We start from the raw sequence: 230,686 nt of genomic DNA, 5'->3' as shown, positions 1-230,686 counted from the left end.
GACGGAGAGTCGGGCGAGAGCCTGCTCGGTTGTGACGTCGGGCGAGCGATGCCGATGCACGACTTCACTGATGACCGCCAACAGGGGAACTTCCCACAAAATCACTTCACGCCACGGTCCGGTGATGCGGATATCCAGCTTGCCAGCGTTATTCTTGATAGAAACCTGCTGGGGATTGAAACGAAAGCCTCGCAGCCAGTGCAGGTAATCCGGCTTAAAGAACGGCAGAGAAGAAAGATAGGCAAACTCGTCATCACTTAATGACAAGAAGCGCATCAGATCGACCTGATGGGCTATTTCGTCGGCGTAAACGCCTAATAACTCATCACCGCGGCAGCGAAATTCAGCTGCAACGTCAACATCATAATAGTGATGATACACCGCCTGTTGCATGTGCAGCTTGTAGGCGTCGGTATCCAGCAATGCGTGTAGAATCGGGGAAGTGTGCAAAGTCATAATGCGTTACAGCATCCTCGTAAGATGCCTATCCACCATCGGGACAATCAGCAATGTCCGGCCAGTATACCTTGATTATCCGTTTATTACATTACGACAACATAGCGAGACGTGCGGGCACGAACCACGGTACGATGATTATCCTCATTATTTTGTCGTGGTAACATTAAGATAACAGGCTTAGACTTGATCTTTGATGCTTATGACGAGGTGGAAACTTTATATGAATCAACAGCCGCAAATAAAATATCGCCATGACTACCGTACGCCGGATTATACCATTACCGACATTGCACTGGATTTCGATCTCCATGCCGAGAAAACGCGCGTAAAAGCCGTGAGTCAGGTGGTGTTGCAGGGGGACGCTGGCGCGCCGTTGAAGCTGGATGGCGAAGGGCTGGTTCTGATCGGGCTGAGCGTTGATGGGCAGCCGTGGACGCATTATCAGCAGCAGGACGATGGCCTGATTCTGGCGCAATTACCTGCGCGTTTTACGCTCAGCATCGAAACGGAAATCAATCCCGCCGCTAACAGCGCGCTGGAAGGGCTATATCAATCCGGTGAAGCCCTGTGTACGCAGTGCGAGGCCGAAGGTTTCCGTCATATTACCTACTATCTCGACCGGCCGGATGTGCTGGCAAAATTCACTACGCGCATTACGGCGGATAAAGCACGCTATCCTTATTTACTCTCTAACGGCAACCGCATGGCGCAAGGGGAGCTGGAAGGCGGCCGCCACTGGATTGAGTGGCAGGATCCGTTCCCGAAACCAGCTTACCTGTTCGCACTGGTTGCTGGCGATTTTGATGTCCTTCAGGATCGTTTCACGACACGTTCTGGCCGTGATGTTGCGCTGGAGTTGTATGTTGACCGTGGCAACCTCGATCGCGCTGGCTGGGCGATGACCTCGTTACAAAATGCGATGAAGTGGGACGAAGAGCGTTTCGGTCTGGAATACGATCTCGACATTTATATGATCGTCGCCGTTGATTTCTTCAACATGGGGGCGATGGAGAATAAAGGGCTGAACGTATTCAACTCTAAATACGTGCTGGCCAAGGCAGAAACCGCGACGGATAAAGATTATCTGAACATTGAAGCGGTGATCGGCCATGAATATTTCCATAACTGGACGGGTAACCGCGTGACTTGCCGCGACTGGTTCCAGCTTAGCCTGAAAGAAGGGTTGACGGTGTTCCGCGATCAGGAATTCAGCTCTGACCTGGGGTCGCGCCCGGTGAACCGTATCGATAACGTACGTGTGATGCGCGGTGCGCAGTTCGCCGAAGATGCCAGCCCGATGTCCCATCCGATTCGTCCCGATCAGGTGATCGAGATGAATAACTTCTATACGCTGACGGTCTATGAAAAGGGATCGGAAGTGATCCGCATGATGCACACCTTATTAGGTGAAGAAGGCTTCCAGGCCGGCATTCGTCTGTATTTTGAACGTCACGATGGCAGCGCGGCGACCTGTGATGATTTCGTGCAGGCGATGGAAGACGCCTCCGGTGTCGATCTTACCCAGTTCCGTCGTTGGTATAGCCAGTCTGGCACGCCGGTGCTGACCGTGCGTGATGATTACGATCCGCAGACACAACAATATCTGCTGAGCGTGAGCCAGACGACGCCAGTCGGTGCCGACAAACAACCCAAACTGCCACTGCACATTCCGCTGGATATCGAACTGTACGATCCGCAAGGGCAGGTGATTCCGTTACAGAAAGACGGCCAACTGCTGGCGTCGGTACTCAATGTGACCGAATCCGAACAGACGTTCATTTTCGATCAGGTACCTTGCCGCCCAATTCCTTCTTTATTACGTGAATTTTCTGCGCCAGTAAAACTGAACTATGCCTGGAGCGATGAACAACTGACGTTCCTGATGCGTCATGCGAGCAATGCGTTCTCTCGTTGGGATGCGGCACAGAGCTTGTTGGCCAACTATATCCGCCTGAACGTTTCACGCTTTCAGCAGAAACAGCCGCTTTCCGTGCCGATGCATTTTGTCGATGCTTTCCGTGGCGTGTTGCTGGACGACAAACTGGATCCGATGCTGGCTTCTCAGATTCTGACATTGCCGAGCGAAAACGAGATTGCTGAGCTGTTTGATATCATCGATCCGACGGCGATCGCTGCCGTACGCGACAGCATGACGCATACGATGGCGAAAGAGATGGCGGATGAGTGGCTGGCGGTATACCACGCGAATCAGGCGCCACAGTATCGCATCGAACATGCGGATATGGGTAAACGCGCGCTGCGCAACGTCTGCCTGCATTATCTGGCATTCAGCGATGACGCGCTGGCAGATAAACTGGTACAGGCGCAGTTTCGTCAGGCGGATAACATGACCGATTCGCTGGCGGCGCTGTCGGCGGCGGTTGAGGCACAGTTGCCGGTGCGTGATGAATTGCTGACGCAGTTTGATAACCGCTGGCATCAGGATGGTTTGGTCATGGATAAATGGTTTGTGCTGCAAGCCACCAGCCCGGCAGCCGATGTGCTGACCCGCGTGCGTGAACTGTTGCAACACCGTTCATTCAGCCTGAATAACCCTAACCGCCTGCGTTCGTTGGTGGGGGCGTTTGCGGCCGCTAATCCGTCGGCTTTCCATGCCGAAGACGGTAGCGGCTATCGCTTCCTGACGGAGATTCTGAGCGATCTGAACACCCGCAATCCGCAGGTCGCGGCTCGCGTGATCGAACCGTTGATCCGCCTGAAACGTTATGATGCCAAACGTCAGGCGCAAATGCGTCAGGCGCTGGAGCAACTGAAGACGCTGGAAAACCTGTCTGGCGATCTGTTCGAGAAGATCAGCAAGGCACTGCAAGACTAATCCTGCCACGCGATTAGCCCAGCCACACGCGGTATCCTGCCGCGTGTGGCATTCTCTCTTATGCCATTTCTCACTTCCGCAAACGTTTTACTTTCCGCAAAGATGGAATTACCATCACCGCCCGTGAATTCATAATCTTAGATTGTGACGATTATTTTCTGCGGAATGATAACGGTGGTTGGGGATAGAAGAGTAAAGCGTCCGCGCCAGGGATGGCGCGGCTCGAGCTTACAGGGATGTACTTGCAGCGTCTTTACGATCTATCCCTTACCACAGCGTGACGTAACGTTATTATCAAGCGCTAATCCACGATTGCTTACTTTCAGCGTAGGCAAGATACCTTTGCGATAGGGATCTCAGGAGACAATATGTTCTATCCCGTTATCAAAAAAGCCCTGTTTCAGCTCGATCCAGAGCGTGCGCATGAGCTGACCTTCCAACAATTACGTCGTATTACCAACACGCCTTTTGAATTTCTCGTCCGTCAATCTGTTCCAACTAAACCAGTTACCTGCATGGGGTTATCTTTTAAAAACCCACTCGGTCTGGCGGCGGGATTAGATAAAGACGGCGAATGTATTGATGCATTAGGCGCAATGGGGTTTGGTTTTATTGAAGTGGGGACGGTCACGCCGCGTCCACAATCCGGTAATGATAAACCGAGATTATTCCGCGTAGTAGAAGCGGAAGGGTTGATCAACCGGATGGGTTTCAATAATAAAGGCGTAGATTATCTGGTTGAGAATGTAAAGCAAACACGCTTTGGCGGTGTATTAGGGATCAACATTGGCAAGAATAAAGATACGCCGGTTGAGCAAGGTAAAGACGATTATTTGATCTGCATGGATAAGGTTTATGCCCACGCTGGCTATATCGCGATCAATATTTCGTCACCCAATACGCCGGGGTTACGCAGCCTGCAATATGGTGAAGCACTGGACGATCTTTTGCTGGCAATAAAGAACAAGCAGGCAGAATTAAAAGAGAAACATCAGAAGTATGTCCCTGTAGCGGTAAAGATCGCGCCGGATCTTTCTGAGGAAGAATTGATCCAAATTGCCGATAGTCTGGTTCGTCATAACATCGATGGTGTGATTGCCACGAATACCACGCTCGATAGAAAACTGATTCAGGGATTAAACCACTGCGGGCAGACAGGCGGATTAAGTGGACGTCCATTGCAGACCAGCAGCACGGAAATTATCCGTCGTTTGTCACAGGAATTAGCGGGACGTCTACCGATTATTGGCGTTGGCGGAATTGATTCTTTGGTCGCCGCACGTGAAAAAATGGCGGCTGGCGCATCGCTGGTGCAGATATATTCGGGCTTTATTTTCCACGGCCCTCGTCTGATTAAAGATATCGTTACACATATTTAATCTGAAATTCCTTTCATTTTTAGCTGGGGGTTTATTTATCCCCCCAGCTAGTCTATATTTTATCCGTTTGCGTAAATAATCTATCAACCGATGTCTGATTTTCTTACCGCGACGTTTATGTCGATGAACACTTAATGAAGTGTAAGAAAACACAATCAGCCATTTCTGATATTTCTACTGTAAAGACGAAGGGTAAATAATATGAAGTTAAAACCTGACGATAACTGGCGCTGGTATTTTGATACCGAACACGATCGCCTGATGTTGGATCTGGCTAACGGCATGTTATTCCGTTCTCGTTTTCCCTCTAAAATGTTAACGCCGGATGCTTTCAATGAATGTGCCTTCTGCGTTGACGACGCCGCGTTATTTTTTACCTATAACGACAAATGTCAGAAAGCGGCGCTGCACCGCGACCTTCAAGGCGAATTAGTTTTGAACGCGCTGGTGGCGACCCGATTCCTCAAGCCGTTAATGCCGAAAAGCTGGCATTTCATCCAACAGCCGGCTGCTGTGCCCCATTCGCCGCAGGCGGGGGATATTGTGCAGGTACAGCTCACTGAGACCCATGAAACGGCCTGTTTCCTGGTGGCGGAAGCAGGAGATAAAGCCTGTCTCTGTTTGCTGGCGCAAGAGCAGTTGTCATTAAATGGGAAGACGATGGGGTTGGGTGATGCCATAAAAATCATGCACGACAGATTAATGCCTGCCGCTGTGCAGAATAGCGCTGAGTGGGAAACCACATTGGGTGAAGGCACGTCGGCATTTGAGTATGCCAAGGTCGTCTAAACCCCGTCATATCCCCGTCATACTTCAAGCTGCATGTGCGTTGGCTGCGCTCACTCACCCGAATCACTTACCTGAGTAAGCTCATCGGGATTCCTTCCCTTGCCGCCTTCCTGCAACTCGAATTATTTAGGGTATAGGTTTGTCATACTTCAAGCTGCATGTACGCTATTTTTTCTTTGGCTATTGCAAATGAACGTCACTCTGAGGAATACAGCTACAGCTAAGAATCTCGCCGTTTTCCCTGATGGCACTTTGCTTCAGTGCGGAAACTTCTCCGCTGACCAGCGTCAATTTACAGCAACCGCATAGTCCTGCCCGACAAGAATAGGGGATTCGAATACCCTGTTGTTCCAACTGTTCCAGTAAAATCTGCTGATTGTTCCCTTGTAACGATTTTCCCTGATAGTGGATGGTGACGGCCTGTTCGCTTTTTTCGGGAACGACAAGGCTTTCGACTACCTGGCCGGAGCCATAAGGACGCGGGGGTTTGGTCGCTAAGACTTCCAATGTGTCGCCCACACGAATGATGCCCGTATTTCTGGCGACCAGATTTTGCCCAAAATCAACGTCGCCGTTCTCGGCAGTACGAAACGATTGCAGTGTTGCCAGCGGTTCTCCTGAAGGGTGCTTACGGCCACGTTCGATGCTGACGGTGGTGAAAATACAGCGGCTACAGGGTTTGACGACGTCAAAAATAACCTCGCCAATACGAATGGTCTTCCAGCTATCTTCGGCAAAGACGTCTGCGCCTGTCACCACCAGATTGGGGCGAAATTGCTCGATTTTAATGCCGGCGGGGCAACGCTGGCGTAACGCCTGAAATGAGGCGTCATTGATTAACAGAAACGGATAGCCGTCAGCAAATGCCAAAGGCACTTCTGGATAATGCTTAACCCGTCGCGACGGTTCATTGCCCACCCAGCGCAGCTGGACGGCGCGCTGAAAATAGTGGCTTAACCAGACATTGATGGAATCAGGAGCGACGAGTGCCGTAAAGTGCGTTCCCCACACCTCTGTCGGCTGCGGTGCTGCGGTGAAGTCGGCAAAACGTATGGTGGCGGTTTGGCCATCCGGCGCGGCAATAAACAGCCCGTCCGGCAGCAGCGCCGGTGTAAACAACACCATTTGTGGATACTGGCGAGCGGTAATAAAGGTTCCATCAAGTTCGGTAATCATGAAGGCACGATCGTTCGCCAACCCGCTGACAGACGCCATCGCGTGGGACAGTTGTAGCCCTCGCATTGATTTTACCGGATGAATATAAAGCCGCGTTACGCCAATCACTGACCTGTTCCTCGCCAAAGTAAAACGGCAACTTTATGACAAGCGTCTCGGATTAGCTATAATGCGCCTCAATTTCTTTTTCTATACCCGTCATACTTCAAGCTGCTTGTGCGTTGACCGCCCTTACTCACCCCAGTCACTTACTTATGTAAGCTCCTGGGGATTCATGCGGTTGTCGCCTTCACGCAACGTGAATTATTTAGGGTATAGTTCGTTTTTACATATTTTGGTGATAGTGACGACATGAATGCTTTGTTTGCCAGCACGGCGCGGGGACTGGAAGAGTTATTAAAAAGCGAACTCGAATCATTGGGTGCGCAGTCCTGTACAGTGGTGCAGGGTGGTGTCCATTTTGAGGGTGATAACCGCCTGATGTACCAGAGCCTGCTGTGGAGCCGTCTGGCGTCGCGCATTCTGCTACCGTTGAATGAATTCAAGGTACACAGCGACCTGGATTTGTATCTGGGCGTGCAGGCGATTGACTGGTCAACGGTTTTCAGCATCGATAAAACCTTTGCCGTCCATTTTACCGGCACCAATGAAGATATCCGCAACAGCCAGTACGGCGCGTTAAAAGTCAAAGATGCGATTGTGGATAGCTTTACGCGCAAAACCGGACAGCGGCCCGATGTGGCAAAGCAGCAACCGGATATTCGTATTAACGTTTTTTTACAGCGTGATACAGCGAGTGTCTCGCTGGATTTAAGCGGCGAAGGGTTACATCAACGTGGCTACCGCGATCTGGCGGGACTGGCACCGCTGAAAGAAAATCTGGCGGCGGCAATTGTGTTACGTTCCGGCTGGCAAAATGGCACGCCGCTGGTCGACCCGATGTGTGGTTCCGGGACGTTGCTGATCGAAGCGGCGATGATGGCCGCCGATCGCGCACCCGGTTTACACCGTACGCACTGGGGATTTAATGCCTGGTTAAAACACGACGCCGAACTCTGGCGCGAGGTGACGGCGGAAGCACAAGTGCGCGCCCGTCAAGGCTTGCAGGCAACGACCTCACGTTTCTTCGGATCGGATAATGACCGCCGGGTGATTGATATCGCTAAAGCCAATGCACGTCGTGCAGGCGTGGCTGAACTGATTTATTTCGGTGTAAAAGATGCAGCACAGCTCCAGAATCCGTTGCCGGAAGGCTCTAAAGGTACGGTCATCAGTAACCCGCCTTACGGTGAGCGTCTGGAAAGTGAACCTGCGCTGATTGCCCTGCATAATATGCTGGGCCGTAAGATGAAAAGTGATTTTGGCGGCTGGCAGCTCTCGCTGTTCAGTGCGTCGCCGGAGCTGCTGAGCTGTCTGCAACTGCGTGCCGAGCGCCAATTCAAGGCGAAAAACGGCCCGTTAGACTGCGTACAGAAAAATTATCAACTGGCAGAAACGCAAAGTGCATCCTCAGGGCAAATCGCGGAAGATTTTGCCAACCGCCTGCGTAAGAACCTGCGCAAGCTGGAGAAATGGGCGGGTCAGCAGGGGATTGAATGCTATCGCATCTATGATGCCGATCTGCCTGAATATAATGTGGCGGTCGACCGCTACGGCAGTTGGGTGGTTGTACAGGAATATGCGCCACCGAAAACCGTTGATGCGCAAAAAGCCCGTCAGCGCCTGTTTGATGTTATTAATGCGACGCTGAGCGTGCTGGAATTGCCGTCAAACCGATTGGTGCTGAAAACGCGTGAACGTCAGAAAGGCAAAAACCAGTATGAGAAGCTGGCGCAGAAAGGCGACTTCCTGCTGATGGAAGAGTTTGGCGCCAAGCTGTGGGTCAACCTGACCGATTACCTCGATACCGGTTTGTTCCTCGATCACCGTATCGCCCGCAAAATGCTGGGTGAGATGAGCCGTGGCAGAGATTTTCTCAATCTGTTTGCCTACACCGGCACGGCGAGCGTACACGCCGGATTGGGCGGCGCACGTTCAACGACCACTGTCGATATGTCACGCACCTATCTGGAATGGGCGGAGAAAAACCTGCGGGTGAATGGCCTGACCGGACGTCAGCATCGCCTGATTCAGGCTGATTGCCTGACATGGTTGCATAATGCGAATGAACAGTTCGATGTGATCTTCATCGACCCGCCGACCTTTTCTAACTCAAAACGGATGGAAGAATCGTTTGATGTCCAGCGCGATCATCTGGCGCTGATGAAGGATCTCAAACGTCTGCTGCGTCGTGGCGGTACCATCATGTTCTCGAACAATAAACGCGGCTTCCAGATGGATAGCGCTGGTTTAGCCGCGCTGGGGCTGAATGCCAAAGAAATTACCGCGCAGACCCAATCGCAGGATTTTGCCCGTAATCGTCAGATTCATAACTGCTGGCTGCTGACGCATGCCGGTGAGGAAAAGTAATCGATGTCTTTAATCAGTGTTTCAGGTGCATGGCTGTCGTTCAGCGATGCGCCGCTGTTGGATAACACCGAACTCCATATCGAAGAGAATGAGCGCGTTTGTCTGGTTGGGCGCAACGGCGCGGGCAAATCGACCCTGCTGAAAATTCTGGCCAAAGAGATTCCGCTGGATGATGGCCGCATTATCTATGAACAGGATCTGATTGTTGCACGTTTACAACAGGATCCTCCCCGTGATGTGGTGGGCAGCGTCTTTGATTTTGTCGCCGAAGGGGTCGCTGCACAGGCGGATTACCTGAAAAATTATCACGCCATGCTGCGTTTGGTAGAAAGCGATCCGAGCGAAAAGAACCTGAATCAGCTGGCTAAGTTGCAGGACGTTCTGGAGCATCAGGGCCTTTGGCAACTGGAAAGCCGTATTCACGAAGTGTTGGAACAGCTTGGTCTGTCCGCTGATGCGCCGCTGGCGTCACTTTCCGGCGGCTGGCTGCGTAAAGCGGCACTCGGCAGAGCGCTGGTGAGTTCGCCGCGTGTGCTGCTGCTGGATGAACCGACTAACCATCTGGATATTGAGACGATTGACTGGCTGGAAACTTTCCTGAAAACGTTCCAGGGCAGCATTATCTTCATCTCCCATGACCGCTCGTTTATTCGCAATATGGCGACTCGTATTGTCGATCTCGATCGCGGCAAATTGGTTTCCTGGCCGGGTAACTACGATAAGTATCTGGAAGGAAAAGAAGAAGCGCTTCGGGTGGAGGATCTGCAAAATGCGGAATTCGATCGCAAGCTGGCGCAGGAAGAAGTGTGGATCCGTCAGGGCATCAAAGCCCGTCGTACCCGTAACGAAGGCCGTGTGCGTGCGTTGAAGGCCATGCGTCAGGAACGCGCACAGCGCCGCGAAGTGATGGGCTCGGCGAAAATGCAGGTTGAAGAGGCCGCCCGATCCGGCAAGATTGTGTTTGAACTGGAAGACGTGAACTATCATGTCGATCAAGGCGCGCAGGGGAATAAGAAAGTCCTGACGCGCAATTTCTCCGCTCAGGTACAGCGCGGCGACAAGATTGCGCTGGTGGGGCCGAATGGCTGCGGTAAAACCACGCTGCTAAAATTGATGTTGGGTGACCTGGAACCGGTCAGTGGACGCGTGCACTGTGGAACGAAGCTGGAAGTGGCCTATTTCGATCAGCACCGCGCTGAACTCGATCCAGAACGTACAGTGATGGACAACCTGGCGGAAGGCAAACAAGAAGTGATGGTCAACGGCCGCTCACGTCATGTATTGGGCTATTTGCAGGATTTCCTGTTCCATCCGAAACGCGCGATGACGCCGGTAAAAGCGTTGTCGGGTGGGGAACGTAACCGCCTGCTGCTGGCGCGTTTGTTCCTCAAGCCCAGCAACCTGTTGATTCTTGATGAACCAACCAACGATCTGGATGTGGAAACACTGGAACTGTTGGAAGAGCTGATCGAAAGTTATCAGGGAACCGTTTTGCTGGTTAGCCACGATCGTCAGTTTGTCGATAACTCGGTGACCGAATGCTGGATCTTTGAAGGTGAAGGCAAGATTTCTCGCTTCGTTGGTGGGTATTACGATGCACAGCAGCAGCGCGCCACGGCAACGCCACTGCGAACAACGACAGCGCCAGCGGTAGCGACAACCACGACGGCAGCGAGCACCGCACCGTCCGCTAAACGAAGCGCGGGAAAATTAAGTTATAACCAGCAGCGCGAATTAGAGCAGTTGCCGCAACGTCTTGAGCAACTGGAGCAGGACATTGCGTCGCTACAGGCGCAGATGAATGATGCGGGTTTCTTTAGCCGTCCACGTGAAGAGACGCAGCAGGTCTTAAACGCGCTGGCGGAAGCGGAAAGCGCGCTGGAGGCCTGTTTCGAACGTTGGGAAGAGCTGGAAGCACAGAAAAACGGCTAATTCACGTGATTGTATGACCCCATCAAGACGGGCGTAATGTGCCGCATTGATGGGGTTTTCAGTCAGAAGCTGACGAGTTTTGAAGGAGAGGACGAGTGTGTTCCCATCATGAGCGGCATGACTGTAATCTTCAACACGATCATCACCATGATGACTATATGCTTTGCCCGCAGTGTGACCTGCTGGTGGAGCTACCTGAACTTTTGCACGGTCAGAAGGCGACCTGTCCGCGTTGTAAAACGGCACTAACCAGCAGACAGACGGAACCGCGCAAACGGCCGGTTGGCTACGCGCTGAGCGCGCTATTCATGCTATTGCTGGCAAACCTCTTTCCCTTCGTTTCTATGCGCGTGGCAGGCATCACCAGCGAAATTACCCTGATACAGATTCCTAAAGTGATGGTGGCGGAAAATTATGCCAGCGTCGCGACGCTGTTTATGCTTTTTGTGCAACTGGTTCCAGCCCTAAGTATGGCGACCCTTATTCTGCTTTGCCTGCACGCCTCGCTGCCGATGGCGTTGAAAAAAAGTATGGGCAAGATGCTATTCCATCTGAAAAGCTGGGGAATGGCGGAGATTTTTCTGGCTGGTGTGCTGGTTAGCTTTGTCAAACTGATGGCCTATGGCGATATCGGTATCGGCACCAGTTTTATGCCTTTTGTCCTGTTCTGTGTATTGCAACTGCTGGCTTTCCAAAGCCTCGATCGCCGCTGGCTATGGAATGACATCGTGCCGCCCCCAGCCTTGCCTGCGCCCCCGGTCTTGGGGGAAAGTGGGCTATCACAAGGGCTGCGTTCGTGTTCATGCTGCACCGCTATCCTGCCAGCCAACCAGTTAGTCTGCTCGCGCTGCCACTCACGTGGACATGCTCGTAAGAAGCATAGCCTACAATGGACACTGGCCCTGCTGATCACTTCTGTGATGTTGTATATCCCCTCGAATCTGATGCCGATCATGGTGACCGAAGCCTTCGGCGATCGCATGGGATCGACGATCATGTCGGGCGTCATCCTGTTGTGGGGGATGGGGTCTTACCCCGTTGCAATGGTGATTTTTGTCGCCAGCGTCATGGTGCCATCGCTAAAAATGCTGGCGCTAGGCTGGCTTTGCTGGCAGGCCAACGGCAAAACCAAAAGCACGGAGGACAGCGAGCGGATGCATGTCATCTATGAGATGGTTGAGTTTGTCGGACGCTGGTCGATGATTGATGTGTTCGTGATTGCCGTCCTGTCTGCGATGGTGCGGATTGGTCGACTGATGAGTATTTATCCCGCCGTTGGGGCGGTGCTGTTTGCGGCCGTGGTCATTTTGACCATGTTTGCCGCGATGATGTTTGATCCCCGTCTGTTGTGGGATCGTCGCAATGATATTCTTCATAAGGAGCCTGCCGTTGGCGAAAGATAATCATGCCGTTGCGGATGTAGAAACGATTAAACGCTGGTCGCCGGTCTGGATTGTGCCGATTGTCACGGTGCTGATCGGTGCCTGGATATTGTTTTACCATTTTAGCCATCAAGGGCCGCAAATTACGTTGGTTACCAGCAACGCCGAAGGCATTGAAGCGGGCAAAACCGCCATCAAGAGCCGTAGCGTAGACGTTGGGGTGGTAGAAAGCGTGGTGCTGAGCGACGATCTCCATCGGGTGGAGATCAAAGCGCGTCTGCATGACGGTATGGAGAAACTGCTCAAGCAGGACTCTGCGTTCTGGGTGGTGAAGCCGCAAATTGGTCGGGAAGGGGTTTCCGGTTTGGGGACGTTGTTATCCGGTGCTTATATCGAGCTACAGCCCGGTGCTAATAAGGAGGATAAACGCGAGTTTACCCTGCTGGATGCGCCGCCGCTGGCGTCACCGGATGCGAAAGGCATCAGGGTGATACTGGACAGTGAACAGTCCGGGCAATTGAATGCGGGCGATCCGGTTCTGTTCCGCGGCTATCGGGTGGGATCGGTGGAAACCAGCGAGTTCGATCCGAAAGCGCGTAAGATGCGCTATCAGCTATTTATTTCTGCGCCGTATGACGGTCTGGTCACGACCAATGTCCGTTTCTGGAAAGATAGTGGCGTTGCGTTTGATATGTCAGCACAGGGAATGCGTGTCGAAATGGGCTCTCTGACCACGCTGTTCAGCGGGGGCGTCAGCTTTGATGTACCTTCGGGGTGGGAGCTGGGGGATGCGGCCCAAACCATGGCGCAGTATCGACTCTTTGATAGCCAGCGCAGCATTCAGGATTCGCTATACACCGAGTATAAAGAGTATCTGCTGTTCTTCAGTGAATCGATCCGTGGCTTACAGGCCGGGGCCCCGGTTGAGTTCCGTGGTATTCGTCTGGGCACGGTTGCTGAAGCGCCGTTTTTCCCGCGTAATATGACGCAGGAGCTGGATGATGATTATCGTATTCCAGTATTGGTTCGTATTGAACCCGATCGATTCCAAAAGACGATTGGCGATTCGTTCGACTTTGAACAGCATCTGAAGCAGGCACAATCGCTTGGGCTGCGTGCTTCGATGAAATCGGCTAACCTCCTGACGGGGGCGCTCTATATCGATCTCGATTTTTATCCAAAAGAGAAAGCGGATAAACAACAGTTCGTTCTGGATGGCTACCCGGTCCTGCCTACCATTGACGGCGGCCTGTCACAGATTCAGCAGAAGCTGATGACAGTGTTAGATAAGGTGAATAACCTGCCGCTGAATCCGATGGTCAATGAAGCGACGAAGACGCTGGCGGAAAGTCAGGCAACGCTGCGTGAAATGCAAAAAACACTGGCGACGTTGAACAAGCTGACGTCCAGCAAAGCGATGCAGGACTTGCCGGAAGATATGCAAAAAACGCTGCTCGAACTGAACCGCAGTATGAAAGGTTTTCAGCCCGGCTCGCCGGCGTATAACAAGATGGTGGCGGATATGCAGCGGTTGGATCAGGTATTGCGGGAGCTACAGCCTGTGCTGCGTACCCTGAACGAGAAAAGTAATGCGTTGGTGTTTGAGGCTTCGGGGAGTCAGGATCCTCAGCCTAAGAGGGCAAGATAATGATGAAAGCATGGACACTAGCTCTGGTACTGGTACTGGTATTGAGTGCGTGCAGCAGTAGCAATTCGCAGAAAACCTATTATCAACTGCCAACAATAGCAGATACCACTACGACGCAGGGGGCGGTGACTCAGGGTCACCCGCTTTGGGTTGAACATGTTAGCGTGGCGGACTACCTCGCCAATGCAGGCTTGGTCTACCAGACTAACGATGTGCAGTATGTCATTGCCAGCAACAACCTGTGGGCCAGTCCACTGGATCAGCAATTGCAGCAGGCGTTGGTGACGAACCTGGGGCATAAACTGCCCGGTTGGGTCGTGACCACACAGCCGCAGGGAAGCGATCAGGCGGTGTTGAACGTCGCTGTTACGGGATTTCATGGCCGCTATGATGGCAACGTTATCGTACGTGGAGAGTGGATGCTGACCTATCAGGGAAAAGTGGTTAAGCGCCCCTTTAGCGTCGTGCTGCCACAAACGGAAGACGGCTATGACGCGCTGGTGAGAACGCTGGCGCAAGGCTGGCAGCAGGTTTCTCAGTCGGTTGCCCAGCAGGCAGCGGCGCTGAACTAGCTGTTACTTGGTAATCATCGTTACAGATGCTCGGTATCGTCCGATCATAATTTGAAACAACGACGTTTCTAAAAAATCAGGCCTCTAAAGATGTAATGCCGTGATTGCATTACGTTTTTAGAGGTTTTTTATTATTTTTAATTAGTTACGATTTTCCGTTATTGAGTGGGGGAAATTCCTATTTTGGATCACAAATATGACACTGGCGTGAATTTTGCGCCTTGACCTTTGGCAACAGAATAGGTATTGATAGTCTGTGGTTGCTTATAAAGTAATCATTGTTTTCTTTCCACCAGATAAATAATGAGGGAAATAAGGCATGAAGAGACAGAAACGCGATCGCCTGGAACGGGCTCATTCACGTGGTTATCAAGCAGGTATTGTCGGTAGACCAAAGGAATTTTGTCCTTATCAATCCATTAATGCCCGATCCTACTGGTTGGGAGGCTGGCGAAAAGCCATGGAAGACAGGGCTGTTACCGCTTAGCGCGCCTTGTCATTAGAGGGAACGCCTCCGCTTTTGCGGAGGCTTTTGTTTTTTAGCGGCCATATATCCTGATTCTTCTTCTCTCTGTTCATCGATGTAAAGCCATCGACAGACACGACCCACGAACGTCATCAACGCACGTCATAGACATACACGATCGACAAACCTATCAGGTTTCAGATAACGATCCGGGGCGTTGTCATTTCTGTAACGTCATTTACCTATTAATTTCGATTTCGATCATTTTTATTATGATTTTTAGTCTTTATTGTTCGATATCGTCTTTATGTTGAGCGAATAAGGTGATTTTTCATTATTTTTTGTTAAAAAATCTATCATTACTCCCTGGATGGTATGGTTCAGAACGGGAATGTAGTGTAATTTTTTGTTCGGAATTTTCTGAAAGTGATTAGAGGGAAAAATATCGTGAAATTACGAACCAGAATTGCACTGCTATGTGGTACGACCTTATTAGGGATGTTAATTTTATCTGCGGTGGCGCTGAATACGCTCTATAACACGATGATGAGCGAACGTGTCGGTCAGCTTTCTACGCTGGTGCAACTGGCTCACTCGGCGGCACAAAAGGCATATGACCTTGAAAAAAGCGGTCAGCTGTCGCACGAGGACGCAGAAAAAGAGGCTAAACGCACGATCGGCAGTTTCCATCAGGGCGATCGCTATTTCTTTGTGCGCGGTTATACGAATGATGTGAACTACGTTCATCCTAATCCTAAACGTATCGGCATCATCGACGCCAATGGCGGCAAAGAAGCAGGGGAACGCTATCGCGCTTCGCTCCAGGGCAATACGATCGGCACCGTGATTGCAGAAGGGACGCGTCCGGGGCAGCAGAATAAGGTTGAGAAACTGTATGCCGTCATGAAATTCGAGCCTTGGGATTGGACGATTGGTTACGGTGATTATATTGACGATATCCAGCAAACATTCTGGCGTAATGCGCTGATCCTGTTGTCCTTAGGGTTGGTTCTGCTGTTAATCATTTCCGCGTTTGCGTGGAATATGTTGCGTACGCTGATGCGCCAGCTCGGTGGTGAGCCGCAGTATGCCGTGGATGTCGTACGCGAAATTGCGGAAGGTAATTTACGCGTCGATGTTGAAACAAAGCAGGGCGATCAAACCAGTATTCTTTACGCTATCCGCGCGATGCGCGACAACCTGTCTCATTTGGTTAATCAGGTACGCAGCAGTACCAACTCCATTGCTACCGCTTCAACGCAGATCGCGTCAGGTAACGGCGATTTGTCTGCGCGTACCGAATCGCAGGCCAGTGCATTAGAACAGACGGCGGCGGCAATGGAACAACTGACCGCGACAGTGAAACAGAATGCGGACAATGCACGTTATGCGAATGAACTCGCGGTATCGGCATCGGATGTCGCAGTGCGCGGTGGTGACGTTGTCAGCCGGGTTGTCGTGACGATGGATTCCATCAGTCTATCATCACGCAAAATTGTGGATATCATCGGTGTTATCGACAGCATCGCTTTCCAGACCAATATTCTGGCGTTGAATGCGGCGGTAGAAGCGGCACGCGCCGGTGAACAAGGTCGAGGCTTCGCCGTGGTCGCGAGTGAAGTCCGTACGTTGGCACAGCGTTCAGCGTCCGCCGCCCGGGAAATTAAAGGCCTGATTGATGACTCTGTGGCCAAGGTGGGTGAGGGCACGGATTTCGTGAAGCAGGCTGGCGATACGATGAGTGAGGTTGTTGAAAGCGTGCATCGCGTCACGTCCATGATGGGTGAAATCAGTGTGGCGAGCGCAGAGCAGCGCTCCGGGATTGAACAGGTCAATCTCGCGATATCGCAGATGGATCAGAGCACTGAGCAGAACGCTGCGCTGGTTGAAGAAGCGCTGGCGGCGGCACACTCGCTGAGCGAGCAGGCACAGGAGCTATCACGCACCGTTGAACAGTTCCGCGTTGATGAATCCGCAGGCCGCTATCTGGCGTTGGGGGCAAGATAGTTGCCATAAACTGGCGGGGTTCAGGTATCCGGCTGAACCCTGTCAAGGTTTCTCATCCGTTCCAGCACCATAAAAGAAAACGCCCCTGACTTGCGTCAAGGGCGTTTTCTTTTATATGGCGGTGAGGAAGGGATTCGAACCCTTGATACGTTTTCACGTATACACACTTTCCAGGCGTGCTCCTTCAGCCTCTCGGACACCTCACCGTGGTCTCGCCGTCTTGCATCTCAGCGGACGGCGCTAATGTAGGTAAATTGCCGAACAGCGTCAACAAACTTCTGCATTCAATGCGCGCAATTAGCTAAAGTTAACGCAATTTGTTGCTTTGCTCACCGTTTTTGCGCTCACCTTCATCCATTTCCCGTCGTGACGCAAAACGCTGATGTTTCATTTGTGTTAATCATGCGTTGTAATTTCGCTCGCTGGCTGCGGAATACCCCTGAAAATGGTATGCTGCCTTGCAAACATTGACCCAGGAGAACCTATGTATCCCGTCGATTTACATATGCACACCGTTGCCAGTACGCACGCTTACAGTACCCTGCATGATTACATTGCTGAAGCACAGCAGAAGAATATCCGCCTGTTCGCCATTACCGATCATGGCCCGGATATGGCGGATGCGCCGCATTACTGGCACTTCATGAATATGCGCGTTTGGCCGCGTCTGGTTGATGGCGTGGGTATCCTGCGCGGTATCGAAGCGAATATTAAAAACATTGAAGGCGATATCGACTGCACCGGGCCCATGTTGGATCAGGTGGATGTGATTATCGCGGGCTTTCATGAGCCGGTTTTTCCACCACAGGATAAAGATACGCACACTACGGCGATGATCGCGACTATGGCACGCGGCGACGCCCATATCATTAGCCACCCCGGTAACCCAAAATTTCCTGTCGATATCCGCGCAATTGCGGAAGCCGCGGCGAAATACAATGTGGCGCTGGAGCTGAATAACTCCTCTTTCATGCATTCGCGCAAAGGCAGTGAACCAAACTGTCGGGCGATCGCGGAAGCCGTTCGTGATGCAGGTGGGTTACTTTCTTTAGGTTCTGATTCCCATATTGCGTTTTCTCTGGGAGACTTTACCCACTGCGAACGTATTTTGCAGGACGTGAATTTCCCGCAGGATCGGATATTGAATGTAAGCCCTCGGCGCGTGTTGGATTTCCTCGAACAGCGGGGAATGCCTGTTATCGCTGAGCTTGCTGATTTGTGACATTGTCACTTAAAAACTATGTCACTTAAAAGCTATGTCACTTAAAGGCGTCATCACTTAAAAATAAATAGGGTTATCAATGAACGAGTTTTCTATTGTGTGCCGCCTATTGGGCACGCTGTTTTATCGCCAGCCGCAGGATCCTTTGCTGACGCCGCTGTTCACGCTAATTAAAGAGGGGAAATTGGCGCAGCATTGGCCGCTGGAGCAGGATGCCCTGTTGGCTCGTTTGCAAAAGGGATTGGATTTACCCGCGATGGCGGCGGATTATCAGGCGCTGTTTGATAGTGAAAACGGCTCGGTATCGCCGCTGCGCTCATCCTATGAAAGCGATGCGGATGATGCGGAAATTCGTACTTTTCTACAACAGCGCGGCATGCCGTTAAATGACGGGGCGGTTGGTCATTTCGGTAGCTTGCTGCTTGCGGCATCCTGGCTGGAAGATCAGGCACAAGAAGACGAGACGGCAGCGCAGATTACCCTGTTTGATGAATATCTCTTGCCGTGGAGCGATCGTTTTCTCGGGAAAGTGGAAAGCCACGCCACCACCGCATTTTATCGTACGCTGGCAATAGTGTGCCGTGAAGCGCTGGAAGCCATGCGAGATGAACTGGGTGAAAGCGATGAAGAAGACGAGTCGGAAGCAGAAGAATAATACGCTGCTATGAAATCGTATGACGCCGATAGCAGACACGATGTGTGCTATCGGCGAGTAGGTATTAGTCAGTAAACAGGATAACGATCTGGCCAGGTTTGATTTCGATGCCTTTCGCCATCTTCTTCGCCAGCGATTCCGTCGTGCTCTTATCCGCATTCAACACGTAAGCCGGTTTTTGGTCAAAATAGCTTTTCAGCGATTGATTGAGGTAAGGGCTTAGCGTTTTCATTATCGTCTGCATTTTTTCAGGCTGTACCGTGTAATCAACCAATTCCATGTCTTTCAGGTAAATCGCGCCCTGCGCTTTATCAAATACCGGCTGTGCTTTTAGCGTCAGCTTCATATCGGCAGCCTGATTGCCCAACAGGGAGGAAATATCGACCTTCGCATTGCCCGCTAACGTGACTTTCCCCGGTTCGGCCCGACCAATCTGGCTGGATAGCTCGGTTAAAACGATATGCGCATCCACCACGCCAGGTACGCCAAGCTGTTTCTGGTAATCATTGTGTTTTTGCAGATACTCATTCACTTCCTGTTCACTGAGCGTGTATTGCGTGAGTTTATTACAGCCGCTGAGTGTAAAAGCCAGCAGCACTGCGGCCGCTGCCATCCATCCTGATTTTTTCATTATTCTGACCTCTTAATGCTATTGACGCGCACAATCTACTCATCGGTGGCGTGTGTTCATACGGGCAATCTATTGGTGTTAACAATCAACACGATTACGCATTGGCAGGGTGCACCTGATGCACAGGGTAAACAATAGGATAGCACTGAAACAGCAGAAAAAGGCCGCTTCAGGACGAAGCGGCGGAGTAAAATCGAAGGGTTAGATTGCCAGGCTGCTGAGCAGCGTTACCTGAGTTTGTTTCGCCATGTTATCCCGATAGTCTGCAACGCGTGAAGGCGGCGTGACACCCGCCACGATAGACAGCGAGCGGAGCAGTGGGAAGAGGTCGATATCGTCCGTTGATAGTACGCCGTTACAGGCGTTTGGTTGGACAATCAACGGATCCAGATCCTGTAAATCATTGTTCAATTTCTTAATTAGTCCCTGCGAATGGCTCAGGTGTTCAGCAAAACTGCCTAGCTGGGCTTCCTTCTTATTAATAAAGTATTGCCGGGCGGAAGCGGAGGCAAATTCTTCAAAGGCTGCCTGAGCAAAGCGGGGGATAATCAGGCGAGGCGTATATTCGGTAACTTTACGCAGCCAGGCGGCGATGGCGGGATTGGTGGAACCGGTCAGCAGCGGTTTGCGGTCGTAATGATCAATGAAATGAACAATATCCATGCTTTCAGGCATGTGGCTGCCATCGTCTTTTTGCAGAATGGGCACCATTTTTTGACCGATCAGCCGCTCTGGCGTTGCGACATCGTCATTTGCCAGTATTTGCAGTTCGACAGGGAGATTCTTCAGGCCGAAGATCATGCGTGCTTTAACGCAGTAGGGACAGTGATCGTAAATGTAGAGTTTCATACGTTGTCTCCTCAATCACAGGTTTTAGACAAAGGCCGCTGTGCGGCCACGCGTGTAACGTATCATCAAACAAGGTAAACCGAACGTGCGAGAAGTCTCGCGACGAAACAATTGTTTGAATGTATTAGGAAAGTATAGGAGGGCTTTACCGACGAGATCAAACTCGTCGGTAAAATTCAGACTAATGACCGCCCAACATCGCAGGCTCGATGCGGCGTTGATTGAACTGCCAATACAGTGCGGCTAACGTCAGGAACCCGATAGTGCCGAGCATGAACCACGGCAATTCCGGCTGGTTCAACGCATGTCCGGTATCGAACAGCCAACCGCCGCCGCTGTAACCAATTGCGCCGCCGAGCGCCAGCCCAAGCCGACTGAACCCCATATAACTGCCTCTTGCTCTGGAGTCTGCCAGCGATGCGCTCAAGGTTTCACGCGCAGGCTCGGCGATAATTGAGCCGATGTAAAACAGGCTGATCAGCAGCAGCAGGGTTTGCAGCTCGGTTGTCATCCCAATGGGGAACATACTGACGGACATAATGAAAAGACCTGCCATCAGGCGTTGTTCCAGTCGGAAGCGCTTCTCGCTCCAGCGAGCGATAGGGTAAAGCAGCGTCAGCGACAGCGTTGCTTCAATGGCGTACATCCATTTCACCGCAGACGGCGTTCCGGCGATTTCATTGACCATAATAGGCAGCATTAACAGCACCTGCACGGCCAGCATGTAGTAACCCGTTAGGGTTAACACATACATCAGGAAACGGCGGTCACGAATAACGCGGGTCAGACCTTCCAGTATCGGCGTTTTGACCGTCGAGATACGATAGGCTGGCAGCAACCAGGCATTAAGCGCAGCCGCGAGCACGAAAATGACCGCACCCGCCCAGCAAACGATCTCAAAATCGTACTGGAGCAGCCAACTGCCGATGAGGGCGCCGATAACGGCACCCGCGCTGTCCTGCATCATTAACAGCGAGTAGAAACGGCCGCGTTCCTGCGGACGGACCAGTTTGATGACCAGTGCAGTGCGCGGCGGATCGAAGAGCGTGCCGCCGAGGCCGGATAGTGCACAAGACAGCCAGAGTAGCCAAGGCTCGTCGGCAATCGCCATGAACACAAAACCGGAGGCGCGTAGCAGCATCCCGGTAATAATCATCGGTTTGGCACCAAAACGATCGGCAATAGCCCCACCGAAAATACCGAGCCCTTGTTGAATAAACTGGCGCAATCCCAACGCGATACCGACTAATAATGCAGCCCAGCCGAGATCGTCGACAAAACGAATGGAAATAAGGGGAAATACAACGAAGAACCCTAAAACCACCAGCATATTATCTAATAATAAAAAATATTTACCCAAGCTCCGAGCTTGCGACATCAGAGGCATGTTTCACCACAACGAAAAAAGAAGGAAAATAACAGACATGACTATTTTGTACTCTAATTCGACATTGGTATAGCCTATTGTTGGATAATATTTTTTTATCGATTTGACGTTATGCGGGTAGCATTTTGGCGAGAAAAAATAGCTTTCCTGATTCAATTGCGCAATAACTCGGCGATGATGATTTTACGTCTATGAATTTATGTGGTTATAGTAAGGATTATCAGGAATACCGATATTTTCTGCTTATGTGGAATAATTATTTTTTCAGCAGCGATAAATTTTACTTATCGATAACATGGAGAGGCAGGGGGAAAAATGTTTGGCTATCGTTCAACGCCAGCAAGAGTGCAATTGACAACCGACAGGCTGGTGGTGCGTCTGGCCCAGGAACGTGATGCATGGCGTCTGGCTGAATACTATTCTGAAAACCGTGATTTCCTTAAGCCGTGGGAACCCGTGAGAGACGCCAGCCATTGCTATCCGTCAGGCTGGCAGGCACGGCTGAGCGTGATTAACGATATGCATAAACAGGGCAGCGCCTATTACTTCCTCCTGTTGGATCCGAATGAAAACGAAGTGTACGGCGTGGCGAATTTCAGCAACGTGCTACGGGGATCGTTTCACGCCTGCTATCTGGGCTATTCGCTCGGCCAAAAATGGCAGGGGCAGGGGCTGATGTATGAGGCGCTGCAACCAGCAATACGCTATATGCAGCGTCAGCAGCATATGCATCGCATCATGGCTAACTATATGCCGCATAACGAGCGTAGCGGGAATTTGCTGGCGCGTTTGGGGTTTGAACGTGAGGGCTATGCGAAGGATTATCTGCTGATTGACGGCAAATGGCAGGACCATGTATTAACCGCGCTGACCAACGCCGAGTGGAAGTCTCCGCGTTAAGGAAAAATGATGAAATACCAATTGGATGCTCGTGAAGCCCGCGTGATTGGCTGCATGCTGGAAAAGCAGATCACCACGCCGGATCAATACCCGATGTCGTTAAACGGCATCACCACGGCCTGTAATCAGAAAACTAACCGCGAACCCGTGATGGAGCTGAGTGAAAGCGAGGTGCAGCAAACGCTGGATTTACTCGTGAAGAAGCATTTCCTGCGCACGCTCAGCGGGTTTGGTAATCGTGTTGTGAAGTATGAACATCGTTTTTGCAATTCTGAGTTTGGCGATCTGAAGCTGTCAGCGGCGGAAGTGGCGTTGGTGACGACGCTGCTCCTGCGTGGCCCACAGACGCCGGGCGAACTGCGTACTCGTGCGGCCCGACTGTATGATTTTTCAGATGTCAGCGAGGCTGAATCCACTCTTGAACAACTACAACAGCGCGACGATGGGCCGTTTGTTGTCCGACTGGCGCGGGAAGCGGGTAAGCGAGAAAGCCGCTATCGACACCTTTTCAGCGGTGAGGCCCATGATGGGACGATGCTTGAAGTGGAAAGCGCAAACGATGATGCGCATCCGCTGACTGAACGGGTTGAGGCGTTAGAAAAAGAGGTCGCTGAACTCAAGCGTCAGCTTGCCTCGCTGTTAGCGTAATCAATCGGTATCAGGGAGAAAATCAGTTATGAAGCCTCAGCTTACGTCTGCGCAAAGTGTTTCGGAGAATAGCGGTGGTGTTAGCCAATGTCCCCGTATCGGCGTTGTCGGGCTGGGATCTATCGCGCAGAAAGCGTACTTGCCGATTCTTAGCCAGGCCGAACGCTGGGAATTGGTTGGCGCATTTTCTCCCGACCAGCAAAAGACGCAGCGGATTTGTCAGCACTATCGAATGACGAGTTTCTCCGCGCTGGACGAACTGGCTGCACAATGTGATGCCGTTTTCGTGATGCCGTTTTCGTGTACAGCAGCACCGCCAGCCATTTTTCTGTTGTGAGCCAACTGCTGAAAGCTGGCGTCGATGTTTATGTGGATAAACCGCTGGCAGAGCGGCTTACACAGGCGGAAGCGCTGGTTGAATTGGCAGAACAACGACAAAAAATTCTGATGGTCGGCTTTAATCGTCGTTTCGCACCGTGCATCAGGTAACCAGGCATTGCTATCCCAACGCATGATTGAAAAATTGCTGGGAAAAAGCTGAAAAGTTCAGCGGTTATGACAATGCGCGGTAGCTATTACTCGCGCAATGCGTAGACTAGTCGCACCTCGCAATCAGGATGACCTCAACGGGTTAATAATCGGTCCTGAACCGTTCAGAACATAATCGGATGAATTTACTTAAATCACTGGCTGCCGTCAGTTCCATGACCATGCTATCGCGCATTTTAGGGTTTGTGCGCGATGCGATCGTCGCGCGTATTTTTGGTGCAGGTATGGCGACGGATGCCTTCTTTGTGGCGTTTAAACTGCCCAACCTGCTCCGGCGGATTTTCGCGGAGGGCGCATTCTCACAGGCTTTTGTGCCTATTCTTGCCGAATATAAAAGTCAGCAGGGTGACGAGGCCACGCGAACCTTCCTCGCTTATGTTTCCGGTATGCTGACGCTGATTCTGGCGTTGGTCACCGTAGCCGGAATGGTTGCCGCCCCTTGGGTTATTATGGTGACCGCTCCTGGTTTTGCCGTGACGCCAGAGCGCTTTGAGCTGACCTCGGATCTGTTAAGAGTCACGTTTCCCTACATTCTGCTGATTTCACTGACCTCTATGGTCGGTTCGGTGCTGAACACCTGGAACCGTTTCTCGGTGCCGGCGTTTGCCCCGACATTACTTAACGTCAGCATGATTGGTTTCTCGCTGTTTGCTGCGCCATATTTTAACCCACCGGTGATGGCGCTGGCCTGGGCGGTGTTGGTTGGCGGTTTACTGCAACTCGGCTACCAGCTACCGCATCTGAAAAAGATTGGCATGCTGGTCTTGCCACGCCTGAAATGGCGGGAACCGAGCGTTTGGCGAGTCATGAAGCTGATGGGGCCTGCGGTTCTGGGCGTCTCGGTAAGCCAGATTTCACTCATCATCAACACCATTTTCGCGTCCTTCCTCAGTGAAGGTGCGGTGTCATGGATGTATTACGCCGATCGCCTGATGGAGTTCCCTTCCGGCGTTCTGGGCGTGGCGCTGGGAACGATCTTACTCCCGTCGCTGGCGAAGAGTTTTGCCAGTGGCAACCATGACGAATACTCCCGTCTGATGGATTGGGGACTCCGCCTGTGTTTCCTGCTGGCGCTGCCGAGTGCGGTCGCACTAGGTATTTTGGCTAAACCGTTGACGGTGTCGCTGTTCCAGTACGGTAAATTTAGCGCCTTTGATGCGCTGATGACCCAGCGGGCACTGATTGCCTACTCGGTTGGGCTGATGGGATTGATTGTTGTCAAGGTGCTCGTACCCGGATTTTATTCCCGACAGGATATCAAGACGCCGGTTAAAATCGCGATAGTCACGCTGATTCTGACGCAGGTGATGAACCTGATCTTTATCGGCCCGCTGCAACATGCTGGTCTGGCCTTGTCCATCGGTCTTGCATCGTGCCTGAATGCAGGGTTGCTGTACTGGCAACTGCGTAAGCAGGATATTTTCCAGCCACAGCCGGGTTGGCGGCGTTTTCTGGTGCGTCTGCTGGTCGCGGTTATCGTGATGTCGCTGGTTTTACTGGGGATGCTGTGGTGGATGCCCGCGTGGGATGACGGCAACATGACGATGCGAATCCTGCGTTTGCTGCTGGTGGTGGTCGCGGGAGCAGGGTCCTATTTTGCCACGCTGGCCCTGCTGGGGTTCCGGCCACGAGATTTTGCCCGCCGTAGTGTGTAGATACTCCCTCCTTTACCCTGACTATTGTCAGGCAGGGTTCAAGATGTTTCCCCCCTGCGGAGGGGGACATAGTCAGCCTTTCAGGTCTGTCGCAAGCGACGTTCAAAAGCGTTCCTGAGGCTTTTGTCCCTGGCGCAAACGCTTTACTATTCTATTCCGTTACCCTCGTTTTTGTTCGGCAAATAGGTTTGTCATCAGTCTGATATATGATTATAGTTTTTTGCTATTAATTCAAGAATTAATAATTCGCCCACTATTTAATAGTGGGCGCTGTAAACTTTAAAATTATCCAATAGGATGGTGAAATAACATCAGTTTTTGAACTGGCTGATTTGGTTGAAGAATCTAAAAGAATGTTTTTTACAATTTTTTATTCTTTTTTTTGCTATTTATTGATATAAATCACTATTAAATGGCTGTTATTTGTTTTCTTTATATTAAAGATATTTTTTATTACTTATTGTTATTTGTTGGATGTTTTCGCACTTTTATATTTTATACTTGTTTGGGATCTGTTAAATGATATTACGTACATGGAAAGTTATTGTGATCATTAGAGGGAACTATGAATCTGAATGAAGAGCAAAAAAAAACACAAATATCCAGTTCACATCGTTTGATTAGTTTGGTTGAACGGCTGAGGCATCAGCTTGATACGATGGATGGGCGTGGAAGTAATTATACTATTGTGCATGAAGACTATTTTGTTAATGAAATACTTGGTAAGCTGGAAAATAAATTAAATACAACTATATCAAAAAGGCAGTCAGCATTACTTAAGCGAATTAAAGGAAAGTTTGGCAATCATAACAGTAATAAATTAACCGCAGTTGAATATGCAGCAGAAGCCTTGTTTGATGGATATTTTTTTAAAAACAATGAACAATATATTAATAGAAGTGAAACTGTCTCAATAATAAGTGAAAATATCAATAAACATAAAGAAATTATTTTGGCGATGCCTGTCTTATCAAGAAAGCCATTTTCACCAATAAAAAATAAAGGATATTTTCCTGATATAGGTGAAATTAATACATTACTAAGATGTGCAAAACTGGCTAAATTAATATCAAATATTTCTAATTATCCGTGCAAGTTTATCATCCTGGCGGATGGGAATAAATATAACAGAGCATGTAAAACACCCTATGAAGTAGTGGATTTATATCAGCAGTCGCTTAACTATTGGGTGAAGTATCTTCATATTGATGATTTTGTCGAAGTTGTTGATTACGAAAAATGGATAAGTGATGATTCGGTTGATGATTGGGATTTTAAAAGGCACGTTTTAAATAAGCGTCTTTATCATGAGTTATCGTCTAAATATGATCGTTTTTTTGATGCCAATAATCCTCAAAAAACATTTCAATACATACAGAATGATGATATTGGAAAACAGTTATCGCATACATACTGGTCAATAATAACATCTGTGAATTATCATTCATTATTTCCTGACTGGCATAAAGAGAAACAGATTTTTACCAGAGAAAATCAAAATTTTTATGTGTCATTCATTGCATCTTTAAATTTTCAAATTGATAGACTAAAAAAGTCACACCTTTTTTCTTCCGATATCGTTGGTGCTCTTGCTTATGATGCAATAGATACCATTTTTAATATGAGGAAAGAGGCGTGGGAAGCCGCAAAGCAGTACGTTTCTATTTCTTTAACAGATCGAAAATTGAATACTATTTATAATAAATTACCATCGGTTTTGAAGTTGACCATTCATGCCAAAAAAGGGGAATATAATTTTATATCGACGAATGCTAAAGATTACGCAATGACAGCTCAGCATACTGTTGCGGGTATAAAGAATGAAAGCGAAAGTATTTCGGTGGATTATAAATACAGACTTTTCCGTGAATCTGAAGATCATACAAAAATTTATATTTCATCAGGAGATAAAAAAGGTAAAGAATTTGATCCATTATATGAGATGAATAAAATTAATCAGCCGATGTACTACATTAAAGATTAAGGATGTCTATAATGAATTTTTTAATGGAAAATAGAATTTTTGTTAGTGAGTCAAATTTGCCTGTCATTATTAATGATAAGTGGGATTATGATTTTAGTATTCGTGATTTGCAAACTGAGCAGTTAACTCATTCCGATTGTGAATTACTAATTGAACTTTTCATTGAAAATATAATTAGAGAGGCCAGAAAAGTTGTCAAAACCGTAAAAGGGAGAATTGAAGGTATTGGTGAAGACATAATGTATTCAAATTTAGACGATAAGGACTGGTATCGTGCAGCACTTATCGTTGAAGTTTTCAGAGATCACTCTATTTCAAAAAATGCTGGCAGCCTTGATACCAGAAAATTACAGGAAAAATTGTATTCTGCATTGCAAAAAAATAATGTGGAATTTCTTATTGGCTGGGGGCAGGCAAAACGCTATTGCGGAGGGTTGAAAACGGAGGGGTTTAGTGCGGATCTGTCTGAACTGTACGCAATAATGAATCTACAAATTGTCCTTCTTAGTGTCCATTTGATTTGTGGTTATAATGTTAAGTTGACGGTATTAACCGGTGGAACAAGATTCTATCCTGCATTATTTACAGATCGTGATGCAATTATTAAGTATGATCAACAAAGACAGTTGTTAGTAAATGCACTAAAAATAGAAGGTGTAAATATTATTTTCGACTCATATCATAATAATCATATAGAGGATTATGATAAATTGAATTTGTTTTGTAGCATGACAGAACAGAGAGATATTGAAAAGATCTTTAAAACAATACTTATAAATGTTGATTGGCAAGCAATATTAACTGGGGACGTATTAAATCCTCATGGCATTCATCTTCCTGAAAGTATTTCAAGATATATTAAAGATAAAAATGATATAGACCAGTTAATTATGATCGCGATTGTTTCCATCCTCAATAGGACGACGCATCCATTCTGGATAGATAAGTTAAACAACGTTGAGTTATTCGATGATGTAATTGACTTTTTTTATCAGGTTTCACTTGTCTCCGCAAGGAAGTATATAGCGTTGCATTTGATGGATGGTGATATTAACAATACATCACAAAGTAAGTTGCATTCAAACGCAATTCGTTTGACCGTTCATGAGAAAAAAGATCGCAGAGATATCCCCGCGCTCTATACGTTAGGTAAAAATAGTGGTAACAAACTTTCTCAGCATGTATGCGGTTTTATAACTAAAAGTGGGATTTCATTCGATACTTTGCTTGAAATATATAGCAAAGGAGAAAAAGGTAAAGTTAAGAGAATCCAACCAGTGACAAATGGTTTGTTTTCATGGTTAACTGAAAATGATCAGCCTTTGTTTTATACCGATCTGTCTAAAGAAGAATATATTTCTGTGATTAAAGGCATTAGGTATATTGAAGAATAAATAGTCGGGGGATATGATGAAAAATAGAATTACATTATTTTCGTTGTTTATAGGTCAGGGATTAACGGGGTCAGTGATTTCTATGTTGACGCTTACCTCTACGCTGGCGGGCAATAAACTTGCGCCATATCCATTTCTCAGTACAGTACCTGTTACCTCTACCGTTCTGGGAGGGGCAATTATGGTTTACTATGCGTCATATCTGATGTCGTCGTATGGGAGACGCACCGCTTTTGCGATTGGGAGCATCATCGGATTATTTGGCAGCGTGTTGGCTGCTGTGTCGATGTATTATGAGATTTTTTCATTGTTCATCTTATCTACTCTTATACTTGGAGGCGCTACCGTATTTAATCAATATTACAGATTTGCTGCTGCTGAGATATTTAATGAAGATGTAAAAAAGAAAATATGTACATCAATTATAATTGGTGGTGGGGTTATTGGTGGCGTGGCGGGGCCGATTATCGCGACAAAAGGCGAGCTACTGATCTCTGAGCATGTATTTCTGGGGACGTTTATACTGTCTTCTCTTGTGTTTGCGCTATCTTTTATTTCTCAGATGTTTATTTTTATTCCGCTAGGGAGTAAAAAAGATAATGATACTCAAAATGTTAAGGTTATGGATGTTATCCAATGCCCTGGTTTTTTAATAGGTACTATGAGCTGTGCTTTGGCGTTCTCTGTGATGACATTAGTGATGAATGCGACACCTTTGGCGATGCATCATGAGCAGTTCAATATAGAGCAGAGTGCAAATGTACTACAATGGCATTTCTTCTGGATGTACGCACCGGCTTTTTTGCTACCCTTTTTAATCCATAAAATTAAAACGGCATCTATTATACAAATAGGATCTCTTTTATTCATTATTGGCTCCGCTTTCCCTCTCTTTGTTAACGATCATTTAGGCTATATTATCTCTCTCAGTATCGTTGGCGCTGGCTGGGGAGTTATGTTTGCCGGTGGAACATTTTTGGTTAACCAGATTGTAGATACAAAAATGAAATATAAGGCTCAGGGTGTGAATTCCTTGTCAATATATGTTGTTAATTTTTTATCATCATTATCCGTCGGTTTTTTTATGAATATGAAAAATGGCTGGATCATCATAAATTTGTGTTCTGTCGGCATCATGATGACATTTTTAATCTATTTAACCTACCGACAATCACGTACTTGAGAGGATGATTTTAAAATCAGAGGAATGACTATCGTTATTTCCGAAACTGTCTCTTAGTACGCAGCAGTATATGACTAAGAGACAGCCTGGAGAGGCATTGAGAGCGGTATGGCAAGCAGGCCGGTCACAGCCAGTGGTAAATTACATCTTCTCGACGGTTTCGATGCCCAGCGTATCCAGACCTTGCTTCAGCGTTTTCGCCGTCAGCAGTGCCAGTCTTAGACGGCTTTGACGCACGTCGTCACTGTCGGCATTGATAATCGGGCAGTGCTCGTAGAAACCAGAGAACAGACCCGCCAGATCGTACAGGTAGCTACACATCACATGCGGTGTACCTTCACGGGCGACGGTGGTGATGGTTTCTTCAAATTGCAGCAGGCGCGTGGCAAGCGCAAATTCTCGCTCATCGCTCAGCGTAATCGGCTGCGTTAAGCTGTCTTCCTGTATGCCTGCACGCTTGAAAATAGACGCGACGCGGGTGTAGGCGTATTGCATGTAAGGCGCGGTATTGCCTTCAAACGCCAACATGTTGTCCCAATCGAAAACATAATCTGTGGTACGGCTCTTCGACAGATCGGCGTATTTGATCGCACCGATGGAAACCACTTTCGCCAGCGCGGTTAACTCATCGCTTTCCATCTGTGGATTTTTTTCTGCGATGAGCTTCAATGCGCGATCGTAGGCTTCATCTAACAGCTCGGACAGTTTAATCGTCCCGCCTGCACGCGTTTTGAATGGCTTACCGTCCTTGCCCAGCATCATGCCGAACATATGGTGTTCCAGACTGACGGAATCAGGCACATAGCCCGCTTTACGCACGATGGTCCAGGCCTGCATCAGATGCTGATGCTGGCGTGAGTCGATGTAATAAAGCACGCGATCGGCGTTCAGGGTTTCATAACGGTATTTGGCGCAGGCGATATCTGTAGTGGTGTAGAGGTAGCCGCCGTCCTTTTTCTGGATGATAACGCCCATCGGTTCGCCTTCCTTGTTTTTATATTCATCAAGGAAAACCACCGTAGCGCCTTCACTTTCTACCGCCAGACCTTTTGCCTTCAGATCGGCAACGATACCCGGCAGCATGCTGTTATACAGGCTTTCACCCATCACATCCTGCTTTGTCAGCGTGACGTTGAGGCGTTCATAGTTGATCTGGTTCTGCGTCATGGTGATATCGACGAGCTTGCGCCACATCTGGCGGCAATATTCATCACCACCCTGCAATTTCACCACATAGCCGCGTGCACGCTCGGCGAAATCGGCATCGTCGTCGTAGTGTTTCTTCGCTTCACGATAGAACGCTTCAAGATCGGACAGATCCATCTCGCTAGCGTTTTCGTTTTGCATTTTTTCAAGATACGCAATCAGCATGCCGAACTGTGTACCCCAGTCACCGACGTGGTTGGCACGAATGACGTTGTGGCCCAGAAACTCCAGCGTACGGGCTGCGGCATCACCAATGATAGTTGAACGCAGGTGGCCGACGTGCATTTCTTTCGCGACGTTGGGAGCAGAATAGTCAATCACGATCGTTTGTGGTTCAACTGGCGTTAAACCCAGTTTTGGTGCATTCAGGACGTTCTCAACCTGGCTCGCAACCCACTGTTTATCGAGAAAAATATTAATAAACCCCGGGCCTGCTATTTCTGTTTTTTCCGCAATGCCCTCGAGCGCCAAACGCTGGAGGACTTTTTCGGCCAATTGTCGCGGCGGCATGCCCAGTTTTTTTGCCACGGCCATGACGCCATTGGCCTGATAATCACCAAACTGTGCTTTTGCCGACTGACGAATCTGAGCTTCGCTGTCTGCTGGCGCGCCCGCGGCGGTTAACGCCTGGCTGACTTTTTCGGAGAGAAGAGCCTGAATATTCACCGGTTTACCTTAAATAAAAAATTAAGCCTTGCTTATACCATATTTGCTTTTCTTCGTCAGCACACAGGGAGGATCCGTGGGATGTTCAGGCGAAAAAATACCCGCAAAGCGGGATATGAAAAAGGGGCGATGATAGGAAAAAAAGAGATAAGGAGAACACGAAAAAAAAGAAAATGAGGTTTTAGGTAGAATAAAAATAAATCAAAATTACGATCTTAACGTTTTCTTGAACGACCATTTACACCAATTTTATGTGAGTCTCTGGTTTTAAAATGACGAAAAATAGCGTATGCCGCAATAACGATAAGTGCTATGGATATAATGAGTAAAACCATGATGGTATCTCTGCGTTATTATTTATTTTCTTAATTTATACGTTTTCTTTTAAGCATTCAATGGGGGGCGGCTTATTTAAGATTCCTCCCAGAATAGATTGCGAGAAGTATCGCAAATTAACGCCGAGTAAAAAACATTTCCGTTTATTAATCAAACAAAATGGTTATCTTTTCTTTGCATTTAATGTGTTTCACGTAACGGAGATGTAAATAAATGTACAGAGAGAAAAGTAGAATTTAATTAGAATGTGTCACGGGTGTGATATTCTCACCGTGCCAATGGTTAGTGATAATGTGAGATGCTGCGAGGAGTTTTGCCCGATATGTTACCCAATGATTTGATAACGGATTTAGCGCGTTTTGAGCTCGCGTTGCAGGAATTGGCCGATGTGCTACACCTGGATTTAGGCGCATTTCATGCTGACCATATTTCTCTACGCTGCAACCAAAATGCGACGGCTGAATCCTGGAAAGTGGCGCTGCTAAAGGTTGGTCGCCTACTGTCTGAAAACCAGATCAATGGTCGCCCAATCTGCTTGTTTATACTGGATAAGGCTATCTCGGTTGGCCCTTGGAAAATGACGTGCATCGAGCTACCGTGGCCGGGGGAAAAACATTATCCGCATGAAGGATGGGAGCATGTGGAACTGGTGCTTTCAGGGGAGGCAGAAACGCTGCATCAGCGTGCACTGGCCTGCTTGTCTGATGATGCGCTACGTGCGCCAGGTATCAAGCTGAAATTCAGTTCTCCGCAAGGCGAAAAAGAACGAATGCCTAATCCGACGCTGGCGGTAACCAACGGGAAAGTGACAATAAAATTTCATCCATTTGATATACGCGATGTTGTCGCGAGCGAAATGTCGTCACTATGAAAATAGTGATGAGTACGTTTGTTGAGTAATCAGAAAGATAACATTGACTGAAAGGTAAAATGGCATGTCACGTTATTCATGCCATTTTCTTCTACTTTATACCCTAAATAATTCGAGTTTCAGGAAGGCGGCAAGCGAGGGAATCCCGATGAGCTTACTTAGGTAAGTGATTCGGGTGAGTGAACGTAGCCAACGCACCTGCAATTTGAAGTATGACGGGTATAGAACAGATTAATAAAACTGTGGATTATGTCATGTTTATTTCGGCAATCTATCGCGCTCATTGTGACTCCTGTCTCCTCACGATATGAATGTGAATGCCATAGTTATTACTTTAATCGGCCTGATGATTCGCCGATTTCTCGCTAATGAAGAAAAAAAGTAGTTTGAGAGTTTACATGGAGGAGCAGCGATGACGAAACTGGAAGTATGCTGTTATAGCGTTGATTGTGCCATAACAGCAGCGCAGTCTGGGGCTGATAGGATTGAACTCTGTGCTGGACAACGAGAAGGCGGATTAACGCCATCTTATGGTGCGCTGCGTCGTGCCCGTGAAAAAGTTGCGGTTCCTGTTCACCCGATTGTGCGCCCGAGAGGCGGTGATTTTTGCTACAGCGCGACAGAATTGGCTGCCATCAAATATGATATTGAGCATATTCGCGAGATGGGGTTTCCCGGCGTCGTTGTCGGTGTGCTGAATGAGGAAGGACATATTGATTTACCCAAAATGCGCGAAATCATGGCGGTCGCTCAGGGAATGGCGGTGACCTTTCATCGCGCGTTCGATATGTGCCTGAACCCTTACATTGCGCTGGAACAACTCACTGAACTTGGCGTATCGCGCATATTGACCTCTGGGCAGCAGCAGACGGCGGAGAATGGGTTGTGGTTATTACGTGAACTAACACAGGCCAGTCGCGGTCCAATCATTATGGCGGGCTCCGGCGTGCGGCTGACTAACTTGCACAAATTTCAGCAGGCCGGTATTCGGGAACTGCACAGTTCCGCTGGTCAATGGATGTCATCCCCTATGCGCTACCGAAAAATCGGCGTGTCGATGTGTTCTGATACAGAGCTAGACGAATTTAGCCAGTATTGCGTGGATGGCGATGTAGTGGCAGCAATGAAACGGGCGGTCAGCCCGGATTGTGGAATGCAGTACGTGTCATGACATCAGGAATGTCATGGTGTGGCGATATGCGTAGTGCGTAAACAGCATTGTAATCAACACGACATTATCATTCTTCAATTTTGCCGCGCAGCATACCTGTCGGTTTGCATGGCAAGTACCAGGCCCCAACGTGTTGTTGGGGCTTTTTTTATCTGGCGCAGCAGCTAGGGCTGGTAGACTCCTGGTTTACGTGCAACCACCACCGCCCGTACTGGTGCAGGGTAGCCTTCCACCGTTTTTGTCTGATCTTCAGGATCGAGGAATTCAGCCAGCGATTCCGTGATCATCCAGTCTGTCCGACGCTGTTCCTGCGTTGTCGTGGTGCAGATATCGACGACGCGGACATCGACAAACCCGCATTTCTCAAGCCATGTGGTCAAGGCCGCCGCGGAAGGAATGAAATACACATTGCGCATTTGCGCGTAGCGTTCTCCTGGCACCAGCACCTGATTTTCATCGCCGTCAATGACCAGCGTTTCCAGCACCAGTTCACCGCCTGCCACTAGTTGGTTCTTCAATTGCCACAGGTGATCGAATGGGGAACGACGGTGATACAGCACGCCCATCGAGAACACCGTGTCAAAAGCGGTAAGTTCGGGGAGTTGTTCAATGCCGAGTGGCAGAACGTGCGCCCGCTGATCGTCACCAAGCAGTTTACGTACGGCTTCAAATTGACATAAGAATAGCTGCATCGGATCGATACCGACCGCCATCGTGGCGCCTTCACCGACCATACGCCACAGGTGATAGCCGCTGCCGCAGCCGACATCCAGAATCAGACGGTTCTTCAACGGACTGATATGTGGCAGAACGCGCTGCCATTTCCAATCAGAACGCCACTCTGTGTTGATATCTACGCCGTAAAGTGAAAAGGGTCCTTTACGCCAGGGCATCAGGTTACGCAGCAGTTTTTCAATGCCTTCCCGCTGCCCCTCGGAAATATCGGGTTCCATGCGCGCGGTGACGCTGTCGTTTAAATCCAGAGAGGTTGGCGTCAGCGATGGGAGATGTTCCAGCGAGTTAAACCAGAGTTTGAACTTACCGTGCAAGGATTCCTGCTGCCAACTGCTGAGCTGTGAAGGCAGCGTGTTAAGCCAGTGGCTGAGTGGGCCTTTTGCGATTTGCTGATAAAAATTGCCGAAATCGATCACGCCTTTTCCTCTGCTTTCACGGCTAATAACGAACCAAAATTAAAACATTGAAACCAAATTTCGCTATGCTCAAAACCGGCGCTTGCCAGGCGAGCTTTATGGGTTTCTACCGAATCGGTCAGCATGACGTTTTCCAGCATGCTGCGCTTCTGGCTGATTTCTAACTCGCTGTAGCCATTTGCCCGTTTGAAATCGAGGTGCATGTTGAACAGCAATTCGCCGACGTCTTTGTCCGTAAAATTGAATTTTTCAGAGAGGACGAGTACGCCGCCGGGATTTAATCCCTGATAAATACGTTCGATGAGCACCTGGCGCTGGGAGGGTTCCAGAAATTGAAGCGTAAAATTTAACACCACCATCGACGCATTTTCGATATCAATGTTCAGGATATCGGCTTCGATAATCTCGACGGGCGTATCGGAACGAAAAGCGTCGATATGGCTACGGCAACGTTTCACCATGGCGGGAGAATTGTCGACCGCGATAATTTTGCAACCGGGAACAGAGATATTGCGTCGCATGGACTGCGTCGCAGCACCCAGCGAGCATCCCAGGTCATAGACGTGACTATCTGGACGGACGAAGCGTTCTGCCAGCATGCCAATCATCGAAATGATGTTGGAATAGCCGGGTACAGAACGTTGGATCATATCGGGGAATACGTCGGCAACGCGTTCGTCGAATGTCCAGTCGCCTAAATTGGCAATTGGCACAGAAAAAAGCATATCGCGGTTTGGCATGGCGGAAAGTGCACTGAGAGTAATAAAGAGGCGCGCATTCTAGCAGAATACGCCGTAGCCTTCACCTTTCACATTGTGTCGGCGTAGGGTTATGGACGCGGCTTTTGATTCCCGGACGCATAAATTCCGTGCATCCGGGAGGAACAGGTCTCGTTCTTGTTTCATGCCATCAATACAGCGTGAAAACCAGATCCCAGGGGAGATAATAGAGGTTTGCTGCAATCATCAGGATGAGCGAGGCATAGGTTGCCGCCATACCTGAACGCCGCCAGCGGAATTCGCGATGCCGAAGGCCGTAGTAGTGAACTAAACGCCCGGCGATCAATAAAATGCCGCAGAAGTGGATCATGATGATAAGGGCGCCGTTCATTTCCATCAGCACCAGCAGAATCGCCGCAATCGGAATGTATTCCACCGCATTGCCATGTACCCGGATCGCCGTTTGCAATTCATAAAATCCGCCGTCGCCATAGGCCACGCGATACTGCATTCTGAGTTTCACAACATCAATAGACAGCTTTATCAACAAGATTGCGCCAAGCACGATATAGAGCGCACTTACCATGTTTTACTCCGTAACCTAACCGAAAACGGCTTGCAGAATAATAGCTTTACCTAACGCAACTGTCGCCTGTAAAGGCCGATTTTTTTAGCGGAAATGCGCTGCGTTGTAAAATTGTTTATAACCAAACGGGCTAACACATGCCAGTAGCGGGTGGATCAAAAGAGCGTCGCCTGCTGTGGCCAATCCGGCTGGGGCGGAAATGTCGGGTCGATCTCGGCGAGTAAAGGCCAAAGCTGCTGCGCCAGCGGTGGGGCATCACCGATATCCGGTGTGTGAATAAAGAAGAAGGGATTCGCTTCACGCCATTGCGGCAACTTGTTACGCCATGACTCGAACCAGCGAAGATTTTCTTCCAGCGTTTCACTGCCGATAAAGCGAATCAGCGGCTGCGTGGCCGTCAGCACGGCATGTACCGGCACGCGGGGCTTCTTCCGCTGGGCTTCGCGCATGGCGGCGCTCTCTGGTACGGCGTGGTGAACCGGACGACTGTCGAGAATCACGCGATTAAGACCGCGCTGCTGTAGCCCCTGATTCAACGCGCGTTCTTCATCGCCTTTGGCAAAAAATAGCGGGTGACGTACTTCCACGCCGTAGCTAAATCCCTGCGGCAAGGCATCAAGAAAGCGCCACAAAACAGGCAATTGCGCGGGGCCGAAGGCGGCGGGAAGCTGTAGCCAGAGCTGTCCGATACGGTGGGCAATCGGTTCAAGGCATTGATAAAAAAGGCCGACATCGCTGTCGCAGTTCTGCAAGGCGGCTTTATGGCTGATCGTTGAGGGAAATTTGAAGCAAAAGCGGAAGTCATCATGCGTCATATCGCGCCAGCGCCCGACGACCTCACGTGAAGGCAACGCATAAAAGGTAGTGTTACCTTCAACGCAGGTAAAATAGCGGCTGTAGTCGGCAAGATCGTTGAGTCCTAACCGACTCCATGCCGGATGCTGCCATTGCGGTAATCCGATGTACATCATCGTACCATCACGTCAGTAAACCTCAATAGAATGGCGCTGATTATCGCGCAATTGTCAGCGCCATGCGAGTGAGCTGAGAGACATCGTTTATAAAATCTCATCTGCCCAGTGCGTTGCCTCCATGATCATGGTAAGGACGTTTTCTTCATCAAGACCCAGTTGCGTTAAAAGCTGTTCAAGTTCTTCCCACTCTTGCTGTTCATATTTAGAGATTAATGTCAGATAAAGCGCGAGCTCGCCGGTATGATCCAATAAACTCTGGTTAATTTTTTCCGACAGAGCGATTTGCGAGAGCAGCAGCGGCATCGGCGAATCTAATACGGCATCGAGCAGCGATAATAATCCACAGAGAAACGCCTCGGTGGTATCGTTCTTCAGATTAAAAGACGCGTGCAATAATTCGAAGAATCTGGCGCGAATTAAACTGGTGCGATAAAGCTCGCTGGGTTTATTTTCATTACTGTTGGTAATGCTGATTAACGAGACAAAACGTTTGAGTTCCCGTTGTCCAAGCAGCATTGCCATGGAACGGAAAGACATCGAGGTCGCGGTGATACCAAAGCGGGTGTTGTATTTGATATTGGTGATATGGCGCATCAATTTATAATACAGCGACAGATCGGCACAAACCAATTCCTCGATCGTGGCATAGTTGATTTCAGGCTTATTAACCTCTCTCAGTAGCCTGATGGTATTGCTGGAGTTACTGACTAATTTTTTCGACTTAATCATTTCAGGACGGCTGAAAAAATATCCCTGAAAAAGTGAGATCCCCAGCTTTTTGCTTTGCAGGTATTGCTCATGCGTTTCTACTTTTTCGGCCAGATAGGTTAATTTGCGCGGCGAGGTTCTGTTGATGAAATTTTCAATATTATCAAACGTCGATAGAGTGAGATCGAATTTGATGATGTCAATGTAAGGTAAAAACCGATCCCACTCTGAATCCATCGAAAAATCATCCAGCGCAATTCTGAAGCCTTTTCTTTTTAGCTTTTTTACGGCGACAAAGAGATCGTTGTCGGGGGGAGAATTCTCAAGAATCTCGATAACGACTTTTTCCTGTGGCAGGACTTCTGCCTGACCATTGATCAGCATCTGGTGGGGAAAATTAATATAGTAAGGTTGTTCAACCACGGATTTTGTCAGTGGATTGGTTAAGAACTGATCGGAAATAAGCTGTGCGGTAGCAAATTCAGGACTGACATTAGGAAATTTATTGGTGACGTCCATGCGAAAAAGGAGTTCGTAGGCAACAGTTTGGAGGTATTGATTTAAAATAGGTTGACGTGCAACAAATGAATACATAGGTGTTCTCCATGTAAACCATACGCATTAGCCAGTGATGGTGAAGTGCTTTTTATTAAAATTTTTATAAAAATAATAAGTTACTTATTAACTTTAGCAGATTTTGTCAAAAGAGAAGGTCGGTTTCCCTAAATCCTCACGCGATGCGCGCCAGCGAGTTCTGTCCCTGTGGGCTGATGGGGCGGGCTTTCGTCTACCACTCACTTTTGCAACAACGCTATGCCGATGAGTGAACATTCCGTTAACCGGAAAGGGAATTTCGTAAAAAGAGTAGGCGGCGGCGGTGCAGAGCGTTACCTTCATGCTTATCGTTCGGGCGAATATCCTTTATAATAGCCACCTTTTTTCACCGGACAGTAATCCAGAAAAACCATGCCGCGCAGCGAAAATGCCACTGTTTTTGTGCTGTGATCTACTGTGAAAAGTAGTCTAGCGTGAAAACGTGTGAGCTGGCGGATGAGTAAAAGGACATCGTGATGCGTACTAATTATTGCGGGCAGTTGAATTCGTCCCATGTGGGCCAGGAAGTGACATTGTGCGGTTGGGTTAACCGCCGCCGCGATCTGGGGGGTTTGATTTTTATTGATATGCGTGACCGTGAAGGGCTGGTTCAGGTGTTTTTTGACCCGGATCGTCAGGACGCATTTAAACTGGCATCCGAGTTGCGTAATGAGTTCTGCATCCAGCTTACCGGTGTAGTACGTGCCCGTCCAGAAAGCCAAATCAACAAAGATATGGCGACGGGTGAAGTCGAGATTTTTGCCAGTACCCTGACCATTGTTAACCGCTCAGAAGCGCTGCCGTTGGATTCCAATCAAACCAACACCGAAGAAGCCCGTCTCAAATACCGCTATCTGGATTTGCGCCGTCCTGAAATGGCGCAGCGCCTGAAAACGCGTGCGCGTATCACCAGCTTTGTTCGCCGCTTTATGGACGATCACAGTTTCCTGGATATCGAAACGCCAATGCTGACGAAGGCGACGCCAGAAGGCGCGCGCGACTATCTGGTGCCGAGCCGTGTACATAAAGGCAAATTTTATGCGTTGCCGCAGTCTCCACAGTTGTTCAAACAACTGCTGATGATGTCCGGTTTTGACCGCTACTATCAGATCGTTAAATGCTTCCGTGACGAAGACCTGCGTGCTGACAGACAGCCAGAATTTACTCAGATCGATGTGGAAACCTCCTTCATGACCGCGCCGCAGGTGCGTGAAGTGATGGAGAAACTGGTACGTGAACTGTGGCTGGACGTGAAAGGTGTCGATCTGGGCGATTTCCCGATCATGACGTTCGCAGAAGCGATGCGCCGTTTCGGTTCTGACAAACCGGATCTGCGTAACCCGCTGGAACTGGTTGACGTTGCCGATCTGGTTAAAGACATTGAATTCAAAGTTTTCTCTGGCCCGGCAAATGATGCCAAAGGCCGCGTTGCCGCTATCCGCGTACCGGGCGGCGCACAGCTTAGCCGCAAGCAGATTGATGAATACGGCAAGTTTATTGAAATCTATGGCGCGAAAGGTCTGGCTTATATCAAGGTCAACGAGCGTGCCAAGGGGCTGGAAGGCGTACAAAGCCCGGTCGCGAAATTCCTGAATGAAGACAGGTTGTCTGCGTTGTTGGATCGTACCACGGCGCAAGATGGCGACATCCTGTTCTTTGGCGCAGACAGCGCGAAAGTGGTGACCGACGCGCTGGGTGCGCTGCGTCTCAAGCTGGGGCGCGATCTGAACCTGACGAAAGACAATAGCTGGGAACCGCTGTGGGTCGTCGATTTCCCGATGTTTGAGGAAGATGGCGAAGGCGGGTTGGCTGCGATGCATCATCCGTTTACCGCACCGCGTGACATGCTGCCTTCTGAACTGGCTGCCAACCCGGTTTCGGCGATTGCCAACGCCTATGACATGGTGATTAACGGTTATGAAGTGGGTGGCGGTTCTGTGCGTATTCACAACGGTGATATGCAGCAAACCGTGTTCAGCATTCTGGGGATTACCGAACAAGAGCAGCGTGAGAAATTCGGCTTCCTGCTGGACGCGCTGAAATATGGTACGCCGCCGCATGCCGGTCTGGCGTTTGGTCTTGACCGCCTGGTGATGCTGCTGACGGGCACCGATAACATTCGTGACGTTATCGCCTTCCCGAAAACAACGGCAGCCGCCTGTCTGATGACGGAAGCGCCAAGCTTCGCCAACCCGGCTTCGCTGGAAGAGCTTGCCATTGCGGTTGTCGTAAAAGGGAAAGCGGCTCAGGATGGAAAATCCGAGAACGAATAAGATGGTATATAAGCGACCCGTTTCGGTTCTGGTGGTGATCTATGCCCGTGACACCGGGCGGGTGCTGATGTTGCAGCGGCGTGACGATCCTGAATTCTGGCAGTCGGTAACCGGCAGTATAGAAGAAGGGGAAAGTGCACCGTATGCCGCACAGCGTGAAGTCAAAGAAGAAGTTAACATTGATATATCCGCAGAAGCGTTATCACTCTTTGACTGTCAGCGCTGTATTGAGTTTGAGCTATTTGCTCATTTGAGACGTCGCTATGCGCCGGGAGTAACACACAATACCGAACACTGGTTTTGTCTGGCGTTACCTGCTGAGCGCGAGGTGCAATTATCCGAGCATCTTGCCTACCAGTGGTTGGATGTGCCCCACGCGGCACAGTTGACCAAGTCCTGGAGCAACCGGCAGGCGATTGAGGAATTTGTTATTTATCCGGCCTGAACAGGCTTTTTTCGGAGATTTTTATGGCAGGTCATAGTAAGTGGGCGAACACAAAGCATCGTAAAGCAGCACAGGACGCCAAACGCGGTAAAATCTTTACCAAGATTATCCGCGAACTGGTTACCGCAGCCCGTCTGGGCGGTGGCGATCCGGGTTCTAACCCACGTCTGCGCGCCGCGATCGATAAAGCACTGTCCAACAACATGACGCGCGATACCCTGAACCGCGCGATTGCCCGTGGCGTCGGCGGTGACGAAGATGCCAACATGGAAACCATCATTTATGAAGGTTACGGCCCGGGCGGCACGGCTGTCATGGTGGAGTGCCTGAGTGATAACCGTAACCGTACCGTTTCCGAAGTACGCCATGCGTTTACAAAAACCGGTGGTAACCTGGGGACTGATGGTTCCGTTTCGTACCTTTTCACCAAGAAAGGCGTTATTTCTTACGCGCCAGGTCTGGATGAAGATGCGGTGATGGATGCGGCGCTGGAAGCGGGCGCGGACGATGTTGTGACGTACGACGACGGTGCGATTGACGTCTTCACGCCGTGGGAAACGTTCGGTAACGTGAAAGACGCGCTGGATGCAGCGGGTCTGAAAGCAGAATCGGCTGAAGTATCGATGATTCCGTCCACCAAGGCGGATATGGATGAGGAAACGGCACCGAAGCTGATGCGTCTGATCGACATGCTGGAAGATTGCGACGATGTGCAGGAGGTTTACCACAACGGTGATATCTCCGATGAGGTGGCTGAACTGCTGTAATGGCAGGTCGGTAATGCAGAATAGAAGCGACTACCTACACGGGCGAATCGGCGGAGCGATCGTAGCACTATGACAATAATAGTCGGCATCGACCCCGGTTCGCGCGTGACGGGCTATGGCATTATCCGTCAGCAGGGGCGTCATCTGACGTATCTCGGCAGCGGCTGTATCCGTACTGTGGTGGATGATATGCCCACGCGACTGAAGCTGATTTACGCAGGCGTGAGTGAAATCATCACGCAATTTCGCCCAGACTGTATGGCGATTGAGCAGGTTTTCATGGCGAAAAACCCAGATTCAGCCTTGAAACTGGGGCAGGCGCGCGGTGTGGCTATTGTCGCGGGGGTGAATCAGGATCTGCCCGTGTTTGAGTACGCCGCGCGTTTGGTTAAACAAACCGTGGTAGGGACGGGGGCGGCGGATAAAAAGCAGGTGCAGCATATGGTTCGCTCGCTGCTGAAATTGTCGGCCAGTCCACAGGCGGATGCCGCCGACGCGCTGGCTATTGCCATCACCCATTGCCACTTTAGTCAAAGTCTGCTGCGCACATCGGCGGCGAAAGCGAATCCGCTGGCAGGACGACTGCGCTGAAACAGGAGGCTGGATATTCATCCAGCCTTTTTTATGTTATATACTCGTCATACTTCAAGCCATTCATTCCCTAAGTAAAAGGAAGCGCAACGTGATAGGTCGTCTCAGAGGCATTATCCTGGAAAAACAGCCGCCGCAGGTGCTGATAGAAGCTAACGGCGTGGGTTACGAAGTCCATATGCCGATGACGTGCTTTTACGAACTCCCTGAGCTCAATCAGGAAGCGATTATTTTTACCCATTTCGTTGTCCGCGAAGATGCGCAACTGCTGTTCGGTTTTAATGATAAGCAGGAGAGGGCGCTGTTCCGTGAACTGATCAAAGTGAATGGCGTTGGGCCAAAGCTGGCGCTGGCGATTCTCTCCGGGATGTCTGCGACGCAGTTTGTCAGCGCGGTTGAACGCGAAGAAATCGGTGCGCTGGTTAAACTCCCTGGCGTCGGTAAGAAAACGGCGGAAAGACTGGTTGTTGAAATGAAAGATCGCTTCAAAGGCTTGAGCGGCGATCTGTTTAATCCGGTCAGCGATATTCCGCTGGCGTCACCCGCTGCCGCAGACAGCCGTGTTAGCGATCCTGAAGCGGAAGCCGCAGCAGCACTGGTTGCGCTGGGCTATAAACCACAGGAAGCCAGCCGCATGATTTCCAAGATTGCGCGTCCCGACGCTGACTGTGAAACTCTAATCAGGGATGCACTGCGCGCGGCGCTGTGAGGTATTCATGATAGAAGCCGATCGTTTAATTTCCGCTGACGCTATTCCCGAAGAAGAATTTCTCGACCGAGCGATGCGCCCTAAGCTGCTGAAAGAATATGTGGGCCAGCCGCAGGTGCGTGAGCAGATGGAAATTTTCATTCAAGCCGCCCGCAAACGCGGGGATGCGCTGGATCATCTGCTCATTTTTGGTCCTCCCGGTCTGGGTAAAACGACGCTGGCGAATATTGTCGCCAATGAAATGGGCGTGAATATGCGCACAACGTCAGGCCCGGTGCTGGAAAAAGCCGGCGACCTCGCAGCACTGCTGACTAATCTCGAACCGCATGATGTGCTGTTCATCGATGAAATTCATCGTCTGTCGCCCGTTGTGGAAGAAGTGCTGTATCCGGCGATGGAAGATTATCAGTTGGATATCATGATCGGTGAAGGACCTGCTGCCCGTTCGATCAAACTCGATTTACCGCCTTTTACGCTGATTGGTGCAACGACGCGTGCAGGTTCGTTAACCTCGCCGTTGCGCGATCGTTTCGGCATTGTGCAGCGTCTGGAGTTTTATAATGTGGCGGATTTACAGTATATCGTTGGCCGCAGCGCACAGTGTCTGGGGCTGGATCTGACGCAGGAAGGTTCCCTTGAAGTGGCCCGTCGTGCTCGCGGCACGCCGCGTATTGCCAACCGGCTATTACGCCGGGTACGCGATTTTTCCGAAGTTAAGTCGGAAGGGGCGATTACCGGTGATGTGGCGACACAGGCGCTGGATATGCTGGCGGTGGACACCGAAGGCTTTGACTATATGGACCGTAAGCTGCTGTTGGCGATTATCGATAAATTCATGGGCGGCCCCGTTGGGCTGGATAACTTAGCGGCAGCGATTGGCGAAGAACGTGAAACCATTGAAGACGTGTTGGAACCGTTTCTGATTCAGCAAGGGTTCATTCAGCGTACGCCGCGCGGTCGGATAGCGACACAGCATGCCTATCGGCACTTTGGCTTAACGCGCGAGGAGTAGCGTCATTCGAGCACGTTTTTCCACATTGTTCACATTCAGGGAAACCATACGGTCTCCCTGAGTTTATGTGATTAGAGCCAGGCTCCCCCATTGCTAAACGCTGAACGCATCGGGTGGCGTGTTGATACGTTTGTTTCTCGTGCCTTGCTTTTCCGCAAGGTTTATTTCACGGGTTTAGGTGTCTGGTCAAGCAGGCTGGCGCTTCAGCAGGCTGATAATAAACAGCAGCGATGCGCACAACACCACTGATGGCCCGGCCGGCGTATTGTAGCCAGCCGAGAAGGCCAAACCACCCGTCACGGCAATCATGCCAACAATCATTGCGATACTTGCCATTTGTTCTGGTGTCCGCGCGAAGCGTCTGGCGCTGGCGGCGGGAATAATCAGCAGTGACGTAATGATCAGCGCACCAACAAATTTCATGGCAATACCAATTGTTAGCGCAGTGGTTAGCATCAACAGCAGCTTGGTGCGCTGTAGCTTCACGCCGTCGACGTGCGCCAGTTCCGGGCTAATCGTCATCGAAAGCAGCGGGCACCATTGCCAGCGCATAATGGCCACAACGACAATCACACCGCCAGCGATGACCCACAGATCCTCTGTCGTGACGGAGAGCAAATCACCAAACAGGTAAGCCATCAGATCCACGCGCACGTTATTCATCAGGCTAACCACAACCAATCCCAGCGACAAGGCACTGTGTGCCATGATGCCGAGTAAGGTATCGACGGCCAGATAGGGACGCCGCTCCAGCCAGACAAGCCCCAGAGCCAGAATGAGTGTCACGGCGATGACGGCAGCAAACAGGTTAATGTTTAGCAGCAGGCCGAAAGCGACGCCAAGTAAGGAGGCGTGTGCCAGCGTATCGCCGAAATAAGACATTCGCCGCCAGACGACGAACGAACCCAGCGGACCTGCCGCAATAGCCAGTAATATCCCCGCCAGCCAACCGGGAAACAGCAATTCGATCATGCGTCGTTTCCACCTTGTCTTTTCAGAATGATACGTCCCTGTAGATCGTGACGATGATTATGATGGTGGCGATAAATCGCCAATTGCTCTACGCCGCGGTGGCCAAACATCGCTAAAAATTCAGGATGAAGGGAAACAACCTCAGGCGTGCCGGAGCAGCAAACATGCTGATTAAGGCACAGAACTTCATCCGTTTTCGCCATCACCAGATGCAGATCGTGTGAGACCATCAGCACACCGCAGTGGAATTCCTGCCGTAGTTGGTTGATGAGATCGTACAGCGCCAGTTGCCCATTGACGTCGACACCCTGCGTCGGCTCATCCAGCACCAGAAGCTGGGGCTGATTGAGTAGTGCGCGCGCTAACAGCACGCGTTGGGTTTCGCCGCCGGAAAGTTTCTGCATTGGTTGTTCTAGCAGGTGAGCCGCCTGTACGCGCTTAAGGGCTGGTAAAATATCCTGCTTTTTCACGCCGGGGCGCAGTTGCATAAAGCGGCTGACGGTCAACGGCAGCGTGGTATCCAGATGCAGTTTCTGTGGAACATAGCCGATACGCAGTGCGTGATCCCGGACCAGCGAGCCGGAGGTGGGGGAGAGTAGCCCCAGAACGACGCGTACCAGTGTTGATTTCCCTGCGCCATTCGGCCCCAGCAGCGTCAGAATTCGACCTGCCTGCAAGGTAAGAGAAATATCTGACAAGACCTTTCGGCTGCCAAATGTAACGGAAATATTATTAAGTGATACCAATGTGGACATATAATTCGGTTTGCATAACTCATGTGATGTTATATTGTAACGTTCGGTACGATAAAAATCGATGGGATCGACTTTCATGCAACAACCTATTCAACAAAAAAAACCTATTCAGCAAAAAAAATGGTTAAAAAGTGTTCTTTTTGCCAGCGCGCTACTCGCGAGCGGGATGTCAATCAGCGCAGCATCCGCGGCGGTCATTACGTCAATTCGTCCGTTAGGATTCATTGCGTCGGCGATTGCCGATGGCGTAACGCCATCGGAGGTTTTATTACCGGATGGTGCATCGCCCCACGATTATGCCTTGCGCCCGTCTGATGTCCAGCGTTTACAGTCCGCAGATTTGGTGATTTGGGTTGGGCCGGAAATGGAAGCCTTCCTTGGAAAGCCGTTAGCGAAAATTCCACCCGCAAAGCAGATTGCACTTTCCGCGTTGCCTGCCATTAAGTCCGAACTGGAAAAAGCGGCTGGGCACGATCATGAGAGTGAGCATGAACAGGCGCATGATGACCATGAAAAAGGCCACGATCACAGCCATACCGCCCATGATGACGGCGACGATGGCCACCATCATAGCGAGTTCAATATGCACATTTGGCTGTCGCCGGAGATGACAAAACAGGCGGCAATTGCCATTCATGCAAAATTATTGGAACTTATGCCTCAGAATAAGGACAAACTAGACGCGAATCTGCTTTATTTCACGGATAAAATCGCGCAAGCAGATGAAAAAATTGTTAAGATGCTAGCGCCTGTGCAGGGTAAAGGCTATTTCGTGTTCCATGATGCCTATGGCTATTTTGAGAAACACTACGGATTAAGCCCCTTGGGTTACTTCACGGTTAACCCCGAAATCCAACCTGGAGCACAGCGTTTACATCAAATACGAACACAGTTGGTTGAGCAGAAAGCCGTATGCGTTTTTGCTGAACCACAATTCAGGCCAGCCGTTATTAATGCTGTTGCCAAGGGAACCGACGTGCGCTCGGGTGTGCTCGATCCATTGGGAAGCAATATTGCACTGGGTAGAGATAGCTATGCCGATTTCTTGTTGCAGTTATCGAACCAGTATGTGAGCTGTCTGGAGGAAAAATCATGAGGATACGAATAAGTGCAGCAGATAGTCCGAACTATCGCTCTGGCGTATAACAGCTTACCTCGCCCCCATCGCGTCATGCTGGGGTCGCTTACCGTTGTGACATTGGCCGTTGCTGTTTGGCGGCCTTTTGTTTATCCCCACGTCGATGATGCCCCTATGATCGTGAAAGATATCGATCTGGAAACCAGCCCACTCCGTACGCTGACGCCAGAAGCCAGTGAACCCATAGACCAGCCCTCGCCAGATGACGATATTCCACAAGATGAGTTGGATGATAAAGTTGCCGATGAAGGCAGTTCGCATGAATATGTGGTGTCTACGGGCGATACCTTAAGCAGCATTTTGACGCAATATGGTATCGATATGGCGGACGTTACTCAGCTCGCCGATCAGAATAAAGATTTGCGTAACCTGAAAATTGGTCAGCAAATTTCATGGTCACTGGGTGAAAATGGTGACCTGCAAAGCCTGACCTGGCAGATGTCTCGCCGTGAAACGCGCATTTATGAGCGCGTCGGTGACGATTTCAAAGAACGCATTGAAACGCTGAAAGGCGAGTGGCGCAACAGCGTTCTGAATGGCCGAGTCACGGGTAGTTTTGTCAGCAGTGCGCAAAATGCCGGTTTGACCAGCGCAGAAGTGCGTGACGTCATCAAAGCGCTGCAATGGCAACTGGATTTCCGTAAGTTACGCAAGGACGACACGTTTTCTGTTTTGATGTCACGCGAAATACTCGATGGTAAAAGTGAACAGAGTGAGCTGATCGGCGTTCGTTTGAATACCGGAGGCAAAGATTATTACGCCATTCGCGCTGAAGACGGAAAGTTCTATGATCGTGAAGGTTCTGGGTTAACGCGTGGCTTTATGCGCTTCCCTACGATGAAACAATTCCGTGTTTCATCCAACTTTAATCCGCGCCGTTTGAACCCGGTGACAGGGCGCGTTGCGCCTCATAAAGGTGTCGATTTTGCTATGCCAGTTGGTACACCGGTTCTGGCCGTCGGAGACGGTGAAGTCGTGATTGCGAAACGCAGTGGCGCGGCGGGTAACTATGTCGTCATCCGTCATGGTCGTCAGTACACAACTCACTTTATGCACTTGAATCGTATATTGGTGACATCCGGTCAGAAAGTGAAACGTGGCGATCGTATAGGATTGTCTGGCAACACCGGGCGTTCAACCGGCCCGCACCTGCATTATGAGTTCTGGATCAACCAGCAGGCAGTAAACCCGCTAACGGCTAAACTGCCGCGTTCTGAAGGACTTGCGGGCAAAGAGCGTCGTGATTATCTGGCGCAGGTGAAAGAAGTGGTACCGCAGCTTAAGTTTGATTAATTATATCTGTCATATTCTAAGTTGTTGGTGCGTTGGCCGCCTTTACGCAACTTGAATTTTGACTGTATGTTATGCCGGTGGTTTGCTGCCGGCATTTTCATTTGTAGAGTAGTGGTTCCTGATTTTTGTTGTCGAGTAAGCGTGTTTTTGCGTAATGGCTGGTGAGTTTGCTAAACGCTGAACGGCAATTATGATGATGTTTACTGATTGATCTAAAGAGTTTAGGCATGGAAAAAGAGAAAAAATCGAACGCTGAATTTATTCCCCAGTTTCAACGCGCTTTTTTTCATCCGCGCTATTGGGGCGTTTGGTTAGGTGTTGGCGTAATGGCACTCGCCGCCTATATTCCTGCGCGATTAAGAAATCCGGTGCTGGGTGGGTTGGGGCGTTTTGTCGGGAAAATATCAAAAGGCGCACGCCGCCGTGCCCGTATAAACCTGCTGTATTGTATGCCGGAATTAACGGAAGCGCAGCGGGAAGCCATCATCGATGACATGTTTGCGACGGCACCTCAGTCGATGATCATGATGGTGGAAGTCGGGATTCGTAACCCAAAGAAAATCGAGAAATATGTGCGTTGGCACGGTGAAGACATTCTGGATCGTATTAAAGAACAAGAGAAAAACGTGATTTTTCTGGTTCCGCACGGTTGGGGCGTTGATATTCCGGCGATGCTGCTGACTTCGCGTGGTCAGCGTATGGCGGCGATGTTCCACAACCAGAAGAATGCGCTGGTGGATTACTGGTGGAATCGGTTACGCCGTCGCTTTGGTGGTCGTATCCATGCGCGTAACGACGGTATTAAGCCGTTTATCAGTTCCGTGCGTTCCGGGTGCTGGGGCTATTACCTGCCCGATCAGGATCATGGCCCTGAACACAGCGAATTCGTTGATTTCTTTGCGACTTATAAGGCAACACTGCCTGCTGTCGGACGGCTGATGAAAGTATGCCGCGCTGATATCATCCCGCTGTTCCCGGTATATAACGCGAAAGACGGCTGCCTGGATGTATATATTCGCCCGCCGATGGATGATTTGGCAGAGGCGGATGACGTATATATTGCACGCCGCATGAATGAAGAGGTGGAAATTCTGGTCAGGCCGAATCCTGAACAGTACACCTGGATTCTGAAGCTGTTGAAAACCCGCAAGCCGGGTGAGATTGAACCGTACTGTCGGGATGATTTATATCGCAACTAGCTTATACCCGTCATACTTCAAGCTGCTTGTGCGTTGGCTGCCCTTACTCACTGGCCGCATAGATAAAAAAGCCGGGCGAGAAATCGTCCGGCTTTTTGCTGGAATGAACCGCCTGCCTGCTAGCAGACGGTTATGGTAACGATTATTCCACGCGCAGGATCCGGATCGTGTTGGTCGTGCCGACGGTACCCATGATGTCGCCCTGTGTGACGATAACCAGATCCCCTGACATCAGGAACCCTTTATCGCGCAGACGAATCACCGCATCGTTAGCGGCCGCCACGCCATCCGTGTAGCTATCGAAATGCACGGGGGTAACGCCACGATATAATGCCGTCAGGTTCAGTGTTTGCTCATGACGAGACATGGCAAAAATCGGTAATCCAGAACTGATACGAGACATCATCAGCGCGGTACGGCCTGACTCCGTCATAGCGATCAGCGCCGTCACCCCTTTCAGGTGATTGGCGGCATACATCGCAGACATCGCGACGGATTCTTCCGTGTTATCAAACTGCACATCAAGACGGTGTTTGGAAACGTTGATGCTTGGGATTTTCTCCGCGCCTAAGCAGACTTTCGCCATGGCGGCGACGGTTTCAGCCGGGTACTGACCCGCAGCGGTTTCTGCCGACAGCATGACTGCATCAGTGCCGTCTAGCACGGCGTTGGCGACGTCCATCACCTCTGCACGCGTTGGCATCGGGTTGGTGATCATCGATTCCATCATCTGTGTGGCGGTAATGACCGCACGGTTCAACTGACGGGCGCGACGAATCAATTTCTTCTGAATGCCCACCAGCTCTGGGTCACCGATTTCAACGCCCAGATCGCCCCTTGCTACCATCACCACATCGGAAGCCAGAATAATGTCATCCATCGCAGCGTCTGAGCAGACGGCTTCAGCACGTTCAACTTTTGATACGATCTTGGCGTGACAGCCCGCATCGCGCGCGAGGCGGCGTGCGTAGTTGAGGTCTTCACCGGTACGGGGGAAAGAGACAGCCAGATAGTCGACGCCAATCTTTGCGGCAGTAATAATGTCGGCTTTATCTTTTTCCGTCAGCGCTTCGGCAGACAGACCGCCGCCGAGTTTGTTGATGCCTTTGTTGTTAGACAGCGGACCGCCAACGGTGACTTCGGTATACACTTTCAGGCCTTCAACCTGAAGCACTTTCAGTTGTACACGACCATCATCCAGTAACAGGATATCGCCAGGTACGACGTCGCTCGGCAAGCCTTTGTAATCGATCCCAACTTTTTCTTTATCGCCTTCGCCTTTCGCTAAATTGGCATCCAGCAAGAATTTGTCGCCGACACTCAGGAAAATTTTACCTTCTTTGAAGGTAGAAACACGAATTTTTGGACCCTGTAGATCGCCAAGAATGGCAACGTGGCGGCCCAATTTAGCCGCAATTTCACGAACTTTGTTGGCACGTAATAGATGATCTTCTGGTGTGCCGTGAGAAAAATTCATACGTACTACGTTAGCGCCCGCACTGATAATCTTTTCGAGATTATTATCGCGGTCGGTAGCGGGCCCTAGGGTGGTGACAATCTTGGTTCTTCTGAGCCGTCTGGACATGTATAACTCCGTTCACTTGTGAAGCTGTAGTGTTGCGATTAAGCGTCGAATAACGGTGCAAAATGTCACTTTACAACAAAACTATTTCACCTGCGTTATCCGAACATCGTGTTGAGTCTGATTATCATACTGTACAGGTAATCCCCGTCATCTTTCCATGTCCGTCATTTGTGACCATATAAAGATGAAGCGGGTAGATGATACCGCTCATTTTCATTACCCGTCATACTTCAAGTTGCATGTGCGTTGGCTGCGCTACTCGGCACACTTACGTGTACCTTGCCCCGTAGGGGCCGCTGCAAGCAGCGTTCAAACCTGCCAAAGGCATATTTATCAGTCACCCGAATCACTTACTTGAGTAAGCTCATCGGGACTCCCTCGCTTGCCGCCTTCCTGAAACTCGAATTATTTAGGGTATAAAATATAACTAAAAAACAAAGCACAATGTAAAACTTATCTATCACCTGAAGGGGTTAATCAATCGCTCGTCTTTATCAAAGCGCGATTCACGCAAGGCCTCTTTGACCCGTTTCAGGTTATCACGAAATTTTTCCCCACGGCGCAGTGTGAACCCGGTTGCCAGAACGTCGATTAGCGTCAACTGAGCGATGCGGGACACCATCGGCATATAGACATCGGTATCTTCAGGCACATCAAGCCGCAGAGCCAACGAGGCTTCACGCGCCAGCGGCGTGCCGTCCGAGGTAATCGCGATCACTGTCGCGTCGTTTTCGCGTGCCAGCTGCGCCATTTCGACCAAGCTTTTCGTTCTGCCCGTGTGGGAAATCAATACCACGACGTCGCCGTCGCTGGAGTTCATACAGCTCATGCGCTGCATAACGATGTCATCAAAATAAACGACGGGGATGTTGAAGCGGAAAAATTTGTTCATCGCATCGTGTGCGACTGCGGCGGAAGCGCCCAGGCCGAAGAAAGAGATTTTTTTCGCCTGCGTCAGTAAATCCACGGCGCGGTTGACGGCGGTGACATCCAGACTGGATTTCACCTTTTCTAGGCCAGCCATTGTGGATTCAAAGATTTTACTGGTGTAGGCGTCAACGCTGTCATCTTCTTCAACGTTACGGTTCACATAGGGTGTACCGTTTGCCAGACTTTGTGCCAGATGTAGTTTAAAATCGGGAAAACCTTTCGTTTCAAGGCGGCGACAGAAACGATTGACCGTCGGCTCGCTAACATCGGCCATTTTGGCTAAGGTCGCGATGCTGGAGTGAATGGCTGTTTGCGGAGTGCTCAGGATCACTTCAGCAACTTTTCTTTCCGATTTGCTCAAGAGTTCTAGGTGACTCTGGATTTTTTCCAGCATATTCATACGACAAGGGCCATGTAAGTTTTTTCCAATTTCAACTAAAGGTACAACTGGCATGCATTACGTGAAAAAATGCAAGTCGTGAAAATATACTACGACCCTGTAGTGGTTGGCAGAGGGCAATACACTAAGTTGAGTCCTTTTTTTGCCAGAACATGACATGTGTCTAACTTTCAGAAAAGTAATCGACTGTCAGAAACGACGAAAAATTTCGCTTTAGGGCGAATGACTAAGTGATTTCAGCCGCTGCACAGACCGACTTATGTGTGGTTTTCAGCCAATAGCGACCATTATTTGGCATTTTTATGATGGGTTTACTGGCTGTAGTCAAAAAGAGTACATTATCGCTGTAATAAAATTACAGCATCCTGCAACGAGGAGATGAACATGGCGGTAACTTCAACAGCCCAAGCGTGCGATCTGGTTATTTTCGGTGCCAAGGGCGATCTGGCGCGCCGTAAATTGCTGCCTTCCCTGTACCAGTTGGAAAAAGCAGGCCACATCCATGCGGACACCAAAATTATCGGGGTGGGCCGTGCCGATTGGGATAAAGCGGAGTATACCCGCGTCGTGCGCGAAGCGCTTGACACCTTTATGAAAGAAGCCATCGACGACAAGTTGTGGGAAACGCTAAGCAGTCGGCTGGATTTCTGCAATCTTGATGTGGAAGACACGAAAGCGTTCAACAAGCTGGGCAAGATGCTTGACCAGAAAAACCGCACCACTATCAATTATTTTGCGATGCCGCCGAGCACATTCGGCGCGATCTGCAAAGGTCTGGGAACCGCAGGGCTGAATAAAGAACCGGCGCGCGTGGTGATGGAAAAGCCGCTGGGTACCGATCTGGCGTCTTCTCGCGTCATTAACGATCAGGTCGCGGAATACTTCAACGAGTGCCAGGTTTATCGTATCGACCACTATCTGGGGAAAGAAACCGTACTGAATCTGCTGGCGCTGCGTTTTGCCAATTCGCTGTTCTCCTCAAACTGGGATAACCGGACGATCGACCATGTGCAGATTACGGTAGCTGAAGAAGTCGGGATTGAAGGGCGCTGGGGCTATTTTGATAAAGCTGGCCAGATGCGCGACATGATCCAGAACCATCTGTTACAGATTCTGACGATGATTGCGATGTCGCCGCCATCTGACCTGACGACCGACCGTATCCGTGATGAAAAAGTGAAAGTGCTGCGTTCACTGCGTCGTATCGATCGTTCCAACGTGCATGAAACGACGGTACGCGGCCAATATACGTCCGGTTTTGTTCAGGGACACAAAGTGCCGGGCTATCTGGAAGAAGAAGGCGCGAACAAAAGCAGCAGCACAGAAACCTTTGTCGCGATTCGTGTCGATATTGATGACTGGCGCTGGTCTGGCGTGCCGTTCTATCTGCGTACCGGTAAACGTCTGCCGACGAAATGCTCGGAAGTCGTGGTGTACTTTAAGAACCCTGCGCTGAACCTGTTCCATGATTCTTACCAGCAATTGCCGCAGAACAAGTTGATCATTCGCTTACAGCCGGATGAAGGGGTTGAAATCCAGATTCTGAATAAAATCCCGGGGCTAGAGCACAAGCACCGCCTGCAAACGGTGAAGCTGGATCTGAGCTTCTCGGAAACCTTTAATCAGCAGCATTTGGCCGATGCCTATGAGCGCCTGCTGCTGGAAACCATGCGTGGTATCCAGGCATTGTTCGTCCGTCGTGATGAGGTGGAAGAAGCCTGGAAATGGGTGGATTCCATCATGGATGCATGGGCGATGGACAATGATGCGCCGAAACCGTATCAGGCGGGAAGTTGGGGGCCAGTGGCATCCGTGGCGATGATTACCCGCGATGGCCGTTCATGGAATGAGTTTGAATAATTTTTTGATAATACGTCAGTAATGGGGATACCGAGATTGCTCGGCATCCCGCAGTTTTTAATGTATGGCTAACGGTGCGGTCGGACATCTGTGGCGACGCAGATCCCTGTGGCAGGGGCGCGCTATATAATTAATGATGCCTTCGGGCATGACTGGAGATAACTTTTGATGAAAAACTGGAAAACGAGCGCGGAACAGATTTTGACAACGGGTCCCGTTGTTCCTGTTATTGTCGTCAACAAACTGGAACACGCGGTGCCGATGGCAAAAGCGTTAGTCGCGGGCGGCGTTCGCGTTCTGGAACTGACATTGCGTACCGACTGCGCCATCGACGCGATCCGCGCGATTGCGAAAGAAGTGCCGGAAGCCATTGTGGGTGCGGGTACGGTAACAAACCCTGAGCAACTGGCGGCCGTAGTGGAAGCCGGTGCCCAGTTCGCCATCAGCCCTGGTTTGACTGAACCGTTGCTGAAAGCGGCGACCGCAGGCAACATCCCGTTGATTCCAGGTATCAGCACCGTGTCTGAACTGATGCTGGGTATGGATTACGGTCTGAGTGAGTTCAAATTCTTCCCTGCGGAAGCTAACGGCGGTGTGAAAGCGCTCCAGGCGATCGCGGGTCCGTTTGCTCAGATCCGTTTCTGCCCGACCGGTGGCATTACGCCAAATAACTACCGCGACTATCTGGCGCTGAAAAGCGTGCTGTGCGTAGGGGGTTCATGGCTGGTGCCGAACGATGCGCTGGAAAGCGGTGATTACGCGCGTATTACCGAACTGGCGCGTGAAGCCGTTGCAGGTGCAAAAGCCTAAGTATGCTCGTGACTGAATGACGAAGGCCACTCACTACGAGTGGCCTTTTTTATGACGGACATCCTTGTCCGTCACCCTATTGGCAGTAGCCTATCAGCCGCTGACTTTTACAGTCGCAGCGACACGTTTGGCGATTGCCACCGCATCGTCCGTGGTTTCTGCGCTGGCTAATGCTACGCCCATGCGACGTTTACCGCTGATATCCGGCTTACCAAACAGGCGAATTTGCGTGTGAGGGAGTAGCGCGCTTTCCAGCCCCTGATAGCGCACGTTGTTGCTTTCCAGTTCTGGTAAAATCACAGCGGAAGCCGATGCGCCGTATTGGCGAACCGCGCCAATTGGCAAACACAGAAAAGCGCGGACGTGCAGGGCAAACTCGGACAAGTCCTGAGAAATCATCGTCACCATGCCGGTATCGTGCGGGCGAGGGGAGACTTCGCTGAAGATGACTTCATCGCCGCAAACGAACAGTTCAACGCCGAATAGGCCGTAGCCACCGAGCGCTTTCACGACATCGCTGGCCATCTTTTGCGCGCGCTCTTGCGCCAGCGCACTCATCTGCTGCGGCTGCCAGGACTCACGATAGTCGCCATCTTCCTGACGATGCCCGATAGGCGCACAGAAATGAATACCGTCAACCGCATGGATGGTTAGCAAAGTGATCTCAAAATCAAAATTAACCAGTCCTTCCACGATGACGCGCCCGCCGCCTGCTCGTCCCCCCTGTTGGGCGTAGCTCCACGCCTGATCTAACTGCTCCGCGGAGCGAATCAGGCTTTGCCCTTTGCCAGATGAACTCATGACCGGCTTAACAATACAGGGATAGCCAATCGCATCTACCGCCTGACGAAAGTTCTCTTCGTTGTCGGCAAAACGGTAGGTGGAAGTGGGCACGCCGAGTGTTTCAGCCGCCAGACGACGGATACCTTCACGATTCATTGTCAGGCGCGTGGCTTCAGCACAAGGAACAACATGGTGACCCTGCTTTTCCAGTGTTACCAGCATGTCGGTGGCGATGGCTTCAATTTCCGGCACGATGTAATCAGGACGCTCGGCTTCAACCAACGCTTTTAATGCATCGCCATCCAACATATTGATGACGTGGCTGCGATGCGCAACCTGCATGGCCGGGGCATCGGCATAGCGATCGACCGCAATCACTTCGATACCCAGACGCTGACATTCAATCGCCACTTCTTTGCCTAATTCACCGGAGCCAAGCAACATCACTCGTGTGGCATCCGCTCGCAGGGCGGTTCCAATCGTTAACATAACCTTATACCTGATCGGGTTGTGAAAAATGGCCGCAGTATAAACGAAAACGTTTGCGTGCGCATTAAAGAGGGCATGCATTGGAATGCGGTGCGCAAAAGCGCACCAAGTGATAAGGGCGTGTCTTGGCATTGCCGATCAATCGTGCCACTCTTCTTGTAGAGTTAAAATTTTATGGTAAGACAACGAGATCCGACGCGATGAAAACACCGCAAGCTGAAAAACGCCCTCATGTGATGAGCATGCATGGCGATACGCGTATCGACAATTATTACTGGCTGCGTGATGACCAGCGTGCCGATCCGCAGGTGCTGGCCTATCTGGAACAGGAAAACGCCTATAGCGACGCTGTCATGGCACCTCATGAGGCGCGCAAACGGTCATTGTATGACGAAATGGTTAAGCGTATCCCGTCGACGGATATGTCTGTGCCGTATGTCAGAAAGGGTTATCGCTATCAAAGTCGCTATGAGCCTGGCAAAGAGTACGCCATCTATTTGCGTCAGCCTGAGCAGGCAACAGACGTGTGGGACACGCTGATGGACGGGAATCAACGAGCGGAAGGGCACGAATTTTATAGCCTGGGCGCGCTTGAAGTTAGTCCCGACAATAGGCTATTGGCACTCTCGGAGGATTTTTTATCCCGTCGGCAGTACACGCTTCGTTTTCGCGATCTGAACAGTGGTGAGTGGTTGCCGGATGTGATCGAAAATGTCACGGCGGGAGCGGAATGGGCAGCGGATTCGACGGTTCTGTATTACGTGCGCAAGCATGAGCAAACGCTATTGCCGTATCAGGTCTATCGTCATCGTCTGGGGAGCGATCCGGCACAGGATGAGCTGGTCTATGAAGAGAAAGACGACACCTATTATGTCAGCCTGAGTAAAACGACATCAGAGCACTACATCACCATTTATCTCAGCAGCACCACGACGACGGAAGTGTTATTGCTCGATGCGACGCGGCCGGATGCCGTGCCGCAGGTCTGCATCCCACGCCGGAAAGATCATGAATATGGCATCGATCACTATCAAGGCAAGTTTTATCTGCGCTCCAACCGAGAAGGAAAAAACTTTGGCCTTTACCGCGCTGATAAGCCCGATGAGCAAACGCTGGAAACACTGATTGCACCGAGCGAAAGTCGCGTGCTGGAAGGTTTTGAGCTGTTTCGAGACTGGCTGGTGGTTGAAGAAAGAGAGCGCGGCTTGACCAGCTTACGCCAGATTCACTGGCATACGCAGGAAGAAAAAACGATCGCCTTTAATGATGCAAGCTATGTGACATGGCTGTCGTACAATCCTACGCCAGACACGGCATTGATGCGGTATGGCTATTCATCAATGACCACTCCAAGCACGCAGTATGAATTGAATCTGGATACGGGCGAACAACGGTTACTTAAACAAGCTGAAGTGAAAGACTTCTCTTCGGACAATTACCAGAGCGAACGCGTGTGGATCACGGTTCGAGATGGCGTCGAGGTTCCCGTTTCTCTTGTTTACCATCGCGATCATTTCAGCCCCGGTAAGAACCCGATACTGGTCTACGGCTACGGCGCTTATAGCCATAGTCTGGATCCTGATTTCAGCGTGAGTCGCTTGAGCCTGCTGGACAGGGGGTTTGTCTTCGCCTTAACGCACATTCGTGGCGGTGGTGAACTGGGGCAACAGTGGTATGACGATGGTCGGTTGCTCAATAAAATGCATTCCTTCACGGATTTCATCGATGTGTCGCAGGCATTGATAGAAAAAGGTTATGGCGACAGGAAGAACATGTTCGCAATGGGAGGCAGTGCCGGTGGATTATTGATGGGCGCGGTGGTGAATATGGCGCCTGAACTGTTTAAAGGTGTTGTCGCTCAGGTTCCATTCGTTGATGTGCTGACGACGATGCTGGATGAGTCTATCCCATTGACGACCGGCGAGTATGACGAGTGGGGCGATCCGAATGAGCAAATCTACTATGACTATATCAAACAATACAGCCCCTATGACGGTGTTATCGCACAGCATTACCCACATTTGCTGGTGAATACTGGACTGCACGATTCTCAGGTGCAGTATTGGGAACCTGCGAAGTGGGTGGCGAAATTGCGGGAAGTCAAAACGGACGATCGTCTGGTGCTGCTGTACACCGACATGGACGCCGGACACGGCGGAAAATCTGGTCGTTTCAAACGCTATGATGATATTGCGTTGGAATATGCTTTTCTGCTGATGGTGCTTGAGATGCCTGAGGGCGATCGCGGATAAGGGATAAAACATAGCTATGAGGGTAAACCCATTTTCGGGTTTACCCGATTGGCTCGGCGCATTACTTCGGTTATCAAAACTGAGGTTATCAATACCTAGGTAATATCAGCCTGCGTTTTCTTCGCTCTTTTGTCAGCCCGCTTTTCGGCGGCCGTTTTCAGCGGTTTTTTCTTGCTGTTCTTTTTGCTATCCAGTCCTTTACTCATCTCTTGCCTCGCTTAGATAAAAGGTTAGGTTGCTACTCCATTAACCTCCTGTGCGGGCTGAGATGCAAGTAGAAAATTGTTTTTGCTGTGTAAGAATGTAAACCGTGGAAAGGGATGGTTTCCACGGTACAGACGGCATAGACAGGAACGGGGAGGTAAGGCTATTTAGCCTTGGGTTCGTAGGGTAAACGCGAGAACTGAAGTGAGCGCTGGCGATAAAACATTACGCGTTCACGAAAATAGTTACGCAGGTGCTCGGGCTGTTCCCTCTCAACGGCCTCTGGAATGACCGGCATATTGTAACGCTCTTTGAAGGCAACGCCTGATGCCGCCAAATCCACGTTAACTTTATCCATCTCTTCTTTGGACAATTCTGCCAGATTATATCCCATACCATTTTCTCCTGCCGATTGATCACAGACTCATGTGCGCCACGGTAAAGTAGCGACAGAAAAATGGCAAGTGTTCACCTTGTTATGTGGATGTTTATTATTCTCATTACGAAATGGGAATCATTTTTAATACAGGGTTTTCATAAGTGATATAAAGCGTGGTTGTTATTTTTGATAATAAAAACGATTCGCAATAATATATTAACCTTCAGACTTAATGATAATAAATATCAATAACTTAATTTGCAATTCATTGTTTTTATTATTTATTTTATTTATCTGATTGCAATGTTAATAAAGTGTTTTTTATTTTATTTTTTCAGGCATAATGCCCTGAATAATTTCACCTGCCGGGAAAATAGGGAGTTAATATGTTAAAAAAAGAAATGATTCAGAAGCTGAATGAGCAACTTAATCTGGAGTTTTATTCCGCAAATTTGTATCTGCAGATGAGCGCATGGTGCGGTGACAAAGGTTTTGAAGGTGCATCCAGTTTCCTGAAAACGCATTCTCAGGAAGAAATGCAACATATGCAGCGCCTGTTTGACTATCTGGACGACACGGGAAGCCTGCCTATATTAGGCGCGATTGCCGCACCACCCATTGATTTCGATTCACTGGCTGATGTCTTCAAGCTGACCTATGAACACGAACAGTTGATTACAGCAAAAATTAATGAGCTGGCGCATGCGGCGATGGCGTTGCAGGATTACTCTACATTTAACTTCTTGCAATGGTACGTTGCTGAACAGCATGAAGAAGAGAAACTGTTCCGTTCCATTTTGGACAAACTGGCGTTGGTCAAAGCCAGCGAAGGCGGCCTGTTCTTCATCGATCAGGACCTGAAAAAAATGTCTGCGGCTGCGCCCTCTGCCTAACGACAAGCGACGCTTCTGTCGGCCAATAATGATTTGAATGATGCGGGATACCGTTCCTCTTTATCCCGCGATTTTCCCCTCCTGAACGGCCTTCCTGCCGGTATCTTGCTGTCAGTGTTATTCCTGATGTCACGCTCGACTTCATCTTCCTCTATCGCTATGATCGCCTCAGTAGTGATATACAACATTCTGTTTTATAAGGTTTGACGCTGTCTTTCTCTGATTTGGATAAGGCTGCAAAACTCACACACATCATTGTCTGAATACGCCATGTCGGGAATACCATGATGAAGAAATTTTTGCTATCTATCGTGCTTACCTCACTTTCTGTGAATGCTTTTGCTGCCGCCAAACTGGCAAATATCAGCCGGTTGGAATACGGCGATCGTTGGGCTTTCACGCGTGAAGAAGTTCAACTGATCTGCCGCCCTGGTAATGCGCTGTACGCTTTACATACGGGGACGCTGATGCAATATCCGCTAAACGATGTTGCCATTGCGCAAATGAAGTCTGGACAGGTGAGTGCACAGCCGATAGACGCTATCTGGCTGGACGATCCGAAACATCCTGGCAAGAAGAAAAGTCTTCAGCCATTTATCGAGCGTGCAGAGCAACTGTGCCAATCAGATGCGAAACCATGAAGTCATTGATTTACCTATTAATGTTAATTATTTACTTCTTAATAGTTAAAGCAAAGTGTGAAATCTGTTCCATTTGTGATAATTGCGAGTAGGTTGAGGCTGGAAAACGTGGAGGAGTTGACTAAACTTAAATCTACAAGGCTAGTACAGCTTGTATAAATGCCAACTTTTAGCGCACGGCTCTCCCAAGAGCCATTTCCCTAGACTGAATACAGGAATCGTATTCAGTCTTTTTTTATCTTGTTGATTTATAATCATTTATTTTTAGATACACGAAAATACACGAAAATACACGAAAATACACGAAAAATCCACGAAATTCGATATACGGTCTTTTATAAATAGACGTAATCTTTCCCTCGCGTATCCAGGTATTTCTCCGTCATTTTTGCTGATTTGTGACCCAGTAACTTTTGAGCAAATTCCTTTCCGCGCTCTTTTTCATACAGCCTGCCTGCCAAACTTCTTATCTCATGGAACGTTGGCGGCCTCTCATCTAATTCAATCCCCGATGCCTTTCTTGCTTTAACAAATCCCTTTGTTAGCCCATTGAGCTCTACAGCCCCATGAGGGCTATTTTTTCTAATACCGACACTAATCATGTAATCCGTATTGCGGCATTGCTCAATGACATCACCCAGACGCAACCCTATGGTATCGATTGTTAGATTGAACGGGATCGCGATTTTATTTCCTGTTTTACCCTGTTCGGCGAATAGCCGATCACCAACAATATCGCTGAATTTAATCGCGGCAATATCCTCTCTACGCTGTCCGGTAACAAGTGCCAAAAGCAAACGCTGGAGCGTCTGATAGAGTGGCGTGGTAAAGTGGTTTCGATATGCTGTGACAACGGTCCGGAATATACCAGTGGTGAGTTATTTAAATGGGTGGAAAAAATAAGATTGCTCTCAATTTTATTCAACTAGGAAAAACGCAACAGAATGGCAGTGATTTTATAATCAAGAAAGGTCGAATATGGCATTGGGTGGATACACTCCAAAATAGCGTGTGTTGCGTGCTGCGTAATTCTGCTTATGGCCTCCGTCAAGAATGGGGGTATTACTACAGGATGTGGCTCAGTTCTCTCGGGAGTCTTGTAGATCGTGGTTAGGTTCACGTTATCAGAGATCAATCGCGAGTATTCTATGTTCCTTAACGTAAGGAAAAGGAGAGTGATAATGATAGAATGGGAAAACCAAATCAGTGACCTGCAATCGATGTTTATTGCAACATCGCATAATTCACTTAATGATAATGAAATGCGTGTTTATGAGTATATTATTAGGAATTATGATAAGGTTATTTATATGAGCGTCAGGGATTTATCAAGAGAGTGTAATATATCTTCCACAGTGGTTCTTAATTTTTGCTATAAAATGAATTTTCAGGGTTATAATGAGTTTAAATTAAGTCTTGCGAATCATTTGAAAAAAGTAAAAGAAATGTCTGAAAATGATGATATGAAAGAAATAATTTATTTTTTCAGAATGATTCAGTATCGACTTTTCGATCTTACGTTTAAAAATATGGCGAATTTTTTGCGCGAAGCAAATCATGTCATATTTGTTGGTGTGGGTTCGTCAGGGGGGATAGCGAGATATGGTGCTAGAATGTTTTCTAATTTAGGAAAATCAAGTCACTTTATTGATGATCCATGGTATCCGGTTGCAGATAAAAACTATGTTAATGAGGTAGCCATTTTCTTGTCAGTTTCAGGAGAGACACCTGATGTACTTAAACTTGCTACTAGATATAAAGAGAATGGTTGTAAACTGTTATCAGTTAGCAGTAGTCAGAATTCATCGCTATCTAAAATAACGGATCTTAATATTTCATACCACCTTCCTTTGAAGCTAATAAATAATGATTTCAATGTAACCAGTCAGGTTCCTGCCGTGTATATTCTTGAGCTGTTGGGAAAAAGTTTGTCTGATAACATGCCATGATTCACTTTGAAGAATCATGGCATGGTGGCAATATTACGTTATCTACTTGAATCAATAATGAAAGAGAGGAGGGATTATCCACCTTTGTCATAATTAGTTTTTGGTGGAGATGAAAGTTCACCTCCTCCTGATCTTACCCAGCAATAGTGGACATGTGATTAAGTGAGTAAACTCTTAACCAGAGGTGACGCATGACAAAACCAGTATCAACCAGCAAGAAGCCCCGTAAACAGTACACGCCTGAATGCCGTCAGGAAGCCCTGAAGTGGTGCGGCTGCCGCTGCCCGCGAGTTCAGCCTGTATGAATCACCGCTTTACGCTTGGTGCAGTAAACTGAAAAATGCACATTTCTCTTCCGAGCGTGAGCAAGAAATGTCCCTTGAAATAGCCCGTCTGAAACGATAACTGGCTGAGCGGGATGAGGAACTGGCTATTCCCCAAAAGGCCGCGACATACTTCGCGAAGCGCCTGAAATGAGCTATGTCTTCATCGAAAAACATCGGGTAGCGTTCAGTATCAAAGCCATGTGTCGGGTGTTTCAGGTTGCACGCAGCGGTTGGTATGTTTGGCGTTGTCGTGTCAGCAAGGCATTCAATAACGCCACACAGCGGCTGCCTGTGTCTGAAAATCTGCTGAAGCAGGATTTTATCGTCAGCGGCCCGAATCGAAAATGGGTAGGATATATCACTGACTTATGTACAGATGAAGGCTGGCTGTTATCTTGCAGTGGTCATTGACCTGTGGTCGCGTGCTGTTATCGTCTGGTCGATGTCATCAAGAATGACGGCGGCACTGTGCATGCGGTGGGCTCAGCCCTGAACAGTTTGAAAAACAGAGCCTCGCTTAGTGCTGTACCCACATTACGTGGATAGGATCAAATTCCAATAATTTGTTCCATGGGACACCTCTTCATTTTTGCTATTGGTTTGCACTTACAGCATGTTTTGCTGAAGCTGGTTTGGGGAAAGCTCATTTCATTATTGCACATTGATGCTTTACTTCTCATCGTACGAGACCAGTGCTGGCAGGGTTCAGCCTTCAGCAAGTGTAGCGCTATTATAAAGCTATTTAACGTGTTAGATATTTATTGTCGAAGCCATGCTCATAATAATCTTTTGTGATAGACGCCTCATTTATGCCATTTTCTTCTGCTGTTAATTCGGTATTAACGATTGCCGCTCTGGCAATACGGGCATCGGAACATTTTTTGATAACGGAGTTTGGCATTACTGCTTCTTAAACGCAGAGTATTTTGGTACCAGTTTACGTATAAACACACGTATATCCCCATGTAGCAAGGTTTTTAATCAGAGATTCGTTTTTCTATAAGATTATCGAAACTCTCTTTCTTCTGTGGTATTTACACATGAAAAGGTAAGTAAAAATCATCAATGACATGTATAAATAACGTGATCTAAGGCACAGAATAACAGAGTGTTTTTTTTCTTTGTCATTTCTGTAATTTTTAATGACAATTCGTTTTTGATTCAAGTCAGCGCTTGTAGTAATACTATTCAGGTACCAATGTTGCTTATAATTTTCTCTGAAATATCCACATTCTTATAATATAATGAGGAACACCATGTATAGAATACTTCTATGTTGTAATGCTGGTATGTCAACCAGTATGGTTGTAAAAAAAATGCAGCAGGCAGCAAAAGATAGCGGTATTGATGTGGAAATTAAAGCAGTTGGCTTAGAAGGGTTTTCTGACGAAATTTTTAATTATGACTGTTGTCTCATAGGACCCCAGATTAAATTCAGGTTAGATGAGTTGAAGAAAGTTGCTGAGCCGATGAACAAACCTGTTGTTGTCATTAATTCAATGGATTACGGTCTAATGAATGGTGAGAAAATACTAAGAGATGCTCTTAAACTCATCTAATATCAAGGTAATGCATCATGGCAAAAATTTCTGAAATTCTGTTCTCAATAATTGAGAATAAGCTAACACCAATTGCTGCAAAAATATCTAACCAAAGACACATTATCGCTCTTCGGGATGGTTTTATCGCGGCCATGCCTTTTCTGATTGTCGGCTCATTTATGCTAATATTCGCCCATCCACCCTTTGATGAGAATACATCATCAACGTTTGGCAGGATGTGGCTTGGTTTTGCCAAACGCTACTCTGAAGAATTACTGATGCCCTTCAATATGACGATGGGTTTAATGTCAATATTTATCACCGGTGCAATAGCTTATAACTTAGCTCAAATGTATAAATTGAGCGCTTATATGGCTTCTTGTCTGGCAGTGATGTCTTTTCTATTGGTCTCTGCACCAGTTAGTAACAGTACGCTTTCTGTTACATATTTAAGCGGCGAGGGGATATTTACAGGGATTTTGGTTGCAATTTATTGCACTGAGTTAATGTATTTCCTTAAGAGAAAAGATTTAGGTTTTAAATTACCAGAACAGGTTCCTTCGAAAATAAGAGAGTCATTTGACTTACTTATCCCTGTATTGGTTATCTTTTTAACACTGTATCCAATAAGTATATTTTTTCAGCATTATTTAAATATGTTGATCCCCCAGGCTATTATGTCAGTATTCGCGCCACTGATATCGGCTTCAGATTCATTGCCTGCGATATTAATTGCAGTGCTGTTGGTGCATTTGCTTTGGTTTGCAGGAATTCATGGTGCGGCGGTTGTGGGGGGTATCCTGCAAGTGTTTTATATTACTAATCTGAGTAGCAATCAGTCTGCACTGAATGCAGGTCTTCCGATTGAGCATATCTTTGTTGAGTCGTTCTGGTCATTCTTTATTGTGCTTGGTGGCTCAGGGGCAACACTTGGATTGGCATTACTTTATTGGCGAAGTCGTTCTGTACATCTTAAAACGGTTGGACGATTAGGACTTGTACCTGGATTTTTCAATATCAACGAGCCGCTGATTTTCGGTTCACCAATCATCATGAACCCTATCATGTTTATTCCGTTCATCGGTGCGCCGTTAATTAATGCCACGATAGCCTGGTCTGCAACGAAGTTGGGATGGGTTAATCATGTTGTTTCGTTGGCACCGTGGACGACGCCAGCGCCTGTGGGTGCGGCTTGGGCCACAGGGTGGGACTATAGGGCAGTTATTCTTGTTGTCGCACTCACGGTCATTTCAATGGTTGTCTACTATCCATTCTTCAAATTGTATGAAAAACAACTTTTAGCGCAAGAAAAACAAGCTGTGGAAGAGGAGAGCAGGAATAATGGATAACGAAAATATTATCATGGAACTGATTATTCATGCAGGGCAGTCTCGTTCCTGTTCAATGGAAGCATTACGTGCTGCGAGAGAGCGGCAGTGGGAGAAAGCGGAAAATTTACTTGTAGAAGCAAAAGAATCCGCGCGCCAGGCACATCTCATCCAAACACAATTAATTGGTGAGGACGAGGGTGAAGGGCGTATCAAAGTCAATCTGATAATCGTCCATGCTCAGGATCACTTAATGAATGCCATTCTTTGCAGGGATCTCGTTGAAGAACTTATTGCGTTATACCGTGAAGTAGCCAGCCTTAGTGATAAATGTAATTAAACGGGAGTTTATATGCAGCATAACGTGTTAAAACCGTTTCCAGACGATTTTCTATGGGGGGCTTCGACCTCAGCTTATCAGGTCGAAGGGGCGTCGAGCGAGGATGGTAAAGGGCCTTCTGTTATTGATAAAGCGAAATTTCCTGAAGGTATCACTAATTTTGAAGTTTGTAGTGATCATTACCATCATTTTAAAGAAGACGTTTCTCTTTTTTCTGAATTAGGTCTGAAAACTTATCGTTTCTCTATTTCATGGAGTCGTTTATATCCTAATGGGGATGGTGAATTAAACGAAAAAGGTGCTGAATTTTATAATAGCTTAATCGATGCCTTGTGTGAGCGTGGAATAGAGCCCCTTGTAACGTTGTATCATTTTGATTTGCCCTGGGCATTGCAGGAAAAGGGCGGTTGGTCTAATAAAGCGACGATTGATGCTTTCGAACGTTTTTCTATTACCGCGTTTGAGTTGTATGGAGACAGAGTTAAATATTGGCTCACCATCAATGAGCAAAACATGATGATTCTGCATGGTAATGTGTTAGGAACATTATCTCCAGGAGATCAGAATCCGTTTAAATCGCTGTATCAGCAGAATCATCATATGATGTTGGCACAGGCCAAAGCGATGATTGCCTGTCATAAGATGTTACCGAACGCGAAAATTGGCCCGGCACCTAATATTTCCTGTATTTATCCAGCAAGCTCTAAACCTGAAGATGTAATTGCGGCGAATAATTATTCTTCAATCCGAAACTGGCTGTATCTTGATTTGGCATGTCGGGGAAGTTACAACTCAGTGGCATGGGCTTTCCTGGAGGGAAAAGGATATGCGCCGAAAATTAATGAAGGTGAAATGGCATTACTGAAAAATGCTAAACCTGATTTTGTAGCATTTAATTATTATGCATCTACGACTGTCAGTGCGAAAAGAGCGGAAGGTGATGATAATGAGCGTTCCGTTCAGGATCAGCAAGTTCCAGGTATCGATGAAACCGTATATGTAGGGCAGGACAATCCACACTTAGAACACAATGAGTTTGGTTGGTATATCGATCCCGATGGTTTCAGAATTACATGCCGGGAAATCTATGAACGTTATGCATTACCTATGATTGTTACTGAAAATGGGCTCGGTGCTTTCGATACGCTGGATGCCGATAACAAGATCCACGATCAGTACCGAATTGATTATCTTGCCAAACACATTAGGCAGTTACAATTAGCAATTAGCGATGGTGTAGAATTATTCGGTTATTGTCCATGGTCGGCAATTGATTTGGTTAGCACGCACCAGGGAATTAGTAAGCGATATGGTTTTATTTATGTCAATCGTACTGAGTTTGATTTAAAAGATTTAGCCAGGTTTAAAAAGAAAAGCTTCGTTTGGTACCAAAGAGTTATTTCTTCAAATGGAAGCAACCTGAACGTTGATGTAAGTTACTAAAATTTGCCCTATGTATTTCTGGAATGATGTTCATTCTATACTCTAAATAATTCGAGTTTCAGGCAGGCGGCAAGAGAAGGCGTCCCGATGAGCTTACTCAAGTAAGTGATTCGGGTGACAAATCTGCTGGGAGCAGATTTGAAGGCTGCTTGCAGCGGCCCTTCAGGGCGAGTCTCACGATGGGCCGAGTATTTGAACGCAGCCAACGCACATGCAGCTTGAAGTATGACGAGTATATGTGGCTAGAGACTGGCTATCAGGAAGTGGATTATGAATATGGGGCATCTAATTCAGGCTGGAAAGTCACTCTATCGCAGAATATTTCATTTGCGATGCGTCCGAATTTTAGATCGATGCTGCGCTTCTATGTTACGGACGGTGGTGTGAATAGCCGTCATACCAAACAGATTAATCCCGCTTATGACGACCGACGTGATTCACTCAATGTCGGCGCAATGTGGGAAGCGTGATGGTAATAATCAGTGGAAATGCCAGTTTCTTTGGCATTTCCACCGTTCATTATTATGGTGTCTCATCCCATCGTTCAGTATAGGCACCTTAAGAGAGTGTAAATAACCGGAGTTGTGCATATGGAACATACGTTCAGGAAGGCATTTCCTCAGGACTTTTTATGGGGAGCGTCATCGGCGGCCTATCAGGTTGAAGGGGCTTGGGACAGTGATAATAAAGGGCGTTCAGTATGGGATAATTTTGTGCGTATCCCGGGAAAAACATTTAAAGGCACGCACGGTGATGTGGCTGTCGATCACTACCACCGTTATCAAGAGGATATTGCGTTAATGGCGGAACAGGGGTTAAAAACCTACCGCTTTTCGATATCCTGGGCCAGGATTTTACCTAACGGGCACGGAGAGGTGAATGAACTGGGGTTAACGTTTTATGATGATCTGATTAACTGCTTATTAGCACATCATATCGAACCGATGGTGACACTTTATCATTGGGATATACCACAAGCGCTTCAGGATGAATATTTAGGTTGGGAATCCAGAAAAGTTATCGATGATTTTGCGGCTTATGCAGGAATACTATTCCAGCGTTTCGGTGATCGAGTGAAATACTGGGTCACGATGAATGAGCAGAATATTTTTATTTCATTAGGCTACAAAAAAGCGCTGCACCCGCCTGGAATCAACGATATGAAGAGAATGTATCAGGCGAACCACCATGCGAACTTGGCTAATGCAAAAGCAATTATTCTCTATAAAGAAATGGGTTTGAAAGGTCTTATTGGGCCAAGTTTTGCTTACGGCCCTAATTATGCAGTTGACTGCAATCCGTTAAACGTTGTGGCGGCTGAAAATGCGGAAGAGTTCGATGCTTGGTTTTGGATGGATGTCTATGTTAATGGAGAATATCCCATTATGGTATGGCGATGGTTGGAAGAAAATAATATCGCTCCGCATTGTGAGCCTGGTGATAATGTCATTCTTAAAGCTGCAAAACCAGATTTCATGGGTGTGAATTATTACCAGACAATGACGAATGCCTATAATCCATTGGAAGGAGGGGTGGGACAGAGTGATATGAATACGTCGGGTAAGAAAGGTACTACTCAACATTCTGGCCTGCCTGGTGTATATCGTCACGTCGATAATGAACATTTGGAAAAAACCAATTGGGATTGGAATATTGATCCAGTGGGATTACGCATTGGATTACGGCGTATCGCCAGTCGCTATCGTCTGCCTGTTTTGATTACTGAAAATGGTCTTGGGGAATATGACAAACAGACAGAAAATGGAGAGATAAATGATGACTACCGCATCAATTATCTGCGTAGTCATATTCTTGCTATTCAGGATGCGATTAACGATGGTGTAAATGTCTTGGGTTACTGTGTTTGGAGTTTTACCGATTTACTAAGCTGGCTAAATGGATACCAGAAACGCTATGGATTTGTTTATGTTGACCGGGATGAAGAGAATGAGCGGACGCTAAGAAGATTTAAGAAGAAAAGTTTCTATTGGTATCAAAACGTCATTCGTCATAATGGCCTTGATATCTAATACGGACTCTGTAAATAATTCTGTGTAATTGTCATCCTATTAAGGTGACCACTCAGGTGGCCACCGAGCTCTATAATAAATGAGGTTGTAATTTAAATTACAGCCTCATTCAGTTCATGGTTATGTTTTTATTTTAGATTCACTTGATGTTGAATTACCTTATTCATGCCGCGCTGGAGCATGTTCTTCATGTGCTGCGCTACTGATTAGCGGTCTCGTTGTCCAATCGGATGGTGCGTTTCTAAGCGATGAACAGAAAGTTAGATTGATATTAACACGTTCAGCATATCCCCAAAGTGATTGTGTTATTCGAACAAGGGGAGAGGCACTTCTGGAAGATGAAGGAAAAGCGCAAAAAGTCTTCTTTGAAGACTGGCAGAGATAGAACTGATTCCGACTTTTTAAGCTTGGATTTTTTAAAATGAAAAGATATGTTCCTTACTTTATGAAAGGCACATTATCAAATTTGATCTTTTCCCCGTTTACCTGCATTGCCCCCTGTGTTATCGGCGCGAGGTATGATAGATATAGTCCTTGTCTGAAAAATCTATTCGATAGGTGTTGATGCCACATGTGGCGTCAGAACTGACTCTCCACCCGACCCGAGGCCAAAACATGAAATTATTGCCATGGCTGTGTACTGCCGCTGTGTTGTTGCTGGCGGGATGCAGCAATAATAGTGAGAACGCCGCAGCTACTCAGCAAGACGCCACGCAAAATGATGATAAGAACGCTGTCGTGTTGCTGAAAAGCAGTTCTCCTGTTGACGTCAACTGTACGCTGATTGGCGGGACGATGGCGATATCCCGACAGCTTGACGGTGCGAGCGTGGGGGCCTGCCAGTTAGCCAATGGTAAGCGCTGTAGCGAACAATCGCTGATGAATGGAAGCTGTCCGGCGGGGTAAGTGTGCGGCAGTCAGCACTGCCGCAATATACCCGTCATACTTCAAGTTGCATGTGCGTTGGCTGCGTTCACTCACCCGAATCACTTACCTGAGTAAGCTCATCGGGATTCCTTCTCTTGCCGCCTTCCTGAAACTCGAATTATTTAGGGTATACAAGGTAAAGATGTAACCAGATTTGCACAAGGCATGTTCTGGCTGATGTCTTTCAGGTTCTGTAGCGTGGTTTGAGAAATGCTGATCAGCGCTTCTTCCGTCAGGAATGCCTGATGTCCGGTAAATAGCACGTTGTGGCACGCGGATAAGCGGCGGAAAATGTCGTCCTGAATCACATCGTTGGACTTATCGGCAAAGAAGAGGTCGCGTTCATTTTCATAAACATCCATCCCCAGCGCGCCAATTTTCTGTTGTTTCAGTGCGTCGATAGCCGCCTGTGAGTCAATCAGCCCACCACGGCTGGTATTAACGATCATGACGCCGTTTTTCATTTGCGCAAAGGCTGCCTGATTCAGCAGGTGATGATTCTCCGGCGTCAGCGGGCAGTGCAGGGAAATGACGTCTGCACTGGCATACAGCGTTTTCAAATCGACGTACTCCGCCCCTAATTCCAATGCCTGCGGGTTCGGATAGGGATCGAAGGCCAGCAGGCGCATGCCAAAACCTTTCAGGATGCGCATGGTGGCGATACCGATTTTTCCGGTGCCGATAATGCCCGCCGTCCGGTTATGCATATTGAACCCAATCAGTCCTTCCAAAGAGAAGTTTGCGTCGCGAGTGCGCTGATAGGCGCGGTGAATGCGGCGGTTAAGTGTCAGCATCAGGCCGACGGCATGCTCGGCGACGGCCTCAGGGGAATACGCGGGAACGCGCACTACACTGATCCCCAGTTCCTTGGCGGCTTCCAAATCCACATTGTTAAAGCCTGCGCAACGTAACGCCAGCGTTTTGATGCCCATTTCTGCCAGTTCGGTCAACACCTCGCGACCACCGTCATCGTTCACAAAGATGCAGACGGCTTGACAGCCCGCTGCTGTTTTGGCCGTGCGCGATGTCAGCATGAAATCAAAAAACTCCAGCTCATAGCCAAACTGCTGATTGACCTGTTCCAGATATTTACGGTCATATTGCTTAGTGCTGTAAATTGCCAGTTTCATTGATAGTTTCTCCGAAAAATCCTGAGATTAAGCTATCAGAAAATAGGGCGGTGACAAACCGTTACCTGACTGACAATAACGGTTTGAAATTGAGGGGCGATAATAACGTCAGGACGGGTTTAGCGAGGTGTACTGAAAACCGACACGGCTTCGGACATGGTGGAGATCTGCTGTTCCAGGCTGTTAATGGCAGAACTGGAATGCGTTGCCAAAATTGTGTTCTGGCGCGTCAATTCATCAATGTTGTTTACCGCTGAGTTAATCTGTCCCAGACCTTGTGATTGTTCTTGTGTCGCCAGGCTGATTTGATTCACAAGCTGCGTAACCTGTTGTACCTGAGTCAATATATTGTTCATGGACTGGCTGGTGTGGCTGACCAATTTATCGCTGGTATGAATGTTTGCGATCGTAGTATCGATAATCTCTGCGATGTCTTTGGCGGCGGCAGCGCTACGTTGCGCCAGAATGCGAACTTCCCCCGCGACGACGGCGAAGCTTTTACCCTGTTCTCCCGCGTGAGCGGCTTCGACTGCTGCATTGAGTGCCAGAATGTTGGTCTGGAACGCCAGATTATCCAGTACGCTGATGATGTCGGTGATCTCTTTGCTGGAACGGGTCATGACCGCCATCGTGTCCGTAACCTGACTCACCGCTTTCTCCCCGGCATCTACGGCCTGATTGGCATCGTTCGCACAGCGCGTCGCGAGCTGTGAAGCAGACGCGTTGCTTTGAATCGTCGCTGTCAGTTCTTCCATTGACGATGCGGTGGATTGCAAACTTTGTGCGGTATCTTCACAGCGTTGGCTCAGCGTGTAATTTCCAGAGGCGATCTCGCCGCAAGCGTGGCGCAGTTCGGCTAGCTTGCCGTTAACATCATCGACAAATGTGCGGAAATTCATGCCGGATTGATTGACGGCGCGTAATAGCATACCGACTTCATCCACGCGATTAAGTTGGAAGGAGTTATCTGCCTGTCCGGATGCGGAATTAATGGCCTGGCGCAGAATTTTTTCCAGTGGTTTTGCTACATGCTGAACTAATAATTCGCTGGTAATGGCTGCGCCAGCGAGTAGCACCAAAACAAAAGTTAATAGTGGCGTAGTGAGTGGAAGGGTAGCAAGTAAGAAAAGTAACGCGAATAGCATGAAAAGGAATACATAGCTTCTTATCCGCCAACGTACGGGAATAACGTTAAATAAGCTAAGAAACTTTAGCGGGCCTTTATAAATCAGCAGCCCCTGAAAGAGTCGACGGTTTTTTAATTTATTCTCACTCATTTGATGGTAAAGCGCTTCAGCTTGCCGAATCTCTTCTTGTGAGACTCGGGTTCGCACCGACATATATCCTGTTATTTTTCCGTCCTTCATCAACGGCGTCGTACTGGCTTTGACCCAATAGTAATCGCCATTCTTGCGGCGGTTCTTGACGACGGCAGTCCAGATTTTACCTGCCTTGAGCGTCGCCCACATGTCGGCAAACGCCTGCGGGGGCATGTCCGGGTGGCGTACGATATTGTGAGGTTGGTGAAGGATTTCCTCAAAGTCGTAACCACTGGCATCAATAAAATCGTCATTTGCATAAGTGATATGACTGTCGGTGGTGGTCACCGACATTAGCTTGGTCTTTTCATCTAATAAATACTGAATATCACTGACCGGAAAATTCTTACGCATTTATTGATCCTTTTAGTATAAGCAAGCATATCCCCATCATACTTCAGGCTGCTTGTGCGTTGGCGACACTCGGCCCATTCTGCGCCTCGCCCTGAAGGGCCGCTGCAAGCGTCGTTCAAATCGGCTAAGCCAATTTGTCCTTATCACCCCAGCCACTTATCTGTGTAAGCTCCTGGGGATTAATGAGCCTCATAAATGAAGCTCATCCTTCGGGCCAGCGCTAGCGCTGTTTAAATCGGTCTTAACCGATTTGTCGCTCAGTTGCCGCCTTCACGCAACTTGAATTATTCAGGGGTATAGATGTGATGTTTTTAGATCTATTAGCGAACGGAAAGACGATGGATGCTAGTTAGTTAACGGCAATATTTGCGAAATAATTAGCGAGTAAACTTATATATTGTCACTCATTTCGCCTGTTATTTTTTCTTCAGGAAAGTAGTTATCTAGCCTGACTCGTAATAAACGCACGTACCGATGACCAAAAGCATTCACTTGCTAAGTATATTATGAGTCTGTGAATTTGCACGGTGCTAATGTATGTTGAATATCAAGGAAAATGACGAAAAGAGAAAGCGGCGGGCACTCTAATGTGAGCGCCCGTGAGGACGATATTAGCGGGAAAGACTGAAGACGGAGGCCGCCTGCACCATGCTCGATATCTGCTGTTGCAGATGATCGGTGGCCGAATGTGACTGGCTGGCCAGCGCGGTGTTCTGGTGCGTGAGCTCATCAATGCGGTTTACCGCTTCATTGATTTGTTCCAACCCCAGAGATTGCTCCTGCGTGGCGAGGCTGATCTCATTCATTAAGTTGGTGACGTGCTGAACCTGAAGCAGAATATTGCTCATGGATTTATGTGTATGCGAAACCTGTTGTTCACCGGTACGGATACTATTCAGCGTTTCGTCAATGATGGTTGAAATATCGCTGGAAGAGGAAGCACTACGCTGTGCCAATGAACGAACCTCACTGGCGACGACCGCGAAGCTCTTACCCTGTTCCCCGGCATGTGCGGCTTCGACGGCGGCGTTCACGGCCAGAATATTGGTCTGGAACGCGAGATTATCCATTACGCTGACGATATCGGTAATGCGTTCGCTGGAACGTGTGATCGTCTCCATGGTATTCGAGACCTGGCTGACGGCCTGCTCGCCAGAGTTCACCGCCTGATTCACATCCTGTGTATATATCGAAGCCTGAAGTGAAGCTTCCGCATTGCTTTTTATCGTTGCGGTAAGCTGTTCTACGGAAGCGGCGGTTTGTTGCAGGCTTTCTTCCGTTTCCTCGCAGCACTGCGTCAGCGTATGGTTACCCTGTGCGATTTCATTACAGGCGTTTTTCAGCTCGCTCAGATTGGTATTCACATCGTCCACGAAAGTGCGGAAATTCATACCGGACTGGTTGACTGCCCGCATCAGCATGCCAATTTCATCCACGCGATTAAGCTGTGTCAGGTTGTCAGCCTGCCCGGCTGCGGAACGCATGGCCTGAGACAGAATTTGCTCGATGGGACGGGCAACATGGTGCACCAGAAGCTCGCCACTGACAAAACAGCAGGTGATGAGCAGTGGAAAGAGTACGGAAGCCAATGCGGTTCCCGCCAGCAGGGAATAGGCGGCGATCAGTGGGATCAGGCTAAAGAGCAGAAAATAGCTGCGGATGCGCCAGCGTAGCGGCATGGTTTTAAACAGACTCAGAATGCGCAATGGCCCGGTATAAATGAGCAGACCGTGATGGAAGGTGCGGTGTTTCAGTTTACCGTCATTTGCGCTGGCATAGAGCGCTTCGGCCTGACGAATTTCTTCGGGTGATGCCGCCGTGCGCACGGACATATATCCGCTAATCTCACCGCCTTTTCTCAACGGTGTGGTGCTGGATTTTACCCAGTAATGGTCGCCATTTTTACACCGGTTTTTCACAATCCCCGTCCAGATATTGCCCGCACGCAGCGTTTTCCACATATCCGCGAAGGCGGCTGGTGGCATATCTGGGTGTCGGATAAGATTATGGGGCTGCCCCATTAACTCATCGGTGCTGTAGCCGCTGACGTCAATGAAATCTTTGTTTGCGTAGGTAATATGGCTTTCTGGCGTCGTGACCGACATCAGTCTGGTTTTTTCAGAAAGAGGGAGTTGGCGGTCGGTGACAGGGGTGTTGTTACGCATGAAGCAGTCCTTGATATGCTGTGTCCGAATACTGATTTAACTGAGGCATACCCGCGGAGATGAATCAGCGGATAGCAGTAATGGTTCAGGTTGCTCATTGCTTTTTTTAAGACGGCTCGGGCAGAAGGAGATAATCCTGATATTCACCCGGAAACGCGTTGTTCATGATGAGATAACGTGATTCATTACAAAATATAACCTCAATTAAACATTTTACCACGAAAGGGTAATGAGCATGTACGCACAATGGTGGTAAATGTGAGATAGATAGGATTGCTTGTTAACAAAAAGAGCTATTTGTGAATGAATAATCAACAAAGGCCTACGGGACGACGTTTTACCGCAACTGAACAGGATGCTTAATTCGCGCTAATGATTAAAAAACAGGCACTTCCAGTCGTTTTCCTCATTGCCGCTCTGCTGTTTCTTTCCTGGCGGACACTGCCGCAGTGGCTGCCGCGTATCGCCACAATCTGGCTACCGGCGGAGATATCGCTGTCCGTGAATGGGACGCCTGGCTGGCAGGGCGATGGGCTACATAGCGCAGGGTTCCGTATTATGGTCGGGGAGTGCACGTTAGTTGATGTACGGAATATGACGCTGCGCTGGCATCGCTGGCGCTGGCATGTCGATATTGATGCTGTGACGCTAAACAGTGACTGTCTGCAACATCTGACAGCAGGTAGCGGAACTGAGCCCCCAGCGCGGCTGGCGCAGTGGCAACAGCGATTGTCGGCTGCTGATATTCAGATAAAGACGTTTACGCTACAGCCCTGGCAGGATTATGCCGGGCAGGTGCGGCTCAGTAGTGACGGTAAACGGCGACAAACGCTCGATTATCAGGGCGATCAACTGGTGGTGAGGGCAGAGCTGAATGAGGCACAACTGACCCTGCATGGAGGCATGTTTGCAACGCCAGCGGGATTCGTACGCCTACTGGTCAGTGGTGAGATGGCACTTGCCGATACGCTGGATGCAGCTCCGATACAGGGGCGACTGACCGGAAAACTGGATTCAGGGCAGACGCCGGATCCGCTTTCGCTCCTGCTGGATTGGCATAACCAGCAAGGTGAACTGGTGCTGAATGCGGCGAATGATGAAACGCCGCTGATATTGCTGCCGTGGAAACTGACGGATGAGATGATCCAGGTGACTAACGGCATTTGGCGCTGGCCTTATGCCGCTCAGTCGCTCTCTGGGCAAATCGCCATGACGTTACAGCACTGGCGGCAAGGGCTGGATGCCACCACGATTACTGCGCGTTTGAACATGTTGACGCAAGGGCATAACGGTAAGGCGAACGCCGTGCTGGTGCTGGGACCGGGCAATATTGGTCTGCTCAACAGTGAATTGCGCTTTCAACTTACCGGGCAGGCTAACTTACCGGCACTTTCTCTGACGGCGACACTACCGGGGGTATTGCAGGGCTCGATTCTCAATCCTGAACTCGCTCTTTTACCCGGAGCGCTGCTGCGCGCTTGGGGAACGCCTGCGCCGCAGGTTTATCTGGAAGAGGCGCGCTGGCCGCTGGCGGGCGTTCGGGTCAGTGCGACTGGCGTGAATGGGCGACTACAGGCGATTGTGAAGGCGAGGGAGGAATATTGGGGGCGCGCCAACCTGCACCTTGACGGTCAGGCGCAGGATTTCTGGCCGGATCAAGGGCAGTGGAAATGGCGTTATTGGGGCAATGGCCATCTGCCACCGCTGAAAGGTCAGTGGGATGTCACCGGGCGAGGCCAATGGCAGGATACACTGATTGAAATCAGTCAACTGTCGAGCGGCTTGGATCAGTTGGGCTATGGCATGGTGACAGTACATCAGCCTCGGCTGATGATTACTGAGCCGATCCGTTGGCAGCGTGCCCGTTCAGGCGAATATTTTCAAGGGGCGTTGCAACTGGCCTCAGAGCGGACGCACTTCAGCAACGGCGGCTATCTGCCGCCTTCATTGTTAACGCTGGCAATACAGGGGCGCAGTCCGGATGATTTCCAGCTACAGGGGCAGCTACAGGCTGAGGATATTGGTCCGGTGAGGCTGCGCGGACGCTGGGATGGGGAGCGACTGCGCGGCGGCGCGTGGTGGCCGACGCAGCCGCTTAAGGTGTTTCAACCCCTGCTTTCCCCACGGCTGAAAATGAACATTCGTGCCGGACAGTTTTACGCACAGGCGGCCTTCTCCGCCGCACGGAAACAAGGGTTCAGCGCCGGTGGGCATTGGGTGGTGAAAAATGGCGGACTGTGGTTACAGGATGGTGAAGTCAGCGGCGTAAACTTTGTCCTGCCTTACCGTCTGAAAGATCAGCGCTGGCAACTGGGCGTCAAGCAGCCCGTTACGTTGCGCATTGATGTGCTGGATAACCTGTTTCGGATGAGCCATATCCGCGTCGATCTACAAGGGTTTTATCCGTACAGCGAGCGGCGACCGCTGATTATGTCGCAGGCGGATATGGACGTATTGGATGGGCATATTGGCCTGTCGACGCTGCGCTGGCCGCAGCGGGAACCAGCGGTGTTCACCGTTAAGAGCGTGGAACTCAGCGAGCTGCTGACGGCATTGAAGCAAAAACAGTTCGCCCTGTCTGGGCGCGTGAGCGGGACGCTGCCGTTGAATTTTAATCATCCGACCATGTTGATTGAAGGCGGGCGAATTACCAATGATGGCTTCCTGACGCTGCGGTTGGATAATCAACTGGCCGATGAATTAGCGAGTAAAAACCTGGCGGGTGGTGTGGCGATTGGCTGGCTGCGTTATCTGGAGATCGGACGTTCCTACGCCACGCTTGACCTTAGTAATCAGGGTGAACTGACATTGACCTCGCAGGTGCAGGGGAAAAATCCGCAGCTCAGTGCGAACCGACAGGTTATTCTTAACTATCGTCATCAGGAGAATATCTTCCAGCTATGGCGCAGCTTACGTTTTGGCGATAACTTGCGGGATACGCTGGAACAGCAGGCCAATGAATAAATTCAAGGCAGAACCATGAACAAGAGCGAGATAGGGCTGGCGGCATGTTGCGCTGTCGTTTTTCTGACGGGATGCGTGCCGCGTATCGAAGTGGCTGCGCCCAAAGAGCCCATCACCATCAATATGAACGTGAAGATCGAGCATGAAATTCACATCAAAGCGGATAAGGAAGCGACGCAACTGCTGGAAAAATCGGACAATGCGGCCGGTGATGAGATAAAGAAAAGCGCGCCCATGGGCGCGCAATAATTAAGCCAAGTAAACCAATTTCATGGCAAGGTCGGTAACACCTATTCGTTATGAATAACGATTCTTTATGCAGTGACCAGTTGAGACAGTTGGGTTTTCGCTGCTTCGGTGGCTTTCTGCGCCATATCCGGGCCGTAGCCGTAACCTTCTGCGAATACGAATTCAAGATCGGTCAGGCCGAGGAAGCCCAGGAAGACGCGCAGGTACGGTTCCAGCAGATCGGTTGGTGTACCTTTATGGATGCCGCCACGGCTGGTTAAGACGATCGCGCGTTTACCTTTCACCAGACCTTCCGGGCCTTGCTCGGTGTAGCGGAACGTCACACCCGCGCGAGCAACCAGATCGAAGTAGTTCTTCAACTGGGTAGGAATGTTGAAGTTATACATTGGTGCGGCGATCACGATGATGTCATGCGCTTGCAGTTCCGCGATCAGATCGTCGGACAGTTTCAGGGCTTCCTGCTGGCGCGGGGTCAGCGGGGCATCGGAAGGACGCAGCGCGCCGACTAACTCACCATCAAGAACCGGAATTGGTTGAGCGGCCAGGTCGCGTACGGTGATGCTGTCGTTTGGATGTGCAGACTGCCACTCGGCGGTGAAGTGGTCAGCCAGTTGGTTTGACTGAGAATAACCTGCCAGAATGCTTGATTTCAGAACCAATACTTTGCTCATTGCCAATTCCTTTAGTGATTGAAGTGGGCGACAACATAACGCCCTTTGATGCGTCACATCTTATGCGGTGCTCTGGAAAGTGAAAAGTGCAAATATTCGAGGTCTTTATTCGATTTTCTTGAATAAGACGATGTTTGCATGACGTTTGAATAAGACTGCGCGGGGCGATTAGAGCCGCTTATGACAATGTGCTACTATCCACGTCTTAAAAATCCCCACGGCTTAACCATTTCCATGGTTTAAACATGCGGTACCTTGAAATCAGGTTAGGTTCAATCGAGCCAGATTCGGCGACAAGCATTGTCCCGGTAGAGAACAGAATTAGAGAAACAATTAAGGAAGAGCAACGTGAAATCACCTCTCAGTGCATTATCTACGCAGTTAAGTGAGCTAATGCTTCGCGATCGACAACGTCTACGCCGTCGTTTGCAGGGCGCAGAGAAGGTCAGCAGCCCGCAGGCGCAGACGGCGATCGCGCAGGACATTGAGGGGGAAATTGTCGCGGCACGCCAGAAGGTCGAGAACCGGCGGGCAAGCTGCCCGGCGATTCGCTACCCTGAACAGCTTCCCGTTAGTCAGAAAAAAGACGAGATACTGGAGGCGCTGCGTCACCACCAGGTGATTATCGTCGCGGGCGAGACGGGGTCGGGGAAGACCACGCAGTTGCCGAAGATCTGTCTCGAACTGGGTCGTGGCGTGCATGGCCTGATTGGCCATACGCAGCCGCGTCGTCTGGCTGCCAGAACCGTTGCTGACCGCATTGCCGCCGAGTTGGAAACGCCGTTGGGCGGCAGCGTCGGCTACAAAGTTCGTTTTAACGATCAGGTGAGTGACAATACGCTGGTCAAACTGATGACGGACGGTATTTTGCTGGCTGAAATTCAGCAGGATCGTCTGTTGATGCAGTACGACACGCTGATCATCGATGAAGCGCACGAGCGCAGCCTGAATATCGATTTCATTATGGGCTATTTGCGTCAGCTGTTGCCAAAACGCCCTGATTTAAAAGTGATTATTACATCCGCTACTATCGACCCGCAGCGGTTCTCTCGCCACTTTAATAACGCACCAATCATCGAAGTGTCCGGACGGACGTATCCGGTAGATGTGCGCTATCGTCCTGTGGTGGAAGACGCCGACGACAGCGAACGCGATCAGCTACAGGCGATTTTTGATGCGGTAGATGAGCTGACGCGCGAAGGGCCGGGGGATATTCTGATCTTCATGAGCGGCGAACGTGAAATTCGCGATACGGCAGAGGCGCTGACCCGTCTGGACTTGCCGCATACCGAAATTCTCCCGCTGTACGCGCGTTTATCTAATCAGGAACAGAACCGCGTCTTTCAGTCACATCATGGCCGCCGCATCGTGCTGGCGACCAACGTAGCGGAAACCTCGCTAACCGTGCCGGGGATTCGTTATGTGATCGATCCCGGCACCGCGCGCATCAGCCGCTACAGCTTCCGCACCAAGGTACAGCGCCTGCCGATTGAACCGATCTCGCAGGCGTCGGCGAATCAGCGTAAAGGGCGCTGTGGCCGTGTCGCCGCCGGGGTGTGTATTCGTCTCTATTCCGAGCAGGATTTCCTGTCGCGGCCCGAATTTACCGATCCCGAAATTCTGCGTACTAATCTGGCTTCCGTTATTTTGCAAATGACGTCGCTGGGGCTCGGCGATATCGCTGCGTTCCCGTTTGTTGAAGCGCCGGATAAGCGCAATATTCAAGACGGCGTAAGGTTGCTGGAGGAATTAGGCGCGATTAATCTGGCGGAAAATGGGCATTACCGACTGACGCCGCAGGGGCAACAGCTGGCGCAATTGCCGATCGATCCACGCTTGGCGCGAATGGTGCTGGAAGCGCGTAAAACCGGCTGTGTGCGTGAAGTGATGATCATCACCGCCGCGTTATCGATTCAGGATCCACGTGAAAGGCCGCTGGATAAGAAACAGGCGTCGGATGAGAAACACCGTCGTTTTGCTGATAAAGACTCCGATTTTCTGGCTTTCGTCAATCTGTGGAACTACCTGCGTGACCAGCAAAAGGCGCTGTCATCCAGTCAGTTCCGTCGCCAGTGCCGCACAGATTTCCTTAACTATCTGCGCGTTCGCGAGTGGCAGGATATTTACACGCAACTGCGCCAAGTGGTGAAGGAACTGGGTCTGCCGGTCAACAGTGAACCTGCCGATTACCTGAGTACTCACTGCGCGTTGCTCACCGGCTTGCTGTCGCATATCGGGCAGAAAGATATTGAGAAACAGGAGTTCAGCGGCGCGCGTAACGCCCGGTTTGCGATTTTCCCTGGCTCTGGGCTATTCAAAAAGCCGCCTAAGTGGACGATGGTGGCTGAACTGGTGGAAACCAGCCGCCTGTGGGGACGTATTGCCGCGCGTATTGAACCCGAGTGGATCGAACCGCTGGCTCAGCATCTGATTAAGCGGAGCTACAGCGAACCTCACTGGGAGAAAGCGCAGGGCACGGTGATGGCGCAGGAGAAGGTGACGCTCTTCGGGCTGCCGATTGTTGCGGCACGCAAGGTGAACTACAGCCAAATCGATCCGACGCTGGCGCGTGAGATGTTTATCCGCCATGCGCTGGTGGAAGGCGACTGGCAAACGCATCACGCCTTTTTCCGCGCCAACCTCAAGCTGCTGGCGGAGGTCGAAGATTTAGAGCATAAATCGCGCCGCCGCGACATTCTGGTAGATGACGAGACGCTGTTTGCTTTCTACGATCAGCGCTTGCCGCACGATATCATCTCGTCACGCCACTTTGACAAGTGGTGGAAAGCCGCCAGCCGGGATAATGCCGACCTGCTTAATTTTGAAAAGAGCATGTTGATTAAAGACGGTGCGGAGAAGGTCAGCGCGCTGGATTATCCGAACTTCTGGCATCAGGAAAGCTTGAAATTACGGCTGTCCTATCAGTTTGAGCCGGGCGCGGATGCGGATGGCGTGACGGTACATATTCCGTTGCCCATTCTTAATCAGGTGCGTGAAGAAGGCTTTGAGTGGCAGATTCCCGGCGTGCGCCGCGAACTGACGATCGCGCTGATTAAATCCTTGCCCAAACCGTTACGCCGTAACTTTGTTCCTGCGCCAAACTACGCCGAGGCGTTTCTGGCACGTACTACGCCATTAGAGAAAGGGCTACTGGATGCGCTGGAACGTGAGCTACGGCTGATGACGGGTGTGACGGTGCCGCGTGAGGCATGGCAGTGGGATCAGGTGCCCGATCATCTGAAAATCACGTTCCGCGTCATCGATGAGAAGAACCGGACGCAGCGGGAAGGCAAAGACCTGAACGCGCTGAAAGATCAGCTCAAAGATAAAGTGCAGCAAACGCTGTCATCCGTGGCGGATGACGGGCTGGAGCAGCGCGGTCTGCACGTCTGGAGCTTTGGTTCGCTGCCGGACTGCTATGAGCAGAAACGTGGCGGTTACTCGGTTAAAGCCTATCCGGCGTTGGTGGATGAAAAGGATAGCGTGGCGATTCGTCTGTTTGATACGCCGCACCAGCAACAGCAGGTGATGCGACAGGGGCTGCGTCGCCTGTTGCTGTTGAATATTCCTTCACCGATCAAATATCTGCATGACAAGTTGCCGAACAAGGCGAAACTCGGCCTCTATTTCAACCCGTATGGCAAAGTGTTGGATCTCATCGATGACTGTATCGCTTGCGCGGTGGATAAGCTGATTGAGTCAGCCGGCGGGCCGGTCTGGCAGGAAGCCGCCTTCCAGCAACTGCATGAAAAAGTGCGCGCAGAGCTGAACGAGACGGTAGTGGATATCGCCAAACAGGTTGAGCAAATTCTGACGGCCGTTTTCACCATTAACAAACGTCTGAAAGGGCGCGTAGACATGGCGATGGCGCTGGCATTAAGCGATATCAAGGGTCAGATGAACGGTCTGGTCTTCCGTGGCTTTGTGACTGAAAACGGCTGGCAGCGCCTGCCGGACGTGCTGCGTTACCTGCAAGCGATAGAGCGACGTCTGGAGAAGCTGGCACAGGATGTCCACCGCGACCGGGCACAGATGTTGAAAGTGGAACAGGTTCAACAGGCGTGGCAGCAATGGTGGAACAAGCTGCCTGCGGAGCGACGTGACGATGACGAGGTGAAAGCCGTGCGCTGGATGCTTGAAGAGCTGCGCGTCAGCTACTTTGCCCAGCAGTTGGGAACGCCGTTCCCGATCTCCGATAAGCGCGTATTGCAGGCGATGGAGCAGGTTGAAGGCTAATCGCTGGTTATCACATCAGGTCGGCGATGGCTGCTTTTTGAGCTCAAGGTAAGCCGACCTGATCGCTTCTTCACCATAGGTCTGTTCCAGACGTTTTATGATGAAGTGGCCTGTTGCCATGTTTTGGTAGTGGTGAATAAACAGCGTATTAATAGCTGCGCCGCTCGCGGCGCCAATCACTGGAACAATCTGCGCGGCCATTTTTTCCGTCATGGTTACACCCAGTCTGGTGGCAACGGCGTCAATCAGCTTTGCCAGCGTTTTTCCTGCCTGCGAGGTACTCATGCGGGCAGAGGCTTTCCCAGCGCTTTTCTTGCCGGCAATGCCGATTAACTCACGTGTAGTGTGCCGGGTGATATCTGCCAGAACGGCGCGTGAGGTGTAATAGGCGGAATCGGCAGCGTCGTCGCTTTCTTGCGTTCCACCGAGCGCGAAAACTTCCACACAGGCGGCTTTGACGGAAAGATCGGCGAGGGAAAAACCTTCGCTGCGCGCAATATCAGCCACGGAACGCATCATGATAGTGGTACTGATAGGCAGTTCGACCAGCAAACCGGCCGCGCCAAAGAAACCGCTGACCGCGCCGGATGCGGCGACGGCCAGCTTATGTGTCTTGGGGGAAGCCACGCGAGCGGGCGCATCGTCCAGCGTATAGAGCGCGGCGTCTACCGCTTTGTATAGCGCTGAGTGAACCACATCCTGAATTTTGTTTTTCACCATGGCGGGTAACGTTGATAGGCCCCATTCAATCGGTTTTCCACCCAGATTCGCCGCCTGTATTGCAAAAGAGGGGGCTTCCAGCAGAGCCATGGCATTTCTGATAGCGAGCTCATCTTGCGACGTAAGAAGCGTCATGCGCGTTCTCCATACCGTTTGTTGAATAGCACGCCTAACGGGGATGTTATGTCGGCGTTTGTGACGAGTGCGTCGTTAACCAGACGGCGAATGCCGCTGGAGGAATGGGCCGGGAAAAATAGTAGCCCTGTACTTCATCACACCCAAAGCAGGCTAGATAGTCGAGTGTTTCTTTGTTTTCCACGCCTTCCGCCAGCACAACATAGTTCAGTTTGTGCAGCATGCTGATAATCGATTCCACAATGACGCGGCTTTTATGGTCAGTTTTGATATCTTTAATCAGCGACTTATCCAGCTTTATCACCGTAGAGGGGATATTGCGCAGATAGCTTAGGTTGCTATATCCCGTGCCAAAATCATCAAGGGCGATAGTAAAACCGAGCTGTTGCAGCGTTTGAATGGTGGCGAGTGTTTCAGTACTTTCGATGATTTTCTGCGTTTCGACACACTCGATATCAATATCCCGAGGGGTGAGGCCGAGGTTCTCCAGAATAGTGATGAGGCGGGGGATAAAGTCATTCTCAGAGAAATTTCTGGCAGACACGTTAATCGACACGGGGAAGTTAAACCCCTCCTGACGCCACTGTTTCACTTGGCATGCCGCCTCCCGGGTCACCCAATCCGTTAACGGGCGCATCAGCGTAGTGCCTTCTGCGAGCGGAATAAACTGGTCAGGATAAATTTCGCCCAATTCGGGATGATGCCAGCGAATAAGCGCTTCGGCACCGATAACGGTGTTGGTCTTGATGCTTAACTTCGGCTGGTAAACCAGATAGAGACCCGGTTTGTTGTTCTGTAACACATCGGCCAGCTCATTGAGCAAAGTAAAGGCGATCTGTTGTGCTTTATCTGCCTCGAGGTTATAGGCGAACTGGCGAATATTCTTGGTAATCGCGGTGCGCAGTGCACTCATGGATTCGCGCAGGATTCGCTGAGGATCGTTAGCCGGAATCTGGAATTCAGTATAGCCAACGAAAAACTCCAGCTTGAGCGGGATATGGCTAGCGATACTTTCATGAATCCGTTCGGCACAGGCGTCGAGCTCCGCCAGAATTTGTTCTTTTTTATCCGCCTTCACCAAAAGAGCAAAGCGGCCTACGGCTGCGCAGTAGATATTGTCTGACGCATTTAAGCTGAGACGCAGGAAGATGCCAATATCTTTCAGCAGGCCTTCTACCGTCGGCATCCCCAGCGCGCATCCCATTTCATAGGCGTAAGAAATGTCGATGGTATCAATCAGAATAAGCAGGTAGCGCTCGTGGATGTCGGTAATGTGGCTGATGTCGTCAATCAGGCGCTGGCGGTTGGGTAACAAGGTCACTGCATCAATCAACCCAATCGCGTTGCGGTATTCCATTAACACCATCGCAATGGCGGCGAGATCTTGCAGTAGCCGCAGTTGAATCTTACTGAACGTACGTGGGACATAATCGATGACGGAGAACGTGCCGATGGAGTAACCTTCTTTGGTTTTAAGCGGAACACCAGCATAAAAACGGATAAAAGGTTTTCCGATGACGTAAGGGCTGTCTTTAAAACGTTCGTCATGAATGGCATCAAGGCAAATAAAGGATTGGCCTGTTTGTACGGTAAAATGGTCGAATGAACCGATTTTATCCATATCCTCTAATGGGAAATGGTTTTTTGCTTTAATGTGCAGAGATTTAGTGCCGGTTAGTGTCACAAGTGCCGTTGGGACGTCGAGCAATTGGCAGGCCAGCTTCGTGAGTTTGTGAAGAATATCATCTTGAGAACTATCGGTTTTTTTTAATTCGTCGAGAGTCTGCATGCGTATTTTTTCGTCATGACTCAAATGTTTTAACATATAGACTCTTCCTTTTCGCAATAATAATCGCGACAACATCAATTTAGTTTAACGGCGACACAATAACATAGAGGATAAAAATTGCGGTAACTTATTATACTGCCTTTATCTTTCTGTTAAGGTTCCGGCGGTTTTTGGCCTTAGACCATGTTTTCGGTTTTCAGTGTACGGTGTTAATTTATTATTTTTTTCAATAGACTGCGATATGAAGTAAACAGTTTTTTTGATAAAATGCTTTGTAAATAAATGGGAATCTAATTATAAAAATAGCATGTTCCATAAGATAAAAATAACACCCTGATAATTGCTACTTCTCTATGGCGATAACAATGTGGATGATTAATCTATATCTCTGATAAGAATAGAATGGATTTTTTATACCATGGCGCTGGCGGAAAGTGGTTGGTGCCAGACGACCATTTGAATAATGGTTTCTGCCTGGCGGTAGTGCGTCTTTGAAGGGATGTTAGCGTTGTTTTGCCAATGTTTTTAACTGCTGGCGAATAGTGGTAACGGACACGGCACGATTATCGGCCCGACCGCGTTCATTGGCATCGGGTGCAGAGCTTTGGGTGCCAATGAGCACCCAGCTAGCGGCCGAATTCAGCATTAGGGGGGAACCGCTATCACCCGGCAGCGTATCGCACTGGTGTGCCATAACGGCGGTCTGAACCCAGCCAGTGATCACACAGTTTTGGTGGCGATACAGCGTCTCCTGATGATCTTCCGGGTAACCAGCCTGCGTGACGCGCTGACCGTTATCTTTCAACGCCTGCATCAATTCCTGACGGCTGCCTTGCCAGAGTGGAAGCGGGCGAATCCCCGGCGGCGTTTGCTTTAGCCGAATCAGGGCATAATCCAATGGTGCTGCTGAAGGTGGCACGATCCATCCTTCGCCGTCGGCTTTCAATTTTCTGGCGAGCCTTTTGTTCGCCAGCGCTTCAATTTCTGTTGTTTCGTAACGCCAGCCATTTTCTGTCGCCAGAAAGCGCAGCGCGACCGGTTTATCGATCGCGCCTTCCGGTGGCGTGACGACGCAATGCCCAGCCGTCAGCGCCAGATGGGGGGAAATCAGCGTCGCAGTGCAGAGGTTGCCGCTGGCGGTTTCCAACTGCCCAATAGCTTGCCATGGCCAGACGGTAGCATCAGGAACGGCATCACGATCATCGTGACCAAAAAATAGGATTTGCTGCCGTGCGGTAGTGTCTGTTGATGCTGACTCCGCCCAGCTTAACGGGGTCGTAAAGGATAGTGAACATAATAACCAGACTGATAGGCGCATGGAGTAAATAAGCCTTATAGTAAAAGTCAGCAGCATGAGTGAACACATTGATTTCGATATAGTGTGTTGGGTGAATTATAGATGCAAATGATTGAGATATTGCAGCATTAAAATTAAGGCGTCGCCGTGCCTATGGATAACCATCCTATGATGGGTGGCGGCTATGGGAAATGTTGCAGCCTAGAGAAAAAAACTCAGGGTGATTACGCCGCAGAGCAGAACGAGGGATAACATAATTTCAAATGAGTAACGGCGCATCATTTTCCTGTCCCCCCTATGAAATAAACACCCGGTAAACCGGGTGTTTGATAGCTGTTTTATTGCGGTCAGATCTTAGCGATTACGCAGCTGGCGTGGTGTCAACAGGTTTTGCCGTTTTCGCCTTCTTCACGTGCTTTTTGGCGGCCTGCGCTTTTTGTGCAGGTGCTGGTTTAGCCTTCTTCACATGCTTTTTGGCGGCCTGCGCTTTTTGTGCAGGTGCTGGTTTAGCCTTCTTCACATGCTTTTTGGCGGCCTGTGCTTTTTGTGCAGGTGCTGGTTTAGCCTTCTTCACATGCTTTTTGGCGGCCTGTGCTTTTTGTGCAGGTGCTGGTTTAGCCTTCTTCACATGCTTTTTGGCGGCCTGCGCTTTTTGTGCAGGTGCTGGTTTAGCCTTCTTCACATGCTTTTTGGCGGCCTGTGCTTTTTGTGCAGGTGCTGGTTTAGCCTTCTTCACATGCTTTTTGGCCGCTTGTGCTTTTTGTTCAGCGGTAGGTTTAGCTTTTTTCACCTGTTTTTTATGGTGTTCGGCTTTAGCCGGAGCAGAAGTGGTCGCCGTAGGCTGAGCGGGTGCGCTGGTGACAGTATCCGCGGCAAACGCGACAGAGGATAGACCCAGTGCCGCACCTGCGATCATAACTAATACTTTATTCATCATCATTTCCTCATTGTCTCATTCACGTTTCGTAGCCCTTGGTTGGGCCGGTGAAGAGAGAATAGGAGAAATAGAGAGTGGCTTCAGTGAGTGATTAGTTTCGGCGTGTAACCTAATGTACAAGCCAGAAAAATGAGGCAAGCAGGAGAAAATGGCGGGGTTGCCGCCGTCTCAGCGCTAGTGCTGACGGGTGATGGCAGCCTGCTCTGTCGCGATTTTTACCGGCCAACAAAAACGGAAGCGAGCGCCGCCGAGCGGGCTTTCATCCACGGTAATACTGCCGTCATAAGCCCGTGCAATAGCATGAACAATGGCCAGTCCGAGCCCACAGCCGCCGCTGCTGTTCTCGATACCGGCCTCCAGACGGATAAACGGTTCAAAAACACTTTCCCGGCTTTCGGGCGCAATACCGGGGCCGTCATCTTCGACTTGCAGACAGGCAATATACTCGGCATCGGATGTCAGGCTGATGTGTAATCGGTTATGGCAGAAGCGCAATCCGTTACCGATCAAATTATTCAGGACACGTTCCATCAGACGTAGATCGAGTGCGCCAATCTGCGCGGAATGTGGTATGTCCAACGAAATATGTTTACCTGGATGGATCAGCCGAAAATCGTCAATTTTTGCCCGCAACCACGAAGGAATATCAATATTGGCAAGATGCAGCGTCACCTGCGGGCGGTCGAGTCTGGCATACGTCAGTAGCTCGTCAATCAGCGCTTCGAGTTGACCAATATCACGGTTTAACGCCTGCTGCTCGTCTTCTGTCAGGTTGTCGCTCATGGCCAGCCGATAGCGCAGCCTGACCAGTGGCGTACGCAGTTCGTGTGCAATATTGTCAATCAACTGCTTTTTGCTGTTGATGAGCTGGTTCAGGTTATCCGCCATGCGGTTGAAGGCGATGCCAAGCCGGTACAGGCTTGAGGTGCTATCGAAGTGAATGCGTTCCTCCAGATGACCATCTCCCAGGCGCTGCGCGGCATTCTCCAGTTTTAGCATGGCCTGCCAGTGTGGGCGCATCCAGAGGAAAACCGGCAGCGCCAGCGACAGCCCGATGAGCATCACCAGTAGTAAATCCAGCAGCCGCATTTCGTGCAGGAAGAACAGGTAAGGAATAGGGCCGACGGCGAGAACGTAATGGCTGCGGGGGATGCGTTGGATAAACGTGTATTCGTCATCCAGTGCGATAATTTCCCCCTGATTCAGGCGCTGTCGATTTTTGGGGCTCAGCGCATATTTACTCACCGGTTCGATGTGCAGTTTGAACGACAGGTTTAAATCGAGTTGATTGATGGTTTTATGCCACTCGCGGGGCGGAATCGCGCGCAGCTCATTACGAATGAGATAGAGCGAGCTTTTCATTAGATCATCCATGGACTGGCGGCCGGCTCGTTCGGCTGTGACTTTATAAACCAGCCCGACCAGTAGCGTCATGACGACAAAGCAGGCGAACAGTAACAGAAAAAACTGGACGAACAGCTTTCTCATAGCGTGACGCTCTCCCACGTATTGGGGGCGAATAGGTAGCCTTTGTTGCGCACCGTTTTGATACGGAACGGCTCCAGAGGATTGTCATATAATTTTTTACGCAGGCGGGAAATTGCGACATCAATACTGCGATCCATACCATCGTAGGTGACGCCGCGCAGGTTTTTCAGCAGCGCATCCCGATCCATGATGTGGCCTGCGTGGGTCGCCAGTTGCCAGAGCAGATCGAAATCCGCAGTGGATAACACGATGTGCTCTTGCCCTAATGTCACTTCACGATTGACGGGATCGATGCAGAGCAGGCCGAAGTGCAGGGATTTATGCACCTGCAATGCGGCAGGCGCGGCTGTTTCTGCCACGGCTTGGGGCGCGGTGGCATATTGCCGCAAATGCAGGCGCAGGCGAGCGAGTAAAACGGCAGGTGGTGTGGTTTTCAGAATGTAATCATCGGCACCCATTTCCAGTGCCAGAATATGGTTCATATCACTGTCCAGCGACGTCAACAACACAATCGGGCCGCTGTACTGTGGCCGCAATTCCCGGCAGATGGTCATACCATCTTTGCCGGGCAGCATGATGTCTAACAGCACAAGGTCGGGCTGCTGCTGTTCAATAAAGGCCAATGCTTGATCGCCGCGAGCTTCAACCTGAACATCAATGTCATGCTTGCCGAGGTAGGCTGCGATCAATTTCCCCACCTCGGTATCATCTTCTATAAAAACAATCTTATGCATGGTATCTACGTCATCCCCATCTCATTCCTGATAGCATAGCCTGATGACAGGCGATAAACGAGAAATGAAGCGTAAATTGGTATTAAGTATTTGTTTATTAGACAAAATTAGATAAGTTTCGGTGCATGCTTTTGTCGGTGATATCGTACCGGATTCTCGTTGTTTACCGAGAACGATCACGCCACCATTATCGATGACTTCACTGGGAATCGCACTGAAAATGAAACCGATTGAGCAGATAAATATCTGGATGCAGGAAGCCTTACTGATCGGATAGGTATTTAACGCAAAGCCCGCCCACCATCAACACCCAGCGTTTTCCCGGTGACGTAGTTGCTGCTGAAAAGATAATCCACGAGTCGGACAATTTCCTCTTCGCCGGGGGCGATTTTCATCAGAGACTTGTCCAGCGCCTGTTGACGATAGGAGTCGTCATCCTGTTCATTAAACAGGATTAGACCCGGAGCGATCGCGTTGACTTTCACCTCAGGCGACAATTTGCGGGCAAACGAACGCGTCATGTTATCCAGCGCCGCTTTACTGGCGGCATAGGCAATGTGTTTGTCGCTGCCTTTTTCTACCACGTAATCCGTTAGATGGATGATATCCGCGCCAGCAACACCTTGCCCACGCAGGCAAGATTCCAGTAACTGGTTGAGCAAGTAGGGCGTATAGACATGAATTTGCAGCATATCGGCCAGCGTTTGTTCTGGCGGTGTGGTGGGGCTTTCTGGCTCCCAGCGGCTGGCATTGTGAATAATGGCGCGCAGCCGTGGCGTGAATGATTTGATCTGCTCAGCAAACGCATAGATGTTTTTCGTGGTAGAGAAATCAGCGGTCAGACAAACTGCGCCGTCTTGCTGTAGAGCTTCCAGTTCGGTATAAGGCGTGCGATAGCTGATGACGACCGGAATAGACTGAGCGAGAAACGAACGCGCCAGTGCCAGCCCGATACGACGTGCGCCGCCGGTAATTAACACGGGAGCAGAAGAAAAAGTTGTCACAATGAGGTCTCCTTAACACGTTAGTCAAAAGGGGGGCGAAGCGTGACAATATACCTGAATTAACCACTATACTCGTCATACTTCAAGTTGCATGTACGTTGGCTGCGTTCAAATTCTCGGCCCGTTGTGGGCCTCGCCCTGGCGGGCCGCTGCAAGCAGCGTTCAAATCTGCTCCTGGCATATTTGCCAACCTAATCAATTGCTTATGTAATCTCATCGAGATTCCTTCTCTAGTCGCGTTACAAGGCTTATAAATAAGCCTCGCCCTGGCGGGCCAACGCTCCGCGTTGTTCAAACGTTAACGTTTGTCCTGAAACTTGAATTATTTAGAGTATATCACTTACGGTTTTATACCCGTCAGGGTAGTGCGCAGCAAAACACTGGCGAAGAGGAGAGGAGGGAATATGGAAAAGTCCCCTGAGTCTACAAGTTCCGGTGAGCAACTCTGTCTGGACTATACGGATTATTTGGCGGCGCTGTGTAAGAAACGCTGGCGCTTCATGGATGCGATGTACGGCGTGATGCCGATTTTTGGCATGGTGATCAAGACGGCTCGGCAGAGTGCGCCGAAAGAGCGGCTGAAGGGACTGGCGCTACAGGTGCTGCTTACGCAGGTGAGTGACGGAACCAACATTATCAGGCTGATTACGCTGGCACGCCAGCAAGGCTTGAATGTGTTGATATCCAACTGCCTTATTCGTTGACGAACGAGCAACTGAGCACCATTAGCCGCGAATGTGACGCGGCACTGGATTTAACGCTGCGGGACGACCGTCCGTCCGATTTCTCTCAGAAAAAAACAAGGAATAAATACAAACAACACAAAGGATTTTATAACGCCATTCACTTTTATGCGTTAATGACAAGGTGGTGAACGTGTTTAATTGCTAATTAAATCGGGATTTAAAGGGAGCATTGAGATGTACCCTCTTGTGAGGAGAATTATTCTCATGATCATTAAAAGGATTAATCAATCAGATCGAATAAAAAATTTGTGAATGTTTTTCTCTGTGCTATTTATTTAATGCTGATATTTAGAATCTATCTCTTGGTTTTTTATTTTTTTTCGTTTTAAATCCTAAAAGTGTTCGATGGTGTGACGTATAGCGTATGTGGATAGGCGTATTCTCGCTGCTGGTACCATATGGCTTATACCAATCGCCTCTATCCTGATAGACTCTGGTATATCAGATATAAAACGATGAAGTTATCCTGTAAACATTCACCTCTATGAATAGGAATATATCCATGACTCTCAGTAATGAAGCAAGAGATATTATTGAATTATCTTCTCGGCAGTTTTCCTATGCAATCACAAAATCTCATGTGAGATTAAATCGCAGTCTATTATCTGGACGTCAAATTTTTCTAAAGGATGAGGCTGAACCTGCTGGTACTCCCTCAACAGAAAGTTTAAATGATATTCTTAACAATGCGGTAAAAATACCGAGTACGACATCTGTTGTCACGGTGCCGGAAAACAAAATAGACAATACCATGCTCCAAATGTTGAGCCAGGTTAGGACGTTAGAGTCTTATATTTCTACATTGGCGGCGTATTGTATTTATAATGAAAAACCAGGAGGGTATGATATTACCGATCCTAAGCAAGCGGCCCTATTTACTCAATCTATGGCAAAATGGCGGAGCTATGTCATATCGGGGGGCGCTGTCAAAGCCATGGCATCCTATTTGCCCGTTTCTAGCGTTGTGAGCCAAAGTTTTCAGAAGCAAGTCACCAGTGCTGAGCTACATCTTGAATTTTTGACACAGTTATTCGGCGGATTTGGCCTGCCAGACAGAGCAATGAAAGAGTTGGATAGTATTTTAACGGGTGTGGTCAATCAGTTAAAATCAGTGAATTTTTCGTTTGAAAGCGAATCGTCTTCTGTCGATCACTTCCTGACTTATTACTATTTTGACACTGTGGCAGGAACGGGAGGCAGTTCGGGAATCCCTGCGATGTATGATTGTAAGGTGAGAACGATGTATCTGCATATTGACCAACGATCGTGGAAAGTCTCTATTGGGAAATCATCCGTTAGCAAGTTTGCATTTAATATGAACTATTTTGATATGGATACGATAATGGGGAATGTAGCTAATGATATGCAAGCAATTAACTCGGCAATAAAACAATTGACGGGGAAGACGGACGTTGAAATTAGTGCGCTCATGTCGCCAAAGGCAATTAAAGCCGATCCGAAATAATAAAATTTCTTCGTGAAGGGCAGAAAGGTTAGAGTAGTTAAAATCGACATGATTAATCATTGCTCACTATTTGAGCGAATTATTTACGAGTCTATTTTTCGAGGTGAATATGACGACATTGATTTTTATCGGCGACGTTCACAATGAGGATGGTTGCATCTCTCAAGGTGCTGAATCCCTGTTTAAAAAAACTGGCTTCGATATAAAAAAAGATAAGTATGTCTTGTTACTTGAAGTTGTGCCTGATGAGGATAATGACGGTCTTATTTCTAAAATTGAATATGATGGAGAGTTAACCGTTATTCTGGAAGATAAGCCTAATGGTAAGGATAAAGATATATTAAAGCAACTCATGGTAGATAGTGATAATAATGTATATGGTTTCGATAACGATAAGAAGACGTATGGACCGGAACGACAACTATTACAAAGGAAAACTATCCAGAATTATGTTAGGAAACACAAAGATACGAAAAATATGCCTTTTTATATTATTGTCGTTGGTGCGGCACATCTTGAGCCCAATGCGACCGTTCCTGGTTGGATTGTACTACAGGATAATTCGGGTAATTTTTATGGAGAAAACGCACTGATAGTTGAAAATATTCCGGATTAAAGGCGATTGAGCCTAATCTCATGGCCCATGATAAGTACTAGCATACTTAGTATCTGTTTGTAGGGTGAGTAGGCGATACAGGGCAGACGTTTTGCTGCCCTGTGTCCACTTTAGACGTAACCTAGGGAAATGTAGATATACCCGTCATACTTCACGCTGCATGTGTGGTGGCTGCGTCTAGGCGACCAAATCACTGACTTGAGCCAGTTTATTGGCATGCTTTCCCTTGCCGCCCTGGCGTGCCAACGCGTTGCGTTGTTCAAAACGATAACGTTTTGTCCTGCAACTCGAATTATTTAAGGTATAGAATGCATCAGGTGAATATCATAACCGGATTTAATCACGATATTGCAATTGAACACTCTTGTTTATTTCCCTCGTTGCCTCAATCGCCTGCGCTAATGAACCGTAGAAGCTGAGCCGTCCTTCAATCGGATGAACTTTTGCCCGCGCCAGCGTTTTTAACGGCTGGAAGGGAATGTCGGTGATGATGAGTTGCTTGCCTTCTGGCAATGTGTCGCTAAAGCGCAGGAAGGCATTAAGTCCGCCCGCATCCAGCACTGGCACCGCATCCCACTGCAAGATGATATTTTGATAGCCTTCGCTGCGCACGGTCAGATCGTTGAAGATGCGCTCTGCCGCGGCGAAAAACAGCGGGCCGTTAACGCGCAGGACCAGATGGTCCGGTATTTTGGTGTCCGGCAGTTCGCTCAGGCGAGTCATCTGCGCGATGCGCCGCATGAAGAGCAGGGACGCCAGCACGATGCCGACCGTAATGGCGATCACCATGTCAAACAGTACGGTCAACGACATGCAAAGCAGCATCACAATGATGTCGTCTTTCGGACCGTGACACAGTAAATCTACCACCTTATGTGCTTCGCTCATGTTCCAGGCGACAATCAGCAGCAGCGACGCCATTGCCGCCAGCGGCAGATAAGACAGCCACGGCGCAAGGATCAGCAGCGCCAATAGCACCAACAGTGCGTGAACCACGGCGGAAATCGGCGAGTTTGCGCCTGCGCGTACGTTGGCGGCGGAGCGGGCAATTGCGGCGGTTGCGGTAATACCGCCAAAGAACGGAGCGATAATGTTACCGAAGCCTTGTCCCATCAACTCCGCGTTAGAATGGTGTTTTTTGCCCGTCATCCCATCCAGTACGACCGCACACAGTAGCGACTCAATCGCGCCCAGCATCGCCATAGAGAATGCAGCAGGCAACAGAGCGGAAATACTTTGCCAATCCAGCGTCATCGTCTTTCCATCTGGTGACGGAATATCCCACGGCAGAATGAGTTGCGGCAGGATGGGCGGGATGCCTTGCCCTTGCGAACCATCCGCCAGCATATAGCTGAACCGGGAACCGATGGTGGCCACATTTTCACCGAGCAGCGACATGATTCCCATCACCGCGACGCCTGCCAGCAGTGCGGGTAAATGGCCGGGCAGGCGAATACCGAGTCTGGGCCAGACGATGAGAACCAGCAGCGTCGTGGCTCCAATCAGCGTATCCGCAAGGTGCAGGGTAGGCAGCGATTGTGCCAGCGCCGCCACTTTTTCGACGTAATGTTCGGGCACCACGGCCATCTGCAAGCCGAAGAAATCCTTGATTTGCATGGTACCGATGGTGATGGCGATCCCGGAGGTAAACCCCAGCGTCACGGAAAGCGGAATGTATTCAATCAGGCGGCCGAAGCGACAGATCCCCATCAGCAGCAGAAACACGCCGGAAAGCAAAGTAGCAATCAGCAGGCCGGAGAGTCCGAACTGTTGCGACACCGGGTACAAAATAACGACAAAGGCGGCTGTCGGGCCTGACACGCTGTAGCGCGAACCGCCGCTGAGGGCGATAACGATCCCGGCAATCGCCGAGGTATAGAGCCCGTACTGTGGAGGAACGCCGCTGGCGATGGCCAGAGCCATCGCCAGGGGAATGGCGATGATACCGACGGTAACGCCAGCGATAATGTCATGGGTAAAACGTTGCAGCGTATATTTTTCGCGCCAGCACGCGTCAATCAGCGCGCTGAACGGCCTGATGCCGTTAATTCCGTGCGTTTTCATCTAAGCAGAAACCAAAGTAAGGAAGTAAATCAACATGGCGGGCCTGCCGGTCCGTCGACGACAGCCTTACGATACGCCGGACGCGCTCAGAAGATCCAGATATACATCAAGAGAAGTGCAGTCTTGCGGAGCCGACGCGGCGAAAACCGCGTCGGCAGAGGGGTTACAGCGTGATGGTGATCAGATAGGCGGCAAAGAGCGCCAGATGCGCACTACCGCTTAATACGTTGGTTCTGCCGGTGGAGAACGTAATGTGGCACAGCACCAGCACCGACAGCATCACCACGATGTGCGGCATATCCAGACCGAAGTTCAGCGTGCGGCCAGTGATCATGGCGATGATCGTAACGGTAGGAACCGTCAGTGAAATGGTTGCCAGCACGGAACCGAAAAACAGGTTCATAGCACGCTGCACCTGATTTTTCAGGACGGCGCGGATCGCTCCCAGCCCTTCAGGCGAGAGGATTAACAGCGCAACCAGGAAGCCGGTAAACTGCGTCGGTGCGTTCATTTCGGTCAGCAGCGTTTCCAGCGGCATGGAGTTCATCTTGGTTACCGCGATAACGGCAATCAGGTGAATCAGAAGCCAGCCAGTGTGCCACAGCGAACTGTGAGCAGACGGTTTACCGTGATGAGGATCGTCGCCGTCGCCTTCGTCTTCGTGCTCATACACAAACAGGCTTTGGTGCGTACGCGTTTGGATTAACAGAAACACCCCGTACATCGCTGCGGAAATCGCAGCAATAATCAGCGACTGCGATACGCTGAAATTGCCATCGGGCAAGGCGCTGGGGAAAACCAGCACAATCACCGCCAATGGGAAGATCGCCATCAGGTACTGCTTGATGCCGCTGAGGTTAACATACTGCGTCGCGAATTTGCGGCCGCCGAGCAAGAGGGCGAAACCGACCAGGCCGCCGGTGACAATCACGATAATCGAATAGAGGGTGTCACGCATCAGGTCCGGGCCCGCGTCACCGGTTGCCATCAGCGCTGAAATCAGGCTGACCTCCAGAATGACGACGGACAGGCTGAGGATTAACGACCCGTAGGGTTCACCCAGACGGTGTGCGAGCACGTCGGCGTGACGTACCACGCTGAACGCGCTGAAAAGTATGCCGGCTAATGCGAGGGCGTTAATACCGAGAATGGCGATAAAATCTTGTGAACTGCCCCACATGTAGAGCACGGCCAGCGCAATAACGGGAAAAATGAGGGAATATTCATGATGGCGAGTTTTGACCACCTCAGCATGAGACTTCATTGCGGGAGTTCTCCTTATCCAGAGGAATGATGCGGCAAAATATCCCCGTCATACGTTAAGTTAGCCTATCGGCCACCCGAATGGTTCCGGAGATAAAACGACAATAAACAGCAAAAGGTGACTAAAAAGTAGTTATAACGTAATAAAACGAACAAGATAATAACAGATTGTCGACGCGATGCGGGGAGTTTTACGGATTTTTACGCTTTGAGGTAAAATTTCAATGAGAAGGGAGAATTCAGGTATCTTCTCCCTATCATGATAATATCAAATATATTTTTTATGGTTATTCGTCAGGATTATCCATAATATCATGGCGTTTATGATGATAATCCTCTTCATTTAACCCCTCTCGCCAATAAGGCACGGCATACATCTGATTTCGTTCACACCCGCGTTCGCGACGTACATGACGACGAAGCTGAACCACGATGCGATCCTCACCTGCTAACCAATAAAACGCATCCTCAACGGCAGGAAGCGCCTGAAAATGCTGCAACAGCGCGTCGGTTGCCTCTGTTCCACCGACGATCCAGTGCAGTTGAAGCTGTGAGGGTTTAGCAATAGCGAGTTTATCCGCCTCGCTGTCGACACGGATTACAGCATGTCCCTGAGCGTCGTCAGGCAGATTCTCTAACAGTGCCATGAGCGCGGGGAGCGAAGACGGGTCAGCAGCCAGATAATAAGCGGCCGCTGGCGGCAGCATGGGGAGCGGGCCACCGGGTTGCGAAATACCAATCCAGTCACCGGGTTTGGCCTGACGGGCAAACGTGACGGCAGGTCCGGCGTGTTCATGCAGTGCGAAAACCATATCCAGTTCCGCCTCTTCCGGTCGTAGTGCACGGACGCTATAGGTGCGAACGATAGGGCGGGCTTCGCCTTCTGGCCAGACTGGGCCGCGTTCGCCGATGGCAGGCAGAACCGGTTTTTGCTGTCCTGCCTGTGGCAGAAAGAGTTTGATGTGCGCGCCATATCGCTCGACTGGGTAATCGCGCAACGCGTCATGATGGAAAGTCATGCAACGCAAATGAGGGGAAATATCGTGGATCTGTTTAACCTGAACTAAAACAGGCTGACGCGGCGTTGCCATTCAGTGTCTCCGTGGGTAGTCGATGCCAAAATAGAGAAGATAATAACACGAGATGATAATTGTTATCATTTGATGTCTGTCCGTTATTATTCCTATCGCCGTCGATATTCTGTCGGCGCTTTTGTATTAGCGGTAAACGCACGATTCTCGGCAGGCTGCTGACGTCAAAAAAATGAGGTTTGTATCAGGAAAGCGTCAAGTCTCGCGGCGAGTTGCCGATGAATTGATATACCGCCTGTCTGAAACGCGAATGATTTAGAGGACAAAGGCGGAATCTTGCGTGAGTGAAACATTATCACGAACTTTTTTAGTTTTTGTGACCACTATCAAACTTGATCGCAAAGCCATAAATGAATAACCTCAAGATTGATGGTGTTGTAAAATTAAGCAGATGAAGCAGTTAGGTTTTTAAACGCAGGGCGAGAGCCGATCTGACGAGCAGGAAAAGAGTAAGGTTGGGGGTGGTAAGTAGTGTTAACACGCGATTTTTTGCAGAAAGCAGATTGTAGAACGTCTTTTGGTTGTATTGAAGAAACCTTACTGCTCACGCCGCAACAGCGGGCTGATTCGTTGGACAGGATGCTGGCACTGCGGCCCAATAGCTGTCCGGTCTGGGTATTTGGCTACGGTTCGCTGATGTGGAACCCAGTTTTTGACGCCGAAGAAACCTGTCTGGCTACGCTGACAGGGTGGCAGCGTGCCTTTTGCCTGCGTCTCACTATCGGTCGCGGCACGGTAACCCAGCCGGGGCGGATGCTGGCGTTGCAGCCCGGTGGACAAACGACAGGTCTGGCTTTCCGTTTACCGGAAGCGTCTCTGCGTGAAGATCTGGAGCTGCTCTGGAAGCGCGAAATGCTGACGGGCTGCTACCGTCCGCTCTGGTGTGAACTGCAGCGGAAAAACGGCACACCGCTGACGGCGCTGGTGTTTGTGTCCGAACCGGAACATCCTCTTAATGAAAATGATACCTGTATTCAGAGCGTTGCCCCGCTGATTGCCCGTGCGAGCGGGCCGCTTGGCACCAATGCGCAATATCTGTTCGCGTTGGAGCAAGAGCTGAAAAATCACGGGACGGAAGATGCAAGCGTGAGTGAACTGGCCCAGCGGGTGCGTGTTCTGCAACAGTCGTGTTCTGCGGCGGCGGGGAGCGGACAATAGCGGTGTGACGAGCGTGAGTGTTGAGGTGAACGACGATGTTGCCGTTCACCTTGAGACGTATGAAGCGACCGAATTACCAGCCGACGCCAACACCCATGGTGTATAGCGTGTCGTCAACATCTCCCTGATTACTTTCGATACGGGTACGTGACACTTTCATTGTCATAGAAGACCAGTCGGTCAGCTTGAAGCGCAGGCCAGCATCCGCTTTCAGGTAGATTGGCGCAGTGCCGTCAAACGAGCGCCCCAATTCACCGTTGGTGAAAGCTTCGACCGATTTGCTGAACAGGTAACGGTTATACGCCCACTTTATACCACCTGAGTAGAAGTCATCCTCACCTGTATCGCGATACACGAAGGTTTGGGAGTTGACCAGTGAGGTCAGAGAGAACGCGCCTAAATCGTTATCCCAGAACTGATAACCGGGACCAAGACCGAAGGAACGGTTGATTTTAATGCTTTCGATCCAGTCGCGTTTGTACTGATAACGACCCTGCCAGAACCAGTTCTCATCCACGAACTTATCCAGCGCATATTCGCCAGCCGCATTCTTGGTGCTCTCGACTTTATCCTCTTTTGCCAAATGGTAACTGGCATCAAGGTTGTGTCGCCACGTATCGTGACGCGCTTTGGTATTCAGCGTCACATCGTAGTTATCCGTTTCTGTCGAACTCTTCTTGTGCGACATACCGGCGTCAATGTTGCCTTTCCAGGCGAAATCGGTCACCAGTGGCTTCTGTGCGACGATGGACGTGATCTCGGAAAGCGGCAATGTTTGCGGACCCGCGGCTTCGTTAGCCAGCGACGGGTTCGCGACGATGGCGCGGTTTTCGCCCGCTTTGATCGTCGGATACAGAACGCCTTTCTCGTAGCGTTCGCCTTGAATCACCAGACCATGGTCGGATTCAAAGGTTTTCACCTTGTCCCAGGCTACAGAAATAGAGCCGGCATAGTCGGTGTTGATAAAGAGTTTACCGCCGTCAAGCAGCGTGATTTTCCCTGTGAGCTTGTCGCCGTTGTTCAGCCAAATGGTGTCAGCGCGGCTCTGTGTAATGCCAGCAGAGAGGGCGATGACCAGGCTGAGGGAAGAGATTGCGTGTTTGGATAGTGTCATTATTGCCAAGTAAACAGTGGTGACAGGTATTGAGATGTCCGTCAAAGACGTACAGCCGTTGATAACGAACCGGTTTAGCCCGGAACGGCAAACATTAACAGGAATCGAGGTGATGCTCTACCCGAAAACGGTAATTGATTAGAATGTAAATAGTTATAAAAGTTGCTATTGATGATTAACGGCTATAACGCGACGGTTGTCACATTTTGGAGCCAACCGAAAGGAGCGCCGTCATGCGGGAGAGGCTTCTCTGGCTCAGATGGTTTCAGGCCAGAGAAGCGTGGGCGAGAACGGATGCTACGCAGTACGTTGCGTGCGTGATGTGCTGTTGTTGCTCAGGAAGCGCGAGGTCAGGAACGTCCTCACGCGCAGCACGATCCGTTCCTGGAAGAGCACACAGAGCGTCACGGTGGTGAGCAGGAAAATGATATAGCCCGTCATGGAGAGCTGCACCTGGCCTGCGGCGGCAATGCACTGATCCCAGTCGCTGAAGCAGGCCATCGGGTTACCACGCACCAGCTGTTCCAGCGTACGGAACAGATTGAAGAGCGGAACGTGCAGCGCAAAGATCGAGAGTGATGCCGCACCCAGGCGCGGTGACCAATGTCGCAGCCACTCGCTATTAGGTTCACGCGCCAGCGCGCTGAGGCAGACCAAACCGACCTGAGCTGGCAGGAGCAAACCGTTATGCAGCAGGAAATACCAATAGGCTTCGCCTTTTGTGAACAGCCAGGTAGCGACAAGAAAATTCACACTGATAAAGAGGGCGAGTGCAGAGCGCTGGCCTTTGGTCAGCGGTAAGCGATCTTTCTGACGATAATGACGGAACAGCGCATACCCCAAAATGCCGGCCAGAAATTCCGGCAGACGGAAGATCGGTCCGCGCTGCAATAAGCCGGTGTACGGCATGCCAAACTGCTGTTGCCAGATCACCCAAATCGGCGGCAGCAGATACAGCAGGCAGACGATCCCCATCCACAGCCATGGATGGCGGCTGTTCAGCAGGCGCGGGGCCAGCAGCGGGAAGGTCAGATAGAAAAAGAACAGGGTAGAAAGTGACCATAACGGGGCATTGAAGGTCAGGAAGTAAGGATTCCATGCCTGCAACATCAGTACCTGCAATATCCCGTTGAACGCCAACTGCGCATTCGTCATGTAATGGCGCAGCGTTTCGGGGTCGGCCGCGGGGTCGTTGGTGTCATAAATGACAAAACGCGCACTGGCGACTTGCCCTTCCGGTGGCACGGCTAGCCACTGCATGAGCGTGACAACAGCAATAGAAGACAGCAGGGCAATGATATGAATGGGATAAAGATTAAAGAAGCGTTTGGCCCAGAACTGACGAACGGGTTCACGCAAACGTCCGTCCTTAATGTAGACGTGCGCGAGTAAAAAACCAGACAGAACAAAGAATGTGCTGGTTGCGAAGAACCCCATGCTGGTGAGCTCGCTTAAGAAAGGAATGCGCTCACGCTGGGGGTAAATGTGCACCGTGTGATAAATCATCACATAGCAACCGAGCAAAAATCGTAACCACTCCAGGCCGATAAACCGCTCCTTACTGACCTTCTTCATGTTGTTCCTCAACGTTAAACTCGGTGTAAAAGCCGAAAAATGCGATTACAAACTAGTTTAGACGAGAGCAACGTCACATTAATTAGGATAATGGCTATAAATGCCGGTGCTGTTTAGCAACCGTTTAGGTTTTTGCGGGGCATTGGTGGTATTTCCACCCATTGTTTTTATCAACAACAGTTTTTACCAACGACGGTTTCTTATCCGCTGTGGCGGCATCCTCGCTTACGCGAGGATAATCTCGGACGGTAGGGCGCCAGAGCGCCTTATCCGTACCGCTGACAATAGCTGTTTTTTGTGACGATTTGATTAAATCACTTTTTCTTGTAATACCCAGACTGCCGCTTCAACCCGCGATTTTAGCTTCATTTTTTTCAACAGGTGCTTGACGTGAACCTTAACGGTGCTTTCTGTGATCGTGAGTTTGCGGGCAATGACTTTATTGGACAACCCCTGGGCCAGCAGTTTTAGGATATCGCGTTCACGCGGGGTGAGCTGCTGAATATCCCGATCGCTGCTGTGACGGCTTTCGCGCAGGCTGGCGGCCAGGATCGGCGTCAGCGTTTCACTCAGCACCATTTTCCCTGACGCCGCCTGATGCAGCGCAGCCAGTAAATCTTCCGGCTCCATATCTTTTAGCAGGTAACCATCGGCACCATTTTTTAAGGCGTTAACAACATCATCTTCGTGGTTAGATACGCTAAAGACGACAATACGGCCAGACAGCGATTTTTCCCGCAGACGATTTAACGTTTCCAGGCCATTCATGCCAGGCATATTCAAATCGAGCAGAATCAAATCCGGGTCCAGTTGCTCCGCGAGTTCGACACCCTGTTCGCCGTGACTGGCTTCACCGGCCACCTGTAATTCTGGATCCATACTGATGAGTTGCTTAACCCCATTGCGCAACATGGGATGGTCATCAATCAGCAGTAGGGTGGCGGCATCTTCGTTAATCATGAGTTTCTCCTGTTAATGGCAGCCGGTGATGGTGTTCGGAGAGGAAGCTGACGTTCACTTCAGTGCCCCCCGACGGCCGGCGTCGAACAATGCATTCGCCGTGCAAACCCCGTGCACGGTCGCGCATGATAATAAGTCCATAGTGGTTGGCGCGACTGGCATCATCAGGAATACCGATACCATTGTCGGCCACGCTGAGTTCAATGTAGCCCTGACGTAGTTGCAGCGTAATATCGACCTGTGTGGCCTGCGCGTGTTTATAAATATTGCTCAGTGCTTCACGCACAATTTGCAGAACGTGAATACCCTGATGCGCGGAGACCGACTGCGGTGGCAGACGGTAGTGGAGTTCGATGGGGTACCCAAGCCGCTTGCTAAATTCATCGACTGACGCCCGCAGCGCGGCAAGTAGGCCGGATTCCGACAGCTTTAACCGGAAGGTGGTCAGCAGTTCGCGCAGTTGGCGATAGGCGGTGTTCAACTCTTCCCGCATTTCCGTCAGCAGCTGTTGTGAGACGAGGGGCAAATCACCGCCCTGCATTTGCAGGCAGCTCACCTGAATTTTCAGGCAGGAAAGGGACTGGGCGATCGAGTCGTGCAGCTCGCGGGCAATCGTGGCGCGTTCTTCCATCAACATCAACTGCTGTTGATGGTTGGATTGACGCTCCAGCGCCAGCGTGCTGGTCAACTGTTCCAACAAGGTATTCAGCAGTTGATTCTGATCTCGGCTGAGCGCGGTATTGCCCGGCAGCGTGGCCAACACGACGCCGTACTGCCCGTGTTTATCGTGCAGATCCCAACAGTGAGGCTCGCCCGGCAGATCTTTCCGTTTCCCCTGCATGCCGCAACTTTGGCAACTGCTGTCCGGGCAGTGCTCCGGCTGCGGCGGGCTGTCATCGCTAAATTGATGAAATTGCTCCTGATTGTTGTCTTCATACAGCCGAAGTTGAATATTGCGTAGCGGCGTCAATGTGGGGAGTTCGTTCAGGATTGGCATCAACCGACTGCACAACGGCGCGCCGGTATGCAGGCGTCGGCTGGCGCGATAAAGGAAAGAGAGCAGATCATTTTTCTGTTGCAGGTCGGCGGTTTTCTCGGCCACGCGTTGCTCCAGACTGTGATACATGGCGGAAAGTTCGTCCGACATGCTGTTCAGCACCTGTCCCAACGTACTCATTTCATCATGACCGTTAATGGTGACACGCTGGGTGAAATCGCCGTGACCGATAGCCTGCGCCATTGACACCAGACGTTGCCACGGTGTTAGCAGGCGACGACGCAGATAAAAGAACGTGGTAACTAGCAGAATAAACATGATGCCGATGAAGATGCGTTGCACCAGCGTGACCATCATCAATCGCTGTTCGGTTTTATGATCGATGGCAGAAACCAGATCGTCCAGTTGCTTCACGAAGCGGGCGACATCCGCTGAAGCGTCAGAAGCCTGTGTGGCCTGCCGCAAATGCGGTTGCAGATTTTCCAGCCAGAAAATGCGCAGCGCGGTGAATTGTTCGCTGAGCCCTTCCCGACGTACCGCCTGTTGCAGGTCGCTGCTGACTTCGTCTTCTTCCAGTTCTTGCAGGTAAATTTCATTCTCGGCGGAGAGCGGCACCATCGAGAGCAGACGGTAACTTTGCATGCGCAGCGAGCCTGCTTTATTAATGGCGTGCGCGTTGCCCTGAATGCTTTGCGACATCCAACTGGAAATCGACATACCTGCAATACCCAGCAAACCGAGTAGCAGCATCAATAGCGCGACCTGATTGACGAGCGACAGCGGCAGCAGGAAACGTTTCAACATAATACAGCGACCTCTGCTGGAGGAGTAGAAAACCAGTACCGGGAAGGATAATCCTTTTGGCATTTTTCCCGATCCTACATGATAACCCCATACCCACTAGTGAGTACCACCGAATATCCGTGCCGTGAAAGGGGGTATGACAGTAAGAAAAAAGAGAGATATAACAGATTGAATTGTCGTTGCTTATTTTTCTATTTTTATTACTCATTAAGGAGTGTGGCTGTTTTTACACGGTTTTTTTACCTGACAGCGTGTTGATTTGCATCAACTTTACCTGCGGTGTAATCCCTAATGTTGCGCCTTAATTCTACCGCGTTTTTATTTATCGAGGTTTTTATGACGCAGCCTTCATCACCCGAAAAAGTATCGCAAAGCACGCTGATCAGGGAATGGAATCCTGAAGAGACAAAATTCTGGCAATCTGGCGGCCAACGGATAGCACAGCGTAACCTTTGGATCTCTGTTCCCTGTCTGCTGTTGTCGTTTTGTGTCTGGATGATATTCAGCACCGTGGCCGTTAACCTAAACAAGGTCGGATTTCGTTTTACCACAGACCAACTCTTTTTACTGACCGCGCTGCCTTCCGTCTCCGGCGCGCTGTTGCGTGTTCCTTACTCCTTCGTTATCCCGCTGGTTGGCGGCCGCCGTTGGACGACGCTGAGTACCTTCATTCTGGTTATCCCGTGTATCTGGCTCGGGTTTGCCGTACAGGATCCGCACACGCCTTACCGCATTTTCGTGACGATTTCTCTGCTGTGCGGCTTCGCAGGGGCGAATTTCGCGTCCAGCATGGCTAACATCAGTTTCTTCTTTCCCAAATCACGTCAGGGCAGTGCGTTAGGTATTAACGGCGGATTGGGCAACCTCGGCGTGAGCGTGATGCAACTGCTGGTGCCCGTGGTGATTTTCCTGCCGATTCTGGGATTCTCCGGCAATGGTGTTGTTCAGCCAGATGGCCATCAGATTTGGCTGCACCATGCAGCCTGGATGTGGGTACCGTTTTTGGTGATTGCTGCAACTGCTGCCTGGTTTGGCATGAACGATCTTCCTGCGCCTAATGCGTCAATACGCAAGCAGTTGCCGGTTCTGAAGCAAATGCATCTGTGGGTGCTCAGTTTCCTGTATCTGTCCACGTTTGGCTCATTTATCGGCTTTTCGGCGGGCTTCGGCATGCTGGCCAGAACGCAGTTTCCCGATATCGTAATTCTGTACTACGCGTTCTTTGGGCCACTGCTGGGGGCGCTGGCGCGTCCGGTTGGCGGAATGTTGTCCGACCGCTTTGGTGGGGTGAAGGTGACGTTGATTAACTTCATCCTGATGGTGATTTTCTCGGTGCTGTTATTTCAGTCTCTGCCTGGTGCGAACTCTGCCGGTTCATTCGGCATGTTCTTTGGTATTTTCATGATGTTGTTCCTGACGGCCGGTCTGGGTAGCGGGTCCACATTCCAGATGATCGCCGTGATTTTCCGTAAATTAACGGCAGATCGTGTGAAAACACAGGGTGGAAGTGATGCGGATGCGCAGCGTGCGGCCGCCACGGATACCGCAGCAGCGCTGGGCTTTATCTCAGCCATTGGCGCTATCGGCGGCTTCTTCATTCCTCAGGCCTTCGGGATGTCGCTTGAGTTAACGGGTTCACCCACCGGTGCGATGAAGGTGTTTGTGGTGTGCTACGTGGTGTGCGTATTGGTGACCTGGCTGTTCTACGCCAGAAAGAAAAGTTAATAATCTGAAATGCCAGAATGTATTTTGCTTGTGTTTTCTCTGGCGTAAAAAATTGTGCTGAGGTGGGCGTGGCTGCCGGGTGAGCCGCATGGAGGCGGCGAGAACTAGTGCCGCGTCGGACAAAAACGTCAGAGACGTTTTTGAACAGCACTTGTGCTGACCCGAAGGGCGAGCTCCATTTATGGAGCGAGTAAACGCGTCACTAGTGGCCCGAATAGCAGTCACGAACGCCGAAGGTATCGCGTAGCGACACAATTAGCGCCAAATAGCCACAGGTCAAGGAGCGCGGCAATTGAGCGCTCCTTGTCGGGCGCGTGCTACGAAGTAGCATGAAAATGACAGTGTTGTTGCGCACGAAATATTCGCAGTATCTGCATAAAACATGAAAATGTGACTACGACGCCATCCCTTACGGGGCGGCGTTTTTTTTCGTGCTACATCCAACGCCCCCTTACTAAATCTGCACAATATTACGTCTCCTTCGACTACTACCTCTAAATAGTCGTGTGTATGAATTTAGTATAAACACAAAATCAGTGGTTTTATTTTTATATTTAAAAATCATATAATTAAATTATTTTTTCGTGATAATTCTTTAGTGGTAGTTGATGGTGTACTCCGTTTTTCACAGGGTGACACTCTTGATCGTTATCAAGTTTGGCGACGTGGTTGCTGGATACGCTAGCGCCAACTTGAGCGATGTGTCGTAAGCAAAAAAAGATGTCTGCTACGAGCATTTCATAACGACAGGGGCCAGCAGGCTTCGCAGCAGGAGAGTCCGGATGAGCAAATTCCTTGACCGGTTACGTTACTTCAAACAACTGGCTGAACCGTTTTCCGATGGTCATGGCCAGACCCTCAATACCAATCGTGACTGGGAAGACGGCTATCGCAGTCGCTGGCAGCATGACAAAATCGTGCGTTCTACCCATGGGGTAAACTGCACCGGTTCATGTAGCTGGAAGATTTATGTGAAAAACGGTCTGGTGACGTGGGAAACGCAGCAGACCGATTATCCACGTACCCGCCCGGACCTGCCTAACCATGAGCCTCGCGGCTGCCCGCGCGGTGCCAGCTATTCCTGGTATCTCTACAGCGCTAACCGCCTGAAATATCCAATGATGCGCAAGCGCCTGCTGAAACTGTGGCGTGAAGCGAAACTGACGCACAGCGATCCGGTTGATGCCTGGGCGTCCATCGTCAACGACCCTGAGAAAACCAAATACTACAAACAAATTCGTGGCCGTGGCGGTTTCGTTCGTTCTGACTGGAATGAAGTCAACGAACTGATCGCGGCCTCTAACGTTTACACCGCCAAGACCTTCGGCCCAGACCGTATTATCGGCTTCTCACCGATTCCTGCGATGTCGATGGTGTCCTACGCGGCCGGTGCGCGTTACCTCTCTCTGCTCGGCGGTGTCTGCCTGAGCTTCTATGACTGGTACTGCGACTTGCCGCCTGCGTCACCCATGACGTGGGGCGAACAAACTGACGTACCGGAGTCTGCCGACTGGTACAACTCTTCTTACATCATTGCCTGGGGCTCTAACGTACCGCAAACCCGTACGCCGGATGCCCACTTCTTTACGGAAGTCCGCTACAAAGGCACCAAAACCGTGGCGGTCACGCCGGATTACGCGGAAATCGCCAAGCTGTGCGATCAGTGGTTGAACCCGAAACAAGGTACCGACAGCGCGATGGCGCTGGCAATGGGCCACGTTATTCTCAAAGAGTTCCATCTCGACAAACCGAGCCAGTATTTCAGCGAGTACGTTCGTCAATACACGGACTTACCGATGCTGGTGCTGCTGGAGCCGCGGGAAGACGGTTACTACGCCGCGGGTCGTATGCTGCGAGCTTCCGATCTGGTGGACAACCTCGGTCAGGACAACAATCCGCAGTGGAAAACCATCGCGGTTGATGATGAAACCGGCAACCTGACGGCACCGCAAGGGTCGATCGGCTACCGTTGGGGCGATCAGGGCAAATGGAACCTGGAACAGCGCGACGGTCTGAGCGGCGAAGAAGTGAAGCTGCGCCTGAGCCTGCTGGGTTCACACGACGATGTCGTTGATGTCGGCTTCCCGTATTTTGGTGGCGCGGTCAGCGAGCATTTCAACAACGTTGAGCTACAAGACATCCTGCTGCACAAACTGCCGGTTAAGCGTTTGACGCTGGCTGACGGCAGCGAAGCGCTGGTTGCCTGCGTGTATGACCTGACGATGGCGAACTACGGCCTGGATCGCGGTCTGAACGACGACAACTGCGCGCGTGATTACGACGATGTGAAAGCGTACAGCCCTGCCTGGGCCGAGGAAATTACGGGCGTTTCTCGTCAGAACATCATCCGTATTGCGCGTGAATTCGCGGATAACGCGGATAAAACGCACGGTCGCTCCATGGTCATCGTGGGGGCGGGTATCAACCACTGGTACCATATGGACATGAACTACCGCGGCATCATCAACATGCTGATTTTCTGCGGCTGTGTCGGTCAGAGCGGTGGCGGTTGGGCGCACTACGTTGGACAAGAAAAACTGCGTCCGCAAACCGGTTGGACGCCGCTGGCGTTTGGTCTGGACTGGCAGCGTCCGCCTCGCCACATGAACAGTACCTCGTTCTTCTATAACCATTCCAGCCAGTGGCGTTATGAAACCGTCGCGCCGCAGGAACTGCTGTCACCGCTGGCAGATAAATCCCGCTTTAGCGGCAGCATGATTGATTTCAACGTGCGCGCCGAGCGTATGGGCTGGTTGCCGTCTGCACCGCAGTTGAACGTTAACCCGTTGGATATCGCAGAGAAAGCGCGTGCTGCTGGTGTCACGCCGCAGGAATATACCGTTGCGGCGTTGAAATCAGGCGAAATCAAATTTGCCGCTGAGCAGCCTGATAGCCCGCAAAACTACCCGCGCAACCTGTTCATCTGGCGTTCTAACCTGCTGGGTTCCTCCGGTAAAGGCCACGAATACATGCTGAAGTACCTGCTGGGTACGGAGCACGGTATTCAAGGGCAAGATCTGGGCACGGCGGGCAGCGTGAAACCGGAAGAAGTGGAATGGCGTGACCAAGGCGTTGAAGGCAAACTGGACCTGGTGGTGACGCTTGATTTCCGTATGTCCAGCACTTGCCTGTACTCCGACATCGTCCTGCCAACGGCAACCTGGTACGAAAAAGACGACATGAATACCTCGGATATGCATCCGTTTATTCACCCGCTGTCTGCGGCTGTCGATCCGGCGTGGGATTCCAAAAGCGACTGGGAAATCTACAAAGGTATCGCGAAAGCCTTCTCCCGCGTCTGTCAGGGGCATCTGGGTCAGGAAACCGATCTGGTTACCTTGCCTATTCAACACGATTCCCCAGCTGAAATGGCGCAGCCGTTCGGTGTGGATGACTGGAAAAAAGGCGAATGCGATCTGATTCCGGGCAAAACTGCACCGCACCTGATGGTCGTGGAACGCGATTACCCGAACCTGTACGAACGTTTCACCTCGCTCGGTCCGTTGATGGACAAACTGGGCAACGGCGGTAAAGGCATCGGCTGGAACACGCAGACCGAAGTCGATTTCCTGAAAAAGCTGAACTACACCAAGGCTGACGGTGCGGCGGCGGGTCGTCCGAAGATTGAAACGGCGATCGATGCGGCAGAAGTGATTCTGTCTCTGGCCCCGGAAACCAACGGTCAGGTAGCGGTGAAAGCGTGGGAAGCGCTGAGCAAATTCACCGGTCGTGACCACACGCATCTGGCACTGAATAAAGAAGACGAGAAAATTCGCTTCCGTGATATTCAGGCGCAGCCGCGCAAGATTATCTCCAGCCCGACCTGGTCTGGCCTCGAAGACGAACACGTTTCCTATAACGCCTGTTATACCAACGTTCATGAGCTGATTCCGTGGCGTACGCTGTCCGGCCGCCAGCAACTGTATCAAGACCATGAGTGGATGCGCGCCTTCGGTGAAAGCCTGCTGGTCTACCGTCCGCCGGTCGATACCCGTGCGGCAGAACCTGTAATGAATAAGAAACCTAACGGCAACCCGGAAAAAGCGCTGAACTTCCTGACGCCGCACCAGAAATGGGGCATTCACTCCACGTACAGCGACAACTTATTGATGCTGACGCTGGGTCGCGGTGGCCCGATTATCTGGCTGAGCGAAGAGGATGCCCGCGATTTGGGCATTGCGGATAACGACTGGATAGAAGCGTTTAACGCCAACGGTGCGCTGACGGCACGTGCGGTAGTTAGCCAGCGTGTGCCTGCGGGCATGACGATGATGTACCACGCACAGGAACGCATTATTAACCTGCCGGGATCGGAAGTGACCCAGCAGCGCGGCGGTATTCACAACTCGGTGACCCGTATCACCCCGAAACCGACCCATATGATCGGTGGCTATGCCCAACTGGCTTATGGCTTTAACTACTACGGCACCGTTGGGTCAAACCGCGATGAATTCGTCGTGGTTCGTAAAATGAAACGCATCGACTGGCTGGATGATGAAGGCCAGGACGATGTTCAGCAACAAACGGTTCAGCAACAAACAGTACAAAAATCGGTACAGCAGGAGAAAGCCTGATGAAAATTCGTTCACAAGTGGGCATGGTGCTGAATCTGGACAAATGCATCGGCTGTCACACCTGCTCCGTTACCTGTAAAAACGTCTGGACCAGCCGTGAAGGGATGGAATATGCCTGGTTCAACAACGTCGAAACCAAACCGGGCGTGGGTTATCCCCATGCCTGGGAAGATCAGGAAAAATGGAAGGGCGGCTGGATCCGTAAGATCAGCGGCAAACTTGAGCCGCGCATGGGTAATCGCGTCAGCGTGTTGTCCAAAATCTTCGCTAACCCGGATGTGCCAGAAATCGACGACTACTATGAGCCGTTCGACTACGACTACCAGAATCTGCGTAAAGCACCGGAAGGTAAACATCAACCTGTTGCCCGTCCACGCTCGCTGATTACCGGTCAGCGGATGAAGAAAATCGAGAACGGCCCGAACTGGGAAGACGATCTGGGTGGTGAATTCAGCGTACGCGCCAAAGATAAAAACTTTGAGCATATGCAGAAAGAGATGTACGGCCAGTTCGAAAACACGTTCATGATGTATCTGCCGCGTCTGTGCGAGCACTGCCTGAACCCCGCGTGCGTGGCGACCTGCCCGAGTGGCGCGATCTACAAACGTGGCGAAGACGGCATCGTTCTGATCGATCAGGACAAATGCCGCGGCTGGCGCATGTGCCTGACCGGTTGCCCGTACAAGAAAATCTACTTCAACTGGAAGAGCGGCAAATCAGAAAAATGTATTTTCTGCTACCCGCGCATCGAAAGTGGTCAACCGACGCTCTGCTCAGAAACCTGCGTCGGACGTATCCGCTATCTGGGCGTACTGCTCTATGATGCCGACCGCATCGAACAAGCGGCCTCGGTGGAAAATGAGAAAGATTTGTACCAGAGCCAACTGGACGTGTTCCTTGACCCGCACGACCCGAAAGTCATTGAACAAGCGCTGAAAGACGGCATTCCAAACAGCGTCATTGAAGCGGCACAGCAGTCGCCGGTGTACAAAATGGCGATGGATTGGAAACTGGCGCTGCCGCTGCACCCAGAATACCGCACGCTGCCGATGGTCTGGTACGTACCGCCTTTGTCACCGATTCAGTCTGCCGCGGATGCAGGCCAATTGGCGCACAGCGGCGTATTGCCGGACGTCGAAAGCCTGCGCATTCCGGTGCAATATCTGGCTAACCTGCTGACCGCAGGGGATACCGAGCCGGTCTTACTGGCGCTGAAACGTATGCTGGCGATGCGTCACTACAAACGTGCAGAAACCGTAGAAGGCAAAATCGATACCAGCGCGCTGGAGCAGGTTGGGCTGACGGAAGCGCAGGCGCAGGAAATGTACCGCTATCTGGCGATTGCGAACTATGAAGACCGTTTCGTGATCCCAGCAAGCCATCGTGAACTGGCGCGTGAAGCGTTCCCGGAAAGCAAAGGCTGCGGCTTCAGCTTTGGCGATGGTTGCCACGGTAGCGATACCAAGTTCAACTTGTTCAACAGCAAGCGTATTGATGCCATCGATGTCAGCAGCAAAACGCGCGATATGAACAGCAAAGTCATGCGGGAGACTAACCATGATTAGCCTGCGGATTATTGCCCGCCTGTTGGACTATCCCGATAGCGAGCTGTGGGAAAACCGAGCCGAGCTGATCGAAACGGTAGAGCAGACCGATGCTTTGCCGCTGCGTGAGAGCCACCAGCTCATGCAGTTCATCAATACGCTATGTGCGCAGGATCTGTTGGACAAACAGGCGGAGTATAGCGGCCTGTTTGATCGCGGTCGGGCGACCTCGCTGCTGCTGTTCGAACATGTTCACGGAGAGTCTCGTGACCGTGGTCAGGCGATGGTTGATCTGATGCAGCAATATCAGGATGCTGGCTTGGCGCTGGATTGCCGTGAGCTGCCGGACTACCTGCCGCTGTATCTTGAGTACCTTTCTCGTCTGGAGCCCGCGCAGAGTCGCGCGGGTTTAGTCGACATCGCGCCCATTCTGGCGTTGATTGGCGCGCGTTTGCAGCAGCGTGACAGTCGCTATGCCGTGCTGTTCGACCTGCTGCTATCGCTGTCCGGTAGCGACCTGAAAAGTGACGATGTCACACATAAGGTGGTTGACGAAGCGCGCGACGACACGCCGCAGGCGCTGGATGCCGTGTGGGAAGAGGAACAGGTTAAGTTCCTCGGCGAAGAAGGCTGCGCATCGGCCCAACAAACGCAACACCAACGCCGCTTTGCTGGCGCGGTGGTGCCGCAATATCTGAATCTTGACGCGACATCGGCGGGAGGGCAACGCTAATGAGTGCAATCACTAGTTATTTCAATATATTCTTTTTTGACATCTATCCCTACCTGGCGATGGCCATTTTCCTGATTGGCAGCTGGTTGCGCTATGACTACGGCCAGTACAGCTGGCGTGCCGGTTCGAGTCAAATGCTGGATAAGAAAGGGATGCGTCTGGCGTCTAACCTGTTCCACCTGGGGATTCTGGGCGTATTTGCCGGGCACTTCCTCGGTATGCTGACGCCGCACTGGATGTACGAAGCCTTCCTGCCAATGGAGGTAAAACAGAAAATGGCGATGTTCGGCGGCGGTGCAGCTGGCCTGCTGACGTTTGTCGGTGGCGTGCTACTGTTAAAGCGCCGTCTGACCAACCCACGCGTTCGTGCTACGTCTAGCGTTGGCGATATTCTCATCCTGTCTTTGCTGGTGATTCAGGCCGGTTTGGGGCTGTTGACCATTCCGTTCTCTGCACAGCATATGGGCGGCAGTGAAATGCTGAAACTGGTCGGGTGGGCGCAGAGCGTGGCGTTTTTCCAGGGTGGGGCGTCTGCACATTTGGCGGGTGTCGCGCTGATCTTCAAACTGCACATCGTGCTGGGGCTGACGCTGTTCGTTCTGTTCCCGTTCTGCCGTCTGGTTCACATTTGGAGCGCACCGGTCGAGTATCTGACGCGTCGCTACCAGTTAGTACGTAACCGTCGCTAAGTATGATAAAAACGGCAGCGTTATCATAACGCTGCCGTTTTAACGTATTCCTTTTCATCTTTCCCCGCCAACAACAATCGTCATCAGCAGCTCTTAGAGTTGATTACTTACCTCGCGCGGTCGTCCATTGCACGGCGAAGACGCTCGCCAGCACGATCGCCAACCCCAGAAATGCTGTGCCGGTCATCGACTGTGAAAGCAACACCCAACCCAGCACGACGGCAGTTAATGGACTCAGTAATCCCAATGACGCAACGGCAATTGTCGGCAGACGGGTTATGCCACGAAACCACAGCCCATAAGAGATCACGGCACCAGCCAGGCAGAGGTAGATATAGGCGGCGTATTGCGACAGCGTTAACGCAGGCAGAGGCGCATCGACTACCCACGCGACGGGTGCCAGCATCAATCCGCCGATGAAGAGTTGCCAGCCGGTAAGCGGCAGCACTGGCAGATCGAGTCGCCAGCGGCGCGTCAGCCAGACGCCAGTCGCCATACACACTGCACCCAGCAGTGCGGCGGCGATGCCGATCGGTTCAAATGTCGTCTGCGGCGACAGCAGCAGGATAGCCATGCCGGCCACGCCAATTATGGCTGACCACAGCGTAGCCAGCCTGGGGGCGCGGTGATCGACTGCCCAGATCAACACCATGACCAGCAGCGGTTGGATCGCGCCCAGTACCGCCGCCAATCCGCCGGGTAAACGATAAGCGGCGACAAACAGCAGTGCCTGAAAAACACCGATATTTAAGGCGCTGAGCACAAGCACGCGCCACCAGTCTCGTCGGGCGGGGAAACGGCGGGTGAATAACAGCAGCAGCAGTCCCGCTGGCAGCACGCGGATAAGCGCCGCGGTGAAAGGGCGATCCGGCGGCAGGAGTTCGGATGTCACAATGTAGGTCGACCCCCAAATCGCGGGAGCCAGCGCCGTGAGTAGGACGTCGCGCCAATAGTGTGGTGAGGATATCGTGTTCATGACTTTACCTTCAATTCAAGATACTATGATAGTGTTGAACAATTACCTTGAAGTCAAGATAAATGAAAAATTCGACTCGCAAGCGCGAATACGACGCAGTAGATGCCATTCTTGATCAGTGGCGGCGTGAGCGCCCCGATCTGGATGCCAGCCCGATGGGACCGATTGGACGTCTCCGGCGCTGTGCTGTGCTCATGGATCAGCGTCTGGAATCCTGTTTCTCCAGATTTGACCTGAGCAGTTGGGAATTTGATATGCTGGCGACGCTACGGCGTGCGGGTGCGCCGCATTGCCTCAGCCCGACCGATCTGTTCTCCACGTTGATGGTGACGTCTGGTACCATGACTCACCGACTCAAGCGCCTTGAAACGCGTGGATTTATCGAACGCGTGCAGAACGAACAGGATGCGCGCAGTACGCTGGTACAACTCACCGGCACGGGGCTTGAACTGATTAATCGCACCGTAGAGGCACACATCGAGAACGAGCGTCAGATGCTCTCGGTACTGCCTGCCGAGGTTCTGGCGGTGCTTGATGCTAACCTTGCTGCGCTATTGCGCGGGCTGGAGAGCCACACTGGGCGTACTGCGCCTAAAGAGACAACGTAGCTAGAAACAAATAGTTAGAAAAAAGTCGTTAAAAGCAAAGTTGTTAGAGACAAAGTCATTCGCCGGGCGAAATCTACGTGCGTCATGATAAAAGGAACTGAACGATGTCTGAATAGCGTGCGTCAATCTGCTGGCAACGCAATGGGAAAGATTTTATTGATAACCGCTACAGCCGACTGCACCAGTGGCCGCGGTCGATCCTGAAGAAGCGCTGATGGCCCCGCTGTCGAGCTGTCATATGCTGTGGTTCCTGTCGATCGCGGCCAAAAAAACGTTTCTGCGTCGATGATTATCAGGACGATGCGGTAGGAACGATGGGCGTGAATGCAGCGGGAAAAACGGCGATGCTGAGCGTCACGCTGCGTCCGCAGGTCACACTCAGCGCCAGAAAACGCGCTTGCGCAAGTATGGGAATGTGAGAGGCGTATGGCGGCATCTGGAGAAGGTCTGCTGCTGACGCAGTTAGATGCGATAGCGAAAGGGCTGAGCGAGACGTTCGCGCCATTCTGCGAAGTGGTTGTGCACGATCTGAAGAACCCTGAACACGCGATACTTTCCATTCACAATAACCTCTCTGGCAGAGAAGTGGGTGCCCCTGCGACGGAACTGGAGAGTGTTCAGAATTCTGGGTCTCGCCCGCGTCGCTTCACCTGACTTTCCTAATATTTTAGCGAACTACGCCAACCAGTTTGCCGCTGGGCGTCCGGTAAAAAGCACCTCGGCGTATCGTGGGCATCGGTGTATTTGCATGCGAAGTAAGAGATTCAACATTAACTCATGAGACATGTCATTTTAATAAAGTGTTCTGGACTCCGTTAGTGTTGATATTTTTTAATGAGACTAACTAAAGATAAATGCTATGATTTGTATGATTAATCTGGTGATTAATTAAAAAATTTTCGATTGATAATAATTAACGGAATAAGATAAATGAATCGATTTCTTGATGTACTTATTGATAAAAAAACATGGCCCAAGAGAGGGATGCCAGCATTTCCAGCAAGTTTTCTGGCTGGCAAAAGTCAGGATAGCCTAAATATCCCGGCAATGCTTTGGATGATTGGGTATCTAACCACGCCAACATCATCCACGGGAGTCTCATTGAGTGAGTTTTGGGCGTGGGTTAGATATTTTTCAGCTCTTACCGGAGACGATGATATCAGACTTACTCGTAGTTTTTCCGATCTTGATGCCCATCAAAAAACTATTTTGAGCGACGATTTTGGTATGGGAGTTCCCATGTTATGGCTATCTGAAAAATTATCTTTAGTACACATTGTTGATGGTCGATATTTCCTGAAAAAATTTGCAGCGACAACTGGTGCAACACAAATTCGAACTAGTAAAAGAGGACCGAATAAAACGCCTGATTTTGTCGCTCGTGATAGCAATGGTAATTGGCATGTTATTGAGTGCAAAGGCACACAATCAGGCGATGAATACAGAGACCAGCAATTAGGTAACAAAGGCCCACCCGCTACTGGTGGTGTTGCTCAGAAAAATTCAATTATATTTCCAGCTCGCCATACTGGTCAGCGCTTAGCATGTGGGTTGAGAATAGGGATTGAGGGCCAGATGGGAAGTCAATTGAAAATAGTTGATCCTGAGCCTGAAGATCCGATTGAGATCAGTACCAAACAACTCCCATTTGCCTTTGACTCTGCCACTAGAGGAGTGATGTCAAAATATCTACGAATGGCTGGCTTAGAAATTTCTGCTGAGGCGATAGCGTCCCCTCTTGGGGATCGCCCTGATTCAGTTCACTATAAAAGCCGTACAGCAGAACGCGAACGTCAAGAGATGGTAAACGAGAGAGATAACAGAGCTAAGGAAGAATTACGTAATAATAAATACATCTCTATAATGAATCGTCAATTTAGAGGTCAGGAACGTATTTTTGACTTGCCACGTGAAATTTCTGTTGGCTCTGAGAAGATTAATAGAATTATTGTGAAACAAGGTATTAATCCCGATTTTCTTGGTGAGTTATCACGTAGGCCTACATTCGATGAATTGATTCAGGAAGAAAATCCAGACTTATCAGAGCTAGTAGGGAGAAGTATCGTAGTATCAGATGCACTCTCGTCTAAAATAAAGGTAGGTGATATATTTGAAGCGGAATTAATTCTAGAAAAAAGTCGTAAGTAGACGATAAAAATGAATGCGTTTAACCATGTCAGTAAATTTGTTAATTAAATTAACCTCTATTTTAAGGAACATCTGTACAAGGAGGTTATTTTCCCTAAGTTTGCCTATACTTGCTTAACTGCCCGATTTGCTGATGAGTGGCATCGTCGGGTGTGGTGAAACGAAAACGCGAGGAGTAGGTATGGGTATTCTGTCCTGGATTATTTTTGGCTTGATTGCGGGGATTCTGGCTAAGTGGATTATGCCCGGTAAAGACGGCGGCGGCTTTATCCTGACGGTGTTGCTCGGGATTGTCGGTGCGGTCGTGGGGGGGTATATCAGCGTTTTCTTTGGATTCGGCCGGGTCGATGGCTTTAACTTCGGCAGTTTTGTGGTGGCGATTGTCGGCGCGATTGTCGTGCTGTGGGTGTACCGCAAAATACGAGACTAGTGCTATATCCGTTGCCCCTGAACAGGGGCAACGGGCTTTTTGTCGCTTCAATACGAAGAAAACCACTCGATTAGCTGTTCTGCGGCTTCGTGAGGTGCCAGCGCAGAGGTGTGCAGCGACCGATGATGGGCAGCCTCGATCGTGTCGGCGTAGTCGTAATTCCTCAGAATGGCTTTGAGCTTATCCTGCGAATTTACCTTACCGAACTGGTGCCGGTCAGCGTTTTCCACTCGATTTAAAAGGTGCGCTTCGTCGCTACAGAGTTGGACGAAAAATGGCGTAACGCCATGTTCCGCGCAGCGCGCTTTTATCGCCTCAATGTACCCGTCGTCTTTGCTTCCCTCATAGCAGAAGGTCGTGATCAGGTCGCGCTCATCCTCTGCAAAAAACAGCGAGATGGCATAGATCCTTAGCTCACAGGCGAAGCGCCTGAGTGTGCTATATGCACTGTCAGGTGGGAGCACCGCGATCGCTAAATCATACGTCAGATGATTATGAAAGAGCGTTGCTCCCATCTTCTCCGCCAGCAGCCGACCGACCGTGAGTTTCCCCACCGCTGGCGGCCCGTAGAGAAAAATGAGCTTCTTCACTGCGCCGTACTCATCGTGCCGGGTTCGTAATAGGTGATATTCAGCGCATTGCGTGTTTTGACGGAAACGCCAGTTAACGGCACGACCGCATGCCAGGTTTCATAATACCCGTTGCGGATGATGACGCTGGCGTTGCCCATGATCGGGAGGACGGAATGGCAGACGTCAGCATGGTTTTCTGGGTTGAGAATCTGAAAGGCACCGCCCCAGCTTTCTTCCCATTCGGCGTTAAAATAGATAATCAGACGGAATCCGCGTGTCAGCGACGCGTCGACATGGGGGAGGTAGTGCGTGTCCCTACCGCCGCGAAAGGCTACGGCTTCCATTTTGAATGCGGAAAGGTCGGCCCCGCAGAAGGCGGACAGGGCGGCAGTAAAGGTGTCAGAAACCAGTTCGCTGCACAGTCCCTGCCAGGCGTCGGACAGCGTTGTGGTGTCGCTTACTTTGCCGGAGGCTAAAGGAATCAGGGTACGGCGATAGAAGTAACCGCCGTTACGTTCACGATAGTTAAACCCGTCGGTCGGGAACTCGTGAGCAAGCGTTGACGCGATATTACTATTACGCCATATCTGGGTTAATTCTCCCCACTGGAATGGGGTTTCATGTCGCTTGCCGTGGATGAGGCGTTCAAGATCAAAATAGTTAGACATCTTTTCACTCCCTGTCGTCAATGACCACTGATGAATATCAATTACCTCTGATGGGTGTTAATCACACCTGACGGATAGCGGCGGTTTACGTCCATTACAGGCTTCCTAGTGCGGTAGACATGCGTTGAATCAGTTCCTCTGTTTCATTGGCGGAAATCGTGAAAGCCGGTGCCAGTTTTAAGTACGGACCTGCGGCACCAACGATGACGCCATGCTGGCGTATCGCCGCCTGAGCGCGACCACACTGTTCGAGGGACGAAAACGTCATCGATAGCATCAGCCCTTTGCCTTGCACGCTGATCAGCCCCTCGGTTGGCGGGAGGTATTGTTTGGCGAGTTGAAGGAGCATCCTTCCTTTTGCTGTGACTTCATCGTAGAGGTGATGTGCATCCAGATAATCCATGACAAACAGCGCCGCGCGGCAGCCCAGCAGGTTGCCGGACTGCGTGTGGCCGTGGCGGAAAAACGGCGGCATTTGCCCTTTGAAGCTGTCGGTAATCGCCTCCGTTGCAAGCACGGCGGTGATAGGTACACCACTGCCCAGACATTTGCTGAAAATGACAATATCAGGCTGTGCGCCTTGTGAGACTGATTCACAGAACGTTCCCGCGCGGCCAACGCCACAGTAGACTTCGTCACAGATCAGCGGAATGTCGTGCTTTTTTGTCAACAGCGAGAGCTGTTGCAGGAAGCCCTCAGGCAGCAGTCGGGTGCCTTCCATTGCCATAATCGGTTCAATAATGACGGCGGCGATAGTCGATTCCTGTTCTGCCAGCAGCGTTTCCCAGTCACGGATATCGCTGAGGTGTTCAGGTGGAGGCATCGTGATCGTATTGCTGGCGAGCAGAGTCGGTAAAATGCCCTCGTTGATAAACGGGCGTCTTGTCGCCATCATCGCGCCGAGGGTACAGCCGTGGTACGCGCCGTTCATCGCCACGATTTTCGTTCGCGCTGGACGGGAACGGTTGACCTGATATTGCCAGGCCATTTTTAGTGCACTTTCAACGCCTTCGCTACCGCTCCCAACGATGAACGTCTTACAAAGGCCTGTACCGAGTAGCTGAGCGGCGAGTTTTTCGGCCAGTTCGCCGGGGAGTTGGGTGTTTGAATAGATATTGCAGGCGTGAATCAGTGTGGATAACTGCTGTTGCAGGGCGGCAATGAATTCAGGGTGAGAGTGCCCAAGACAGTGATTATAACAGCCGGACATGGCGTCAAAGTAGCGTTGGCCGCGTTCATCATAAAGATAAACCCCTTCGCCACGGTGGATCAGCGGGCGTTCATCTTTCTCCGCAAGGGCGGTGTAAGGCGGCCAGTAGGGGTTAGAGGTAGGATTCATATTTTGTCCCTGTCAGCGTGGTTCTGATGTCATCAACGTTACTCACGATCGAATCAATGGTTTGGGTCTCTTTTTTCCCTGTGCCGGCACAGAGCCTGAAGTTGGAAATCCCCAGAAAAGACAGCACCGCGTTGGTAACGCAATCGGGTGCTGACGTGACCTCTTCGTAGTCAAGGGTGAGGATGTCATGGTGCTGAAAAGCCTGATAAAACGCGGTCTGGTTCTCCAGATTGTTATCAATGAATTCCGTTAATTCATCGACAGGCACTGTCATTTTTTCGTGCGAAAGCGGGCGGCTATCCTGCTTGCCAACGTACCAGATGCGATCGCGCAGGCTTTTCTTCAACGACACAAATTGCTGTAGCCGGCTTTTTCTTTCCAACAGGATCAGTTTCAGATCGGGGATCGCCTGCAAGGCGGGCCAGATGGAGGCATCGCCCCAGTGGCTATCAAGATCCCGAAACAGCACGAAACCGACCGCTTCGACGTATTCAAAATAGGGTCTGAACAGGTGGCGATGCAGAATCGTCTCCAGCGTGGTGTCTTTAACGGAATAGGGCAGCAAATGCTGACCAAAGCGGTTGAAGGCTTCACCGTGCATTTCAATATTCGGGTGGGAACCTAACAGCGTGCGAAGCAGGTGAGTGCCCGCTCTGGGCGTCGAGACGATGGCAAATTTCTGATAGCGGGTTTGTGCGGCCAGAATGTCCGCATCCACGCTGCCGCCGACCCATTTGTATTTTTCGGCAAGGGCGATTTTCTCGCAAAACAGCGCAAAGTAGGGTGGAGCGTCGTGTTGAAGATCCTGTAGCGACACCTGAATTTCGTCTCCGCGTATGCCCTGAGCCCGCCAGTTTACGCCGTTGAGTCGGTATTCATGAACGAATGCCAGCATCGGCGCCAGTGTTTTCTCACCTAGCGACATCTCGGTTAACTCATCCCGCATCCGGGCGTGAAGGTGCTCTTGCGGGCAGGTTAGCCAGCCATCCCAACGCACCGCTAACGCGGATTCTGTCATTGAACGATCGGTCATTCTCTCTCCTTAGATTATGCGATCAGAGTGGGGGCGCGGGTGAACATGCCTCGCAGCAGTGTTCTTGGGTTGGCGGGATCGTCCGTGTAGGCATGCCGCCCGTGAGAGATTTTATCGTTACGCATGATCAAGGCCTGCCCTCGATAAAGAGGGAATGTCAGGTGATAGTGGCTACCTTCGGCAGCCAGTTGTGACAGGTATTCGACGGCCTCAATCACGCGCGGATGGATACGGCGTGAATAATCCCAGTCGGCAGTCATATCTAGCGTAAAGCCACCAATAAATCCGCCGTCCCGATCGGGACGAAAAACCGGACCGATATGGGCGTACTGTTTCCCGGACTGTGTCCCGGTTGAACGGCGTCTGAAAATTTGTTCTTCAAGCAGAATATTCGCTAAATCAGGGTGTTCGGCCTGAAGCTGCTGAAAGGCGGAGACGCTATCGAACAGAACGGTTCCGCCGCCCTGGCTCGCATGCTGCTTACAAAGCAGAATCGATGTTTTTATGCTTCCGATCGGGATATAAGAACCATCGGTATGAAGGGAAAGGTGTGAGGTACTATTGAAAACGACATGCGTGCCGCGTGTAAGCCCGCCAATCTGATTTACCCCGGATGTGGATACGCCCTCTTTATGTTCCTGACGGTTAAAGTCAGACTGATAAATGTCCCCCAGCGAATAAAGCGCCGACATTTTTTTGAAGTCGGAATCATCGTATTTCCATTCGTGGGTAACGATGGCAAACCGATATTTTTCGATATGCGCAATAACCGCTGCCTTATCTTCACTATCAATGACTTGTGGTGACCATCCATCAAAGCAACTTTTCATCGCTATTACTCCTGTAATTAGCTCGACTGAAAAACTCCGTAGATACCTGCCATACTTTAAGTTGCATGCCTATTGGCTATATTTACGCGCCTCCTCCATGAGCTCCATTAATAATGATGTGAGCGGTATTTATATGGCGCTCATGCCTCCGTCGATGGAAAGGATTTGGCCCGTAATATATTTACTGGCGTCGGAGGCAAAGAGGATTGCTGCGCCTTTTAAGTCTTGATCATCACCAATACGTCGCAGCGGGGACTTTTGCGCCAGTGCATCAACACCAAGTCGATTCAACAAGTTCTGCGTCATGTTGGAGGGGAAAAAACCAGGGGCGAGCGCATTAACGGTGATATTAAATTCTCCCCATTCGCCTGCTAATGCCCGGGTAAAGTTCACCACGGCACCTTTGCTGGTGCTGTAAGCGATACCTTCCAGCCAACCGGGCAGATTGCCTTGCAAGCCTGCAAGTGACGCCACATTGATAATTTTTCCATAGCGACGGGGGATCATGCTGCATTTGCCGATTTTCTGCGTTAATAAAAACAGGCTGCGGATATTCAGGTTCATGACGCGATCCCAGTCAGCCATCGCATGGTCTTCCGCCGGGGAGCCAAATGCCGTACCGGCATTGTTGACGAGAATATCTATCTGGCCTGTCTTGGCGATGGCTTCCTCTGCGAGGCGTTCAATATCGCGATCTTGCGCATTGTCGGCGACAATCCAGTCGGCACGAATACCCAGTGAGGATAGGTGTGACTGCGCGGTCTGTAATTCATCAGTGTGACGCGCTGAAAGAATAATATGCGCCCCTTGTGCACCCAGTGCTTCAGCAATTTGCAGCCCTAATCCACGCGATCCTCCGGTGATGAGTGCGGTTTTCCCAGACAGGGCAAAGAAGTGCGACGTATCCATACCGATTCCCTTATATTGAAATCCCTATCCATTAGAATATATCCGTCATACGTCAAGTTGCAGAATAAGAACCTATCCCATTAGGACTATTTTACTTGCCATTTTGGGCCTGGGCAGCGCTCAAAATCTTCACGTACTATGTATACGCTTCGGTTTTTCTGCGCTGCCCGAGCCCAAACGGGCTATGCCAATAAACACCTACTGAAATAGGCCCTAAGGCGTTATTATTGAATAACGCGCCTGAAAATTAAAATAGGAAAGGATAGTCTCTAATAACGGTATTGAGTTTAAATAGATATCAGGGAATAATTCCAGCGATATTCTGTCATTAAGAAAAAATATTTTTGAGTTGTGATTAATCCCCCATTAATTGCCTAAATAGAATTTATTCAGTACGCGATGGATGCCTTGATCTTTTTGCGCTGAATACGCCGGTGTTTGGTGATGCTGCTACCAATACTGACTGAAGCCGATAGCATGGTACGGAGAAAGAAAAATGCCGCAATATAGTGGCTGATGGGCAGCCATTGTGCTGGAGAAATCTTTAGTAAAAATAGCAGGGCGATGGCCAGCGAGCTAACAATCCAGATGGCTAGCAGCATATCGCGACTCTTTGACCAGCGTTTTCGTGTTGTCTCCCCAACTTGATGTGTGGTTAATCCTTTAGTTCCCCAACTGACATCGTTGGTATTCGCAATGGCATAGGTGGCCAGATAGAGATTGAAAATCGGCAGCAGGACGAGGTAAAAGCAGCCCCACCGCATAAACTGCCTTAAATAACCAAATGAATGCAGGCTAATAGAAATACAGATCAGTAATAGCGTTGCCCCCATAATGAGCAGGTTCTGTACTGTCATACTCACGAACGCTAACAGGAATGTGCAGCCCATGACCCCACCCAGCAACGACATAGCAACACAATGATAGGATACACTCGTTTTTACATTCAGGGGCAAGGTGCGGTTAATCAAGAGGATGCCACCCCATAGCGACAGAAAAAGCAGCGCCAGACCGAGCCCCACTGTTGTGATATAAGAAGAAGGCGTGGTGGGTTGAAGCATGTTGACGAGATGTGTAACACCTGTGGCCAACAATATTGCGGTAAGCGCCGGCATAATAAATTGGGTGATTAGTTGTAAAAAACCCCACAGTACAGCAAGAGCAATCTTTCCGCGTCGCAGAGGAGAAAGCATCGGCTGTCTTAGTACGGCAGGTAGTTGGGAGAGCGAATGTAAACGCGCCGCGGTGGTGCTGTTAATCCAGCGTCGACGTTGGCGCAGGAGTTCTGCCAGCGTGGGGACGGTATCTGTGCGTACCACGGCATCCTGCTCATAGCGCACGGCGCTGCCGTGGTGATGTCTGACCAATTCGAGCCCCATAACCCGATCCTCTGCCAGAAAAATATTATGTTCTAACAGGGTGTTTGGCACTAATCCGCGTAGGTAAATGTCAACCGGGGCTTGGGGGTGCCCATGATTTTCACAAAACTGATGCCAGCGAATCATGCTGCATTGTCCGGGAACCACCTCTAAGTAGTGCAGTGCATTACCCATTGCCCAATCGCTGACTTTTTCCCATATAAAATCAGCGTATTGCCAGTTTTGTACCGGGTTATAGTTGGTCGGCGTTGGCAGCATAATGCGTGTGGCGACGGCTGCACAGTGCGGCTCCTGCCACATGTGTTGTAAAAGGTGCATCAGACATGCTGATTCCGTAACAGAACCGGTATCAATTTGCAGTACAAATTCAGTCTTAATGACGCTACCAACGCCCCAAAAAAACCACGCGTGGCTATCCAGTTTTCCGGCATTATGCTGTTTGTTGGCGAGCAGCAGGCTGATTGACTGGTCTGGATATTCCCCTGTAGACGGTTGATCGCAACAGTGCAGAATTTGCGAGGCGGGGAGGTTACTTACCTGAAGCGTCAGCGAGTTTTGTCCGTGAACGGGCGTTGCCGCAGATCGTGGGGTAAGATCCAGTTTTTCTAAAAGTGAAACGGTTGAAGGGTGTGCAGAGTCCGTGCCGTCAAGCATCATGCAAATCATGACTTTTGGCGGACAATGGGTAAATGTCGCTGCCAACTGTTGCTGGTTGCGTATCAGGCCAGCTAGCGTATCAGCGAGCATGGACGCTGGTTCGTTATAGAGCGTGAGGCAAACCAGAATGTCCGCCTGGGTACTGGGAAGATCTCCATCTATAACGAGATTATCACGGCAGCCTTGCCGGATCGCCGAGAGCGTTTGCCTGCGTGTGATATCGGTATTCATGGGGCGGTGAGCGGGTATCCCTATCATTTCCATAAAAATCGCGTCCTGTGAAATAATGTGGTTGACTAGAGTTGAATATTCAGAGGAGAGAACGATGCTCCCCCAGCATGAATGGCTGGAAGTTTCCAAAAGCGTTCAGCCACGGTTGTGTATATCGAGCGGAAATCGGTTGAAAAATAAGGGTTACCGTCGTTATCTAATTTATCGAGAGGGCTTCGCCCGCCCCAGATACCGCCTTCGACGTGACCACCTAACAGCAGGACCGGTCCGCACGTGCCGTGATCGGCCCCGCCTGATGCATTTTCCTGTGGGCGACGACCGAATTCCGAATGCACCATGATCAGACTATCTTGCCACGCGCCTATCTCGATGAGTCCCCGACGCAATCCAAGCAATAAGGTTTCTACTTTGCTGAGTAGACGTTCATGTTCACCGCGTAAATTAGTATGTAAATCGAAGCCAGATAAACTGATCTTGTATAGCGGTGAACGGACGTTGTTTTCTATTAACCAGAGTGCGGTGGCTGCTTGTGCATTTTGTGGCTCAATATAGCCATTCTGTGTAAACCATCGGGTAAAGCGATTTTGCCCAAGTAGTTTGCTTTGAATTCGGCGACTTATCATGCTGGTGTTTTCCATCAACTGGAAAATATGTCGAGCAGCAGGGTTATCCTTGTCATTTTTAAGGGCAGTGAGTGTGGAAAGTTCTGCGTTCAATAAGGCACGGCTGTCCTGGAGTGCCAATGCCTGCGTTGCGGGGTGGATGAGTAAAGATTGATCGCCAGAGAGAATGATACCATCGGCATCGTGATGCCGCTCCTGAAGCGAGTACGTATTCAAAACACGGCCCGCCCATCCGGATTTTAGCGTTGGGGTATCAGCACCATTAGCCCAGATCGCAGCCGAACTGAAATGAGACAGGTTGGGAGAAGGATAGCCCACATCCTGCACAACGGCGATTTCTCCCTTTTGAAAGATATCCACAAGCCTTTTCCAGGCAATATTAAATGCAAGGTCATCGTTCAATGGCGCATATTCGTTCGTGTTTAACGCCAGTGTTGGTCGATAATGGCGATACAGTGGGTCACGATAGGGAACTAAGGTATTTAATGCATCGTTACCGCCGGATAATTCGACGATGATTAAGTTCTTATTAGCGGGGAGCGTATTCCCCGCTAATCCACGTAGGGGTAACATTGAGGTTAATGCACCGGCGGCAAGGCCACGGAGAAGCGAACGCCGTAGTGGTATAAATGGTAAAGTCATCAGTGAGATCCTTATCTATTTCAGGTTGAATGCAGGGTCGAGAGTGAGTGCCTTGAAGGCCGCAGCATCGAAATCCTGATTCGTGGCTTGCCTGAAAGGCGTGGTCGCTAGCAACGAGTGATACCACTCAGCGGTGTAGTTCGGTGAGGCAAGGGGCAATGATAATGTCTCTGAATTAGCAAGCCGTGGTTGCAGTCGAGCCGTACCATATTCGATGTTCGCATTGAGCGGTGAGTTCCTGTCTGCCAACGTCGCATCTTCTGTATTGAGTGAGGAACGGAGGTCAAAAGACAGGCTCAAGTTACAGTAAAACGCTCCCAACGGTGAATCAGGGCGGCAGAGAGACCCTTCAGGCAGAACCCATTTAGCCGTATTCGGCGAAAAACGGTAGCCGTTAAAGGCAATCCAATTAACAAACAGGTTAGTGCCAGGTTCGTCGGCATCCATTGTGATTGTGACGTTTTCCAGTACATCGGGCACATTGGGAATGGCAACGGTTTCCCACATGGGCTTGAGATTACCGGATTCATTGGAGGCTTGTTCTTGTCGAGTGTCCGCTCCCAGTGTTGCAGTAATCCGCGCAAGGGGCTTGCCGTTAACGGTGACGATAAAGCGAGTTGGCAACCCACGACTTTCTGAGGCGAAACGGATAAGTAGCCCTTTATCTGTCGGCGGTGGAGGGGTTTCACGCGCCAACCATAGGCGGTGTAATATTCTGGAGCGATCGACCAAGGTTTTACCATCAAGCCATGTGATTCCACCCTCCCATCCGGCTACGGAAGGAGCCATAAACGGGGTTTGCCCCAGTGTTTGAAGGTAATCCAGCAGAATCTGTTGTTCTGGCAGAACCAGTGAAAAAGAGCGGGAAAAACCAACAACCAGGTCCAATGGCGATTTCACCAGTGCCCCGCGATTTTTCTCATGCCAAAAAGCGGGACTGAGTAGTAATTCCCGCAGAAAAGGCTTCATAGCGTAGTCATTATCGCGTAGCAACTGAGCTAACGTCGCAATCGTTTGTGGATTGTCGTCCAGCGAAATAAAGGCTCGGTAGAATTTCTTCGCTAAACGAGTGGCGGTTTGGGGCTGCGACAATAAAACATCGACAAGCTGATCGAGCTCCTCGTCGGGAGTTCCCTGAATGCTTTTACCTAATACGATTTTCTCGCCGGGTACCGCTGCACTTGCATTGAATTGATAACGCCATTGTTGTGTGGCGTTCACAGTATGTCCCGCCAGAATACGAGAAACCTGTTTGACGTCATTCTCACTGTAATTACCATCTCCCAGCGTGAAAAGTTCCATCAATTCTCTGGCTAGATTCTCGTTAGGGTGATCGCGGGTGTTGGAGATGTTGTCTAGCCCACTTAGCATCATGGGGTCTTGCAAAATTTTCCGCGTCAGTAATCTAAAACTCTGGCTTCCAGCTTGCCGAAATAGCGTAAGTTGATCGAAAAAAGGGGCGGTAATGAGCGTATTGTCAAACCGGGAGACAAAATGGTTATGCCAAAACAAGGTGAGTCGTTCGGCGAATGGTGTCGGCGTAAGAATCATTTCTTGCAACCACCATGCCTGTAATTGGTTAATCTCATTGAAGCGAAAGAAGATCATTTTCTGCTCAGTCCAACCTTCTTCCCGATAATTAGGATAAGGTTCCGATATGAATGCTGGAGGACGAGTGTAAAAAGGGGTATCAAGTGTACCTAGCAGATAATCCACGGCTTGTTCCCGTGTCATGTTTTTGAAACGTTCAATATCCTGCTGAGTTGTGCCGAATCCGGTTCTATCCACCAAATGTCGCGTTTCTGCGGGCGTTAGAGCCATGCTCTTGTTAAGAGATGCCATCGCCAACAGTGTGATGAGAAAGAGATATTTGCTAAGTCTAGAGAGTAACTGGAACGATATTCTATCGTGTAATAAAGCGAGTTGGATTCGAGATGGTGAAAAATGTGGTAATGCAAAAAAACGATCCTGTTTATGCATAATAGTAGATTATCCCTCAGACATAATAGAATGACGCGGAAATCTACTATGGAAAAAAACGCCACAATATTCACCCTGAATGGGGTAAGTTCTGCACTAGCTGGGGTTAGGGGTTACGTATTATTGAGTTGGCGCTTGGCTTGAGCAAATTTACTTTCAAGCGTACTTTTTGACACTCCTCGTTTATCTCCATAATGGGCAATTAAGGCTGAAATAACGGATTCCTGAGACTGAAATAGTGTATAGGGTTGACCTGATGGCGAACGCTGATTGTATAAACTAATTAAAGCCCCGATGATTGTTAAATAGGTGCTTTCACTCCTTTCACCTAAAATGGGATTTACATGGTTTTTTATTGCTGATTTATAGTTTTCTTGTAGTGACTGATAATCGTTTGTTATATTTTTATTTTGATTTTCAAGGCTGTTGTTTTTTATTCTCATTGCTTCAAGTTCAGCTAGAATTATCTGAATAAAATTATAATTAATTGTAGGGGGGATGAGCTGTTCTTGTGGTGAAAATAAAAAATCAGGTTTCTCATTGGGGTAGTATGATATCATCCAATTTTTCAGATCAATATGCCGGATAGTTAAATCAGGATCGTCCAAATCCAGAGCTACGGAACTCGTAATCCCCCGTTTGCTGTGACGTAACTCACCATTAATAAGCCCATCAATAATTCTTTCCTGATTTAATGAAAGGATTGGCCAGGTTTGAGATGTACGATGTAAAAAAACAATCGGATATCCATTGAACTCTTCTAGTATCTCAGATTCTACTGATAATAAATTACTCCACCTAATCGCTGCTTCAATGGGGCGATAAAATGTTTTTGTAACAGTCTGGTGGGCATATGTTGAAAACATAGTTAAAAACTCCTTTTTATAACATTGTTCTTGGGACTTAAATATTTTTCTTTTTGCTTAGATATACGAGGTGATAACTACCTGCTGTGGTAGATAAACTTATGCGCTAAATATATTACCCTCCGTTCAATGAAAATGTCTGTTGTCGATGAGAAATATCATGCCGTATAGGTTTTTTTTGCTATATCCATAAGATGCTTTCTTGTGAGTATATCTTGCGGCATTAGCATTATATACCCTAAATAATTCGAGTGGCAGGAAGGCGGCAAGAGTGAGAATCCCGATGAGCTTACTCAGGTAAGTGATTCGGGTGAATGAACGTAGCCAACGCACATGCGGCTTGAAGTGATCCTATCCGCCAATAGTGGACACGCGACTAAGTGAGTAAACTCTCTACCAGAGGTGACTCATGACGAAACCCGTATCAACCAGTAAAAAACCACGTAAGCAACATACGCCTGAATTCCGCAACGAAGCCCTGAAGCTTGCAGAACGCATCGATGTTGCTGCCGCCATCAGACCAACTCGCGTCAGCGATTCCGGCTTGTCTGCGATGATGCCGTCAGCAAGGCGTTCAATCATGCCAAACAGTGGTACGGTGCCTCACGACTGGCTGATGAACTGCCACACTATAACGTGAAAACCATTGCTGCCAGTCTGCGCCGTCAGGGGCTGCGGGCAAAAGCTGCCTGGAAGTTCAGCCCGGTCAGCTACCGGGAGCACTGCCTGCCAGTGTCTGAAAATCTGCTGAAGCGAGACGTTATCGCCAGCGGCCCGAATCAAAAATGGGCAGGAGATATCACCTACTTACGTACAGATGAAGGCTGGCTGTATCTGGCGGTAGTCATCGACTTATGGTCGCGGGCGGTTATCGGCTGGTCGATGTCATCGCGGATGACGGCACAGCTGAGCTGTGATGCGCTTGAGATGGCCCTGTGGAGGAGAAAACGGCCAAAACAGGTAATCGTGCATACCGACCGTGGTAGCCAGTACTGTTCAGGGGATTATCAGGCGTTGCTGGGGCGGCATCACCTGCGCGGGAGCATGAGTGCCAAAGGATGCTGCTATGATAATGCCTGCGTGGAAAGTTTTTTTCATTCGCTGAAAATGGAATGTATCGATGGAGAGTCCTTTGGCAGTCGGGAAATAATGCGAACGGCGGTGTTTAATTATATCGAGTGCGATGACAATCGCTGGCGTCGCCATAGCGCTTGCGGCGGGCTTAGCCCGGAACAATTTGAAAACCAGAACCTCGCTTAGGGCTGTGTCCACATTACGTGGGTAGGATCACTTATGTCGGCGTGAGGCGTTTGTCTGATTTCATTATATTGATACGATATATTTCTCAGCGATATGTAGTTTTCAGCTCCATAATTGTTCTCAACAGTATATACCCTAAATAATTCGAGTTTCAGGCAGGCGGCAAGGGAAGGAATCCCGATGAGCTTACTCAGGTAAGTGATTCGGGTGAGTGAACGTCGCCAACGCACATGCAACTTGAAGTATGACGGGTATATTTCTCAACTACAGGCGTGATGGATCATTCAATGAGTCGACTACAAAACGAACTTCACTCACTGGTCAATCGCAGTGTGGATCGCCACCTGCGTCTTGCCGTCACCGGGTTGAGCCGCAGTGGCAAAACCGCGTTTATCACCGCGTTCGTTAATCAATTATTGAACACCCATAACGGAGCACATTTGCCGATGTTTTCCCCCGTGCGCGAAGAGCGTTTGCTGGGGGTAAAACGCGTGCCGCAGCGCGATCTGGGCGTGCCGCGCTTTGCCTATGATGAAGGCATGGCGGTGCTGTATGGCTCCCCGCCGGACTGGCCGACGCCGACGCGCGGCGTGAGTGAGATCCGTCTTGCGCTGCGTTATCGCTCCAGAGACTCGTTGCTGCGCCACTTTAAAGATACCTCGACGCTCTATTTGGAAATTGTCGATTACCCCGGCGAATGGCTGCTGGATCTACCGCTGCTGGAACAAACCTATTTGAGCTGGTCGCAGCAGATGAGCGGTTTGCTGCAAGGGGGACGCATTGAGTGGGCGAAGCCCTGGCTGGCGCTGTGTGAGAAACTCGATCCGCTGGCACCAGTAGATGAAAACCAGCTCGCTGAGGTCGCGCAGGCTTACACCGACTATCTTCATCGCTGCAAGCAGGAAGGGCTGCACTTTATTCAACCGGGGCGGTTTGTGCTGCCGGGCGATCTGGCGGGTGCGCCGGTGCTGCAATTTTTCCCCTGGCCGCAGGTGAATGAGATCGGTGAAGCCAGACTGGCGCAGGCGGATGAGAAAACCAATATCGGCATGCTGCGTAAGCGTTTTGATTATTACTGTCAGTCGGTCGTCAAAGGGTTTTATAAGGATCACTTCGTGCGCTTTGACCGGCAGATTGTTCTGGTTGACTGCCTGCAACCGCTCAATAGCGGTATTCACGCGTTTAACGATATGCGGCTGGCGCTGACCCAACTGATGCAAAGTTTTCACTACGGGAAACGTACGCTGTTCCGTCGTTTGTTCTCGCCTTGTATCGACAAGCTGATGTTTGCGGCGAGTAAAGCGGATCACATTACCGCCGATCAGCACGCCAATCTGGTGTCTTTGCTTCAGCAACTGGTGCAAGAGGCGTGGCAGAACGCCGCGTTTGAAGGCATCGATATGCGCTGTGAAGGCATTGCGTCAATCCAGTCAACGCAAAGCGGGGTTGTCGATCATCAGGGGCAGAAAATTCCCGCGCTGAAAGGGCATCGGCTCAGCGATGGTCAGCCGCTGACGGTCTATCCCGGTGAAGTGCCAGCACGTTTACCGGGGGCGGCATTCTGGCAAACGCAGGGCTTCCATTTCGATCAATTTCGTCCGCGAGAAATGACGGTAGATACGCCGTTGCCGCATATCCGGTTGGATACGGTCATGGACTTTTTGTTAAAGGATAAATTGCGATGAGCGAACCACTGAAACCCCGCGTCACATTCGATGAGGCTTTACCGCAAGAGCCGCAACCGCAATTGCGTGCCGGATTAGCCTTTGACGAGCAGAGCGGTACGCCATTTTCCCCTATCAGCCGCGAAGAAGAAGTACCGGAAGAAGGCATCGCGGAAGAGGCCGTCAGCGCGGCGCTGCGCCCGAAACGCAGCCTGTGGCGGCGTATGGTGATGGCAGGAATAGGGCTGTTTGGCGTTAGCGCACTGGCACAGGGCGTGCAGTCATTGCACAACGCCTGGGTGCAGCAAGATTGGATCGCGTTAGGCGGTATTACCGCGGGTAGCCTGATTATCGCGGCGGGCGTCGGTTCTCTGGCCGTCGAGTGGCGACGGCTCTATCGCTTACGGGAACGCGCGGAAGAGCGTGATGTGGCCCGCGATCTGCTACACAGCCACGGCGTGGGGCGGGGGCGCGAATTCTGTGAAAAGCTGGCGCGTCAGGCAGGGCTGGATAGCGGCCATCCGGCGATACAACGCTGGCAGGCTTCACTCCATGAAACCCACAACGACCGCGAAGTGCTGGAGCTTTATGCACGTCTGGTTCAGCCCGTACTCGACACGCAGGCACGGCGTGAAATCAGCCGTTCGGCGGCGGAATCGACCTTGATGATCGCCGTCAGCCCGCTGGCGCTGGTGGATATGGCCTTTATCGCCTGGCGCAACCTGCGTCTGATTAATCGTATTGCTGCGCTGTACGGCATAGAACTCGGCTATTTCAGTCGCATTCGCCTGTTCCGGCTGGTGCTGGTCAATATCGCGTTTGCTGGCGCATCGGAACTGGTGCGGGAAATTGGTATGGACTGGATGTCGCAGGATCTTGCGGCACGACTATCAACCCGTGCCGCACAGGGCATTGGTGCAGGGTTGCTGACCGCACGGCTGGGTATTAAGGCGATGGAACTGTGCCGCCCGCTGCCGTGGCTGGATGACAAACCGCGCCTGGGTGATTTCCGCCGCGAGCTGATTGGTCAGGTGAAAGAAACGCTGCAAAAAGGGCGTTAGGGAAACAAAGGCGCGCAGCGTGCGCCTTCGTCATATTTTTCATTGTCCGGCAAGAAATACAGACTGTGTTCTGTGAGTACCGCTATGACAGAATCGTGTGTAGGATAAAAACTCCTCATCGCTATATAACAGGATGTTTTTATGATTCCCGGTAAAAAATTGACGCTGGCGGCGCTGTCGCTGTCGGCCACTATTCTCTGTTTACCTGCCAGCGCACAGCTGGTGCTGGCCTCTGCCGAGGCTGAGCGTTACGCGCAACACAGCTTCCCCGAATATCTCGAATTACTCACTCTGCCCAATGATGCCGCCGTGCCTGCGGATATCCAGCGCAATGCTGACTGGCTGGAAAAAGCCTTTCAGAAGCGGGGCTTCACCACGCAGCAGCTAACGAATGGTGACAAGCCGCTGGTTTATGCTGAGCTGGGTACGCCAAGAGCCGATCGTAAAACTATCTTGTTCTACATGCATTTTGACGGACAGCCCGTGAATCCCGCTGAATGGCAAACACCGCCGTGGCAGCCCGTATTGAAAGAAAAAGATGCCGCGGGCAAATGGCAAACACTGCCCGAATCGCGTCTTCTGAAAGGCGATATCAACCCGGAATGGCGTCTCTTCGCCCGGGCATCGGCCGATGATAAAGGACCGATCGCAATGTTTCTCGCCGCCGTGGACGCGATGAAAGATAAAGGCGTTGAACCTGCCGTCAACATCAAGGTGCTGCTGGATTCCGAAGAGGAAAAAGGGTCGCCCGGTCTGACGACGGTGATGGCCGATCATCTGACGTTGCTGAAAAGTGATGGGATGGTGATTTATGACGGCGCGATGCCGTCCAGCAATAAGCCTGGCATCAACTTCGGCAATCGTGGCTCTATCCAAATCGATATGACGGTTTTCGGTGCGAACGCGGCGGCGCACCGGAGAAGAACCGTATGATGGGCGGAACGTTGCCAATGAGCGGGGCGGTCAGCGTGCTAAAAGTGCCTTACGTCATCGTTCCTCTGGTGAATGCCGATAATAATCAGCATAGTTTTGATGAGAATTTACGTCTCGGTAACTATCTGGAAGGCATCCGCACCATTGTGGCAATGGCAACGACGCCGCTGCCATAATCCCGTTTCGCTATTGAGTGGAAAAAACGTACAGATGTGTCAACTTTTGCTGCCACCTTACTTCATCCGGTGCAAACGAAAGGGTATTATCAGCAGCAATAGCCCAATCGTGTCTCTTGAAGAAGGTAGCCGTTGATGCATCTGGAAGTAATTTGTGAAGACCGCATTGGTATGGTCCGTGAACTGTTAGATCTGCTTGCGTCACGCAATATTGATTTACGCGGCATCGAAATTGCCACCATTGGCCGTATTTACCTCAATTTTGCTACGCTCGATTTTGATGCTTTTCGCCTGCTGATGACAGACATCCGCCGCATTGAAAGCGTTAGCGATGTGCGCACCGTCGCATTTATGCCGTCTGAGCGCGAGCATCGGGCGCTGAATGCGCTGCTGGAATCCATGCCGGAACCGGTATTCTCGTTGGATATGAAAGGGAAGCCGGAGCTGTTTAACCCCGCCGCGCTGGCGCTGTTTGAACAATCGGCAGAGACCATCAGCGATTTGACGATTGGCAGTATGATTCCTGGTTTTAATTTCGCCAGCTGGTTGGAAAAGAGTAGCACCGTCGTCGCCGAGCGCGTCGTGATTCGCGGTCAGGATTTCTTGCTGGAAATGACGCCGGTCCGTCTGGAAGATGATGCCGGCAAAGCCGCCACGGCGGGGGCGCTGGTGATGCTCAAATCGGCCGCCCGCATGGGACGGCAGTTACAGAATCTCACCGTAAACGATGAGAATGAATTCGATCATATCGTTGCCGTTAGCCCGAAAATGCGTCAGGTGGTTGAGCAGGCGCGCAAGCTGGCAATGCTGGACGCGCCGCTGCTGATTGTCGGCGACACGGGGACCGGCAAAGATATGCTGGCGCGTGCGTGCCATCTGCGCGGACCACGTGGCAAGAATCCTTTCCTGGCGCTGAACTGCGCGGCGTTACCCGATGACGTGATGGAAAGTGAACTGTTCGGCCATGCGCCCGGCGCATATCTCAACGCGCAGGAAGGCAAGAAAGGGTTCTTTGAGCAGGCTAACGGCGGTTCGGTTCTGTTAGATGAAGTCGGTGAAATGTCGGCGCAAATGCAGACTAAACTGCTGCGTTTCCTGAATGACGGGACATTTCGCCGGGTAGGTGAAGATCATGAAGTCCATGTCGACGTGCGGGTGATTTGCGCGACCAAGAAAAATTTGTTGGAGCTGGTTCAGCGCGGTGAGTTCCGGGAGGACCTTTATTATCGCCTGAATGTGCTTACACTAATGCTACCGCCGCTGCGCGAGCGTCCGGCGGACATTATGCCGCTGACCGAGCTCTTTGTGGCGCGTTTTGCCGATGAACAGGGGATTTCACGGCCTAAACTGGCGGCCGATGTGGAACATTTCCTGCCGCAGTACGGCTGGCCGGGCAACGTTCGGCAGTTGAGGAATACCATTTATCGGGCGCTAACGCAGTTGGAAGGCAACGAGCTGCATATGCAGGACATCGATCTCCCGGCGTTTTCGATTGATGCGCCACAGGATGAAACCCTGCTTGACGGCTCGCTGGATGACATCAACAAGCGTTTCGAACGCTCCGTGTTGACCCGCCTTTATCAATCTTATCCAAGTACGCGTAAATTGGCGAAGCGGTTAGGGGTATCGCACACGGCGATAGCCAACAAACTACGGGAATATGGACTCAGCCAACGCAAAGCGGCGGGGGACGACGAGGAGTAAATAACAAAACGGCTGCGCAAGCAGCCGTTTTGTTATGATTAGAAGGATATCAGTCTCAGGCATACCATAAATCAGCAGAGGTAGGGAGAGTGAAACGATCTGTAATCATCTCTGAGTGTAATTGAACGTATTGGTCAACTAACTGATCCATATTACTGGCATGTGAAGCTGCAGCATTGGAATAGTTAGGAACAACGAGCGATTTAAATTTCAGACCCAGATCGCCAGCATCGTAATTTTCAATAATGGCTTCTGCGGGATCCAGGTTAGCAAAAGAAGCCGATACGAAGAGTGTCGACCCTGACAAGGTGTAACGGACAATGAATTGATCGCCCAGCGTTTCATCAATCATATTTCTGCTTCCTCCAAGCGCAGGCGAAAAATTCATCGGATTAGGGATCGCAGGATAAAACACAGCGGTATCACCGTCTTGAAGTATTACTTCTCCTCCGGGATTGGGGGAGCTACTACGAATAATAAATCCACCTTTTAATTCTATACCGAGGTCTCTTTGGTTAGTTAACTGATTTATAGAAGAGAGATTAATGTACAGTTTATCATCACTATCGGCATCTTTTATGGTATTTACGCCTTGAGTGATAACAAATTTATCCGCCCCTCCGTTACCGTAAATAATATTATCACCTCTTCCACCAACAATAATATTACTGCCACCATTACCGTATAATACATCATCAAATGATGTGCCAATAATGTTCTCCATATTCCTGATTGTCAGGGATCCGTTACCCTCACCTTCAAAGGGAAAGACCACTTCATTACCGACTAATGAAAGCTCTACGCCATGATTTATATGGGAAAGGTCAATCGTATCGCCATATCCAGTCTTAGACTCTAATAAGTCCACGATGATATTTTCAGTAGATATAGGGAGTTCTTTTATGATAATAGTGTCAGAGTTATTTGTCCCTTCGACTTTCTCGACGCTATAAGCATAATCATGCCCTTTATAAATACTATATCCTTCAGTGGGTGATTTATCGATAGAGAATCTCCAGTTGTATAAAGCGCTATCTATTTTCTCAAAGCTAATACTGAGTTTAAGGGGGACTGCGTTATCTCCACCATCACGAGTCGCATGATAGGATAAAGTGTCGTAACCTGGCCCACCATCAACCAGCGCACTGCCAGGAATTAGACCTAAATAAGTCGTAGGGACACCAAGGATATTGTCATTTCCTATACCGGCATGCACGATGTAATTAAGATAGTTTGCTCTGTCACCTATCCAAAAATCCTTATAATCATCATCGCCTTGACTACCTGATGAGAATCCTAAATTTGTAGTTTGAAATAAGACTTTATCATAAGGTAATTTATTACCGGCTAAAAACGGATGATCGGCTGGCAGCGCGTAGGCTGTGCTAATAAAATTATTGGTTTGTTCGATAATTTCTTGCTGTGATTTATCGACATTTTCAAAGCTGCGAATAACGGCATAAATAGATTCTAGTAAATTATAACTATCAATGGTTTCCTGGTTAGCCTGCAATGCGGCAATCAAGTCATAAGTGCCGCTATGCTCTTTTATGATACGATCGACAATACCACTCCCCGTACGGATTTCTGCATTAATTTCTTCTGTGGTTAATAACCACTCCTCATAAAACCGATCATAACCCAAAAAAGGGAAAAGCATTGTGCCAGCCCAGCCGGTAAAGTCACCTTCTGGATAGATGTCACCTTGAAATACCTTTCTGGCAGCTTCACCACCATCTAATACACCTAGCCCTTCTAATCCGGGAAGTAAGCCATTGTGATTAAGTATATTTCTAACCAACTCAAACCCTATATTGTTTGATGCCTCATTAATTTTATTATCAAGTATACTTAACTCGAGTTCGCTTAATTCTCCATAACGTAATTCATACTGTATTTCGGTGTAATTTCTAATAAAAACAGAGTAGACGCTCGAATCATTATTAACTTCACGGGCTCCTTGTAACCAGGTATATACCTTGAAGTATTCACCTACATTTATATCGGGTACAGGAAGATAGCTGAGGATTTTATCATATAGTGGGACGGCGAGCGATTTTGCTCCTGTACCAGCCAGCGCTAGTTGTTTAATCAGTAATGTTTCAAGTTCTGCTTGTTGTGATTTTGATAAAATAAATCCGCCATTTCCGTAATGATATTCATAGGTAATCGCCATATATTCATCTCCATATTATACAAGATTAAATTAGGGAGTGTTCTTCTTCCAGGGGTAATCTTTAACCACGGCTTTTTCCAGTTCTATTCTTAGATGCTTATCAAAGTTAATAACTTCAGTCAGCGGAAATTCTTTGGGTTTAAATTCATATCGAAGGTTCACCGTAGGGAAGATTTTATAGCCTACTTCGCAGTCGGTTCCTCCAGAGATGGCAAACCCACAAAAAATAGCGAGTCTCTGATTAAAAGGGGCGGAATATATCTCAGGATCAATCAGCCAGCTTCCCGCTTCTTCCACATCATATCGATCCGGGCGTGCAGGGTTTTTCTCATATAAACAGGCCGTCATGTTAGGAATCAGTCCTGTCTGTTTTGGCCGCGTTTCACACATTTTGTCGTAGAGCATGTGTAACCGAAATCCCCAATGATCCGGCGTTGAGCTGAATAGCTGAAATTTTCGTAACGGCCAGGCTTTGGGCCAGTCAGGACGGTCTCCCAGCTTTCCGTTGAAATTGCGGCTGAACAATAAACTTTGCTGACTGAGCGGGTTGCCTTTACACCCGAGAGGCTCGCTAGGATCGGGCGGGAGTGGCAGGGTTTCACCATCGCGTAAAACAGGGTCGTGTAGGATGCTGAGCTGGTCGATAGCGATATGGAATACCGTATCACGTAGGGCAACATAGGCTTTGCCTTCTGGGTCCGGTGCGTGGCATTTCAGTGGATCAAACGTGAATGCCGCTTCACTGCTCTGGCTAAAAGCGAGGCCTGAAAATAAAGCGGCTATTTGAAGGGAAAATAATAATGTTCTCAACAGTCATCACTCCTGTGAATAGTGTTCATATATCCGTGTGATTGATGGTAGAGCGGTTTATTCACATCTTCTTCCAGGGGTAATCTTTAACCACGGCTTTTTCCAGTTCACTTCTCAGATGTTTATCAAAGTTAATAACTTCGGTCAGCGGTAATACCTTAGGGCTAAATTCATAGTGAAGATTCACCGTAGGGAAAATTTTATAACCGACTTCGCAGTCGGTTCCTCCAGAAATGGCAAACATACAAAAAATAGCGAGTTTCTTATTAAAAGGGGCTGAATATACCTCTGGATCAATAAGCCAGCTTCCTGCTTCTTCTACGTCATATCGATCCGGGCGTGCAGGATTCTTCTCAAATAAACAGGCTGTCATGTGGGGAACCAGCCCTGTCTGTTTTAAGCGATTTTCACACATTTTGTCATGGCGTTCGTCTAGATGAAGTCCCCAATGATCCGGCGTTGAGCTGAATAGCTGAAATTTTCGTAACGGCCAGGCTTTGGGCCAGTCAGGACGGTCTCCCAGCTTTCCATTGAAATTGCGGCTGAACAATAAACTTTGCTGGCTGAGCGGATTGCCTTTACACCCGAGAGGCTCGCTAGGATCGGGCGGGAGTGGTAGGGTTTCACCATCGCGTAAAACAGGGTCGTGCAAAATACTAAGCTGGTCGATAGAGATGTGGAACACCGTATCACGTAGGGCAACATAGGCTTTGCCTTCTGGGTCCGATGCGCGGCATTTCAGTGGATCAAACGTGAATGCCGCTTCACTGCTCTGGCTAAAAGCGAGGCCTGAAAATAAAGCGGCTATTTGAAGGGAAAATAATAATATTTTCAACAGTCATCACTCCTGTGAATAGCACTAACATATCAGCGTTAGTTATGGTGCAATTACTTTCTCTTTACCATGTCCATTATTCCATACAGAAAATAGTAGTTATTATTGGCATCGTACTTGTCGTGATGAAAACGCCAGAACGTGGCGAAAAAGTCTATATAAGATGGTGAGTATCAAAAAACAGATACCTTCATATCATAAGCATGATGAAATAAATCATTAATAAAAATTCATGTTCAAATAGATACAAGGTGATTAACAGAGTAACCCAATTATATGTATGGGAAATCGATAGATATTAAGATAACAAAACGGCTGCTTGTGCAGCCGTTTCTTCAATACTGACAATGTGTGTCGCTGTCAGCGTCGCTTATTTCAGAACAGCCAGTGCAGCGTCATAATCTGGTTCAGTGGTGATTTCGTTCACCAGTTCGCTATGCAGCACGTTGTCGTTTTCATCCAGTACGACAACCGCGCGAGCGGTCAGGCCTTTCAGCGCGCCATCGGCGATAGCAACACCATAGTGTTCTTTAAACTCACCGCCACGCAGGGTAGATAGCACAACGACGTTGTTCAGACCTTCCGCACCGCAAAAACGGGACTGCGCGAACGGCAGGTCGGAAGAGATACACAGAACAACAGTGTTATCCAGCTCAGAACCCAACTGGTTGAATTTGCGCACGGACGCGGCACAAACACCGGTATCGATGCTTGGGAAAATGTTCAGGATTTTGCGCTTGCCAGCATAGTTGCTGAGCGGGGTATCTGACAGATCTTTAGCCACCAGCGTAAATGCCGGGGCTTTGCTTCCTTTAGCTGGAAATGACCCTGCTACTGGCACAGGATTGCCTTGAAAATGTACGTTCTGTGACATGTTTGCGTCCTTAATTACAGGTGATTAACACGCTGCTCAGTTTAGGGCAACATTAGCAACATTGGTATAAAAATTACGATTAAAATTGCTGGCTTAGCAACGCAACCATCGCTTTCAGGTAGCATTCGCTGGCGGCATCTGCCGAGATCGGCGGCAGCTCAGCGGTAATGCAGTGGAGCGAACGATCGGCGCACCAACTTCCGAACGATCCTGGTGTGTCGTAACCGACACTCGACACTAACGGCAGCTCGCACTGCTGCGCCAACCATCGACCCAGTTCGGAACGATGCGGATCTTCAATGCAGGCGAGTGGCTCATGAAAAGAGACAACCCAGCGAGGATTAAGTTTCTCAATCAATGTGCAAAGGGCTTTCGTTTCCGGTTCTGAACCTGCGGTTTCACCCGTGGATAACTCGACATCGCGTTCATCTGCGGCGCTATTCCAGCGGTATACTGTCTTTCCCGGCTGCCAGTTACTGGCAGGAAAATTACGATTGAGATCGACGCCGTTAGCGTTAGCGCGCAGGCCCAACTGACAACCATCCGGATTCACCGCAAGAACCACATGATGGCGACGCTGCCCCGAAAAGAGCGTTCGCAGCGCGCAGGAAAGCGCGACTACCGCTGCGGTTTCATCACCGTGCGTTCCGGCAATAATCAGCCCGCTCTCCGAGGCCGCTAACTCGGCGGGGAAATACAGCAGCGGTGCGCCCAGCAGCGATTTTCCATAAGGTTCCCCCAGCGACGGCAAATTACCGCGTTGCTGGCGCGCCTGAAGAGGAATGATCGTGTTTTCCATGATATTGCCCTGTGGTTGCGTATGCGTTTCATCATAAAAAAATCGACCTGGAGACGCAAACGGCGATGTGAGCTGACAAATTGCGGGCGTATTGCTGGATGATAGCGCTGATTTCTGACTATTATATTCTTCAATCATTTCATTATGCTTTCAGGTCAAATCATCATGCACTATGGATATTCTGCATTCTATGCCGCGCTGATGGCGGCCATGACGGGCAATGCCGTCGCGGCACAGGTTCCGGCAGGAACGGTTCTGGCTGAAAAACAGGAAATCGTCCGCCACATTAAAGATGAACCGGCTTCTCTCGATCCGATAAAAGCGGTGGGGCTGCCGGAAGCACAGGTAGCACGTGACCTGTTTGAAGGGTTGGTCAATCAGGATGCCAAGGGGAACATCGTTCCGGGCGTAGCGCTACGCTGGCAGACGACCGATAACCGCACGTTTGTCTTTACTTTGCGTGATAATGCCCGCTGGTCTAACGGTGACCCCGTTACGGCAAACGATTTTGTCTACAGCTGGCGCCGTCTGGTGACACCTGAAAACAGCTCGCCGTTCTCCTGGTTTGCCCGGCTTGCAGGAATTCAGAATGCCGAGCAGATTCTGGCGGGCAAGCTGCCTGCCGATCAGCTTGGCGTGACGGCGGTCAATGACCATACGCTGAAAGTGCAGCTCAGCAAGCCAGTCCCTTATTTTGTCAGCCTGACGGCGAATTTCAGCCTGTTTCCGGTACATCAGGCCACGGTCGAAAAATTCGGGAATGACTGGACGAAGCCGGGCAATCTGGTTGGCAATGGCGCGTTTAAGCTGGATCAGCGCGTCGTTAACGAGAAGCTGGTGCTCACACAGAATCCCTATTATTGGGATAACGCTAACACGCGCCTGACAAAGGTGACCTTTGTTCCCATCAATCAGGAATCGAACGCGACAAAACGCTATCTGTCCGGGGATATCGATATCACCGAGTCATTTCCTAAAAATCTGTATCAAAAACTGCTGAAAGATTTGCCCGGTCAGGTTTATACGCCGGATCAACTTGGCACGTATTATTACGCGTTTAACACCCAGCGCGCGCCGACCAACGATGCCCGAGTGCGAAAAGCGCTGTCTTACGCTATCGACCGTAAAGTGATTGCTGAAAAAGTATTGGGCACGGGGGAAAAACCAGCCTGGCACTTCACACCTGACGTCACCGCAGGTTTCAAACCGACAGAAAGCCTGTTGCAGCAGTATTCTCAGGATGAACTGGATGCGCAGGCAAAAGCGCTGATGGCTGCGGCGGGCTATGGTCCAAACCATCCGCTGAAATTATCGCTGCTGTACAACACTTCGGAAAGCCACCAGAAGATCGCGATTGCCGTGGCGTCCATGTGGAAGAAAACGCTGGGTGTTGACGTCCGCCTGTCCAATCAAGAGTGGCAAACCTACATCGACAGCCGCAATAGCGGCAATTTTGATGTCGTGCGAGCCTCTTGGGTGGGGGACTACAACGAGCCGTCGACATTCCTCTCACTGCTGACGTCCCACCACAGCGGTAACATCGCACGTTTTAAAAGCGCGAATTACGATCGCGTACTGGATGAAGCGGGGAATCAGACTAACCCGCAGGCGCTGAATGCTGACTATAACCGGGCAGAGCAGATATTGATGGATGAAGCACCGATTGCGCCGATCTATCAATATACCAACGGACGTTTGATCAAGCCGTGGGTGAAGGGCTATCCCATTACGAACCCTGAAGACGTGGCCTACAGCCATACGCTTTACATCGAGAAGCATTAATACCAGATTGACGCATCGAATGATGTGGTGATAAAGCCAGCATGGTCATGATGGCCATGCCGGCTGACAATCTCACAGTTGATAGTAAAAAGATTGATAGTAAAAGAATGGATAGCAAACACCGTTGGAGGCAAAACGTGGAATCCTTTGCAGGAAAAGAGTTGCAACACAGCGGTGCGGTTCATGCGTATCAGTTGGATGGAAAGGGGGGCATAACCCCGATTGGCGAGCAGGATGTGGTTAACAGTGAGCAACCCTGTTGGCTGCACCTGGACTCGACACTGCCCGCTAGCGTGCGCTGGTTGAATAAAACGATACTGGTGCCGGATAGCGTGCGCAACGCGCTAGCGGGGGAAAGCGTCCGCCCCAGAGTGACACGCTTGGGCGAGGGCACGCTAATTACGCTGCGCAGCATTAATCTGAATGCCAATGCACGGCCGGATCAACTGGTGGCGGTTCGGGTATTCATTACCGATAAGCTGATTATATCTACCCGGCGCCGTAAGGTTCTGGCTATCGACGAGATTCTTACCGACCTAAAGGAAGGCAATGGCCCGACGGACAGCGGAAGCTGGCTGGTCTCCATTGCGGAATCCTTGACCGATCATACCAGCGAGTTTATTGATGATTTGCATGAAAAAATCATCGATCTGGAAGAGGATTTGCTGGAACAGAAGATTCCACCGCGCGGTGAGCTGGCATTGATCCGCAAACAGCTCATTGTACTACGCCGCTATATGACACCACAGCGCGATGTGTTCTCACGTATTTCCGGTGAGAAATTGCCTTGGATGCAGGATGACGATCGCCGCAGAATGCAGGAAATTGCCGATCGGTTAGGGCGTGGGCTGGAGGATCTGGATGCCAGTATTGCGCGCACCACGGTGCTTTCGGATGAAATCACCGCGCAGATGACTGAAGCGATGAACCGCCGTACCTATACGATGTCGCTGTTGGCAATGGTTTTTTTGCCGACGACGTTCTTAACCGGACTATTTGGCGTCAATTTAGGGGGCATTCCCGGCGGCGACGCGCCGTTTGGTTTTGTCACGTTCTGCCTGATGTTGGTGATATTGGTTGGCGGCGTTGCATGGTGGTTAAAACGCAGTAAATGGCTATAACGACTTGCGGCGACTGGGTGCGCCGATAATCACAAAGTGTCGTGAACCGCTAAAAAACCACGCGTAAATTGAGCAATATCAACATTTTTTACCCTGTTGTGCGGCACTATCATTCCCGCAGGTGAATGCAACGTCAAGCGATGGGCGTTGCGCTCCATATTGTCTTACTTCCTTTTTTGAATTACTGCATAGCACAATTGATTCACACCATGCCGACAGTTTTGTCGGCTTTTTTTTGTCCTTCGATCTTACTCTTTCCTGTTTCGTCCCGAGCGGCGTTGCGACATACCTTTGGCATTTTATTTATTAGCTTACTATGCTTAAAGGGAAAGGCTGGTGCCGAACAGCCAGTTGTAACGCATGTCTGTACTGCTTCAGTCGCTGGATTTGCTTTTACATTATCCAACACCGAGGAGGAAAATATGCTCACTCAAGGCGCAGCGGATTATCTGCAAGCCGACACGGTTCCGGTTGAACCGATTCCCATTATACCGAACGATCCGATACCTCAGCCGCTTCCCGAACCACCGCCCATTCCTGACCCACCGCCAACCGGGTCGGAACACGAACCGGTCACTGAACCACCGCAAGAGCGATAGCGGCGCTGTACACGACAGAAAACGGAAATAAAAACGGTGGCGAAACAGCAACCGCTGCTTCTTGCCACCGTGTTCAGAGTCTTAATGCTATTCCTGACGAGAATGTCGCGCTTATTTTATTTCCAGCACATCGAGGCGGGTAAGTGACGTAGCGTCGTCATCGTCTTCCGGCTGCCAGCCAACAGGCTGCAACGGCAGTTCTTCGCGGTCGAAAGCCAGATCGCCACCATCCACCACGTCGCTACCGTGACGAATGCCTTTGAAATCAAACAGGGCATGATCGGCAAGATGAGAAGGCACAACGTTCTGCATGGCGCTGAACATGGTCTCAATACGGCCAGGATAGCGTTTGTCCCAGTCGCGCAGCATATCTTTAATTACCTGACGTTGAAGATTTGGCTGCGAGCCGCACAGGTTGCACGGGATAATCGGGTATTGGCGAGCTTCAGCAAAACGTTCGATATCTTTTTCGCGGCAGTAGGCAAGCGGGCGGATAACGACATGTTTGCCGTCATCGCTCATCAGCTTCGGTGGCATGCCTTTCAGTTTTCCACCGTAGAACATATTCAGGAACAGCGTTTGCAGAATATCGTCACGGTGGTGACCAAGGGCGATTTTCGTTGCGCCGAGTTCCGTTGCGGTACGGTACAAAATCCCACGACGCAGGCGTGAGCACAGTGAGCAGGTGGTTTTCCCTTCTGGAATCTTGTCTTTCACAATCCCGTAGGTGTTTTCTTCGACGATCTTGTACTCCACGCCGATGCTATCAAGATACTGCGGCAGAACGTGCTCTGGAAACCCAGGCTGCTTCTGATCCAAATTCACCGCGACCAGCGAAAAGTTAACCGGTGCGCTCTGTTGCAGATTGCGCAGAATTTCCAGCATGGTGAAGCTATCTTTCCCGCCGGACAGGCACACCATAATGCGGTCGCCTTCTTCAATCATATTGAAATCAGCGATAGCTTCGCCGACGTTACGCCGCAGCCGCTTTTGCAACTTGTTCAAATTGTATTGTTGTTTCTGTTTAATTTGTTGATTTTCTTGCATTTTATTTTGTTCCTACACCCTCAAGGGGCACCAAAGGGGCAAAACGATTCACAGCGCGAGTTTCCGATTCAGCATGCCAACCTGATCTTCATTCATGTCTTCAATCCATTTTCCGTAGATTTCATACACCATTTGCGCGTTCTCATGTCCCATTTGGTTCGCAATAAACGAAGGGTTTGCACCTGCCGAGAGTAACCAGCAAGCATAAGTATGGCGCGTATGGTACGGATTACGGCGACGAATGCCAGATCGTTTTACAGCAGCATTCCACAATTGCCCGATGGACGAGAAAGAGTAACTAATTTTTTGCTCACCGTTGCGTAGTCGAGGGAGAAAAACGAAGCGTAAATGCTGGATTTCGGTAAGGCCATATTCCCTGTGATGATAGACAATTTCATTTTGGCGCTGACTCCCCGTGATTTGTATTTGTGACCGAAGCGCTTCCAGAGCTGGTTTAAGTAACGTGACAGTGCGGATACCGCCTAGCTGCACTGGCCGGACAGACAACGCTGCAATTTAACCGCGAGAAACTATCGCAGCGCAAGGCGTTCACGGCGACACAAAAGCAGGTGAAGCAACTGAATGACCAAATTGAACTCACCCGGATTGATCGTATCTTAACGGCAGACCAGAAGCGGGAGCGTATTGATCGCCTCATGGCGAGGCGGAATATGTTGGTCCAGCAGACGGTGAAGCGGGTTAATCCATATTTCGAAAAATAAGCGTTCTATTTCAGCCAGGGCTATAGCCCTGGCTGATCCTTATTATCTTTTCTTACTTAAACTTATCTTTGCAGTCGGATAGGTCTTTGAATTTATTCTTCTCAACCCATGTATATTTAAAGGCGTCACCGACTAAATATTCCTTCATATAGAAACCGTCCCTTTGCTTATAAATTGGCTGATCGTAGATGTGTCGACCAATTTCTATCTTTCCCCAGCATGTGGCGGGATTTTGTGGGGTAGTGCAGGCTGTGGTTAGTAAAGGTAATACAAACAAGCAGAGATATTTCCGCATAAACTATTTCCATGCTAATTATTTATTGATCCTATGCGTTGTTCAACGCTGATTAACATTCTATTTCAACCAGTTGCGAATGCATATGATGAAAGTCAGAAAAAAGAGAAAACCAACGATGCCGAGAATGATGCTGGTATTGCTATCCAGATGCATTCGGCACTTACCGGTTATCAGGCACGCGCCAATGATAAACGGCACTGAGAACACCGGATGTACCAGCACCATAACGGCGGCCATAATTAGGCACAGAATGAAGGCTACAGATGACATGTTATTAGTCCGTTAAATTTGTTAAGAGGTGAAATTGCAGGTAATTTCTGGGGGAAGGTATTCAGTAAAATACAAAGTAGCTCACTGTTTTCTATCGATATTTATCTTAATGAAAACGATGCTGTTCAATGCGCTATTTTCTATTTTTCTTTATATCATTCATTGTGTTGTTGTTTTTCCTTCAATCTACTGTTATGACAATGCCTGTGCGGAAAGCTTTTTCCACTCACTGAAAGTGGAATGTATCCACGGAGAGTCCTTTGGCAGCCGTGAAATAATGCGAACGGTGGTGTTTAATTATATCGAGTGCGATGACAATCGCTGGCGTCGCCACAGTGCATGCGGCGGTCTCAGCCCGGAAGAATATGAAAACCAGAACCTCGCTTAGGGCAGTGTCCACATTACGTGGGTAGGATCAGTATGACGGGTATATCAGTCTGTGCTGATGCGCTCTTTTATTAAGCCGGGGGCAGGGGAAGTGATAGTGGAGGCTAAAGGTACATAGTTTGCGTGGAAAACGAAAATGTAGAGCGGCAAATGGCGTAGTGCGCGGAAGTGAGCGCACTGCGTCATTTTTATGCGTTAATGCATCACGATGCTATCCAGCGCGCGCAGGTGTTCTGGCTGCCATGACAGATTGACTTCGGTACCGGCTTTCCAGTGCGGCTGAATTTCGCTGGCGGGAAGTTTCACCATAAACTGCGGCTGACCCGCCACTTCTGTCATCATCCTGACGTGATCGCCCAGATAGATGAACTGCTGAATGCGGGCTTTGACGTGCTGCATGCCGTCATCGACGTGAGCCGCGTTGACGTGAATACGTTCCGGACGGATGCAGAGGGTGATTTTTCGACCCGGTGAACTGGGGCGGACTTTCAGCGCGCGCAGCGAGGTGCCGTCGTCCAGCGTTGCCCGATAGAATGCGCCTTCGGCCTCGGCGCGTGTGGCGAGCAGCGTATTGTTTTCGCCGATAAACTGCGCCACAAACGCGTTTTCCGGTTTTTCGTAGATGTCGCTGGGGCTGTCCATTTGCTGAATCACGCCATCGTTAAACACCGCGACGCGGTTGGACATGGTCATCGCTTCGCTTTGGTCGTGAGTCACGTACACTACGGTTAACTCCAGCGACTGATGTAGCTCTTTAATTTCCAACTGCATATGTTCGCGCAGCTGTTTATCCAGCGCGCCCAGCGGTTCGTCCATCAGTACCAATTTGGGTTCAAAGACTAGCGCCCGAGCCAACGCGACACGCTGCTGCTGGCCGCCAGACATTTGTGCAGGGTAGCGGTCGGCCAGACTGGTGAGCTTCACGCGATCCAGTACCCGATCCACTTTCTCTTTGATATCGGCACGGTTCAGGCGACGGATGGACAACGGAAACGCCAGGTTCTCTGCGACGGTCATGTGCGGAAACAGGGCGTAGTTCTGAAACACCATGCCGATGTCACGCTGATGTGGCGGGAGATGGTGCAACGGTGCATCGCGTAACAGGATTTCCCCCTGCGTCGGGGTTTCAAACCCGGCGAGCATCATCAAACTGGTGGTTTTTCCCGAGCCGGATGGCCCAAGCAGGGTCAGGAATTCACCTTCACGAATATCCAGATTCAGGTTTTTGACGATCAGGCGGTCGCCGTCATAGGTCTTCTGAACATTCCTGAAGCTGACATAATTTCTCATTTTTTCACTCTCCGGCAGTCACTGTTATTCATAAGAATGCATAAACCATGCCGAATGCTTCGCAAGCAGAAAATACCGAGCTGTGGCAAGCTAAAATGCGTTAATTCATCACAATGGATGCCCCGTCGTGGGGCGTGCTGGTATCGGGTGGCACCGTGACGGTGCGAATGAGTTGGTGTGAAAATGAGATGCGGTCAGGCAGTCGGATGAGACGTATTCAGCGCTTGAATACAGGCCACAATCACCGCGAACGCCTGTGTCATTTGCTCTTCTTCCACGCTGGCGTAACCCAGCAGTAAACCACGCTGCTGAGTGGGTTGCAGATAGTAACTGGAAAGCGGTTTAACCATCACGCCACGGCGCAAGATCGCGGCGCTCAGCACGACATCGTCGATGTGGGAAGGCAGACTGAGCAGCATATGTAGCCCTGCGTTGCTGCTATCCCCGACGTAATCCGCCCCCAGATGCTGCTCAATTAATGACGTCAAGAGTGCACGGCGTCTGGCATACAGCAGGCGCATACGGCGGATGTGCGCGGCGTAGTGGCCTTCGCGGATAAACTGCGCGAGCGTCGCCTGCGTGAGCCAGTGTCCGCCGCGATAGAGCTCAGAATGCGCCGTCTTCAGCGATTTCGCCAGCAGTGGCGGCAGCACCATGTAGCTGACGCGCAGGCCGGGGTAGAGCGTTTTGCTGAATGTACCGATGTAGATCACTGGCGACTGCGCTTGTAGCCCTTGCAGCGCGGGGATTGGACTGCCGGAGAAGCGGAACTCGCTGTCGTAGTCATCTTCCACTACCCAGCAACCGTGCTCCTGTGCCAGTGCCAGCAACCGTTGACGTCGTGCCAGACTCATCACCGCGCCCAGTGGATACTGATGTGACGGTGTCACGCAAATCAGGCGCGGGATGGCATCGAGCGAAAGCGTTTCCGGCGGTGCCAGCCCTTGTTCATCGACATCGACAGGGGCGACGCGCAGGCCGTTAATCGTCAGAACATTGCGAATTCCCCAATAGCAGGGATCTTCAATCCACGCTAAATCACCGGGGTTGCACAGCATTTTAGCCAGCAGATCCATCGCCTGATGGGTGCCTTCAGTAATCAGAATCTGTTCCGGCGTGCACTCAACGGAGCGGGCGACGCGCAGGTAATCCACCAAGGCGAGTTGCAGCTCGGGGCAACCGCCAATCGGTGAATAGGACAGTTGTTCGGGACGCACGCGGCGCGTCAGGCGCGTTTGAATGCGTCGCCATAGGTCGTGAGGAAAGCTGGCGATATCCGGAATACCCGGCATAAACGCCCCCCATTGCCGGGCGGAGGCACCGGCATAACCCAGCAGATGCATACCGCGACGCGAAAGCTCATGTTTAGGCTCACGCACGTCGCCCGCCTTGGCACTGTCCACGGGTTGCATATTGCCATCGGGCAACTGTTCCGTGACGAAGGTTCCGCTGCCTTTGCGCGCGTCAATATAGCCTTCAGCCAGTAGCTGTTCATAAGCCGTCAGCACGGTATTGCGCGACAGCGACAACTGCTGTGCCAGATCGCGCGACGACGGCAGGCGCTCGCCAGCGGCAATCGCCCCATCGAGAATCGCGAGCCGAATGCAGTCGTATAAACGCTTGTTCAGCGCGCCGTCTTGCTGGTTCGCTAAACGCTGAAGCAACAAGTCGGTCAGAAGTGAGCGCAAAAAGTGGATCCTTCAAATATTCAAAACTGGCACTGGATTATAGAACCATCTCGCGTCTAAATGACATCATCATCTTGCAACTACACTAACCGTTACCGTTCGGCTCATCATCGTTCAACGACTAACAGATGTGTTTGGGATACCGGAGCAGACCATGAAGAATAGCGAACTGAATCAACGCCGTCTGGCCGCCACGCCGCGTGGCGTGGGCGTCATGTGTGATTTCTATGCCGAGCGTGCGGAAAACAGCACCCTGTGGGATATTGAAGGTCGGGAATTTATCGACTTTGCTGCTGGGATTGCAGTGCTGAACACCGGCCACCGCCACCCGAAAATTGTTGCCGCGGTGCGCGAGCAGTTGGAGCGCTTTACCCATACGGCCTACCAGATTGTGCCTTACGGCAGCTACGTTACACTGGCCGAACGCATCAACGCGCTGGCGCCGATTGAGGGCGCGGCAAAAACCACGTTCTTTACCACCGGCGCTGAAGCGGTAGAAAACGCAGTGAAAATCGCCCGCGCGTACACCAAACGCCCCGGCGTGATTGCCTTTAACGCCGCGTTTCATGGCCGTACGCTGCTGACCATGACGCTAACGGGCAAAGTGGCACCGTATTCCACAGGGTTCGGGCCGTTCCCTGGTTCCATTTTTCATGCGCTTTATCCGAGTGAGCAACACGGCATCACCGTTGAACAGGCACTGGAAAGCGTTGAACGCCTGATGCACACCGATATCGCTGCCGATCAGGTGGCCGCCATTCTGCTGGAGCCGGTACAGGGCGAAGGCGGCTTTAATGTTGCGCCGCCGTCCTTCATTAGCGGGCTGCGTAAGCTGTGTGATGAGCATGGCATTCTGCTGATTGCCGATGAAGTACAAACGGGTTTTGCCCGTACCGGTAAGCTCTTTGCCATGGAGTATTACGCGGAGAAAGCGGATCTGATTACGATGGCGAAGAGCCTGGGCGGCGGCTTTCCTATCTCAGGCGTTGTCGGTCGTGCTGACGTCATGGACGCGCCATCACCGGGCGGGCTGGGCGGCACCTATGCGGGGAACCCGCTATCGGTGGCCTCCGCGCTGGCGGTATTGGATGTGATTGAAGAAGAGAAATTGTGCCAGCGGGCACAGCGTCTGGGGGCCGCGCTGGTGGAAACGCTGGAAAATATCAAAGCGCAGTGTCCTGCGCTGGTGGCGATTCGTGCACAGGGATCGATGGTGGCGGCAGAATTTAACGATCCGAATACGGGTAAACCATCGGCAGAAATTACCCGTCAATTTCAGAAACGCGCGTTGGAAGCGGGTCTGCTGCTGCTGACCTGCGGCGTGCATGGCAACGTGATTCGTTTCCTGTACCCGTTAACGGTGCCTGACGATCAGTTCAGCAAGGCCTTGAGCATCCTGACGCGCGTATTAACACGATAGAAGAGAAGCTATGCAACTGAAAACGTTACTGAAACAACAAGCCTTATTCCGTCAACACTGCCTGATTAACGGCGAGTGGCAAGACAGCCAAAACGGTGAACGTCTGAACGTCACCAATCCGGCGACGGGCGGAGTGCTGGGGTCGGTGCCGCTGGTGACGGTGTCACAAACTGAGCAGGCGATTGCCGCGGCTGAACAGGCACTGGTTGAATGGCGTAAGAAGACAGGAAAAGAACGTGCCGCGCTGTTGCAGGCGTGGGCGCGCCTGATTATGGACAATCAGGATGATCTGGCTGCGTTGCTGACGGCGGAACAGGGAAAGCCGCTGGCGGAAGCGCGGGGCGAAATTGCCTACGCGACCAGCTTTATCGACTGGTTCGCGGAAGAGGCCAAGCGTATTGAAGGCAGCGTGCTGCAATCGCCACAGGGTCAACAGCGCCTGCTGGTCATTAAACAGCCTATCGGCGTGTGTGCGGCGATTACGCCGTGGAATTTCCCGGCGGCGATGATTACGCGTAAAGTCGGTCCTGCGCTGGCGGCAGGTTGCACCATGATCGTCAAACCCGCCGAGCAGACGCCGTTTACCGCGCTGGCGCTGGCGGAATTGGCGCAGCAGGCGGGTATTCCGCGCGGCGTGTTGCAGGTCATCGTTGGCGATGCGCAGTCGGTTGGTAAGGTGTTGTGCGATAGTCCGGTGGTACGCAAACTGAGCTTTACTGGTTCCACGGAAGTGGGCCGCATTCTGATGGCACAGTGCGCGCCAACGGTGAAAAAGCTGTCGCTGGAGCTGGGCGGCAACGCGCCGTTTATCGTATTCGATGATGCCGATGTGGAGCAGGCGGTAAAGGGCATTCTGGCCTCCAAGTTCCGCAACAGTGGGCAGACCTGCGTTTGTGCCAACCGTATCTACGTGCAGGACGGTATTTATCCCACGCTGGTCGAACGGCTGGTTGAGGAAGTGCGCAAGCTGAATGTCGGTGACGGTACGCAGCCGGGTGTGACGCAAGGGCCGCTGATTGATGCTGATGCGGTCAGTAAGGTTGAACAACACATTGCCGATGCGCTATCGCACGGGGCAACGCTGCTGTTAGGTGGGAAACGTCATGAGCTGGGCGGCACGTTCTTCACGCCAACCATCGTCGGTGGGGTCACGCGCGAGATGCGTTTCGCCCGTGAAGAGACGTTCGGGCCCGTCGCGCCGCTGTTCCGTTTCAGCGATGAAGCAGAAGCGATTGCGATGGCGAATGATACTGAATTCGGGCTAGCGGCCTATGTTTACACGCGTGATGCGGTGCGCCAGTGGACGGTACCGGAAGCGCTGGACTACGGCATGGTCGGCATTAATACCGGTCTGATCTCGAATGAAGTCGCACCGTTTGGCGGAGTGAAGCAGTCCGGTCTGGGACGTGAAGGTTCGCGTTTTGGTATCGAAGACTATCTGGAAATGAAATACCTCTGCGTCGATCTTTCCAGATAAAACGTAGTCCCGATCGTCGGTAAGAAACGCGTGTCGATAGCCCATATCGGCACGCGTATATTCCAAATAATTCGAGTTTCAGGAAGGCGGCAAGAGAAGGAATCCCGATGAGCTTACTCAAGTAAGTGATTCGGGTGAGTGAACGTAGCCAACGCACATGCAACTTGAAGTATTACGAATATATATCAGACGCGCAATGTGTCTGGGTGGTGCAAGGCAATGCTGACTTGCACCACAAGATGGCAAAAATGGTGAAATGACATCAGGTGGAGAGTGAGGTTGTCTATCCCTGATGCTTCTCCTCACCGTTCCCGCTGCCGCAGCAGTAAAACATCAATAAAATTTTTGAATTGGCACAATTTATGCTCATATTTTTTTGCATGATTATCATGATGCATGATGCATCAAAAGGCAGTCTGCAAAAATTGTGGTTCGTATTTGACCTTATTACGTTGGCTAACACTCCAGGAGCAAAACGATGTCCAAAATTAACAACACATCCAAAGCGAAAGGCCTCTTCAATCGTCCGGCACTGAAGAAAATGGCGGCCACGGCTTTTCTGGTGACGATGGCCTGTCAGGCGCAGGCGGAATCCGTCACGGTGATCTCATTCGGTGGTTTGAACAAGGATGCTCAGGATAAGGCATTTTACAAACCGTTCGCCGCGGCGGGCAAAGGTACGGTGGAAGCCGGTGAGTATAACGGTGAAATGGCGCGTATCCGGGCGATGGTGGAAACCGGGCAGGTAGGCTGGGATGTGGTGGAAGTCGAAGGCCCTGAGCTGATGCGTGGCTGTAACGAAGGACTGTTTGAGCCGCTGGACTGGTCAAAACTGGGCGATCAATCCCAGTTTGTTAAAGGGGCGGTCACCGAGTGCGGCGCGGGGATTTTTCTGTGGTCAACCGTTTTGACCTATAACGCGCAGAAGCTGAAGCAGGCACCGAAAAGCTGGGCCGATTTCTGGAATGTGAAAGCGTATCCCGGCAAGCGCGCGCTGCGTAAAAGCGCCAAATTTACGCTGGAAATCGCGCTGCTGGCCGATGGCGTGAAGCGCGACGATCTCTACACGGTGTTGGCGACGCCGCAAGGGGTCGATCGCGCCTTTAATAAACTGGATCAGATCAAATCGAATATCCAGTGGTGGGAATCCGGTGCACAGCCGCTGCAATGGCTGGTGTCGGGGGATGTGGTGATGACGTCTGCCTATAACGGCCGCGTCGCGGCGGCGCAGAAAGAAGGGCATGATTTCAAGATTGTCTGGGCCGACAGCATTTACGATCTGGATAGCTGGGCAATCGTCAAAGGTTCCAGGCACAAGGCGCTGGCAGAGCAGTTCATTGCGTTTGCCAATCAGCCGGAAAACCAAAAAGTATTCGCCGAGAACATTCCCTATGGCCCGACACACGTCAAAACCACCAGTCTGCTAACGCCAGCCGTCGCTGCCAATCTGCCGACCGCGCCGGATAATCTGGCACAGGCATTGCAGGTAGATACTGAGTTTTGGATCGATCACGGTGAAGAGCTGGAGCAGCGTTTTAACGCCTGGGCCGCGCAGTAAAGCCGCAGTGATTGACCGTACGTGATGATGGAGAAAGAGCCTATGTCCCAGAGTGATGTCGTCGCCGCTGTACCGTCTGGCGGAAACGAGGAAAATTCGACCTTGAAGCAGCAACTGTGGCTAGCGCAGAAAGCTTATAAGAAGCGTTCGCTGCTGCTGATTGCGCCGCTGTTTCTGTTTATCGTGGTGAGTTTTCTCTTCCCGATCACCTCGATTTTGGGGAAAAGCGTCTCCAACCCGGAATTGCGCGGCACTATGCCACAGACCATTGCTGCTATGCGGCAATGGTCGGGCAACGATGTGCCGGATGAAGCGGTCTTTCGGGCACTGGTTGGCGATCTGCGCGATGCCCGCAGCAGCGGTAAGCTGAGCACGATTACCAAACGGTTGGGGTATGAAGGGGCGGAATACCGTACGCTGATTACCCGAACATTGCGTAAGCTGCCCGCTGAGGGCAGCAGCGACATACGCGCTCAACTGATACGCGAGCAGCCGATGTGGGGGGAATTGGCGACCTGGCAAACGTTCGATCGCGCAGCGCGGCCTTTTACCAGCTATTACCTGTTGGCGGTGTTTGACCATAAAGTTGATGCCACAACGCAGCAGATTGTCCCGCAGCCTGCCGATCAGGCGCTGTATGTCGACGTGCTGCTGCGCACGTTGCTGATGGCGGGTGTGGTGACGCTATTATGTGTGGGATTGGGGTATCCGCTGGCCTATTGGCTGGCGAAGCAGCCGTCTAATCGGGCAAACCTGTTGCTGATTCTGGTGTTGCTGCCGTTCTGGACATCGCTGATCGTGCGCACCGCGAGCTGGATTGTGCTGTTGCAGTCGGGCGGCTTGATTAACCGTTCGCTGATGAACATCGGTGTTATCGATGAACCGCTGGTGCTGGTGTTCAACCGTATCGGCGTCTACATCTCGATGACCCACATCCTGCTGCCGTTCTTTATTCTGCCGCTGTACGCGGTGATGAAAGGCATTTCCCCGAATTACGTGCGGGCGGCTGTCTCACTGGGGGCGCATCCGTTTATTGCCTTCTGGCGGGTTTATGTGCCGCAAACGTACGCGGGTGTCACGGCAGGGGCGCTGCTGGTCTTCATGATGGCGATTGGCTACTACATTACGCCAGCGCTGCTGGGCGGGCCGAGTGACCAGATGCTGAGTTATTTTGTCGCGTTCTTCACCAATACCACCATGAACTGGGGAATGGCGGCCGCGCTGGGGACGCAGTTGCTGATCATCGTGACGCTGCTGTACGTCGTGTACATCCGTGTCACGCGCACCAATGCGGAAGCCGCGGCGCACTAGGCACACCTTAATATTGGGGAGATAATAAATGAGACAGCAAGGTGACGTGGTGATCCGTCTGTGGAACACGTTCTTTAATTTCTACGGGGCGGCGATGCTGTTGTTTTTAATCGTGCCCGTACTGGTGATTGTTCCGCTCTCATTCAATGCCGGTTCGTTTCTGAGCTATCCGCTGACGGGATTTTCCCTGCGCTGGTATCGTGAATTTTTTAACTCCAGCGAGTGGCTGGGCGCGTTGGGCAACAGCCTGCTGATTGCGCCGCTTGCCACGCTGCTGGCGACGGTGCTTGGCGTGCTGGCCTCAGTCGGGCTGGTGCGCGGTGAATTTCGCGGTAAGTCACTGGTGATGGCGGTGCTGATTTCACCGATGATTGCGCCGGTGGTGATTGTCGCGGTAGGGATGTTTTTCTTTTTTGCTAAGCTATCGCTGTTGAACAGCTACTTGGGGCTGGTATTGGCACATGCCATGCTGGGCGTGCCGTTCGTGGTGATTACGGTCACGGCGGTGTTGAAGAACTACGATCACAACCTGACGCGTGCCGCCGCCAGTTTGGGCGCTTCGCCGCTGCTGGCTTTTCGCAAGGTGACGTTTCCGCTGATTGCGCCCGGCGTGTTCTCGGGGGCGCTCTTTGCCTTTGCGACCTCGTTTGATGAGGTGATCGTCACGCTGTTCCTCGCCAGCCCGCGCCAGCGCACGCTGCCGCTACAGATGTTTGCCGGCATCCGCGAAAACCTCGACCCGACGATAGCCGCCGCCGCGAGCATGATGGTGGGCGCCGCGCTCGTCCTGTTGATCGTGATGGAGATTTTACGCCGCCGTTCTGAGCGTCTACGGAGTGGGAGTTAATCCGTGTCAGAGTTATGTTTCATGCGCGTTGATATCTGCATGCTGTTTCTTATCGCCATTAATGTAAGGCACAAGTGGGGCAGTTGTTATCCGGCGTAAGAAATTATGCAGCGGTGGGCATGAGCATCGAGTGAGCGGCATGGACGCCGCGAAAGCCAGTGCCGCGTCGGGAACGCGTCACTGGCGGCTCGAATAGTGCTCATGAACACCGATGGCACCGCGAAGCGGCATAATTTAGCCGGGAAGCCAGGGTTCGCAGGGCGACGGCGAGTGAGCCGCCCTGCGTCGGGCGCGTGCTACGAAGTTGCATGAAATGGCAGTGCTGTAGCGCACGAAACGCTCTCTGATTCGGCATAAAAATGTGTTTAAGGGCGCATTTCGCCAAGGGGAAAAATTGCTTTTTTGCTGAATATTTTTCAGCTTTTTTTAAAACCTAATTTATGATGCATCAAACACCATTTTGATGATCGTGTACAACATTATCGTCTACAAAGGCTCAGGAGATTCGGTATGACAGTGCAAAAAACACTCTTGCTGACCGGTGCCAGCCGGGGAATCGGGCATGCCACCGTTAAGCATTTCCACGCGGCGGGGTGGCGGATCTTTACCGCGTCGCGTCAGAACTGGGCGGAAGAGTGCCCGTGGGCGGAAAAACTGCTTAATCACATTCATCTCGATTTGGAAGATGTCGACAGCCTGCAACAGACGCTGCCGCTGATTAAGGAAAAACTGGGCGGGCGGCTGGATGCGTTGGTCGATAACGCGGGGATTTCGCCAAAAGGCGCAGACGGGCAGCGTTTGGGCGTGCGCGACACGGATTATGCGACCTGGCTGCGGGTCTTCAACGTCAACCTGTTTTCCTGTGCGCTGTTGGCAAACGGCTTGTTCGATGAACTCAAGGCATCGCAGGGCTGCGTAATTAATGTGACCTCGATTGCCGGATCGCGGGTGCATCCTTTTGCTGGTGTCGCTTATGCCACGTCAAAAGCGGCGCTGTCCGCATTGACGCGAGAAATGGCATTTGATTTTGGTCCGCACGGCGTTCGTGTGAATGCGATTGCGCCGGGAGAAATCGAAACCTCGATTCTGTCCCCTGGGACGGGCGATATCATTGAACGGCAGGTGCCGATGCAGCGCTTAGGCAAACCCGAAGAGGTCGCCAGCCTGATCTATTTCCTCTGCACGTCCGGTGCCTCTTATGTCAACGGTGCGGAAATCCATATCAACGGAGGACAACATGTCTGACGGACGACTCAGCGTACTTTTCCCCTCATACCCGCCTTCGGCGTCTAATCAGCCCGTGTTTGCTGAGCCGGTATCGCACGACGATGAACTGATGACGCAGGCCGTACCGCAGGTTTCCTGCCCGCAGGCGCTGGCGATTGCGCAGCAAGAATATGGGTTGTCCGGGCAGATGACGCTGTTACAGGGCGAGCGTGACATGAATTTCTGCCTGACGGTCACGCCAGATGAGCGCTATATGCTGAAGGTGATCAATGCGGCGGAACCTGCCGACGTCAGCGATTTTCAGACCGCGCTGCTGCTGCACCTTGCGCAGCAGGCCCCTGAACTGCCCGTACCGCGAATCCAGCCAACAACAGCAGGTCGTGCGGAAACCTGCGTTGAGATCGACGGCGCACTGCTGCGCGTGCGGCTGGTGAGCTATCTGGCAGGCACGCCGCAGCATCTGACCGCGCCTTCAACGGCGTTGATGCCGCAGTTGGGCGGCACGCTGGCGCAGTTGGACAATGCGCTGCACGGCTTTACGCATCCGGCGGCGAACCGTTCACTGCTGTGGGATATCAGCCGCGCAGAGCAGGTGCGTCCTTATCTTGATTTCATTTCTGAGCGGCAACAGCACCAGCATCTTCTGCGTATTTTTGACCGCTATGACAGCCGTGTCGCCCCCGCATTAGCGATGTTACGCCGCCAGGTTATTCATAACGATCTGAATCCGCATAACGTACTGGTAGAAGGGGCGTCACCGGCGCGGGTGACGGGCATTATCGATTTTGGCGACGCCGTATTGGCTCCGTTAATCTGCGAAGTGGCGACGGCGCTGGCGTATCAAATCAGTGACGGAGCGGATCTGCTGGAACATGTTGTGCCGTTTATCGTTGCGTATCACCAGAACAGGCCGCTCGCGCCGGAGGAGATCGCATTGTTGCCGGATTTAATTGCGACCCGCATGGCGCTGACCTTGACGATTGCACAATGGCGGGCATCACGCTACCCCGACAATCGGGAGTATCTGCTGCGTAATGTACCGCGCTGTTGGCACAGCTTGCAGCGCATCGCAACTTATTCCCATGCGCAGTTTGTGACTCGCCTACAGCAGGTTTGCCCGGAGGATGTGCGATGAATCAGAGCGAAATCACGTCTGAAATGACAACAACAGAAGCGTTGCTGACGCGCCGTCAGCGGGTATTGGGCAGCGGTTACCGCCTGTTTTATGAGGAACCGTTGCATGTTGCGCGCGGTGAGGGCGTGTGGCTGTTTGATCATCAGGGCAGGCGTTATCTGGATGTCTACAACAATGTGGCGTCGGTGGGGCATTGCCATCCGGCGGTGGTGGAGGCGATAGCGCAACAAAGCGCTAAGCTCAACACCCACACACGCTATCTGCATGCTGCAATTGTCGATTTTGCAGAGGATTTGCTGAGCGAGTTCCCCGCTGAGTTGAACACCGTGATGTTGACCTGTACCGGCAGTGAGGCCAACGATCTGGCGTTGCGCATTGCCCGCCACACTACGGGGGGGACGGGCGTCCTGGTGACGCGCTGGGCGTACCACGGCGTGACCAGTGCGCTGGCGGAGCTGTCGCCGTCGCTGGGCGATGGCGTGGCGCGCGGTAGTCATGTGAAGCTGATTGACGCACCAGATTCCTATCGTCAGCCCGGCGCGTTTCTTACCAGTATTCGTGACGCGCTGGCACAGATGCAGCAGGAAGGTATTCGTCCTGCCGCGCTGCTGGTGGATACCATTTTTTCCAGCGACGGCGTGTTCTGTGCGCCGGAAGGCGAAATGGCACAGGCGGCGGCGCTGATTCGTCAGGCGGGCGGATTGTTTATCGCGGATGAAGTGCAGCCGGGTTTTGGCCGCACCGGGGAGTCAATGTGGGGTTTTGCGCGTCACGGCGTCATCCCGGATTTGGTGAGTTTAGGGAAACCGATGGGCAATGGGCATCCTATCGCCGGGCTGGTTGGACGTTCCGTATTATTTGAGGCATTTGGGCGAGAGGTTCGCTATTTCAATACCTTCGGCGGCAATCCGGTGTCCTGTCAGGCGGCGCACGCGGTGCTACGGGTGATTCGCGAAGAGCAGTTGCAGCAGAATGCTCAGCGGGTTGGTGACTATCTGCGACAGGGGTTGCAGCTACTGGCACAGGATTTCCCGCTACTCGGCGATATTCGGGCTTACGGCCTGTTTATCGGTGTTGAGCTGGTTAGCGACCGTGAAAGCAAAGCGCCAGCAAAGGAACCCGCATGGCAGGTGGTAAATGCCATGCGCCAGCGCGGTGTGCTGATCAGCGCGACGGGGCCAGCGGCAAATGTGCTGAAAATTCGTCCGCCGCTGGTGTTTCAGGAAGAACACGCCGATGTGTTTTTAACCACGCTGAGAGATGTGCTGACAGTCCCCCATACCCACGTGCAGAAGTCATAGCCCGCGCGTGGGGGCCAATAGCGCGGCGTCGTGCAGGTTGAGGCGCTGCCAGAAATTCTGCATACCTTTATCGTCAGGCGTGCCGGAAAGTGGGTAACCGTCCGGCAGTGCGGTTTTTACCATCAGATTTCTGCGTTGGGCCGCGGAAAGATGAGGGAGCACGGCTTCGAGCAGGACTTCCGCACCTGCTGGAACGCTAATCGGAGACGCTGTACCAGGTTGCGCGGGTAGGCCGTACGTCATCGTGTAGTGATAAAATGTCTTCATTTCCGGTGCGGCGTAGGGGTCATCCTGTGGTGCACTCTTCGCGCAGTTGCTCAACGTTGTGCCACAGGTTTTCTCTAACGCACTGCGTAACTCCGTTTTAGCCTGTTCAAATAGCCGGCGATACTGCGGATCGTTGAGGTAGTGCGCCACATTGCGCTCGGCAATCATCCGTGAGCCGATTACATCCAACGGATAATGCACGCCCAGCACGATGCGTGAATAGCCATAGCGCGCACCGCGATCAATCAGCGGGACGAAGCGTTCAGGGAGCATTTCTGCTAACAGCAGCGCATCGGTGTAGCCGCTGCTGGCATGCCCGCTAGGAAACGCACCGCCGGAAGCGGTATAGGGTTTTTTATCGCTAATCACAGCAGTATCTGGCACCAGATGAATAGTGTTATTTTGCTGCAAGAAAGGGCGAGGATAGTCGAAGTGAAGTTTGGCTTTGATAGTACTGATTTCAGAGGCTTTGATTAAGGCTGCTGCCTTGCGCAGCTCGCCGCGATTATAGGCGCTGATAAATGCATTACCGAGTTTTGGGCCCAACGCATCTGCCAGAAAATAGAGATAGTTGATGCCTTCTGCATCTACCAGTGCCTGCTCGCACTGCCCTGTGGTCGCTTCATGATTAATACGCGTCACAATACCGTAGCAAATCCAAAGAGCGGTAACCAGAAAAAGCTGACAACGGGCAGCAGTTTGCTTATGGATAGAAGAATAGCGCGATGACACATAGTGGCATCCTTAATCGGGAGGATAGACTCGTCATACTCCAAATTGTATGCACGTTGACTGCGGGCCAACGCGTTGCGTTGTGCAAAACGCTAACATTTCGAATTATTTAGAGGATAAATGTTTGTTGGTCACGTTCAGGCTAGGTGTTGATTGTGATGGTAATGTTTCAGGATATATTTTGAGATACTTATCAAAGAATTATCATAATTTTTTATATCAGGTGATGTCATGAGCCTCACGTGGATAAACGAGACGACGGTAACCTATATAGAAGAAAAAGGCATAAAAAAGTTTCTAAAAAACAGAAGGGTGATTTGCTTTTTTTATCATTGACGCAAAGCTCATTTCTCTCTACTTTAAATGGACGAATATTTTTCAATATTTAATTGATTTATAAGTAATTAATCTAATTTTAACAAAAATGGCAGCCACAAATAGCCCGGTTACCCCTCAACAAAAAAGGCGTTTATCCTCAAAAGTTATACGAAAACAATAAGGGAAGGCCTTGCCCTACTATGCATCATTTAAGCCCGTGATTAGGGTAAACACAGGGGGAGGTTCCCGCAGTGAGGCCTCGCCTGTGTATCTCGATACTTAAACGATGGGGAGTAGATTTTGCCCTTACATCAAACAGGCATCCGTTTGCGTATGCCGACGATACGTTTCTTAAAATAGTCAGTCAGCAGGAGTGAGTCAGGTAATGATTCGGTTAGAAAACGTGAGCGTTGATTTTCCCACCGGCAAAGCAGCACAGTCCAGAGCGGTAAACAACGTCAACCTGACCATTCAACAGGGTGAAGTTTTTGGGATTGTCGGCACCAGTGGCGCGGGGAAAAGTACGTTGCTGCGGACGATCAATTTATTGCAGCGCCCGACTGAAGGACGCGTGTTTCTGGGCGATACGCTGATTAGCGATGCGTCCGGCCGCGAACTGCGCCAGCATCGGCAGCGTATCGGGATGATATTCCAGCATTTTAATCTGATGCATACGCGCAATGTGTATGACAACGTGGCATTCAGCCTGCGTGCCGCAGGTAAGAGTAAAGAAGAAATCGCCTCGCGCGTGCCGGAGATTCTGGCGCTGGTCGGCTTGCAGGACAAAGGGAGCGCTTATCCGGCGCAACTGAGTGGCGGACAGAAGCAGCGAGTGGGCATCGCCCGTGCGATTGCCAACCACCCCGAGGTGCTGCTGTGTGATGAACCGACTTCGGCGCTGGACCTGGAAACGTCGGCGTCTATTTTGGCGCTATTGAAAAGCATCAATGTCCGATTAGGTATCACGATCGTGCTTATTTCCCACGAAATGAGCGTGATTAAAAGTATTTGTCAGCGCATGGCGGTGATGACGGGCGGAAATATTGTGGAAGAGGGCGACGTCTTTACCATCTTCTCCTCACCGCAACACGCCTACACCAAACAGCTGGTTAGCCATACCAGCCCGATCGAATTACCGGAACGTTTTAAGCAGAATAATAAAGGTGTTTTGCTGAAAATACTCTTTGCCGATGATTCGGTAGAGCAGCCCATATTATCCGACGTTGCGCAGCAGTTTCAGGTATCGGTAAATATTCTGCACGGCAATATTGAATACATTAACGATCGCGCACTGGGGCATATTATCGCCCAGCTTTCATACCGTGACGATCCGGCGGCGGATAACCTCGCGGCCGCTATTGCTTATATTCGACAGAATACCTTTGGGGTGGAGGTCATCAATGGCTGAGTTATTTGGTGAATTAGTTTTTGCCTTCGGTGAAACCTTCACGATGGTGTGTATTTCAACGCTGTGTGCGGTGATATTCGGCCTGCCGTTAGGTATCGCGATTTATGTGACCGATCGTCATTTATTCTGGCAAAACCGTTTTATCTATTTGGTATCAACCATTCTGGTAAACATTATCCGCTCGATCCCGTTTGTGATCCTGCTGGTGCTGTTGCTGCCATTAACACAGTTCCTGCTGGGGAACACAATAGGGCCAGTGGCTGCGGCGGTGCCGATGTCTGTCGCGGCGATTGCCTTTTATGCTCGACTGGTGGATTCCGCGCTGCGCGAAGTCGATCCCGGCATTGTGGAGGCGGCAGAAGCGTTTGGTGCCAGCCCGACGCGCATTATCGGAACCGTGCTGTTACCGGAAGCGCTGGCAGGATTATTACGTGGCCTGACGATCACGCTGGTCAGCCTGATTGGTTACTCGGCCATGGCGGGGATTGTCGGCGGCGGCGGTGTGGGCGATCTGGCGATCCGCTTCGGTTATTACCGTTATGAAACCGAAGTGATGGTGGTGACCGTGATTGCGCTGGTTGTGCTGGTGCAGGTCGTGCAAACGCTGGGTGATAGGCTATCGCGGCGGGCAAATAAGCGCGAACGTCGCTAAACCACGACAGAATAGGGTATTCAGGGCAGCAGAGAGATGTCATGAAAATAGACAAAATTGTATTAAGAAAAATGAAAATGGCGCTGAAAACGCCATTTACTACCAGTTTTGCGACGCAGACGGAGAAACACTTTTCCATCGCGGAAGTTCATGCTGGCGGACAGATTGGCTACGGCGATTGCTCGGCTATTTCTCTGCCGTTTTATAACGAAGAAACCAACGTCACTGCCTGGCATATTATGCGTGACTTCCTGATCCCGATGATTAAGCAGGCCGGGGATATTGAACATCCTTCGCAGGTACGCGATATTTTCGCGCCGGTAAAGCGTAATAACTGCGCTAAAGCGGCAATCGAAGGCGGTATTTGGGATGCTTACGCGAAGATAAAAGGCGTACCGCTGTATCAATTATTGGGCGGTGTGCGGAATAACGTTGAAGCCGGTGTGAGTATTGGCATTCAGGATACCGCCGATAAATTAGTCAGCGTGGTCGATAATTTCCTGAATGAAGGCTACAAGCGCATCAAAATAAAGATCAAGCCGGGAAAAGATTACGATTATATTCTGGCGTTGCGTCAGGCGTTTGGTGATATTACGCTGATGGTGGACGCCAATTCCGCCTACACCCTGGATGATATCGAGTTCTTTAAGCGCATTGATAAATTCAATCTGCTGATGATTGAACAGCCGCTGGCGCACGACGATATTATCGACCACCGCAAACTTCAGGCGGCGGTGAATACGCCCATCTGTCTGGACGAAAGCATTGCGTCGGTTGAAGACGCGCGTAAAGCGATCGAACTGGGCAGTGCCAAAATCATCAATATTAAAGTCGCGCGTGTCGGCGGCATTACCGAAACCAAACTGATTCATGACTACTGTCAGGCACACAATATTCCGGTGTGGTGTGGCGGTATGCTGGATACGGCGGTCGGTAAAGCACACAACATTGCGGTGTCAACGCTGCCGAACTTTATCTACGCGCACGATATTCCGCCGTCTTCTCGCTACTGGCATGAAGACTTCATGCTGCCGTTTGTTGAATTGGACAAAGATAGCTGCGTTGCGGTGCCAAATAAACCGGGAATCGGCTTCGAGATTACCCCTGAGCTGTACGACAAATATTGCTACGGGCAGGAAACCTTTTTGTTTTAACTGATTCTTGAATCAGCCTTTTTAGTAACCTTTTTTAGTAAAACATGTGAGCAGTAAAACGTTATTCAACACCAGGGAATAACGTTATAAAAATAGAAAAAATAATGAGCGATGCCATGCAGGGCATAAGAGTATGGATTTAGGGAGAAACACGGTGATGAGGTTCCCGTAGGGATACCTCGCACCGTGGTCGCTCCCGGTATCTCGATCTTAACCCTGTGCTGGCGCTCTATATAACGACAACAAGAATGCCGTTAGCAAAACGGCGAACATTGACTCTATCAGACAGACAGGAACGCGACGATGCGATTGAAAAAACTCATTCCACTCATGCTGGCGCTGGGCATCTCTCAGGCTTACGCAGCAGATGCAGGCAAAGAAATCACCATCGGCGTCTCGCCGGGGCCGTATGGCGATATGGTCACGAAAGCGATCAAGCCGGAAATGGTGAAAAAAGGCTACGACGTGAAAGTGCGCGAATTCAGCGACTACATCCAGCCGAACCTGGCCTTGTCGAACAACAGTATCGACGCCAACCTGTTTCAAAACCGCCGCTATCTTGACCGTTTCAGCGCGGATAAAGGGCTGAAACTGGCTGAAGTGATTACCGTACCGACAGCCAGCATGGGCTTTTATTCCAACAAAGTCCGCTCGCTGAATGAGCTTAAAGCGGGCGATATCGTCACGCTGCCAAACGATCCGTCCAATCTGGCACGTTCGCTGGATTTTCTGCAAAAATATGGCCTGATCAAAATCAACCCAGAGATTACGCCAACTAAAGCCTCGCTGCGTGATATCACGGAAAATCCGAAAGGGCTGGTCTTTAAGCCGCTGGAAGCTGCACAGTTGCCGCGTGCACTGGGTGGCGTAACGGGGTCGCTGATTAATGCCAACTTCGCGATGGCTGCTGGTCTGAATCTGTCTGACGCGATTCAACTGGATGTGCTGCCGGAAGACCTGAAAAACATGATCGTCGTGCGGGCGGAAGATGCTGATAAACCGTTTGCTCAAGATCTGAAAGCCGCCGTTCAATCGCCGGAATTCGCTGCGTTCTTTGAAGACAAAAACTCCATGTTCCACGCGTTCCAGAAACCGGAGTGGATGAAAAAGTAATTACGGTTTTGTGTGTAATTAAGCCCTTAATCTATGTAAGTAAAGGGAACGTTTCGTGCGTATTGGTATGAGTGCTCGTTTATAACACTGTATCCCGCCCGACATAGGGCAGCTCAAATGCCGCTTGCCCTATGAACCCAGGCTAATGGCTGAAATTATGCCGCTTACGCGGTTCCTTCGCTGTCCATGACCGTATTCCGAGCCTCCAGTGACGCGTTCCAGACGCGGCACTGGCTTTCGCGGCGTCCATGCCGCTCACTCGGCGGTCATCTCCACCTCAGCCTAATTTTTAATGCCAGTGAAAGACAGAGAAGATAAGCACTAAACATCACTTCTGATATGCATACCTTCTGTGCTCTTCGAGTAACGCATGCCCTTGCTCCCCCAGTTCCCAGAACAGGCCAGTCATGATCGCTAATCCTTCGCGGGCGACGGATTTCAGCAGGTGTTCGTTAACCGCGTGCTGGCCGCATGCTGGGTAGGAGTGCGGGATCCACAGCGTCGGCAAGCCGAGGATGTCGGCGAAAACATCATTAGGCAGCGATCCGCCCAGATTCGGTAATAACGCAGGCTGTTTGCCGCTGATGTGCTGCATCAGTGCCAGCGTCCAGTTCACCAGCGGATCTTCCGGGTTAAAGCGCGTCGCCGGAGAGGTGTTAAGCACCTCAACGTCTACCTGCGTGAAGCCGTGCTGATCGAGGTGCTGGCGCACATGTTGCGCCAGATGCAGCCAGTCGGTACCGACGACAAAGCGTAACTGGCAAATCGCCGTGGCGTCGGCGGGAATCGCGTTCACCGGCTTGTGCGGATTGCCAGTAATGAATGACAACACTTCCAGCGTGTTCCAGCCGAATAACCGCTCGGCAGGCGTGAGTCCCTCTGCGCCCCAGTTTGCGTCAATCGCCGGGTCGTCCTCACCACCAGCAGGCGTGATGGTGCTCAGAATTTCTCGCAGCGCGGGGGTTAACGGCGGTGGCAGCAGGGCATCGATCTTCATCTGTCCTTGTCCGTCGACCAGACTGGCGACAGCGTTCGCCAACTGTGTCCCCGGATTGCTCAACAGCCCACCCCAGTTGCCAGAATGGTAGGCCTGCTCGCGTGCCTTGATGCGTAAGCGGAAATTGATGCAGCCGCGAGAACCGAGGAACAGCGTCGGGCGTTCTGCGCTAAGGCGTGGCCCGTCGGAGGCGATAAAGATATCGGCTGCCAGCGTCTGCTTGTGCTGTTGGCACAGCTCGGCAAGCCCCGGTGAACCAATTTCTTCGCCCATCTCGAACAGCAGTTTGCAGTTGAAGCCCAGACGCTGCCCACGCGCCTGAAATACCTGTTCCAGCGCCATCAGGTTAATACTGTGCTGGCCTTTGTTATCCGCGCTGCCGCGCCCGTACCAGTGGTCGCCTTCCTCCACCAGTTCCCACGGCGTGAGCCCATCGCGCCAGTTTTCTTCATCACCGAAAACCACATCACCGTGGCCGTAAGACAGCACGGTCGGCAGGCTGGGGTCTTCAATACGTTCGGCCAGCAGAAAAGGAGGATGGCGGTCGTCTGACGAGGTGATGAACGTGACGCTGAATCCCATGGCCTGCAACGCGGGTTGGATCTCATCAGCCAGATAGCGGTTCAGTGCACGCTGGTTACCGGCTTTCTGGCTCTCGCTGGCATGGGCAATACGCCGGGCCAACGTCTGTTTAAATTCTCCGCGATCGAAACGTTCACAGGCGATACGAATAAGGTCTGCGCTGGTCATGCCTTTCCTTGCTGGATAATGTGCCGAAGTTACCGATATTTAAAGAAAAAATGAGCTTTGAAACAATAATAAAAATTGCAATTAAGCTTTGCTTTTAATATAAACCTTCACATTCCCCGCTCTGTCTGAAAGGAACGCCGCCGTGCACAGCACCGAGATTCGTTATTTTCTGGTGGTTGCCACCACCGGTTCGCTTAGCGCCGCCAGTCAGCACCTGTTTGTGGCCGTTTCTGCAATCAGTCGTCAAATCCAGCGGCTGGAGGAACGCATCGGCGTACCGCTGTTCGAGCGTCACGCGCGTGGCATGGTGTTAAACGATGCTGGCTGTATTCTGGAAAACCATGTGCGTAAGAGCATGATGGACATGGATGCGGCGGTGGCGGAGATTCAGGGGCTGAAAGCCAGCCGCCGGGCGCTGCTGCGTATCGGCTGCACGGAAGGGATGGCGTTTGATCTGTTGCCGACGCTGTTTGCTCGTTTTCGTCAGCATGACCCGGATACCACTTTTGCGCTGAAAGTGGATTCGGCGATGCAGGTGTCCCAGATGATCCGCAATGGTGAAGTGGATATCGCACTCCAGTTTGCGTTGGCACCTGAGCAAGGTGTGAATGTGGAACTGGCGCTGCCTGCACCGTTGATGCTGCTGATGTCTGACGATCATCCGCTGGCGCAGCAGTCGATTCAACTGACGGATCTGCATCCTTTCCCGCTGGCACTGCCGGAATCGTCTACCACGCTGCGCCAACTGTTTGACCTTTCGTGCCGCATGAACGGTACTTTTCTGGAGTCGACGCTGTGCTGCAATAACTTCACCACGCTTTATTACTATGCGATGAGCACGCCGGGGGCGGTCACCGCCTGTAGCTTCTATTCCGTGATGTACAAGTGTTTGCAGGAACCGATGCGTCTGAAGCTCCTGAACATCAGGCAGCTTGACCAACGTTCGCTTCAGATTCAAACGCTGGCAGGCAAAGCGCACGCGCCCCAGCAGCAGGCGTTTCTGGATTTCATGATGGCGGAGCTGCGTCAGGGGGAAGCGTATTACCTGAGTCAGATCGCTACCGATGCGGTTTGATACGGTTGATTGCTGTCACTGATTAGGAGAAACACGGGGATGAGGTTCCCGTAGGGATGCCTCGCCCCGTGGTCGCTCCGGGTATATCGATCTTTCCGCGAGCGATTTTACGTCTTTGTTTTCACCCTCACTCCATCTCAATAATGTCGCGTTTTTGCTCATCTTCGAGCTGGCGTAGGACGCGGTACACCTGCGCCACGGCCTGAAGCGTCTCGCGCGGAATGTAATGGCCCTCCGGCGTAGTGCGATAGAGCGTGCGGGTCAGCCAGATGAAGCGAATCACCGGGATGTCGGCTTTTTTTGCCTGCGCGATGAGTTCCTGCGCCGCGCTATCTTCCCCCTTAAACAAAATGCGTGGTAGCGGCGTTTTGCCGGGACGATAGTAAAGCCCCACCGCATAGTGCGTTGGGTTAACCAACAGCATATCGGCGTCTTCGACTTTTGCTTTGGGGCGCGGCGCGGCGGGTTCGTTCATCAATTCATGCGCCAGCGATTTGCGGTGGCCTTTCATATGCGGATCGCCTTCGGAATCCTTGTGCTCGTTGCGTAAATCCTCATGGCTCATGCGCTGTTGCTTGAGAAAGAAATACTTTTGCAGACCGAAATCCAGCACGGACAGCACCAGCAGTGCCGTCAGCGTGGTACGGGCAATGCGAGTCAGTAGGGCTTTCCCCCCTTGCCAGAAGCCATGTAAATCGCCATAGGCCAATTCGACCAGCGCTTCCAGCTCCGGTACCACCACTTTATAAAAGACCGTGCCAATCACCACCGCTTTCAGAATGTTAGTCAGCATTTCCACCAGCTTGCGCATCGAAAACATCTGCTTGAACTGGTTAATCGGGTTCAGTCGGTTGAGATCGAGCTTCAGTGCTTCAGGTGCAAACAGCGGGCCATACTGAAGCCAACCGCCCACCACACGCAGCAGCACGGCAATCGCCGCCGCCAGCAGGCAGAGTGTGCCTGCCAGCACGGCAGCGTCGTGAAAGATTTCTTTCACCACCTGCGCAAACGGCACATCCAGCCGTTGCAGCGGCAGTTGTACCAGCGTTTGGAGCTTGCCCATCGTGCTGTCTGCCAGCGCCAGCACACACTCTAGCAGGCCGACGCAGATCAGCAATTTGGGCACGTCCTGGCTTTGCCCCACTTCCCCCTTACGGCGCGCATCTTCCAGCTTTTTCTCTGTGGGCTTTTCCGTTTTTTCGCTCATCGGTTCCGCCTGATTAGCTGTTCGATGCCGTAAAAAGTAGCGGGAGCAGGTGCTTAAGATCCGGCAGCCCCTGAAGTTTGTCGTCACCTAAGTACTGGAGTACGGGCAGGTAGATGATGAAAAATGCCATCCCGACCAGACACTTGGCGGGAATGGAGAGGACGAAGACCTGAAGCTGTGGGCTATACAGGCTGAGTAGCGCAATACTGAACTCCAACAGCAGCAGCAGCGCGACCAGCGGCCCGGCGTACACCACCAGATGGGTAAAGGTATCAGCCAGCAGGCCGAGGTAGACTTCAAACCCTTTTTCCCCCGGCGCGGGCAGCCAGGATAGCACCGGCCAGAGCTGGTAGCTGTCCCAAATCAACTGCGTTAGTCCTTTCAGACCGATACCGATAATCAGTAGCAGAATCAGGGTCTGTTTGAGTAGATGACCCAGCGGTGTGGCGTCGGACCCTAGTGCGGGGTTGAGTTGGCCGCCCATCAGCGCGCCGCGCTGATTATCGAACAACGCGCCGACGGATTCAAACAGCCAGAATGGCATCGCCAGAATCAGCGCGATAAGCAACCCGACGATCAACTCTTTCAGCAACAGGCCAGGCAGCATCGGCCAGGACAGTGGCGTCAGCAAAAGTTGCTGCTGCACGATAGGTGCTGGCAGTAGCGTCAGGGAAATCACCACGGCGTTGCGCATCATGCCTTTCAGCACATTGAGTGAAAAAACCGGCACCAGAATAAAACAGGGATACAGCCGGGCAAGGCCGAGCGTAATGGCGATGATAAAATCGTAAATGTGCTGAATGGTGGCGATCATGCGGATTTATACTCCGGTCTGCGCAATCATATTGAATGCGGTAATGGCCAACTGCATCAGCTCTACGCCAATCCAGCGTCCGCAGAGCGCCAGCGTCAGCCCGACGGAAATTAGTTTGACGGCAAAAGGTAGCGTCTGGTCCTGCAATTGCATCACCGCCTGTAGCAGTGAAATCAGCACGCCTACAATCACCGCAACCAGCAGCGGCGGCGCGGAGAGCAGCACAACCATCACCATGGCCTGACGGAAAAGCGTGATTATTTCCATCGCGGCCTCACAGGTAGCTGTAGAACAAGCCGTCCAGCAGTCGCGTCCAGCCGTTAACCAGCACGAACAGCAACAGCTTTAACGGCAGCGAGAGTGTCATCGGCGCGACCATCTGCATCCCCAGCGCCAGCAGCACGTTCGAGACGATGAGGTCGATGACGATAAACGGGATATAGATCAGGAAGCCGATTTTGAACCCGGCCTGTAGCTCCGACAGCACGAACGCCGGAATTACCAGCAGCAGATTTTGCGTATTCACCTTTTCGGATAGCGACGCAGGCCACATTTGCAGGCTGTTTTCATGCAGATGAGTGAGGATATCCGGGTCAACGTTGCGTGACATAAAGGTTTGCAGTGGCTCCAGGCCGTAGGTCACGCTGGCCTGAAGCGAGGTGATGTCGGTCATATCCAGCGGCTTTTCCTGCACGCGTTTGCTGATGTCCTGAAACACCGGCGCCATGACAAACAGCGTTGCTGCGAGTGCGATCCCATACAGCGCCATATTGGGCGGCACCTGCTGTACCCCGATGGCATTTCGGGTAATCAGCAGCACAATCGCAATCTTCAGAAAGCAGGTGCAGACAATCATCATTAGCGGGATCAGGGAGAGTGCGCCCAGAAAGAGCGCAAACATCAATGGGTCGAACGCGCCGGAGGTCATGGTGCCAGCTCCGGTTCGGCGGCGTATTCTTCATCCGCCATCGGCAAACGTTGTGTTGGTTCGGAAAAACGTGTTGATTCGGAAAAATGTGTGGGTACGGAAAAACGCTCAGTAATTTGTAACCCTAGCTTTCCTTCCACATCAACCAAATCGCCGTTCGCCAAGGCGATGTCTCCGTGATACAGCCAGGCTTGCCCTGGCACCACATCGCGCAGCGTCAACACGCTGCCGCTGGCAAGGTGTTGCAATTCTGTTAGCGTCATCGTCAGGCTACCGCAGCGAAAGTGTAAGGTGACGGGCAGCGGCGGTAAATCTTCGGTGACAGCGTCACTTTCTGGCATGAATTCAAACGCTGAGGCATCTGAATGTGGATCGGTTAGCATTGTGTCGGTGGCGGACGAGGGCATTGAGACTGTCTCCATGTCGGTAACAATAAAAGTGTAGGGGGCGTGCTCTGTGAGCTGTAGCCTGCCGTGCAGGTGTAGCGTGCCGAATGACAACGTTCCCTCGCCAGAAGGGAAAAACCAAGGTCGGTTCGGCAGAATCAGATCGCCAGTCTGGAGTCGCTGTAGTGCATGTAGCGGCAGCACGACGTCAGCCAGCGTGAGAGGAATAGCAATAGCCATTCCCGTAGGGAGTGCACGGCGTTGGCGTTGCCAATCCGCCCGAGAAAATAGCGTCAGCCAGACGGCGTCAGTGGCCCGCATCCGAGTGCGCACGGTCATGTCGTTCCAGCTCACGCTGAGCCAGGCGCAGAGCGCGGAATCATCATCGTGCTGTTGTGCTGAATCCGATGCTTTCGGGGCATGTTTTCTCTGGGGAGATACTTTCTGAGTCATGTCCTGCGGATAAATCTCCCCGAAGAGCGCCCGCAGCACGGGGTTGAGTGACTGGTTGTAGAGCGTCCAGTACCATGCCTGTGACGCGTCATCGTCTTCTTCTGTAAGCGGCAAAAGCGGGCAGTCCGACAGCAGGCTGAGCACAGGAAACGGTTCGGTCAGTGAGAAAGAACCGGCATCGCTACGCCAGTCGTGTGTCTGCGTCGAGCACGATACTTCTTTCAGCTCGTATTCATTCGCCAATGTAAATTGCAGACGACCAACGTGCCCGTCGCGGGTAAATGGCAGCGCTACCCCGGCGGCCAGTGCCGATCGGATACGGGCGTGCTGTACGCGCAGGGTTGGCAGCGTTAGCGGTCTGATGTGCTGTCGATTCGATTTCATCGTTCATAGTCTCTGGCGTCAAAACGCAGGTTTATCGGGCAGTCCAGCGCGGTGGCGATTGAACGGCGGCAGGCTTCACGCCGATCTTTTAACTGGTGGTAGCTTTCTCTGCCGAAGCGCAGAGAAATATCCCAGCCACGCGGCACCAGCGTGGCTAAACGCGCATCGATGTTGCCCAACTGCGGCAATTGCAGACTGAAGGAAAACGGTGGGGCACAGAGGTTGTCCATCGCCTCAATCAGCTCATATTGCAGTGGCTGCCACTGTGACGGCGTCACATATTGTGGGTTGTCTGGCACCTCGCTCTGCAACGGCGACGGGGCATTGATGGGCCCGCTCGGCGCTAAAGCGACAGGTGCATCCTGATAAAACGCCTCTTCGAAGCCGTCAGAAAACGTGAAGGCCTCCCAGAAATCCATGTGTTGTGGATCGGGTTGTGAGTCCTCTGCGCGTGAGGATTTGCCGTGCTGCACGGCCTGCGCGTTCTGCGTCGCCTTAGATTCGGATGACGCAATCTGTCGGTTATTCATACGTGCTCCTGAGGTAACGTAAGCAGATATTCCAATTTTTCCACCGCTTTCTGGCATTGGCGGGTGACATCGCGGGCGCTATCAACCTGACGCTGCTGGTCGCGGTGCTGCTGCTGTGTGGCCTGCACCTGCTGCATTTCTGTTGCGATCTCACCGAGTAAGCGCTGTTCGGTGGCAAGGTGCTTTTTCAGATTTTCCAGCGTATGGGATTGCCCCTGGGTTTCTCGGGCAAACTGGTCGCGCTGCGTTTGGCTGGCCTGTTGCAGCGTATCGACCTGTTGCTGATGATGACGCTGCTGTTGCGCAATTCGGATCAACTGCTGTTCTTCTTGCCGTTGTTGACGTTCGCTACGGCTTAAGCGCTGACGGCGTATCGGCATCAGCAGGTTCAACACGGCCTGTAACTCGGTATCGCGTTCGGTGTTATGGGGCATAGCGGCTGACTCCGGCGAGCTGTTGTTGAATCACGCCATAAGGCATCGGCTCACGCATCGACTGACGTAGAAATTGCGTGATTTCTGCATGGGCGTTGACGGCGGAATCTGTTAGCACGTCATGACCGGGTTGGTATTCGCCGAGGCGAATCAGCATCTCGACCTGCTTGTAGGCTGCCATCAGACGTCGCACGCCGCCGGCGTGGCGGGTATGATCGGTATCCACGACGTTGCTCATGGTGCGGCTCAGGCTGGCCAGCACGTCGATAGCCGGATAGTGTCCCTGTTCCGCCAGCCGCCGGGCGAGCACGATGTGCCCGTCAATCAGCGAACGTACCTCGTCGGCGACGGGGTCGTTCATGGAATCCTGCTCGATCAGAACGGAATAGAGCGCGGTAATGGCGCCGTCTTCTGTTTGTCCGGCGCGTTCAACCAGACGCGGCAGTAACGTATAGACTGACGGCGGCAGCCCGCCACGCCCCTGCGGTTCGCCAAGCGCCAGACCGATTTCGCGCTGAGCGCGGGCAAAACGTGTCAGGGAATCAATAATCAGCAGCACCTGACGGCCTTCGGCTCGGTAAGCCTCGGCGATGGCGGTGGCGGTGAACGCTGCGCGGGCGCGTTCCATGCTGCTGCGATCGGAGGTGGAGCACACCAGCACGGTGCGGCTGCGCAGTTCGTCGTCCAGTTCGTGATCGAGAAATTCGCGCAGTTCGCGACCACGTTCGCCAATCAACCCAAAAACGATGGCGTCGCATGGCGTATTACGCGCCAGCTCGGCCAGCAGCGTGGTTTTACCGCAGCCCGCACCGGCGAAAATGCCGACGCGTTGCCCCTGACCGATGGTCAGCAGGCCATCGACGGCGCGTAATCCGGTGGGGAGCGGCTGGCTGATGCGAGGTCGGGAGGTCGGCGGTGGGGCGTCGCCCAGTACCGGCTGTGTGCGGCCAGTGGCATGACCGGGTTCGACAAATGCACTCTCACCGCCGTCCTCTAGCGCCCGACCAAACCCGTCCAGCACGCTGCCCAGCAACCGTTCCGACACCTGAATACAATGCGGCTGATACAGCGGCGTTACGGTGGCCCCCTGTGCGATACCGTCCAGCGCCCCTAGCGCGGAGAGAAAGGTATTGTCTGGGCTAAACCCTACCACTTCGGCCATCATCTGGCTGTTGTCCTGACGGGCAACCCAACACAGGTCGCCAATGCGTGCCTGTGGCAGGCTGCACTCCAGCAAAATGCCGCTAACGGCCATGATGCGGCCTTTTTTCTCCACGGGCGCATAGCGTGCCAGATGTTGGCGCTTACGGGCGACCCACTGGTCGAGTAGCGGAAAAGAAGAAGCTTGTGTCTGCATTACCAGTTCACCGTTATTTGTTGTCTGCCGCTGAATTCAATCTGGTGCTCATCAATCCTCACCAGACGCAGGTTGTCGATCTCATCACCGATGAAAAAGCGCTGACCGTCCGCCGTGACGACGTTGGCACGGGATCCGCTGGTTACCTGAACGATCTGAAACGGTAGTTGTTCCGTTTTCAGTTGCGTTCGGTTATCCACGGACAACGCGGTTCTGTAACGTTGGTGGAGTTGGACGAGCATCCGTTCCAGTTTTTTTTGCTCGTCCGGCGTTAATTGCCCGGTGAGTGTGAGGCGATCCTGATACGCCGCCACTTTCACCGTCGCGCTCAATTCCCGTTCCTGCAACATGATGCGCAGCGTGCTTTCCAACTGCGGCAGGGTGCTGAGGGGTTTACGGGTATCCTGCGGCGGCGGAGCCGCAGGCATTGCGACGCTCTCTTGCAACTGCCAACTGCCGACCATCACTAACAGCAACGTGCCAAGCAGCAGGTAGCTGGCTTTAGCCCACAGCGGCAGGCGTGGCGCGGAAGTGGGTATCGGTGGGGTGAGAGGAACCGACGACGCATCGTTGGTCACTTCTGCTGGGTGAACCTCCTCCTCCAGTATTGGCGCTGGCTCGTTTTCATCAGGCCACGGGGTTTCGGCCGCGACAAGGCAGAGCCAAATCTGCCCCAGCGCAAACGGCGTACCGGGCTGTAGCGTTTCAATCTGTTCGACGGTATGGCCTTCCGCATTACACAAGGCACCCTCTTGTGCGCTGAGCGCCCAGCCGTCAGCGGTCTTCTCCAACTGGCTGTGATAAGGCGCGATGCCGGGATCGTAGAGTACGAGATCGGCATCATCGGCTGCACCGATGCGCCAGGCGTTGCCACAGAGCGGCAGTGCTGCTCCGCGATGTAAACCAGTCAACACGCGTAACTCAAACATGGTGTATTCCTATGCGCTAAAGGGGTCAGGGGAGTCGTAAAGATCAAAGCGTCCGATGACGTTGATCGACAGGGTGGATTCCAGCTCGGTGAAGGACAGCACGGGGACGTGGTGAAATTCGTCCTGTAACAGCGTTCGCAGCGGGCTGCGTAAATCCTGTGCGACCAGCACCAGACGGCGATGCTGTGAGAACGGAGGAAAGGCCTGCCGTAGCTGGCCGAGCAGCGTTGAGGCGTAGTCTTGCGTCAGGGCGAAGAAGGTTTCGTTCTGCGTCTGGCGCAGCGCGTCGCGCAGCAACTCTTCGCTTTCTGGCGTCAACAGCCAGACGGCGAGACTGTTTTCATCGCTGTACTGGTGGCAGATTTGTGATTTGAGCGCCAGACGCACGTAATCGGTCAGCGCCAGCGTGTCGCGTTCATGCTGGCCGATTTCAATCAGCGCCTCGGCGATAGGGCGCACGGACCGCAGAGGCACGCGTTCGGAAGCCAGCCGTTGCAGCACGCTGGCAAAGCGCGAGAGCGGCATGATGCGCTGTAGCTCCTGCGCTAATTCCGGCTGTTCGCTTTCCAGCCAGGCCAGAATGGATTTGGTTTCCTGCAAGCCGATGAACTGTGAACCGGTACGATGAATGGCTTGTTCCATACGTGCCAAAATCAGCTCATCCGCCGTCCAGCGCGGCACGTCGTCGGACTGCTGCGCGGCATGCGCCAGCGGCAACCAAAGCCATTGACTTTCATCCCGCAATATGTGCCCCGGTGTGGCAAGGGCGGCATCGGCCTGTTGGACGGCACCGCTGGCAACGGCCAACTGGTCGGTAACCAACGTGGCTTTCACGTAGGGAATTTCATACACGCAAAACTGAAACTCATCCTCTGCCAGCCGATCGCTGAATTCGATATCAAATGACGGCAGGGTAAAACCAAAACGATAAACCAGCCTGTTTCGCAAGCGACGGATATTTTGTACCAGCACCGTCGCAGTCGGCTGCCCCTGCCAGACCGGATGAAACAGCAGTAAATAGGCGCGCGTGGGGTTGAAACGCCGCAGATCCTGATAGCCGTTCTGTTCGGCAGGCATGTTGTCCGCTTCCGACTGGCTGGCATCCAACTGACCCTGCTGTTTGATGCGCCAGAGTTGAAACAGACCGCTGCCGAGTGATGCCAGACTGATGGCGACAAACACCAGCGTCGGCATTCCCGGCAGCAGCGCAAAACCAAACATGCCGATGGAGGCGATGATCCACGCTTTGGGCTGGCTGGTGAGCTGTTCCGCAATTTCACGACCAATATTGGCATCCACTTTTTGACCATCAGCCGAGACGCGGGTGATGATCATCCCGGCGGTCAGCGATATCAGCAGCGCTGGGATCTGAGCGATCAGCCCGTCGCCGATGGTCAATACTGAGTAGACATGCATGGCATCGGAAGCCGCCATGTTGTGCTGTAACACACCGATGGCGAAACCACCGATCATGTTGATGAACACGATCACCAGCGACGCAATCGCATCGCCTTTGACGAACTTCATCGCGCCGTCCATCGCCCCGAACAGTTGACTCTCTTTGGCCAGATTCTCGCGCCGCTGCCGTGCCTGATGGGCTTCGATCAGCCCGGCACGCAGATCGCTGTCGATGGACATCTGTTTACCGGGCATCGCATCCAGCGTGAAGCGTGCCGCCACTTCTGCCACACGTTCGGAGCCTTTAGTGATCACCAGAAAATTCACCACTGTCAGAATCAGGAAGATAACCAGACCAACCGCCAGATTCCCGCCCACCACATAGTTCCCGAAGGCTTCAACGATATGACCGCCGTCCTGCTGGAGCAGGATTTGACGCGTGGTGGAAATCGAGATCGCCAGCCGGAACATGGTGGTTAACAGCAGCACCGCCGGAAACGTCGAGAAGGCCAGCGGCTTAGGCAGATACATCGCGAGTACGATCAGCAAGGAGGACGCGCAGATGTTGAGTGCGATAAGCACATCGATCAGGCTGGTAGGCAGCGGGATGATCATCATGAAGACGATAGACATCACGATCACCGCGCCAACGACCTCCGATCGCTGCATTGCACTCAGTGCAATACGGTTCAGCCAGGTAATCAGCAGATTCATGACGACTCCTTATCCGAGTCGTGTGTGGCTTGTTTGTGCGACGCTGAGGTATTGCGCTGTGTGCTTTTAGCCTGTTGTTTTTCGTATTGGGCGATATCGCCAATCATGCCACGTATCAGTTGGATCGCCGTTTGCCGATTTTTACTGTCTCGCCACAGCGGATGCGGCAGGTCACTGACGAGCGGCAGTAGGGCGCTGAAAAACATCGCCTGGTGCTGAATCTGCGTCCCCGCGACTTCCCGACCGAGATTATGCAGATCGCGGGCATAGGCACCGTTGGCGCTCAGGCCAATCAGACGACGGGTCAGTTCCACGGCGCCGAGCGTAAAGGCGGGTACTTTACCCGCCAGCCGCGTGAGCAGCGTCTGGCTGGATGACAGCGTATGACTTAGATGGCGGGAATCGTTGAGGTTGCTCAGCATTTTGCTGAGAACGGCTTTCGAGATCGAGGGCGTCAGCGAGGCGATATCCGCCGCCAGCGCCCGCTGCAACGTGCGCAGACCAATGGAAAACGTCGCGGCGTCAAAGCGTTCCAGCAAGGAATCCAGCAGTGCGCTGGCCGACTGCTGATGCACAATCTTCTGGTAGTACAGCTCGCGCATCGCCTGTTTTTGTTCCGGCTGGGTGCTGAACAGCGCAATGGCCGTTGCCGTATTCAAACCGGCACGGACTTCTGGCCCTTTTTCCTGATGCAACTGCTCTAGCGCATGCTCTGCCGCGGCGGCTAGTTCTGGCTGCTGGGCGGATTGTTGCTGAATGTGGCGCAGCAGGATATCGCCGCGCGCCGGATCGTTGCCTGCGGCTTCCAGCACCGCTTCAAGAGACGGCGAGCCTTTCTGCATCAGCAGATCGCGCATGCGGCTCAGTTGCTGGTCGAGCGTACTTTGCGACGGATTTTCCAGCATTCGGAACAGTTCCGTCAGTTTCTCAATTCGTTCGACATTGGCGTTAGCGCGCGCCTCCGGTTGCTGAGCGATTTGACGCCGGTTCAGCGATTTGCTGCGTCGTTCGGCCTGCTCGCCAAACGTCATCGCCACTTCTTCCATTGAGCTAGATAGTGGTGCCTCTGGAGACGCGTGGTGCGAACTGGTCTGCTGTACTGTTGCCTGTGGCATAGAATCGTCATCCACGACGACAGGGCGTGGCAGGGTGTTGCTAGAGGGAAGGACGGTCGGCATTTTGATCATGATGTCATCCTGAATAAATCGGTTACGTGTCGTGGTATGGACGTGCAGCGCTATGAATGTATTGCTATGTGGAAATAGAAAAGAATGGGTTCCCCAGTATGAAGTCATCGGAGCAGGCTGAATTTGATGGCGGATTGGATTAAATGTCGTTTTACTGATTGCAATAACTTGCAATTTCGTGCTGTGGACGTTGGCAAAAAATGGCACGATAAAAGGCAGGTTTAAAAATAAAATATTAAAAAATCATAGAGATAAAAATAATTCCGGGCTGGCACAAGGCTTGCTCTTCCGTTTTTGCCAATAGGGCACAACAACGGAGAGTCAGCAAATGGAAATGTCTACCCTGAAACACATCGAACAGACCCCTTCGCTTTACCCGGCGCTCGCTGTCGATTGGGAACAAGTGTTTCGTCAACACGGAAAGAAATTGCATAACTTTATCCGCAAACGTGTCAGCAACCATGACGACGTTGAGGATTTGCAGCAAATGACCTATCTGGAAGTGCTTAAACACCAGGATAAATTTGCGGGAGCGTCGCGGCCAGAGACATGGGTATTCGGTATTGCCCTCAATTTGGTGCGCAACTATTTCAAGCAGGCACGACAGCGCGCGCAGGAAATGGGTGATGAGATGCTGGAACATATCGCGATAGAACTCGATCCCGGCGCTATCACCGAAAATCAGCGGGCATTGAAACGCGCAATGGATGCCATTGTTTCACTACCTGAAGAGACCCGCCAGATGCTGATGCAGTTACTGGATACCGATGCCAGCTATCAGGATCTCGCGCTCCAGTTGGAGATCCCCATCGGTACGGTGCGGTCACGGCTGTCGCGTGCCCGGGGTGTGATCCGTCAGGCCGTTGAATCCTGACGGCATTTCACGGGACGAAAGGACATGTCTGCACCCACCGTTTTTCACTGACTGATGTGGTAACCGCCTTGTTCAAGGTGACGGTTACCGCTCAGTGAATGGGTCGCACGCCGTGATATCAGGTCGCATTATGCCGTTACAGGGTTTCCTGTCCATCTTCTGGAATGTTGAGACGCCGTATCGCGCTACCTGCTCGGCGGGTGGCCGCACAAGTGTCTTAATTCAAAATAAGGAGATGGTAATGATGTTCACCCAACCTTTTCGTTCCGATGAAAAAACCAAGGCTCCCGAACTGGAACTGGTTGACTTTGCGTTCAGCCGTATCAAGGACGCGATTTATATCGTCAATGAAGATCAGCGTTTTTGTTATGTCAATGAGGCTGCCAGCCAGACGCTGGGCTACAGCATTACGGAATTCATGCATCTGAGCATTGTCGATATCGACCCGTTCTGGGTTGCCGAACATAATTCCTCCGACTGGTTGCAGGCGTATGAAGTGGGCGTTGGCACCACGTTTGAAACGTTACACCTCACCCGCTACGGCATGACCATACCCGTCGAGGTCAATCTCACACATTTCCAACACAGAGGACGTAGTTACAGCATGTGTGTCGTCAGAGATATCAGGGAACGTAAACATATTGAACAGTTGGCCTATGCGCGAGAGCAGGAGTTTCGCGCGCTGGTTGAGAACACGCCGGATTTGATAATCCGCTTCGATCCCAATCTGAATTGCCTGTACGCCAATCCCGCCAGTTTGAAACATTTGGATTTCACCGTAGAGCAACTTCGTGGTCGCATGATTACGGAGCTGATGCCCGGTGTAGGGTGTGCTATTCGCATGGAACAACTGGTGCAGCAGGTGGTGGATACCCGTAACAGCGCGGAAGGCGAAGTCATGGAGTCGCGGGGGCGGGGCGACCAGCGTCATCAGAGTATTCACCACATTCGCTGCGTGCCGGAATTTGACCAGCATGGCGCACTGGTGTCGATTCTGACCGTAGGACGGGATATTACCGCCATTCGTTATGCAGAGAAAAAGCTGGTCGATTCTCATATGCAACTGCGCTTGCTGGCGCGCCAGCGTGAGATTTCACGTGAAGAGGAACGTAAGCATATCGCTCAGGAGATTCACGATGAGCTGGGGCAACACCTGACCACGATCCGCATGAGTTTGTCGCTAATGCGCATGTGTTTTGCCAAAGATAACCCTGATATGCAGACACATTTGCAAAAGCTGATGCAGTTAGCCGACCAGACGATTCAGGTGGTGCGTAACGTATCGACCCGGCTGCGACCGAATGTATTGAATATGGGGCTCACGCCCGCGCTGGAATGGCTGTGCGACGAATTTAACCGGCACTACAGCGCAACCTGTTTGTTGCGCACGCTGGGGGAACCGTTGGCGCTCAATGATGAAGGCACCACGGCGGCCTTCCGCGTCACGCAGGAGTCATTGACTAACGTGGCGCGCTACGCCGCGGCCACGCAGGTGCTCATCACGTTGGATAACCAGCCGGATTGCGTGGTGTTGTGCATCAAAGACAACGGGAAAGGATTTGATGCTCAAACAAAAAATAAAAATGCTTTCGGGCTCATGAGCATGAAGGAACGGGGGCGCATGTTGGGAGGCGAGGTCATCATTGAAAGTACGCCCGGGAAAGGCACGCTGGTGCAGTTAACGTTTCCTAAAAATAGCTATATCCGCTAACGGCGAGACAGGAACAAAAGGAAGAAATGAGCGATGAGCAAATCAATACGTTTAATGATCGCAGACGATCACGTCATCATGCGTGAGGGACTCAAGCAGATCTTTGCGCTGGATGATTCGCTGAGCGTCGTTGCCGAAGCGGGAAACGGGGCGCAGGTGTTGGCGCAGTTGCGCAGCGTGATGCCCGATTTACTGTTGCTCGATATGTCGATGCCTGGTATCAGCGGTGAAGCGTTGATTTCGCGCGTGGTAGCACAGTATCCGCGTCTGCCGATTCTGGTGCTGAGCATGTATAGCGAGGCGCAAATTGCGCAACATGCGCTGAAGAGCGGTGCCAGAGGTTACATCACCAAAGATAAAGACCCAGAAGCGCTGCTGTCGGCGATCCGACGCGTGGCGCAGGGCGCTCGCTATATCGACCACACGATTGCCGAGCAGTTGGTGTTTTCCAGCTACACGGAGGGCGGCAGAGCCGAGCACGATGTTTTGACGGCCAGGGAGCACCAAATCATGATTATGTTTGCGCAAGGGATGGGTATTAACGCTATTGCCAATGAGTTAGTCATCAGCAACAAAACGGTTAGTACCCACAAGGCGCGTCTGATGGAAAAAATGCAGTTCAGTACCAATGTGGAGATTGTTAAGTATGTCGTTAGCAAGAAACTCATTCCCTAGTAATGGGAGTCGGCTGTACGGAAACTAATAGATAAAAGGGGTTCAACAGTCTGTGAACCCCTTTGCTGATGCTTACACTTTCCTGACGATATATTTTCATTTTCCTGCGTGTTGTGTGAGCAATTAATTGGCTGTTTTTACTTGATATTGTTGTTTTTTTGTAGGTATTTCCCTACAAATCCCTCTGGAATTCCTACCTGATGTTCAGCGATGCCTGATGGTTTCATTATTCAATGGCGGTAATGCTTGTCACCGTTCCACTTGGGATACGTCGGTGTGCGTTATGCGGAGAAACGGCACGGAGATATGTGGTGGGGCATTCCCTGTTATGGAAGGCAATCAGTTAGCCCATTGGGCTTCAGGAGTAGTCAATGAATAATTATTACCGTCAGGACAGACAGCACTATTCTTCTCTGGTGCATTCTTCACAAGAGCATTCATCACCCGATAAGGCGTCATCACCAGACGATTCCCCGCCGTCGCCGGGAGCGTCCTCGTCTACAGTTGATGATATTCACTCATCGCTGTCGCCAATCATCAATGTCATTGCTCCGCTTAATGTCGATATCGTGCTTGAAGGTGAAACCGGTACGGGGAAAGACACGCTGGCGAATCGCATTCATCGGCTTTCCCGATGCAGCGGCCCTCTGGTGGCGGTGAACTGCGCCGCTGTGCCGGAAAATCTGGCTGAAAGTGAATTATTCGGTGTGGTTTCTGGCGCTTATACCGGCGCTAATCGCTCCCGCGCCGGATATCTGGAAAGTGCTGATAAAGGGATTCTGTTTCTGGATGAGATCGACAGTATGCCCATGACGCTGCAAGCCAAGATGCTGCGCGTGCTGGAAAGTCGCGGTGTAAAGCGGTTAGGGAGTACCCAATTCACGCCTGTAGATATGCGTGTGATTGTGGCGACGCAAACGCCGCTGCTGCAACTGGTGGAAAAAGGGCTGTTTCGCCGCGATCTCTATTTCCGTCTTGATACGGTAAAAATTCAGCTACCGACGTTGCGCTCTCGCAGCGATCTTATTCTGCCGCTGTTTCAGCGTTTTAGTCAGGAAGCAGCAGTACGCCTGAAAATGAAACTGTCGCCGATGACGGCGGAAATTTATGAACAACTGCTGACCTACAGTTGGCCGGGCAACATCCGCGAGCTGAAAGCGGCAGCGGATCGCTGGGCGCTGGGCCTGTCGCCTTTGGCTGAAGTTCAGCCGCTGTTGCATTCTCATCCTTTGCAACTCAAAGATCGGCTAAAACGGATCGAAAAATTTCTGATTCAGGATGCACTGCGCCGCCACGATCACTGCATTGATGATGTGATTGTAGAGCTTGGGATCCCCAAACGGACGCTTTATCATCGCCTGAAAGTGCTGAACGTGACGGCGCAAGAAATGTGCGCAGGGGGCGGGGAAGTCTGTCAGGCATGAGGGCCGAATACCGGTCATGTACCGGCTGGGAGACAGTGGTCAGTGCTGGCAGACCTGCTTTTGACAGCAGGTCTGCGTTCAGGTTGCACCTTTTCTATTTATACCGTCTCTCGCTACACCGCTTCTATCGGCGGGCACGGATAGTTGTGGATATCCGGTAGATCGTGCAGCGGCACTGCCTTACTGAAATACCATCCTTGAATAATTGCCGAAGGGCATTGTTGCAGGATGTAGGCGGCTTGTTCGCGAGTCTCTACCCCTTCGATAATCACCGGGACGTCTAGTGTTTTGATGAGGGTAAATAACAGACCTGCCATGGCGGCATTAACTGTGTCTGTGCCAATAGCACCGACAAAAATCTTGTCGATTTTGACCATATCGAACGGTAAGTGGCTCAGATAGTCGAGATTGGAATAGCCTGTACCGAAATCATCGAGCGCGACCTTATAGCCCGAGCGCCGTAAGGCCTCAAGGCCGTCTGCCAACGTCTTATGCGAGGTACTCGATCGCTCGGTGAGTTCCAGCATGATGCGCGTTTTATCGATTGCCAATTCGTCACACATTTGCTGTAGGAAACGATGATAATCGGGCGAAATAATGTCGGAGACGGACAAATTAATGCTAAGCAGAAAGGGGGTGTCCTGAGTGAGATACGGCTGCATGTCATGCAGCGCCTGACGCGTAATGATGCGGGTGAGTTCGGCTGAATAGCCCATGTTTTCAGCGATACTGATAAAAATCTCTGGCGAGATGTTGTCACCACTCTCATTCTTCCAGCGAGCCAGCGCTTCTACGCCAATAATCGTGCGCTGTGGCAGGCTGATCAGCGGCTGGTAATGGACATGCAGCCGTTGATGTTTGATCGCGCGTTTTAGCTGTGATGGCAACGTCTGATGCCGATCGTCATAAAACTGATAGGACAGGGTAAAACTGGCACCGGTGAGCGCACCGACAAAAAACAAGGCCGTGATGATATACCACGGGCGATGCAGAATACCCGCAGAATTTAACTGCGCCAGTACGCAGATATCTCGGTTTGGCATGCAGAAAAATGACTGGCGTTTTCCCATGGTCAGCCATGCGTTACTCTCCTGCCGTGTCTGCCTGAATGTTGACAGGTCGATATTGCCAAAGGTCTGATAGACATGGCCCAGATTGCGCGTTATCAGCATTGCGTTGTATCCGGCTGGCGGATGCATGAAACGGTGAAATGCGGCGGCGGCGGTGATCGTGACAACACCGTTGAGGCTTGCCATATCAGCGGTAATACGTGGATCAACCACGTCTTTCATTGCAGTCCACAGTTGTACGCCCTCGGGCGTCGTCAGGTTCGGTGGCAGCAGATAAATCGGTGGGTTGAGGATACCCCAACCCGCGGAACAGATGAGATAGTTATCTTTGATACGCCCGATATCGCGCAGATACACGGAGTAAAAGGAGATCAGGCGTAACTCTTTCAGATCGGCGGTGGAACAGGGGGCGTTGTTCAGCGTCAGTACCCGGTTGATGGTCTCCCGACCTTCATTCGCGACGGCGATGCCCTGTTCGAGCACCTCCTGGCTATACTGCTGCAACTGTGTTTGTTCTAGCCTGGCTAAAATGCCTTGCCCAATAAATAGCGCCAGCAACGCGCTGGCAAGCGAAATCAAAACAAGTCTGAACCACAATCCGGTGTTGGTAGTTAAGTTGGGCATAGCGACCATCTGACAGCGTGACGAGAATAGTACGGCATGGGTTCAGATATTGCATCCTTGCCAGTGACACAGGGTAAAACATTCCTGCAAATCGGAAACAACTTACGATCTTTCAGTAAGGTAATAACGCTTTTTATTATTCTAAAAGAAAATCTATGATAACTAACGGCTGGAAACACAGCGAAAACCAGGCTAGTTCTTCCTCTTGAATGACCATTGCTGAAAGAATTTCCTTTCTACGGGAACTCACTGACCTGCTCTCCCACTTAATGAATGAACAAGATGACTGTATGTACAGCATGACAGTTCACTACCGTAAACATTCATCATATTTGGAGATATATCATGGCTTTAGGACTTTCTCAGGTTGCATCTCAGGCGGCTTCTCAGACTCTGGATACCGCGATGGCCGGTTCTCTGACGCGTGCAGCAGGCGCCCAGGCACAGAAAATTGCGCTGGATACGGAAAACTCCATTCTGGATGGTCAGATGGATTCCGCGTCCAAATCACTGAACTCCGGGCAGAAAGCGGCGAAAGCTATCCAGTTCTGATCGTGAGTGAACGAGCCGGAGCTTTGCTCCGGCTTTATTTTTATCCCGTCCGCGATGGAACCTACACCATGAAAATCAATCACGCCACTACGCTGTCTCAGTCGGAGGATGCGCCGCTGGCGGACAACGGTATGTCTTTTTCCTTCTCTGCCACTAATCAGGATGTTTCCTGGTTTAGCGCAGCACTGTCGTCGTCACCACTGACGGCAGAAAGCGGTAATAGCCAGTGGCTGGGCGCGCTGGCGGAAAAATCTCAGGGGTTGAACGGCGTCTTTAAATCCGCCGAACGCGATGTCAGCCAGTCGATGCGCTCCAATAATCCCAAGGATGTGCTGGATGCAACTCGTACGCTGTCATCGTTCTATCTGGAAAGTCTGCTGAGCGCCAAACTGGTGGCGAAAAGTGTGCAAAGTCTGGAAAAACTCACCAACTTACAGTAGCGGCCTATGAAAATCGATAAGCGAGTGTTTCTTCTGCTGATCGGGCTATTGGCTGGCTGCGGCGAGCCGATTGAGCTGAATCGCGGGCTGTCGGAGAACGATGCCAACGAAGCGATTTCGATGCTCGGTCGCTATCAGATCGGCGCGGAGAAACGGGTGGACAAAACTGGCGTCACGCTGGTGATCGATGCAAAAAACATGGAACGTGCCGTCAATATTCTCAATGCGGCGGGTTTACCGAAGCAATCGCGTACCAATCTGGGCGAGGTTTTTCAGAAAAGCGGCGTGATCTCGACGCCGTTGGAAGAGCGCGCCCGCTACATCTATGCCTTATCACAGGAAGTGGAGGCGACGCTGGCGCAGATTGACGGTGTGCTGGTCGCGCGGGTACATGTGGTGTTGCCCGAGCGTATTGCCCCCGGCGAACCCGTGCAACCGGCTTCGGCGGCGGTGTTTATTAAATATCGTGCCGAACTGGAACCTGACGGGATGGAACCACGCATTCGCCGCATGGTGGCCAGCAGTATCCCTGGCCTGTCCGGTAAGGATGATAAAGAGCTGGCGATTGTCTTTGTTCCGGCCGAACCGTATCAGGACACGATCCCCGTTGTCACGCTGGGGCCGTTTACGCTCACACCGGATGAGATGCGGCGCTGGCAGTGGAGCGCTGGATTGTTCGGCCTGCTACTGGCCGGACTATTAGGCTGGCGCGTTGGCACGCCTTACCTGCTGAAGTGGCAGCAGAAAAAAGCGGGGTGATTGTCGTCATAATGATAATACAAGCGCAAAGTACAGGGCGTGAGTCGGGTGACGACACTGCGCTGGCATGGTTGACCTGGTGGGTAAAGGACTGCCTGTTACAGGCCGATCCCAGTTGGTGGCGCGGGAAGGTTAGGCTGCCGGAGTCACCGCAGCGTCATGACTGGTTGCATGTGAATGCAACACAGCTTCATCGCCATTTTTCTCTGCCGCAGCGACTGCCGCCGGATCCGCTTGCTTCACTGATGCAAATAGGAGCGTTGGATACCATGCAGCGGGAAACGGTATTGCGCCTGATGGTGCGGGTTTGTCAGCCCACACGTAACCTGGATCGCGCTGATGCCGAGGGCATCTGGTGCGAGCGGTTGGCAAAGGCGCTACGGCCGGGCTTATGGCTACCGGCAACGATCACCTTTTCTGCGTCATCTTCCGCATCATCACTGCCGATGTCCTCTGCAATCGGCTATCAGGATGCGTTGCTGCTGCTGCGCATTCGCTATGGTGAAGCGTGCTGGCCGCATCTGCGGCTGCTTTTCCCACGTGATGCGTACCGCGACGGGGAGAATCAGTGTCATATCCCGACGATGTCAGTGCCCGCAGCCAGACTCAATGCGTTGTGCGATGCCCTGATCTGGAAAGCGTCGGCACCCACATAACCTTCCCATTTCTATTCATTTTGCTAAGGACGCAGCATGCTGACGACGAAGACGTTTGTGACATTACCCGGTGCCAGTCGCGATGAGACGGTGATTATTCCGGCTGAGCGGGTTGCGGCACATCGGCGTAGCCGAACACTCTGGGAAGAGGCCACTGCGCAAGCCGAGACGATCGTGGCACAGGCGCACGATCGTGCCCGAACGCTATGCACGCAGGCGGTAGAAGAAGCGGAGGCGGAATTCTGGCAGCAGGCAAACTCGCTACTTCAGGGCATTCGGCAAGATCGAATACATCTGGAGAAGATCGTGATTACGCAAGCCGGGCAACTGCTGCGCGATGCATTGGCGCAGTTACTGGATAAGACGCCTGCGCCGTCGCGCCATCACGCTTTACTGCGGCAGTTGCTAAAGCAACAGCAGGGCGAAAGTCGGGGAACGCTGTACTGCCATCCCACTCAGCTTGCCGATGTACAGAACTGGCTGGATGCGCATGCGCATCTGGAATGGCGACTTGTTAGTGATGAGGCGCTGGATAGTGATGCAATGAAGCTGATAACGGCGCACGGTGTGATGTCGCTGAGCTGGCGTCAGGCGGTAAAACAGCTCATGCCGCCGGGATATCCTGCCGCGATGTGACTTGCCGCTGACAAAATTGCTACTGACAAGGGGAACTGCACGCCGGGGTTAACCACTCACTATCAGGTCAATGACCAATCTTGAGATCAACGATCAAAACCTGTGTTGTGAGGAAACTACCTTATGAGGAGAGTGTGCGATGTCCCTTAATCCAATCCAGCGTCGTCTTGACGCGCACTTGGTCGATTCGCAAAAAAAACTGGATGATATTGCGCTGAATGTTGCGGAAGGCGGCGCGAGCCAAGCGGATAGTTACGCCTTTTTTGAAGCCAGTATGGATTATTCCAATGCCAGTTGGGCTGTAGGGCAGTTGTTGAGTGTTAAACACGGTCTGGCAAAGGCCATCATCAATGACTTCAACTGAGTTGGCCGCGATGCTGGAGCGTTGGCTAAACGGCGGGACGTCGACGCTGAAGCTGGAGATAGACGGTGGCGCGGTGGCGATGGTGCGGCAGCCATCGGGTGTGGCGTGCAGTGCGGCCATTCCGCTGCGCGCCACGCCCGATGACTCGATGCTGGCACGAGCATTGCACTTGGCCGATGCCGCCCACGCCCAGTTTAAGGATGACACCGCCATTCTGTCGCTCTCACCGCAGGATGAACAATTCTGGTTATGGATGTGGCCCGATGCTGATGATGTCATGCAGCTCTGCCGCAGCCTGGAAACCTTACTGAATCAACGGGACGTCTGGCTGAGTCTGCTCGTGCCACGTGCGAAGGTGCCCGTTTCCGCCCCACTGAATTTGAACACGCTGGCTTTTTTGCAAGGAGAACGACATGCGTAAGGGACTGAAGCGTAATCGGTCGTATAGTATTTTGCTGGCGGTCTATCGCTGGTTTTGCTGGGCGGTGGTGCTGATCGGGATTATCCCTGTGAACGGGATGATTTCGCTGGCGAATGCCGCCACGCCAGCCGACTGGAATAAGGGCGCGTATGCGTATTCCGCCGAAAAAACACCGTTATCTGCGATTCTGACAGATTTTGCCAACAGCCACGGTGTGGATTTGGTGCTGGGCAATATCGCTGACAATGAGGTGACGGCGAAAATTCGGGCGGAAACCCCCGCGCTGTTTCTCGACAGACTGGCACTGGAGCACCGCTTTCAGTGGTTTGTCTATAACAACGCACTCTATGTCAGCCCGCAGGATGAGCAGGCATCGGTGCGCCTGGAGATTTCTCCGGATGCGGCACCCGATATCAAACAGGCACTCAGCGGTATCGGGCTGCTTGATGCGCGCTTCGGCTGGGGGGAATTACCTGAAGAAGGCGTGGTGCTGGTCACCGGTCCGCAGGCGTATATCGATCTGATCCGTAATTTTAGCCAGCAGCGCGAAAAGCAGGACGAACGGCGCAAAGTCATGATTTTTCCGCTGCGCTATGCCTCAGTATCCGACCGGACGCTGCAATATCGCGATCAGAAGGTCACCATTCCCGGCGTCGCGACTATTCTCAATGAGCTGATGGATGGTCAGCGTGCGGCACCGGCGGGGGCCTCGGGGCCGATGCCTGTGCAGCCGGATACGGGTATGGAAGCGATGCGGGACAGTACGCGTTCATTGATGACCCGATTGGCCACCCGTAATAATCCAGGGCGCGGCGGTGAAGCCTCGGAGCGTGTGACGCTCAGCGGCAAGATTTCCGCCGATGTGCGCAATAACGCACTGCTGATTCGGGATGATGAAAAACGTCGTGCGGAGTATCAGCAACTCGTCGAGCACATCGACGTACCGCAGAATCTGGTCAACATTGATGCCATTATTCTGGATGTGGATCGCACCGCCCTGTCGCGGCTGGAAGCGAATTGGCAGGCGCAGCTCGGCAATGTGAGCGCGGGCAGCACTATGATGATGGGGCGAAGCACCCTGTTTGTCAGTGATTTCAAACGCTTCTTCGCCGATATTCAGGCGCTGGAGGGGGAAGGAACAGCCTCGATTGTCGCCAACCCTTCCGTGCTGACGCTGGAAAATCAGCCTGCGATTGTCGATTTCAGCCGGACGGCGTTCATCACGGCGACGGGCGAACGTGTTGCGGACATTCAACCGGTGACCGCTGGTACCAGCCTACAGGTGACGCCGCGTGTGGTTGGCGAAGGAACACAGCGTAGCATCCAACTGGTTATCGATATTGAAGACGGGCAAGTGGAGACGGGACGTGAAGGGGAAGCATCAGGCGTAAAACGGGGCACCGTCAGCACCCAGGCGTTGATTGGTGAGAACCGCGCGCTAGTGTTAGGGGGGTTCCACGTTGAGGAGAGCGGTGACCGCGATCGTCGTATTCCGATCCTCGGGGATATTCCGTTGCTGGGGAAACTGTTTACCTCGACGCGTCATGAAGTCTCCCGTCGTGAACGCCTGTTTATCCTGACGCCACATCTTGTTGGCGACCAAATCGATCCCACCCGCTATGTTTCCTCCGCCAATCGCCAGCAGTTGAACGGGGCGATGAACCGCATCGCGCAGCGCAACGGAAAAACAGACCTCTATAGCCTGATTGAAGGCGCATTTCGCGATCTCGCCAGCCGTCAACTTCCTGCCGGGTTTCAGACCGGCAGGAACGGCGCGCGATTGGGCGAGGTGTGCCGCTCGCAGTCGGGTCTGATCTACGACAGTTCGCGTTATCAGTGGTACGACAACGGGCAGGTGCGCCTGACCGTCGGCGTCGTGCGCAATAGTGGAACACAACCGCAGCGTTTTGATGAAGCTGCCTGTGCCAGTAGCCGTACGCTGGCGGTCGCCGTGTGGCCAAAAACGACGCTGGCACCGGGGGAATCCAGCGAAGTGTTTCTGGCATTGCAACCCGCGATCGCGTCTCAATCAGCCCGACGCCCTGTGCTGACATCCCGATAGCGGTCTCATGGGCCGATGACGCCCAGTACCGCTTCCCTCCCAGCGCCCCACTGTGAAAGTGGGGCGCTGGGAGAAACATTCGAGACCACTTGAATCGTTACGTCACCCAACACATCTCGTTCATCGTTCACATTAACCAAGGTCATTCTCATGAACTACAAAGCACTGTCCATCATGCTAATCGCTCTCTTACTCAGCGCCTGCAATGCACCACGGCAGGTCGCCAACTGCGCCTCGGTCACCTGTCGTCCGCAACCAGAAACCCGACAGCTCATCATCTGGTGGCAGCCCGATCTGCGCAGCGGCCCGGCGGATTACAGCAGGGTCAGCGTGGATGAGTGAGCCAGCGGCGGTATTCGACAATCAGCATGATTTTCTTACTGCGCTGGAAACCACGTCGGTGGTCTGCTGGTCAGTTCAGCCAGGCGTCACGCTGTGGTTTACGGCGGTGCCAGCGCGGCAGGCGGTGCTCATCTTAACCCTGGCGCCTGCCAGACATTATCCCGGTATGCTGCGGCAAATTTTACAACGTCGCTTTCTGGAGGCTGACGCGATGCCAGCCTGTAGTCTGAGTCTGGACGAGCAGCAAAATCTGCGGTTACGCCGCACGTTATCCACCGTAAGTGAGTCGGTCGCGGCGATAGATGAACTCTGGCGTTTGGCTGGTCTACCGCCGCGCTGAAGGGTGAAAAAGTCCTGCATTTTCGTCCATAAGACGGGAACCGTTCAGGCAAGAAAATCACTTAATGGGGGAGTGTCACAATCACGCGGGCTAACCGCATATCCATTGGCGCTTTCATAACCCATTTACTCATTGAGGAAACATTATGCTTAATTCTCTTGGTGGCGGTACTTCTCTGCAAATTACGATCAAGGCGGGCGGTAACAGCGGTTTATTTCAATCGCCATCTTCTTCACAAAATGGCGGCTCACCGTCGCAGTCAGCGTTTGGTGGTCAGCGTAGCAATATTGCAGAACAATTGTCCGATATTATGACGACCATGATGTTCATGGGCAGTCTGATGGGGGGCGGCCTGGGTGGTGGGCTCGGTGGTTTGGGCGGCAGCCTGGGGGGATTAGGGGGGGGGTTGCTAGGCGGTGGCCTGGGTGGCGGTTTCGGTAGTAGCCTCGGCAACGGTTTGGGCAGCGCGCTCGGTGGCGGGTTGGGCGGGGCGCTGGGCGTCGGTATGAATGCCATGAATCCATCGGCCATGATGGGCAGCCTGCTGTTTAGCGCACTGGAAGATCTGCTGGGCGGTGGCATGTCACAGCAGGGTGGACTTTTCGGCAATAAACAGCCGACGTCGCCGGAAATTTCTGCCTACACCCAAGGCGTAAACGATGCGCTATCCGCGATTTTGGGCAACGGTCTGAGTCAGATGCAAGGGCAAACTTCACCGCTGCAATTGGGTAACAACGGTCTGCAAGGTTTGAGCGGTGCGGGTGCATTCAATCAACTGGGCAGCACGCTGGGAATGAGCGTTGGGCAAAAAGCCGGTTTGCAGGAGCTGAACAATATCAGCACACACAATGACAGTCCGACTCGTTACTTTGTGGATAAAGAAGATCGGGCGATGGCGAAAGAAATTGGTCAGTTTATGGATCAATATCCTGAAGTCTTCGGCAAGCCAGAATACCAGAAAGATAACTGGCAGACGGCGAAGCAGGATGACAAATCCTGGGCGAAAGCGCTGAGCAAACCGGATGACGACGGCATGACCAAAGGCAGCATGGATAAATTCATGAAGGCTGTCGGCATGATCAAGAGCGCCGTCGCGGGGGACACGGGTAATACTAACCTGAGCGCTCGCGGCAACGGTGGTTCATCTTTGGGAATCGATGCGGCCATGATTGGCGACCGTATCGTCAATATGGGGTTGAAGAAGCTCGCTGATTAAACGAAACACCATCGGGAGCAGGGCGAAAGCACTGCTCCTTGTCATTTGTTTTAATGTGATTATTTCAATTCAAATCAATCAACTTGCGTAGTTTCAATCCCTTTTTTGTATTATCGCGTTTTCACTTCGCTTGTTATCCTTCAGCGCGACTTTTTCTTAACGGGACTGGCGTCAAGGATCACATAGTACGTTTTTATGATGCTATTCCGCTTCGTCAAACCCACCTCCAGTTAGGTAAACACATTGCCTGAGTAAACACATTTGTTGCTAACGTACGAGCCGTTGCCAGCCTGAAGCCACTCACCTGGCTTTTAATCAATAGGTTAATTCACCACTCAACCGTGGGGTATGCCAGCTACTGTTGGCAGTAACGACATAATCCGTTACCGGACACAGTAAGGACGTCAGTCATGACCGAGAAAATCCCTATCCATCCCCCAACGGTTTTAAAGGGAGGGAGAAATGGTTTTTTACTGTGAAGTGGATATCAAAGTGGATATCAAGAGAGGTAAGGATTCACGTTTTATTATCATCAAGCCAGCGCTTACTTCCCAGAGGAAACGTTTGAAAGAGAAATGGATTCTGGGAAAAGTCCTGCTGACGCTGGAAGATATGTACCCTGAAGTCAACACATTAGGCTACGTTCCTGATAGAAAAAACGTTTGCTGGCTCTATAACCTGAATGTTTGTGATATTGAAAAGCAATATCTGGAAGACTCTGACTCCGAGGTTTTTGCCGCACATGTGAAGTATGACGAATATTATACCTTCGATGATTTCTACCAATGTATGACATTCATAAAGCAGACATTTGGTGTGAATGAAAGTCACTTCAAGAAAGAGTGGGAAACACGTTATCCTCAATACGAATCGAGCGCAAAAAAGCCAGCACAGGTTTCCCTGGCTGGCTTTCCCCAGTATGGCATGGTGCACGTATTACCGTTGGCGTACCGCAATAAAGCGATCGGCGATCAGACGGGCGACCCAGAACGAGGTCTGTGCCACGTCGCTATGTAGCCCGTTTTTGGTGTGAATGTCAGCCTGATGCAGAAAATCCTGCTCCAGCGAATCCACAAAGGCGTCGAACTCGAATTCACCCCGTCGCAGCGACCCTGACTGGCTAAGTACGGTATTCAACTGTGCTCTTACCAGATGGATAGCCTGAGTGAAGGCTTCACGTTGAGCCGGCGTAATGTATCCGCCTTGTCGGGCAAGATCCGCCCAGCGAGTAGGGGACTGCGGTGTCATCGTGTTTGGCATTTTAATTCACCTGCAAGTTGGCGGAATTAGGTACTTTGTAGTGATTATTGACGTTCGTCAGGTTGATATTGCTGCCTTTGACGTTCAGCCCTTCACTGTCGCTTTTCACAAACGAGAACTTGCCATTTTCTGCGTCAATGTTGCTCAGATTCAAATTCCAGTTGCCCTGTTGTCCGCCGTTGGTGCGAACAAACGTACCGAAATCTTTCGCTTTGAAATTATCGATGGTCAGGTTGGCATCCGCGTTTAACTGGAAGATCTTATCGGCAGCGCCCTGAGCGCTACTGTTGGTGATTTCCACGTTAGCAGGTTTACCGGTATTGGATTTCACCGTCAGCGCATCTTCACCTACGTTGGTCCAGTGTACGTTATCAATTTTGGCATCGCCCCGAACATGTACGCCATCTGCCGCGTTATCACCAAATACCACGTTTTTCAGTGTTGCACCCGGAGCCAATTCAAATAGCGGTTTCTGGCCTTCAGCCTGGCCACCGTCACCTAACTTGCTACCCGCAGTGAAGGTTTTACCGCCGCCGTCAAAGACTTCGCCGGGGCCGACTTTGATGGTTTCATTTACCACGGTGGCATTACCGCTGGCGGTGGGGAAGGAAACTGGGCCAGCCCCCGAGGTTGAGGTGGTGGCCGATGGCGCAGAATTCCCGCCAACGCCTGCCGGGGCGGCCGTTAGTGGAGCAGATGCTGCGCCGCCGTTACCGCCAACGGGTGAAGACGGCGCTGATGGTGCAGCCGGTGAACCACCACCACCGCCGGAAGATGGCGCAGACGGTGCGGCAGGCGACCCACCACCACCGCCGGATGCAGCCTGCGGCGCACCCACTGACGGCGATCCACCACCTTGAGACTGACCGCTACCTTGCGGCTGGCCGAATTCTCCTTTCTGTGAATCCATCAGATTGCCGATCAGTTCCAGCAGCGCTTTTAACAGATCGTTGCCGCTCAGTTGACCGCCGCCGTCTGCCGTTGGGTTGATGGCATTATCTAATGCGCTGCCAGCAGAATCTTGCAGCAAAGATCGGCTCAGATCTTCTGGATTTTGCGTGCCGCCTGCGCCACCGGTGCCGGATGAACTCGCCAGCGGTGAGGCACCGCTATTGCCGCCTGCCGCACCAGACGAACCGGAAGAGAGTGGGTTTCCCGCTTCCTGCCCGTTTTTATCCGGAATCAGCGCTTCCAACAGTTTCATCAGTATATCGGCAGGGCTGCCGTTTTGCCCTAACGCCGAGCTCCCACCGTTGCCCGCGCCAGTCTGGCCCAGCGGGCTGCCATCGGTCGAGGACGGCGTATTGCCCTGTGCGTTAGGCAAGAGTGCGCTAAGCAGGGTGCCCAGCGCTTCCATAAGCTGGCTATCCTGCTGTGCAGAACGTTGCGATGCGCCGCTATTGCTGCCTGAAAGCGGGGAATTCAGTCCGGTTGATGACAGGCCTGCGCCGGGTTGTATGCTGAGTGTAATTGTCATATCAGCCATAACATCTCCTTGAAAGTGAATAGTGATGGGTCATTAACAGGCTTACGTCTGTTGCGTATTAAGTGAGGGATGGTGTGATGTGGTTCCCGTTTCGGGAAGAGAAAGATGTCGGGAACCGAAAGGTGAAAATGACCACTTAACTGACATGTTCACTTCATCACCTTTGGAACTTGTTATGCAGAGAATCCAGCACGTTCAGTCAGGTCTGCCTATTTCGGAGATTGCACCCGCCACGCTAGCTAAAACATCGTTATCGCAGGGCAGTAGCACCAGTGTGAGCCAGAAAGGCGCGCAATCCCTGATTCAGCAAGGTTTGCATGATAAAAACAAACCGCCAGAACTGGAGCAGGGAAGCCGCAGCCAGGTGAAAAGCCAGGGCGCACGGTCGACCACCCTGCGTGAGCTATTTTCATCGGAAGACATGCGTCAGCGTTTACCGCGTCCATCACGTGATTCGCTGGCGTCGGGCGGGCCGATCCAAAGCCTGCCGCGTTTTGCCGCTACCGAGTCGACAGAGCTCAACACCCGCAGCAGCCGTGCTGCTACCCCTGCTGCTAAAGCTGATATCGCGCTGGACAGTCACGGTAAACTTCAGTTCGGCAAGGGCTTGCCGGAGGCGTTGACCACGCTGTTACAACAGACCCTCGGGAAGAACAGCCAGCCGTTCGTGGCCCATCATGAAAATCAAGATGCGCAGCAGCACGCGCTCGTTGACAAATCAGGGCGACTGTTCGTGATTCAAAGCGATGACAATCAGCATATTGCGTTGCACAGCAGTGGTCGCAGCGCGATGCCAGCGGGCAAATCTGGTGTGAGTAACGTCCAGTTGGAATCCACGCCAGCGCGTCTCTCCCTGCATACCAAAGCGGGGGAATCGACCCGCGTGCCGCTATCCGGGCGCATGAACCATGAACTGTTAACCGGTGTTCACCGACAACCCGATTCTGCTTCAGGCGCTGGCGAATCATTGCGCCTGCATGACGGCAAGCTCTTTGCGCTGAATACCGAGTTTGGCGTCTGGCAGCAAAGCAGCAATGTTCCCCACAGCCAATTGTCTCGGCAAGGGGATGGTCAACTGTATGCGGTCAAAGATAACCACACGCTGAGCAACTTGTCGTCAGGCGGCGCATCATCAACCTTCGGCGATAAAATTACCGCGTTCTCTGCCAACCAGAATGGTCAAACCGCCGTGTTGACCGAGCAGAACCATCTTACGCAGTTGCATATGATGAGTACGCTGGAGGCCACGCCGCAGTCGGTGGATCTCAAGCTGGAAAGCGGTGAACCGGTGTATGCGAAAGCGGTAGGGTTAACCGCGGAACACCTGCTGGTTGCCGATAATGACGGCAAGCTTTACCACGCACCGCTGCCTCAGATGGGGGAAGCACACGCTACCTTAACCAAGGTTCACACGCCGGAGCTGAACGCGGCGCTGGGCGACAACCACCGTATTACCGGGTTTGCTCACGATGAACACGGCCAGACTCAGGCACTCGCCACCGATCGTCAGGGACAAAAACACGTCGCGCCTCTGGGACAAAATGGGCTGTCGCCAACGCCGGGGTGGAACCTGAGCGACAGTCTGGTGGTGGATAATAAACTGGGGCTGACCACGACGGCACCCGCGGCGAAAGACACCTTAGATCTGGGGCGACTAGGGCAAATCGGGTTACAGGACGGCAAAGTCCATTTTCACAATGGCAATACCAAAAACTGGGAAGCCTCCAGCGTTGAAGCCAGCCAACTGAAGCGCGGGCTGGATAATCAAGCTTACACGCTGAAAGACGGTGAAATCATGCCGCTGTCCATCAACCAGAAATCAGGCGCGTTTACGCACGGTGACAACACCGTGTTTGCGCTGCCGCAGGTGCGAATGACGCCGTCTGCGGGCACTGCGCTTCCTGGTATCGCGAAGGACGATGGCGTCTCGGCGATGGCGGTGATCAACCGGAATAAATTTATTGCTGTCGATAAGCAGGGCGATCTGCATTTCCACCAGATCAAGCCGGGCACGGATAAGCTCGCAGCCCCACCGCTGGCGTTGCCTAAAAACGGGTTGTCCGGTGAGATTCAGGACATCACGCTGGATCACCAGCAGACGCTCTTCGCCCTGAACAAGGAGGGGCAACTCTTCCAACTGCCGAAAGCCGACTGGCAGAAGGTGGCGAATCATGACACTGCCCAATGGCAGCCGGTGAAGACGCCGGGAGAAGGCAAGGTGAATTCATTGGGCACGGATGCCCTGCATCATTTGCAGGTCGCGTATGACGATCATGAATTACATACCCAGCAAGGAAGCGGATGGAAAACGACCGTGCCAAAAGGGCAGGAAGCTTTACCCACGGAGCCGCGTGCCGCAGAAACCGTGTTTGGTCGGCTTGATGTCGCGACAAAAGGCACGAAGATACCCTTGACCGGGGTCACGGTGAAAGCCGATGTTCAGGTTCTGGGGAAAACCGGTGAGGAGTCACAGCAGGTGAAAAGTAAGCTGTCAGATCTGCTGCGCGCCCATATTGTTTCGTTCACTCTGGATGTGCCGCGCCCGTTAAAAACCTTTGCTGACCATGTTCAGCACCAGATCAGCGGGCGTGAAGGACTGAAACCCGTTTACGACATGCAGACTGAATTACTGAAAAAGCTGGACGCCACGACGAGTCAGCCGCAGGGGGCGGCTATGGACCTGGAAAGTAAGATAGACAAGTTGGATCTGGGAGAAAAAGGGAAACCACTGGTGAATCTGCTCAAACAATTCCATACCGAACTGGAAAGCAGCTCTGCCAAAGCAGCCCTGCTCATCGGCAGGCAGCAGGGTGTGGTGAACGATAACGGTGCCATAAACACGGAAGGCAAGCCTGCCAGCGTGCATGGCAGAGAAAAAGATCTGGCCCCGGTGCTGCTGGCGGCGATGGAAAGTCATCCGTCATCGAAAACGAGTACGGCCGGTACGCTGATCAAAACCTTCGTAGACAGTAAAACGCCAATCGCGCAAAAGCCGAATAGCGAGGCGTTTGGACAGCAGCGGGATACCAGCGATGCGCTGTCGCTGGCGAAAACGCGATTGGTACTGGATACCCTGGTGCTGGGTGATTTACATAAACTGACCGATCGCATCGGTGCGTTATCCGGCACATCGCCGGGTGAGGCGGAACTGGCTTCGATGACGAAGGAACTCAACACGCTGCGGCAGGGAGAGTACGGCGACAATCCGGTGAAGAAGATGACCGACATGGGCTTCACCAATCATAAGTCGCTGGAAGCGGATTACGACGCGGTTAAAACCTTTATGAAGGCGTTCAGGAAAGAGGAGAACGCGGTCAGTGTGACGTCGAAGACCGTGATGCAGGCGGCCAGCCAGACGGACATGATCGATAAGATGAAGGCGACGGTTCTGTCGCTGGACAGCAACGAAAGTATCGCGTTTAACCGGACCTATGGCGGCGGAGCATCCATGTCGTTTGTGGTCAGTGGCACGCCATTGCCTTTCCCTCCGGTACCGGGCGGCGGCGTCAGCGGTGAACGCAATTACAATCTGAGTTTTTCTCGCGGTGAAAACGGCATCAATGTCGCCTTAGAGCGCTCGGGCGGGATCACCGGAAAAGTGAGTTACTCCGGCGGGTATGATGTCAGTGAGTATCTGACAGGAAAAACGTCGGCGCAGATGACGCAAAAAATTAACAACAAACACAGCTTTGCTCCGGATGTTCGCGCCTCATTCGGCGTATCCGCCAGCCTGCAAATGGCGCAGCAAAATGCCCTGAACTTCACCCTTAGCGAAGAAGAACTGCCTGGATTTATTGACGGCCTGTCGAGTGGCACGATCAACCCGCTTGCCCTACTGGATAAAGGAGAGCAGCACAGCGTGAAGGCGGGTAAAACGGTCAGCTTCAATCTGGATAGCAACGCGGCGCTGGAACTGCGTGGCGGCATCAACCTGACGGAAAAAGGCGCGGCACCAACCAGTGCCACGCTGCGCGGATCGGTGGGCCTGACAGCAAGCGCCAACGTGCTGTCTGCCACCCATTCGTCCAGCGTGGTGCAAAGCGAGAAATCCACCACCAATACGGAATCCGACAACCGTCTGCGTTTCATGAATCAGGCCGCTATAGGGGCAAACGCGACCCTCAGCGCCGGTGCCGCCAGAACCACGCCGGATGGCACAGTCCCATTCTTTACCTCAACCAGCATTGGGGTGAATGTGGCGGCAGACTCGCGCACGAACCAATCGATCAGCCTGGGCATGAAGAAAGCCGAACCGCTGGAGAAAAAGGATCTCGACGCGTTGACCAAAACGCTAAGCTCTGCGTTTAACGATCCGGCCAGTCAGCTCTTGATTGACGGGGTGAAAAAAATGGCGGAACCGGACGACCAACTGGCCATCCTGAATGCGCACTTTGCGGATAAAACAGCAAAAACTGACGATCAACATCAGGGGCTAATGAGCCTGAAAAAACTGAACGTACGGCAGGATGTCGCGCAGCGCGACGGTGCCACGCTGGATAGCGTCAAGCACACGACGTCCTACACCAATCTCAGCAAACTGACGGAAAACGGGTTGTTTCAGGTCATCGGCAACCATTTGTTTTCTTCTCTACCGCCGAGCAACGCCGATCGCATTAATCAACTGATTGCGGACAATCCGGCGCTGAAGGACATCGTGAGCCGTTTGCAGGATAACGACCGGGCGTCGGTGACGGTTTCGCTGGAACTGAAAGACGATGTGCGGGAAAAGATCGAGAAGGGCATTCAGAACAAAACGCACGGCAAGGATGATGTGATTGCGCTGTTTAAAGACGGCAATAATTTACGCCTCGCCAGCATTGATGTGTCGCAAACGGTGAAGAAGAGCGAAGGGTTCAATACCCCGGCGGTCATCATCAACGCCTCAAGCAGCGCGGGCGTCAGCATGAATAAACTGCTTGGCAGCGTCAGCTTCAGCTACGGACAGGATCAAACCGTACCGCAAAGTTACAAACTGGGCGGTGAAATTGCCAAGGCCAATCCGGCTACCGCCAGCGCCTTGCAGCAGCTACAGCAGGAAGGCCTGCAACTTAACAGTTAATGGTAAAGTGTAAAGGAGAACAGCATGACACCCACACAACAGCATATTACGCGTCTATTACGCCATTACGGTTCGCTAAGCCGTACTCCACTGAGTTTGCAGGACGGCATCTGTGCGCTACGCGAATCTGACGGGCAGGAGGCGGTGGTGTTGGAAGTCCCCGCCAGCAGCAGCGTACTGCTATTGCACAGCGATGTGATGCGATTTCAGGGGGAGGTCAGCACGGCGGTTTATCAACTCATGCTGATGCTTAATTTCGAAATGGCGGCGATGAAAGGCTGCTGGCTGGCGCTGGATGAGAACTCGACGCTGCGGTTGTGCACGCAGCATAGCGCAGAATCGCTGGACGAATCCGGTTTTACCGCGCTGCTACCCGCGTTTATCAGTCAGGCAAAAGAAACCCGACTGCTGATTCGCGGTTTATTACCTCGTCTTATGGCGGCTTAACGCGGTTGAATTAGTGATCTATAGCAATAAAGTCCAGCATCGTTTCGCTGCCATCCAGAATGTCGGTTTGGATGGCCCGCCGAGCGGCGCTGGCATCGCGTTGCTGTAGCGCGGCGAGGACGTCTTCATGATGTTCGATCGCCATCTGCACGGAAAAATGCGCATAGGCCTGTGCAATCAACGGGCCGGTGCGCATCCACAAGCTGCCGATAAACTGTGTTAACAGCGGCATACGCGCCGCCTGTGCCAGAAACAGGTGAAATTCGCTATTTAACCGCAGGGCTTCGCGTAGATTTTTCTCGTCAATCGCCAGACGATTCTGGCGAATATTCTCTTCAATCTGCTCCAGCATCTTCGGCGTAATGTGTGCGGCCGCCTGTTCGGCTCCCGTGCCTTCCAGCGCCAGCCGTAATGTGCGGATCTCGATAAACTGGGCTTCGGTTAATTGGGGGACGCGGATATCGCGCGGCGTTTTGAGCACCAGCGCCTGCTCTTTCGCCAGTTGCAGGATCGCATCTCGCACTGGCGTTACGCTGGTGCCCACCTGTGCGGCAAGCTCCCGTATTCTCAGGCGATCGTCTGGTTTGAGTTGACCGGTAATGAGCGCTTCACGCAGTATGGTATACACGCTGGAGCCCAGATAGCTGTGATTGATCTGCCCAATTGGATAATTCACTGTTCCCCCAGAGAGAAGTGCTGCACAACGTGGTGAGACAAACATGCATAATGCCGCAATGGCCTGCAACGATGAGGCGCTACTATACAATATGATGCATCAACGGCGCTATGGGGTGATGTCTCTTGAAGGATAATCGACAAGAAGATGTCATGAAAGATGCAGCATTGTATGACGAGGTGTAACAACCCTGAAATTATTGGTTAAGGAAATATTTTATCGTGACTTAACGCAAACCAGTTTTCATAAAATTATATATTACCTGACATATTGAGCTTGGTAATTAACGGTTCTACTATGCCGAAAAAATTATTATCTTAGGGATGAAACCATGCGTGGTTTTTTCAGGCTGATCCTTATCTCGCCTGCATTATTTTCTTGTACAGCATTTTCGGCATTCTCCGCGCCACTTAATCCGACAGACAGAAATGATATCCAGCAGCGACAGGCCGAAGTCATTGATCAATCTCGGCAGCAGCGTGATTCCTTATTACAATTAAATCAGTCACAAATGACGATAAATTCAACTGGCGGAAGTGATGTGGGGCACTGCTTTCCTATCAAGGAAATTAATTATCACAAGAGTTCGCTGCTGCGTGAAAGAGATAAAAATAGGTTAAATAAAGATTATATTAACCGTTGTATTAATGTTAATAATATAAATCAGTTGATTCATGATGTCAGTAATTGGTATATCGAACGGGGCTATATTACCAGTCGAGCCTTTATTACTGAGCAAGATCTTTCCAGCGGCATATTGCAGATCGATATTCTGGAAGGTCGCCTCGAATCTATTAACATTAATAATCAATCAACGTGGGCATTAAAGCAGGTTTTCCCTGGGCTGGAAGGCGAAATCCTTAATCTCCGGGATATCGAGCAGGGCATGGAACAGCTCAACCGCATGCCGACGCAGCAGGTGAGCATCGAAATTCAGCCCGGCAACCAGCCCGGCTATTCTATTGTCAACCTGACCAGTAAAAAGCAAATCCCGCTGACAGCAAACATCAGTTTTGATAATAGCGGGCAGAAAAGTACCGGGGAGCGGCAGCTAAATGGCGGCCTGTGGGCGGATAACGTACTGGGACTGGCCGATCAGTGGTTTATCAACGGCGGGCATAGCAGCGAATTTCGCGATAGCCGCAATGCCGAAAGCCTGCAGACGGGCGTGTCGCTGCCTTACGGCTACTGGACGCTGAGCTATGACTATTCTAATAGCCGCTATCGCAACGATTTCATCAACCGGGGCTTTCTCTGGCATTCAACCGGCGATAGCCAGACGCACCGCGCCACGCTGTCACGTGTGGTGTTCCGTAATGGCGACATGAAAACCAGCCTCTCGGCGGGCATGTCGCACCGCATCGGAAAGAACTACCTGAGCGATGTGCTGCTGGAAACCAGCAGCCGTAAACTCAGCAGTGCGATTCTTGGCATCAACCATAGCCAGAAGCTGTGGGGCGGGCTGGCGACGCTGAATCCGGCGTACAGTCGGGGAACGCGCTGGTTTGGCGCGGAAACGGATGACGGTAAATTTGACGATGCGCTGCGCGCTGAGTTCAACAAAGTGACGCTGGCAGCCAGTTATTACTACCCGATCGCCGACAACCTCCATTACCTCACCAACCTCTACGGTCAGTATTCACCGCAGCGCCTGTATGGCAGCGAACAGGTCACGCTGGGCGGGGAGACCTCCGTGCGTGGTTTCAAAGAGCAGTATCTCTCAGGCAATCGCGGTGGTTACTGGCGCAACGAACTCAACTGGCGGGCAACACAGTTGCCGCTGCTGGGCAGCGTCACCCTGACGGCGGCGGTAGACGGCGGGCATCTTTTCTCACAGAAAGCTGAAAGCGAATCGGCAGGTACGCTGTGGGGCGCGGCGGTAGGGGCTGGCGTCGCGAATCAATATCTATCACAACAAATCACGGTTGGCTGGCCGTTGGCACACCCCGACTGGCTAAAACCGGATAGCGCCGTGGTGTATTACCGCGTTGGGCTGTCGTTTTAATTATTCATTTTTAATGTTTCGTTGTTAATCATTAAGACCGGGGATCAGGGATGAAACCAGTAAAAACCACACAGCGCCTGCTGGCGTATACGCTGATCCACCTTATTGCGTTTCAACCGCTGCTGCCGGCCATGGCGGCGGGCGTGCAAGTTGCAACGGGCAACACCTCGCTGGATCAGGCGGGTAATGGCGTACCGGTCATCAATATTGCCACGCCAAACAGCGCGGGGATTTCCCACAACCAGTACCAGGACTTTAACGTCGACAAGCCCGGCCTGATCCTGAATAACGGCACGGCCCAGTTGAACCCTACCCAGCTCGGCGGACTGATCCAGAACAACCCCAACCTGAAAGGCAAAGCCGCCGACGCCATTATCAACGAAGTGGTGTCCACCAACCGCAGTACGCTGGCGGGCTACCTTGAAGTGGGGGGCAAACAGGCCAGCGTCATCGTGGCCAACCCGAACGGCATTACCTGCGATGGCTGCGGTTTTATCAATACCCCGCAGGTGACGCTGACCACCGGAAAACCCCAGCTGGATGCGCAGGGAAACCTGCAACATATCGATGTGAAGCGTGGCGATATCACGCTGACCGGGCAGGGGCTGGATGCGAGCAAAAGTGACTACCTTAGCCTGATTGCCCGCACGGCGCAGATTAATGCCGGGCTGAATGCCAACGATACCCGGATTGTGCTGGGGGCTAATCAGGTTGACGCGACGGGCAAGGTGACGGCGCAGGCGGCGGATAGCGGCGTTAAGGTCGCACTGGATACGGGCGCGCTGGGTGGCATGTACACCAACCGCATCAAACTGGTTTCCAGCGATAAGGGCGTGGGCGTTAACGTCGGCAATTTGAGCGCGCGCAGCGGTGATATCACGCTGTCGGCCAACGGTAAACTCAGCCTCGGTGATGCGGTGGCGCAGGGCAACATTCAGGCCGACGCCGACGCGCTGGCGCTACAGGGCAAACAGCAGGCGGGTGATGCGCTGACGCTGAACGCCAGACAGGACATCACGTTGCAGGAGGCGACGCTGCGTGCCGGACAGGATATCGCTCTGCGGTCAGACGGGACGCTTAACGCACAAAGCAGCGTTATCAGCGCGGGCGTGGATGCGCAGGGCAAGGTCAAGTCAGCGAATCAATTATCCCTTAACGGTGACGGTGTCACGCTTAATGCTACCCAGCTTGCCGCCGGCAAGGTGACGGTCAACGCGGGGCAATCGCTGCAGCAGGATGCGAAAAGCGCCATCAAGGCGGAATCGCTGCTCGATATGCGCGGCGACACCGTATCGCTGGCAGGGAGTGCGGGCGCTAAGGATGTGCGACTGGAGGCGAAAACGCTTAACGGTGCAGGCAGCGCCCAGCTTCAGGCGAAAGACCGTGCCACGGTGCGTGTGACGCAGCAGGGTGACTGGCAGGGCAATCTGACTGCCGGTAATGTGCTCACCGTTGACGGCGGACGTCTGGTCAACCACGGTACGCTGGCAGGTAACACGGTGGCGCTGACACTGGACGTGCTGGATAACCAGGGCGATACTGCGGCGTTGCAGGCGCTGACGTTCAGCGGCGGTGACATAACGAACAGTGGCACGCTGGCCGCGGCGGAGCGGTTGACGGCTAACGCGCAGCGCCTGGACAACAGCGGATTACTCAGCGCCCGTCATGAAGTGAAACTTGAACTGCAAACGGTGCTGAACAATCAGGGCCACATTCTGACGGATAATCAGCTGTTTTTGCTGGCCGACAGCCTCACCAACGGCGGCACGTTGCGGGCTGCGACGCTGAGCGCACAGGCTGACAGTTTCATCAGTCAGGGTGAGGTAACCGCAAACGCACTTGACCTGACCAACCAGACGACAGAAAACCACGGCGTTATCAACGCACAACAGATGCTGGCGCTGCACGGGGGCAGTCTGGTGAACCGCGGTACGCTCAGCGCGGGTGAAAAACTGGCGCTGACGCTGGGAGATGCGCTGGATAACCGCGGCCTGATGCAGGCTGGAAACACCCTGCAGGTCACGACCGACCGCCTCAGCAATGACGGTACGCTCACGGCCCCGGCATTACAGCTGCATACCGGTACGCTGGCTAATCAGGGGACACTTCAGGCCGACAACACGCTGCAACTGGACGCCACGCGCACCCTGACGCAATCCGCGACCGGTACGCTGCTGGCGGGCGTGGACCTGACGGTGAACGCCGGGCAGGCGGAGACCGACGGTGTCATTCAGGCGCAGCAGTTCCTGCTGAATGCCGAACGCTGGCTGAATGCGGGCAACACCCGTCTTACTGGCGACGGACAGATTACCGCCACGCAACTGGACAACCGTGGCAGCTTGCTGGCAACCGGGAGCTGGACGATTCATAGCGATGTCGTCAGCAATGCCGGGGCGTTGCAGGGTCATGCGCTGACGGTTCAGGCCAATACCCTCACCAGCAGCGGACAGGCACAGGCGCGGGGCGCGGTGAACCTGACCGTCGCCGATACCTTTATCAATAGCGGCGACTGGCTCAGCGGGGAGACGCTGCGTCTTCAGGCGGCGAAGACCGAAAACCGGGGCTCGTTGCAGGCATTAACCCTGACGGCAGACGGTGAGTCACTCCACAACAGCGGCACGATGAGCGGTATCAATAACCTGTCGCTCTTCTTAACGGGCAGTCTGGATAACGCGGGTACGCTGCAGGGCAACCAGCTTCGTGCGGAAGCGGCACGCCTTACCAATCAGGGCACGCTTCACGGCACTGATGCGCTGACGCTGGCGATAACCAGCAACCTGTCGAATCAGGGTGAGCTGCTGAGCGAGGGAGACAGCAGCACCACGGCTAAACGGTTCGATAATCAGGGCAGGTTGCAGGCGAAAAACGCCACGCTGCAGGTCGATGAACTGGATAACGCGGGGAAAATCTTTGGTGTGTCCTCGCTGGCGCTGACGGCGAGCCACGGGCTCACCAACCGGCAGGCGGGAAAACTGCTGTCTCAGGGCATCGCGACGCTCACGGCGGCGGAGGTTAGCAATGCCGGAGACTGGCAGGCGAAAGCCCTGATGCTGGCGGCAGAGAATCTGACCAATGACGGTCAGATTCAGGGAGATGACGCCTTGTCCCTGACGCTGCCCGCAACGGATGGTAAAGGCACATTCGTTAACCGTGGCACGGTGACGACGGGCGGGGACGCCACGCTGTTCGCACGCCTGATGGAGAATCAGGGCACGCTGTCCAGTCTGGGCAACACGGTACTGACTGGGACGTCGCTGATTAACGACGGTCGTCTGGTCGGGGCGACAGGCCTGTCGCTGCGGGGCGACTATCAGGGCCGTGGGCTGCTGAATACGGCGGGTACATTGACGCTGGATGGCGACACGCTGGTGAATAACGGGCACTGGGAAAGCCGGGTGCTGTCCCTGCAAGGAAAGCACGTTACTAATCAGGGCACGGTGCTGGGCAATACTGTCGCGCTTTCCGCAGAGAATCTGGTTAACCACGGCGACATCACCGGTGTCGATACGCTAACGCTGTCGCTCGGCGACAGCCTGAATAATACCGGTGCGTTGCGCAGTGACAGCCTGTCGGTTGCGGTGACAGCCGGTGACGTCAAACAGAGCGGTACGCTGGAAGGGAAAAGCGTCACGCTGGACGCCGCCTCGCTGGTCAATCAGGGCAAGATGCTGGGTGTGGACGCATTGACGCTCGCCATCGCAGGGAATATCACGAACCGTGGCAATTTTCTGACGCAGGGCAACTCAACGGTGATCGCGCAGAGCATGGATAACAGCGGGCTGATGCAGGCTGGAAACCTCACGCTGGAAGCGGATGAGGTGACCAATGCGGGGCAATTGCTCGGTATTCAGGCGTTGTCGGTCACGGCACAACACGGGCTGACCAATCAACAGACCGGCAAACTGATGACGCAGGGCGCGGCGGTGTTACACGCGGCTCAGGCGGAGAACCACGGCGAGTGGCTGGCGGATAACCTGACGCTGCGGGCGACAGGTTTCACCAATACGGGACGGATTCAGACCGAGGGGGACATGGACATCGCGCTAGCGCCTGCGCGAGCCGCGCGTCAGCGTTCATTCCTGCCGATGGCGCTGTCGCTGGCAGAGGATGTACAACGTATTAGTGCGTCGCCTTCACTGCATGAGGTCGGCAGACTGGACAACCGCGGCACACTGGTGTCCGGGGGCGATACGCAACTGCGCGCCACGCAGCTAGCCAATCAGGGTTCCCTTGCCAGTAACGGCGCGGCAACCCTTATCGGCGAGACGGTGGAGAATGCCGGAAACATCGCGGCCGTCACCTCGCTGTCACTGGCGGGGAACTATCAGGGCAGCGGGACGCTGCAGACTGACGGGCTGCTGGACTGGTCCGGCACCACGCTCACCAACCGCGGGCGCTGGCAGGGGAACGCCATCCAGTTGCAGGGACACGCGCTGGAGAATCAGGGCACGCTGCTGGGGCAGCGGACCGACATCACGGCCAATACCCTGTTTAACGGCGGCGAGATGGCCGGGGTCGATGCACTGCAACTGACGGTTGCCGATAGCCTGACAAACCAGGGGCAGCTTTATGGGGCGACGCTGGGACTGTCGGCGACCGACCTGTTCAATCAGGGAGAGATATCCGGTGAGGCGCTGCATCTGACGTTGCAGGAGACGGTGCGCAATAGCGGCCTGATGAGCGGCAAGCAGCGGGTCGTGCTGGAGGCGGATCAGGTCGACCAGTCAGGTTCACTGGAAAGCCGCCAGTTGCAGGTGCAGGCGAACGCCCTGGACAATCAGGGCACGATGCTGGGTGTGGATGCGTTGACGCTGGCGATTCACGCCACGGCGCGCAACAGCGGCAACTGGCTGAGTCAGGGCGACAGTACGCTGACTGCCAACCAGTTCGAAAACCGTGGTCAGTGGCAGGCCAACACGCTGACACTGACGGCGGATGAGGTCGAGAATGCCGGCCAACTGCTGGGGCTGTCGGCGCTGACGCTGACGGCGAAAAATAAATTGACCAATGCGCAAACCGGCAAGCTGCTCACCCAGGGCACGGCGGTGCTGAACGCGGGCGAAGCGAGCAATGAGGGCGAATGGCAGGCGGACAGCCTGACGCTGGACGCACAGCAGTTGACCAACGCCGGCCATATTCAGGGCGATAAATCGCTGAAGGTGACGCTGGCAAACGGCGAATTACACAATCAGGGCACGCTGTGGAGCAAGCTCGCCACTATTGCTGCCCGCACGCTGACCAACGACGGCATCCTCACTGGCGCTGCCGGGCTGCAACTGACGCTGGATGAGTCGTTAACCAATCAGGGCACGTTGAGCAGCTATCAGTTGATCGCACAGGCCGACAGACTGGACAACCGCGGGAAAATTAACGGCCTTGACCAACTGGGTCTCACGGTAAACGAGAGTATCGTCAATACTGGCACGCTGTACGGAACGGCCGTGACGCTGAATGCCAGCGATCTGACCAACAGCGGCGCAATCACCGGCGTCGATAGCCTGAATTTAAATCTGAATGGGACGCTAAATAATACGCGTGACATCAGCAGCACGGCGCTGACCCTCAAGGCCAATGACGTCGTCAACGCCGGCACCCTGACGGGCGTGAACGAACTGACGCTAGAGCTCGGCCATCATCTTGATAATCAGGGCGCGTTGAACAGCCAGGCGCTCACTATTGGTGCCAATGAGGTGACCAACGGTGGGCTGCTTAACGGTACACGTAGCCTGCAGTTAACACTCAATGACTCATTGACCAATACTGGTGATATCACCAGTAAAAATATCAACGTCAGCGCGGCGGACGTGCTGAACCACGGGCAGATGCTGGGCTCGGACGATCTGCAACTGGATCTACGTAATAAACTGGATAACCGCGGGATTATCAGCGGCAACACCACGTTGGGTATCGTCGCGAACCGTATCGACCAGCAGGGCACGCTGGAAGCGCGCGAACTGCACGTGGAAGCCGGTACGCTGGAGAATCGCGGCAAGATGCTGGGCGTGGATGCACTGACGCTGGCGATTGCGGGGACGGCACGCAATCAGGGCCACTGGCTGAGCCAGGGCAGTAGCACGCTGACGGCGGGTGAGGTTGACAATGACGGGCAGTGGCAGGCGGGTGACATCACGCTGCAGGCCACTGACCTGACTAACAACGGGCGGATTTTTGGTCTCAACGCCCTGTCATTGACCACCGCCAAGGGTCTGACGAATCAGCAGAACGGGAAACTCCTGTCGCAGGGTATTGCTGTTTTACGCGCGGCGACGGTGGCAAACGACGGCGACGCGCAGGCAGACCGTCTGACGTTTGACGCGCAGCAACTGACCAACCGCGGGCGCATTCAGGGGGATAACGGATTAACGGTCACCCTGGCGCGTACCAACCCGGCCAGCCTGCTCATGAATCAGGGCACGCTGCTCTCCGGCGGCGACACACAACTGAGCGCCAGCCTGCTCGACAATCAGGGCACCGTGTCCGGCGTGGGTAAGCTGACGTTCGACGGTGCGGCGATAAACAATACGGGCAATATCATTGCCGACGGGGCGCTGTTGCTCGACGGCGACTATCAGGGCGCGGGGTTGTTGCATTCTGCCGACACCCTGACGCTGCGCGGCAACCAGATGCGCAACAGCGGGCGTTGGGAAAGCCGGGCGCTGGCGCTGAACGGCGGGGCGTTCGACAACACCGGCACGGTCATCGGTGAACGTGGCATCACGCTGGAACTGCGCGATGGCCTGACGGTCGGCGCTACCGGTCAGTTGCTGACCAACGGGGTGTTATCCGCACAGGCGGGTGATGTCACAAACGACGGGGTCTGGCAGGGCAACACGCTGACGTTGACGGCGGATGCGGTTGAGAATGCCGGCCAGCTGCTGGGGCTGTCGGCGCTGACGCTGACGGCGAACAATAAATTGACCAATGCGCAAACCGGCAAGCTGCTCACCCAGGGCACGGCGGTGCTGAACGCGGGCGACGCGAGCAACGAGGGCGAATGGCGAGCAGACAGCCTGACGCTGGAGGCGCAGCAATTGACCAATGCCGGCCATATTCAGGGTGATACCTCGCTGAAGGTGACGCTGGCAAACGGCGAATTACACAATCAGGGCACGCTGTGGAGCAAGCTCGCCACTATTGCTGCCCGCACGCTGACCAACGACGGCACTATCACCGGCTTGAACGGCTTTCAACTGACGCTGGATGAGTCGTTGACCAATCAGGGCACACTGAACAGCTATCAACTGACCGCACAGGCTGACAGACTGGACAACCGTGGGAAAATTAACGGCCTCGACCAACTGGGTCTCACGGTAAACGAGAGTATCGTCAATACCGGCGCGCTGTACGGAACGGCCGTGACGCTGAATGCCAGTGATCTGACCAACAACGGCACGATCACCGGCGTCGATAGCCTGAATTTAAATCTGAATGAGACGCTAAATAATACGCGTGACATCAGCAGCACGGCGCTGATAATTAAGGCCAATGACGCCGTCAACCGCGGTACCCTGATGGGCGTGAACGGTCTGACGCTAGAGCTCGGCCATCATCTTGACAATCAGGGCGCGCTGAACAGCCAGGCGCTCACTATTGGTGCCAATGAGGTGACCAACGGTGGGCTGCTTAACGGTACACGTAGCCTGCAGTTAACACTCAATGACTCATTGACCAACACCGGAGACCTCACCAGCCAGCGCATCGATATCACCGCGGCGGACGTGCTGAACCACGGGCAGATACTGGGCGCGGACGATCTGCAACTGGATCTGCGTAATAAACTGGATAACCGCGGGCTTATCAGCGGCAGCAGCACGCTGGGCGTGGTGGCGAACCGTATCGAGCAGCAGGGCACGCTGGAAGCCCGTAAGCTGAAGGTTGACGCCGGGACGTTGGAAAACCGCGGCAAGATGCTGGGTGTCGATGTGTTGACGCTGGCGATTACAGGGACGGCACGCAATCAGGGCCACTGGCTGAGCCAGGGCAGCAGCACGCTGACGGCGGATCAGGTTGACAATGACGGGCAGTGGCAGGCGGGCGACATCACGCTGCAGGCCGCAGACCTGACCAACCGTGGACAGATTTTTGGTCTCAACGCGTTGTCGCTGAGCGCCGCCAACGGCCTGACGAATCAGCAAAACGGGAAACTCCTGTCGCAGGGTATTGCTGTTTTACGCGCGGCGACGGTGGCAAACGACGGCGACGCGCAGGCAGACCGTCTGACGTTTGACGCGCAGCAGCTGACCAACCGCGGGCGCATTCAGGGGGATAACGGATTAACGGTCACGCTGGCGCGTGCCAACCCCGCCAGTCGGTTAACCAATCAGGGCACGCTGCTCTCCGGCGGCGACACACAGCTGAGTGCCAGCCAGTTTGACAATCAGGGCACGGTCTCCGGCGTGGGTAAGGTGACGCTCGACAGCAGTGCGATAAACAACGCGGGCAACGTGATTGCCGACGGGGCGCTGTCGCTTGATGGCGACTATCAGGGCGCGGGATTGTTGCATACTGCCGACACCCTGACGCTGCGCGGCAACCAACTGCGCAACAGCGGGCGCTGGGAAAGCCGGGCGCTGACGCTGAACGGCGGGGCGTTCGACAACACCGGCACGGTTATCGGTGAGCGCGGTATCACGCTGGAGTTGCGCGATGGCCTGACGGTCGGCAGCACCGGTCAACTGCTGACCAACGGGGTGTTATCCGCACAGGCGGGCGATGTCACAAACGACGGGCTCTGGCAGGGCAACACGTTGGCACTGTCTGCAAACAACCTGACAAACGGTGGCTCGCTGCTCGGTCAGGACGGACTGCGTCTTGATTTACTGGGCACTTATCAGGGACGTGAAACGTCTCGCCTGCTGAGCGACGGCGACGCCGTTATTACGACCGACCGCCTGATGCAAACCGGTGAGATAGCCGCGGGCACGCTGAATCTGACCACCCGCGCGCTGGATAACGGCGGACGCGTGCTGGGCAGCGATAACTTAACGGTCAGCAATCGTGATGAACTGATTAACCGCGCCGGAGCAGAACTGCTGACCAACGGCTCAGGAAAACTCGACAGCGGTACGCTGAGCAATGCCGGTACGCTACAGGCTGGCGACCTGCAACTGCGTACCCGTGAGATAGATAATCAGGGCCGCATTCAGGGCACTGACGCGCTGCGCCTGCTCGATGTGCTGCGCTATGTCGGCAATAAGAGCAGCCAACTGCTCAGCAACGGCGCGGCCACGCTTCACGCTAAACAGGCAGAGAACGCCGGGTTATGGCAAGCGGGCACGCTGACGCTGAACGGCGACACGTTCAGCAATAGCGGCACCGTCGCGGGGCTGAACAGCCTGTCGCTCAACGGCGACGTGCTGAACAATCAGGGCGAGCTGTTCTCGCAGGGCAGCGTGACCGTGGTTGGCCAGACGCTGGAGAACGGCGGCACGCTGACGGGCGTCGGCGGCTTTACGCTGGATCTCACTGAGCGCGTCGATAATCTGGCTGCGGGGCGGCTGCTCAGCGGCGGCACAGGGGAACTGACCACCGGCGTGCTGCGCAATCAGGGACTGTGGCAGTCGGGTGACTTGCGCCTGACCGCGCGTGACCTGGAGCAACAGGGCAATCTGCTGGGCGTCCAACGCGGGACGCTGCAGCTGACCGGTGCCTATCAGGGAGCACAAGGCAGTCAACTGGTCAGCGGCGGCGAACTGAACCTGACGGCGCATGATATTACCAACCGCGGTCAGGTGCAGGGCAGCACGCTGACGCTGGATGCGGATGCACTCACTAACCACGGCACCCTGCGCGGTGACCGTGCGCTTAACGCGACTGTCTCCAATCAGTTTGCCAATGCCTCGCAGTCACGTTTAAGCAGCGATGCCACGCTGAGCGTGCAGGCTGCGGCGCTGGACAATCAGGGCGACATCAAAGCCGCGAACACTACGCTGACGGGGAGCACCCTCACCAACGGTGGCACGGTGCAGGGCACCGCCGCGCTGCAACTGGATGGCACGGATAAGATTGTCAACCAGCAGACGGGGCAACTGCTGTCCGACGGCACCACCACGCTGAACGCGGCGGCGGTCGAGAACCTCGGCTGGCTGCAGGGGCGCGGGCTGGCCGTAAACACCGCGCAATTTACCCAGCAGGGCAGCCTGATGGTGCAGGACAAACTGACGCTGAAAATCCCGCAGTGGGTGAATAACGGGCTGGTGCAGGCCGGTGAACTGGAGATTATCGCCGATGAACTGGACAACCACGGTACGCTGCTGGGCCTGACGCAGTTGGCGCTGCAGACGCAGCGGCTGATTAACCGTCAGGGGGCGAAGCTCTACAGCGCGCAGGATCTGCGCCTGACAACGAATGAACTGCAGCAGGACGGGCAACTGGTGGCGCTGGGCAACCTGAGCGCCGAACTCACCGGGCCGCTGACCTTCACCCAGAGCATGGCTGCCGGACAGCAGCTGACGCTGAACGTGGCGGGCGACCTCGACCAGCGCGGCACGTTACAGGGTCAATCCGTCCAACTGACCAGCACTGGCACGCTGACCAATCAGGGACGCATTCTGGCAGGCGGCGGCGACTCACGCGTCAGCGCCAAAGACATCGTACAGGCAGAAGCGGGCAGCGTGCAGGCGGGCGGCAACCTGACGCTGGTCAGTGATAACACGCTGAATAACCAAGGGCTGATTGGCACCACGGGCGACCTGCTGGTGCAGGCCGGCGGTTTGCTACACAACAGCAGCATGCTATACGCGGGCGGCAACATGCGCCTGCTGTCGGATTCGCTGACCAACGTGTTCGGCACCATTCTGGCGGGCAATAACCTGCTTATTCAACGTGATGACCAGGGCAATGCCAGCACCTCGCTGCTCAACAGCTCCGGCACCATCGAAACGCAATCTGGGGATATCACGATTAATACCGGCACGCTGACCAATCAGCGTGAGGGACTGGTGGTGACGGAAAGTGAATCGACGGCGGAATCGGTGCCAGACTGGGTCGGGAAAACGACAGTCAATATTCCGATTGAATGGTTTAAGGAAGGAGAGTATGGAATTCTTGAAGATGGTATAGGATTGGATAACGGCGGACTGCCTGAGTATTGGTGGATATATGCGGCGTATGAAAAATCTGAATTTATAAAAGTAGCATTAGAGACTAGCAGTACTAAAGTAATTGCTGGTGGGAAAGTAGGTATAATAAATTCAGGTGGGTCTTTCTACTCATACTCTGACTTCTTACTTAACAATGCATCTCAAATTACTGCGATTAAAGATATTATATTAAAAGGGCGTGATTTTGAAAATCGAGAATATCAAGAGGGTTATGTAAAAAAATACCTGACATATAAATATTTAGGAGGTGCTAATTTCTTTGCTAATAATGATAAAGATGCAATATATAAATTTAATGATAGTAGATATGGACGAAGGGAGGAAAGAGAAAAACGGTTCGGTAATGATTTACCGTATTCACTGTATGAAACCTCCCCAACCTACGAAAAAACCGTTGGCGAAAGTTATAACGCGTTAATTCAGGCGGGCGGCACCATTACCGCCGATTTTAAGCAAGACATCAGCAATACCACACTGCAGCCGGGCAGCGGCGGGTTTATGCCTGCGGCAACCAAACCGGTGCTGGATGCCATCACCACGCTGTCACCGTTACAGAAGCAGACCACGCGTCAGTTGGCCAGTCAGGATTCGTCGTTTAACGCGGGTACGGTAGACGTCACCAAAGCAGGCAGCGGGCAGGCGGCGCTGGCAGGCAATGCCGCAGGCGTGACGGCGACGGGAAAAACGGTGACGCTGACGCCGCAGTCTGGCACCGCGCTGCAAGCGGGCGCGCAGGCGGAGAACATCACGGCGACGATTGCGACACCGACTACCACCGGGCCGCTGACGCTGAACACCGGCGACGCCGTGGTGTTATCGCCTTCGACTTCTGATCACGTCAACAACCCCGATACCGTCACGCTGACGCAGCAGGCTGGCACTGCGCTGCAAACGGGCTTACAGGCGGAGAACATCACATCGGTCATCACGGCACCGACTACCAGCGGGCCGCTGACGCTGAACACCGGCGATGCCGTGGTGTTAGCGCCTTCTACTTCCGGTCACGTCAACAACCCCGATGTGGTTGCGCTGTCGTCGACGACTCAACGGCCTGATGCCGGGAATAACCTGACGCCGGTTAACGTGAACAATGCCGCCGCGGGCATCACGATAGCGGGCACGGTGGGCACGCCTGCTGTGTTGACCACACCGGGCATGGCCGCGATTGACGCACCGAAGCCCGCGGTCAGCACAGGCACCCAGTCAGGCGGGAGTACGCCTGCTGCGCCACAGCCTCTTTCTGCCACAGACTTGCTGAGCGCCATCGGCAACGGGCTGCAAACCCTGAGTCCCCAGCCGCTGACCGATTACCCGCTGCCGACGGGCAATAACGGGCTGCTGGTTGTCGACCCGAATGCCGACAGCCGCTATCTCATTCGCACCAACCCGAAACTGGAACAGCTGGGACAGGTGGACAACGCGCTGTTCAGTGATTTGCAGACGCTGCTGGGGCAACAGCCGTCCACGGTGGTACCGGTTGAAACGCGCTCACAGTGGACGCAGGCCGACCGTGTGCTGGGGTCGTCCTATCTGCTGGATAAGCTGGGACTGGATGCGGAGCACGACTACCGCTTCCTCGGGGATGCGGAGTTTGATACCCGCTACATCAGTCAGGCCGTGCTGAAGCAGAGCGGGCAGCGTCACCTGAATGGCACTGGCTCCGATCTGGAACAGATGCAGAAGCTGCTGGATAACGCGGCATCGGCGCAGAAAGGCATGAACCTGCAACTGGGCGTCAGCCTGACGCCGGAGCAGGTGGCGAACCTCAGCCAGAGCATGGTCTGGTGGGAAAATATCGAGGTCAACGGGCAGACCGTATTGGCACCGAAGCTGTATCTGGCGCAGGCGGATAAAAGCAACCTGCAAGGCAGCGCGATTGTCGCGAACAAGGTCGAGCTGAACGCAGGCGGCAGCGTCACCAACAGCGGCACGCTGAAGGCCGTTGAGGTGCTGGCGATTGCCAGCGGCGACAGGATTGATAACCTGGAAGGCGGCCTGATTAACTCCGACGGCGGCCTGAATCTGGTGGCGCTCAACAACATCACCAACAGCGGCAGCCGGATAGAAGGCAACACGTTGCAGCTCGCCAGCATCAACGGCGATATCATCAACCGCACCGAAAGCCGCAACTTCCAGACTGCACAGCCGACCTCATCGCGCAGCGGTACCGGTTCACTCACGTTCACCGAACTGGGCAACACTGCTGAGATTGTGGCTGGCAACAGCCTGACGCTCAGCGCGGGCAAGGATATCCGCAACGTGGCGGCCACGCTCAATGCCGGACAGGACATGGCGCTGAACGCCAACGGCAATGTGGCGATGGAAGCGCTGACGCTGACCAATAACCGCGTCGATATCGGCTGGGGCAGCAGCAACACCGCGCTGAATACCTCTGTTGTAGGCAGCACCGTCAGTGCGGGCGGGGCGCTGAAGGCGGTAGCGGGTCAGGACATTCAGATTGATGCCAGCGCGCTTTCCGGCGGCACGGCGCTGACGCTGGCGGCGGGCAACGATATTCGCCTGACCGCACAGGACACGCTGAAAGAGACGCTGTATCAGGGCGGCAGCACGGTGCAGCGCCGTACTCAGGAGGTGGCAAACAGCCAGCTTCTGAGCGGGGGCGACCTGAATCTGGTGGCTGGACGGGACGTGTTGTCGGAAGCGGCCAGCCTGAACGCCAAAGGCAATGCGACACTGGCAGCCGGACGCGATCTCAACCTGCTGTCTCAAGAGGAAGAAACCTACAGCGGCAACTGGTGGAACCGTCACGCCGACTGGCAGCAAAATATCACCCAGCAGAGCACGGAATTAACGACGGGCAAGGGCCTGAATCTGCAGGCGGGCAGAGATATCAACCTGCAGGCGGCTCAGGGTGTGGCGAGCGGTGCGGTGACGGCACAGGCAGGTAACAACATCAACCTGCTGTCGGCCACCGAAACGCAGCACACGTTCTTTGAAGAAACCACGGTCAAGAAAAAGGCCTTCTCGAAGACGGTGACGCATACCCTGCGGGAAACATTGCAGACCGATGAGAAAGGCAGCCTGCTATCGGGTGACAGTGTCACGATGGCGGCCAATCAGGATATCAACCTGCAAGGCTCCTCGGTGGTCGGTGACAAGCAGGTCACGCTGCTGGCGAATAATGATATTAACACCGCGGCCAGCGTAGAGAACTACCAGAACTATGAAGAGCACAGCAAGAAGAAAAGCGGCCTGTTCAGCGGCGGCGGCATTGGCTTTACCATCGGTTCAACCTCGACCAGCCAGAAACTGCGCGATCAGGCGGCGACACAAAGCCAGAGCATCAGCACCCTGGGCAGCACGACCGACTCGGTGACGGTGAAGGCCGGGAACGATGTCACGATCAGCGGCACCGATATGGTGGCCGGAAAAGACATCCTCCTGCAGGGCAGCAACGTCACCATTGACCCAGGCTATGACACCCGCAAACAGCAGCAGGAGTTTGAGCAGAAAAGCGCGGGTCTGACCGTGGCGCTGTCCGGCGTGGTGGGGTCGGCGCTCAACAGCGCGGTGCAGAGCATTCAGGCGGCGAAAAGCGAAAGCGATGGCCGGCTGGCGCTGCTGCAGGGGATGAAGGCTGGGCTGGCCGGTTATCAGGCCTATCAGGGCAGCCAGTCCGAGCTGAACAACAAGGGGGAAGCCTCTTTTGTCGGCGTCAGCATTTCGCTCGGGGCGCAGAATTCACGCTCCAGCCAGACCAGCGAGCAGAAGCAGAGCTTTGGCTCGACGCTGAATGCGGCGGGAGATATCGGCATCGAGTCGCGTACCGGAGATATCACGGTCGCGGGCAGCCAGCTTAAGGCGGGCGGCGATGTTCTGATGAACGCGGCGCGGGATATCCACCTGCTCTCGGCACGCAACAGCGAGAACATCAGCGGCAAGAACAGCAGCAGCGGCGGGAATATCGGCATCAGTCTAGGACTGAGTAACGGGAGTGCGGGGCTCAGCATTTTCGCCAACGTCAATGCGGCGAAAGGGCGGGAAACCGGGACGGGCAACAGCTGGTCAGAAACCACGGTGGATGCGGGTAACCACGTCACGCTGAAAAGCGAACGTGATACGCGACTGATTGGCGCGCAGGTGAACGGCGAGCGCATTGATGTCGATGCCGGACGTAATCTGCTGCTGCAAAGTCAGCAAGACAGCGAGCGTTATGATTCCAAACAGACCAGCGTGGCGGCCGGGGGCAGCTTTACCTGGGGATCGATGAGCGGCAGTGGTTATCTCAGCGCCAGCAAAGACAAAATCCACAGCAACTATGACAGCGTGCAGCAGCAGACCGGGCTCTTTGCGGGTAAAGACGGATTTGGTATAAAAACCGGTGAACACACCCAGCTTGACGCTGCGGTCATTGGTTCCACCGCCAGCGCAGAGAAAAATCGGCTGGAAACGGGGACGCTGGGCTGGAGCGGGCTCAACAACAAAGCCGAATTCAAGGTGGAGCACAGTGGCATTGGCCTCAGTGCCAGTCCATCGATGAGCGGCAGTATGCTCTCGACGCTGGCGATGACGGTGCCGTCGGCGCTGATGTCGCTGGGGAGCCGCGGTAATGCGTCCAGCACCACCTATGCGGCGGTGAGCGACGGCACGTTGTTGTTGCGGGACACGGCGAAACAGGTGCAGGATATCACCACGCTGAGCCGTGACGTTGAGCACGCGAACAATGCGCTCAGCCCGATCTTTAACAAAGAGAAAGAGCAGAAACGCCTGAAACAGGCGCAGCTGATAGGTGAAATCGGCGCGCAGGTGATGGATATCGTGCGCACGGAAGGCGAGCTGAAAGCGCAGAAAGCCGCGGAGGCCAAGGGCGACGCCAAAGTCAAACGTCCGCAGGACGGTGATTCGGTCGCGATGTGGGAGGACTATAAAAAGGCGCTGACGGAATCACCGACCTACAAGGCCGAGATGCAGAAATACGGCACGGGTAGCGATTTCCAACGAGCGGCACAGGCAGCGACGGCGGCGATTCAGGCACTGGCGGGTGGGGACATCCAGAAAGCGATAGCCAGCGGGGCGTCACCGTACCTTGCACAGCTGGTGAAAGACGTCACGCTACCGAAGGATGAAAGCAAAATCACGGCGTCGGATATCGCGGCGAACGCGATGGCGCACGCAGTGGTGGGGGCGGTGGTCGCGCAACTGTCGGGGCAGGATGCTGCGGCGGGGGCGATAGGGGCCTCCAGCGGTGAACTGGCTGCCCGCGCCATTATGGCGGAGCAATACCCGGGCAAGACGGCGAACGATCTGACGGAAGAAGAAAAGCAATCCGTCAGCGCGCTTTCCACGCTGGCCTCCGGGCTGATATCCGGTCTGGCGAGCAACAGCACTGCTTCTGCCGCCAGCGGCGCACAGTCCGGGCGTAATGCGGTGGAGAATAACTTCCTCAGTACAGAGGAGAACCGTCAACGGCTAAGTGAAATGTCATCCTGTGGCAGTGACAGTGCCTGTAAAGATGGGGTGACGGAGAAGTTCAAGAAAATCTCTGACGAACAAATCAAGAGTGTCGAAAACTGTTCCAGCGTTGATGTGTGTGTTGCAAAAGCCAAAGAAATGGCGGAGTTGCAGGCTGGCTATAGCCAGCGAATTGAGGAACTGGGGGAGAAACTTCGGGCTAATGGCAGCCTGGATGGAGAAGACCTTCAGGAATGGGCTTATCTGCACGTTGTGACGCCTGCTCTGGAAGCCGGACGTTTACAGGCGATACACAACGCGCAAGCTGCGGGCGGTTCGGATGAAGCATCCCAGCTTGCAATTAACACCATTGCTCAAGCGGGGGCGACAAGTGCGGCTGGGATTGTTGGCGGAGCAGGGAAATCATCCAAAGATACTGGAAATGGCGTAGTCAAAAGCGTTATTAAAAATCCACCTGAAACACAGATTAGCGTTGATAAAAAATTGTCTACATATCTATTGGAAAAAGATCATCCTGTCGGGGGAAGTAAGGCTGAGTGGTTCGATAGTGCGCTTGGTTTTAACAAGAAGAACTCAGGTGAACTGGCAAAGCAAATTGTCTTCAATCCCGAAAAAGCGGTTAAAACTACAGAAACGCAGTTCGGTACTAAATACGATCAGGTGATACCAATAACTGGTACTAATGGCAGAACCATTAACGTTAAATTTGGTTGGATTAAAAATGACGATGGTGTTGTCAGATTAGTAACCGCTATCCCAGCTAAGAAATAGGTATATATTGGTATTCACTATATGATCAAAGAATATGATGTGGTTCTGGCAAAAAAAGGCTTGTCTGATACGGTACTCAAAGGGTGTAAGGGTGCTGTTGTCATGATATATAAAGAACCTGTATTAGGTTATGAAGTAGAGTTTGTTGATAATGAAGGTAATACATTAGATGTATTAACAGTTTATCCTGATGATATCGAACTGCTAAAGTAGCCATGTTTTGTAAACATCTTATAAATCCCGGCCTCACAAACAGGCCGGGATTTTTGTTGCCTGTCATTCAGCCACAATACGTATCAGCAGTTGACCGTGTTCAACGGTGACGACGACCGGTGTATCGGTCCCAAATCCTGCGGCTTCGAGCCAGTTGCCAGTAAGGTGCAGGCTGGGGCTGCGGTTGTAATAGCGCGTCATATCGTTGCGGTCTGCGTGGCGGCGGCTGACGTAGCCGACCTTCAGGTGTCGTAATGCTTGGGGTGTGGCGGGTTCTGACTTATGATGCTGCCTAGCCATAGTAACTACCTCTTTAGTTGCCAGTGGTTAGCGGGTTGTTGGTGTTGGTAGCACCTTCAGCCCGCGTCTGTTAACTCTCTTCTTTAGCTGTTCCCTGAGTCACACGAGCCATAGCCCCGGCGACCTGGTTCTTGATAATCATGGCGTCGAGCAGTTCCCGTATAACGTCCTGTTCATGCTGAGGCATACGCGAAATCGTCTCGAACTGGTAACGTAACTGCTCACCGGGTCCTCGCTCCTGCTCATCGAAAACTAACATATCAGCACTGGCACCCAGTGCAATTGCCAGTCGGCGAATAACATCCAGCGTGGGCTGTGAATTACCGCCTTCGTAGCGGCGTATCTGTAATACCGCGACGCCAGCCATCTCAGCCAGCGCTTGTTGAGTGAGTCCGCGTGCCTTGCGCAACATGGTAAGACGTTCAGGGAACTGCATATTAAGAAACCAGATTGTTGAACTTGGCATCACTATACGTCCCCCTTCTGAATGGCTTGTTTTTAAATATCATATCAGATATCTTTAAGATATCAATATGGCATCTTGACAGGTTTTTACAGGAGCAGCGGAATGGGACGAATGACACCGGCAGAACTGGCGCGACTCAAGCGTGAGGTCTCGTTGCTGACCGTGGCGCAAAGTCAGGGGTATGTGCTGAAAAAGCAGGGTGACGACAGCCATGTGTGCCTGTGTCCGTTCCATCGGGAGAAAACCCCGTCCTGCGTCATTACGCCGTCAAAGAACCTGTATCACTGCTTTGGCTGCGGGGCATCGGGGTCGGTGCTGGACTGGCTGCAACAGACTGAGCGGCTGACCTACCCGCAGACTCTGGTGCGGCTGCGTGAGCTGGGCGGTTCTGCGTCTTCTTTAGCCGCCGTCCCTGTACCGGCATCTCCACCAGTGGTGCGGACGCCGCTGTCTGACCTGGATGATGACGGTCAGGCGTTGCTGCATCAGGTTATCGACTTCTATCACCACAATCTGCTGACCAGCCCGGAGGCACAGCAATGGCTGGTCAGTCGCGGGCTGAACCATCCTGAGCTGGTTAGTCATTTTAAGCTGGGGTTCGCCGGTCATCACGGTATCGGCGGCAGCGCGGGAGTGTTGCCATCCAGTGCGAGCGGTGAGGGAAAACGGCTGCGTGAGCGGCTGGCCGGGCTGGGGGTGTTGCGGTCGACGACGCGGCAAGACCACTTCCGGGGCTGCGTGGTGATGCCGGTCGTGGGCTGGTCCGAATCGGCGAACGTGGCGCAGCGCGGACGGGTGTTGCAGTTGTACGGACGCCGAACCACAGCGGACTACGCGGTGAAGAAAGGGGCGGCGAAGCACCTGTATCTGCCGTCACCGCTGGCCGGGGTGTGGAACGAGGAAGCGCTGAAGGCGTCGTCAGAGGTCATCCTGTGTGAAGCGTTAATCGATGCCATGACGTTCTGGTGTGCCGGGTTCCGCAACGTGACCACGGCTTACGGGGCGAACGGTTTTACCGCTGAGCATCTGGCCGCGTTGCAGTACCACGGGGTAAAGCGGGTGTTAATCGCCTATGACCGGGATGAGGCAGGCGACCGGGGTGCGGAAAGCGTGGCGGCAGACCTGCTGGAAGCGGGTATCGAAGCGTGGCGGGTGCAGTTCCCGCAAGGGCTGGATGCGAATGCGTTCGCGCTGAAGAGTGGCAATCCTGAAGCGGCGTTAGGGCTGGCGCTGGAGCAGGCACAATGGATGGGTAAAGGCACGGTTCCCGGTGTGGTGTTCTCCCATGAAACGCCGGTATCTGGCGTGAGTGAAACCCCTCCTTTTTTAGCTGCCCAACCGAATGAACCAGCAACACCACCGGTTCAGGCACTTATCCCGTGCGAACAGACGGATGCGGGCGAACTGCTGTTACGAGCCGGTCCACGGGTGTGGCGGGTGCGGGGCTGGCAGAAGAACAGCGTGGCCGAGGTGATGAAAGTCAACGTACAAGTGCGGGATGACGCAACCGGTGCGTTCCATGTGGACAGTCTGGACATGTACAGTTCACGTCATCGTCAGGGCTATATCAGCGCGGCGGCGGCGGAGTTGGGCTGTGAGGCCTTGGTCATCAAGCGCGAATGCGGTCGGGTCTTGCTGATGCTGGAGCAAAAGCAGGATGAAGCGCGACAATCTACGGCGCAGTCGGACGCTACAGCGGCGGTGACGGTCAGCGCGGAAGACGAAGCGGCAGCGCTGGCGTTACTCAAATCCCCCGACCTGGCCGAGCGTATCATCAATGACCTGGCGGCCTGTGGCGTGGTGGGGGAAAGCACCAACCTGCTGACCGGGTATCTGGCGGCGACGTCGCGCAAGCTGGATAAACCGCTGGCCGTGCTTATCCAGTCCTCATCGGCGGCGGGGAAATCCTCGCTGATGGATGCGGTGCTGGGGCTGATGCCGGAAGAAGAGCGCATCCAGTACAGCGCGATGACCGGGCAGAGCCTGTACTACCTTGGCGAGACCTCGCTGCAACACAAGATACTGGCTATCGCGGAAGAGGAAGGGGTACGGCAGGCGGCGTATGCGCTGAAGCTGTTGCAGTCGGACGGGGAGCTGAAAATCGCCAGTACCGGCAAGAACGAGCAGAGCGGGGAACTGGTCACACGGGAATACAAGGTGCAGGGACCGGTGATGCTGATGCTGACCACCACGGCCATCGACGTGGACGAAGAGTTGCTGAACCGTTGCCTTGTTCTCACTGTGAATGAAAGCCGTGAACAGACACAGGCGATACACGCGATGCAGCGTCACGGGCAGACGCTGGAAGGGCTTCTGGCCGTGAGTGAGAAAGGGTATCTGACTAAGTTGCACCAGAACGCGCAGCGGCTGCTGCGGCCACTGAAGGTGGTGAACCCGTATGCTGACCGGCTGACGTTCTTGAGTGATAAAACCCGTACCCGACGCGACCATATGAAATACCTCACCTTAATCCAGTCCATCGCGTTGTTGCATCAATACCAGCGGACGGTGAAACGGGTCGAGCATCGGGGTGCAGTTATCGAGTATATCGAGGTGGAACAGCGTGATATCGCGTTAGCCAACCAACTGGCGCATGAGGTGCTGGGACGAACGCTGGACGAGATGCCGCCGCAGACGCGGAAGTTACTGGTGTGGCTGAAGAGCTGGGTGCAGGAGACGGCGAAGGGACAGGCGCTGCAATCAGAGGAGGTCAGGTTCACGCGGCGGGATGTCCGGGCAACCCTATGCTGGGGCGATACGCAGCTAAAAGTGCATCTGGCGCGGCTGCTGGAAATGGAATATCTGGTGCTTTACCGGCGCGGACTAACCTATGAGTACGGCCTGCTGTGGGACGGCGAAGACAGCGGCCAGCCACACTTATGCGGGTTACTGGACGTGGAAGAAACCGTTCCGGCCAGCGAGGGCGACGATAACCGGTCGGGGTCAGATGAAGAGCGGTCGGCCACTGGTCGGGGTGTGGTCGGTAGTCAGTCGGAGAGTGAAAACGTGGCGTCAGGCCAGAGCCAACAAGGCTTAGCGGGTGAAGCGGTCGGGGTTACTGAAAACGCAGTAATAAAGGGAAAAAAGAAAACGGGTAAAACCGTGCTGCCCGTAAGTGCTGGCCTGCCGATAAACGGCGCGGTTGAGGGCAATGATAACCGGTCGGGTCTGGAAGCGGCTCAGTCGGCCTCCGGTCGGGGTGTGGTCGGTAGTCAGTCGGACGGTGAAAAAGTGGCGTCAGTCCAGAACCAGCAAGGCTTAGCGGTTGAAGCGGTCGGGGTTGCTGAAAACACAGTAATCAGAGGAAAAAGAAAACGTGCTGCTGCCATCGTCCCCGATGCCAACAAGGTGGTGACGCATGGCCAACCGTAAACCGCGAGCGGGTGCGCTGCTGACTGTGGATGAGGTGTACAGAAAGCCCATCGGTCCGGCCTGCGACCCGAAGAGCCTGTACGCGCTGCTGCTGCGGTTCGTGGTGTGGCGTCGGGAGCGCAACGGGTCGGAAGCGACGCTGAAGGTGCAGACGCATCACCAGTACCGGTTCATCCTGTGGGCGGCAGAGCGGGGAGTGCATTACGCACGTGACGTAACCCGTCCTATCCTTGAACGCTACCAGCGGTATCTGTACCAGTACCGCAAAAGCAACGGGGAGCCACTCAGCACCCGAACCCAGCGCACGGCGCTGCAACCGTTGCAGGTGTGGTTCAGTTGGCTGACGAAACAGCATCTGATACTGGCGAACCCGGCGGCTGACCTGGAGCTGCCGAAGCTGGAGAAGCGGCTGCCGCGCACGATACTGAGCGTGGAAGACGTGGAGCAGGTGCTGGCGTTGCCCGACCTGACGACGCTTCAGGGCGTCCGTGACCGGGCGCTGATGGAGCTGCTGTGGTCAACGGGGCTGCGGCGGGGCGAGGTGGCGAAGCTGGACGTCTACAGCGTGGACGGGAGCCGTAAAACGGTAACGGTGAGACAGGGCAAGGGACGGAAAGACCGCATCGTTCCCATCGGCGGACGGGCGCTGCGCTGGCTGAGTCACTACCAACATCAGGTGAGGCCGCAACTGCTGGTCAGTCAGGACATTACCGCGCTGTTCGTGGCGCTGGACGGGATCGCGGGACTGACGGCGAACGGCATCACCCACATGGTCGGCCACTACATCCGGGCATCGGGACTTGCTCAATGGGGAAGCTGTCACCTGTTCCGGCATGCGATGGCGACGCAGATGCTGGAGAACGGCGCAGATATCCGGTGGATACAGGCGATGCTGGGTCATGCGAGTGTGGAGAGCACGCAAATCTATACGCAAGTCTCCATCAAAGCGTTATCCGCAGTCCATGCGAGTACGCACCCGGCGGAGCGAGAGGCTGAGGAAGAAACCGGGCTGCTGGCTGACTTGACGGCGGATGAGGAGACGGATGATACGCCAGTGCTGCCGGACAGCCACAAAAGTTAGCTCACTCCGCAGTACGGTGCAGGGCAAACGCTGCGCCGTCCGTAGCGCACCGCTTGCCTTGTTCAGGTAAGGCGCTCCGGCGGTAAATGTCGCCCGGCCAGCGCCAGACAACGGCGTTCTCTGTCATTAACGTTGCTGGCCAGTCGTCATTCAACATAATGTGGCATTACGCGAAAGCCGCTGAACGCGGCCAACGCGTAACACACATTATGTCGGCGCCGTCTACCGCAAGGGCGCGCTGCGGTCTTCCTCAACAATGGTGAGCGGCTGG

The 230,686-nt window shown here is 52.1% G+C and carries 178 protein-coding genes, 1 tRNA gene and 8 pseudogenes (1 of these 187 running past the window's edge); 107 read left to right on the top strand and 80 right to left on the bottom strand.

The features are described 5' to 3' along the window. A protein-coding gene (gene pncB, locus O1Q74_RS11300) for a nicotinate phosphoribosyltransferase (protein ID WP_271873155.1) crosses the window boundary here: on the bottom strand, nucleotides 1-456 show its beginning. It extends 750 nt beyond the left edge of the window; 456 of the gene's 1,206 nt are visible here — the first part of the coding sequence; its start codon is at nucleotides 454-456; the stop codon falls past the left edge of the window. Nucleotides 457-679: 223 nt separating this feature from the next. Here pncB and pepN point away from each other — a divergent pair, with 223 nt between their 5' ends. The 3 genes from pepN to O1Q74_RS11285 all read left to right on the top strand — a co-directional run bounded on the left by pepN (nucleotide 680) and on the right by O1Q74_RS11285 (nucleotide 5,463). Next, nucleotides 680-3,295 carry an aminopeptidase N gene (gene pepN, locus O1Q74_RS11295; protein ID WP_271873153.1) on the top strand — a complete coding sequence of 872 codons (2,616 nt, stop codon included), beginning with the start codon at nucleotides 680-682 and terminating at the stop codon, nucleotides 3,293-3,295. Between the two features lie 368 nt (nucleotides 3,296-3,663). Further along, on the top strand, nucleotides 3,664-4,674 hold the full coding sequence (gene pyrD / locus O1Q74_RS11290; RefSeq protein WP_271873151.1) for a quinone-dependent dihydroorotate dehydrogenase: 1,011 nt from the start codon (nucleotides 3,664-3,666) through the stop codon (nucleotides 4,672-4,674). Nucleotides 4,675-4,875: 201 nt separating this feature from the next. Next, entirely contained in the window at nucleotides 4,876-5,463 is a 588-nt protein-coding gene (locus O1Q74_RS11285) for a cell division protein ZapC (RefSeq protein WP_271873148.1), read from the top strand. A 180-nt stretch (nucleotides 5,464-5,643) separates the two neighbouring features. On the opposite strand, the gene O1Q74_RS11280 is transcribed toward O1Q74_RS11285, so the two are convergent. Next, nucleotides 5,644-6,747, bottom strand: a complete 1,104-nt coding sequence (locus tag O1Q74_RS11280) for a YcbX family protein (protein WP_271873146.1) — start codon at nucleotides 6,745-6,747, stop codon at nucleotides 5,644-5,646. A gap of 243 nt (nucleotides 6,748-6,990) precedes the next feature. Between O1Q74_RS11280 and rlmKL the strand changes: the two genes are divergently transcribed. From rlmKL to O1Q74_RS11245, 7 genes are all read left to right on the top strand, one after another. Continuing rightward, a complete protein-coding gene (rlmKL, locus tag O1Q74_RS11275) occupies nucleotides 6,991-9,108 on the top strand; it encodes a bifunctional 23S rRNA (guanine(2069)-N(7))-methyltransferase RlmK/23S rRNA (guanine(2445)-N(2))-methyltransferase RlmL (RefSeq protein WP_271873143.1) in 2,118 nt (705 codons plus the stop codon). Nucleotides 9,109-9,111: 3 nt separating this feature from the next. Then, a complete protein-coding gene (locus tag O1Q74_RS11270) occupies nucleotides 9,112-11,040 on the top strand; it encodes an ABC transporter ATP-binding protein (protein ID WP_271873140.1) in 1,929 nt (642 codons plus the stop codon). 95 nt (nucleotides 11,041-11,135) lie between these two features. Then, the gene (gene pqiA / locus O1Q74_RS11265) at nucleotides 11,136-12,443 is read left to right on the top strand and encodes a membrane integrity-associated transporter subunit PqiA (RefSeq protein WP_442953081.1); all 1,308 of its coding nucleotides are present in this window, start codon (nucleotides 11,136-11,138) and stop codon (nucleotides 12,441-12,443) included. Continuing rightward, nucleotides 12,403-14,070: an intermembrane transport protein PqiB gene (gene pqiB, locus O1Q74_RS11260; RefSeq protein WP_442953080.1), complete on the top strand. Its 1,668-nt coding sequence runs from the start codon at nucleotides 12,403-12,405 to the stop codon at nucleotides 14,068-14,070. The genes pqiA and pqiB overlap by 41 nt, the downstream gene beginning before the upstream one ends. Beyond that, nucleotides 14,070-14,642 (top strand): membrane integrity-associated transporter subunit PqiC, encoded by a 573-nt coding sequence (gene pqiC, locus O1Q74_RS11255; protein ID WP_271873135.1) that lies wholly within the window; start codon nucleotides 14,070-14,072, stop codon nucleotides 14,640-14,642. The genes pqiB and pqiC overlap by 1 nt, the downstream gene beginning before the upstream one ends. A gap of 319 nt (nucleotides 14,643-14,961) precedes the next feature. Further along, on the top strand, nucleotides 14,962-15,129 hold the full coding sequence (gene rmf / locus O1Q74_RS11250; RefSeq protein ID WP_010276992.1) for a ribosome modulation factor: 168 nt from the start codon (nucleotides 14,962-14,964) through the stop codon (nucleotides 15,127-15,129). A gap of 426 nt (nucleotides 15,130-15,555) precedes the next feature. Further along, the gene (locus tag O1Q74_RS11245; RefSeq protein ID WP_271873123.1) at nucleotides 15,556-17,115 is read left to right on the top strand and encodes a methyl-accepting chemotaxis protein; all 1,560 of its coding nucleotides are present in this window, start codon (nucleotides 15,556-15,558) and stop codon (nucleotides 17,113-17,115) included. Nucleotides 17,116-17,231: 116 nt separating this feature from the next. Here the strand turns inward: O1Q74_RS11245 and O1Q74_RS11240 are convergent. After that, a tRNA-Ser gene (locus O1Q74_RS11240) sits at nucleotides 17,232-17,321 on the bottom strand. A gap of 278 nt (nucleotides 17,322-17,599) precedes the next feature. On the opposite strand from O1Q74_RS11240, the gene O1Q74_RS11235 reads away from it, so the two are divergent. Then, nucleotides 17,600-18,337: a phosphatase gene (locus tag O1Q74_RS11235; RefSeq protein ID WP_271873120.1), complete on the top strand. Its 738-nt coding sequence runs from the start codon at nucleotides 17,600-17,602 to the stop codon at nucleotides 18,335-18,337. 79 nt (nucleotides 18,338-18,416) lie between these two features. Further along, complete coding sequence (locus O1Q74_RS11230; protein ID WP_271873117.1) at nucleotides 18,417-18,992, top strand: TorD/DmsD family molecular chaperone; 576 nt, start codon at nucleotides 18,417-18,419, stop codon at nucleotides 18,990-18,992. Nucleotides 18,993-19,056: 64 nt separating this feature from the next. Here O1Q74_RS11230 and O1Q74_RS11225 read toward each other — a convergent pair whose 3' ends face one another. The 3 genes from O1Q74_RS11225 to mdtH form a co-directional block, all read right to left on the bottom strand. Beyond that, entirely contained in the window at nucleotides 19,057-19,623 is a 567-nt protein-coding gene (locus O1Q74_RS11225) for a lipoprotein (protein ID WP_271873114.1), read from the bottom strand. Nucleotides 19,624-19,824: 201 nt separating this feature from the next. Next, on the bottom strand, nucleotides 19,825-20,472 hold the full coding sequence (grxB, locus tag O1Q74_RS11220; protein ID WP_271873111.1) for a glutaredoxin 2: 648 nt from the start codon (nucleotides 20,470-20,472) through the stop codon (nucleotides 19,825-19,827). Nucleotides 20,473-20,653: 181 nt separating this feature from the next. Beyond that, nucleotides 20,654-21,859, bottom strand: a complete 1,206-nt coding sequence (gene mdtH, locus O1Q74_RS11215) for a multidrug efflux MFS transporter MdtH (protein ID WP_271873109.1) — start codon at nucleotides 21,857-21,859, stop codon at nucleotides 20,654-20,656. Nucleotides 21,860-22,174: 315 nt separating this feature from the next. On the opposite strand from mdtH, the gene rimJ reads away from it, so the two are divergent. The 7 genes and pseudogenes from rimJ (at nucleotide 22,175) to O1Q74_RS11180 (ending at nucleotide 30,172) form a co-directional block, all read left to right on the top strand. Next, a complete protein-coding gene (rimJ, locus tag O1Q74_RS11210; RefSeq protein WP_271873106.1) occupies nucleotides 22,175-22,759 on the top strand; it encodes a ribosomal protein S5-alanine N-acetyltransferase in 585 nt (194 codons plus the stop codon). Nucleotides 22,760-22,768: 9 nt separating this feature from the next. Next, a complete protein-coding gene (locus O1Q74_RS11205) occupies nucleotides 22,769-23,407 on the top strand; it encodes a YceH family protein (protein WP_271873103.1) in 639 nt (212 codons plus the stop codon). A 28-nt stretch (nucleotides 23,408-23,435) separates the two neighbouring features. Then, nucleotides 23,436-23,884 (top strand): annotated as a pseudogene (locus tag O1Q74_RS11200) (Gfo/Idh/MocA family protein); the annotation flags it as partial. A 191-nt stretch (nucleotides 23,885-24,075) separates the two neighbouring features. Beyond that, complete coding sequence (gene murJ / locus O1Q74_RS11195) at nucleotides 24,076-25,611, top strand: murein biosynthesis integral membrane protein MurJ (protein WP_271873101.1); 1,536 nt, start codon at nucleotides 24,076-24,078, stop codon at nucleotides 25,609-25,611. A 565-nt stretch (nucleotides 25,612-26,176) separates the two neighbouring features. Beyond that, nucleotides 26,177-27,595, top strand: coding sequence for an L-tyrosine/L-tryptophan isonitrile synthase family protein (locus tag O1Q74_RS11190; protein ID WP_271873099.1), 1,419 nt, complete (start codon nucleotides 26,177-26,179; stop codon nucleotides 27,593-27,595). An 11-nt stretch (nucleotides 27,596-27,606) separates the two neighbouring features. Then, a complete protein-coding gene (locus tag O1Q74_RS11185) occupies nucleotides 27,607-28,989 on the top strand; it encodes a hypothetical protein (RefSeq protein ID WP_271873097.1) in 1,383 nt (460 codons plus the stop codon). 16 nt (nucleotides 28,990-29,005) lie between these two features. Next, nucleotides 29,006-30,172 carry an MFS transporter gene (locus tag O1Q74_RS11180; protein ID WP_271873094.1) on the top strand — a complete coding sequence of 389 codons (1,167 nt, stop codon included), beginning with the start codon at nucleotides 29,006-29,008 and terminating at the stop codon, nucleotides 30,170-30,172. A gap of 141 nt (nucleotides 30,173-30,313) precedes the next feature. On the opposite strand, the gene argS is transcribed toward O1Q74_RS11180, so the two are convergent. After that, complete coding sequence (gene argS, locus O1Q74_RS11175) at nucleotides 30,314-32,044, bottom strand: arginine--tRNA ligase (protein ID WP_271873092.1); 1,731 nt, start codon at nucleotides 32,042-32,044, stop codon at nucleotides 30,314-30,316. Between the two features lie 658 nt (nucleotides 32,045-32,702). Between argS and O1Q74_RS11170 the strand changes: the two genes are divergently transcribed. Both O1Q74_RS11170 and cutC read left to right on the top strand, forming a co-directional pair. Then, complete coding sequence (locus O1Q74_RS11170; protein WP_271873090.1) at nucleotides 32,703-33,251, top strand: VOC family protein; 549 nt, start codon at nucleotides 32,703-32,705, stop codon at nucleotides 33,249-33,251. A gap of 412 nt (nucleotides 33,252-33,663) precedes the next feature. Continuing rightward, nucleotides 33,664-34,422, top strand: coding sequence for a copper homeostasis protein CutC (gene cutC / locus O1Q74_RS11165; RefSeq protein ID WP_271873087.1), 759 nt, complete (start codon nucleotides 33,664-33,666; stop codon nucleotides 34,420-34,422). A gap of 164 nt (nucleotides 34,423-34,586) precedes the next feature. Here the strand turns inward: cutC and cmoB are convergent, their stop codons facing one another. The 5 genes from cmoB to O1Q74_RS11140 form a co-directional block, all read right to left on the bottom strand. Continuing rightward, a complete protein-coding gene (cmoB, locus tag O1Q74_RS11160) occupies nucleotides 34,587-35,573 on the bottom strand; it encodes a tRNA 5-methoxyuridine(34)/uridine 5-oxyacetic acid(34) synthase CmoB (protein ID WP_271873085.1) in 987 nt (328 codons plus the stop codon). Then, complete coding sequence (cmoA, locus tag O1Q74_RS11155; RefSeq protein WP_271873082.1) at nucleotides 35,570-36,313, bottom strand: carboxy-S-adenosyl-L-methionine synthase CmoA; 744 nt, start codon at nucleotides 36,311-36,313, stop codon at nucleotides 35,570-35,572. Before cmoA ends, cmoB begins: the two co-directional genes overlap by 4 nt. A gap of 169 nt (nucleotides 36,314-36,482) precedes the next feature. Beyond that, entirely contained in the window at nucleotides 36,483-36,878 is a 396-nt protein-coding gene (locus O1Q74_RS11150) for an MAPEG family protein (protein WP_010275916.1), read from the bottom strand. Between the two features lie 155 nt (nucleotides 36,879-37,033). After that, nucleotides 37,034-37,846, bottom strand: a complete 813-nt coding sequence (locus tag O1Q74_RS11145; protein ID WP_271878875.1) for a DUF72 domain-containing protein — start codon at nucleotides 37,844-37,846, stop codon at nucleotides 37,034-37,036. A 90-nt stretch (nucleotides 37,847-37,936) separates the two neighbouring features. After that, nucleotides 37,937-39,154, bottom strand: coding sequence for an EAL and HDOD domain-containing protein (locus O1Q74_RS11140; RefSeq protein WP_271873078.1), 1,218 nt, complete (start codon nucleotides 39,152-39,154; stop codon nucleotides 37,937-37,939). A gap of 476 nt (nucleotides 39,155-39,630) precedes the next feature. Between O1Q74_RS11140 and aspS the strand changes: the two genes are divergently transcribed. The 6 genes from aspS to ruvB all read left to right on the top strand — a co-directional run bounded on the left by aspS (nucleotide 39,631) and on the right by ruvB (nucleotide 44,951). Then, entirely contained in the window at nucleotides 39,631-41,427 is a 1,797-nt protein-coding gene (gene aspS, locus O1Q74_RS11135; protein ID WP_271873075.1) for an aspartate--tRNA ligase, read from the top strand. A gap of 1 nt (nucleotide 41,428) precedes the next feature. After that, nucleotides 41,429-41,872 (top strand): dihydroneopterin triphosphate diphosphatase, encoded by a 444-nt coding sequence (nudB, locus tag O1Q74_RS11130; protein ID WP_010275904.1) that lies wholly within the window; start codon nucleotides 41,429-41,431, stop codon nucleotides 41,870-41,872. Between the two features lie 23 nt (nucleotides 41,873-41,895). Next, entirely contained in the window at nucleotides 41,896-42,639 is a 744-nt protein-coding gene (locus O1Q74_RS11125; RefSeq protein WP_271873061.1) for a YebC/PmpR family DNA-binding transcriptional regulator, read from the top strand. A 69-nt stretch (nucleotides 42,640-42,708) separates the two neighbouring features. After that, complete coding sequence (gene ruvC, locus O1Q74_RS11120) at nucleotides 42,709-43,230, top strand: crossover junction endodeoxyribonuclease RuvC (RefSeq protein ID WP_225087902.1); 522 nt, start codon at nucleotides 42,709-42,711, stop codon at nucleotides 43,228-43,230. A gap of 91 nt (nucleotides 43,231-43,321) precedes the next feature. Next, nucleotides 43,322-43,939, top strand: a complete 618-nt coding sequence (ruvA, locus tag O1Q74_RS11115; RefSeq protein WP_271873058.1) for a Holliday junction branch migration protein RuvA — start codon at nucleotides 43,322-43,324, stop codon at nucleotides 43,937-43,939. Between the two features lie 7 nt (nucleotides 43,940-43,946). After that, nucleotides 43,947-44,951: a Holliday junction branch migration DNA helicase RuvB gene (gene ruvB, locus O1Q74_RS11110; RefSeq protein WP_271873056.1), complete on the top strand. Its 1,005-nt coding sequence runs from the start codon at nucleotides 43,947-43,949 to the stop codon at nucleotides 44,949-44,951. Nucleotides 44,952-45,137: 186 nt separating this feature from the next. Here ruvB and znuB read toward each other — a convergent pair whose 3' ends face one another. Further along, a complete protein-coding gene (znuB, locus tag O1Q74_RS11105; RefSeq protein WP_271873054.1) occupies nucleotides 45,138-45,923 on the bottom strand; it encodes a zinc ABC transporter permease subunit ZnuB in 786 nt (261 codons plus the stop codon). Next, nucleotides 45,920-46,678, bottom strand: a complete 759-nt coding sequence (gene znuC, locus O1Q74_RS11100) for a zinc ABC transporter ATP-binding protein ZnuC (protein ID WP_271873052.1) — start codon at nucleotides 46,676-46,678, stop codon at nucleotides 45,920-45,922. The genes znuB and znuC overlap by 4 nt, the downstream gene beginning before the upstream one ends. 76 nt (nucleotides 46,679-46,754) lie before the next feature. Between znuC and znuA the strand changes: the two genes are divergently transcribed. The 3 genes from znuA (at nucleotide 46,755) to lpxM (ending at nucleotide 50,308) form a co-directional block, all read left to right on the top strand. Continuing rightward, a complete protein-coding gene (gene znuA, locus O1Q74_RS11095; RefSeq protein WP_271873049.1) occupies nucleotides 46,755-47,774 on the top strand; it encodes a zinc ABC transporter substrate-binding protein ZnuA in 1,020 nt (339 codons plus the stop codon). A gap of 12 nt (nucleotides 47,775-47,786) precedes the next feature. Continuing rightward, the gene (gene mepM, locus O1Q74_RS11090; protein ID WP_271873047.1) at nucleotides 47,787-49,109 is read left to right on the top strand and encodes a murein DD-endopeptidase MepM; all 1,323 of its coding nucleotides are present in this window, start codon (nucleotides 47,787-47,789) and stop codon (nucleotides 49,107-49,109) included. 227 nt (nucleotides 49,110-49,336) lie between these two features. Then, nucleotides 49,337-50,308, top strand: a complete 972-nt coding sequence (gene lpxM, locus O1Q74_RS11085; protein ID WP_271873045.1) for a lauroyl-Kdo(2)-lipid IV(A) myristoyltransferase — start codon at nucleotides 49,337-49,339, stop codon at nucleotides 50,306-50,308. Nucleotides 50,309-50,450: 142 nt separating this feature from the next. Here lpxM and pyk read toward each other — a convergent pair whose 3' ends face one another. Both pyk and O1Q74_RS11075 read right to left on the bottom strand, forming a co-directional pair. After that, nucleotides 50,451-51,893 carry a pyruvate kinase gene (gene pyk / locus O1Q74_RS11080; protein ID WP_271873043.1) on the bottom strand — a complete coding sequence of 481 codons (1,443 nt, stop codon included), beginning with the start codon at nucleotides 51,891-51,893 and terminating at the stop codon, nucleotides 50,451-50,453. Nucleotides 51,894-52,353: 460 nt separating this feature from the next. After that, a complete protein-coding gene (locus O1Q74_RS11075; protein WP_271873041.1) occupies nucleotides 52,354-53,223 on the bottom strand; it encodes a MurR/RpiR family transcriptional regulator in 870 nt (289 codons plus the stop codon). A 384-nt stretch (nucleotides 53,224-53,607) separates the two neighbouring features. Between O1Q74_RS11075 and zwf the strand changes: the two genes are divergently transcribed. After that, the gene (gene zwf, locus O1Q74_RS11070; protein ID WP_271873039.1) at nucleotides 53,608-55,083 is read left to right on the top strand and encodes a glucose-6-phosphate dehydrogenase; all 1,476 of its coding nucleotides are present in this window, start codon (nucleotides 53,608-53,610) and stop codon (nucleotides 55,081-55,083) included. 168 nt (nucleotides 55,084-55,251) lie between these two features. Then, nucleotides 55,252-55,893, top strand: coding sequence for a bifunctional 4-hydroxy-2-oxoglutarate aldolase/2-dehydro-3-deoxy-phosphogluconate aldolase (locus tag O1Q74_RS11065; protein WP_271873037.1), 642 nt, complete (start codon nucleotides 55,252-55,254; stop codon nucleotides 55,891-55,893). A gap of 93 nt (nucleotides 55,894-55,986) precedes the next feature. On the opposite strand, the gene purT is transcribed toward O1Q74_RS11065, so the two are convergent. After that, nucleotides 55,987-57,165: a formate-dependent phosphoribosylglycinamide formyltransferase gene (purT, locus tag O1Q74_RS11060; RefSeq protein ID WP_271873034.1), complete on the bottom strand. Its 1,179-nt coding sequence runs from the start codon at nucleotides 57,163-57,165 to the stop codon at nucleotides 55,987-55,989. Nucleotides 57,166-57,365: 200 nt separating this feature from the next. Between purT and O1Q74_RS11055 the strand changes: the two genes are divergently transcribed. Continuing rightward, nucleotides 57,366-59,417, top strand: coding sequence for a S9 family peptidase (locus O1Q74_RS11055; RefSeq protein ID WP_271873032.1), 2,052 nt, complete (start codon nucleotides 57,366-57,368; stop codon nucleotides 59,415-59,417). Nucleotides 59,418-59,784: 367 nt separating this feature from the next. Here O1Q74_RS11055 and O1Q74_RS11050 read toward each other — a convergent pair whose 3' ends face one another. After that, on the bottom strand, nucleotides 59,785-60,015 hold the full coding sequence (locus O1Q74_RS11050; protein WP_271873031.1) for a DNA polymerase III subunit theta: 231 nt from the start codon (nucleotides 60,013-60,015) through the stop codon (nucleotides 59,785-59,787). 371 nt (nucleotides 60,016-60,386) lie between these two features. On the opposite strand from O1Q74_RS11050, the gene ftnA reads away from it, so the two are divergent. Both ftnA and O1Q74_RS11040 read left to right on the top strand, forming a co-directional pair. Beyond that, nucleotides 60,387-60,893: a non-heme ferritin gene (gene ftnA / locus O1Q74_RS11045; RefSeq protein ID WP_271873029.1), complete on the top strand. Its 507-nt coding sequence runs from the start codon at nucleotides 60,387-60,389 to the stop codon at nucleotides 60,891-60,893. 284 nt (nucleotides 60,894-61,177) lie between these two features. Beyond that, nucleotides 61,178-61,534 (top strand): YebY family protein, encoded by a 357-nt coding sequence (locus O1Q74_RS11040; protein WP_271873026.1) that lies wholly within the window; start codon nucleotides 61,178-61,180, stop codon nucleotides 61,532-61,534. A gap of 335 nt (nucleotides 61,535-61,869) precedes the next feature. Here the strand turns inward: O1Q74_RS11040 and O1Q74_RS11035 are convergent. Then, nucleotides 61,870-62,325 (bottom strand): annotated as a pseudogene (locus O1Q74_RS11035) (tyrosine-type recombinase/integrase); the annotation flags it as partial. A gap of 390 nt (nucleotides 62,326-62,715) precedes the next feature. On the opposite strand from O1Q74_RS11035, the gene O1Q74_RS11030 reads away from it, so the two are divergent. Together O1Q74_RS11030 and O1Q74_RS11025 are read left to right on the top strand one after the other, a co-directional pair. Next, nucleotides 62,716-63,483 (top strand): MurR/RpiR family transcriptional regulator, encoded by a 768-nt coding sequence (locus O1Q74_RS11030; protein WP_271873023.1) that lies wholly within the window; start codon nucleotides 62,716-62,718, stop codon nucleotides 63,481-63,483. A gap of 191 nt (nucleotides 63,484-63,674) precedes the next feature. After that, nucleotides 63,675-64,278: pseudogene (locus O1Q74_RS11025) on the top strand (DDE-type integrase/transposase/recombinase); the annotation flags it as partial. Nucleotides 64,279-64,551: 273 nt separating this feature from the next. Here O1Q74_RS11025 and O1Q74_RS11020 read toward each other — a convergent pair. Then, nucleotides 64,552-64,710: a hypothetical protein gene (locus tag O1Q74_RS11020; protein WP_271873020.1), complete on the bottom strand. Its 159-nt coding sequence runs from the start codon at nucleotides 64,708-64,710 to the stop codon at nucleotides 64,552-64,554. A 355-nt stretch (nucleotides 64,711-65,065) separates the two neighbouring features. On the opposite strand from O1Q74_RS11020, the gene O1Q74_RS11015 reads away from it, so the two are divergent. The 8 genes from O1Q74_RS11015 (at nucleotide 65,066) to O1Q74_RS10980 (ending at nucleotide 71,397) form a co-directional block, all read left to right on the top strand. Further along, on the top strand, nucleotides 65,066-65,368 hold the full coding sequence (locus O1Q74_RS11015; RefSeq protein ID WP_271873017.1) for a PTS sugar transporter subunit IIB: 303 nt from the start codon (nucleotides 65,066-65,068) through the stop codon (nucleotides 65,366-65,368). Nucleotides 65,369-65,385: 17 nt separating this feature from the next. Next, entirely contained in the window at nucleotides 65,386-66,699 is a 1,314-nt protein-coding gene (locus O1Q74_RS11010; protein ID WP_271873015.1) for a PTS sugar transporter subunit IIC, read from the top strand. Further along, nucleotides 66,692-67,018, top strand: a complete 327-nt coding sequence (locus O1Q74_RS11005) for a PTS lactose/cellobiose transporter subunit IIA (protein ID WP_271873013.1) — start codon at nucleotides 66,692-66,694, stop codon at nucleotides 67,016-67,018. The genes O1Q74_RS11010 and O1Q74_RS11005 overlap by 8 nt, the downstream gene beginning before the upstream one ends. 12 nt (nucleotides 67,019-67,030) lie before the next feature. Next, entirely contained in the window at nucleotides 67,031-68,461 is a 1,431-nt protein-coding gene (locus tag O1Q74_RS11000; protein ID WP_271873011.1) for a glycoside hydrolase family 1 protein, read from the top strand. A 236-nt stretch (nucleotides 68,462-68,697) separates the two neighbouring features. Beyond that, complete coding sequence (locus O1Q74_RS10995) at nucleotides 68,698-68,931, top strand: carbohydrate porin (RefSeq protein WP_442953079.1); 234 nt, start codon at nucleotides 68,698-68,700, stop codon at nucleotides 68,929-68,931. Between the two features lie 120 nt (nucleotides 68,932-69,051). Beyond that, nucleotides 69,052-70,491, top strand: coding sequence for a glycoside hydrolase family 1 protein (locus O1Q74_RS10990; protein WP_271873008.1), 1,440 nt, complete (start codon nucleotides 69,052-69,054; stop codon nucleotides 70,489-70,491). A gap of 130 nt (nucleotides 70,492-70,621) precedes the next feature. After that, nucleotides 70,622-70,876, top strand: coding sequence for a 2Fe-2S iron-sulfur cluster-binding protein (locus tag O1Q74_RS20370; RefSeq protein WP_271878873.1), 255 nt, complete (start codon nucleotides 70,622-70,624; stop codon nucleotides 70,874-70,876). Between the two features lie 230 nt (nucleotides 70,877-71,106). Beyond that, a complete protein-coding gene (locus O1Q74_RS10980; protein WP_271873005.1) occupies nucleotides 71,107-71,397 on the top strand; it encodes a putative hemolysin in 291 nt (96 codons plus the stop codon). Between the two features lie 143 nt (nucleotides 71,398-71,540). Here the strand turns inward: O1Q74_RS10980 and O1Q74_RS10975 are convergent, their stop codons facing one another. From O1Q74_RS10975 to O1Q74_RS10965, 3 genes are all read right to left on the bottom strand, one after another. Continuing rightward, nucleotides 71,541-72,548 (bottom strand): 2-hydroxyacid dehydrogenase, encoded by a 1,008-nt coding sequence (locus O1Q74_RS10975; protein ID WP_271873003.1) that lies wholly within the window; start codon nucleotides 72,546-72,548, stop codon nucleotides 71,541-71,543. A gap of 119 nt (nucleotides 72,549-72,667) precedes the next feature. After that, a complete protein-coding gene (locus O1Q74_RS10970) occupies nucleotides 72,668-74,221 on the bottom strand; it encodes a methyl-accepting chemotaxis protein (RefSeq protein ID WP_271873001.1) in 1,554 nt (517 codons plus the stop codon). A 611-nt stretch (nucleotides 74,222-74,832) separates the two neighbouring features. Continuing rightward, a complete protein-coding gene (locus tag O1Q74_RS10965; protein WP_271872999.1) occupies nucleotides 74,833-76,386 on the bottom strand; it encodes a methyl-accepting chemotaxis protein in 1,554 nt (517 codons plus the stop codon). 372 nt (nucleotides 76,387-76,758) lie between these two features. Here O1Q74_RS10965 and O1Q74_RS10960 point away from each other — a divergent pair, with 372 nt between their 5' ends. Both O1Q74_RS10960 and O1Q74_RS10955 read left to right on the top strand, forming a co-directional pair. After that, entirely contained in the window at nucleotides 76,759-79,350 is a 2,592-nt protein-coding gene (locus tag O1Q74_RS10960) for a YdbH family protein (RefSeq protein ID WP_271872998.1), read from the top strand. A gap of 15 nt (nucleotides 79,351-79,365) precedes the next feature. Then, entirely contained in the window at nucleotides 79,366-79,599 is a 234-nt protein-coding gene (locus O1Q74_RS10955; RefSeq protein WP_271872996.1) for a YnbE family lipoprotein, read from the top strand. 65 nt (nucleotides 79,600-79,664) lie between these two features. On the opposite strand, the gene O1Q74_RS10950 is transcribed toward O1Q74_RS10955, so the two are convergent. After that, nucleotides 79,665-80,270 carry an FMN-dependent NADH-azoreductase gene (locus O1Q74_RS10950; protein WP_271872994.1) on the bottom strand — a complete coding sequence of 202 codons (606 nt, stop codon included), beginning with the start codon at nucleotides 80,268-80,270 and terminating at the stop codon, nucleotides 79,665-79,667. 348 nt (nucleotides 80,271-80,618) lie between these two features. Between O1Q74_RS10950 and hrpA the strand changes: the two genes are divergently transcribed. Next, nucleotides 80,619-84,506, top strand: coding sequence for an ATP-dependent RNA helicase HrpA (gene hrpA, locus O1Q74_RS10945; protein WP_271872992.1), 3,888 nt, complete (start codon nucleotides 80,619-80,621; stop codon nucleotides 84,504-84,506). 15 nt (nucleotides 84,507-84,521) lie between these two features. Here the strand turns inward: hrpA and O1Q74_RS10940 are convergent, their stop codons facing one another. From O1Q74_RS10940 to folM, 7 genes are all read right to left on the bottom strand, one after another. Beyond that, nucleotides 84,522-85,361, bottom strand: coding sequence for an EcsC family protein (locus O1Q74_RS10940; RefSeq protein ID WP_271872989.1), 840 nt, complete (start codon nucleotides 85,359-85,361; stop codon nucleotides 84,522-84,524). Nucleotides 85,362-85,407: 46 nt separating this feature from the next. Beyond that, a complete protein-coding gene (locus O1Q74_RS10935; protein WP_271872987.1) occupies nucleotides 85,408-87,186 on the bottom strand; it encodes a sensor domain-containing phosphodiesterase in 1,779 nt (592 codons plus the stop codon). A gap of 466 nt (nucleotides 87,187-87,652) precedes the next feature. After that, on the bottom strand, nucleotides 87,653-88,468 hold the full coding sequence (locus O1Q74_RS10930; RefSeq protein WP_271872985.1) for a trypsin-like serine peptidase: 816 nt from the start codon (nucleotides 88,466-88,468) through the stop codon (nucleotides 87,653-87,655). 340 nt (nucleotides 88,469-88,808) lie between these two features. Then, entirely contained in the window at nucleotides 88,809-89,381 is a 573-nt protein-coding gene (gene asr / locus O1Q74_RS10925) for an acid resistance repetitive basic protein Asr (RefSeq protein WP_271872982.1), read from the bottom strand. A gap of 177 nt (nucleotides 89,382-89,558) precedes the next feature. Next, a complete protein-coding gene (rstB, locus tag O1Q74_RS10920) occupies nucleotides 89,559-90,872 on the bottom strand; it encodes a two-component system sensor histidine kinase RstB (protein WP_271872980.1) in 1,314 nt (437 codons plus the stop codon). Next, entirely contained in the window at nucleotides 90,869-91,606 is a 738-nt protein-coding gene (rstA, locus tag O1Q74_RS10915; RefSeq protein ID WP_271872978.1) for a two-component system response regulator RstA, read from the bottom strand. The genes rstB and rstA overlap by 4 nt, the downstream gene beginning before the upstream one ends. 281 nt (nucleotides 91,607-91,887) lie before the next feature. Then, a complete protein-coding gene (folM, locus tag O1Q74_RS10910) occupies nucleotides 91,888-92,610 on the bottom strand; it encodes a dihydromonapterin reductase (RefSeq protein WP_271872977.1) in 723 nt (240 codons plus the stop codon). Between the two features lie 404 nt (nucleotides 92,611-93,014). On the opposite strand from folM, the pseudogene O1Q74_RS10905 reads away from it, so the two are divergent. From O1Q74_RS10905 to O1Q74_RS10895, 3 genes and pseudogenes are all read left to right on the top strand, one after another. Further along, nucleotides 93,015-93,484 (top strand): annotated as a pseudogene (locus O1Q74_RS10905) (hypothetical protein). Between the two features lie 374 nt (nucleotides 93,485-93,858). Beyond that, on the top strand, nucleotides 93,859-94,821 hold the full coding sequence (locus O1Q74_RS10900; RefSeq protein WP_271872975.1) for a hypothetical protein: 963 nt from the start codon (nucleotides 93,859-93,861) through the stop codon (nucleotides 94,819-94,821). A 109-nt stretch (nucleotides 94,822-94,930) separates the two neighbouring features. Then, nucleotides 94,931-95,437, top strand: coding sequence for a hypothetical protein (locus tag O1Q74_RS10895; protein ID WP_271872973.1), 507 nt, complete (start codon nucleotides 94,931-94,933; stop codon nucleotides 95,435-95,437). A gap of 336 nt (nucleotides 95,438-95,773) precedes the next feature. On the opposite strand, the gene dauA is transcribed toward O1Q74_RS10895, so the two are convergent. From dauA to O1Q74_RS10880, 3 genes are all read right to left on the bottom strand, one after another. Then, the gene (gene dauA / locus O1Q74_RS10890) at nucleotides 95,774-97,501 is read right to left on the bottom strand and encodes a C4-dicarboxylic acid transporter DauA (RefSeq protein ID WP_271872970.1); all 1,728 of its coding nucleotides are present in this window, start codon (nucleotides 97,499-97,501) and stop codon (nucleotides 95,774-95,776) included. A 163-nt stretch (nucleotides 97,502-97,664) separates the two neighbouring features. Continuing rightward, nucleotides 97,665-98,765, bottom strand: a complete 1,101-nt coding sequence (gene chaA, locus O1Q74_RS10885) for a sodium-potassium/proton antiporter ChaA (RefSeq protein WP_225084834.1) — start codon at nucleotides 98,763-98,765, stop codon at nucleotides 97,665-97,667. A 286-nt stretch (nucleotides 98,766-99,051) separates the two neighbouring features. Then, nucleotides 99,052-99,855: a siderophore-interacting protein gene (locus tag O1Q74_RS10880; protein ID WP_271872967.1), complete on the bottom strand. Its 804-nt coding sequence runs from the start codon at nucleotides 99,853-99,855 to the stop codon at nucleotides 99,052-99,054. A gap of 471 nt (nucleotides 99,856-100,326) precedes the next feature. On the opposite strand from O1Q74_RS10880, the gene O1Q74_RS10875 reads away from it, so the two are divergent. Then, nucleotides 100,327-101,013, top strand: coding sequence for a gamma-glutamylcyclotransferase (locus tag O1Q74_RS10875; RefSeq protein ID WP_271872965.1), 687 nt, complete (start codon nucleotides 100,327-100,329; stop codon nucleotides 101,011-101,013). Nucleotides 101,014-101,086: 73 nt separating this feature from the next. Here O1Q74_RS10875 and O1Q74_RS10870 read toward each other — a convergent pair whose 3' ends face one another. From O1Q74_RS10870 to narX, 4 genes are all read right to left on the bottom strand, one after another. Further along, nucleotides 101,087-102,127, bottom strand: coding sequence for a DUF481 domain-containing protein (locus O1Q74_RS10870; RefSeq protein WP_271872963.1), 1,041 nt, complete (start codon nucleotides 102,125-102,127; stop codon nucleotides 101,087-101,089). Nucleotides 102,128-102,424: 297 nt separating this feature from the next. Then, nucleotides 102,425-103,702: an acyltransferase family protein gene (locus tag O1Q74_RS10865; protein ID WP_271872961.1), complete on the bottom strand. Its 1,278-nt coding sequence runs from the start codon at nucleotides 103,700-103,702 to the stop codon at nucleotides 102,425-102,427. A 309-nt stretch (nucleotides 103,703-104,011) separates the two neighbouring features. Further along, on the bottom strand, nucleotides 104,012-104,662 hold the full coding sequence (gene narL, locus O1Q74_RS10860; RefSeq protein ID WP_010276892.1) for a two-component system response regulator NarL: 651 nt from the start codon (nucleotides 104,660-104,662) through the stop codon (nucleotides 104,012-104,014). Then, nucleotides 104,655-106,463 (bottom strand): nitrate/nitrite two-component system sensor histidine kinase NarX, encoded by a 1,809-nt coding sequence (gene narX / locus O1Q74_RS10855; protein ID WP_271878871.1) that lies wholly within the window; start codon nucleotides 106,461-106,463, stop codon nucleotides 104,655-104,657. Before narX ends, narL begins: the two co-directional genes overlap by 8 nt. Nucleotides 106,464-106,799: 336 nt before the next feature. On the opposite strand from narX, the gene O1Q74_RS10850 reads away from it, so the two are divergent. The 5 genes from O1Q74_RS10850 to narI all read left to right on the top strand — a co-directional run bounded on the left by O1Q74_RS10850 (nucleotide 106,800) and on the right by narI (nucleotide 115,728). After that, nucleotides 106,800-108,188 carry a NarK family nitrate/nitrite MFS transporter gene (locus O1Q74_RS10850; protein ID WP_271872949.1) on the top strand — a complete coding sequence of 463 codons (1,389 nt, stop codon included), beginning with the start codon at nucleotides 106,800-106,802 and terminating at the stop codon, nucleotides 108,186-108,188. A 782-nt stretch (nucleotides 108,189-108,970) separates the two neighbouring features. Then, nucleotides 108,971-112,762, top strand: a complete 3,792-nt coding sequence (locus tag O1Q74_RS10845) for a nitrate reductase subunit alpha (protein ID WP_271872946.1) — start codon at nucleotides 108,971-108,973, stop codon at nucleotides 112,760-112,762. Further along, nucleotides 112,762-114,327, top strand: a complete 1,566-nt coding sequence (gene narH / locus O1Q74_RS10840) for a nitrate reductase subunit beta (RefSeq protein ID WP_271872943.1) — start codon at nucleotides 112,762-112,764, stop codon at nucleotides 114,325-114,327. The genes O1Q74_RS10845 and narH overlap by 1 nt, the downstream gene beginning before the upstream one ends. Then, nucleotides 114,320-115,039, top strand: coding sequence for a nitrate reductase molybdenum cofactor assembly chaperone (narJ, locus tag O1Q74_RS10835; RefSeq protein WP_271872942.1), 720 nt, complete (start codon nucleotides 114,320-114,322; stop codon nucleotides 115,037-115,039). The genes narH and narJ overlap by 8 nt, the downstream gene beginning before the upstream one ends. Beyond that, entirely contained in the window at nucleotides 115,039-115,728 is a 690-nt protein-coding gene (gene narI / locus O1Q74_RS10830) for a respiratory nitrate reductase subunit gamma (protein ID WP_271872939.1), read from the top strand. The genes narJ and narI overlap by 1 nt, the downstream gene beginning before the upstream one ends. Nucleotides 115,729-115,831: 103 nt before the next feature. Here the strand turns inward: narI and O1Q74_RS10825 are convergent, their stop codons facing one another. Then, nucleotides 115,832-116,704, bottom strand: a complete 873-nt coding sequence (locus O1Q74_RS10825; protein ID WP_271872936.1) for an EamA family transporter — start codon at nucleotides 116,702-116,704, stop codon at nucleotides 115,832-115,834. A gap of 62 nt (nucleotides 116,705-116,766) precedes the next feature. On the opposite strand from O1Q74_RS10825, the gene O1Q74_RS10820 reads away from it, so the two are divergent. From O1Q74_RS10820 to O1Q74_RS10805, 4 genes and pseudogenes are all read left to right on the top strand, one after another. Further along, nucleotides 116,767-117,312: a MarR family winged helix-turn-helix transcriptional regulator gene (locus O1Q74_RS10820; protein WP_271872933.1), complete on the top strand. Its 546-nt coding sequence runs from the start codon at nucleotides 116,767-116,769 to the stop codon at nucleotides 117,310-117,312. A 426-nt stretch (nucleotides 117,313-117,738) separates the two neighbouring features. Then, a pseudogene (locus O1Q74_RS10815) lies at nucleotides 117,739-118,033 on the top strand (PAS domain-containing protein); the annotation flags it as partial. Nucleotides 118,034-118,242: 209 nt separating this feature from the next. Beyond that, nucleotides 118,243-119,460 (top strand): hypothetical protein, encoded by a 1,218-nt coding sequence (locus O1Q74_RS10810; protein WP_271872930.1) that lies wholly within the window; start codon nucleotides 118,243-118,245, stop codon nucleotides 119,458-119,460. 181 nt (nucleotides 119,461-119,641) lie between these two features. Next, nucleotides 119,642-119,890: a GlsB/YeaQ/YmgE family stress response membrane protein gene (locus O1Q74_RS10805; RefSeq protein WP_005972245.1), complete on the top strand. Its 249-nt coding sequence runs from the start codon at nucleotides 119,642-119,644 to the stop codon at nucleotides 119,888-119,890. A gap of 47 nt (nucleotides 119,891-119,937) precedes the next feature. On the opposite strand, the gene O1Q74_RS10800 is transcribed toward O1Q74_RS10805, so the two are convergent. The 10 genes from O1Q74_RS10800 to O1Q74_RS10755 form a co-directional block, all read right to left on the bottom strand. Then, nucleotides 119,938-120,480 (bottom strand): AAA family ATPase, encoded by a 543-nt coding sequence (locus O1Q74_RS10800; RefSeq protein WP_271872919.1) that lies wholly within the window; start codon nucleotides 120,478-120,480, stop codon nucleotides 119,938-119,940. After that, nucleotides 120,477-121,130, bottom strand: coding sequence for a 2OG-Fe(II) oxygenase (locus O1Q74_RS10795; protein ID WP_271872917.1), 654 nt, complete (start codon nucleotides 121,128-121,130; stop codon nucleotides 120,477-120,479). Before O1Q74_RS10795 ends, O1Q74_RS10800 begins: the two co-directional genes overlap by 4 nt. Before the next feature lie 94 nt (nucleotides 121,131-121,224). Continuing rightward, nucleotides 121,225-122,469, bottom strand: coding sequence for an aminotransferase family protein (locus O1Q74_RS10790; RefSeq protein WP_271872915.1), 1,245 nt, complete (start codon nucleotides 122,467-122,469; stop codon nucleotides 121,225-121,227). Then, nucleotides 122,453-123,502, bottom strand: a complete 1,050-nt coding sequence (locus tag O1Q74_RS10785) for a sulfotransferase (protein WP_271872913.1) — start codon at nucleotides 123,500-123,502, stop codon at nucleotides 122,453-122,455. The genes O1Q74_RS10790 and O1Q74_RS10785 overlap by 17 nt, the downstream gene beginning before the upstream one ends. A gap of 14 nt (nucleotides 123,503-123,516) precedes the next feature. Next, nucleotides 123,517-124,332 (bottom strand): TauD/TfdA family dioxygenase, encoded by an 816-nt coding sequence (locus O1Q74_RS10780; RefSeq protein ID WP_271872911.1) that lies wholly within the window; start codon nucleotides 124,330-124,332, stop codon nucleotides 123,517-123,519. Nucleotides 124,333-124,461: 129 nt separating this feature from the next. Beyond that, entirely contained in the window at nucleotides 124,462-125,241 is a 780-nt protein-coding gene (locus O1Q74_RS10775) for an SDR family oxidoreductase (protein WP_271872909.1), read from the bottom strand. Nucleotides 125,242-125,630: 389 nt separating this feature from the next. After that, nucleotides 125,631-127,541: a glycosyltransferase family 2 protein gene (locus O1Q74_RS10770; RefSeq protein ID WP_271872907.1), complete on the bottom strand. Its 1,911-nt coding sequence runs from the start codon at nucleotides 127,539-127,541 to the stop codon at nucleotides 125,631-125,633. 32 nt (nucleotides 127,542-127,573) lie between these two features. Further along, complete coding sequence (locus tag O1Q74_RS10765) at nucleotides 127,574-128,773, bottom strand: DUF1501 domain-containing protein (RefSeq protein WP_271872905.1); 1,200 nt, start codon at nucleotides 128,771-128,773, stop codon at nucleotides 127,574-127,576. A 15-nt stretch (nucleotides 128,774-128,788) separates the two neighbouring features. After that, on the bottom strand, nucleotides 128,789-130,615 hold the full coding sequence (locus O1Q74_RS10760; protein WP_442953141.1) for a DUF1800 domain-containing protein: 1,827 nt from the start codon (nucleotides 130,613-130,615) through the stop codon (nucleotides 128,789-128,791). A gap of 251 nt (nucleotides 130,616-130,866) precedes the next feature. Further along, nucleotides 130,867-131,619: a hypothetical protein gene (locus O1Q74_RS10755; protein ID WP_271872901.1), complete on the bottom strand. Its 753-nt coding sequence runs from the start codon at nucleotides 131,617-131,619 to the stop codon at nucleotides 130,867-130,869. Between the two features lie 409 nt (nucleotides 131,620-132,028). Here O1Q74_RS10755 and O1Q74_RS10750 point away from each other — a divergent pair. The 6 genes and pseudogenes from O1Q74_RS10750 to tyrR all read left to right on the top strand — a co-directional run bounded on the left by O1Q74_RS10750 (nucleotide 132,029) and on the right by tyrR (nucleotide 138,417). Continuing rightward, nucleotides 132,029-132,879, top strand: a pseudogene (locus O1Q74_RS10750) (IS3 family transposase). Nucleotides 132,880-133,166: 287 nt separating this feature from the next. Continuing rightward, nucleotides 133,167-134,564 (top strand): YcjX family protein, encoded by a 1,398-nt coding sequence (locus O1Q74_RS10745; RefSeq protein WP_271872899.1) that lies wholly within the window; start codon nucleotides 133,167-133,169, stop codon nucleotides 134,562-134,564. After that, a complete protein-coding gene (locus O1Q74_RS10740) occupies nucleotides 134,561-135,604 on the top strand; it encodes a YcjF family protein (RefSeq protein WP_271872896.1) in 1,044 nt (347 codons plus the stop codon). The genes O1Q74_RS10745 and O1Q74_RS10740 overlap by 4 nt, the downstream gene beginning before the upstream one ends. Before the next feature lie 141 nt (nucleotides 135,605-135,745). Next, nucleotides 135,746-136,537, top strand: coding sequence for a M20/M25/M40 family metallo-hydrolase (locus tag O1Q74_RS10735; protein ID WP_442953077.1), 792 nt, complete (start codon nucleotides 135,746-135,748; stop codon nucleotides 136,535-136,537). After that, nucleotides 136,534-136,713, top strand: coding sequence for a hypothetical protein (locus tag O1Q74_RS20365; protein WP_442953076.1), 180 nt, complete (start codon nucleotides 136,534-136,536; stop codon nucleotides 136,711-136,713). The genes O1Q74_RS10735 and O1Q74_RS20365 overlap by 4 nt, the downstream gene beginning before the upstream one ends. 135 nt (nucleotides 136,714-136,848) lie before the next feature. Next, complete coding sequence (gene tyrR, locus O1Q74_RS10730; protein WP_271872893.1) at nucleotides 136,849-138,417, top strand: transcriptional regulator TyrR; 1,569 nt, start codon at nucleotides 136,849-136,851, stop codon at nucleotides 138,415-138,417. Between the two features lie 55 nt (nucleotides 138,418-138,472). On the opposite strand, the gene O1Q74_RS10725 is transcribed toward tyrR, so the two are convergent. The 5 genes from O1Q74_RS10725 to mpaA form a co-directional block, all read right to left on the bottom strand. Beyond that, nucleotides 138,473-140,593, bottom strand: a complete 2,121-nt coding sequence (locus O1Q74_RS10725) for a calcium-binding protein (protein WP_271872891.1) — start codon at nucleotides 140,591-140,593, stop codon at nucleotides 138,473-138,475. Between the two features lie 30 nt (nucleotides 140,594-140,623). Further along, entirely contained in the window at nucleotides 140,624-141,403 is a 780-nt protein-coding gene (locus O1Q74_RS10720; RefSeq protein WP_271872889.1) for a hypothetical protein, read from the bottom strand. Nucleotides 141,404-141,464: 61 nt separating this feature from the next. Beyond that, the gene (locus O1Q74_RS10715) at nucleotides 141,465-142,238 is read right to left on the bottom strand and encodes a hypothetical protein (RefSeq protein ID WP_271872886.1); all 774 of its coding nucleotides are present in this window, start codon (nucleotides 142,236-142,238) and stop codon (nucleotides 141,465-141,467) included. A gap of 370 nt (nucleotides 142,239-142,608) precedes the next feature. Continuing rightward, on the bottom strand, nucleotides 142,609-143,112 hold the full coding sequence (gene tpx, locus O1Q74_RS10710) for a thiol peroxidase (RefSeq protein WP_225084862.1): 504 nt from the start codon (nucleotides 143,110-143,112) through the stop codon (nucleotides 142,609-142,611). A gap of 79 nt (nucleotides 143,113-143,191) precedes the next feature. Then, a complete protein-coding gene (gene mpaA / locus O1Q74_RS10705) occupies nucleotides 143,192-143,911 on the bottom strand; it encodes a murein tripeptide amidase MpaA (protein WP_271872882.1) in 720 nt (239 codons plus the stop codon). Nucleotides 143,912-144,076: 165 nt separating this feature from the next. Here mpaA and O1Q74_RS10700 point away from each other — a divergent pair, with 165 nt between their 5' ends. From O1Q74_RS10700 to O1Q74_RS10690, 3 genes are all read left to right on the top strand, one after another. Beyond that, nucleotides 144,077-145,693: a peptide ABC transporter substrate-binding protein gene (locus O1Q74_RS10700; protein WP_271872880.1), complete on the top strand. Its 1,617-nt coding sequence runs from the start codon at nucleotides 144,077-144,079 to the stop codon at nucleotides 145,691-145,693. A 137-nt stretch (nucleotides 145,694-145,830) separates the two neighbouring features. Next, nucleotides 145,831-146,814, top strand: a complete 984-nt coding sequence (gene zntB / locus O1Q74_RS10695) for a zinc transporter ZntB (protein ID WP_271872878.1) — start codon at nucleotides 145,831-145,833, stop codon at nucleotides 146,812-146,814. Between the two features lie 422 nt (nucleotides 146,815-147,236). Then, nucleotides 147,237-147,413: a hypothetical protein gene (locus O1Q74_RS10690; RefSeq protein ID WP_271872875.1), complete on the top strand. Its 177-nt coding sequence runs from the start codon at nucleotides 147,237-147,239 to the stop codon at nucleotides 147,411-147,413. Nucleotides 147,414-147,524: 111 nt separating this feature from the next. Here O1Q74_RS10690 and ttcA read toward each other — a convergent pair whose 3' ends face one another. The 4 genes and pseudogenes from ttcA to O1Q74_RS10675 all read right to left on the bottom strand — a co-directional run bounded on the left by ttcA (nucleotide 147,525) and on the right by O1Q74_RS10675 (nucleotide 149,750). After that, nucleotides 147,525-148,460 carry a tRNA 2-thiocytidine(32) synthetase TtcA gene (gene ttcA / locus O1Q74_RS10685; protein ID WP_271872872.1) on the bottom strand — a complete coding sequence of 312 codons (936 nt, stop codon included), beginning with the start codon at nucleotides 148,458-148,460 and terminating at the stop codon, nucleotides 147,525-147,527. Between the two features lie 48 nt (nucleotides 148,461-148,508). Next, nucleotides 148,509-148,955 (bottom strand): annotated as a pseudogene (locus O1Q74_RS10680) (tyrosine-type recombinase/integrase); the annotation flags it as partial. Nucleotides 148,956-149,234: 279 nt separating this feature from the next. Continuing rightward, the gene (gene cor, locus O1Q74_RS20360) at nucleotides 149,235-149,477 is read right to left on the bottom strand and encodes a phage exclusion lipoprotein Cor (protein ID WP_442953075.1); all 243 of its coding nucleotides are present in this window, start codon (nucleotides 149,475-149,477) and stop codon (nucleotides 149,235-149,237) included. A 60-nt stretch (nucleotides 149,478-149,537) separates the two neighbouring features. Next, a complete protein-coding gene (locus tag O1Q74_RS10675) occupies nucleotides 149,538-149,750 on the bottom strand; it encodes a hypothetical protein (protein WP_271872870.1) in 213 nt (70 codons plus the stop codon). 190 nt (nucleotides 149,751-149,940) lie between these two features. Here O1Q74_RS10675 and O1Q74_RS10670 point away from each other — a divergent pair. Then, a pseudogene (locus O1Q74_RS10670) lies at nucleotides 149,941-150,138 on the top strand (IS3 family transposase); the annotation flags it as partial. A 194-nt stretch (nucleotides 150,139-150,332) separates the two neighbouring features. Here the strand turns inward: O1Q74_RS10670 and O1Q74_RS10665 are convergent. After that, nucleotides 150,333-151,427: an ABC transporter ATP-binding protein gene (locus O1Q74_RS10665; RefSeq protein WP_271872867.1), complete on the bottom strand. Its 1,095-nt coding sequence runs from the start codon at nucleotides 151,425-151,427 to the stop codon at nucleotides 150,333-150,335. A gap of 194 nt (nucleotides 151,428-151,621) precedes the next feature. Beyond that, nucleotides 151,622-153,115: a MocR-like pyridoxine biosynthesis transcription factor PdxR gene (gene pdxR / locus O1Q74_RS10660; protein ID WP_271872865.1), complete on the bottom strand. Its 1,494-nt coding sequence runs from the start codon at nucleotides 153,113-153,115 to the stop codon at nucleotides 151,622-151,624. A gap of 154 nt (nucleotides 153,116-153,269) precedes the next feature. On the opposite strand from pdxR, the gene O1Q74_RS10655 reads away from it, so the two are divergent. The 8 genes from O1Q74_RS10655 (at nucleotide 153,270) to O1Q74_RS10620 (ending at nucleotide 163,391) form a co-directional block, all read left to right on the top strand. Further along, nucleotides 153,270-154,535, top strand: a complete 1,266-nt coding sequence (locus O1Q74_RS10655; protein ID WP_271872862.1) for a 4-aminobutyrate--2-oxoglutarate transaminase — start codon at nucleotides 153,270-153,272, stop codon at nucleotides 154,533-154,535. 10 nt (nucleotides 154,536-154,545) lie between these two features. Continuing rightward, on the top strand, nucleotides 154,546-156,012 hold the full coding sequence (locus tag O1Q74_RS10650; protein WP_271872860.1) for an NAD-dependent succinate-semialdehyde dehydrogenase: 1,467 nt from the start codon (nucleotides 154,546-154,548) through the stop codon (nucleotides 156,010-156,012). Between the two features lie 478 nt (nucleotides 156,013-156,490). Continuing rightward, nucleotides 156,491-157,570, top strand: a complete 1,080-nt coding sequence (locus O1Q74_RS10645) for an ABC transporter substrate-binding protein (protein WP_271872858.1) — start codon at nucleotides 156,491-156,493, stop codon at nucleotides 157,568-157,570. A gap of 42 nt (nucleotides 157,571-157,612) precedes the next feature. Then, on the top strand, nucleotides 157,613-158,881 hold the full coding sequence (locus O1Q74_RS10640; RefSeq protein ID WP_271872856.1) for an ABC transporter permease: 1,269 nt from the start codon (nucleotides 157,613-157,615) through the stop codon (nucleotides 158,879-158,881). A gap of 28 nt (nucleotides 158,882-158,909) precedes the next feature. Then, the gene (locus tag O1Q74_RS10635) at nucleotides 158,910-159,728 is read left to right on the top strand and encodes an ABC transporter permease (RefSeq protein ID WP_271872853.1); all 819 of its coding nucleotides are present in this window, start codon (nucleotides 158,910-158,912) and stop codon (nucleotides 159,726-159,728) included. Nucleotides 159,729-160,238: 510 nt separating this feature from the next. Further along, on the top strand, nucleotides 160,239-160,973 hold the full coding sequence (locus O1Q74_RS10630) for an SDR family NAD(P)-dependent oxidoreductase (protein ID WP_271872851.1): 735 nt from the start codon (nucleotides 160,239-160,241) through the stop codon (nucleotides 160,971-160,973). Then, nucleotides 160,966-162,090, top strand: coding sequence for a phosphotransferase (locus tag O1Q74_RS10625; protein ID WP_271872849.1), 1,125 nt, complete (start codon nucleotides 160,966-160,968; stop codon nucleotides 162,088-162,090). The genes O1Q74_RS10630 and O1Q74_RS10625 overlap by 8 nt, the downstream gene beginning before the upstream one ends. Beyond that, complete coding sequence (locus O1Q74_RS10620) at nucleotides 162,087-163,391, top strand: aspartate aminotransferase family protein (RefSeq protein ID WP_271872847.1); 1,305 nt, start codon at nucleotides 162,087-162,089, stop codon at nucleotides 163,389-163,391. The genes O1Q74_RS10625 and O1Q74_RS10620 overlap by 4 nt, the downstream gene beginning before the upstream one ends. On the opposite strand, the gene O1Q74_RS10615 is transcribed toward O1Q74_RS10620, so the two are convergent. Then, nucleotides 163,386-164,333 (bottom strand): acid phosphatase, encoded by a 948-nt coding sequence (locus O1Q74_RS10615; protein ID WP_334311409.1) that lies wholly within the window; start codon nucleotides 164,331-164,333, stop codon nucleotides 163,386-163,388. The genes O1Q74_RS10620 and O1Q74_RS10615 overlap by 6 nt on opposite strands. 760 nt (nucleotides 164,334-165,093) lie before the next feature. On the opposite strand from O1Q74_RS10615, the gene O1Q74_RS10610 reads away from it, so the two are divergent. The 4 genes from O1Q74_RS10610 (at nucleotide 165,094) to O1Q74_RS10595 (ending at nucleotide 169,035) form a co-directional block, all read left to right on the top strand. After that, nucleotides 165,094-166,116 carry a methionine ABC transporter ATP-binding protein gene (locus O1Q74_RS10610; RefSeq protein ID WP_271872845.1) on the top strand — a complete coding sequence of 341 codons (1,023 nt, stop codon included), beginning with the start codon at nucleotides 165,094-165,096 and terminating at the stop codon, nucleotides 166,114-166,116. Continuing rightward, nucleotides 166,109-166,768, top strand: a complete 660-nt coding sequence (locus O1Q74_RS10605; protein ID WP_271872843.1) for a methionine ABC transporter permease — start codon at nucleotides 166,109-166,111, stop codon at nucleotides 166,766-166,768. Before O1Q74_RS10610 ends, O1Q74_RS10605 begins: the two co-directional genes overlap by 8 nt. 41 nt (nucleotides 166,769-166,809) lie before the next feature. After that, nucleotides 166,810-167,922, top strand: a complete 1,113-nt coding sequence (gene menC / locus O1Q74_RS10600; RefSeq protein WP_271872841.1) for an o-succinylbenzoate synthase — start codon at nucleotides 166,810-166,812, stop codon at nucleotides 167,920-167,922. 303 nt (nucleotides 167,923-168,225) lie between these two features. Then, nucleotides 168,226-169,035 carry a MetQ/NlpA family ABC transporter substrate-binding protein gene (locus tag O1Q74_RS10595; RefSeq protein WP_225084806.1) on the top strand — a complete coding sequence of 270 codons (810 nt, stop codon included), beginning with the start codon at nucleotides 168,226-168,228 and terminating at the stop codon, nucleotides 169,033-169,035. Between the two features lie 328 nt (nucleotides 169,036-169,363). On the opposite strand, the gene O1Q74_RS10590 is transcribed toward O1Q74_RS10595, so the two are convergent. Then, nucleotides 169,364-170,782, bottom strand: a complete 1,419-nt coding sequence (locus O1Q74_RS10590) for a M20 family metallopeptidase (protein ID WP_271872837.1) — start codon at nucleotides 170,780-170,782, stop codon at nucleotides 169,364-169,366. A 142-nt stretch (nucleotides 170,783-170,924) separates the two neighbouring features. Here O1Q74_RS10590 and O1Q74_RS10585 point away from each other — a divergent pair, with 142 nt between their 5' ends. Beyond that, nucleotides 170,925-171,857, top strand: a complete 933-nt coding sequence (locus O1Q74_RS10585; RefSeq protein WP_271872836.1) for a LysR family transcriptional regulator — start codon at nucleotides 170,925-170,927, stop codon at nucleotides 171,855-171,857. A 127-nt stretch (nucleotides 171,858-171,984) separates the two neighbouring features. Here the strand turns inward: O1Q74_RS10585 and sctU are convergent, their stop codons facing one another. The 11 genes from sctU to sctW are packed head-to-tail and all read right to left on the bottom strand — an operon-like array spanning nucleotide 171,985 to nucleotide 182,578. Then, a complete protein-coding gene (gene sctU, locus O1Q74_RS10580) occupies nucleotides 171,985-173,064 on the bottom strand; it encodes a type III secretion system export apparatus subunit SctU (protein ID WP_271872833.1) in 1,080 nt (359 codons plus the stop codon). 13 nt (nucleotides 173,065-173,077) lie between these two features. After that, nucleotides 173,078-173,878, bottom strand: a complete 801-nt coding sequence (gene sctT / locus O1Q74_RS10575; RefSeq protein WP_271872831.1) for a type III secretion system export apparatus subunit SctT — start codon at nucleotides 173,876-173,878, stop codon at nucleotides 173,078-173,080. 6 nt (nucleotides 173,879-173,884) lie between these two features. Continuing rightward, complete coding sequence (gene sctS / locus O1Q74_RS10570) at nucleotides 173,885-174,145, bottom strand: type III secretion system export apparatus subunit SctS (RefSeq protein WP_009112548.1); 261 nt, start codon at nucleotides 174,143-174,145, stop codon at nucleotides 173,885-173,887. Between the two features lie 7 nt (nucleotides 174,146-174,152). Then, nucleotides 174,153-174,806 carry a type III secretion system export apparatus subunit SctR gene (gene sctR / locus O1Q74_RS10565; protein ID WP_010681683.1) on the bottom strand — a complete coding sequence of 218 codons (654 nt, stop codon included), beginning with the start codon at nucleotides 174,804-174,806 and terminating at the stop codon, nucleotides 174,153-174,155. Next, nucleotides 174,803-176,029, bottom strand: coding sequence for a type III secretion system cytoplasmic ring protein SctQ (gene sctQ / locus O1Q74_RS10560; protein ID WP_271872811.1), 1,227 nt, complete (start codon nucleotides 176,027-176,029; stop codon nucleotides 174,803-174,805). Before sctQ ends, sctR begins: the two co-directional genes overlap by 4 nt. Next, the gene (locus O1Q74_RS10555; protein ID WP_271872809.1) at nucleotides 176,026-176,559 is read right to left on the bottom strand and encodes a type III secretion system HrpP C-terminal domain-containing protein; all 534 of its coding nucleotides are present in this window, start codon (nucleotides 176,557-176,559) and stop codon (nucleotides 176,026-176,028) included. The genes sctQ and O1Q74_RS10555 overlap by 4 nt, the downstream gene beginning before the upstream one ends. Further along, nucleotides 176,556-176,993 carry a type III secretion protein gene (locus O1Q74_RS10550; protein WP_271872807.1) on the bottom strand — a complete coding sequence of 146 codons (438 nt, stop codon included), beginning with the start codon at nucleotides 176,991-176,993 and terminating at the stop codon, nucleotides 176,556-176,558. The genes O1Q74_RS10555 and O1Q74_RS10550 overlap by 4 nt, the downstream gene beginning before the upstream one ends. After that, nucleotides 176,983-178,350, bottom strand: a complete 1,368-nt coding sequence (sctN, locus tag O1Q74_RS10545) for a type III secretion system ATPase SctN (protein ID WP_271872803.1) — start codon at nucleotides 178,348-178,350, stop codon at nucleotides 176,983-176,985. The genes O1Q74_RS10550 and sctN overlap by 11 nt, the downstream gene beginning before the upstream one ends. Then, a complete protein-coding gene (locus O1Q74_RS10540; RefSeq protein ID WP_271872800.1) occupies nucleotides 178,350-179,279 on the bottom strand; it encodes an FHA domain-containing protein in 930 nt (309 codons plus the stop codon). The genes sctN and O1Q74_RS10540 overlap by 1 nt, the downstream gene beginning before the upstream one ends. Nucleotides 179,280-179,288: 9 nt before the next feature. Next, the gene (gene sctV, locus O1Q74_RS10535) at nucleotides 179,289-181,391 is read right to left on the bottom strand and encodes a type III secretion system export apparatus subunit SctV (RefSeq protein WP_271872797.1); all 2,103 of its coding nucleotides are present in this window, start codon (nucleotides 181,389-181,391) and stop codon (nucleotides 179,289-179,291) included. Then, the gene (gene sctW, locus O1Q74_RS10530) at nucleotides 181,388-182,578 is read right to left on the bottom strand and encodes a type III secretion system gatekeeper subunit SctW (RefSeq protein ID WP_271872794.1); all 1,191 of its coding nucleotides are present in this window, start codon (nucleotides 182,576-182,578) and stop codon (nucleotides 181,388-181,390) included. The genes sctV and sctW overlap by 4 nt, the downstream gene beginning before the upstream one ends. Nucleotides 182,579-182,906: 328 nt before the next feature. Here sctW and O1Q74_RS10525 point away from each other — a divergent pair, with 328 nt between their 5' ends. From O1Q74_RS10525 to O1Q74_RS10510, 4 genes are all read left to right on the top strand, one after another. Continuing rightward, nucleotides 182,907-183,452 (top strand): RNA polymerase sigma factor, encoded by a 546-nt coding sequence (locus O1Q74_RS10525; RefSeq protein WP_271872792.1) that lies wholly within the window; start codon nucleotides 182,907-182,909, stop codon nucleotides 183,450-183,452. Nucleotides 183,453-183,693: 241 nt separating this feature from the next. Continuing rightward, a complete protein-coding gene (locus O1Q74_RS10520; RefSeq protein ID WP_271872791.1) occupies nucleotides 183,694-185,163 on the top strand; it encodes a PAS domain-containing sensor histidine kinase in 1,470 nt (489 codons plus the stop codon). 33 nt (nucleotides 185,164-185,196) lie between these two features. Beyond that, entirely contained in the window at nucleotides 185,197-185,838 is a 642-nt protein-coding gene (locus O1Q74_RS10515) for a response regulator transcription factor (protein WP_271872790.1), read from the top strand. 371 nt (nucleotides 185,839-186,209) lie between these two features. Next, complete coding sequence (locus tag O1Q74_RS10510; protein ID WP_271872789.1) at nucleotides 186,210-187,262, top strand: sigma 54-interacting transcriptional regulator; 1,053 nt, start codon at nucleotides 186,210-186,212, stop codon at nucleotides 187,260-187,262. Nucleotides 187,263-187,375: 113 nt separating this feature from the next. Here O1Q74_RS10510 and O1Q74_RS10505 read toward each other — a convergent pair whose 3' ends face one another. After that, nucleotides 187,376-188,956 (bottom strand): EAL domain-containing protein, encoded by a 1,581-nt coding sequence (locus O1Q74_RS10505; protein WP_271872788.1) that lies wholly within the window; start codon nucleotides 188,954-188,956, stop codon nucleotides 187,376-187,378. A gap of 345 nt (nucleotides 188,957-189,301) precedes the next feature. Between O1Q74_RS10505 and O1Q74_RS10500 the strand changes: the two genes are divergently transcribed. The 12 genes from O1Q74_RS10500 to O1Q74_RS10445 all read left to right on the top strand — a co-directional run bounded on the left by O1Q74_RS10500 (nucleotide 189,302) and on the right by O1Q74_RS10445 (nucleotide 197,761). Continuing rightward, nucleotides 189,302-189,508 (top strand): Hrp pili protein HrpA, encoded by a 207-nt coding sequence (locus O1Q74_RS10500; protein WP_009112561.1) that lies wholly within the window; start codon nucleotides 189,302-189,304, stop codon nucleotides 189,506-189,508. Nucleotides 189,509-189,576: 68 nt separating this feature from the next. Next, nucleotides 189,577-189,948, top strand: a complete 372-nt coding sequence (locus O1Q74_RS10495; RefSeq protein WP_271872782.1) for an EscI/YscI/HrpB family type III secretion system inner rod protein — start codon at nucleotides 189,577-189,579, stop codon at nucleotides 189,946-189,948. 6 nt (nucleotides 189,949-189,954) lie between these two features. Further along, nucleotides 189,955-190,707: a type III secretion system inner membrane ring lipoprotein SctJ gene (gene sctJ, locus O1Q74_RS10490; protein ID WP_271872781.1), complete on the top strand. Its 753-nt coding sequence runs from the start codon at nucleotides 189,955-189,957 to the stop codon at nucleotides 190,705-190,707. Between the two features lie 11 nt (nucleotides 190,708-190,718). Next, entirely contained in the window at nucleotides 190,719-191,363 is a 645-nt protein-coding gene (locus O1Q74_RS10485; protein WP_271872780.1) for a type III secretion protein, read from the top strand. A gap of 36 nt (nucleotides 191,364-191,399) precedes the next feature. Beyond that, nucleotides 191,400-191,999, top strand: coding sequence for a type III secretion system stator protein SctL (sctL, locus tag O1Q74_RS10480; RefSeq protein WP_271872779.1), 600 nt, complete (start codon nucleotides 191,400-191,402; stop codon nucleotides 191,997-191,999). A 139-nt stretch (nucleotides 192,000-192,138) separates the two neighbouring features. Further along, a complete protein-coding gene (locus tag O1Q74_RS10475; protein WP_271872778.1) occupies nucleotides 192,139-192,363 on the top strand; it encodes a type III secretion protein HrpF in 225 nt (74 codons plus the stop codon). Beyond that, nucleotides 192,350-192,784, top strand: coding sequence for a type III secretion system chaperone (locus tag O1Q74_RS10470; RefSeq protein WP_271872777.1), 435 nt, complete (start codon nucleotides 192,350-192,352; stop codon nucleotides 192,782-192,784). Before O1Q74_RS10475 ends, O1Q74_RS10470 begins: the two co-directional genes overlap by 14 nt. Then, nucleotides 192,777-194,846, top strand: a complete 2,070-nt coding sequence (gene sctC / locus O1Q74_RS10465) for a type III secretion system outer membrane ring subunit SctC (RefSeq protein ID WP_271872776.1) — start codon at nucleotides 192,777-192,779, stop codon at nucleotides 194,844-194,846. The genes O1Q74_RS10470 and sctC overlap by 8 nt, the downstream gene beginning before the upstream one ends. A gap of 150 nt (nucleotides 194,847-194,996) precedes the next feature. Next, complete coding sequence (gene hrpT / locus O1Q74_RS10460) at nucleotides 194,997-195,188, top strand: HrpT family type III secretion system protein (protein ID WP_271872775.1); 192 nt, start codon at nucleotides 194,997-194,999, stop codon at nucleotides 195,186-195,188. After that, nucleotides 195,181-195,528, top strand: coding sequence for a type III secretion protein (locus O1Q74_RS10455; RefSeq protein ID WP_271872773.1), 348 nt, complete (start codon nucleotides 195,181-195,183; stop codon nucleotides 195,526-195,528). The genes hrpT and O1Q74_RS10455 overlap by 8 nt, the downstream gene beginning before the upstream one ends. Nucleotides 195,529-195,673: 145 nt before the next feature. Further along, a complete protein-coding gene (locus tag O1Q74_RS10450) occupies nucleotides 195,674-196,744 on the top strand; it encodes a type III secretion protein HrpN (RefSeq protein WP_271872771.1) in 1,071 nt (356 codons plus the stop codon). Nucleotides 196,745-197,206: 462 nt separating this feature from the next. Next, on the top strand, nucleotides 197,207-197,761 hold the full coding sequence (locus O1Q74_RS10445; protein ID WP_271872770.1) for a hypothetical protein: 555 nt from the start codon (nucleotides 197,207-197,209) through the stop codon (nucleotides 197,759-197,761). Here the strand turns inward: O1Q74_RS10445 and O1Q74_RS10440 are convergent. Beyond that, complete coding sequence (locus O1Q74_RS10440; RefSeq protein WP_225084774.1) at nucleotides 197,681-198,004, bottom strand: DNA-binding protein; 324 nt, start codon at nucleotides 198,002-198,004, stop codon at nucleotides 197,681-197,683. The two genes, O1Q74_RS10445 and O1Q74_RS10440, sit on opposite strands and share 81 nt — an antisense overlap. Before the next feature lies 1 nt (nucleotide 198,005). Beyond that, complete coding sequence (locus O1Q74_RS10435) at nucleotides 198,006-199,490, bottom strand: pectate lyase (protein ID WP_271872766.1); 1,485 nt, start codon at nucleotides 199,488-199,490, stop codon at nucleotides 198,006-198,008. Nucleotides 199,491-199,665: 175 nt separating this feature from the next. Here O1Q74_RS10435 and O1Q74_RS10430 point away from each other — a divergent pair, with 175 nt between their 5' ends. Continuing rightward, nucleotides 199,666-204,549 carry an AvrE-family type 3 secretion system effector gene (locus O1Q74_RS10430; protein WP_271872764.1) on the top strand — a complete coding sequence of 1,628 codons (4,884 nt, stop codon included), beginning with the start codon at nucleotides 199,666-199,668 and terminating at the stop codon, nucleotides 204,547-204,549. A 24-nt stretch (nucleotides 204,550-204,573) separates the two neighbouring features. After that, complete coding sequence (locus O1Q74_RS10425; protein WP_271872762.1) at nucleotides 204,574-204,996, top strand: type III secretion system chaperone; 423 nt, start codon at nucleotides 204,574-204,576, stop codon at nucleotides 204,994-204,996. A gap of 10 nt (nucleotides 204,997-205,006) precedes the next feature. Here O1Q74_RS10425 and O1Q74_RS10420 read toward each other — a convergent pair whose 3' ends face one another. Further along, nucleotides 205,007-205,672 carry a GntR family transcriptional regulator gene (locus O1Q74_RS10420; protein ID WP_271872760.1) on the bottom strand — a complete coding sequence of 222 codons (666 nt, stop codon included), beginning with the start codon at nucleotides 205,670-205,672 and terminating at the stop codon, nucleotides 205,007-205,009. A 331-nt stretch (nucleotides 205,673-206,003) separates the two neighbouring features. On the opposite strand from O1Q74_RS10420, the gene O1Q74_RS10415 reads away from it, so the two are divergent. Genes O1Q74_RS10415 through O1Q74_RS10405 form a run of 3 tightly spaced genes read left to right on the top strand, consistent with a single transcriptional unit; the run spans nucleotide 206,004 to nucleotide 225,196 of the window. Further along, on the top strand, nucleotides 206,004-207,677 hold the full coding sequence (locus O1Q74_RS10415) for a ShlB/FhaC/HecB family hemolysin secretion/activation protein (RefSeq protein WP_271872757.1): 1,674 nt from the start codon (nucleotides 206,004-206,006) through the stop codon (nucleotides 207,675-207,677). A 50-nt stretch (nucleotides 207,678-207,727) separates the two neighbouring features. Beyond that, complete coding sequence (locus tag O1Q74_RS10410) at nucleotides 207,728-224,983, top strand: hemagglutinin repeat-containing protein (protein ID WP_271878691.1); 17,256 nt, start codon at nucleotides 207,728-207,730, stop codon at nucleotides 224,981-224,983. Between the two features lie 21 nt (nucleotides 224,984-225,004). Continuing rightward, entirely contained in the window at nucleotides 225,005-225,196 is a 192-nt protein-coding gene (locus O1Q74_RS10405; RefSeq protein WP_271878689.1) for a DUF4926 domain-containing protein, read from the top strand. A gap of 63 nt (nucleotides 225,197-225,259) precedes the next feature. Here O1Q74_RS10405 and O1Q74_RS10400 read toward each other — a convergent pair whose 3' ends face one another. Together O1Q74_RS10400 and O1Q74_RS10395 are read right to left on the bottom strand one after the other, a co-directional pair. Continuing rightward, complete coding sequence (locus O1Q74_RS10400) at nucleotides 225,260-225,496, bottom strand: SymE family type I addiction module toxin (RefSeq protein ID WP_271878676.1); 237 nt, start codon at nucleotides 225,494-225,496, stop codon at nucleotides 225,260-225,262. A 70-nt stretch (nucleotides 225,497-225,566) separates the two neighbouring features. Continuing rightward, nucleotides 225,567-225,962, bottom strand: coding sequence for a helix-turn-helix domain-containing protein (locus tag O1Q74_RS10395; RefSeq protein ID WP_271878674.1), 396 nt, complete (start codon nucleotides 225,960-225,962; stop codon nucleotides 225,567-225,569). A 102-nt stretch (nucleotides 225,963-226,064) separates the two neighbouring features. Between O1Q74_RS10395 and O1Q74_RS10390 the strand changes: the two genes are divergently transcribed. Then, nucleotides 226,065-229,334 (top strand): CHC2 zinc finger domain-containing protein, encoded by a 3,270-nt coding sequence (locus tag O1Q74_RS10390; protein WP_271878687.1) that lies wholly within the window; start codon nucleotides 226,065-226,067, stop codon nucleotides 229,332-229,334. Further along, on the top strand, nucleotides 229,321-230,415 hold the full coding sequence (xerC, locus tag O1Q74_RS10385) for a site-specific tyrosine recombinase XerC (RefSeq protein ID WP_271878685.1): 1,095 nt from the start codon (nucleotides 229,321-229,323) through the stop codon (nucleotides 230,413-230,415). Before O1Q74_RS10390 ends, xerC begins: the two co-directional genes overlap by 14 nt. A 1-nt stretch (nucleotide 230,416) precedes the next feature. On the opposite strand, the gene O1Q74_RS10380 is transcribed toward xerC, so the two are convergent. Then, on the bottom strand, nucleotides 230,417-230,572 hold the full coding sequence (locus O1Q74_RS10380) for a hypothetical protein (protein WP_271878683.1): 156 nt from the start codon (nucleotides 230,570-230,572) through the stop codon (nucleotides 230,417-230,419). Between the last annotated feature and the right edge of the window lie 114 nt (nucleotides 230,573-230,686).

Source organism: Pectobacterium sp. A5351, from assembly GCF_028335745.1.
In the GTDB taxonomy this organism is placed as follows: Bacteria; Pseudomonadota; Gammaproteobacteria; order Enterobacterales; family Enterobacteriaceae; genus Pectobacterium.
This window is presented reverse-complemented; position numbering and strand designations above follow the sequence as displayed.

What these genes read in the sequence shown, in the direction of transcription:
- O1Q74_RS10625 (WP_271872849.1), top strand. Translation starts at nt 160,966, where the DNA reads ATGTCTGACGGACGACTCAGCGTACTTTTCCCCTCATACCCGCCTTCG.
- cutC (WP_271873087.1), top strand. Translation starts at nt 33,664, where the DNA reads ATGACGAAACTGGAAGTATGCTGTTATAGCGTTGATTGTGCCATAACA.
- O1Q74_RS11075 (WP_271873041.1), bottom strand. Translation starts at nt 53,223, where the DNA reads ATGAATATGCTGGAAAAAATCCAGAGTCACCTAGAACTCTTGAGCAAA.
- O1Q74_RS11040 (WP_271873026.1), top strand. Translation starts at nt 61,178, where the DNA reads ATGATGAAGAAATTTTTGCTATCTATCGTGCTTACCTCACTTTCTGTG.
- O1Q74_RS10690 (WP_271872875.1), top strand. Translation starts at nt 147,237, where the DNA reads ATGCTCACTCAAGGCGCAGCGGATTATCTGCAAGCCGACACGGTTCCG.
- O1Q74_RS10510 (WP_271872789.1), top strand. Translation starts at nt 186,210, where the DNA reads ATGAATAATTATTACCGTCAGGACAGACAGCACTATTCTTCTCTGGTG.
- sctS (WP_009112548.1), bottom strand. Translation starts at nt 174,145, where the DNA reads ATGGAAATAATCACGCTTTTCCGTCAGGCCATGGTGATGGTTGTGCTG.
- narJ (WP_271872942.1), top strand. Translation starts at nt 114,320, where the DNA reads ATGATTAGCCTGCGGATTATTGCCCGCCTGTTGGACTATCCCGATAGC.
- O1Q74_RS10675 (WP_271872870.1), bottom strand. Translation starts at nt 149,750, where the DNA reads ATGTCATCTGTAGCCTTCATTCTGTGCCTAATTATGGCCGCCGTTATG.
- sctT (WP_271872831.1), bottom strand. Translation starts at nt 173,878, where the DNA reads ATGATCGCCACCATTCAGCACATTTACGATTTTATCATCGCCATTACG.
- aspS (WP_271873075.1), top strand. Translation starts at nt 39,631, where the DNA reads ATGCGTACTAATTATTGCGGGCAGTTGAATTCGTCCCATGTGGGCCAG.
- O1Q74_RS10795 (WP_271872917.1), bottom strand. Translation starts at nt 121,130, where the DNA reads ATGTCTAACTATTTTGATCTTGAACGCCTCATCCACGGCAAGCGACAT.
- O1Q74_RS10435 (WP_271872766.1), bottom strand. Translation starts at nt 199,490, where the DNA reads ATGGCTGATATGACAATTACACTCAGCATACAACCCGGCGCAGGCCTG.
- znuA (WP_271873049.1), top strand. Translation starts at nt 46,755, where the DNA reads ATGCAACAACCTATTCAACAAAAAAAACCTATTCAGCAAAAAAAATGG.
- ruvC (WP_225087902.1), top strand. Translation starts at nt 42,709, where the DNA reads ATGACAATAATAGTCGGCATCGACCCCGGTTCGCGCGTGACGGGCTAT.
- O1Q74_RS10405 (WP_271878689.1), top strand. Translation starts at nt 225,005, where the DNA reads ATGATCAAAGAATATGATGTGGTTCTGGCAAAAAAAGGCTTGTCTGAT.
- pyrD (WP_271873151.1), top strand. Translation starts at nt 3,664, where the DNA reads ATGTTCTATCCCGTTATCAAAAAAGCCCTGTTTCAGCTCGATCCAGAG.
- O1Q74_RS10520 (WP_271872791.1), top strand. Translation starts at nt 183,694, where the DNA reads ATGATGTTCACCCAACCTTTTCGTTCCGATGAAAAAACCAAGGCTCCC.
- znuC (WP_271873052.1), bottom strand. Translation starts at nt 46,678, where the DNA reads ATGTCCACATTGGTATCACTTAATAATATTTCCGTTACATTTGGCAGC.
- O1Q74_RS10380 (WP_271878683.1), bottom strand. Translation starts at nt 230,572, where the DNA reads ATGTTGAATGACGACTGGCCAGCAACGTTAATGACAGAGAACGCCGTT.
- narH (WP_271872943.1), top strand. Translation starts at nt 112,762, where the DNA reads ATGAAAATTCGTTCACAAGTGGGCATGGTGCTGAATCTGGACAAATGC.
- O1Q74_RS10395 (WP_271878674.1), bottom strand. Translation starts at nt 225,962, where the DNA reads ATGCCAAGTTCAACAATCTGGTTTCTTAATATGCAGTTCCCTGAACGT.
- O1Q74_RS10630 (WP_271872851.1), top strand. Translation starts at nt 160,239, where the DNA reads ATGACAGTGCAAAAAACACTCTTGCTGACCGGTGCCAGCCGGGGAATC.
- O1Q74_RS10785 (WP_271872913.1), bottom strand. Translation starts at nt 123,502, where the DNA reads ATGACCGATCGTTCAATGACAGAATCCGCGTTAGCGGTGCGTTGGGAT.
- O1Q74_RS11285 (WP_271873148.1), top strand. Translation starts at nt 4,876, where the DNA reads ATGAAGTTAAAACCTGACGATAACTGGCGCTGGTATTTTGATACCGAA.
- O1Q74_RS10635 (WP_271872853.1), top strand. Translation starts at nt 158,910, where the DNA reads ATGAGACAGCAAGGTGACGTGGTGATCCGTCTGTGGAACACGTTCTTT.
- O1Q74_RS10740 (WP_271872896.1), top strand. Translation starts at nt 134,561, where the DNA reads ATGAGCGAACCACTGAAACCCCGCGTCACATTCGATGAGGCTTTACCG.
- hrpT (WP_271872775.1), top strand. Translation starts at nt 194,997, where the DNA reads ATGAACTACAAAGCACTGTCCATCATGCTAATCGCTCTCTTACTCAGC.
- O1Q74_RS10700 (WP_271872880.1), top strand. Translation starts at nt 144,077, where the DNA reads ATGCACTATGGATATTCTGCATTCTATGCCGCGCTGATGGCGGCCATG.
- narX (WP_271878871.1), bottom strand. Translation starts at nt 106,463, where the DNA reads ATGTTGAAACGTTTCCTGCTGCCGCTGTCGCTCGTCAATCAGGTCGCG.
- rstA (WP_271872978.1), bottom strand. Translation starts at nt 91,606, where the DNA reads ATGCATAAGATTGTTTTTATAGAAGATGATACCGAGGTGGGGAAATTG.
- O1Q74_RS10450 (WP_271872771.1), top strand. Translation starts at nt 195,674, where the DNA reads ATGCTTAATTCTCTTGGTGGCGGTACTTCTCTGCAAATTACGATCAAG.
- O1Q74_RS10415 (WP_271872757.1), top strand. Translation starts at nt 206,004, where the DNA reads ATGCGTGGTTTTTTCAGGCTGATCCTTATCTCGCCTGCATTATTTTCT.
- znuB (WP_271873054.1), bottom strand. Translation starts at nt 45,923, where the DNA reads ATGATCGAATTGCTGTTTCCCGGTTGGCTGGCGGGGATATTACTGGCT.
- O1Q74_RS10940 (WP_271872989.1), bottom strand. Translation starts at nt 85,361, where the DNA reads ATGACGCTTCTTACGTCGCAAGATGAGCTCGCTATCAGAAATGCCATG.
- O1Q74_RS10770 (WP_271872907.1), bottom strand. Translation starts at nt 127,541, where the DNA reads ATGGAAATGATAGGGATACCCGCTCACCGCCCCATGAATACCGATATC.
- O1Q74_RS10655 (WP_271872862.1), top strand. Translation starts at nt 153,270, where the DNA reads ATGAAGAATAGCGAACTGAATCAACGCCGTCTGGCCGCCACGCCGCGT.
- murJ (WP_271873101.1), top strand. Translation starts at nt 24,076, where the DNA reads ATGAATTTACTTAAATCACTGGCTGCCGTCAGTTCCATGACCATGCTA.
- O1Q74_RS10760 (WP_442953141.1), bottom strand. Translation starts at nt 130,615, where the DNA reads ATGGCATCTCTTAACAAGAGCATGGCTCTAACGCCCGCAGAAACGCGA.
- sctN (WP_271872803.1), bottom strand. Translation starts at nt 178,350, where the DNA reads ATGCAGACACAAGCTTCTTCTTTTCCGCTACTCGACCAGTGGGTCGCC.
- cmoA (WP_271873082.1), bottom strand. Translation starts at nt 36,313, where the DNA reads ATGCCAAACCGCGATATGCTTTTTTCTGTGCCAATTGCCAATTTAGGC.
- sctL (WP_271872779.1), top strand. Translation starts at nt 191,400, where the DNA reads ATGCTGACGACGAAGACGTTTGTGACATTACCCGGTGCCAGTCGCGAT.
- O1Q74_RS10805 (WP_005972245.1), top strand. Translation starts at nt 119,642, where the DNA reads ATGGGTATTCTGTCCTGGATTATTTTTGGCTTGATTGCGGGGATTCTG.
- narI (WP_271872939.1), top strand. Translation starts at nt 115,039, where the DNA reads ATGAGTGCAATCACTAGTTATTTCAATATATTCTTTTTTGACATCTAT.
- O1Q74_RS10880 (WP_271872967.1), bottom strand. Translation starts at nt 99,855, where the DNA reads ATGGCAACGCCGCGTCAGCCTGTTTTAGTTCAGGTTAAACAGATCCAC.
- O1Q74_RS11020 (WP_271873020.1), bottom strand. Translation starts at nt 64,710, where the DNA reads ATGCCAAACTCCGTTATCAAAAAATGTTCCGATGCCCGTATTGCCAGA.
- O1Q74_RS10650 (WP_271872860.1), top strand. Translation starts at nt 154,546, where the DNA reads ATGCAACTGAAAACGTTACTGAAACAACAAGCCTTATTCCGTCAACAC.
- zwf (WP_271873039.1), top strand. Translation starts at nt 53,608, where the DNA reads ATGGCGGTAACTTCAACAGCCCAAGCGTGCGATCTGGTTATTTTCGGT.
- O1Q74_RS10995 (WP_442953079.1), top strand. Translation starts at nt 68,698, where the DNA reads ATGTGGCTAGAGACTGGCTATCAGGAAGTGGATTATGAATATGGGGCA.
- O1Q74_RS11010 (WP_271873015.1), top strand. Translation starts at nt 65,386, where the DNA reads ATGGCAAAAATTTCTGAAATTCTGTTCTCAATAATTGAGAATAAGCTA.
- O1Q74_RS10775 (WP_271872909.1), bottom strand. Translation starts at nt 125,241, where the DNA reads ATGGATACGTCGCACTTCTTTGCCCTGTCTGGGAAAACCGCACTCATC.
- O1Q74_RS11000 (WP_271873011.1), top strand. Translation starts at nt 67,031, where the DNA reads ATGCAGCATAACGTGTTAAAACCGTTTCCAGACGATTTTCTATGGGGG.
- purT (WP_271873034.1), bottom strand. Translation starts at nt 57,165, where the DNA reads ATGTTAACGATTGGAACCGCCCTGCGAGCGGATGCCACACGAGTGATG.
- O1Q74_RS10950 (WP_271872994.1), bottom strand. Translation starts at nt 80,270, where the DNA reads ATGAGCAAAGTATTGGTTCTGAAATCAAGCATTCTGGCAGGTTATTCT.
- sctQ (WP_271872811.1), bottom strand. Translation starts at nt 176,029, where the DNA reads ATGAAATCGAATCGACAGCACATCAGACCGCTAACGCTGCCAACCCTG.
- O1Q74_RS10970 (WP_271873001.1), bottom strand. Translation starts at nt 74,221, where the DNA reads ATGCGTAAGAATTTTCCGGTCAGTGATATTCAGTATTTATTAGATGAA.
- pqiC (WP_271873135.1), top strand. Translation starts at nt 14,070, where the DNA reads ATGATGAAAGCATGGACACTAGCTCTGGTACTGGTACTGGTATTGAGT.
- O1Q74_RS11015 (WP_271873017.1), top strand. Translation starts at nt 65,066, where the DNA reads ATGTATAGAATACTTCTATGTTGTAATGCTGGTATGTCAACCAGTATG.
- O1Q74_RS10780 (WP_271872911.1), bottom strand. Translation starts at nt 124,332, where the DNA reads ATGAAAAGTTGCTTTGATGGATGGTCACCACAAGTCATTGATAGTGAA.
- O1Q74_RS11145 (WP_271878875.1), bottom strand. Translation starts at nt 37,846, where the DNA reads ATGTACATCGGATTACCGCAATGGCAGCATCCGGCATGGAGTCGGTTA.
- O1Q74_RS10440 (WP_225084774.1), bottom strand. Translation starts at nt 198,004, where the DNA reads ATGCCAAACACGATGACACCGCAGTCCCCTACTCGCTGGGCGGATCTT.
- O1Q74_RS10765 (WP_271872905.1), bottom strand. Translation starts at nt 128,773, where the DNA reads ATGACTTTACCATTTATACCACTACGGCGTTCGCTTCTCCGTGGCCTT.
- O1Q74_RS10845 (WP_271872946.1), top strand. Translation starts at nt 108,971, where the DNA reads ATGAGCAAATTCCTTGACCGGTTACGTTACTTCAAACAACTGGCTGAA.
- xerC (WP_271878685.1), top strand. Translation starts at nt 229,321, where the DNA reads ATGGCCAACCGTAAACCGCGAGCGGGTGCGCTGCTGACTGTGGATGAG.
- O1Q74_RS10895 (WP_271872973.1), top strand. Translation starts at nt 94,931, where the DNA reads ATGACGACATTGATTTTTATCGGCGACGTTCACAATGAGGATGGTTGC.
- O1Q74_RS10430 (WP_271872764.1), top strand. Translation starts at nt 199,666, where the DNA reads ATGCAGAGAATCCAGCACGTTCAGTCAGGTCTGCCTATTTCGGAGATT.
- sctJ (WP_271872781.1), top strand. Translation starts at nt 189,955, where the DNA reads ATGAAAATCGATAAGCGAGTGTTTCTTCTGCTGATCGGGCTATTGGCT.
- O1Q74_RS10850 (WP_271872949.1), top strand. Translation starts at nt 106,800, where the DNA reads ATGACGCAGCCTTCATCACCCGAAAAAGTATCGCAAAGCACGCTGATC.
- O1Q74_RS10870 (WP_271872963.1), bottom strand. Translation starts at nt 102,127, where the DNA reads ATGACACTATCCAAACACGCAATCTCTTCCCTCAGCCTGGTCATCGCC.
- pyk (WP_271873043.1), bottom strand. Translation starts at nt 51,893, where the DNA reads ATGTCCAGACGGCTCAGAAGAACCAAGATTGTCACCACCCTAGGGCCC.
- O1Q74_RS10745 (WP_271872899.1), top strand. Translation starts at nt 133,167, where the DNA reads ATGAGTCGACTACAAAACGAACTTCACTCACTGGTCAATCGCAGTGTG.
- O1Q74_RS10445 (WP_271872770.1), top strand. Translation starts at nt 197,207, where the DNA reads ATGGTTTTTTACTGTGAAGTGGATATCAAAGTGGATATCAAGAGAGGT.
- O1Q74_RS10425 (WP_271872762.1), top strand. Translation starts at nt 204,574, where the DNA reads ATGACACCCACACAACAGCATATTACGCGTCTATTACGCCATTACGGT.
- O1Q74_RS10645 (WP_271872858.1), top strand. Translation starts at nt 156,491, where the DNA reads ATGTCCAAAATTAACAACACATCCAAAGCGAAAGGCCTCTTCAATCGT.
- ttcA (WP_271872872.1), bottom strand. Translation starts at nt 148,460, where the DNA reads ATGCAAGAAAATCAACAAATTAAACAGAAACAACAATACAATTTGAAC.
- O1Q74_RS10825 (WP_271872936.1), bottom strand. Translation starts at nt 116,704, where the DNA reads ATGAACACGATATCCTCACCACACTATTGGCGCGACGTCCTACTCACG.
- mdtH (WP_271873109.1), bottom strand. Translation starts at nt 21,859, where the DNA reads ATGCCTCTGATGTCGCAAGCTCGGAGCTTGGGTAAATATTTTTTATTA.
- O1Q74_RS10590 (WP_271872837.1), bottom strand. Translation starts at nt 170,782, where the DNA reads ATGACCAGCGCAGACCTTATTCGTATCGCCTGTGAACGTTTCGATCGC.
- O1Q74_RS10500 (WP_009112561.1), top strand. Translation starts at nt 189,302, where the DNA reads ATGGCTTTAGGACTTTCTCAGGTTGCATCTCAGGCGGCTTCTCAGACT.
- O1Q74_RS10540 (WP_271872800.1), bottom strand. Translation starts at nt 179,279, where the DNA reads ATGTTTGAGTTACGCGTGTTGACTGGTTTACATCGCGGAGCAGCACTG.
- O1Q74_RS10475 (WP_271872778.1), top strand. Translation starts at nt 192,139, where the DNA reads ATGTCCCTTAATCCAATCCAGCGTCGTCTTGACGCGCACTTGGTCGAT.
- O1Q74_RS10390 (WP_271878687.1), top strand. Translation starts at nt 226,065, where the DNA reads ATGGGACGAATGACACCGGCAGAACTGGCGCGACTCAAGCGTGAGGTC.
- O1Q74_RS10900 (WP_271872975.1), top strand. Translation starts at nt 93,859, where the DNA reads ATGACTCTCAGTAATGAAGCAAGAGATATTATTGAATTATCTTCTCGG.
- cor (WP_442953075.1), bottom strand. Translation starts at nt 149,477, where the DNA reads ATGCGGAAATATCTCTGCTTGTTTGTATTACCTTTACTAACCACAGCC.
- O1Q74_RS11185 (WP_271873097.1), top strand. Translation starts at nt 27,607, where the DNA reads ATGAATTTTTTAATGGAAAATAGAATTTTTGTTAGTGAGTCAAATTTG.
- rlmKL (WP_271873143.1), top strand. Translation starts at nt 6,991, where the DNA reads ATGAATGCTTTGTTTGCCAGCACGGCGCGGGGACTGGAAGAGTTATTA.
- O1Q74_RS10665 (WP_271872867.1), bottom strand. Translation starts at nt 151,427, where the DNA reads ATGAGAAATTATGTCAGCTTCAGGAATGTTCAGAAGACCTATGACGGC.
- O1Q74_RS10960 (WP_271872998.1), top strand. Translation starts at nt 76,759, where the DNA reads ATGATTAAAAAACAGGCACTTCCAGTCGTTTTCCTCATTGCCGCTCTG.
- O1Q74_RS10640 (WP_271872856.1), top strand. Translation starts at nt 157,613, where the DNA reads ATGTCCCAGAGTGATGTCGTCGCCGCTGTACCGTCTGGCGGAAACGAG.
- O1Q74_RS11055 (WP_271873032.1), top strand. Translation starts at nt 57,366, where the DNA reads ATGAAAACACCGCAAGCTGAAAAACGCCCTCATGTGATGAGCATGCAT.
- O1Q74_RS10610 (WP_271872845.1), top strand. Translation starts at nt 165,094, where the DNA reads ATGATTCGGTTAGAAAACGTGAGCGTTGATTTTCCCACCGGCAAAGCA.
- lpxM (WP_271873045.1), top strand. Translation starts at nt 49,337, where the DNA reads ATGGAAAAAGAGAAAAAATCGAACGCTGAATTTATTCCCCAGTTTCAA.
- tyrR (WP_271872893.1), top strand. Translation starts at nt 136,849, where the DNA reads ATGCATCTGGAAGTAATTTGTGAAGACCGCATTGGTATGGTCCGTGAA.
- pepN (WP_271873153.1), top strand. Translation starts at nt 680, where the DNA reads ATGAATCAACAGCCGCAAATAAAATATCGCCATGACTACCGTACGCCG.
- O1Q74_RS10990 (WP_271873008.1), top strand. Translation starts at nt 69,052, where the DNA reads ATGGAACATACGTTCAGGAAGGCATTTCCTCAGGACTTTTTATGGGGA.
- O1Q74_RS10485 (WP_271872780.1), top strand. Translation starts at nt 190,719, where the DNA reads ATGATAATACAAGCGCAAAGTACAGGGCGTGAGTCGGGTGACGACACT.
- O1Q74_RS11150 (WP_010275916.1), bottom strand. Translation starts at nt 36,878, where the DNA reads ATGGTAAGTGCGCTCTATATCGTGCTTGGCGCAATCTTGTTGATAAAG.
- O1Q74_RS11230 (WP_271873117.1), top strand. Translation starts at nt 18,417, where the DNA reads ATGAACGAGTTTTCTATTGTGTGCCGCCTATTGGGCACGCTGTTTTAT.
- O1Q74_RS10470 (WP_271872777.1), top strand. Translation starts at nt 192,350, where the DNA reads ATGACTTCAACTGAGTTGGCCGCGATGCTGGAGCGTTGGCTAAACGGC.
- O1Q74_RS10400 (WP_271878676.1), bottom strand. Translation starts at nt 225,496, where the DNA reads ATGGCTAGGCAGCATCATAAGTCAGAACCCGCCACACCCCAAGCATTA.
- O1Q74_RS10955 (WP_271872996.1), top strand. Translation starts at nt 79,366, where the DNA reads ATGAACAAGAGCGAGATAGGGCTGGCGGCATGTTGCGCTGTCGTTTTT.
- O1Q74_RS10595 (WP_225084806.1), top strand. Translation starts at nt 168,226, where the DNA reads ATGCGATTGAAAAAACTCATTCCACTCATGCTGGCGCTGGGCATCTCT.
- O1Q74_RS11065 (WP_271873037.1), top strand. Translation starts at nt 55,252, where the DNA reads ATGAAAAACTGGAAAACGAGCGCGGAACAGATTTTGACAACGGGTCCC.
- asr (WP_271872982.1), bottom strand. Translation starts at nt 89,381, where the DNA reads ATGAATAAAGTATTAGTTATGATCGCAGGTGCGGCACTGGGTCTATCC.
- O1Q74_RS11225 (WP_271873114.1), bottom strand. Translation starts at nt 19,623, where the DNA reads ATGAAAAAATCAGGATGGATGGCAGCGGCCGCAGTGCTGCTGGCTTTT.
- dauA (WP_271872970.1), bottom strand. Translation starts at nt 97,501, where the DNA reads ATGAAAACGCACGGAATTAACGGCATCAGGCCGTTCAGCGCGCTGATT.
- menC (WP_271872841.1), top strand. Translation starts at nt 166,810, where the DNA reads ATGAAAATAGACAAAATTGTATTAAGAAAAATGAAAATGGCGCTGAAA.
- O1Q74_RS11030 (WP_271873023.1), top strand. Translation starts at nt 62,716, where the DNA reads ATGATAGAATGGGAAAACCAAATCAGTGACCTGCAATCGATGTTTATT.
- O1Q74_RS10755 (WP_271872901.1), bottom strand. Translation starts at nt 131,619, where the DNA reads ATGTTTTCAACATATGCCCACCAGACTGTTACAAAAACATTTTATCGC.
- sctV (WP_271872797.1), bottom strand. Translation starts at nt 181,391, where the DNA reads ATGAATCTGCTGATTACCTGGCTGAACCGTATTGCACTGAGTGCAATG.
- sctC (WP_271872776.1), top strand. Translation starts at nt 192,777, where the DNA reads ATGCGTAAGGGACTGAAGCGTAATCGGTCGTATAGTATTTTGCTGGCG.
- O1Q74_RS10935 (WP_271872987.1), bottom strand. Translation starts at nt 87,186, where the DNA reads ATGTTAAAACATTTGAGTCATGACGAAAAAATACGCATGCAGACTCTC.
- chaA (WP_225084834.1), bottom strand. Translation starts at nt 98,765, where the DNA reads ATGAAGTCTCATGCTGAGGTGGTCAAAACTCGCCATCATGAATATTCC.
- O1Q74_RS10790 (WP_271872915.1), bottom strand. Translation starts at nt 122,469, where the DNA reads ATGAATCCTACCTCTAACCCCTACTGGCCGCCTTACACCGCCCTTGCG.
- rstB (WP_271872980.1), bottom strand. Translation starts at nt 90,872, where the DNA reads ATGAGAAAGCTGTTCGTCCAGTTTTTTCTGTTACTGTTCGCCTGCTTT.
- O1Q74_RS10550 (WP_271872807.1), bottom strand. Translation starts at nt 176,993, where the DNA reads ATGCCCCATAACACCGAACGCGATACCGAGTTACAGGCCGTGTTGAAC.
- O1Q74_RS10555 (WP_271872809.1), bottom strand. Translation starts at nt 176,559, where the DNA reads ATGAATAACCGACAGATTGCGTCATCCGAATCTAAGGCGACGCAGAAC.
- sctR (WP_010681683.1), bottom strand. Translation starts at nt 174,806, where the DNA reads ATGACCTCCGGCGCGTTCGACCCATTGATGTTTGCGCTCTTTCTGGGC.
- O1Q74_RS10505 (WP_271872788.1), bottom strand. Translation starts at nt 188,956, where the DNA reads ATGCCCAACTTAACTACCAACACCGGATTGTGGTTCAGACTTGTTTTG.
- O1Q74_RS10965 (WP_271872999.1), bottom strand. Translation starts at nt 76,386, where the DNA reads ATGCGTAACAACACCCCTGTCACCGACCGCCAACTCCCTCTTTCTGAA.
- O1Q74_RS11125 (WP_271873061.1), top strand. Translation starts at nt 41,896, where the DNA reads ATGGCAGGTCATAGTAAGTGGGCGAACACAAAGCATCGTAAAGCAGCA.
- O1Q74_RS10725 (WP_271872891.1), bottom strand. Translation starts at nt 140,593, where the DNA reads ATGGCGATTACCTATGAATATCATTACGGAAATGGCGGATTTATTTTA.
- grxB (WP_271873111.1), bottom strand. Translation starts at nt 20,472, where the DNA reads ATGAAACTCTACATTTACGATCACTGTCCCTACTGCGTTAAAGCACGC.
- O1Q74_RS10865 (WP_271872961.1), bottom strand. Translation starts at nt 103,702, where the DNA reads ATGAAGAAGGTCAGTAAGGAGCGGTTTATCGGCCTGGAGTGGTTACGA.
- O1Q74_RS10455 (WP_271872773.1), top strand. Translation starts at nt 195,181, where the DNA reads ATGAGTGAGCCAGCGGCGGTATTCGACAATCAGCATGATTTTCTTACT.
- O1Q74_RS10980 (WP_271873005.1), top strand. Translation starts at nt 71,107, where the DNA reads ATGAAATTATTGCCATGGCTGTGTACTGCCGCTGTGTTGTTGCTGGCG.
- O1Q74_RS10410 (WP_271878691.1), top strand. Translation starts at nt 207,728, where the DNA reads ATGAAACCAGTAAAAACCACACAGCGCCTGCTGGCGTATACGCTGATC.
- O1Q74_RS10930 (WP_271872985.1), bottom strand. Translation starts at nt 88,468, where the DNA reads ATGCGCCTATCAGTCTGGTTATTATGTTCACTATCCTTTACGACCCCG.
- O1Q74_RS10620 (WP_271872847.1), top strand. Translation starts at nt 162,087, where the DNA reads ATGAATCAGAGCGAAATCACGTCTGAAATGACAACAACAGAAGCGTTG.
- O1Q74_RS10820 (WP_271872933.1), top strand. Translation starts at nt 116,767, where the DNA reads ATGAAAAATTCGACTCGCAAGCGCGAATACGACGCAGTAGATGCCATT.
- O1Q74_RS20365 (WP_442953076.1), top strand. Translation starts at nt 136,534, where the DNA reads ATGATGGGCGGAACGTTGCCAATGAGCGGGGCGGTCAGCGTGCTAAAA.
- O1Q74_RS11180 (WP_271873094.1), top strand. Translation starts at nt 29,006, where the DNA reads ATGAAAAATAGAATTACATTATTTTCGTTGTTTATAGGTCAGGGATTA.
- nudB (WP_010275904.1), top strand. Translation starts at nt 41,429, where the DNA reads ATGGTATATAAGCGACCCGTTTCGGTTCTGGTGGTGATCTATGCCCGT.
- O1Q74_RS10515 (WP_271872790.1), top strand. Translation starts at nt 185,197, where the DNA reads ATGAGCAAATCAATACGTTTAATGATCGCAGACGATCACGTCATCATG.
- O1Q74_RS11050 (WP_271873031.1), bottom strand. Translation starts at nt 60,015, where the DNA reads ATGGGATATAATCTGGCAGAATTGTCCAAAGAAGAGATGGATAAAGTT.
- O1Q74_RS10495 (WP_271872782.1), top strand. Translation starts at nt 189,577, where the DNA reads ATGAAAATCAATCACGCCACTACGCTGTCTCAGTCGGAGGATGCGCCG.
- sctU (WP_271872833.1), bottom strand. Translation starts at nt 173,064, where the DNA reads ATGAGCGAAAAAACGGAAAAGCCCACAGAGAAAAAGCTGGAAGATGCG.
- ftnA (WP_271873029.1), top strand. Translation starts at nt 60,387, where the DNA reads ATGTTAAAAAAAGAAATGATTCAGAAGCTGAATGAGCAACTTAATCTG.
- ruvB (WP_271873056.1), top strand. Translation starts at nt 43,947, where the DNA reads ATGATAGAAGCCGATCGTTTAATTTCCGCTGACGCTATTCCCGAAGAA.
- O1Q74_RS11005 (WP_271873013.1), top strand. Translation starts at nt 66,692, where the DNA reads ATGGATAACGAAAATATTATCATGGAACTGATTATTCATGCAGGGCAG.
- sctW (WP_271872794.1), bottom strand. Translation starts at nt 182,578, where the DNA reads ATGATCAAAATGCCGACCGTCCTTCCCTCTAGCAACACCCTGCCACGC.
- O1Q74_RS10605 (WP_271872843.1), top strand. Translation starts at nt 166,109, where the DNA reads ATGGCTGAGTTATTTGGTGAATTAGTTTTTGCCTTCGGTGAAACCTTC.
- rimJ (WP_271873106.1), top strand. Translation starts at nt 22,175, where the DNA reads ATGTTTGGCTATCGTTCAACGCCAGCAAGAGTGCAATTGACAACCGAC.
- O1Q74_RS10525 (WP_271872792.1), top strand. Translation starts at nt 182,907, where the DNA reads ATGGAAATGTCTACCCTGAAACACATCGAACAGACCCCTTCGCTTTAC.
- tpx (WP_225084862.1), bottom strand. Translation starts at nt 143,112, where the DNA reads ATGTCACAGAACGTACATTTTCAAGGCAATCCTGTGCCAGTAGCAGGG.
- O1Q74_RS10810 (WP_271872930.1), top strand. Translation starts at nt 118,243, where the DNA reads ATGAATCGATTTCTTGATGTACTTATTGATAAAAAAACATGGCCCAAG.
- O1Q74_RS11190 (WP_271873099.1), top strand. Translation starts at nt 26,177, where the DNA reads ATGAATCTGAATGAAGAGCAAAAAAAAACACAAATATCCAGTTCACAT.
- O1Q74_RS11270 (WP_271873140.1), top strand. Translation starts at nt 9,112, where the DNA reads ATGTCTTTAATCAGTGTTTCAGGTGCATGGCTGTCGTTCAGCGATGCG.
- O1Q74_RS11170 (WP_271873090.1), top strand. Translation starts at nt 32,703, where the DNA reads ATGTTACCCAATGATTTGATAACGGATTTAGCGCGTTTTGAGCTCGCG.
- rmf (WP_010276992.1), top strand. Translation starts at nt 14,962, where the DNA reads ATGAAGAGACAGAAACGCGATCGCCTGGAACGGGCTCATTCACGTGGT.
- mpaA (WP_271872882.1), bottom strand. Translation starts at nt 143,911, where the DNA reads ATGGAAAACACGATCATTCCTCTTCAGGCGCGCCAGCAACGCGGTAAT.
- O1Q74_RS10735 (WP_442953077.1), top strand. Translation starts at nt 135,746, where the DNA reads ATGATTCCCGGTAAAAAATTGACGCTGGCGGCGCTGTCGCTGTCGGCC.
- O1Q74_RS11140 (WP_271873078.1), bottom strand. Translation starts at nt 39,154, where the DNA reads ATGTATTCATTTGTTGCACGTCAACCTATTTTAAATCAATACCTCCAA.
- pqiB (WP_442953080.1), top strand. Translation starts at nt 12,403, where the DNA reads ATGATATTCTTCATAAGGAGCCTGCCGTTGGCGAAAGATAATCATGCC.
- O1Q74_RS11205 (WP_271873103.1), top strand. Translation starts at nt 22,769, where the DNA reads ATGAAATACCAATTGGATGCTCGTGAAGCCCGCGTGATTGGCTGCATG.
- O1Q74_RS10975 (WP_271873003.1), bottom strand. Translation starts at nt 72,548, where the DNA reads ATGAAACTGGCAATTTACAGCACTAAGCAATATGACCGTAAATATCTG.
- O1Q74_RS11235 (WP_271873120.1), top strand. Translation starts at nt 17,600, where the DNA reads ATGTATCCCGTCGATTTACATATGCACACCGTTGCCAGTACGCACGCT.
- narL (WP_010276892.1), bottom strand. Translation starts at nt 104,662, where the DNA reads ATGATTAACGAAGATGCCGCCACCCTACTGCTGATTGATGACCATCCC.